At 68.5% G+C, this 230,686-nt stretch carries 196 protein-coding genes, 5 tRNA genes and 1 pseudogene (2 of these 202 running past the window's edge); 130 read left to right on the top strand and 72 right to left on the bottom strand.

Going from position 1 to position 230,686, the window contains the following annotated elements; translation table 11 throughout:
- The 5 genes from OD997_RS18135 to OD997_RS18115 all read left to right on the top strand — a co-directional run.
- Nucleotides 1-1,043 carry the 3' portion of a glycoside hydrolase family 3 protein gene (locus OD997_RS18135; protein ID WP_434332936.1) on the top strand. Its footprint begins 712 nt before the window's first position, so only the last 1,043 of its 1,755 coding nucleotides appear in the window; its start codon lies off the left edge, out of view; its stop codon occupies nt 1,041-1,043.
- A 299-nt stretch (nt 1,044-1,342) separates the two neighbouring features.
- Nucleotides 1,343-6,850 carry a choice-of-anchor G family protein gene (locus OD997_RS18130; protein ID WP_434332935.1) on the top strand — a complete coding sequence of 1,836 codons (5,508 nt, stop codon included), beginning with the start codon at nt 1,343-1,345 and terminating at the stop codon, nt 6,848-6,850.
- 76 nt (nt 6,851-6,926) lie between these two features.
- Nucleotides 6,927-7,742: a DUF5819 family protein gene (locus tag OD997_RS18125; RefSeq protein WP_434332934.1), complete on the top strand. Its 816-nt coding sequence runs from the start codon at nt 6,927-6,929 to the stop codon at nt 7,740-7,742.
- Complete coding sequence (locus tag OD997_RS18120) at nt 7,739-8,974, top strand: HTTM domain-containing protein (protein WP_434332933.1); 1,236 nt, start codon at nt 7,739-7,741, stop codon at nt 8,972-8,974. The genes OD997_RS18125 and OD997_RS18120 overlap by 4 nt, the downstream gene beginning before the upstream one ends.
- A 151-nt stretch (nt 8,975-9,125) precedes the next feature.
- Nucleotides 9,126-11,195: an acyl-CoA dehydrogenase family protein gene (locus OD997_RS18115; protein WP_434332932.1), complete on the top strand. Its 2,070-nt coding sequence runs from the start codon at nt 9,126-9,128 to the stop codon at nt 11,193-11,195.
- Between the two features lie 89 nt (nt 11,196-11,284).
- Here OD997_RS18115 and OD997_RS18110 read toward each other — a convergent pair whose 3' ends face one another.
- Nucleotides 11,285-12,319 (bottom strand): hypothetical protein, encoded by a 1,035-nt coding sequence (locus OD997_RS18110; RefSeq protein ID WP_434332931.1) that lies wholly within the window; start codon nt 12,317-12,319, stop codon nt 11,285-11,287.
- A gap of 155 nt (nt 12,320-12,474) precedes the next feature.
- On the opposite strand from OD997_RS18110, the gene OD997_RS18105 reads away from it, so the two are divergent.
- The 16 genes from OD997_RS18105 to OD997_RS18030 all read left to right on the top strand — a co-directional run bounded on the left by OD997_RS18105 (nt 12,475) and on the right by OD997_RS18030 (nt 35,805).
- Nucleotides 12,475-13,521, top strand: a complete 1,047-nt coding sequence (locus OD997_RS18105) for an NAD(P)-dependent alcohol dehydrogenase (RefSeq protein WP_434332930.1) — start codon at nt 12,475-12,477, stop codon at nt 13,519-13,521.
- Between the two features lie 542 nt (nt 13,522-14,063).
- On the top strand, nt 14,064-15,686 hold the full coding sequence (locus OD997_RS18100; protein ID WP_434332929.1) for a DUF222 domain-containing protein: 1,623 nt from the start codon (nt 14,064-14,066) through the stop codon (nt 15,684-15,686).
- Between the two features lie 380 nt (nt 15,687-16,066).
- Nucleotides 16,067-16,771 carry a GntR family transcriptional regulator gene (locus tag OD997_RS18095; protein WP_434332928.1) on the top strand — a complete coding sequence of 235 codons (705 nt, stop codon included), beginning with the start codon at nt 16,067-16,069 and terminating at the stop codon, nt 16,769-16,771.
- A gap of 246 nt (nt 16,772-17,017) precedes the next feature.
- Complete coding sequence (locus tag OD997_RS18090; RefSeq protein WP_056310022.1) at nt 17,018-17,584, top strand: DNA-3-methyladenine glycosylase I; 567 nt, start codon at nt 17,018-17,020, stop codon at nt 17,582-17,584.
- 148 nt (nt 17,585-17,732) lie between these two features.
- On the top strand, nt 17,733-18,863 hold the full coding sequence (locus OD997_RS18085) for a serine/threonine-protein kinase (protein WP_434332927.1): 1,131 nt from the start codon (nt 17,733-17,735) through the stop codon (nt 18,861-18,863).
- Complete coding sequence (locus OD997_RS18080) at nt 18,863-24,784, top strand: Ig-like domain-containing protein (RefSeq protein ID WP_434332926.1); 5,922 nt, start codon at nt 18,863-18,865, stop codon at nt 24,782-24,784. The genes OD997_RS18085 and OD997_RS18080 overlap by 1 nt, the downstream gene beginning before the upstream one ends.
- Before the next feature lie 45 nt (nt 24,785-24,829).
- Nucleotides 24,830-25,819: an AAA family ATPase gene (locus tag OD997_RS18075; protein WP_056510298.1), complete on the top strand. Its 990-nt coding sequence runs from the start codon at nt 24,830-24,832 to the stop codon at nt 25,817-25,819.
- Complete coding sequence (locus OD997_RS18070; RefSeq protein ID WP_434332925.1) at nt 25,816-27,186, top strand: DUF58 domain-containing protein; 1,371 nt, start codon at nt 25,816-25,818, stop codon at nt 27,184-27,186. Before OD997_RS18075 ends, OD997_RS18070 begins: the two co-directional genes overlap by 4 nt.
- On the top strand, nt 27,183-29,741 hold the full coding sequence (locus OD997_RS18065) for a transglutaminase domain-containing protein (protein ID WP_434332924.1): 2,559 nt from the start codon (nt 27,183-27,185) through the stop codon (nt 29,739-29,741). The genes OD997_RS18070 and OD997_RS18065 overlap by 4 nt, the downstream gene beginning before the upstream one ends.
- Entirely contained in the window at nt 29,738-30,046 is a 309-nt protein-coding gene (locus tag OD997_RS18060) for an SAV_915 family protein (protein WP_056310012.1), read from the top strand. The genes OD997_RS18065 and OD997_RS18060 overlap by 4 nt, the downstream gene beginning before the upstream one ends.
- Nucleotides 30,043-30,339: a hypothetical protein gene (locus OD997_RS18055; RefSeq protein WP_434332923.1), complete on the top strand. Its 297-nt coding sequence runs from the start codon at nt 30,043-30,045 to the stop codon at nt 30,337-30,339. The genes OD997_RS18060 and OD997_RS18055 overlap by 4 nt, the downstream gene beginning before the upstream one ends.
- Nucleotides 30,339-31,550: a hypothetical protein gene (locus tag OD997_RS18050; RefSeq protein WP_434332922.1), complete on the top strand. Its 1,212-nt coding sequence runs from the start codon at nt 30,339-30,341 to the stop codon at nt 31,548-31,550. Before OD997_RS18055 ends, OD997_RS18050 begins: the two co-directional genes overlap by 1 nt.
- Nucleotides 31,547-32,305, top strand: coding sequence for a hypothetical protein (locus OD997_RS18045; RefSeq protein ID WP_434332921.1), 759 nt, complete (start codon nt 31,547-31,549; stop codon nt 32,303-32,305). The genes OD997_RS18050 and OD997_RS18045 overlap by 4 nt, the downstream gene beginning before the upstream one ends.
- Nucleotides 32,306-32,420: 115 nt before the next feature.
- The gene (locus tag OD997_RS18040; protein WP_434332920.1) at nt 32,421-34,241 is read left to right on the top strand and encodes a DUF5684 domain-containing protein; all 1,821 of its coding nucleotides are present in this window, start codon (nt 32,421-32,423) and stop codon (nt 34,239-34,241) included.
- Entirely contained in the window at nt 34,238-35,068 is an 831-nt protein-coding gene (locus OD997_RS18035; protein ID WP_434332919.1) for a PP2C family protein-serine/threonine phosphatase, read from the top strand. The genes OD997_RS18040 and OD997_RS18035 overlap by 4 nt, the downstream gene beginning before the upstream one ends.
- Entirely contained in the window at nt 35,065-35,805 is a 741-nt protein-coding gene (locus OD997_RS18030) for a hypothetical protein (protein WP_434332918.1), read from the top strand. The genes OD997_RS18035 and OD997_RS18030 overlap by 4 nt, the downstream gene beginning before the upstream one ends.
- A gap of 133 nt (nt 35,806-35,938) precedes the next feature.
- Here OD997_RS18030 and OD997_RS18025 read toward each other — a convergent pair whose 3' ends face one another.
- From OD997_RS18025 to eccD, 3 genes are read right to left on the bottom strand one after another with little or no spacing between them, the layout of a single operon-like run.
- Entirely contained in the window at nt 35,939-37,276 is a 1,338-nt protein-coding gene (locus tag OD997_RS18025; RefSeq protein ID WP_434332917.1) for a S8 family serine peptidase, read from the bottom strand.
- Nucleotides 37,276-38,625 (bottom strand): type VII secretion protein EccB, encoded by a 1,350-nt coding sequence (gene eccB / locus OD997_RS18020; protein WP_056510275.1) that lies wholly within the window; start codon nt 38,623-38,625, stop codon nt 37,276-37,278. Before eccB ends, OD997_RS18025 begins: the two co-directional genes overlap by 1 nt.
- A gap of 3 nt (nt 38,626-38,628) precedes the next feature.
- The gene (gene eccD, locus OD997_RS18015) at nt 38,629-39,963 is read right to left on the bottom strand and encodes a type VII secretion integral membrane protein EccD (RefSeq protein ID WP_056510274.1); all 1,335 of its coding nucleotides are present in this window, start codon (nt 39,961-39,963) and stop codon (nt 38,629-38,631) included.
- Between the two features lie 286 nt (nt 39,964-40,249).
- Here eccD and OD997_RS18010 point away from each other — a divergent pair, with 286 nt between their 5' ends.
- The 6 genes from OD997_RS18010 (at nt 40,250) to OD997_RS17985 (ending at nt 48,404) form a co-directional block, all read left to right on the top strand.
- Nucleotides 40,250-40,564 (top strand): WXG100 family type VII secretion target, encoded by a 315-nt coding sequence (locus tag OD997_RS18010; protein WP_056510271.1) that lies wholly within the window; start codon nt 40,250-40,252, stop codon nt 40,562-40,564.
- Nucleotides 40,565-40,605: 41 nt separating this feature from the next.
- The gene (locus tag OD997_RS18005) at nt 40,606-40,887 is read left to right on the top strand and encodes a WXG100 family type VII secretion target (protein ID WP_056512674.1); all 282 of its coding nucleotides are present in this window, start codon (nt 40,606-40,608) and stop codon (nt 40,885-40,887) included.
- A 179-nt stretch (nt 40,888-41,066) separates the two neighbouring features.
- Entirely contained in the window at nt 41,067-42,431 is a 1,365-nt protein-coding gene (locus OD997_RS18000) for a hypothetical protein (RefSeq protein ID WP_434332916.1), read from the top strand.
- On the top strand, nt 42,428-43,678 hold the full coding sequence (locus OD997_RS17995; protein ID WP_434332915.1) for an FHA domain-containing protein: 1,251 nt from the start codon (nt 42,428-42,430) through the stop codon (nt 43,676-43,678). The genes OD997_RS18000 and OD997_RS17995 overlap by 4 nt, the downstream gene beginning before the upstream one ends.
- Nucleotides 43,675-47,649, top strand: a complete 3,975-nt coding sequence (gene eccCa, locus OD997_RS17990) for a type VII secretion protein EccCa (protein WP_434332914.1) — start codon at nt 43,675-43,677, stop codon at nt 47,647-47,649. The genes OD997_RS17995 and eccCa overlap by 4 nt, the downstream gene beginning before the upstream one ends.
- On the top strand, nt 47,646-48,404 hold the full coding sequence (locus tag OD997_RS17985) for a hypothetical protein (protein WP_434332913.1): 759 nt from the start codon (nt 47,646-47,648) through the stop codon (nt 48,402-48,404). Before eccCa ends, OD997_RS17985 begins: the two co-directional genes overlap by 4 nt.
- Before the next feature lie 39 nt (nt 48,405-48,443).
- Here OD997_RS17985 and OD997_RS17980 read toward each other — a convergent pair whose 3' ends face one another.
- Both OD997_RS17980 and OD997_RS17975 read right to left on the bottom strand, forming a co-directional pair.
- Complete coding sequence (locus tag OD997_RS17980) at nt 48,444-48,914, bottom strand: recombinase family protein (RefSeq protein WP_431074415.1); 471 nt, start codon at nt 48,912-48,914, stop codon at nt 48,444-48,446.
- A gap of 52 nt (nt 48,915-48,966) precedes the next feature.
- Complete coding sequence (locus OD997_RS17975; RefSeq protein ID WP_434332912.1) at nt 48,967-49,956, bottom strand: malate dehydrogenase; 990 nt, start codon at nt 49,954-49,956, stop codon at nt 48,967-48,969.
- Between the two features lie 51 nt (nt 49,957-50,007).
- Here OD997_RS17975 and ypfJ point away from each other — a divergent pair, with 51 nt between their 5' ends.
- Both ypfJ and pip read left to right on the top strand, forming a co-directional pair.
- Nucleotides 50,008-50,892, top strand: coding sequence for a KPN_02809 family neutral zinc metallopeptidase (gene ypfJ, locus OD997_RS17970; RefSeq protein WP_434332911.1), 885 nt, complete (start codon nt 50,008-50,010; stop codon nt 50,890-50,892).
- Between the two features lie 49 nt (nt 50,893-50,941).
- A complete protein-coding gene (pip, locus tag OD997_RS17965; RefSeq protein WP_434332910.1) occupies nt 50,942-51,904 on the top strand; it encodes a prolyl aminopeptidase in 963 nt (320 codons plus the stop codon).
- Nucleotides 51,905-51,943: 39 nt separating this feature from the next.
- Here pip and OD997_RS17960 read toward each other — a convergent pair whose 3' ends face one another.
- Genes OD997_RS17960 through OD997_RS17950 form a run of 3 tightly spaced genes read right to left on the bottom strand, consistent with a single transcriptional unit; the run spans nt 51,944 to nt 55,452 of the window.
- Nucleotides 51,944-53,710 carry an aldehyde dehydrogenase family protein gene (locus OD997_RS17960; protein WP_434332909.1) on the bottom strand — a complete coding sequence of 589 codons (1,767 nt, stop codon included), beginning with the start codon at nt 53,708-53,710 and terminating at the stop codon, nt 51,944-51,946.
- A 45-nt stretch (nt 53,711-53,755) separates the two neighbouring features.
- Entirely contained in the window at nt 53,756-55,135 is a 1,380-nt protein-coding gene (locus OD997_RS17955) for an MFS transporter (protein ID WP_434332908.1), read from the bottom strand.
- Between the two features lie 53 nt (nt 55,136-55,188).
- The gene (locus OD997_RS17950) at nt 55,189-55,452 is read right to left on the bottom strand and encodes a glutaredoxin family protein (protein ID WP_056309972.1); all 264 of its coding nucleotides are present in this window, start codon (nt 55,450-55,452) and stop codon (nt 55,189-55,191) included.
- A gap of 100 nt (nt 55,453-55,552) precedes the next feature.
- Here OD997_RS17950 and OD997_RS17945 point away from each other — a divergent pair, with 100 nt between their 5' ends.
- From OD997_RS17945 to lhgO, 3 genes are all read left to right on the top strand, one after another.
- Nucleotides 55,553-55,945, top strand: a complete 393-nt coding sequence (locus OD997_RS17945; protein WP_434332907.1) for an SIP domain-containing protein — start codon at nt 55,553-55,555, stop codon at nt 55,943-55,945.
- Nucleotides 55,946-56,055: 110 nt separating this feature from the next.
- Nucleotides 56,056-57,240, top strand: a complete 1,185-nt coding sequence (locus OD997_RS17940; RefSeq protein WP_434332906.1) for a glycosyltransferase — start codon at nt 56,056-56,058, stop codon at nt 57,238-57,240.
- 42 nt (nt 57,241-57,282) lie between these two features.
- On the top strand, nt 57,283-58,470 hold the full coding sequence (gene lhgO / locus OD997_RS17935; protein ID WP_434332905.1) for an L-2-hydroxyglutarate oxidase: 1,188 nt from the start codon (nt 57,283-57,285) through the stop codon (nt 58,468-58,470).
- A 10-nt stretch (nt 58,471-58,480) separates the two neighbouring features.
- On the opposite strand, the gene OD997_RS17930 is transcribed toward lhgO, so the two are convergent.
- Together OD997_RS17930 and OD997_RS17925 are read right to left on the bottom strand one after the other, a co-directional pair.
- Entirely contained in the window at nt 58,481-59,797 is a 1,317-nt protein-coding gene (locus OD997_RS17930; protein WP_434332904.1) for a UDP-glucose dehydrogenase family protein, read from the bottom strand.
- Between the two features lie 131 nt (nt 59,798-59,928).
- Complete coding sequence (locus OD997_RS17925) at nt 59,929-60,525, bottom strand: acyltransferase (protein WP_434332903.1); 597 nt, start codon at nt 60,523-60,525, stop codon at nt 59,929-59,931.
- A gap of 214 nt (nt 60,526-60,739) precedes the next feature.
- Here OD997_RS17925 and OD997_RS17920 point away from each other — a divergent pair, with 214 nt between their 5' ends.
- Genes OD997_RS17920 through OD997_RS17845 form a run of 16 tightly spaced genes read left to right on the top strand, consistent with a single transcriptional unit; the run spans nt 60,740 to nt 84,166 of the window.
- A complete protein-coding gene (locus OD997_RS17920) occupies nt 60,740-66,355 on the top strand; it encodes a DUF4082 domain-containing protein (protein ID WP_434332902.1) in 5,616 nt (1,871 codons plus the stop codon).
- Between the two features lie 40 nt (nt 66,356-66,395).
- Nucleotides 66,396-67,448 carry a Gfo/Idh/MocA family protein gene (locus tag OD997_RS17915; RefSeq protein ID WP_434332901.1) on the top strand — a complete coding sequence of 351 codons (1,053 nt, stop codon included), beginning with the start codon at nt 66,396-66,398 and terminating at the stop codon, nt 67,446-67,448.
- A gap of 14 nt (nt 67,449-67,462) precedes the next feature.
- Nucleotides 67,463-68,455 carry an NAD-dependent epimerase/dehydratase family protein gene (locus OD997_RS17910; RefSeq protein WP_434332900.1) on the top strand — a complete coding sequence of 331 codons (993 nt, stop codon included), beginning with the start codon at nt 67,463-67,465 and terminating at the stop codon, nt 68,453-68,455.
- The gene (locus OD997_RS17905; protein ID WP_434332899.1) at nt 68,455-69,600 is read left to right on the top strand and encodes a DegT/DnrJ/EryC1/StrS family aminotransferase; all 1,146 of its coding nucleotides are present in this window, start codon (nt 68,455-68,457) and stop codon (nt 69,598-69,600) included. Before OD997_RS17910 ends, OD997_RS17905 begins: the two co-directional genes overlap by 1 nt.
- Nucleotides 69,597-70,223 carry a NeuD/PglB/VioB family sugar acetyltransferase gene (locus OD997_RS17900; protein WP_434332898.1) on the top strand — a complete coding sequence of 209 codons (627 nt, stop codon included), beginning with the start codon at nt 69,597-69,599 and terminating at the stop codon, nt 70,221-70,223. Before OD997_RS17905 ends, OD997_RS17900 begins: the two co-directional genes overlap by 4 nt.
- Nucleotides 70,220-71,335: a DegT/DnrJ/EryC1/StrS family aminotransferase gene (locus tag OD997_RS17895; RefSeq protein WP_434332897.1), complete on the top strand. Its 1,116-nt coding sequence runs from the start codon at nt 70,220-70,222 to the stop codon at nt 71,333-71,335. The genes OD997_RS17900 and OD997_RS17895 overlap by 4 nt, the downstream gene beginning before the upstream one ends.
- 7 nt (nt 71,336-71,342) lie before the next feature.
- Entirely contained in the window at nt 71,343-72,425 is a 1,083-nt protein-coding gene (locus tag OD997_RS17890; RefSeq protein WP_434332896.1) for a glycosyltransferase, read from the top strand.
- A 43-nt stretch (nt 72,426-72,468) separates the two neighbouring features.
- The gene (locus tag OD997_RS17885) at nt 72,469-73,857 is read left to right on the top strand and encodes a glycosyltransferase family 4 protein (RefSeq protein ID WP_434332895.1); all 1,389 of its coding nucleotides are present in this window, start codon (nt 72,469-72,471) and stop codon (nt 73,855-73,857) included.
- 1 nt (nt 73,858) lies between these two features.
- Nucleotides 73,859-75,394: a lipopolysaccharide biosynthesis protein gene (locus OD997_RS17880; protein ID WP_434332894.1), complete on the top strand. Its 1,536-nt coding sequence runs from the start codon at nt 73,859-73,861 to the stop codon at nt 75,392-75,394.
- Nucleotides 75,391-76,836 carry a glycosyltransferase family 4 protein gene (locus OD997_RS17875; RefSeq protein ID WP_434332893.1) on the top strand — a complete coding sequence of 482 codons (1,446 nt, stop codon included), beginning with the start codon at nt 75,391-75,393 and terminating at the stop codon, nt 76,834-76,836. Before OD997_RS17880 ends, OD997_RS17875 begins: the two co-directional genes overlap by 4 nt.
- Nucleotides 76,833-78,044, top strand: coding sequence for a rhamnosyltransferase WsaF family glycosyltransferase (locus OD997_RS17870; protein ID WP_434332892.1), 1,212 nt, complete (start codon nt 76,833-76,835; stop codon nt 78,042-78,044). The genes OD997_RS17875 and OD997_RS17870 overlap by 4 nt, the downstream gene beginning before the upstream one ends.
- Nucleotides 78,041-79,363, top strand: a complete 1,323-nt coding sequence (locus tag OD997_RS17865) for a glycosyltransferase family 4 protein (protein WP_434332891.1) — start codon at nt 78,041-78,043, stop codon at nt 79,361-79,363. The genes OD997_RS17870 and OD997_RS17865 overlap by 4 nt, the downstream gene beginning before the upstream one ends.
- Nucleotides 79,360-80,922 (top strand): acyl-CoA ligase (AMP-forming), exosortase A system-associated, encoded by a 1,563-nt coding sequence (locus tag OD997_RS17860; protein WP_434332890.1) that lies wholly within the window; start codon nt 79,360-79,362, stop codon nt 80,920-80,922. The genes OD997_RS17865 and OD997_RS17860 overlap by 4 nt, the downstream gene beginning before the upstream one ends.
- Nucleotides 80,919-82,148, top strand: coding sequence for a pyridoxal-dependent decarboxylase, exosortase A system-associated (locus OD997_RS17855; protein WP_434332889.1), 1,230 nt, complete (start codon nt 80,919-80,921; stop codon nt 82,146-82,148). The genes OD997_RS17860 and OD997_RS17855 overlap by 4 nt, the downstream gene beginning before the upstream one ends.
- 24 nt (nt 82,149-82,172) lie before the next feature.
- On the top strand, nt 82,173-82,430 hold the full coding sequence (locus OD997_RS17850; protein ID WP_434332888.1) for an acyl carrier protein: 258 nt from the start codon (nt 82,173-82,175) through the stop codon (nt 82,428-82,430).
- 5 nt (nt 82,431-82,435) lie between these two features.
- On the top strand, nt 82,436-84,166 hold the full coding sequence (locus tag OD997_RS17845) for a hypothetical protein (protein ID WP_434332887.1): 1,731 nt from the start codon (nt 82,436-82,438) through the stop codon (nt 84,164-84,166).
- On the opposite strand, the gene OD997_RS17840 is transcribed toward OD997_RS17845, so the two are convergent.
- Both OD997_RS17840 and OD997_RS17835 read right to left on the bottom strand, forming a co-directional pair.
- Entirely contained in the window at nt 84,149-84,736 is a 588-nt protein-coding gene (locus OD997_RS17840) for an acyltransferase (RefSeq protein ID WP_434332886.1), read from the bottom strand. The two genes, OD997_RS17845 and OD997_RS17840, sit on opposite strands and share 18 nt — an antisense overlap.
- Nucleotides 84,737-84,743: 7 nt before the next feature.
- Nucleotides 84,744-85,454: a hypothetical protein gene (locus OD997_RS17835; protein WP_434332885.1), complete on the bottom strand. Its 711-nt coding sequence runs from the start codon at nt 85,452-85,454 to the stop codon at nt 84,744-84,746.
- A gap of 135 nt (nt 85,455-85,589) precedes the next feature.
- Between OD997_RS17835 and OD997_RS17830 the strand changes: the two genes are divergently transcribed.
- Together OD997_RS17830 and OD997_RS17825 are read left to right on the top strand one after the other, a co-directional pair.
- A complete protein-coding gene (locus tag OD997_RS17830; RefSeq protein WP_434332884.1) occupies nt 85,590-86,435 on the top strand; it encodes a hypothetical protein in 846 nt (281 codons plus the stop codon).
- Nucleotides 86,432-87,763: an O-antigen ligase family protein gene (locus tag OD997_RS17825; RefSeq protein WP_434332883.1), complete on the top strand. Its 1,332-nt coding sequence runs from the start codon at nt 86,432-86,434 to the stop codon at nt 87,761-87,763. Before OD997_RS17830 ends, OD997_RS17825 begins: the two co-directional genes overlap by 4 nt.
- A 9-nt stretch (nt 87,764-87,772) precedes the next feature.
- On the opposite strand, the gene OD997_RS17820 is transcribed toward OD997_RS17825, so the two are convergent.
- Both OD997_RS17820 and OD997_RS17815 read right to left on the bottom strand, forming a co-directional pair.
- The gene (locus OD997_RS17820) at nt 87,773-88,699 is read right to left on the bottom strand and encodes a glycosyltransferase family 2 protein (protein ID WP_434332882.1); all 927 of its coding nucleotides are present in this window, start codon (nt 88,697-88,699) and stop codon (nt 87,773-87,775) included.
- 95 nt (nt 88,700-88,794) lie between these two features.
- Nucleotides 88,795-90,357 (bottom strand): DUF4082 domain-containing protein, encoded by a 1,563-nt coding sequence (locus tag OD997_RS17815; RefSeq protein ID WP_434332881.1) that lies wholly within the window; start codon nt 90,355-90,357, stop codon nt 88,795-88,797.
- Between the two features lie 147 nt (nt 90,358-90,504).
- Between OD997_RS17815 and OD997_RS17810 the strand changes: the two genes are divergently transcribed.
- Nucleotides 90,505-91,002, top strand: a complete 498-nt coding sequence (locus tag OD997_RS17810; RefSeq protein WP_434332880.1) for a VanZ family protein — start codon at nt 90,505-90,507, stop codon at nt 91,000-91,002.
- Here OD997_RS17810 and OD997_RS17805 read toward each other — a convergent pair.
- From OD997_RS17805 to OD997_RS17785, 5 genes are all read right to left on the bottom strand, one after another.
- Nucleotides 90,985-92,010, bottom strand: coding sequence for a TolB family protein (locus OD997_RS17805; protein WP_434332879.1), 1,026 nt, complete (start codon nt 92,008-92,010; stop codon nt 90,985-90,987). The genes OD997_RS17810 and OD997_RS17805 overlap by 18 nt on opposite strands.
- Nucleotides 92,007-93,422 (bottom strand): MFS transporter, encoded by a 1,416-nt coding sequence (locus tag OD997_RS17800; protein ID WP_434332878.1) that lies wholly within the window; start codon nt 93,420-93,422, stop codon nt 92,007-92,009. The genes OD997_RS17805 and OD997_RS17800 overlap by 4 nt, the downstream gene beginning before the upstream one ends.
- A 33-nt stretch (nt 93,423-93,455) precedes the next feature.
- On the bottom strand, nt 93,456-94,082 hold the full coding sequence (locus OD997_RS17795) for a hypothetical protein (protein ID WP_434332877.1): 627 nt from the start codon (nt 94,080-94,082) through the stop codon (nt 93,456-93,458).
- Complete coding sequence (locus OD997_RS17790; protein WP_434332876.1) at nt 94,079-94,945, bottom strand: glycosyltransferase; 867 nt, start codon at nt 94,943-94,945, stop codon at nt 94,079-94,081. Before OD997_RS17790 ends, OD997_RS17795 begins: the two co-directional genes overlap by 4 nt.
- 75 nt (nt 94,946-95,020) lie before the next feature.
- Complete coding sequence (locus tag OD997_RS17785; protein WP_434332875.1) at nt 95,021-96,553, bottom strand: sugar transferase; 1,533 nt, start codon at nt 96,551-96,553, stop codon at nt 95,021-95,023.
- Nucleotides 96,554-96,902: 349 nt separating this feature from the next.
- Between OD997_RS17785 and OD997_RS17780 the strand changes: the two genes are divergently transcribed.
- The 7 genes from OD997_RS17780 to OD997_RS17750 all read left to right on the top strand — a co-directional run bounded on the left by OD997_RS17780 (nt 96,903) and on the right by OD997_RS17750 (nt 102,366).
- On the top strand, nt 96,903-98,033 hold the full coding sequence (locus OD997_RS17780; protein WP_434332951.1) for a low temperature requirement protein A: 1,131 nt from the start codon (nt 96,903-96,905) through the stop codon (nt 98,031-98,033).
- Nucleotides 98,034-98,135: 102 nt separating this feature from the next.
- Complete coding sequence (locus OD997_RS17775; RefSeq protein WP_434332874.1) at nt 98,136-99,116, top strand: intradiol ring-cleavage dioxygenase; 981 nt, start codon at nt 98,136-98,138, stop codon at nt 99,114-99,116.
- A 25-nt stretch (nt 99,117-99,141) separates the two neighbouring features.
- Nucleotides 99,142-99,408: a twin-arginine translocase TatA/TatE family subunit gene (locus OD997_RS17770; RefSeq protein WP_434332873.1), complete on the top strand. Its 267-nt coding sequence runs from the start codon at nt 99,142-99,144 to the stop codon at nt 99,406-99,408.
- Between the two features lie 3 nt (nt 99,409-99,411).
- Complete coding sequence (gene tatC / locus OD997_RS17765) at nt 99,412-100,230, top strand: twin-arginine translocase subunit TatC (RefSeq protein ID WP_434332872.1); 819 nt, start codon at nt 99,412-99,414, stop codon at nt 100,228-100,230.
- Nucleotides 100,231-100,233: 3 nt separating this feature from the next.
- Entirely contained in the window at nt 100,234-100,656 is a 423-nt protein-coding gene (locus OD997_RS17760) for a Sec-independent protein translocase TatB (RefSeq protein WP_434332871.1), read from the top strand.
- A 164-nt stretch (nt 100,657-100,820) separates the two neighbouring features.
- Complete coding sequence (locus OD997_RS17755; protein WP_434332870.1) at nt 100,821-101,099, top strand: hypothetical protein; 279 nt, start codon at nt 100,821-100,823, stop codon at nt 101,097-101,099.
- A 145-nt stretch (nt 101,100-101,244) separates the two neighbouring features.
- Entirely contained in the window at nt 101,245-102,366 is a 1,122-nt protein-coding gene (locus OD997_RS17750) for a fatty acid desaturase family protein (RefSeq protein WP_434332950.1), read from the top strand.
- Between the two features lie 78 nt (nt 102,367-102,444).
- Here the strand turns inward: OD997_RS17750 and OD997_RS17745 are convergent, their stop codons facing one another.
- The 4 genes from OD997_RS17745 to OD997_RS17730 form a co-directional block, all read right to left on the bottom strand.
- Nucleotides 102,445-103,284, bottom strand: a complete 840-nt coding sequence (locus OD997_RS17745) for an ABC transporter permease (protein ID WP_434332869.1) — start codon at nt 103,282-103,284, stop codon at nt 102,445-102,447.
- Nucleotides 103,281-104,186, bottom strand: coding sequence for an ABC transporter ATP-binding protein (locus OD997_RS17740; protein WP_434332868.1), 906 nt, complete (start codon nt 104,184-104,186; stop codon nt 103,281-103,283). Before OD997_RS17740 ends, OD997_RS17745 begins: the two co-directional genes overlap by 4 nt.
- A 110-nt stretch (nt 104,187-104,296) precedes the next feature.
- Nucleotides 104,297-105,745 carry a cell division initiation protein gene (locus OD997_RS17735; protein ID WP_434332867.1) on the bottom strand — a complete coding sequence of 483 codons (1,449 nt, stop codon included), beginning with the start codon at nt 105,743-105,745 and terminating at the stop codon, nt 104,297-104,299.
- A 151-nt stretch (nt 105,746-105,896) separates the two neighbouring features.
- Entirely contained in the window at nt 105,897-106,400 is a 504-nt protein-coding gene (locus OD997_RS17730) for a hypothetical protein (protein WP_434332866.1), read from the bottom strand.
- Between the two features lie 72 nt (nt 106,401-106,472).
- Between OD997_RS17730 and OD997_RS17725 the strand changes: the two genes are divergently transcribed.
- Nucleotides 106,473-107,207: a DUF2071 domain-containing protein gene (locus tag OD997_RS17725; RefSeq protein ID WP_434332865.1), complete on the top strand. Its 735-nt coding sequence runs from the start codon at nt 106,473-106,475 to the stop codon at nt 107,205-107,207.
- On the opposite strand, the gene OD997_RS17720 is transcribed toward OD997_RS17725, so the two are convergent.
- The 4 genes from OD997_RS17720 to OD997_RS17705 all read right to left on the bottom strand — a co-directional run bounded on the left by OD997_RS17720 (nt 107,188) and on the right by OD997_RS17705 (nt 110,320).
- Nucleotides 107,188-108,108, bottom strand: a complete 921-nt coding sequence (locus OD997_RS17720; RefSeq protein WP_434332864.1) for an AEC family transporter — start codon at nt 108,106-108,108, stop codon at nt 107,188-107,190. The two genes, OD997_RS17725 and OD997_RS17720, sit on opposite strands and share 20 nt — an antisense overlap.
- A gap of 311 nt (nt 108,109-108,419) precedes the next feature.
- Complete coding sequence (locus OD997_RS17715) at nt 108,420-109,043, bottom strand: GntR family transcriptional regulator (protein WP_434332863.1); 624 nt, start codon at nt 109,041-109,043, stop codon at nt 108,420-108,422.
- A gap of 71 nt (nt 109,044-109,114) precedes the next feature.
- The gene (locus OD997_RS17710; RefSeq protein ID WP_434332862.1) at nt 109,115-109,423 is read right to left on the bottom strand and encodes a hypothetical protein; all 309 of its coding nucleotides are present in this window, start codon (nt 109,421-109,423) and stop codon (nt 109,115-109,117) included.
- Between the two features lie 177 nt (nt 109,424-109,600).
- Entirely contained in the window at nt 109,601-110,320 is a 720-nt protein-coding gene (locus OD997_RS17705) for a helix-turn-helix domain-containing protein (RefSeq protein WP_434332861.1), read from the bottom strand.
- A gap of 84 nt (nt 110,321-110,404) precedes the next feature.
- Here OD997_RS17705 and OD997_RS17700 point away from each other — a divergent pair, with 84 nt between their 5' ends.
- The 4 genes from OD997_RS17700 to OD997_RS17685 all read left to right on the top strand — a co-directional run bounded on the left by OD997_RS17700 (nt 110,405) and on the right by OD997_RS17685 (nt 112,622).
- A complete protein-coding gene (locus OD997_RS17700; protein ID WP_376128865.1) occupies nt 110,405-110,602 on the top strand; it encodes a helix-turn-helix transcriptional regulator in 198 nt (65 codons plus the stop codon).
- A 212-nt stretch (nt 110,603-110,814) separates the two neighbouring features.
- On the top strand, nt 110,815-111,873 hold the full coding sequence (locus OD997_RS17695) for a DUF3631 domain-containing protein (RefSeq protein ID WP_434332949.1): 1,059 nt from the start codon (nt 110,815-110,817) through the stop codon (nt 111,871-111,873).
- Nucleotides 111,874-111,966: 93 nt separating this feature from the next.
- On the top strand, nt 111,967-112,353 hold the full coding sequence (gene mobC, locus OD997_RS17690) for a plasmid mobilization relaxosome protein MobC (protein ID WP_434332860.1): 387 nt from the start codon (nt 111,967-111,969) through the stop codon (nt 112,351-112,353).
- Nucleotides 112,329-112,622, top strand: a complete 294-nt coding sequence (locus OD997_RS17685) for a ParB family protein (protein WP_376128860.1) — start codon at nt 112,329-112,331, stop codon at nt 112,620-112,622. The genes mobC and OD997_RS17685 overlap by 25 nt, the downstream gene beginning before the upstream one ends.
- Here OD997_RS17685 and OD997_RS17680 read toward each other — a convergent pair.
- The 9 genes from OD997_RS17680 to OD997_RS17640 all read right to left on the bottom strand — a co-directional run bounded on the left by OD997_RS17680 (nt 112,549) and on the right by OD997_RS17640 (nt 121,224).
- The gene (locus tag OD997_RS17680) at nt 112,549-113,052 is read right to left on the bottom strand and encodes a hypothetical protein (RefSeq protein WP_434332859.1); all 504 of its coding nucleotides are present in this window, start codon (nt 113,050-113,052) and stop codon (nt 112,549-112,551) included. The genes OD997_RS17685 and OD997_RS17680 overlap by 74 nt on opposite strands.
- Nucleotides 113,053-113,097: 45 nt before the next feature.
- Nucleotides 113,098-113,655 (bottom strand): recombinase family protein, encoded by a 558-nt coding sequence (locus OD997_RS17675; RefSeq protein ID WP_120227538.1) that lies wholly within the window; start codon nt 113,653-113,655, stop codon nt 113,098-113,100.
- A 193-nt stretch (nt 113,656-113,848) separates the two neighbouring features.
- On the bottom strand, nt 113,849-114,784 hold the full coding sequence (locus OD997_RS17670) for a PfkB family carbohydrate kinase (RefSeq protein ID WP_434332858.1): 936 nt from the start codon (nt 114,782-114,784) through the stop codon (nt 113,849-113,851).
- Between the two features lie 147 nt (nt 114,785-114,931).
- Complete coding sequence (locus OD997_RS17665; protein ID WP_434332857.1) at nt 114,932-115,939, bottom strand: ABC transporter permease; 1,008 nt, start codon at nt 115,937-115,939, stop codon at nt 114,932-114,934.
- Nucleotides 115,936-116,706, bottom strand: a complete 771-nt coding sequence (locus OD997_RS17660; protein WP_434332856.1) for an ATP-binding cassette domain-containing protein — start codon at nt 116,704-116,706, stop codon at nt 115,936-115,938. Before OD997_RS17660 ends, OD997_RS17665 begins: the two co-directional genes overlap by 4 nt.
- The gene (locus OD997_RS17655) at nt 116,703-117,695 is read right to left on the bottom strand and encodes a sugar ABC transporter substrate-binding protein (protein ID WP_434332855.1); all 993 of its coding nucleotides are present in this window, start codon (nt 117,693-117,695) and stop codon (nt 116,703-116,705) included. Before OD997_RS17655 ends, OD997_RS17660 begins: the two co-directional genes overlap by 4 nt.
- Before the next feature lie 46 nt (nt 117,696-117,741).
- Nucleotides 117,742-119,133, bottom strand: coding sequence for a mannitol dehydrogenase family protein (locus tag OD997_RS17650; protein WP_434332854.1), 1,392 nt, complete (start codon nt 119,131-119,133; stop codon nt 117,742-117,744).
- A 23-nt stretch (nt 119,134-119,156) separates the two neighbouring features.
- On the bottom strand, nt 119,157-120,080 hold the full coding sequence (locus OD997_RS17645; RefSeq protein WP_434332853.1) for an alpha/beta hydrolase: 924 nt from the start codon (nt 120,078-120,080) through the stop codon (nt 119,157-119,159).
- 199 nt (nt 120,081-120,279) lie between these two features.
- Nucleotides 120,280-121,224 (bottom strand): alpha/beta hydrolase, encoded by a 945-nt coding sequence (locus OD997_RS17640; RefSeq protein ID WP_434332852.1) that lies wholly within the window; start codon nt 121,222-121,224, stop codon nt 120,280-120,282.
- A gap of 111 nt (nt 121,225-121,335) precedes the next feature.
- Between OD997_RS17640 and OD997_RS17635 the strand changes: the two genes are divergently transcribed.
- Nucleotides 121,336-122,445: a hypothetical protein gene (locus OD997_RS17635; RefSeq protein ID WP_434332851.1), complete on the top strand. Its 1,110-nt coding sequence runs from the start codon at nt 121,336-121,338 to the stop codon at nt 122,443-122,445.
- Between the two features lie 278 nt (nt 122,446-122,723).
- Here the strand turns inward: OD997_RS17635 and OD997_RS17630 are convergent, their stop codons facing one another.
- Complete coding sequence (locus OD997_RS17630; RefSeq protein ID WP_434332850.1) at nt 122,724-123,596, bottom strand: AraC family transcriptional regulator; 873 nt, start codon at nt 123,594-123,596, stop codon at nt 122,724-122,726.
- Nucleotides 123,597-123,703: 107 nt separating this feature from the next.
- Between OD997_RS17630 and gap the strand changes: the two genes are divergently transcribed.
- From gap to OD997_RS17595, 7 genes are all read left to right on the top strand, one after another.
- Nucleotides 123,704-124,711 carry a type I glyceraldehyde-3-phosphate dehydrogenase gene (gene gap / locus OD997_RS17625; protein WP_434332849.1) on the top strand — a complete coding sequence of 336 codons (1,008 nt, stop codon included), beginning with the start codon at nt 123,704-123,706 and terminating at the stop codon, nt 124,709-124,711.
- Entirely contained in the window at nt 124,708-125,178 is a 471-nt protein-coding gene (locus OD997_RS17620; RefSeq protein ID WP_434332848.1) for a Dps family protein, read from the top strand. Before gap ends, OD997_RS17620 begins: the two co-directional genes overlap by 4 nt.
- A 235-nt stretch (nt 125,179-125,413) precedes the next feature.
- Nucleotides 125,414-125,743 carry a hypothetical protein gene (locus OD997_RS17615; protein WP_434332847.1) on the top strand — a complete coding sequence of 110 codons (330 nt, stop codon included), beginning with the start codon at nt 125,414-125,416 and terminating at the stop codon, nt 125,741-125,743.
- A gap of 130 nt (nt 125,744-125,873) precedes the next feature.
- Entirely contained in the window at nt 125,874-126,419 is a 546-nt protein-coding gene (locus tag OD997_RS17610) for a carboxymuconolactone decarboxylase family protein (RefSeq protein ID WP_434332846.1), read from the top strand.
- 32 nt (nt 126,420-126,451) lie between these two features.
- A complete protein-coding gene (locus OD997_RS17605; RefSeq protein WP_434332845.1) occupies nt 126,452-127,177 on the top strand; it encodes a glutamine amidotransferase in 726 nt (241 codons plus the stop codon).
- A 17-nt stretch (nt 127,178-127,194) separates the two neighbouring features.
- Nucleotides 127,195-127,749 (top strand): peroxiredoxin family protein, encoded by a 555-nt coding sequence (locus OD997_RS17600; RefSeq protein WP_434332844.1) that lies wholly within the window; start codon nt 127,195-127,197, stop codon nt 127,747-127,749.
- A gap of 39 nt (nt 127,750-127,788) precedes the next feature.
- The gene (locus OD997_RS17595) at nt 127,789-128,019 is read left to right on the top strand and encodes a hexameric tyrosine-coordinated heme protein (protein ID WP_434332843.1); all 231 of its coding nucleotides are present in this window, start codon (nt 127,789-127,791) and stop codon (nt 128,017-128,019) included.
- Nucleotides 128,020-128,066: 47 nt separating this feature from the next.
- Here OD997_RS17595 and OD997_RS17590 read toward each other — a convergent pair.
- A pseudogene (locus OD997_RS17590) lies at nt 128,067-128,361 on the bottom strand (response regulator transcription factor); the annotation flags it as partial.
- Nucleotides 128,362-128,793: 432 nt separating this feature from the next.
- Nucleotides 128,794-129,348, bottom strand: coding sequence for a TetR/AcrR family transcriptional regulator (locus OD997_RS17585; protein ID WP_434332842.1), 555 nt, complete (start codon nt 129,346-129,348; stop codon nt 128,794-128,796).
- Between the two features lie 32 nt (nt 129,349-129,380).
- On the opposite strand from OD997_RS17585, the gene OD997_RS17580 reads away from it, so the two are divergent.
- The 4 genes from OD997_RS17580 to OD997_RS17565 all read left to right on the top strand — a co-directional run bounded on the left by OD997_RS17580 (nt 129,381) and on the right by OD997_RS17565 (nt 133,076).
- Nucleotides 129,381-130,616 (top strand): MFS transporter, encoded by a 1,236-nt coding sequence (locus tag OD997_RS17580; protein ID WP_434332841.1) that lies wholly within the window; start codon nt 129,381-129,383, stop codon nt 130,614-130,616.
- 134 nt (nt 130,617-130,750) lie between these two features.
- Complete coding sequence (locus OD997_RS17575) at nt 130,751-131,377, top strand: DUF1349 domain-containing protein (protein WP_434332840.1); 627 nt, start codon at nt 130,751-130,753, stop codon at nt 131,375-131,377.
- A 326-nt stretch (nt 131,378-131,703) separates the two neighbouring features.
- The gene (locus tag OD997_RS17570; RefSeq protein ID WP_434332839.1) at nt 131,704-132,600 is read left to right on the top strand and encodes a toll/interleukin-1 receptor domain-containing protein; all 897 of its coding nucleotides are present in this window, start codon (nt 131,704-131,706) and stop codon (nt 132,598-132,600) included.
- Between the two features lie 26 nt (nt 132,601-132,626).
- Nucleotides 132,627-133,076: a tyrosine-type recombinase/integrase gene (locus tag OD997_RS17565; protein ID WP_434332838.1), complete on the top strand. Its 450-nt coding sequence runs from the start codon at nt 132,627-132,629 to the stop codon at nt 133,074-133,076.
- Nucleotides 133,077-133,141: 65 nt separating this feature from the next.
- Here the strand turns inward: OD997_RS17565 and OD997_RS17560 are convergent.
- The 3 genes from OD997_RS17560 to OD997_RS17550 form a co-directional block, all read right to left on the bottom strand.
- Nucleotides 133,142-133,214: transfer RNA gene (locus OD997_RS17560), tRNA-Phe, on the bottom strand.
- A gap of 70 nt (nt 133,215-133,284) precedes the next feature.
- Nucleotides 133,285-133,358: transfer RNA gene (locus OD997_RS17555), tRNA-Asp, on the bottom strand.
- Nucleotides 133,359-133,387: 29 nt separating this feature from the next.
- Nucleotides 133,388-133,460, bottom strand: a tRNA-Glu gene (locus tag OD997_RS17550).
- A 211-nt stretch (nt 133,461-133,671) separates the two neighbouring features.
- Here OD997_RS17550 and OD997_RS17545 point away from each other — a divergent pair.
- A complete protein-coding gene (locus OD997_RS17545; RefSeq protein WP_434332837.1) occupies nt 133,672-135,045 on the top strand; it encodes a peptidoglycan DD-metalloendopeptidase family protein in 1,374 nt (457 codons plus the stop codon).
- A gap of 72 nt (nt 135,046-135,117) precedes the next feature.
- Here the strand turns inward: OD997_RS17545 and OD997_RS17540 are convergent, their stop codons facing one another.
- A complete protein-coding gene (locus OD997_RS17540) occupies nt 135,118-135,609 on the bottom strand; it encodes an inorganic diphosphatase (RefSeq protein WP_434332836.1) in 492 nt (163 codons plus the stop codon).
- A gap of 91 nt (nt 135,610-135,700) precedes the next feature.
- On the bottom strand, nt 135,701-136,333 hold the full coding sequence (locus OD997_RS17535; RefSeq protein WP_434332835.1) for a TMEM175 family protein: 633 nt from the start codon (nt 136,331-136,333) through the stop codon (nt 135,701-135,703).
- A gap of 77 nt (nt 136,334-136,410) precedes the next feature.
- On the opposite strand from OD997_RS17535, the gene tilS reads away from it, so the two are divergent.
- Nucleotides 136,411-137,397, top strand: a complete 987-nt coding sequence (gene tilS / locus OD997_RS17530) for a tRNA lysidine(34) synthetase TilS (RefSeq protein ID WP_434332834.1) — start codon at nt 136,411-136,413, stop codon at nt 137,395-137,397.
- Nucleotides 137,398-137,444: 47 nt separating this feature from the next.
- On the opposite strand, the gene OD997_RS17525 is transcribed toward tilS, so the two are convergent.
- Nucleotides 137,445-138,038 carry a DUF937 domain-containing protein gene (locus tag OD997_RS17525; protein WP_434332833.1) on the bottom strand — a complete coding sequence of 198 codons (594 nt, stop codon included), beginning with the start codon at nt 138,036-138,038 and terminating at the stop codon, nt 137,445-137,447.
- Nucleotides 138,039-138,157: 119 nt separating this feature from the next.
- Between OD997_RS17525 and OD997_RS17520 the strand changes: the two genes are divergently transcribed.
- The 11 genes from OD997_RS17520 to OD997_RS17470 all read left to right on the top strand — a co-directional run bounded on the left by OD997_RS17520 (nt 138,158) and on the right by OD997_RS17470 (nt 147,540).
- Complete coding sequence (locus OD997_RS17520; protein WP_434332832.1) at nt 138,158-138,673, top strand: hypothetical protein; 516 nt, start codon at nt 138,158-138,160, stop codon at nt 138,671-138,673.
- A gap of 76 nt (nt 138,674-138,749) precedes the next feature.
- A complete protein-coding gene (hpt, locus tag OD997_RS17515) occupies nt 138,750-139,301 on the top strand; it encodes a hypoxanthine phosphoribosyltransferase (RefSeq protein ID WP_434332831.1) in 552 nt (183 codons plus the stop codon).
- A gap of 113 nt (nt 139,302-139,414) precedes the next feature.
- Nucleotides 139,415-141,415 carry an ATP-dependent zinc metalloprotease FtsH gene (gene ftsH, locus OD997_RS17510; protein WP_434332830.1) on the top strand — a complete coding sequence of 667 codons (2,001 nt, stop codon included), beginning with the start codon at nt 139,415-139,417 and terminating at the stop codon, nt 141,413-141,415.
- A 3-nt stretch (nt 141,416-141,418) separates the two neighbouring features.
- Nucleotides 141,419-142,021 (top strand): GTP cyclohydrolase I, encoded by a 603-nt coding sequence (gene folE / locus OD997_RS17505; RefSeq protein ID WP_434332829.1) that lies wholly within the window; start codon nt 141,419-141,421, stop codon nt 142,019-142,021.
- Nucleotides 142,018-142,821 (top strand): dihydropteroate synthase, encoded by an 804-nt coding sequence (folP, locus tag OD997_RS17500; protein WP_434332828.1) that lies wholly within the window; start codon nt 142,018-142,020, stop codon nt 142,819-142,821. Before folE ends, folP begins: the two co-directional genes overlap by 4 nt.
- A 4-nt stretch (nt 142,822-142,825) precedes the next feature.
- Nucleotides 142,826-143,218 carry a dihydroneopterin aldolase gene (folB, locus tag OD997_RS17495; protein ID WP_434332827.1) on the top strand — a complete coding sequence of 131 codons (393 nt, stop codon included), beginning with the start codon at nt 142,826-142,828 and terminating at the stop codon, nt 143,216-143,218.
- Nucleotides 143,215-143,751 carry a 2-amino-4-hydroxy-6-hydroxymethyldihydropteridine diphosphokinase gene (gene folK / locus OD997_RS17490; protein WP_434332826.1) on the top strand — a complete coding sequence of 179 codons (537 nt, stop codon included), beginning with the start codon at nt 143,215-143,217 and terminating at the stop codon, nt 143,749-143,751. The genes folB and folK overlap by 4 nt, the downstream gene beginning before the upstream one ends.
- Entirely contained in the window at nt 143,751-144,248 is a 498-nt protein-coding gene (locus tag OD997_RS17485) for a DUF3180 domain-containing protein (RefSeq protein WP_434332825.1), read from the top strand. The genes folK and OD997_RS17485 overlap by 1 nt, the downstream gene beginning before the upstream one ends.
- A complete protein-coding gene (locus tag OD997_RS17480) occupies nt 144,184-144,780 on the top strand; it encodes a PH domain-containing protein (RefSeq protein ID WP_434332824.1) in 597 nt (198 codons plus the stop codon). The genes OD997_RS17485 and OD997_RS17480 overlap by 65 nt, the downstream gene beginning before the upstream one ends.
- Nucleotides 144,777-146,843 carry a PH domain-containing protein gene (locus OD997_RS17475; RefSeq protein WP_434332823.1) on the top strand — a complete coding sequence of 689 codons (2,067 nt, stop codon included), beginning with the start codon at nt 144,777-144,779 and terminating at the stop codon, nt 146,841-146,843. Before OD997_RS17480 ends, OD997_RS17475 begins: the two co-directional genes overlap by 4 nt.
- Nucleotides 146,836-147,540 carry a DUF2520 domain-containing protein gene (locus OD997_RS17470; RefSeq protein WP_056515342.1) on the top strand — a complete coding sequence of 235 codons (705 nt, stop codon included), beginning with the start codon at nt 146,836-146,838 and terminating at the stop codon, nt 147,538-147,540. Before OD997_RS17475 ends, OD997_RS17470 begins: the two co-directional genes overlap by 8 nt.
- A 70-nt stretch (nt 147,541-147,610) precedes the next feature.
- Here the strand turns inward: OD997_RS17470 and OD997_RS17465 are convergent, their stop codons facing one another.
- Entirely contained in the window at nt 147,611-149,440 is a 1,830-nt protein-coding gene (locus tag OD997_RS17465) for a DUF2207 domain-containing protein (RefSeq protein WP_434332822.1), read from the bottom strand.
- Between the two features lie 81 nt (nt 149,441-149,521).
- Here OD997_RS17465 and lysS point away from each other — a divergent pair, with 81 nt between their 5' ends.
- Nucleotides 149,522-151,048 carry a lysine--tRNA ligase gene (gene lysS, locus OD997_RS17460; RefSeq protein ID WP_434332821.1) on the top strand — a complete coding sequence of 509 codons (1,527 nt, stop codon included), beginning with the start codon at nt 149,522-149,524 and terminating at the stop codon, nt 151,046-151,048.
- On the opposite strand, the gene OD997_RS17455 is transcribed toward lysS, so the two are convergent.
- On the bottom strand, nt 151,041-152,156 hold the full coding sequence (locus OD997_RS17455; RefSeq protein WP_434332820.1) for a DUF4192 family protein: 1,116 nt from the start codon (nt 152,154-152,156) through the stop codon (nt 151,041-151,043). The two genes, lysS and OD997_RS17455, sit on opposite strands and share 8 nt — an antisense overlap.
- Nucleotides 152,157-152,268: 112 nt before the next feature.
- On the opposite strand from OD997_RS17455, the gene OD997_RS17450 reads away from it, so the two are divergent.
- The 3 genes from OD997_RS17450 to OD997_RS17440 all read left to right on the top strand — a co-directional run bounded on the left by OD997_RS17450 (nt 152,269) and on the right by OD997_RS17440 (nt 154,791).
- Nucleotides 152,269-152,442, top strand: coding sequence for a hypothetical protein (locus OD997_RS17450; RefSeq protein ID WP_164481682.1), 174 nt, complete (start codon nt 152,269-152,271; stop codon nt 152,440-152,442).
- A gap of 97 nt (nt 152,443-152,539) precedes the next feature.
- Complete coding sequence (gene cls, locus OD997_RS17445; protein WP_056515354.1) at nt 152,540-154,000, top strand: cardiolipin synthase; 1,461 nt, start codon at nt 152,540-152,542, stop codon at nt 153,998-154,000.
- A 59-nt stretch (nt 154,001-154,059) separates the two neighbouring features.
- Nucleotides 154,060-154,791, top strand: coding sequence for a hypothetical protein (locus OD997_RS17440; protein WP_434332819.1), 732 nt, complete (start codon nt 154,060-154,062; stop codon nt 154,789-154,791).
- Between the two features lie 33 nt (nt 154,792-154,824).
- Here OD997_RS17440 and OD997_RS17435 read toward each other — a convergent pair whose 3' ends face one another.
- A complete protein-coding gene (locus OD997_RS17435) occupies nt 154,825-155,823 on the bottom strand; it encodes a diacylglycerol/lipid kinase family protein (RefSeq protein ID WP_434332818.1) in 999 nt (332 codons plus the stop codon).
- A gap of 75 nt (nt 155,824-155,898) precedes the next feature.
- On the opposite strand from OD997_RS17435, the gene serS reads away from it, so the two are divergent.
- The 4 genes from serS to OD997_RS17415 all read left to right on the top strand — a co-directional run bounded on the left by serS (nt 155,899) and on the right by OD997_RS17415 (nt 159,428).
- A complete protein-coding gene (serS, locus tag OD997_RS17430) occupies nt 155,899-157,182 on the top strand; it encodes a serine--tRNA ligase (RefSeq protein WP_434332817.1) in 1,284 nt (427 codons plus the stop codon).
- Nucleotides 157,179-158,000, top strand: a complete 822-nt coding sequence (locus tag OD997_RS17425; RefSeq protein ID WP_434332816.1) for an HAD family hydrolase — start codon at nt 157,179-157,181, stop codon at nt 157,998-158,000. Before serS ends, OD997_RS17425 begins: the two co-directional genes overlap by 4 nt.
- 42 nt (nt 158,001-158,042) lie before the next feature.
- Nucleotides 158,043-158,127: transfer RNA gene (locus OD997_RS17420), tRNA-Ser, on the top strand.
- A 53-nt stretch (nt 158,128-158,180) separates the two neighbouring features.
- Complete coding sequence (locus tag OD997_RS17415; protein WP_056309863.1) at nt 158,181-159,428, top strand: LCP family protein; 1,248 nt, start codon at nt 158,181-158,183, stop codon at nt 159,426-159,428.
- Nucleotides 159,429-159,488: 60 nt separating this feature from the next.
- Here OD997_RS17415 and OD997_RS17410 read toward each other — a convergent pair whose 3' ends face one another.
- Entirely contained in the window at nt 159,489-160,097 is a 609-nt protein-coding gene (locus OD997_RS17410; RefSeq protein ID WP_434332815.1) for a TetR/AcrR family transcriptional regulator, read from the bottom strand.
- Nucleotides 160,098-160,190: 93 nt separating this feature from the next.
- On the opposite strand from OD997_RS17410, the gene OD997_RS17405 reads away from it, so the two are divergent.
- Complete coding sequence (locus OD997_RS17405) at nt 160,191-162,479, top strand: glycoside hydrolase family 3 C-terminal domain-containing protein (RefSeq protein ID WP_434332814.1); 2,289 nt, start codon at nt 160,191-160,193, stop codon at nt 162,477-162,479.
- 83 nt (nt 162,480-162,562) lie between these two features.
- Here the strand turns inward: OD997_RS17405 and OD997_RS17400 are convergent, their stop codons facing one another.
- The 6 genes from OD997_RS17400 to OD997_RS17375 form a co-directional block, all read right to left on the bottom strand.
- Nucleotides 162,563-164,005 (bottom strand): aldehyde dehydrogenase (NADP(+)), encoded by a 1,443-nt coding sequence (locus tag OD997_RS17400; protein WP_434332813.1) that lies wholly within the window; start codon nt 164,003-164,005, stop codon nt 162,563-162,565.
- A complete protein-coding gene (locus OD997_RS17395; RefSeq protein WP_434332812.1) occupies nt 164,002-165,138 on the bottom strand; it encodes a mandelate racemase/muconate lactonizing enzyme family protein in 1,137 nt (378 codons plus the stop codon). Before OD997_RS17395 ends, OD997_RS17400 begins: the two co-directional genes overlap by 4 nt.
- A complete protein-coding gene (locus tag OD997_RS17390; RefSeq protein ID WP_434332811.1) occupies nt 165,135-166,034 on the bottom strand; it encodes a 5-dehydro-4-deoxyglucarate dehydratase in 900 nt (299 codons plus the stop codon). The genes OD997_RS17395 and OD997_RS17390 overlap by 4 nt, the downstream gene beginning before the upstream one ends.
- 12 nt (nt 166,035-166,046) lie before the next feature.
- Entirely contained in the window at nt 166,047-166,958 is a 912-nt protein-coding gene (locus tag OD997_RS17385; RefSeq protein WP_434332810.1) for an NAD-dependent epimerase/dehydratase family protein, read from the bottom strand.
- Nucleotides 166,955-168,283 carry a Gfo/Idh/MocA family protein gene (locus OD997_RS17380; RefSeq protein WP_434332809.1) on the bottom strand — a complete coding sequence of 443 codons (1,329 nt, stop codon included), beginning with the start codon at nt 168,281-168,283 and terminating at the stop codon, nt 166,955-166,957. Before OD997_RS17380 ends, OD997_RS17385 begins: the two co-directional genes overlap by 4 nt.
- 84 nt (nt 168,284-168,367) lie before the next feature.
- Nucleotides 168,368-169,372, bottom strand: coding sequence for a LacI family DNA-binding transcriptional regulator (locus OD997_RS17375; protein WP_434332808.1), 1,005 nt, complete (start codon nt 169,370-169,372; stop codon nt 168,368-168,370).
- Nucleotides 169,373-169,445: 73 nt separating this feature from the next.
- On the opposite strand from OD997_RS17375, the gene OD997_RS17370 reads away from it, so the two are divergent.
- Nucleotides 169,446-170,489 carry a M24 family metallopeptidase gene (locus tag OD997_RS17370; RefSeq protein ID WP_434332807.1) on the top strand — a complete coding sequence of 348 codons (1,044 nt, stop codon included), beginning with the start codon at nt 169,446-169,448 and terminating at the stop codon, nt 170,487-170,489.
- A gap of 20 nt (nt 170,490-170,509) precedes the next feature.
- On the opposite strand, the gene OD997_RS17365 is transcribed toward OD997_RS17370, so the two are convergent.
- Entirely contained in the window at nt 170,510-171,517 is a 1,008-nt protein-coding gene (locus tag OD997_RS17365; protein WP_434332806.1) for a LacI family DNA-binding transcriptional regulator, read from the bottom strand.
- A gap of 150 nt (nt 171,518-171,667) precedes the next feature.
- Here OD997_RS17365 and OD997_RS17360 point away from each other — a divergent pair, with 150 nt between their 5' ends.
- Genes OD997_RS17360 through rhaS form a run of 4 tightly spaced genes read left to right on the top strand, consistent with a single transcriptional unit; the run spans nt 171,668 to nt 176,370 of the window.
- Nucleotides 171,668-173,197: a sugar ABC transporter ATP-binding protein gene (locus OD997_RS17360; RefSeq protein WP_434332805.1), complete on the top strand. Its 1,530-nt coding sequence runs from the start codon at nt 171,668-171,670 to the stop codon at nt 173,195-173,197.
- Nucleotides 173,194-174,225, top strand: a complete 1,032-nt coding sequence (locus tag OD997_RS17355) for an ABC transporter permease (protein ID WP_434332804.1) — start codon at nt 173,194-173,196, stop codon at nt 174,223-174,225. Before OD997_RS17360 ends, OD997_RS17355 begins: the two co-directional genes overlap by 4 nt.
- Nucleotides 174,222-175,274 (top strand): ABC transporter permease, encoded by a 1,053-nt coding sequence (locus OD997_RS17350; protein ID WP_434332803.1) that lies wholly within the window; start codon nt 174,222-174,224, stop codon nt 175,272-175,274. Before OD997_RS17355 ends, OD997_RS17350 begins: the two co-directional genes overlap by 4 nt.
- Before the next feature lie 55 nt (nt 175,275-175,329).
- On the top strand, nt 175,330-176,370 hold the full coding sequence (gene rhaS, locus OD997_RS17345) for a rhamnose ABC transporter substrate-binding protein (RefSeq protein ID WP_434332802.1): 1,041 nt from the start codon (nt 175,330-175,332) through the stop codon (nt 176,368-176,370).
- A 214-nt stretch (nt 176,371-176,584) separates the two neighbouring features.
- Here the strand turns inward: rhaS and OD997_RS17340 are convergent, their stop codons facing one another.
- The 7 genes from OD997_RS17340 to OD997_RS17310 form a co-directional block, all read right to left on the bottom strand.
- Nucleotides 176,585-177,982 carry a rhamnulokinase gene (locus OD997_RS17340; RefSeq protein ID WP_434332801.1) on the bottom strand — a complete coding sequence of 466 codons (1,398 nt, stop codon included), beginning with the start codon at nt 177,980-177,982 and terminating at the stop codon, nt 176,585-176,587.
- Complete coding sequence (locus OD997_RS17335; RefSeq protein WP_434332800.1) at nt 177,979-180,015, bottom strand: bifunctional aldolase/short-chain dehydrogenase; 2,037 nt, start codon at nt 180,013-180,015, stop codon at nt 177,979-177,981. Before OD997_RS17335 ends, OD997_RS17340 begins: the two co-directional genes overlap by 4 nt.
- On the bottom strand, nt 180,012-180,866 hold the full coding sequence (locus OD997_RS17330; RefSeq protein ID WP_434332799.1) for an alpha/beta hydrolase: 855 nt from the start codon (nt 180,864-180,866) through the stop codon (nt 180,012-180,014). The genes OD997_RS17335 and OD997_RS17330 overlap by 4 nt, the downstream gene beginning before the upstream one ends.
- Before the next feature lie 83 nt (nt 180,867-180,949).
- A complete protein-coding gene (gene rhaI, locus OD997_RS17325) occupies nt 180,950-182,116 on the bottom strand; it encodes an L-rhamnose isomerase (RefSeq protein ID WP_434332798.1) in 1,167 nt (388 codons plus the stop codon).
- A complete protein-coding gene (locus OD997_RS17320) occupies nt 182,113-182,520 on the bottom strand; it encodes an L-rhamnose mutarotase (RefSeq protein WP_434332797.1) in 408 nt (135 codons plus the stop codon). Before OD997_RS17320 ends, rhaI begins: the two co-directional genes overlap by 4 nt.
- Before the next feature lie 109 nt (nt 182,521-182,629).
- Entirely contained in the window at nt 182,630-188,917 is a 6,288-nt protein-coding gene (locus OD997_RS17315; protein ID WP_434332796.1) for a fibronectin type III domain-containing protein, read from the bottom strand.
- Nucleotides 188,918-189,187: 270 nt separating this feature from the next.
- Nucleotides 189,188-190,153, bottom strand: a complete 966-nt coding sequence (locus OD997_RS17310) for a serine hydrolase domain-containing protein (RefSeq protein WP_434332795.1) — start codon at nt 190,151-190,153, stop codon at nt 189,188-189,190.
- Between the two features lie 68 nt (nt 190,154-190,221).
- Between OD997_RS17310 and OD997_RS17305 the strand changes: the two genes are divergently transcribed.
- From OD997_RS17305 to OD997_RS17265, 9 genes are all read left to right on the top strand, one after another.
- On the top strand, nt 190,222-191,997 hold the full coding sequence (locus tag OD997_RS17305) for an ABC transporter ATP-binding protein (RefSeq protein ID WP_434332794.1): 1,776 nt from the start codon (nt 190,222-190,224) through the stop codon (nt 191,995-191,997).
- A gap of 43 nt (nt 191,998-192,040) precedes the next feature.
- On the top strand, nt 192,041-193,132 hold the full coding sequence (locus tag OD997_RS17300; RefSeq protein WP_434332793.1) for a Gfo/Idh/MocA family protein: 1,092 nt from the start codon (nt 192,041-192,043) through the stop codon (nt 193,130-193,132).
- The gene (locus OD997_RS17295) at nt 193,129-194,055 is read left to right on the top strand and encodes a family 43 glycosylhydrolase (RefSeq protein WP_434332792.1); all 927 of its coding nucleotides are present in this window, start codon (nt 193,129-193,131) and stop codon (nt 194,053-194,055) included. The genes OD997_RS17300 and OD997_RS17295 overlap by 4 nt, the downstream gene beginning before the upstream one ends.
- A gap of 165 nt (nt 194,056-194,220) precedes the next feature.
- A complete protein-coding gene (locus tag OD997_RS17290; RefSeq protein ID WP_434332791.1) occupies nt 194,221-195,516 on the top strand; it encodes an ABC transporter substrate-binding protein in 1,296 nt (431 codons plus the stop codon).
- Nucleotides 195,517-195,583: 67 nt separating this feature from the next.
- Nucleotides 195,584-196,585: a carbohydrate ABC transporter permease gene (locus tag OD997_RS17285; protein ID WP_056515437.1), complete on the top strand. Its 1,002-nt coding sequence runs from the start codon at nt 195,584-195,586 to the stop codon at nt 196,583-196,585.
- Entirely contained in the window at nt 196,582-197,487 is a 906-nt protein-coding gene (locus OD997_RS17280) for a carbohydrate ABC transporter permease (RefSeq protein WP_434332790.1), read from the top strand. Before OD997_RS17285 ends, OD997_RS17280 begins: the two co-directional genes overlap by 4 nt.
- Before the next feature lie 2 nt (nt 197,488-197,489).
- Nucleotides 197,490-198,167, top strand: coding sequence for a hypothetical protein (locus OD997_RS17275; protein WP_434332789.1), 678 nt, complete (start codon nt 197,490-197,492; stop codon nt 198,165-198,167).
- A gap of 43 nt (nt 198,168-198,210) precedes the next feature.
- Complete coding sequence (locus tag OD997_RS17270) at nt 198,211-199,218, top strand: LacI family DNA-binding transcriptional regulator (RefSeq protein WP_434332788.1); 1,008 nt, start codon at nt 198,211-198,213, stop codon at nt 199,216-199,218.
- A 94-nt stretch (nt 199,219-199,312) separates the two neighbouring features.
- Nucleotides 199,313-199,401 (top strand) — tRNA-Ser (locus tag OD997_RS17265).
- 38 nt (nt 199,402-199,439) lie between these two features.
- Here OD997_RS17265 and OD997_RS17260 read toward each other — a convergent pair.
- Nucleotides 199,440-202,055 carry an excinuclease ABC subunit A gene (locus OD997_RS17260; protein WP_434332787.1) on the bottom strand — a complete coding sequence of 872 codons (2,616 nt, stop codon included), beginning with the start codon at nt 202,053-202,055 and terminating at the stop codon, nt 199,440-199,442.
- Nucleotides 202,056-202,288: 233 nt separating this feature from the next.
- Between OD997_RS17260 and OD997_RS17255 the strand changes: the two genes are divergently transcribed.
- The 4 genes from OD997_RS17255 to OD997_RS17240 all read left to right on the top strand — a co-directional run bounded on the left by OD997_RS17255 (nt 202,289) and on the right by OD997_RS17240 (nt 205,903).
- Nucleotides 202,289-203,329, top strand: coding sequence for an aldo/keto reductase (locus tag OD997_RS17255; RefSeq protein WP_434332786.1), 1,041 nt, complete (start codon nt 202,289-202,291; stop codon nt 203,327-203,329).
- 101 nt (nt 203,330-203,430) lie between these two features.
- On the top strand, nt 203,431-204,087 hold the full coding sequence (locus OD997_RS17250) for a GntR family transcriptional regulator (RefSeq protein ID WP_434332785.1): 657 nt from the start codon (nt 203,431-203,433) through the stop codon (nt 204,085-204,087).
- Nucleotides 204,088-204,160: 73 nt separating this feature from the next.
- Nucleotides 204,161-205,135 carry an NAD-dependent epimerase/dehydratase family protein gene (locus tag OD997_RS17245; protein ID WP_434332784.1) on the top strand — a complete coding sequence of 325 codons (975 nt, stop codon included), beginning with the start codon at nt 204,161-204,163 and terminating at the stop codon, nt 205,133-205,135.
- Nucleotides 205,136-205,216: 81 nt separating this feature from the next.
- A complete protein-coding gene (locus tag OD997_RS17240) occupies nt 205,217-205,903 on the top strand; it encodes a GntR family transcriptional regulator (RefSeq protein ID WP_311244817.1) in 687 nt (228 codons plus the stop codon).
- A gap of 45 nt (nt 205,904-205,948) precedes the next feature.
- On the opposite strand, the gene OD997_RS17235 is transcribed toward OD997_RS17240, so the two are convergent.
- From OD997_RS17235 to OD997_RS17225, 3 genes are read right to left on the bottom strand one after another with little or no spacing between them, the layout of a single operon-like run.
- Entirely contained in the window at nt 205,949-206,344 is a 396-nt protein-coding gene (locus OD997_RS17235; protein ID WP_434332783.1) for a VOC family protein, read from the bottom strand.
- 39 nt (nt 206,345-206,383) lie between these two features.
- Nucleotides 206,384-207,319: an NAD(P)-dependent oxidoreductase gene (locus OD997_RS17230; protein ID WP_434332782.1), complete on the bottom strand. Its 936-nt coding sequence runs from the start codon at nt 207,317-207,319 to the stop codon at nt 206,384-206,386.
- 22 nt (nt 207,320-207,341) lie between these two features.
- Nucleotides 207,342-208,325, bottom strand: a complete 984-nt coding sequence (locus OD997_RS17225; protein WP_434332781.1) for a LacI family DNA-binding transcriptional regulator — start codon at nt 208,323-208,325, stop codon at nt 207,342-207,344.
- 100 nt (nt 208,326-208,425) lie between these two features.
- Here OD997_RS17225 and OD997_RS17220 point away from each other — a divergent pair, with 100 nt between their 5' ends.
- From OD997_RS17220 to OD997_RS17210, 3 genes are read left to right on the top strand one after another with little or no spacing between them, the layout of a single operon-like run.
- Nucleotides 208,426-209,556 (top strand): Gfo/Idh/MocA family protein, encoded by a 1,131-nt coding sequence (locus tag OD997_RS17220; RefSeq protein ID WP_434332780.1) that lies wholly within the window; start codon nt 208,426-208,428, stop codon nt 209,554-209,556.
- On the top strand, nt 209,553-210,326 hold the full coding sequence (locus tag OD997_RS17215; RefSeq protein WP_434332779.1) for a cupin domain-containing protein: 774 nt from the start codon (nt 209,553-209,555) through the stop codon (nt 210,324-210,326). Before OD997_RS17220 ends, OD997_RS17215 begins: the two co-directional genes overlap by 4 nt.
- Nucleotides 210,323-211,384 (top strand): Gfo/Idh/MocA family protein, encoded by a 1,062-nt coding sequence (locus OD997_RS17210; RefSeq protein WP_434332778.1) that lies wholly within the window; start codon nt 210,323-210,325, stop codon nt 211,382-211,384. The genes OD997_RS17215 and OD997_RS17210 overlap by 4 nt, the downstream gene beginning before the upstream one ends.
- 129 nt (nt 211,385-211,513) lie before the next feature.
- Here the strand turns inward: OD997_RS17210 and xylB are convergent, their stop codons facing one another.
- On the bottom strand, nt 211,514-212,800 hold the full coding sequence (gene xylB, locus OD997_RS17205; protein WP_434332777.1) for a xylulokinase: 1,287 nt from the start codon (nt 212,798-212,800) through the stop codon (nt 211,514-211,516).
- A 5-nt stretch (nt 212,801-212,805) separates the two neighbouring features.
- Nucleotides 212,806-213,993: a xylose isomerase gene (gene xylA / locus OD997_RS17200; RefSeq protein ID WP_434332776.1), complete on the bottom strand. Its 1,188-nt coding sequence runs from the start codon at nt 213,991-213,993 to the stop codon at nt 212,806-212,808.
- Between the two features lie 86 nt (nt 213,994-214,079).
- Here xylA and OD997_RS17195 point away from each other — a divergent pair, with 86 nt between their 5' ends.
- The 4 genes from OD997_RS17195 (at nt 214,080) to OD997_RS17180 (ending at nt 217,763) form a co-directional block, all read left to right on the top strand.
- Entirely contained in the window at nt 214,080-215,249 is a 1,170-nt protein-coding gene (locus OD997_RS17195) for an ROK family transcriptional regulator (protein WP_434332775.1), read from the top strand.
- A 70-nt stretch (nt 215,250-215,319) separates the two neighbouring features.
- The gene (locus OD997_RS17190; RefSeq protein ID WP_434332774.1) at nt 215,320-216,183 is read left to right on the top strand and encodes an AraC family transcriptional regulator; all 864 of its coding nucleotides are present in this window, start codon (nt 215,320-215,322) and stop codon (nt 216,181-216,183) included.
- Between the two features lie 108 nt (nt 216,184-216,291).
- Nucleotides 216,292-216,924, top strand: a complete 633-nt coding sequence (locus tag OD997_RS17185; RefSeq protein WP_434332773.1) for a GyrI-like domain-containing protein — start codon at nt 216,292-216,294, stop codon at nt 216,922-216,924.
- Nucleotides 216,925-216,962: 38 nt separating this feature from the next.
- A complete protein-coding gene (locus tag OD997_RS17180; protein ID WP_434332772.1) occupies nt 216,963-217,763 on the top strand; it encodes a DUF1206 domain-containing protein in 801 nt (266 codons plus the stop codon).
- Between the two features lie 9 nt (nt 217,764-217,772).
- Here the strand turns inward: OD997_RS17180 and OD997_RS17175 are convergent, their stop codons facing one another.
- Nucleotides 217,773-218,420 carry a LysE family translocator gene (locus OD997_RS17175; protein ID WP_434332771.1) on the bottom strand — a complete coding sequence of 216 codons (648 nt, stop codon included), beginning with the start codon at nt 218,418-218,420 and terminating at the stop codon, nt 217,773-217,775.
- A gap of 219 nt (nt 218,421-218,639) precedes the next feature.
- On the opposite strand from OD997_RS17175, the gene OD997_RS17170 reads away from it, so the two are divergent.
- The 5 genes from OD997_RS17170 to OD997_RS17150 all read left to right on the top strand — a co-directional run bounded on the left by OD997_RS17170 (nt 218,640) and on the right by OD997_RS17150 (nt 226,344).
- Nucleotides 218,640-221,159, top strand: a complete 2,520-nt coding sequence (locus tag OD997_RS17170; protein ID WP_434332770.1) for a DUF7507 domain-containing protein — start codon at nt 218,640-218,642, stop codon at nt 221,157-221,159.
- 61 nt (nt 221,160-221,220) lie between these two features.
- Nucleotides 221,221-222,702, top strand: coding sequence for a SpaH/EbpB family LPXTG-anchored major pilin (locus tag OD997_RS17165; RefSeq protein ID WP_434332769.1), 1,482 nt, complete (start codon nt 221,221-221,223; stop codon nt 222,700-222,702).
- 114 nt (nt 222,703-222,816) lie between these two features.
- The gene (locus OD997_RS17160; protein WP_434332768.1) at nt 222,817-223,812 is read left to right on the top strand and encodes a class C sortase; all 996 of its coding nucleotides are present in this window, start codon (nt 222,817-222,819) and stop codon (nt 223,810-223,812) included.
- Nucleotides 223,809-224,417 (top strand): hypothetical protein, encoded by a 609-nt coding sequence (locus OD997_RS17155; protein WP_434332767.1) that lies wholly within the window; start codon nt 223,809-223,811, stop codon nt 224,415-224,417. Before OD997_RS17160 ends, OD997_RS17155 begins: the two co-directional genes overlap by 4 nt.
- 376 nt (nt 224,418-224,793) lie before the next feature.
- The gene (locus OD997_RS17150; protein WP_434332766.1) at nt 224,794-226,344 is read left to right on the top strand and encodes a sigma-70 family RNA polymerase sigma factor; all 1,551 of its coding nucleotides are present in this window, start codon (nt 224,794-224,796) and stop codon (nt 226,342-226,344) included.
- A 4-nt stretch (nt 226,345-226,348) separates the two neighbouring features.
- Here OD997_RS17150 and OD997_RS17145 read toward each other — a convergent pair whose 3' ends face one another.
- Entirely contained in the window at nt 226,349-227,944 is a 1,596-nt protein-coding gene (locus OD997_RS17145; RefSeq protein ID WP_434332765.1) for a PucR family transcriptional regulator, read from the bottom strand.
- 188 nt (nt 227,945-228,132) lie between these two features.
- Between OD997_RS17145 and OD997_RS17140 the strand changes: the two genes are divergently transcribed.
- The 3 genes in view from OD997_RS17140 to OD997_RS17130 are tightly spaced (at most 5 nt apart) and all read left to right on the top strand, a layout consistent with a single transcriptional unit that may run on beyond the window.
- On the top strand, nt 228,133-229,035 hold the full coding sequence (locus OD997_RS17140; RefSeq protein ID WP_434332764.1) for a transporter substrate-binding domain-containing protein: 903 nt from the start codon (nt 228,133-228,135) through the stop codon (nt 229,033-229,035).
- A 5-nt stretch (nt 229,036-229,040) separates the two neighbouring features.
- Nucleotides 229,041-229,985 (top strand): amino acid ABC transporter permease, encoded by a 945-nt coding sequence (locus OD997_RS17135; protein WP_434332763.1) that lies wholly within the window; start codon nt 229,041-229,043, stop codon nt 229,983-229,985.
- Nucleotides 229,982-230,686: the 5' portion of an amino acid ABC transporter ATP-binding protein gene (locus OD997_RS17130; RefSeq protein ID WP_434332762.1), read on the top strand. The gene runs 63 nt beyond the window's last position; 705 of the gene's 768 nt are visible here — the first part of the coding sequence; its start codon is at nt 229,982-229,984; its stop codon lies off the right edge, out of view. The genes OD997_RS17135 and OD997_RS17130 overlap by 4 nt, the downstream gene beginning before the upstream one ends.

Raw genomic sequence — 230,686 nt, 5'->3', positions numbered from 1 at the left:
AGGTCTACCCGGGCGGGCAGTTCGAACTGCACCTGAAGCCGTTCGAAGACGCTCTCGCAGCGGGAACCCGGCAGATGATGCCGTACTACGGCATGCCCGTCGGCACCGAGTACGAGGAGGTCGGATTCGGGTTCAACAAGTCCGTCATCACCGGGCTGCTCCGCGAGCGCTACGGCTTCGACGGCCTCGTGTGCACCGACTGGGGACTGATCAACGACGCCGAGATCTTCGGCCAGCCCTTCCCCGCCAGGGCGTGGGGCGTCGAGGACCTGACGCCGCGCGAGCGGATGCTGAAGGTGCTCGATGCGGGCGCGGATCAGTTCGGCGGCGAGGACTGCCCCGAGCTGCTGCTCGAACTCGTCGCGGACGGGTCGGTGTCGGAGGAGCGCCTCGACGTCTCGGCCCGCCGCATCCTTCGCGAGAAGTTCGAGCTGGGGCTCTTCGAGAACCCCTACGTCGATGAGGATGCCGCAGACGAGATCGTCGGACGGGCGGAGTTCCGTGCCGCGGGTGAGGCTGCCCAGCGGGCATCCGTCACGGTGCTGACGAATGATGGATCGCTGCCGTTCTCGGTCGGGATCAAGCTCTACGTCGAGGGGATCGATGCCGATGCGGCCGCGGCCTACGGCACGGTCGTCGCGACACCCGCCGAGGCCGATCTCGCGATCATCCGACTGCAGGCGCCTTTCGAGCAGCGGGAGACCATGTTCGAGAACTTCTTCCACGCGGGCTCGCTGGACTTCGCCGGCGACGTGATCGCCCACGTGAGCGAGGTGGCGAGCGTGGTGCCGACGGTCGTCGACGTGCTCGCCGACCGCCCGCCGATCCTCCAGCCGATCACCGATGCGGCGGCCGCCGTCACGGTGAACTGGGGTGTGTCGGCTGCGGCACTGCTCGACGTTCTGAGCGGCGTCGTGAATGCCCAGGGAAAGCTGCCGTTCGACCTGCCGAGGTCGATGGCGGCGGTCGAGGCCTCGCGCCCTGACGTCCCGTTCGACACCGCCGATCCGCTCTTCCGGTTCGGTCACGGTCTCGCTCTCTGACACGACCCAGCCCCTCTCGGAAACGCCCCGCAGGCATCGACCTGCGGGGCGTTTCTGCGTGCGCTGAGCGGTCGTCGATTCGTCCTGTCGAACCGCTCCGCAGGACATGCCTGTAGGGCGGTTCGAGAACAGCGCGACGAAATGTCTCGAAGAGTGACGATTCGGATAGGAAGTCTGGACGTTGGCTGGACTAAACAATCTCGATCCCGCAATACTGTCTGGACATGCGCTCGGTCGACAAGTGTCGACGCCTGGGGAGGGCCTTGTGACGCGGAACATCTGCATCACGGGAGAGGCGAATGGAAATCACGAGGGGGAAGACTCTGCGGCGACGCAGAGCCATCGGAGGGGGCATCGCCGGCGTGACCGTCGGCGCGGTCATCCTCGCAAGCGCACTGGTACCGACGGCGGCCACAGCGGCACCCGGTGACGAATCCGCGTCGAGTTCGCGATTCCTCAGCGGCAGTCTGCTGCTCGGGGGGATCTCGCTCGACGACGTCGCCGAGCTCGACGGCTCCGCCACGAGCAACAGCGGCGATCCGACGCCTGTCACCGAGACGAGCTCGCTCGATCTCACGGCGCTGAATGCCCTCAACCTCGGAATCCCGGGTGGCCTCAGTGTGCCGCTCGGTGGATTCCTCCAGCTCGGCGCGGTGAACCAGTACTCGCAGTCGTCCGACGCCGGCGTCTCGCGCGCCGCGACCGGCGCGGTCAGCGACACCGGCGTCATCGACACCACCGGCGCCGGGGCATACCCCGCGAACGCGTCGCTGAACCTGCAGGGGCTGCTCGGCTCCGCAGTGACGTCAGCGGTCGCCGACCTCGACATCTCGCTCGAGGCCATCAGCGCCGAGGTCGCCATCGACGGCGCAGGCGTCGTCACGCGCGATTACAACGTCGCCGGCGGAAACCTCCAGCTGACGCTTCCCGCCATCGGCGGCCTGGTGAACACGCTCACCGGCACCGGGGGCGTCGCATCGACGGTCGATGCCGCCGTCGCCACGCTCGCGGGCCCGAACGGGCTCCTCGCGCAGGCGCTTGCCGGCCTCAATGCCGCGCTCGCCCCGATCCTCGGGAACAGCGGCGTCAACATCGCGATCACCACGAACGTCAACGCGGCGCTGAACACGGTGCTCGACACCCCCGTGGGCGACGGGGTGATCACGGTCAACCTGCGCACGGGTGCGGTCGAGGCCGACCTCGACGCGCTGCTCTCCGACACCACAGGGCACGGCCTCAACGGCCTCGCGGTGAACGAGGAGGTGCTGTCGGCCGACGTGCTGAACAACCTGATCACGCGCGTGGGCAACGTGCTCGAGACGGTTCCGGCTCTCGTCCAGACCACCCTCACCAACACGTTGAATGCCGCGACCCTGAACATCAACGTGGCCGTGTGTCTCGTCGGAACGGGGCCGACGTGTACGACGACCCTCGTCGACATCGGCACGGGCCTTCAGGTCTCGGTTCCGAACCAGACGCTCGGCAGCGTCGTCAACGGCACCGCGACGGCGACCATCGCGCTCAAGGTGGCCGGCATCCCGATCACGATCCCCGTCGGAACTCTCCTGGGCGCTCTGACGACGCCGATCAACGCGACCCTGTTCGGACCGACGGGTGTGATCGCGACGGTCGTCCCGACGGTCACGACGGCAGTCACCACGATCATCACGGCGCTCGATCCTGTCGTCGGACTCCTCAACGGAGTCGTCTCGCTGCGTGGCAACGTGCAGCCCGACAACGGCCCGATCTACAGCGAGGAGGCGTTCGTTCTGACGGTCGGCGACCTGCTCGGCGCAGGCGGAGTCGGAACCGTGGTCCTGGCGCATGCACAGGCCGGCCCGAACGAGCTGGCTGCGGTCGTGCCGACCATCGACGCGGCGACCACCGTGCAGGCGGGCACCGATCTCTCGGTGACCGGCTCGGGCTGGCCGGCGAACACCGATGTCACCGTGCAGGTGACCGCGCCAGGCGGCGCCCCGGTGAACGACCCCGAGGTCGTGACGACGGATGGGTCCGGTGCCTTCACATACGGATACGGGATTCCGGCGGACACCGTTCCCGGCACCGGCTACACGGTGACGGCCGACGACGGCACGAGCACGGCGACCGACACGACCGAGGTCACTGCGGCTGCGGCCGTGGATGCCGCGCCTGCGGTGCAGGCGGGCACCGATCTGGGGATCTCGGGCACCGGCTGGCCGGCGAACTCGCAGGTCTCGGTGCAGCTCGCAGCTCCCGGCGGCGGCGCGAACGTCGGCGGCCCCGAGGTCGCGACGACCGACGGATCGGGCGCCTTCGTGCTCGACTACCTGGTGCCGGCAGGGACTCCTGCCGCCACCGGTTACACGGTCACGGCGACGGCGGGCACGCAGACGGCGACCGACACCACCGAGGTGACGGACGCTCCGGTCGCGACGATCGACGCCGCGGCGACGGTGCAGGCCGGCACGAACCTCGCGGTCTCCGGCACGACGTGGCCGGCGAACACGCTGGTCTCTGTGCAGCTGACCGCTCCCGGCGGCGGTGCGAACGTCGGCGGTCCGGAGACGGTGACGACGGATGGCACGGGCGGCTTCACGCTCAGCTACCCGGTTCCGGCCTCCGCGGTGCCCGGCACCGCGTACACGGTCACGGCGACCGCTGGTGCGGTCACGGCGATCGACACGACCGAGGTGACGGCCGCTGCGGCGATCGATGCCGCGGCGACCGTGCAGGCGGGCACCAGCCTTCCTGTCGCGGGCTCGAACTGGCCGGCGAACACGCTGGTCTCTGTGCAGCTCAGCGCCCCCGGCGGCGGCGCGAACGTCGGCGGTCCGGAGACGGTGACGACGGATGGCACGGGCGGCTTCACGCTGAACTACCCGGTTCCTGCCTCCGCGACACCCGGCACGGGCTACACGGTCACGGCGACCGTGGGCACGCAGACGGCGACCGACACGACCGAGGTGACGGCCGCTGCGGCGATCGATGCCGCGGCGACCGTGCAGGCGGGCACCAGCCTTCCTGTCACGGGTACCGGCTGGCCGGCGAACACGCTGGTCTCGGTGCAGCTGACAGCTCCCGGTGGCGGCGCGAACGTCGGTGGTCCGGAGACTGTCACGACGGACGGCACCGGTGGCTTCACGCTGCAGTACCCGGTTCCCGCATCCGCGACGCCCGGAACGGGCTACACGGTCACGGCGACAGTGGGCACGCAGACGGCGACCGACACGACCGCGGTCACGGCCGCGGCGACGGTGGATGCTGCGGCATCCGTCGAGGCGGGTACGAACCTCGCCGTCTCGGGCACCGACTGGCCGGCCGACACCGATGTCACGGTGCAGCTGACCGCACCGGGCGGCGCGGTGATCGGCACGCCTCAGGTGGTGACGACGGGCCCGATCGGCGGCTTCGCGATCGACTATCCGGTGCCGGCAGGAACCCCCGCAGGCACGGGCTACACCGTCACGGCGAGCGTCGGAACCCAGACGGCGACAGACACGACCGAGGTCACGGCGGCTCCTGTCGTCGTGGACGCGGCCGCATCCGTTCCCGCGGGCACCAATCTGGGCGTCACCGGAACGGGCTGGCCTGTGAACTCCACGGTGTCGCTGCAGCTGACGGCGCCGGGCGGTGGGGCGGACGTCGGTGGTCCGGTGAACGCCACGACCGACGGGTTCGGTGCGTTCACGGCGAACTATCCGGTTCCCGCTGACGCGGTTCCGGGCACGGGATACACGCTCACGGCCACGTCGGGGGCGTTCAGCGACACGGACACCACCGAGGTGACCGCGGGCGACCCGGGCGATGTCAACACGAACGCGGCCGCTTCGGCATCCGCGTCCGCTGACGCGACCGCAGACGGCGACCCATCGGCGCAGGCGGCGGCAGAGGCTGCCGCTCTCTCCGATGCGACGTCGAACGCCTCCGCGGCGGCGACGGCTGATGCGACGTCGGCGGCTGAGGCTGCGGCGACGACGGACGCTTCCACCACCGCATCCACCGACGCCACCTCGACGGCCAACGCCTCGGCGGCTGTGGCTGCTCAGGCGGCGGCTCAGGCGGATTCGTCGGATGACGTGAACGCGGATGCGTCGACGGCGGCGGACTCGAACTCGGCGGCGTCGTCGGAGTCGGCGGCGACCGCGGATTCGTCGACCACCGCCTCTTCCGAGGCCTCGGCCAACACGAACGCGGCGGCTTCGGCATCCGCGTCGGCTGACGCGACTGCAGCCGGCGACCCGTCGGCGCAGGCGGCGGCAGAGGCTGCGGCGTTCTCCGATGCGACAGCGATCGCCTCGGCGGCGGCGGATGCCAGTGCGGAGTCGGCGGCTGAGGCTGCGGCACTCACGGCGGCATCGACGGATGCGTCGACGACCTCCACCTCGACGGCCAACGCCTCGGCGGCAGTGGCTGCTCAGGCGGCGGCTCAGGCGGACGCGTCGGATGACGTGAACGCGGATGCCTCGACGGCGGCGGACTCGAACTCGGCGGCGTCGTCGGAGTCGGCGGCGACCGCGGATTCGTCGACCACCGCCTCTTCCGAGGCTTCGGCCAACACGAACGCGGCGGCTTCGGCATCCGCGTCGGCGAACGCCGATGCCTCGACCGATGCGATCGCGGAGGCGGCGGCGCAGGCTGCGGCATTCGCAGACGCCACGGCTGAAGGTTCGGCAGCGGCCGATCCGGCGGCGGAAGCCGCGGCCGAGTCTGCGGCGACGGCGACGTCGTCGACGGCAGCGACGGCGGATGCCACCTCCGAGGCGAACGCCGGTGCGGCGATCGCGGCGCAGGCGGCGGCGTTGGCAGACGCATCGACCGACACCGCGGCTGAGGCCTCGGCGACGTCGGACGCCAGCACGAGTGCGGCATCGAACGCGAGTGCGGCGGCGATCGCCAGCGCATCGACCGATGCCTCCTCGGATGCGGTCGCCACGGCGGATGCATCGGCTGCGGCTGATCCGTCTGCAGAGGTCAACACCAATGCCTCGGCATCCGCTGCGGCATCGGCTCAGGCCGACGACGACAGCAACGCCTCGGTGGAGGCGGCGGCGGTCGCGGCGGCACTCGCCGACGCGACGAGCACCGCCTCGGCGGCTGCGGATGTGACGGCGGATGCCGCGGCTTCGGCAGCGGCGACCGACGATGCCTCCACGGATGCCTCGACGACGGCCACCACGGACGCGAACGCCTCCGCGGCGGTCGCGGCCCAGGCCGCGGCGCAGACCGATGCGACCTCGACGAGCGCGGCTGACGCGTCGGCTTCGGCCGATGCCGACCCGAACTCGTCGGCGGCCGCGGCGGCCAACGCCTCGTCGTCCGCGACGGCCTCGTCGTCGGCTGCCGCTGACGCCTCGGCTGAGGCGGCTGCAGAGGCGTCGGCGTCCGCGACGGCTGAGGCTTCGGCCTCTGCGGATGCGGCGGCCGACCCGACCGGCAAGATCGCCATCGCGATCAAGGTCCCGGTTCTCGAGCGCGGCTCCCAGCAGACCGCGGTCGGCACCGGGTTCGCGCCGGGTGAATCCGTCAGCGGTGTGATGACCTCCGCCCCGATCGCGCTGGGGACTCAGGTCGCCAACGCCCAGGGCACGGTCACCTTCACCTGGACGGTCCCGTCCAGCACCGATCTCGGAACCCACACCGTGACCCTGACCGGAGCGAGCTCCGGCAGTGTGGCGGCCACGTTCCAGGTCGTCGCCTCGGGCCTCGCCACCACCGGTGGCGAGATCCAGGGCGGATGGATCGCTCTGGCGGCCCTGCTGCTGATGCTCGGACTGGGGGCGACGCGGATCGCACGATCCCGTCGGCCGATGGTCCAGGCGGAGTAGAACGCAGTGCACGAACGCTGAGAGGTCGGGGCCGTCGCTGAGGCGGCTCCGACCTTCAGCGGTGAGAAGGATGTGAATGAGCACCATGACTGAGACCTCACCGGAAGAGCAGGCGGCGTCGGCGGCCGTCGCCCAGGCACGACCCCGCCCGACCTGGTGGGTGAAGCTCATCGCGTTCGCGGCGTGCCTGCTGACCCTGTGGCATGTGGGAGCGTCGTTCCTCTGGATCGCGCCCTACTCGGCGCTGCGGGAGATCCCCACGCAGGAGGTCCTCGCCGGCTACATGCTGCCCATGTTCGGTCAGTCGTGGAGCGTCTTCGCCCCCGAGCCGATCAACGGGGACTACCACTTCAACGTCCGCGCCGTCATAGAGAAGGACGGCGAGGAGATCGAGACCGGGTGGGTGAGCGCCACCGATGTCGAGCTCTCGATGATCCGCTACAACCTCATGCCGCCCCGCGCCGGCATCCAGTCCAGCGAGGTCGCCAGCGGTCAGATGAACGCGTTCAACAAGCTGAACGCCGATCAGAAGGCCGTCGTCGGGCTCGACTTCGCCGAGGGCGACTGGGAGGAGTGGATGGTCCGCTCCTTCGACGAGCTCGAGGGGGATAACCCGTCGACCGAGGCCTACATGTCGGAGGAACACCTCTCGACCGCATACGCCACCCAGGTCGCCTACGCGATCTGGGGCGCGGATGCCGTCGTCAAGGTGCAGTACCGCGTGAGCCGGCAGAACGTGGTCCCCTATGCGGATCGCAACGACCCCGGCGCACAGCGCCCCGACCCGACCTTCTCGACGACGGGGTGGCGACTGCCTATAGAAGAGGACGGCCAGAGCCGCGAGAACTTCGCCGACACCTTCCGTGCACAGTTCGAGAGGATGCAGCCGTGAGCGCGCCGATCAAGACCGCGGCGCCCCGCGCGAACGCGAAGAAGAAGAATGCAGCGACGGGCAAGGATGCTGCGGCCGCCCGCGCGACGACCACGGCCCCCGCTCCGGCATCCGCTCCCTCGACCTTGGAGCGGGCGCCGGCACCGGCACCCGCTCCGGCCTCCGTGCCGCCGAAGTCCTTCATCACGCGCCTGCTGAGCTTCGCGTCGTCGATGATCGCGGGGCTCTGGGCGATGGTGCTCTCGGCCATCGACCGCATCTCGGCGTTCGTCGGCGACTGGCTCTTCAACGGCAAGAAGGCGCTCTACGGGCTCGCGGTCACGCGCATCCTGTTCGGTGTCACGGCGATCGGCCTGCTCGCGGCGAACTTCGGCACCCGTCTCTACACGTTCGGATCCGGGTCGGCGTGGAACGGCGAGATGGTCGAACCCGTCAGCGAGTTCCCCAAGATCTGGATCTTCAGCGCCTTCCACGCGGCGATGGGCAACGACGTCCTCTATACATCTCTCTATCTACTCCTCGGCGCGCTCGCGGTGCTGTTCGTGCTGGGGTGGCGCTTCCGCATCGTGCTACCGGTCTTCTTCTGCCTGTGGGTCGGCTTCGTCGAGGCCAACGACATGGTGGGCGATCAGGGCGACAACATGTTCCGCATCGCGCTGCTGCTGCTGTTCTTCGCCGACCCCGCCGCCCGCTGGTCGCTCGATGCCACGCGCCGAGCGAAGAGCGGCGAATGGTTCGCTCCGAACAGCCAGCCGGCGCTGCTGGGCACGGTGTTCCACAACCTGGCGCTCGTCGCACTCACCGCGCAGGTGTGCTTCGTGTACGCCTCCGGCGCGCTCTACAAGGCGGGCGGCGCTCCCTGGGAAGAGGGGTACGCGGTCTACAACCCGCTGCAGACGGCGCGGTTCGGCACCTGGCCGGTGCTGAGCGACCTCGTCACGACGTGGGGGCCGATGGTCGTCGCAGCGACGTGGGGGTCGATCATCCTGCAGGTGGCGTTCCCGCTCATGCTCCTCACCCGTCCCACGCGCCTGATCGGTCTGATCGGCATCCTCTCCTTCCACATCGGCATCGGCGTGCTCATGGGGCTGCCCTGGTTCTCGCTCACCATGATCGCGATCGACTCGATCTTCATCCGCGACCGCACGTGGGCTCGGCTCAGCTCCGGGACCAAGCGGCGGTGGGAGCAGACGAAGACCGCGCCTCCGCCCGGAACGACCGTCGAGGCCTGACGGGCCTCGCGTGGTGCCGACTGTGGTCTGACGACAATGCGGCGGGGCGGCGTGCCCGCTCGGCGTTGGAGGATGACCACAGGGCAGTTCGCTCCTGGTTGTGGCAGACCTACCATGGAGGCATCTTTACTTCCCTCTGAGAGGAATGCTCATGGTCGACGCCGCCGTCCGTCCGAAGACGACTCGCCCCCACACCGACACTGCTGACGCGAACCTGACGTTCGATGTCGCCCGGGTCACCGATCTGCTGATGGGCACCTGGGCCGACACCCGCCGCGAGGCGCGCGAGATGATCAAGGACTCGGCGTTCTGGCGCAAGGACGAACTGGGCAAGGACGAGCATCGCGAGCGCGTGCTCAGCCAGCTGCACCTGCTCGTGGAGAACAAGGCCGTGCACCGTGCGTTCCCGAAGTCGCTGGGCGGCGAGGAGAACAACGGCGGAAACATCGCGGGCTTCGAGGAACTGGTCGTCGCCGACCCGAGCCTGCAGATCAAGTCCGGTGTGCAGTGGGGGCTCTTCGGCTCCGCGATCCTTCAGCTCGGCACCACCGAGCACCACGAGAAGTGGCTGCCCGGTGTCATGGACCTGTCGATCCCCGGCGCGTTCGCGATGACCGAGATCGGGCACGGATCCGACGTCGCGGCCGTCGGCACGACCGCGACCTACGACCCCGAGACCGAGGAGTTCGTGATCAACACGCCGTTCCGCGGCGCCACGAAGGAGTACCTCGGCAACGCTGCTCTGCACGGGATCGCGGCGACCGTGTTCGCGCAGCTCATCACGAACGGCGTCAACCACGGCGTGCACTGCTTCTATGTGCCGCTGCGCGGCGATGACGGCGTCGACCTGCCCGGCATCGGCCGTGAGGACGACGGGCTCAAGGGCGGTCTCAACGGCATCGACAACGGGCGCCTGAGCTTCGACCACATCCGCGTCCCCCGCACGAACCTGCTGAACAAGTACGGCGACGTGGCCGCCGACGGCACGTACTCGAGCGCGATCGACAGCCCCGGCCGTCGCTTCTTCACGATGCTCGGCACGCTGGTGCAGGGGCGTGTCTCGCTCGACGGCGCGGCCTGCTGGGCATCCGCTCTCGGGTTGAAGATCGCGATCACCTACGCCACCCAGCGCCGTCAGTTCGACGGAGCAGACGGGCAGGAGGTCGTGCTGCTCGACTACGGCAAGCACCAGCGCCGACTGTTCCCGCGTCTCGCGACGACGTACGCGCAGATCTTCGCGCACGACGAGTTCCTGCAGAAGTTCGACGGAGTGTTCTCGGGCCGAACCGACACCCCTGCCGACCGCGAAGACCTCGAGACCCTGGCCGCGGCGCTCAAGCCGCTGTCGACCTGGCACGCGCTCGACACGCTGCAGGAGGCGCGCGAGGCCTGCGGCGGAGCCGGCTTCATGTTCGAGAACCGCCTCGTCGGGCTCCGCGCCGACCTCGACATCTACGTCACCTTCGAGGGTGATAACAATGTTCTGCTGCAACTCGTCGGCAAGCGTCTGCTCACCGACTACGCCAAGCAGTTCACGGGCAAGGATGCCGCGGCCCTCGCGAAGTTCGCCGTCGGGATGACCGCGGGCAAGGTGTTCCACGGCGCAGGGCTGCGTCAGTTCGGTCAGTCCGTCGTCGACCTGGGTCAGGTCGCACGCTCGGTCGAGAACGGTCTGCGCGAGGAGCAGCAGCACCAGCTGCTCGCCGAGCGCGTGCAGCAGATGGTCGCCGACGTGGCCGGTCGACTGCGTCCGGCGGGCAAGGACAAGGTGCTCGGCGCACAGCTGTTCAACGAGAACCAGGCCGAGCTGATCGAGGCGGCGCGGGCGCACGGCGAGCTGCTGCAGTGGGAGGCGTTCACCGATGCCGTCCACCGCGTCGAGGACGCCGACACCAAGAAGGTGCTCACGTGGCTGCGCGACCTGTTCGGCCTGCAGCTCATCGAGAAGCACCTCGCGTGGCACCTCATCAACGGGCGCCTGTCGACGCAGCGCGCGGCCGCGGTGTCGCGGTACATCGATCGGCTGTGCACGCGGCTTCGTCCGTATGCGCTCGACCTCGTCGACGCGTTCGGCTACGAGCCGGAGCACGTGCGCGCACCTATCGCCTCGGGCGCGGAGCGCGAGCGGCAGGACGAAGCACGCGAGTACTACGCGGCACTCGCGGCATCCGGAGACGCTCCGGTGCTCGAGAAGGTGCTGAAGAAGAACGCCAAGCGCTGACGCGGAGTTCGCGACTCCTCCGACACCGGCCGGGATCCTGGGATCCCGGCCGGTGTCGTCTGTCGGTGTCGTCTGACTGAGGCGCGCTCTCAGGGCTCGGGCTGAGGCGGGTACGGTGCGGGAGGCGGCTGCTGTCCGGGAGCGGGCTGCTGGCCGGGAGCTGGCGGGTACGGATGCCGTGTCGCGGTGTGTGGGAACTGCGCTGGCGGGTACTGCGCTGGCGGGTACTGCGTCTGAGCGTTCTGTGCGCCCGGATACTGGCCCGCAGAGTTCTGTGCCTGTGCGCGCGGGCCATCGCCCGGGTGCGCTGAGCCGTTGGCTGTGAGCCGCGACTGCCTCCGGACACGCAGCAGCACGACGGTGAACGTGAGATACAGCAGCCCGGCCGCTGCCCCGCCGCCGTAGAGGAGCAGGGTCGGAACCACGGTGTTCAGTCCGCGCGGCAGCTGGAACAGCATCCGGAATGTGGCATCGGGAGCGGCGATCAGCAGGATGCTGGCGATCAGCAGTGCGAGTGCCGGCAGGATGAGCGCGAAGGGAGACCACCTCGTCAGGGCGATGCCCGCGAGAACGAGCAGGGTGCCGGCGAAGACCGTCGCTGCCGCGGCGGGGCGGAGGTCGAACTGGAATCGCTGCAGGGCGTAGAGCGCGCCGTCGGCGATGCCCCAGATGATCGCCCAGGCGCCTACGGTCAGCAGCAACGGGGCGGCGACGATGCCGATCACGCCGAGAGCGGTGCCCTTCGGACGCGGGTCTCGGCGGACGAGAGCGAGCACCAGCCCCATCGCCCCGAGAGCTGTCAGCACGATGAGAGGCAGTCCGTAGACGAGGCCGTCGCCCCAGCCCCGCGGTTGGATCCGGATGATCCACGAAAGCGTCACGGGGAACACCGCGACGATCAGTGGAGCGATGCTGAAGATGCCGACGACGATCAGGCCGGCGGAACTCCAGATGCCGGTGAGCACCACCAGAATGAGCAGCGCGAGCCCGAGGGTCTGCAACAGCAGCGCGCCGATCAGCGGCGTCAGGTACCCGTCGAACCCGTACGAGAAGAATGTGAGATTCATCGTCTGTCCGCCGATGGACAGCAGTATCAGGGCGATCGGCGTCAGTATGAGAGCCATCAGGATCGTGATCAGGCGGGCGGTCAAGGATGATCGGCGCATAGGACTTCCCCTCCGGAGTCGTAGCCCCACGGTACCGATCCGAGTGCCGGAACGACACAGGTTCACCCCGTAGTGTCGACCTGCCCCACCCGAACCGACCCGAGGAGTCTTCGATGACCCGTGTCCACGCCTACGCCGCACCGAGCGAAGCCGCGCCGCTCGAGAAGACCGTGATCGAGCGCCGAGAGCTCGGTGCCCACGACATCCTGATCGACATCGCGTTCGCGGGGATCTGCCACTCCGACATCCACACCGTCCGTGGCGACTGGGGCCCGCAGAGCTATCCGCTCGCGCCGGGGCACGAGATCGCCGGAATCGTCGCAGCCGTCGGTTCCGAGGTCACGAAGCACGCGGTCGGCGACCGCGTCGGCGTCGGTTGTCTCGTGAACTCCTGCGGAGAGTGCCGCAACTGCCTGCGCGGAGACGAGCAGTTCTGCTCGAACGGTGCGATCTTCACCTACGGCAGCACCGATCGTGACGGCACCGTCACGCAGGGCGGCTACTCCGAGCAGGTCGTCGTGACCGAGTCGTTCGCCGTGCGCATCCCCGAAGCCCTCGCGCTCGATGTCGCCGCGCCCCTCCTCTGTGCCGGTATCACCACGTACTCGCCGCTGCGGCATTGGAACGTCGGACCCGGCACCCGCGTCGCCGTCGTCGGGCTCGGTGGACTCGGCCACATGGGCGTGCAGATCGCGCATGCTCTCGGAGCTGAGGTGACCGTGTTGTCGCAGACCCTCAGCAAGAAGGATGACGGAATCCGCCTCGGCGCCGACCACTACTTCGCGACCAGTGACCCCGAGACGTTCCGATCGCTGCGCGGGTCGTTCGACGTGATTCTCAACACCGTCAGTGCCGTCGTCGACCTGCGCGCCTACCTCGGCCTCCTCGACGTGGGCGGGTCGATGGTCTGCGTCGGCGCACCGGCCGAGCCGCTCGCCGTCAACGTCTCATCGCTGATCGGCGGACGCCGCTCGCTCGCCGGATCGAACATCGGTGGCATCCGCGAGACGCAGGAGATGCTCGATTTCTGTGCTGAGCACGGCATCGCGTCGGAGATCGAAGTGATCAGCGCGGCGCAGATCAACGAGGCCTACGAGCGCGTGCTCGCCTCGGACGTGCGCTACCGCTTCGTCATCGACGCGAAGACCATCGCTGACTGACGCCGTCATGAAGGTGTGATCGAAGTGGCCCTGCTCATCGAGCGGGGCCACTTCGGCGTTCGGGGAGGGGCTGTCGTCCTCGCTCTGCTCTCGTTCTCTCGTGCGTGTGCCTGCGCTCTGCGGGAGGTGCCTGTGCTCTGCGGGAGGTGCCTGTGCTCTGTGGGAGGTGCCTGTGCTCTGTGGGAGGTGCCTGTGCTCTGTGGGAGGTGCCTGTGCTCTGTGGGAGGTGCCTGTGCTCTGTGGGAGGTGCCTGTGCTCTGCGGGAGGTGCCTGTGCTCTGCGGGAGGTGCCTCTTGCGGTGGTGTTCTTGGCGGGCCGCTCGCGGGTCGTGACTTTCTCTATCGGCGGGCCCGTCCGGTTCGTGGCATTCTCATCGGGCTGAATCTACGGATCGACTTCCTCTCATGTCGTTGCCGTCTCTGGTGGCATTCCGACTGAGTCGATCCGCGTCATTCTGGGAGATTGGAATACGCCTCTGAACTGGGGTAAAACGCGGTCGTTTCGGGTCTTGAGTGTCGGTGGTCCCGTGTTGACTTGCGGGTATGAACAGCACCGCGGAGCTTCTGGATCGGGTCATCGCCGACCTCGACACGGTGCTGTCCGACGACGCGCTCGCCGGGCTGACCGATGCGGACCGGATCACGGTGTTGCAGGGCGCGGGGGCCGCGTTCCGGCGGGTCGAGGCGGTGATCGTGGAGACGGTCGCGACGGGTGATGCGGTGGACTTCCCGCACTCGGCGGGGTGCCGGGGCCTGAACGAGTTGTTGCAGCGGACGGTGCGGGTGGACGTGCGGGCGGCGTCTCGGGTCAACACGGTCGTCGATCTGGTGCGACGCCCGATGAGTCTGGCGGGGGAGCGGATGCCGGCCCGCTGGTCCGAGCTGCGGCTCGCGCTGCTGGACGGGGTGGTCGGGGTGGCGGGGTTCCTCGCCGCGACCGGTCCGATCGAGCGGGTGTGGGATCGCCTCACGGTCGATCAACGGTTGGCGGCGGATGTCGCCTTGGCAGGGTGTGCGCGCGGGCACGGCCTCGTCGATGATGATGATGCGGATGCTGAGGATCTCGAGGCGGATGCGTCGGGCCCTGCGCCGACGGTGCAGGACTTGAAAGCTCTCGCGGAGGATCTCGCGTCGATGTTCGACCCCGACGGGGAAGAGCCCAAGGACGAGGACTCCCGGCGTCGCCGCGGGATCACGATCGGTCTGTTGAAGGACGGTGTGCACGCGATCCGCGGGTACCTGACCCCGGACGTCGCGGCGCAACTGCAGCTGATCCTCGACGCGATCCTCAACCCCAAGGGTGACGGCCCCCCGATGCCCGGCGTGCACTTCGCACCCGGCGACGGCGCCGATGTCGACACCGATGTGGATGCGGATGCGGATGCGGATGCGGGTGCAGGTGCAGACTCTGACGCAGACTCAGACCCGTTCAACTCGGATCCGCGGTGTGTGTTCGATGACCGGACCTCGGCGCAGAAGCGTCACGATGCCCTCGCGACGGTCTTCCAGATCGCCGCCCGCCACAAGAACATGCCCACGCTCGGCGGGTCGTCACCGGTCCTGGTCGTGAACGTCGATGCGAAAGACCTCGCCACGCACGTCGGTCACGGCGTCGGCGCTGGCGCTGCCTTCGGGTCCGCTGTCTCCGGAAGGAGTGGCGACCACGGGAGTGGTGCGTCCGGAACCCAGGGCCGCCACGGGAATGGCGGGTGGGCGACGATCCCCGGGTCCGGCGCCCACGTGCCGGTCTCGGTCGCGGCGCAGGTCGCCTGCGCCGGGACGATCCAACGTGTCCTGTTCGACGAGGGGCGGATCATCGGGATCACCACCACCGACCGCATCTTCACCGTGCACCAGCGCCGGGCGATCATCGCCCGCGACAAGGAGTGCCTGATCCCCGGATGTCATGTTCCGGCGTCGTGGTGTGAGATCCATCACGTCACGGAACATGCGAGGGGTGGGCCGACGCATACGGACAACGGTGTGCCGTTGTGCTGGTGGCATCACCGATCCCTCGGAGCCTCCGGGTGGGAGATCCGGATGGACGAGGGCCTCCCACAGGTGCGGGGCCCGAGATGGTGGGATTCCGAACAGCGATGGCGCGTACCGAGGCTCAGCCTCCCCCGGATCCCCCGCGGTTCACTGGAACTCGCTCGCACCGGCTGAATCCGCCAACACCGTGGGTCGATTCCGCGTGGGCGCATCGAATGCACCGCTCCGAGCGCCGCCCGCCACCACCACTGCGTGGCACCCACCACTGGGTGGCACCCACCACTGCGTGGCACCCACCACTGAGTGCCACCCACCACTGCGTGCCACTCAGCACGTCACTGCACGCACTACTGAGCGCTGAGCCTCGAGCACTGACTGCTGCAGAGCGACTACTGGTTGTCCGCTCTCGGCACGCGCACGCGCATCCCCGAGGCGATGTGCGACCCCGCGCAGGAGGTTGGCTGGTGAATGCCGGCCCGATGCCTTCCGTCCTGAAGGTATTCGCACGTCCGAGCAGACCTCCACTCACCAGCGTTCCGCACCATGAGAAAGGCATGACCATGTCGATGGGTTCCCTCGAGGAACAGCTGCGACCTCAATTGCTCAGTGGCCTCGCATACGAGCGACTGCTTGCAGAGATCATCAGCGGCAGGCTCGCCCCCGGTCAGCGTCTTCGTCTCGATCTGCTCGCTCACAGCTGGGCGGTCTCGCGGACACCCGTTCGGGAAGCGCTCACGCGTCTCTCCGACATGCGGTTCGTGCACGTCTCCCCGAACGCCGGAACTCGCGTCGCGGACTGGTCGTGCGTCGACATGATCGAGCGCGTGCGCGTCATCGATCGACTGATCGTCAAGGAGTCGCTGACGGGCTCACGAGCGGAGTCACTGTCCGGCGCGCTCGCCACCCGCACCCCGCTCACCGATACCGACTGCGAGCTCACCTGGTATCTCGACCTCGCCGAAGCGCTCATCTGCCGCGAGTTCGGTCGCCTCGGCCCGCTGATCGTCGGCGATCACATCGACCCGCTTCGGCTCTTCGTCGACCCCGACACGGCCCGCCGCCATGGCGTGGACGTCGACTCGGGGCGCCCACGCAGGCGAGCACTCCTCGCCTCTGTTCGTGCCGCGCTCGCTCAGGGCGGCCACGATGCTGCCTCCGAAACGCTGGATGCCTTCGGAGCGTCATTCCTCGAGATGCTCGGGGCACCACCCGCGGCATCCCCTCGACGGGGTGCGGCAAGCGAACCTCCCCTTCGCTGACCGCCACCCTTCGACCGGCGCCCCACGCCGATCGAGCAATCTGCGACGCCGGTTCCGACCGGACCGATCTCCCCATCGGCCCGGTCGACATCGCACAGCGATCCCTTGACCGGCGCAGCAGGACACCGGGTGTGGGCGAGCGCATGCTCGTCCACACCTTTCGTCCACAGTCGCCACTCGGGCCCGCATCCGTGCGAGCACCGCCAGAAGCCTGCCCATGTCCGTGCGCCCGGATAGCGTGAGGTCATGACGTCTCTGATCGCCGGGCCTGACCATCGCGAACGCTGCGCCTGGGTGGGTGACGATGCGGAGTACCGCCGCTACCACGACGAGGAGTGGGGAACCCCTCTGCACGGCGATCGTGCACTGTTCGAGAAGATGGCACTCGAAGGGTTCCAGGCGGGGCTCTCCTGGATCACCATCCTCCGCAAGCGGCCTCGATTCCGAGAGGTCTTCGCCGGATTCGACGCTCAGACGGTCGCTGAGTTCGACGAGTCCGACATCGAGCGGCTCATGGCGGATGCGGGGATCATCCGCAACCGCGCGAAGATCGAGGCCACGATCGGCAACGCCTCCATCGTCCGGACGATGCACGACGGCGAACTGGATGCGCTGATGTGGTCGTTCGCACCGGCCCCCGGCATCCGCCCGGCCTCCTTCGCCGACGTCCCCGCAGTCACGCCCGAATCCACGGCCATGAGCAAAGAGCTGCGCCGACGCGGCTTCCGCTTCGTCGGACCCACCACCATGTACGCGCTGATGCAGTCAGCTGGGATGGTCGATGACCACATCGAAGGATGCTGGCGCGCCTGAATCCTGCACCGCACGCCGCTGCGGGGCGACGAGCGACCCTCGGGATCGTCGATCCCCTCGATATACTCTGTGATAGGGGGGAACGCCCAGCGCAGCGCGCCGGGTTCATGCAGGGCGCGGTCTCCCCACCTGACCGTGAGGAGCATGAGTGGCAACGCGCATGGCATCGACACCGCCGACGCTGGCGGGGTACAGCTACGTGCGTCCGCTCGGTTCCGGTGGCTTCGCCGACGTGTTCCTCTACGAGCAGGACATGCCCCGTCGCGTCGCTGCGGTGAAGGTGCTTCTCGCGGATGCGGTCAACCGCGAGGTGCTGCGCACCTTCAACGTCGAGGCCGACATCTCCGCCCGACTCAGTGCGCACCCGTCGATCGTCACGATCTACCAGGCATCGATCTCGGCTGACGGCCGCCCGTACTTCGCGATGGAGTACTGCCCCGACACCATGAGCGCCCGGTACAAGAAGGCGCCGCTCGCGCTCGCGGAGGTCCTCGATACCGGCGTGCGCATCGCCGGCGCCCTCGAGACCGTGCACCGGGCAGGTCTGCTTCATCGCGACATCAAGCCCTCGAACGTCCTCATCAACTCCCTCGGCGCTCCCGTGCTCGCCGACTTCGGCATCGCTGCCGCCGTGATCGACGAGGGCGACGGCGAGACCATCGCGATGTCCGTGCCGTGGAGCTCGCCCGAGGTGCTGCAGGAACGCGTCTCCGGGTCGGTGCCGAGCGAGATCTGGAGCCTCGGCGCGACGCTGTACACGCTGCTCGCCGGGCGCAGCCCCTTCGAGCGCCCCGACCGCGGGTCGAACTCGCGCGACCAGCTCACCGATCGCATCGTCAAGGCCCGATACACCGCTGTGCCCGTGCCCGGCATCCCGCCGATCATCGACGAGATCTTCGCGACGGCGATGCACCGCGATCCTGCCAAGCGTTTCGCGAGCATGGCCGACTTCGCCGAACGGCTGCGCTGGGCGCAGTACGAGCTGGGCATCCACCCGACGGCGTTCGAGGCGGCATCCGCCGAATGGGCGGCCGCGGCCCCGGTGAGCTTCTCGGATTCCGCGCCGCGCGGGCCCGTGATCACCACCGTGGCCCCCGACTCGCGGCGGGCCGTCCGCGCGGCGCGCCAGCAGGCCGCACCCCGCGACCGTGACGACCTGCCCGCCGCCCGCACCAAGACCCGCTCGCCCCTCATCGCGGGAGTGATCGGCGCGTTGATCGGCGCCGCCGTGCTCGCCGGAGTCGGCATCGCGGTCCTCTACCTGACAGGGATCCTCTGATGGCCATCGGCGACCGCAACCGCGCGGAGACGAAGCCCCGGTCGCGAGGCCGTCTGATCGCCGCGATCTCGGGTGTCGCCGCCCTCGCCGTCGTGGTCACCCTCGCCGTCACGGCGCAGGGATACCAGTCGCAGGAGGTGCCCCGCCTCGAATCCGCGGTCTGGGTGATGCGCGACAGCGGCCAGTACGCCCGAGTCAACACCGAGCTCGCCGAAATCGACACGGTGCGCAACGTCGACGATCCCGAGGCCGTCTGGCAGAGCGGCTCTGCGGCCGTGCTGTACGCGCAGGGGAACAGGCAGCGCTGGGATCTCGACCCCGCCAGCCCGACCGACCTGCTCTCCGACTCGTCCGATGCGGGCACCCCGCTCGCCTCCGAGCCGACCCCTGCGGGTACGCGGGAGATCCTCTCCGCGGGTCCCTACGTGGCCTACCGCACCGACACCGGTCAGGTCTCGGTGACGACGCTCGACGCCGGCGCGGCCACCGCGCTCGTCGACCCGTTCGCGGGCGTCGAGGTCGAAGAGGGCGAAGACCCGCCGACCTACACGGCCGATGCGATCGGGCTCTCGCCCGAGGGTCTGCTCGTGCTGTACTCGGCTGATGAGGGCGCGGTGCGCCGGTTCGACATCGACGAGCACCGATTCCTCGGCGATCCGGCATCCGTCTCCTCGGCTCCCGACGCGGGCGAGGGGCTCTCCGTCACCGTCGTCGGCGACCGCTGGGCGATGCTGCAGACGGGGTCCGGTGAGCTGTGGCTCCAGGGCCGAGACGAACCCGTCGAGCTCGATGTCGCCGAGGACGCTCGCCTGCAGGAGGGCGCCGCTTCCGGAGAGTCCTTGTTCATCGCCGACTCCGACGGGCTCGTGTCCGTCGACCTCGCCTCCGGCGAGTCCGAGCGCGTCGCCGATGCGACCGGTGTTCCGGCAGCCCCCGTGGTCGTGGGTGACGAGACCTATGCCGCCTGGCTCGACACCGGCGCGGGCACCCTGTGGACCGACGGCGAGACCGTGCCGCTGCGCGTCCCGGACGAGGCGCTCGATTCCGCGACGATCGAACCGGTCTTCCAGGAGAACGGCGACCGCGCCGTGCTGAGCGAGACGGGCACCGGACTCATCTGGACCGCGCCCGACGGCGTGCTGATCCCGCTCGAGCAGTGGGCCATCGAAGACGACACGGAGCAGCAGGAGGGCACCATCATCGTCGAGGACGTGGCGGAGCAGCTGCCGCCCGTCGCTGTCGACGATGCGTTCGGCGTCCGCGCCGGCGAGCAGGTGATCCTCCCGGTGCTGCTGAACGACCACGATCCGAACAAGAAGGACGTCCTGACGATCGACCCCGACTCGGTGGCGGGTGGTCTCGGGGATCCCGCGTTCGGCGACCTGACTCTCGTCGCCAACGGTCAATCGCTGGTCGTCAACGTCAAGGCGGGATCGGGCCAGACCTCGTTCACCTACGCCGTGACCGACGGCGCCGCGGTGTCGTCACCGGCGACCGTGACCCTGAACGTCGTCGACGCGGGCGTGAACTCGGCACCCGTGTGGTGCGGCGTCGACGCCTGCCAGCAGGAGTGGCCGACCCCTCAGCTCCTCCCCGGCGGCAGCACCGTCGTCTCCGCCCTCTCCGGCTGGGTCGACCCCGAAGGCGACCCCTTCGTGCTCAGCGACGCCTATGAGACCGACTCGTCATCGCCGGTGATGGTCGTCCCGATGGCGGACGGTCGTGTGGCCATCCGTCACACCGACCCGAACGCGGCGGATGCGGTGATCGCCGTCACCGTGGTCGTCGAGGACGTGCACGGCGCGACCGCCGAGAAGACCCTCGACGTGCAGGTCACCGGGAGCCCTGCCCTCGTGGCATCGCCCGTCGCGTTGACAGCCCGTGTGGGTGAGCTGCAGTCCATCCGCATCTCCGACCACCTGTCGGGCGGCTCAGGCTCGTACCGACTGGTCGACGCGGTGCAGACGGCCGCCACCGCGCAGGGCCTCGAAGTCACGCCGAACGCGGCCTCGGGCACGGTCGAGCTGACCGTCGCCGAGCCGGGTCAGTACGTCGTGACGTACACCGCCCAGGACGTCTCGACGCAGGCCGAGCAGTCCGCGGTCATCCGCATCACCGCCGTCGACGGCTCGTCCGGCCTGGCGATGGCGCCCCTGACCGCCTTCGTGCGCGAGGGGGAGGACACCACCGTCGACGTGCTGCGTGCAGTGCAGAACACCAGTGGTCGGGTGCTGATGCTGTCCGACGCCGTGAGCTCGACCCCGCAGCTGAATGTGCGGGTGGTCGGCAACGAGAGCATCCGCGTGAACGGCACGACCGAAGACGGCGAGCCCGGAGTCATCGGCAGGGCCACCGTCACCGTCGCCGACGGATCGGGAGCAGCGGTACAGGGCACCGTCACGGTCTTCCTCACCCCGCCGTCGACCGTGACCCGTCCGATCGTGTTCCCGGATGCGATCACGGTGCGCGCCGGCTCCCTCACCCGCATCAGCGTCACAGCGAACGACGTCGCTCCGCGAGGTGAGCCGCTGGTCGTGCTCCCCGAGGTCACCGGCTCCGGCGAGGCCGGCGAGCTCGTCTTCGCCGACCGCAACGCGCTGCGGTACCTCGCACCGACCACGCCGGGCACCTACCGGCTGACCTACTCCGTCTCGCTCGAGCGCAATCCGTCGCTCTCCGACAACGGCACCGTGACGGTCACGGTCGTGCCCCCGGGGACGAACCGCGCGCCGACGCCGACCACTCTGACCGGCCGGGTTCTCAGCGGCCAGACGGTCTCGCTCCGCGTCCCGGCGAACGGGATGGACAGCGACGGCGATCGTGTGGTTCTCGCCGGCATCGAGCAGCCCGAGAAGGGCGCGGGCACCGCGACGATCTCGGCGAGCGGCGAGTCCATCGTCTACCGGGCCCCCGCAGCCGGTGTGCAGGGCGGCCAGGCCAGCTTCCGCTACACGGTGCGCGACCCGCAGGGAGAAGAGGGCACGGGTGTCGTTCGCATCGGGGTGCTCGACGCGGATGTCGATGATTCCGCCCCCGTGACCTTCAGCGACTATGTGCGCGTCGAGGCGGGGTCGAAGACCCCGATCGTGCTCGATCCCCGTTCGAACGACCTCGATCCCGCGCAGAGCGAGCTCGAGATCACCGAGCTCGTGCCCAACGCGCCCCCGGTCAAGGGCAATCCGCTCTACGACCGGCTGAATGCGTTGATCGATTCCGACACCGACCTCGATGAGGGCCGGGTCGTGCTGCGTGCCGGCGACACCGCCGGCACCAACTCCTACTTCTACACGGTCAAGTCAAAGCGCACATCGAGCACCGCGCAGGGCCTGATCGTCGTCACGGTGACCGACGGCGCCGTCGCCGATCAGCCGAGTGTCGCCGACACCGTCCTCACCGCACGCGACCGCGACGACCTCGCGGACCGCGGAATCGACGTCGTGAAGGATCGCGTGAGCTGGCCGTCGGGCGACACGTCCTCACTGACCCTGAGCCTGTGGGGAGACCAGCCCGGATACACCGTGCAGGGCAACCGCATCGTGGGCACCGCGCCGGCCGAAGGCGCGCTCGTCCCGTTCCAGCTCAAGGGCAAGGGGTCGGGCGGACGCGACGTCGTCGCGTATGGATTCCTGCGCATCCCCGCCTTCGACGACATGCAGGTGCAGCTCAAGCCTGGCTCGACGCCCGTCGTGGTCGACGAGGATGCCGCGGCATCGTTCGACGTGAGCGACTACGTCGATCTGACCGCATCGGATGCCGTCGAGGTCGGCAGCGGTCAGTTCAGCGCCCAGCGCGCGGCTGCCTCGTGCGTCGCGGAGGGATCGAGCGGCGCGAGCTACCGGGCGGGCCGCGAGGCTCCATGGTCGGACACCTGCCTGGTGCCCGTGCGGCTGAAGGGGCAGGAGCGCTGGTCGTACATCGACGTGCCCATCAGCATCCGTCCGGCCGAGCCGCAGCTGCTGCTCTCGTCCATCTCGCACACGATCGCCCCCGGTGCGACCGAGACGATCGACATGTACGCCAACATGGCCGCCTGGGAGGGCGGGCGCGAGGGCAACGCCGGGTCGCTCGTGTACCGGGTCGTGTACTCCGGGTCGGCTTTCATCGTGACGCCCAACGGCAAGACCCTCACGATCGAGGCCCGCGCCGATGCGAAGCCCGGCAACAGCGAGAACATCAGCGTCACGGTCGAGCAGTACGGGCAGCCCTCGGCATCCGTCCGCCTCGTCGTCGGTGCCGCTCCGCCGGATGCCCCGCGAGGGGCCACCTTCACGAAGCAGTGCATCGTCACGAGCCCGAACTGCACGATCGACGTGGTCGACGTGGCGGGCGAGTACGACCCCTTCGTGGGCAAGCCCGGCTCCGGGCTGCGACTGATGTCGCTCGGCGCGGGAGCGCGCTGCGACGTGGCCTCGATCTCGACGTCGGGCAGCAAGGCGATCACGGCGAGCTGGCCCGGCGGCGGACAGGCGCCCGGCGGACAGTGCGTCATCCCGTTCGTGGTGTCGGACGCCCAGGGCCGCACCGGAACAGGAACTCTCACACTCGACCTGCAGGGCTTCCCGCAGGCGCCCGCGAGCGTCACCACCGTTGGCTTCACCCGCACGACCGTCGTGCTCGAGGTGCCCCTCGGTGAGGCCGGGCGCGCGCACCCGAGCGTCTCGGGAGTGACCATCATGCAGGACGGCTCGCCGGCGAACGCGTCGTGCAGTCCCGCGGGAGGCGCATACCGCTGCACCGTGAACGGGCTCGTCAACGGAGCGCCGCACGTCTTCACCGCAGCCGCCGTGAACGCCGTCGGCACGTCGGCCACGACCTCGCCCCTCACGAGCTGGGCGTATGCCGCGCCGGTCGTCTCGAACGCGACCGCGACGCCGGTCTACCGTCCGGGCCAGTCCGACCGCGGGCGGGGCATCGTCGCCCTCGCGATCGACGCCTCGGATGACGCACTGGCCTTCCGCATCGAGGAGACGGGTGAGGTCATCAACCGCAACGGGTCGACGACCCAGGCCGAGATCGCTCTCTCGCCCGGAGCGCAGAACCTCACGATCGTCCCGATCAGCCAGTTCCAGCCCCCGAACGGCGAAGGCGGCAACGAGGGCGGCGCGTTCCGCACGTCGGTGACGGTGGCGGGCGCCCCGTACTTCGATCCGTCGTGGACCAACGCCTCCGCAGCATCCAACACGTCGATCAACGTGGCGGGAATCGCCGCCCAGGCCAACGGCAGCGCACAAGGCCTCGACGTCGTCTACGTCGCCTGGCGCTCGGGCAACGCCAGCTGCAGCGCCGACGGCAATGGCCGGCTCTCGGTCTCCGGCGCCGAGGTGCAGTCCGCCTCGCCGTCGCTGCAGGGGCTTCAGGCCTATCAGGTCTACAACGTCAAGGCGTGCGCCTCGAATGGCTACGGCGTCGCAGAGTCCTCGACGGCGACGGTGTTCACATTCACCTTCGTCGACGGCCCTGGCGGCAACACGACCTACACGGTGGCGACCTCGCCGTCGAAGAACGGCGACCGGTACTCGTACGGGCTGTCGTCGGCCCCGGCCATCAACGTCGAAGACGGATTCGTCGCGAAGTACAGCATGTACGGCGCGTGGCGAGACGACTTCTTCCTCAACGCCGATGCGTCTCCGGGGCAGGTACGTGCTCGCGCGTGCCACGCGCAGCAGACGAACTCGTGCTCAGGTGAGGTCAACATCACCGCGACGACCGCACCGACGATCGTCGACGTCGACTTCCGGCAGTGCATGCCTGCGCGTGAATCCGATGTCGTCACGGTGTCGGGAGCGGCCAGTGGATCGTATGACCGGGTCGTCACGCCCGTCGCCGACACCCCCGGTGCCTTCGACGTGAAGATCACCTGGAAGGGCGCATACGCGACCCTGTCACCCATCACCCATCGAGTGACGGGCGCCTGCCCCTGAGGCGGGTCGCCCGGCCACCACACAACCAACGAATACTCTTTCCTTATGCCTGCTCCCACAGCTGCTCCCGTCACCCTCGCTCCCGAACAGGCCGCCTGGTTCGCGGAGACCTTCTCGATCCTCACCGGCAACGTCGAGCAGGCGATCCTCGGCAAGCGGCACGTGGTCGAGCTGGTGCTCGCCGCGGCCGTCAGCGGGGGACACGTGCTGCTCGAGGACTTCCCCGGCACGGGCAAGACGGCGCTCGCACGCGCCATCGCGCAGACCGTGACCGGCACGAGCACCCGCATCCAGTTCACCCCCGACCTGCTGCCGGGTGACGTGACGGGCATCACGGTCTACGACCAGAAGGAGGGCGCCTTCGAGTTCCACGCCGGTCCCGTCTTCGCGAACATCGTGCTCGCCGACGAGATCAACCGCGCGAGCCCGAAGACGCAGTCCTCGCTGCTCGAGGTGATGGAAGAGGGAACGGTCACGGTCGACGGTGTCACCCGCCCCGTGCCCTCGCCGTTCCTCGTCATGGCGACGCAGAACCCCATCGAGCAGGGCGGCACCTACCGTCTGCCCGAGGCACAGCTCGACCGGTTCATGATCAAGACGTCGATCGGCTACCCCGACGAGGCGGCGACCATGCGCATCCTGCAGGGAGCCGCGCAGCCGAAGCACGTGCTCGACGGCATCGTCGGTACCGACACCATCCTCACGATGGCCGAGATGACCCGCGGCGTATACGTGAACCCGCTCGTCTCCGACTACATCATGCGCATCGTCGACGCCACGCGTCGGGCCTCCGAGGTCCGTCTCGGCGCGAGTGTGCGAGGCGCGATCGCGCTCTCGCGCCTGGTGATGACGTGGGCCGCCAAGAACGGTCGAACCTTCGTCACGCCCGACGACGTGCGCGAGCTCGCGGTCGTGGCGCTCGCCCACCGTCTCGTGCTCGAGCCCGAGGCCGAGTTCGACGGCGTCACCGCCGTCGCCGTCGTGGGCCAGATCCTGCTCGATGTCGAGCCCCCGCGCGAGAACGGCACTGCGTGAGCTTCAGCACCGAGTCCCGTCTGACGCGCACGACGGCGGGCACGAGCACGTCGACGCGCACGTCGACGGTCACGCGCTACGACCGCACACGCCGGGGCCCCGTCCGCGGCGCGGTGTTCGGCGTTCGTCGTGCGGCTCGCAACACGGGGCGCGCGGCGCGCGCATCCGTCGCCTGGGTGCGCGAGACGGTCACGGCGGCAGGGATGCTGGTGGTCGTGGCGCTTGTTCTCGGTCTCCTCGCCGGGCTGCTGTTCGGCTGGGTCGAGGCCTGGGCCGTGGGTGCGATCGCTCTGGTGCTGCTGGTCGCCTGCGTCCCGTTCATCCTCGGCACCCACGACTACCGGATCGACCTCACCCTCGATCGTGACCGCGTGGTGGCCGGAGCGGAGATCGGGGCCACCCTCGACGTCCGCAACAACGGCGAGCACCTCTCGCTCCCCGGCGTCGTCGACGTGCCCGTGGGGGAGGGGCTGGTCGAGGCGCACGTCCCGCTGCTTCGCCCAGGCTCCCATCACCGCGAGCAGCTCACGATCGCCGCTCATCGTCGCGGCGTCATCGACGTCGGTCCCATGACGATCACTCGCGGCGACCCGATCGGCATCCTGCGTCGTGAGCTCCGCTGGCCCGACGTGCAGCGCATCCATGTGCATCCGGTCACCGTCCGGCTTCCCAGCACCAGTGCGGGCCTCATCCGCGACCTCGAGGGCACGCCGAGTTCGGTTCTGGTCGACGCCGACCTCTCGTTCCATGCCGTGCGCGAGTACGTCGTCGGCGACTCGCAGCGCCACGTGCACTGGAAGTCGACGGCCAAGACCGGCAAGCTCATGGTGCGCCAGTACGAGGAGTCGCGGCACGCCCGTATCGCGATCATCCTCGACCTGGACGCCGAGTCGTACGAGAGCGACGACGAATTCGAGAACACGGTCAGCGCTGCGGCATCCCTGGCGCTCCAGGGAGTGCGCGACGGCCGCGACGTGCTCTTCTCGGTGAGCAACGAGATCCCCGAGCACAGCCGTGCCGAGGTGCTCTCGATCCGTACGCTGCCGACCGTGACGCCCAAAGCGCTGCTCGATGCCACGTCGACCATCGATGCGGCCGACCGGGTCATGCGTCTCGAGGCGGTCACCGCACTCACCGTGCAGTCGTATCCGGACCTCTCGATCGGGTTCCTGCTCACCGGCTCGCGGATGCCGCTCGACCGACTCCGACTCGCAGCGGTCAAGCTGCCCGCAGCGGTCGAGGCGGTCGCCGTGCGCAGTGAACTCGGCGAACAGCCGACCATGCGCGCGGCCCGCGAGCTCGCGGTGATGACCCTCGGGGCCCTCGGTGACCTGCCGCAGATGCTCGCGCGCGGAGCCCTCCGATGAGCGCGGCAGGAGCGAAGCGCGGCGTGGCGCGGTCACGACGCTCGTTCTCCGTCTCGGCTCTCACGTTCTGGTCGCTCGGCTACGTGCTGGTCGGTGTCGGCCTCGCGACCGCGGCGGTCTGGCCGGTGTACGAATCGCCGCGCGCGCTGGCCGTCGGCCTTGTCGGCGGTCTGCTCGGCATGGCGATCGCCGTGCTCACCCGCCTGCTGCGCTGGGGGATGCTGATCGGCGCCCTCGCGGCGGTCGGCGCGTACCTCGTGGTCTCGGTGCCGCTCGCGATCCCCTCCGCGCTCTCGTCGATTCCCGCGTTCATCGGCGGCCTCCGCGATGCGGTGCTCGGTGTCGTGCTCGGGTGGAAGCAGATGCTGACGCTCAACCCGCCGCTCGGCGAGTACCAGGCCGTGCTCATCCCGTTCCTCGTCGTGATGCTGTTCGGCGCGTTCGTCGCGACCCTCCTCGTGCTCGAGCACGGACGCCGTGCCACGATCGCAGTCCCCGTCGTGACGGCGATGAGCGTGTTCGGCATCGCCTTCGGCGTGAGCGGCACCACGTCGCCCGTCTCGATCCTCGGCGTGGCGCTTCCGGCTCCCCGGGAGTGGCTGATCGGCGTCGCCCTCTTCGTCTCCGCGCTGGTCTGGCTGGTCGGTCGTGCGCGTCTCCAGCGTGCGCAGGCGCTGCGCACGGTCGCCGCCGCCAACATCTCTCGCCGGGCCACCCCGGTGTGGCTGACCGTGCGTCGGCACCTGCTGTCGGCAGCGCTCGCGGTCGTCGCGCTCGTCGCCGGATTCGCGATCGCCCCGGCGGCTGCGGGATGGTCGGACCGTTCGGTGCTGCGCGACGAGGTCGAGCCGATGATCGTCGTGCAGCAGCAGGCGAGCCCCCTCAGCGCCTACCGTTCGTGGTTCGCGGGCGGCACACTCGACGAGACCGTCCTGCGGGTGCAGGGCGACCCCGGTGCGGTCGATCGCATCCGCCTCGTCACCCTCGACTCGTACGACGGCGAGGACTTCCACATCGACCCGGACGACCGGTTCAGCCGCCTCCCGCGCACGGCGCTCGCCGCGTCAGGGCGGGTGACGCTCGACATCACCATCGGCGACGCCTACCGAGGCATCTGGGTGCCGTCACCGGCCGGTCTCGCGGAGGCGCCGGCGTTCTCCGGCACCCGTGCCGACGCGCTCGCCGACGGGTTCCATGTGAACGAGGGAGGCGACACGGCGATCACGATCGCCGAGACCTCCAGCGGCGAGGAGGGACTCATCCCCGGCGACCGCTACACCGTTCTCGCGGATGCCCCCGGCGACCAGGGCGACATCACCGCACTGCAGGGTGGGGCGTCGAGCCTCGACACGGATCGGTATCCGGCGCTCGTCGAGTGGGCCGAGATGCAGGAGCAGCCTCGCACGGGCGCGGGCTATCTCGAGATCGTCGATCGTCTGCGCTCCCGCGGCTACCTCAGCCACGCGCTGCTCGACGATGAAGCGGCAGCCGGGTGGATCGCCTCGCTCAAGGAGTCCGAGGGGTATGCGTTCGCACCGAGCTACGCCGGGCACTCCGCGGCTCGCGTCGAGGAGCTCTTCACCGACATGGTCGAGCAGGAGCGGCGGGCGGGAGCGGATGCCGCACCCGAACTGCTCGTCTCTGCGGTCGGCGACGACGAGCAGTTCTCGGTGGCCGCGGCGCTTCTCGCCGAGCACTGGGGCCTCGAGTCCCGCGTCGTGATCGGCACGCGCCTCGCCGCGGCCGAGGAGGTGCCGGGGATCCCCGCGTGCACCGAGACGTGCACGGGGGCGAACATGAGCGCCTGGGTCGAGGTGCGGGCCTCCGGCGCCGACTGGATGCCGGTCGACACGACGCCGCAGTACGCGATGCTGCCCAGCTCCATCACGGAGGGCGAGCAGCTTCCCGAGCATCCGACCGTCCCCGAGCAGCCTCGCTCCGAGGCGCTGGATCCTCCCCAGGCACAGAGCGACTCGAACAACGATGCGCCTCCGCTCGAGGATCCTCAGTCGGAGGTGCTGGCGATCCTGCTGCCCATCCTGCGGGCGGTCGGTCTGAGCCTGCTCGGACTCGTACTGCTGGCGCTGCCGTTCCTCGTCCTCGTGCTCGCCAAGAGGTATCGCGCGAGAGCCCGCCGCACGGCGGCGGACCCTGAGGTGCGGCTCGCCGGTGCGTGGGAGGAGCTCGTCGACGTGTACGCCGACCACGATGTCGAGATGGACGCGCAGGGCACCCGCGCTCAGCGCGCGCTGTCGACCGACCGTGAGGCCGCGGATCGTCTGGCGGAGCTCGTCGACCGTGCGGTGTTCGCGGAGCATCCGCCGACGACGGATGACGCGAGTGCCGCGTGGGAGATCGTGGATGCGGAACGTGCTGAGCTCGCGCACGCCGGCAAGCGGTGGCACCGGCTCGTGATGCGGGTGCGCCCGACGTCGTTCATCGGCCGCGTACGGGCAGCGGGCGGCATCCGCTCCTTCGGGCTTCGGCCAGCGCTCGGTACGCTCGGATTGACCGGTTCGCTCGGCGACCGGACAACATCAGGAGGACAGACATGACGATCTTCGAACCGCTGCCGCCCGCACAGCCGCCCATGGTGCCTCCCGTGCTCTATCTGCCGTTGAGCGTGCAGTCCACGCCGCAGGAGCAGGCGGTGGAGATCCGGGAGCTGAAGGACGGCCGCCGCGCGCTGCTCGCGTACACCGCACTCGATCGGCTGCTCGACCTCGCAGGCGAGCGACAGCCGTGGATACTGCTCCGCACCGAGGAGCTCGCCCAGATCAAGAAGTCGCAGCCCTACGATGTCGTGATCTTCGATCTCGACATCCCCGCCTCGTACCGTCGGGACGGAGCGATCGCATGACCCGCATATCGATGGACCCGGAGGTCATGGCCGTCCACGCGAGCATGCACGAGGAGGCGGTGGAGTTCATGCGGGGAAAGCTCGCCGCGATCCCCGGATCCGTCGACGGGGGTCTCGCATCCGATGCGGTCGCGGCGATCATGATGCGCGTCGGCGAGGGGGTCGACGCGCTGTACCGCATCAACGGCACGCTCGGCGAGGTCGTGCGAGCCGTCGCCGACGATGCCGCGACGAACGAGCAGGACGTCATCGACCAGCTCTCCCCGGTGGCCACGGCGGTCGAGGACCTCTGATGACGATCGACACCACCACGCACGGAGACCCGGCACAGGTGCGCGCCGCCGCCGAGTGGCTCGACCCTGGGCTGAAGGATGCGGCTGACGCGTCCTCGAAGACGACGAGCTTCATCCCGACGGGCGTCCGCTCGCACTGGTACGGCGAATCGGCCGACGACTACGTCACGATCCTCCTCCGTACGACGGATGCGGCGAACGAGATCAGGGACCAGGCGGGCGATGCCGCGGAGAAGCTCCGCTCCTACGCCGGGCAGCTCGAGCGGATGCGCGACGACTTCGCGGCCCACCGGGACAACGCGCGCGCCCAGGGTCTCCCCGTGAACGGCATGGTCATCGGCCGGCCCGTCTCGCTGCTCCCGACCTGTCCCGCGACCCGTGACGACCCGAACTGGGATACCTGGCAGGAGCACCTCGATCGCATCGATCTGTACAACGAGATCGCGACCGATGTCGGAGCCTGGTGGGGCGAGCTCGAGGTCTGGATCAGCGAGAACCTCGACGCGTTCCTCGGGGGACTTCCCGGAGCGACGACGGCGGAGAAGATCCTCTCCGGCCTGAACGAGGCCGGCGGCGAGATGCCGAAGATCTACCTCGACGGTCAGGGTCTGGCGTGGAAGAACACCGCCAGCGATCTCGTCAGCCACGCGGACGAGCTCCGCACCGGAGCATCCGACTTCGTGAGAGACCTCCGCTCAGGGAACCCCGCGACGAAGGCCGCGGCCGAGGCGGCGAACCCGCAGGGCATGCGATGGGCGGCCGATGAGGCTGAGGATCTGGCTCGCGGGCTGTCGCGCGCGAGCAAGGCCGTGCCGTTCGTCGGCTGGGGCATCGACCTCTGGGACCTCGGGACGGCTCTCGAGAGCGGTGACGACCCGTCGTCGACAGCGGTGGAGATCGGCGGCGGACTCCTCGGCGGCGCAGCGGCCGGACTCGGGGTCGCCGGGCTCGCGGCGGCTGGCATCGTGACCCTGCCCGTCTGGGGAACGGCCGTCGTGGTCGGTGGTGCGGCGGTCGCCGTGGGCGCCGGCGCGGTCTGGGCCTACGAGAGCTGGGTGCCGCAGGACGTCAGGGAGTCGATCGACGCAGGGCTCTCCGATGCGTGGGACGCGTCGACGGACTTCGCCGAGGATGCCTGGGAGAACACGACCGACGTCGTCGGAGACGTCGGTCATGGCATCGGCAGAGCCTGGAAGGGCGTGTTCGGATGACTTCGACCGAGACGACCGCCGTGCAGACGATCTTCGTGCCCGGACATGCGGGGTGGGCGGGCCAACAGCGCTCCACGACCGGACTGACCGTGCTCGGCGTGGTGCTCGGGCTCGCGCTCGCCGGCTATGGGCTCCTCCTGGTGCTGGATCCGGCTCCGGCGATGAAGCTCCTCGGGCTGGCGGTGTTCGTGACGATCGGTCTCGCGGCATGGTTGCTCGCGGCGCACCTGCGCGTCTCGCGGGTCCGCGTCGTGCGCGTCGAGGCCACCGATCGTGCGCTCGCCTTCCGCGGTGCCGAGGAGATCATCACCCCGCTTCGGCTCCTGGCCGTAGCCGGGGTGCTCATCCTCGCTGGATGGGCATGGGCGATCGTCGCGGTCCCGGCCGAGCGGCTCTCGACCCTCACCCTGCTCGTCGTCCCCGCCGTCGGCATCACGCTGACCGTCGTCGGGACGCGGAGTCTGTTCCGGCGGCCCGACGCGCATCGGATGACGCTGACGCCGGAGGGCATCGACCTGCGCATCCCGCGCACGGGACTTCGCGCGACGTGGGACGACGTGAGCGGCGCGGCGCTGTCGGGAGATCGGGTCGCGCTGCGCACGACCACGGCGAGGCCGGCATCGTGGGCCGCACGCGATCTCGCGAGCGATCCCGTGCTCCTCGCCGAGCTCGTCACGTTCTACGCGGCCACGGCGTCTGCACGCGCCGAGATAGGACCGCGTACACTCGATCGCCTGCGTTCGGGCGAGTTCTGATGCCTCGCCGAAGTCGGCGGAGCGGCCGGTCCCGTGGTGTTCGTCGGTCGGATGGTGTCGCGCTCGGTACGCTCGGATTGACCGGTTCGCTCGGCGACCGGAAGAAGGGGGACTCATGATCGCGCCCGTGGATGCCGGCTACGCGACGATGCTGGCCATCGTGGGCGGTCTCGGTGTGCTCATCGGCATCGCCATCTACGTCTGGTACGCGTATGCGCTCTCGCGCCTTTTCCCGCGTATCGACGGCGAGGGGTGGAAGGGCTGGGTCCCGATCCTCAACGAGGCCGAGATCCTCGCGCGAGGTGGAGTCCCCGCCTGGTCAGTCGTGTTCTACTTCATCCCGATCGTGCAGCTGTACGGCATCTACCTCAAGGTCGTCGCGACCCACCGCATCAACCAGCGGTTCGGGCGGGGCGCCGGGATGACGGTGCTCGCGATCCTGCTTCCGCCGGTGTGGGCGACGGTTCTCGCCTGGGGCGCCCCTCCCTACCCCGAGGGCGAGCGCCTGGCCGCTCTGCAGCCCGGGCCGCGTCGCACGTCGCAGCCCGCCGCGGCGCCCGCTCGTGATGCGTCGGGCTACACGATCCCGTCGCTCGCGCCGCACGCCCAGAGCCAACCGGATGCTCCCGCGCTCATCTTCCCCGACTATGCGGCCCCGCCTCGGGCGACCGAGACGTCGGAGCCGGCGGCGCCCGCTGCGCTGTCCGCGTGGGGCGCGCCGCCGCAGCCGCCATCCGCTCCGTCATCGGCACCGGGCGCGCCGGTCGGTCCGCCGCCCGTTCCCGGTGCGCAGTCCCCGTCGTACCCGCCCACCGGTGGGCAGTCGTCGAACATCGGAGCGCCTGCCGCGTCGTTCGCGCCGCCCGCACCACAGGCCGCACCGCAGCCGCCCGCCCCGGTGGCGTCGCCGCAGCCCCCAGCGCCACAGCCTCCATCACCGCAGCCGTCGGCACCGCAGTTCGCCTCGCAGCCGTCAGCGCCGGTGGCGTCCTCCGCTCCGCAGCCGCCGGCTCCTGTCGAGGCGCACCCGACGACCGGGATCATGGCTGCGATGGGTGGAGAGCCGGTGGCCCCGCAGCCATCCGCGCCCGTCGCTGCTCCGCAGCCTCCTGCCGCTCCGCAGCCTCCTGCTCCTGCCGCGCCGCAGCCTCCCGCTCCTGCCTCTCCGCAGGCGCCCGCTCCATTCGAGGACGCGCCATCCGCGCCGCCTGCCGTGCAGTTCGCGGCGCCCGCATCGCCGGATCACGGGGCAGCGGATCAGTCGCCCGTAGCGCCGACCGCCGACCCGCAGCGTGTCGTACGTCCCGCCCCGCCGTCGTTCCGCGACGGTGCCTCCGACCTCGAGCCGCAGATGCCCGTCATCCGTCCGGCGCCGTCCGCGGCAGCGGCAGCGGCAGCGGACGCGCCCGTGACGCCGGCGGCCCCGGTGGTGCCCGCGCCGGCCGACCCTGCGCCGGTCGACCCCGCGCATGCTGCCGCATCCTCGGCCGCTCCGATGCCGCTCGGCGGACTCGCCGCCGACGTCGACAAGACGGTCGTCACTCCGCGTCCGGCAGAGATCGACGTCGACGACTTCGATGCCACGGTGGTCGTTGCGCGCAAGCGCGGCGTCCGCCGCTCGCTCGTGCTGGATGACGGCCGCAAGTTCTCGCTCTCGGGCGCGAGCGTCGTGATCGGTCGCAATCCGATCGGCGAACCGGGCGAGCAGCGACTCGCGATCTCCGACACCACACGCACGCTGTCGAAGACGCATGCGCGCCTCGTCGTGCACGACGACGAGTGGCGCCTCACCGATCTGCACGCCACGAACGGCGTGGTCGTGGTCGAGGAGAACGGCACGGAGACCCTGCTCGATCCGGGCGAGAGCGTCACCGGCAACGGGCGCTTCATCCTCGGCGAAGTGGGCATGCACGTCATCGCGGAGCGCGATTCGTGACTCTCTCTTCGGTGGTCCTCAACGTCGCGTCACTGACCGACACCGGTCTCAAGCGCGCCGCGAACGAGGACTCGGTGCTCGTCGCATCGCCGGTCTTCCTGGTGGCCGACGGCATGGGCGGACACGAGGCGGGCGATCGCGCCAGCGCTGCGGTGGTCGAGGCCTTCGAACCGTTGCGAGGACGCACACTCGAGGTCGCCGACATCGGCGAAGCCCTGAGCCATGCTGCGGCCGTGGTCGAGGACATCTCGGCCGAGCACAAGCGCGGGGCGGGCAGCACCGTGACCGGCGTCGCGCTCGTCGAGCACGACGGCGCACCGCACTGGCTCGTGTTCAACGTCGGCGACTCGCGCGTCTACCGGCACCACGGCAACGACCTGACCCAGCTGACGATCGACCACTCGCTGGGGCAGGAGCTCGTGGATGCCGGGGAGCTGCGCCCCGAAGACCTCGCGTCGTTCTCGCAGCGCAACGTCATCACCCGGGCCATCGGGGCACCGGACAGCACGGCCGACAGCTGGCTGCTTCCCGTGGTCGACGGCGAGCGGCTGCTGCTGTGCTCCGACGGACTGAGCGGCGAGGTCAGCGATGAGGCCATCCGCGCGACCCTGACGATGAACGGACGCCCCGAGACCGCCGCCGCGGCGCTGGTGAGTCGGGCGCTCAAGGCGGGCGGCCGAGACAACGTCTCGGTCGTCGTGATCGACGTGGTCGCCGGGGGTGCGCGCACGCGACCCGACGACAGCACGGCCGGCCGCATCGCGGCATCCGCTTCTCTGACCGACTCGATGCTCGAGGGCACGACGATCCCGGTGCGGGCGCGATGACCGACGACGAGAACGACGGCGAGGAGACCGTCATCCTCACTCGTCGCGACCGGCGTCGAGGAGGCGCGGTTGCGGATGCACCGCCAGCGCCGTCAGCGCCGTCAGCGCCGTCAGTGCAGTCAGTGCCGACGGACGTTGCGGACGTCGCGGACGTCGCGGACGAGGATGCGAGGTCTGAGGATTCGACGGATGGCACCGACGTCGAGGTTCTCGATGAGGCCACCGTCGTTGTGGACCGGAGCGCGGGACCGGTCGCGGAGCCCGCCGGTACTCCCGACGACGACGCCGAGGTTCTCGATGAGGCCACCGTCGTGGTGGACCGGAGCGCCGGAGTCGTCGAGGAGCCCGCCGGTACTCCCGACGACGAACTCGTCGAAGAGGCGACTGTCGTCGTGTCCCGGCCGCCTCGACCTCTGCGTCGCAAGCGAAAGAAGGGCGCCGACGAGCAGGACGATGCCCCGGTCGATCCCGCGTCGACCGCCGCGCCCATCTCATTCGAGGCGCCGACCGACGTTCGGCCACCCGAGATCTATCGTCCCCGCCCGGCGCCGCTCGGGCCCTCTGCGCCGCCGATCGTGGCCGGAGCCGCCGCACCCACCAGGGCGGTGGATCCGGAGCTCCCCTCCGTCGCCAAGCAGGGACTGCGCTGGAGCATGGCGACACTCCTCGCTTTCGCCGTGGCCTGCGCCGTCTCCGTCGCCGGTCTCGTCACCCTGGGGTTCGTCGTCTTCGCCTGAAGCCCCGCCCGCTGAGCGTCGGCTGACTCTCTGCGGCTGCTGCCGGGCATCTACGACCTCGAGTACACAGACGAACAGGAGCTCACCACCATCGATCCCGGCGGTGGCGATGGCGAGCCGTCGGCCGACTCTGTCAGTTCACCCGATCGGCATCGGCGCCCGTGTCCGGCGTGTGCAGCAGTCCGCCCTCGCGCTCGAGCTCGCTCGGATCGTCGACGGGGGCTTCCCTGCGGCGTCGCAGCACGATGAGGATGCCGAGCACACCGAGCAGGCTCGCTCCGCCGATCGCGGTGAACAGCGCCGCTTCACGCGTGAGGAGGAACGGCGAGGCTCCGTGGTCGGGGTCCACCGTGGCGACGGGAGGTCGAGCCGCGCTCTCGGCGGTGTCGAAGTAGGGGCTCACGGGGCCCCGTGTCGTCTCGTCCGGGAGCAGCTCGATCGCGGCGAACGGCTGGATGAAGCCCCACCCGTTCACGTCGTCGCGGTTGTCGGCGTCGGCTCGAAGCCCGGTGGCGGTGAGCCGATAGGCCCACCCTGCCGGAGGATCCTCGGGGTGCGCCTCGGCGACGAGGGCTGCGGCAGCGCTCGCATATCCGGTGGCGAAGCTCGACGCCGGGGCGTCACCCGCGAAGACGCAGTCCCCTCCTCCTGCCGCCGCCGTCAGCACGTTGCCTCCAGGAGCCGTCACGTCGACCTGGGGGCCGTGGATCGAGCTCTCGGTGGCTCGGCCGTTGCTGTCGGCCGCGCTGACCCCGAGAGCCTGCTCGTACGCTGCGGGATACCTGGCGGCGTCCGCCGCATCGGCATCCGACGCCCGGTTGCCGCCGCTCGCCACCACCAGGGCTCCGACCGCGGCCGCATGCTCGACGGCGGCGCGGAGCTCGGCGGAGTCGCTGCTCTGCGACATCGAGACGTTGATGATGTCCGCGCCGTTGTCAGCGGCCCAGTGGATGCCGTCGGCGATGCGCTGCGAGGTCGGTCCGTAGCCCTTGTCGACGTCCTGCTGCTGGTTGCTGCGGAACACCCGCACCGACAGGAGTCGTGCGTCAGGTGCGAGTCCGACCACGCCCGACCCGGGCACCTGCTGTGCGGCGATCTGCCCGGCGATGGCGGTGCCGTGGCCCGTCGTGTCACTCATGCCGTCTGCGCGTTCGCCGTCGCCGACGAGGTCGACACCGCCGATCACGACCCCGGCGAGGTGCGGATTGCTCGCGTCGATCCCCGAGTCGACGACCGCGACGACGATGCCCTCGCCCGTGGCGAGCCGGTTCGCGTCCTCTGCTCCGAGCTGAGCCAGAGCGACCGGAGCCTCGGGGCTGAAGACGACGGTTCCCGGGGTGCACGCCTGCCCAGCCGTCGCGGTCGAGACGATCGATGACGAGGTGGCGGTCGACGCCAGCGCCGTCGCCGGTGCTCCGAGCACCGCCGTGCCGAGCATGACGGCCGCGAGGGCGGCGCTGCGACGACGCATCAGTTCGTCCCGGAGCCGGGCGACTCTCTCGCGGCTTCGGTGGTCAGGGCGGGCCCCGCCGCGAAGAACTCGAGCCAGGCGTCGGACACGCGTCCCACATCGTCGGGGGAGTAGCCGAGCTGCGCGATGGGGCCGCTCGCGGCATCCTCCGCACTCTGCTCGGCGGTCGCCCCGGGGATCGCGTAGGCGGTGCCGGATTCGTCGATCAGCACGGCCATGCCCACCGCGTCGTCTGATGCGGCGCTGACCTGCACGAGGGCCCCGCCGCCAACCTTGACGTCGACCGTCGAGCGCTCCTCGGGCAGCCCGCTCGTGGTCGCTCCGAGCACGGTGCGAGCGTCGTCGGTGAGCACAGCGCACGGAGACTCGCCTGCCGCGAGGGGCTTCAGCGGCAGTGTGGGCCAGTCTTCGCCTCCGATGTACGCAACCGTCGGCACATCTCCGGTCTCGGCGGGCGAGACCTCCTCTTCGGATGCCTCCTGGCCGCTGCCGAGAAGGTACAGCTGGTAGGCGAGAGGGCTGAGGCGTGCGAGCTCACCGGTCGCGAGAGCCACGTAGCGCTCGTCGGCGGGGGTGCCCTGCGTGTGCACGATCGTCCCCGCCGTGAGGTTCGTGTCGGGCACGGGGGCGCCCATCGCGTTGAGCCTGATCGGCTCGAGCTCCTCGCCGGATTCGAAGAGGTTGAGCCAGCGGCCGTCGACCTCGAGGATGTCGCTGGTTCCTAGGCCGACCGCGCGGAGCACGGCGTTCGCGTCATCGGCCGAGACCGCGTAGCGCAAGCCGTCGGCGATCACGAAGAGCTCGTCGCCGCGTTGGACGACCGCGCCCGTGCCCGTCGAGACGTCGGCGACGGGAGAGGTCGAGAGCGAGACGGCGGCGCCTTCTCCGTCGTCGACGCACGCGGTCCACGACGAGTTGATCAGCGCGTTCGGGGCCGGAAGGTCGTCGGGGGCACCGAGGATGCCGATCGCGGGGCCGACCGGGATCCCGTCGAGCGCGGCCTGGTCGGTGCGCACCACCTTGAACTCGCCGGCGGGGATCAGCAGGCGTGCACTGGCGGTGTTGATCACCGGGTACAGCGTGCCGTCGACCGAGACGTAGCGGGCACCTGTGTCGGTCGCGACGATCAATCGGTTGTTCTGCCAGTCGCCGGGAAGACCCGGCTGCATGATGCCCCAGAACACCCCGACGAGGATGACGCCGACCGTGAGCGCGACGCCGGCGACGACCGCGCGCAGAGGCTTGGCGGGGTCGAGCTCCTTGCCGCCGGGGGCGCCTCCGGTGAACGCCGAGAGCAGTCGGCGCCGGCTGAAGCCCTGCGCCTCGATCAGATCTTTCTTGGTCGCCATCGGTCAGACGAGCCCGGCCGTGGTGACGCCGAGCGGCAGCAGGAGCGCGAGAGCGATGACCTCGACGGTGTCGCCGAGGCGGGTCAGCCGCAGGCGGGCCTTCGGAGTCAGCAGCGTCAGTCCGACGAGGATGACGGTCGCGACGACGAGGATGAGGAGCATCCAGGTGCGCACGTCGGGGAGCGCGAGCGCCACCGTCACGCCCGTCGTGGCGAGGCCGATGGCTCCGATCGCCATGAGTACGAGCACGCCGAGGCGGGCGTGGATCTGCCGCGACTGGAACATCATGCCGACGAACGCGAGAACGCAGAGCAGAGCACCGAAGACGCCGCTGGCGGCGACAAGCGGAGTCGCGATCAGGGCGGCGAGGCCGAGCGCGGCACGCAGCGCGATGAGGGTTCGTGTGCCGGCGGCCGCGCGGCGCTTGACCTCGTCGGCGTCGATCGGCTCGGGGGCGGCGAACATGTCGGCATCGCTCTGCGGAGAGATCACGCGGATGCGGGTGGAGGTGAGGGCGAGCCACGGGATGCCGTTGGCGAGCAGCGCCGTGGTCGCGAGCATGATCGCGTACGGCGCGAGCGCGTCTCCGAAGATCGCGGCGCTCGTCGCTGTGATGCCGATGGATGCGCCGAGGGCGATGGGCACGAGGTGGATCTCGGGCTTGTCCTGGGTGACCGCGAGTCCGACGCCGCCGACGATGACGAGTCCGAGGCCCAGAGCGGCGAGCGGCCACCCCCAGATGCTCTGCACCGGCACGGCGAGGTACCCGGCGAGTCCTCCGTAGGCCGCCGCGGTGAGCCCGAGTGCGTGTCCGGCCTCCGGCTGGCGGAGGCGCATGAGGACGGCGGCGGCGACGCTCAGGACGATGGCACCCGCTCCCGCGATGATCGCCGGCAGGAGCGACGTCGGCGGCGTGGCCACCAGCAGGAGCGCGCAGAGCGCGAGGAACGTGAGGCTGACGAAGAGAGCGGTGCGCGAGCTGTCTGCCGGGGTCCACGAGCCGTGCTGCTCGGCGGTGGCGTCGATCACGGCCTCGACGACGTCGTCGTAGACGCGCGGCTCCTTCATCAGGCCGCCGCGGACGAGGGTCAGCAGTTCGCCGTCGTGCACGCCCTGCGCAGCGGCGCCGCGGGCGGGGTCGAGGGGGGTGCCGTCCGCCCTCTGCAGCGAGTAGCCGCCGTGCGTGAGCGTCGGGTCGAGCACGCCCAGGCTCCGGGCGAAGCCGGGGATGATCTCGACGAGGGGGACCTGCGACGGCACGCCGACGTCGAGCCGGCGGTCGTCGCTGACGACGGAAAGCCGCAACACGGTGCCTGCCGCTGTGCTGCTCTGAGTCATGGAACGATGCCCCCTCCATGGTTGCCGCCGGTCGGGAGGAGACCCGTGGCTGCGCATTCCGCCTTTCACCCTAGTTGAGCCGTGCGACAACGCGTAGTCATCGCCTTGGGGTTTTGTCCATCGATGGTGGGAAGTCGGGGTGGGTGTGTGGGGTGTTCTGGTGATTGGGGGCGATCTGATCTAGCCTGTGTCGTGAAACGAATCGTGGGGGGTTGTTTCGAAGTCGTCCCAATACTGGGATGCGCTCCCCGCACGTGTGTCCTTTGTGGACCGGAGGGAGTGAGTTATGGCTGATGTCATCTCCGCTGAAGAGGGGGCTCTGCGCCGCGGAGCCCAGGCGGTGCGGGAGACGAAGTCCGGGATCGATCAGCAGACCAAGAAGGTCCGTGGTGAGATCGAGCAGCTGCGTGGTTTCTGGACGGGTGCCGCTGCCGCGTCGTTCTCGACGCTGATGTCGCGGTGGGACGAGCAGGCTCGTCAGCTGAACGAGGTTCTCGTGACGCTCGAGGATGCTCTTGCGGGCACTGAGCGTGACCAGGCTGCGACTGAAGAAGCTCACCAGCAGACCATCTCGGGCCTCGGCTCGATGATGGGTTCCTGAGCGTAGACCACAGAGATTTCAAGGAGGACATGATGCAGTCGATGTCAGTTCGTCCGGAGCAGGTCAATGCTCTGGCAGGGCAGATCCGTAGCGGGTCGCAGGCTATTCGTTCGGAGCTCGATCGTCTCGAGTCCGAGGTCGGGAAGCTGCGTGCGGCGTGGGATGGTTCCGCGCAGCAGGCGTATGACCAGGCGCAGGCGAAGTGGAACCGTTCGCTGAGTGAGATGCAGCAGCTTCTCACGCAGATCGCGGGTAAGACCGAGGAGATCTCGGGCCAGTACGTGCAGACCGACAAGTCGGCTGCCGGGCGGTTCGGGGCGTGATCCCGTGACGCGGGCCCGTCGCAGCGATGCGTCGGGCCCGCGTCGTCTGCTCTGCCCTCCGCCCTGGTCGGAGGACGGTGCAGACGTCAGGGGTTGCAGCGTATGAAGGAGGGGGTGCGATGAGAGCGCGCTCCTTGGAAGTCCACGGCAGTGCAGTGCAGGGCGGATAGGGTGCAGGTGTGGCAGTCGAGACGGTAGAGCGGCGTCGGATCGTTCTTCAGAGTGAGGATCGTCGCTTCGATCTCTCCCTTCCCTTCGATGAGACCCTCGACGACGCTCTCATCCTCAGCGGACTGTCGACGGCCGATCGCTTCGTGACGATCGGCCCCGGCGGCTTCGAGATCCCGGGTGAGACCGAGTGCGAAGACCTCATCGACGGCGGACTGTATGCGCTCATCGACCGCACGGCGCTCGCCCCGCAGGCCCGGCGCGCAGGTGCGCTCCCGGCTGCCACGCGTGCGGATCACGGCGCCCGATGGTGGATGCTGGCCGTCAGCGGTCTGCTGCTCGTCGCGGTGTTCGCGCAGGGAGCAGGCGATCCGCTGCTCAGGCTGCTGATCGGTCTGCTCCTCGTCGTCGGAGCGATCAGCGGTGCGGTCGCGTGGGCTCGTCGGGACTCGGCGGCAGGAGTGCGTGGCATCCTCGGTGTCCTCGCCCCGATCCTCCTGTCGTTCGCGGCCGGGGCGCTGCTGATCCCGGCGGGGCTGGAGGAGAGCGCTCATCTCTCCGCAGCCACCGGTCTCCTCGCGGCCGGGATCACCACCGCCGTGATCGCCGTGTCCGCTCGGGCCCGTCCGATGCGGGCGGCCGCAGGAACGGCGACAGTGCTGCTCGTCGTCCTCGCCTCCGTCTGGGGGCTCGCGCTGCTCCTGCGCTGGGGACAGGCCGAGGCAGCCGCCATCTCGCTCGGACTCGTCCCGCTGGGGCTCCGAGCTCTGCCGAGCAGTCTGGTGAACCTCCCCGAGGGATACTTCATCGACTACAAGCACTTCATGACCAGCCGCTGGACCGTGCGCGGAGCCATTCCCGAGTCCGTCGGCCTGCTGCGACCCGAGCGCATCACGGCCGTCGTCGACGACTCCTCCGCCCGACTCATCGCCGGGACGGCCGTGCTCAGCCTCGTCGCGGTGCTGATGACTCCGCTGGCCGTCCTGCGCGAGTGGCCGGACGATCCGATCGTGCTGTCGGGAGGAATCGCCCTTCTCGTCTGCGTCGGCCTCGCGCTGCTGCTGACTCCGCGGCACACGACCTCACGCATCCTGCGCTGGCTTCCGCGTGCGGCGGCCGCCGTGGTCTTCGTGATCGCCGGCATCCAGGCCTCGGTGGCTCTCGGCGCAGGTTTCCAGGTACTCGGTGCGGCAGCGCTGTTCGTCGTCGGTCTCACCGCGGTCGCGGTCATCATCCCGATCTCGCGTGGTGCGAGCTCGCTCATCTGGTCGCGATTCGGCGACGCGTTCGAGTGGCTCGCCGTGGCGCTGGCGCTGCCGGCCGCACTGCTCTACGCGAATGCGCTGTCGCTCGTTCGTGGAATGATGGCGGGATGAGCGGGAACGGCGAACCACAGCCCTGGCCGGCGGGTGGACTGATCCCCCCGGTGCAGCCGGGACCCGGTCAGCATGGTGAGATCCCGGCACTTCCTCCGGCACTGATCGCGGCGCCTCCCGGGGTCGACGGCGCACCGCTGCGCTCCGCACCCACCCCTCCCGCACCCACCCCGATCGTCTCGACGCGCGCGCGGACGCGGCAGCCCGCAGACGGTCTGGGGCCTGCATTCGTCGGCTCGCCGGCGGGCACAGGGCTGCGGATCGCGGCCTTCACCCTCGATGTCGCCGCGGTGATACTCATCGCGGCCATCGTGCTCGTCACCACGCGCAGCATGCTCCTCGCCGGTCTGACGGTCGCCGAGCTCGCGATCTTCCTCTGGGTGCTCGAGGCCCGCACGGGTCTCACCCTCGGCAACGCCGTGCTCAGGCTGCGCGCGGCGCGAGCCGACCGCCCGTACTCTCCCGGCATCGGCCGCCAGTTCGTGCGAGGAGTCGTCACCGGTGCGGGATTCCTGGTCGCCGTGGGCAGCTGGGTCGTCGTCGCATCCACAGCCTGGGACCGCGGCGGCCGCCGTCAGTCCTGGGCCGACCGCATGGCGGGCACCGTGGTGGTGTCGGTTCCTCCGCGCGCGGCCGCAGACGTCGACCCGGTGGTGCCCGTGCCGCAGGCGGCGGCGCCACTCGCGCCCCCTCAGGTCGTGCCGCTGGGTGCGCATCCCTCGGCGGTCGAGGAGGACTCCGAGCCCACCGATGCCCGTGCGGCCTCACACCGCACCGAGACGCCCGCCCCCGTGCCTCAGGGCGAGGACCGGCCGCTCTTCACGGTGGCACCTGCCCCGGCGCAGCAGTCCGGCGGCGACGCTGCAGGCCCTGCATCCGAGTCCGGCGCCCTGCTGCTCATCTTCGACACCGGTCAGCGGGTGCAGCTCGGGCTTCCGGTCGCAGTGAACCTCGGTCGTGCCCCCGTGGCGAGCGTCCATGACGACCGGCTCGTCACCGTGACCGATCCTGATTCCTCGGTGTCCAAGACGCACCTGCGCATCGAGCACTCTCGAGGCCGCACCTGGGTCACGGACTTCGGATCCACCAACGGTTCCGACATCCGCTCCGACGACGGACAGATGACGGAGCTCGTCGCGGGTGAGCGGATGCTCCTCGACGACGCCGACCGCGTCCGCATCGGAAACCGCAGCTTCACCATCAGCCTCCTGCTGGCCACAGACAGCAGCGCCGGAGAGAGAGCATGACAGGACCCCGCCTCGCGCCGCCGCGCGTCCCCTCCGGAAAGCTCCCCGTCCAGGCGCCGCCCGAGCTGCAGCCGAACGACGGCGGCATGGGGATCCTCGGATCCCTCCTGCCGATGCTCGGAAGCGTGGGCGCGATCGTCATGGTCACCATGTCGAACCAGTCCGTGACGGGCCTCCTCACCGGTGGCATGTTCCTGCTGTCGTCGCTCGGCTTCGTCGCCGTCAACGGCTGGCGCCAGCGTTCGCAGCGGCAGGCGGCCACGCTCGGCTCGCGCCGGGAGTACCTGGCCTACCTCACCGAGCTGCGCCAGACCGTGCGCGTCGCCGCGAGGCAGCAGCGGAGAGCGGCAAACTGGCACCTCCCCGCGCCCTCAGCGCTGCCGTACATCGCCGAGGAGCGCACTCGCGTGTGGGAGCGCGGGATGAACGACCCCGACTTCCTCACGGTGCGGGTCGGCACGAGCGACCAGCCGTTGTGCATCACGCTCGAAGCCCCCGAGCTCCCTCCGCTCGCGCAGCTCGACCCGGTCGCGGCGTCAGCCGCGCATCGATTCATGCTGACCCACGAGCTCCAGAAGAACCTGTCGCTCGGCGTCACCCTGCGCGACTACGCGCGCGTCGAGATCACCGGCGACGAGAACGAATCCCGCGGCCTCGCGCGAGCCATGCTGCTGCACCTCGCCACGATGCACGACCCGGACATCGTGCAGATCGTCATCGCCGCCGACTCCGCCGTCCTGCCGCAGTGGGAGTGGGCCAAGTGGATGCCGCACACGCACTCGCGCACCGTGAGAGACGGTCTCGGTGCTGCGCGAATGATCGGCTCCCAGCTGTCCGAGCTCGAGGACATGCTCCCGGCCGAGGTGCGGGAGCGGTCGCGCTTCTCACGTGACGGGTCCGGCGCCAAGGTTCCCCACATCGTGATCCTCACCGACGGCGTGAGCACGTCGTTCAACGACATGCTGGTCAGCGGCGACGGCGTGCAGGGTGTGACCGTGATCGACCTCCCCTCCCGCTGGAGCGACCTCGACGACCCGAACGCGCTCCGCATCGCCTTCGAGCCCGGAGACAAGGGCAGCCGTGCCGAACTCGTGAGCCTGCAGGCCCCTGCGCGGCCGTTCGAGGCCGACGCGATCAGCATCGTCGAGGCCGAGGCGACCGCGCGGCGACTCATCGCCCTGTACTCCGGTGGCACGACCATCACGAAGAAGAAGAGCGCGACCGATCAGGCCGAGCTCGTCGAGCTGCTCGGACTCCCCGACGTGCGCGATCTCGACCTCGACGCGGCCTGGGCTCCTCGTCTCGAACGCGACCGACTGCGTGTGCCGATCGGTCAGACCGAGGACGGCAGCCCGCTGATCCTCGACATCAAGGAATCCGCGCAGCAGGGTATGGGCCCCCACGGTCTCATCATCGGTGCGACCGGTTCGGGTAAGTCCGAGGTGCTGCGCACGCTCGTGCTCGCCCTCGCGATGACCCATTCACCCGAGCAGCTTAACTTCGTGCTCGTCGACTTCAAGGGTGGCGCGACGTTCGCCGGCATGGCGGACATGCCCCACGTCTCGGCGATCATCACGAACCTCGGCGAGGAGATCTCGCTCGTCGACCGCATGCAGGACGCCCTGCAGGGCGAGATGGTCCGTCGGCAGGAGCTCCTCCGCGCGACCGGTCCGTTCGCGAACGTCGCCGACTACGAGAAGGCGCGTCGTGGCGGACGCAGCGACCTCGCTCCTCTTCCCGCGCTGCTCATCGTCGCGGACGAGTTCTCCGAGCTGCTGTCGGCCAAGCCCGAGTTCGTCGACACGTTCGTCAACATCGGCCGACTCGGCCGTTCGCTCCAGGTGCATCTGCTGCTCTCCTCGCAGCGCCTGGAGGAGGGCAAGCTCCGCGGCCTCGACACGCACCTGTCTTACCGCATCGGCCTGCGCACGTTCTCGGCGGCGGAGTCGCGCACGGTGCTCGGCGTGCCCGACGCGTATCACCTGCCCACGCAGCCGGGTGCCGGGATCCTGAAGTCCGACACCGAGACGATGACCCAGTTCCGTGCCTCCTACGTGTCGGGGCCGCCGCCCCGACGCAGGCGCCGCGCGGCGACCGGCTCTGCGCAGAGCACAGGCTCGACCGCGGTCGAGCTGTTCACCGCGGCTCCCGTCTGGCGTGCTGACACCCCGGTCGACGAGCCCGAGGTCGTGGTCGACGCCGAGCCCGAAGAGAAGCGCAACACCTTCGAGATCGCCGTCGAGATGATGAGCGGTCGCGGCCCCTCGGCCCACCAGGTCTGGCTGCCGCCGCTCGAGACCCCGGCCACGCTCGACCAGCTCTTCGGCGACCTCGTCGAAGACCCGGCCCTCGGCCTGATCTCGCCGCGGTGGCGGGGCGCCGGTGCGCTCACTGTTCCGCTCGGAATCGTCGATGTGCCGCTCGAGCAGCGCCGCGAGAACCTCGCGATCTCGCTCGGCGGTGCCGCGGGTCACATGGCGATCGTCGGTGCGCCGCTCAGCGGCAAGAGCACTCTCGCGCGCACGGCGCTGGTCGCACTGGCGCTCACGCACACTCCGCAGGAGGTGCAGTTCTTCGTGATCGACTTCGGTGGCGGCAGCTTCACCGGCCTGCAGAGGTTCACGCACGTCAGTGGCGTCGCGACGCGTTCGGAACCCGACATCGTGCGACGCACGGTCGCCGAGGTCACGAGCCTGCTCAACGCCCGCGAGGTCTACTTCCGTCAGAACGGCATCGACTCGATCGACACGTATCGTCAGCGCCGTGCCCAGGGGCTGGCGGATGACGGCTACGGAGACATCTTCCTGATGGTCGACGGCTGGGGCACGCTGCGAGCCGAGTTCGAGATGCTCGAACCGCAGATCCAGGCGATCGCCGCCCGCGGTCTGACCTACGGCGTACACGTCGTGATCACGGCGGCTCGCTGGATGGAGATCCGCGCCAACATCAAGGACCTCATCGGCACGCGCATCGAGCTGCGGCTCGGCGACCCGACGGACTCCGAGGTCAACCGCAAGGCCGCGGAGAACGTCACCGCGATCCCCGGTCGCGGTCTGAACGAGAACGGCCTGCAGATGCTCACCGCGCTGCCGCGCATCGACGGCGTCGACGAAGCCTCCTCGCTCGCAGGCGGCATCGACGATCTCGTCGCGCGAGTCGCATCGGCGTGGCATGGCCCGGCCGGACCCAAGCTGCGTCTGCTGCCATCGCGCATCGGTCACGCCGACCTGCGCGGCGTCGCCGCGGCCGCATCGGCGGACGGTTCGGAGCCCCGCGAGATCCTCCTCGGCATCGACGAGGCGAACCTCGCTCCGTTCTCGATCGACCCCCTCGAAGAACCGCTGCTCTATCTCTACGGCGATGCCGACTCGGGCAAGTCGTCGATGCTCCGCGGAGTCGTGCACGAGATCACTCGCCTGTACGGGCCGTCCGAGGCGAAGATCTTCGTGGTCGACTACCGCCGTGCGCTGCTCGGAGAGATCCCGCAGGAGTATCTCGGCGCCTACCTCACCTCGCACGAGATGACGGAGGGCGGCATGAGCGAGCTCGCGCAGTTCTTCCAGAGCCGCATCCCCGGCGCCGACGTCACCCCCGACCAGCTGCGCACGCGGTCGTGGTGGAAGGGCGCCGAGGGCTTCGTGCTCATCGACGACTACGACCTCGTGTCCACTTCGCAGGGCAACCCGGTGGCCGTGCTCGCGCCGCTGCTCGCGCAGGCGGCCGACCTCGGTCTGCACGTGATCCTCACGCGTCGCACCGGTGGAGCGAGCCGTGCGGCCTACGACCCGATCATCCAGCGCATGACCGACCTCGGCGCCACCGGCATCCTGCTCTCGGGCAGCCCGGAGGAGGGTCAGCTGATCGGCAAGGTCAAGGCGATCCCGGCCATCCCCGGTCGTGCGCAGATCGTCAGCCGTGATCGCGGCCTGGTCGCCGCGCAGCTGCTGTGGGTCCCGCCGAGCTACCAGTGACGGACGCGAAGAGGATCGCCGTCGAGACCGTCTGGGTCCCCGGTCACACCGGATGGCAGGGGCAGCAACGGTCGACGACCGGGCTGATCGCACTCGGCGTCCTGCTCGCCGCCGCGATCCTCTTCTACGCGGCGACGCTGGTGGTCGACCCCGCCCCGGCCATGAAGGTTCTCGGAGCGGGAGTCGTGGTGGCCGTCGGTATCGCCGTCTGGCTGCTGGCGGCCCACGTCAGGGTCGCGCGCGCGAGAGTCGTCCGCCTGGTCATCGACGAGACGAGCGTCGTGTTCGGTGGCGCCGAGCAGATCATCTGGCCCGTGCGCACTCTCGTCCTGGCGGGAATCCTCCTCCTGGCCGGGTGGGCATGGAGTGTCTTCACGGTTCCCGCAGAGCGGATGACGATGCCCACCCTGCTGGGCGTGCCCGTGATCGGGGCGATACTGCTCATCACGGGCGCTCGCTCGTGGTTCCGGCCGCCTTCCCGCCATCGACTGGCGATGCGCCCCGACGGCCTCGAGCTGCGAATCCCGCGCAACGACGTGAGCGCGACCTGGGACGAGGTCGAGGATGCATCGCTGGAGGGTGATCGCGTCGTGGTCCGCACGTCCGCGACGCGTCCCTCGTCGTGGGCGACTCGTGATCTCGCGAGTGATCCGGTGCTCGTCGCGGAGCTCCTGTCGTTCTACGCGCATCATCCTGCGGCGCGTACCGAGATCGGTGCGGGAACGATCGCACGCCTCCGGTCCGGAGATTTCTGAGGAACCGGGTCTCAGTGATCCGGCGCCCTCGCCCGGGGGTCAGCGCGCGGCGTCGGCCAGGTGGCGTGCGTTGTGGCTCAGCACCTTGACGATGATGCCGTGGCGGCGCAGCTCCTTGGCCGTGCGGGCGCCTTCGTCGGCGTCGCGGCCAAGGGCGTGGATGTTCGCGACGACGAGCACGTCGCCCGTCTTCAGGGTGCCGATGAGCCGTGAGAGCCGGTCGCTCCAGCTCTCGAGGATGTCGGGGGAGGGGTGACGGAACCCCTCGATCGGCACACCGAACCGGGTGAGGTCGTCACGCTGCTCGACCACCGAGGGCATGCCTTCGCGCGACACGACGAGTCCGACGAGGCGGGAGCCGTCCGGGCGGGCGAGCCAGAAATCGCGGTTCTGCTGCAGTTCGGTGAAGCACTTCGGGCATTCCGCTGCCGCATGCGGCAGGTGCAGCGGACTCGTCAGGGCCTCGTCGACGGATGCCGTCGCCTTCATGGGATCGATCGTCTCGCTCATCGCGCACCTCCGGCATCCATTCTGCCCTGATCCGGGGCCGCGCGGTGACCTTTCAGAGCATCCCGAGGGCTCGCACCGCTTCGCGCTCCTCGACCAGCTCCGCGACGGAGGCATCGATGCGTGCGCGGGCCCAGTCGCTGACCTCGAGTCCCTCGACGATCTGCCACTCGCCGTCGATCGAACGCACCGGGAACGACGAGATCAGACCTGCCGGAACCGCGTACTCGCCGTGGGAGACGACGCCGGCCGACGTCCAGTCGTCGGTGCCGCGCACCCAGTCGCGCACGTGCTCGATCGTCGCGTTCGCGGCCGAGGCCACCGACGACGATCCGCGCACCTCGATGATCTCCGCCCCGCGCTTCGCGACCCGCGGGATGAACGTCTCGTCGAGCCACGCGGGCACGTCACCGACGATGGCCTCGAGGGCATCGGCCACCGGAGCGCCGCCGACCGTCGCGTGCGAGACATCGGGGAACTGCGTCGCCGAGTGGTTGCCCCAGATCGGCACCCGTCGCACCGTGTCGACCGGTGCTGCCAGCGTCTGCGCGAGCTGAGCCCTCGCCCGGTTCTCGTCGAGGCGGGTGAGCGCGGTGAACCGCTCGGCGGGAACGCCGTCTGCGGACGCCGCCGCGATGAGCGCATTCGTGTTCGCCGGGTTCCCGACCACGGTCACGCGCACATCGGACGAGGCGTGTGCGGCGATCGCCGCTCCCTGCGGTCCGAAGATGCCCGCGTTCGCGGCCAGCAGGTCTCCCCGTTCCATGCCGGGCCCGCGCGGCCGCGCTCCGACCAGCAGTGCGAGGTCGGCTCCGTCGAAACCGACGGCGGGGTCGTCGGTCACCTCGACATGCTCGAGCAGCCCGAAGGCGCCGTCCTGCAGTTCGAGCGCCGCGCCTTCGGCGGCACCGAGCCCCTGGGGGATCTCGAGCAGTCGCAGCCGGACCTTCTCATCGGGTCCGAGCAGGTCTCCGGCTGCGATGCGGAAGAGCAGCGCGTATCCGATCTGTCCGCCTGCACCGGTCAGCGTGATCGTGGTCGTCATGACTCGAGCCTACGACCGTGACGAACCCTCGGTGCAGAGTACCCTCGTGGCATGACCTTCAACCCAGATGCCGATGTCTCCGGCAACACCGCCAGACGGCGCGGTCGCGGCGCCGTCGTCGCCGGAGCCGGCGGCGTCGGCCTGCTCGGCATCATCGCCCTCATCGCGGGGCCGCTGCTGGGGATCGACCTGACGGGCCTCCTCGGGGGCGGGGGAGCCACCGGCGACGGATCCGAGCCGCAGGAGGGCAGCGTGATCGAGAACTGCCTCACCGGTGAGGACGCCAACGAGAACGTCGACTGCCGGGTGGCGAGCTCGCAGCTGGCGCTCGACGGCTACTGGGAGGACTACGTCGACCCGTACCGGGCGCCGCAGCTCATCATCGTCGACGGGGCGACCTCGACCGCGTGCGGTACGGCCTCCAATGCGGTCGGTCCCTTCTACTGCCCGCCGGACGAGACGGTCTACATCGATCCCACGTTCTTCGATCTCATGCAGCAGCAGTTCGGAGCATCCGCCGGCAACCTCGCGCAGCTCTACATCGTGGGGCACGAGTGGGGACACCACATCCAGAACATCACCGGCGTCATGGACCGGTACCCGAACAACGGCACGGGTCCCGACAGCAACGGTGTGCGCATCGAGCTGCAGGCCGACTGCTACGCGGGTGCCTGGATCGGTCAGATGACGAAGGAGAAGGACCCAGACGGGGTCCCCTACCTGCTGGCGCCGACCGAGGCTGAGATCACCGATGCGCTGAACGCGGCGAACACCGTCGGCGACGACAACATCCAGCAGCAGTCGTCGGGGTCTGTGAACCCCGAGAGCTTCACGCACGGCTCGAGCGAGCAGCGCAAGTACTGGTTCGCGAGCGGCTACAAGAACGGACTCGACGTGTGCGAGCAGCCTCTGACGCTGTCGGGGGACCAGCTCTGATCACGTCGACGTGATCACGACGGACTGCTGAGACCCTGGGGAGAAGACGATGGACCTGGACGCGCTGTATCCGCCGATCGAACCGTACGAGACCGGTGAGCTGCTCGTCGGCGACGGTCACCGCATGTACTGGGAGGTCAGCGGCAATCCCGACGGCAAGCCCGTGGTGTTCCTGCACGGAGGGCCGGGAAGCGGCACCTCCGCCTGGCAGCGCCGGTTCTTCGACCCCGAGGCGTATCGGATCGTGCTGCTCGACCAGCGCGGCTGTGGGCGCAGCACCCCGCACGCGAGCGCGCCCGACGTGGATCTCCGCTTCGTCACCACCGCGCACCTGATCGCCGACATCGAGCTGCTTCGCCGCAACCTCGGCATCGAGCAGTGGCAGGTGTTCGGCGGATCGTGGGGGAGTGCGCTGGCTCTCGCCTATGCGCAGGCGCATCCGGATGCCGTGAGCGAACTCATCCTCCGGGGTATCTTCACGCTGCGCCGCGAGGAGCTGGAGTGGTTCTACGAGGGCGGCGCGGCGGCGCTCTTCCCGGATCTGTGGGAGGAGTTCCTCGCTCCGATCCCGGTGCTCGAGCGGTCGCACATGATCGAGGCCTATCATCGGCGGCTGTTCGACCCCGACCCGGCCATCCACGAGCCGGCGGCGGTCGCCTGGTCGCGGTGGGAGGCGTCGACGGTCACGCTGCGTCCGGACGCCGCGCAGATCGAGGCGATGTCCGACCCGCGTACCGCGACCGCGTTCGCCCGCATCGAGAACCACTTCTTCGTGAACCGCGGATGGTGGTCGGAGGGTCAGCTGATCGCCGGGGTCGACGGCATCCGTCACATCCCGACCGTCATCGTGCAGGGGCGTCATGATGTGTGCACGCCGATGATGACCGCGTGGGATCTGCATGTCGCATGGCCGGAGGCGGAGTTCGTCGTGGTCGACGACGCCGGCCACTCGGCGACGGAACCCGGCACCCAGCGGGCACTGCGAGCGGCGACCGACCGCTTCGCGAGCTGAGACCCCGCAGCGGTCGGAGCGTTCAGAGGTCGAGGATGCTCAGGAGCGCAACGCCTGGGTCAGCGTCTTCAGGAGTCCGACGATCCCGCCGTTCGCGCGGAACCGTGTGAGGCCTTCGCTCACCGCGGCACCCGTGCGTGCCGACACGAACCACGGCGGCTTCGGGAGGATCGTGAGGCGCCCACCGCCGTTCGCGATCGGCAGCGAACGCGGGAACGGCCGGAAGGGGCCGCGGATCACCGAGCGCTCGACGCCGTCGAGCAGCAGCGCATTGTGGACGACCCCGATGCCGCTGCCGACGTCGTCGATCGTGCTGCCGGGGAACGCCCCCCAGGTCAGGGTCGGTGTGATGAAGCCGAAGGCGGTCCATCCGTTGATCGCGATCGAGCCGTAGCGCAGCGCCGCGATCGCCCGGTCGAACCCGGCGCCGAGCGTCTTCTCGGTCGACGGGTCGATCAGCAGATTGGCTCCCAGCGTGCCCTGCAGCTGCTCGTTCGCGTAGGCCACCGCGGAGTCGAGGAACTCCTGCCCGGTGCCGGCGACAGAGACGACGCCCAGGACGGGAGCGAAGTATTCGGTGCTCTGCAGTGCTGCGGCGTCGTCGCCCTGCTCGATCTCGACCAGCAGGCGGTCGCCGAGCACGAGGGCATCGGGGTAGGCCTCTGTCGCGAGGTCCATCCGCGAGGGCGAGCCCGGGTACCAGATCGGGCGCTCGGGAGCGTTGGCGTAGGCGCGTCGCAGGGCCGCCCGGAAGTCGTCGGCCTGCGCCCAGTCCGACGACAGGATGACGACCTGGCCGGCGATGCAGTTGTGGCCGCTGTTCTGCAGACGCATGGTCGCGACGTGCTCGGCCTGATACGTGAGGTCGGCGGCCGTCCAGTCGCCCGGCACGATGATGATCGGCGAGACTCCACCGAGCTCAGCGGTGATGGGCTTCTTCAGCTGCGGTCGGTTCTCGCGACGCCGACGCGTGGCGGCTGATCCCGAGCCCCAGACGATCGCGTCGAACGTCGCGGCGGATCCGGTGATGTGCACGTGCGCGAGATCGGGGTGTCCCGTCAGGTAGACCCCCACCGCAGGCCCCCCGCGCACGATCCGCAGCAGGCCGAGAGCGATCAGCGGGGCGAAGGCGCGCTTGTACACCGGCACGAGAGCATCCTGGGTCGGGTTGACCTTGAGCAGTGCGGTGCGGTTGTGCGCCAGCAGCTCGTAGAGCACGTCGAGCACGGGGATCGAGGTGATGTTGCCGGCGCCGAGCACGAGCCCCACGCCCCCGGACTCCGACGGCGTGCGCTGAGCGAGGCCGGCCGCGGCCCGCGCACCGTTCGGGGTGATCCCCGGTTCCAGCCACACCTCGCCCGTGTAGCCCGAGAGCAGGAACCGGTCGATGCTCGTCAGCGGGAAGGCGTGCACGCGAGAGCGTCCGCCGGGTGCTCGGTCGATCCTGACGCCGTCGAGTGGATTGGTGCCGTTCGCGAGGCGAGTGAGGGTCTCGATGTACGCGTCGAGAGCCCCGAGCACGCTGTACGGCCCGCTGAGCCATTCCTCCCCGCGCAGGGGATGCCGGCCGTCGAGGCCCTTGGATGCTGCGGCCGTGTTCGCCCAGTCCTCCGCGGTCGCAGCGACACTCGTGCGGACGCCGTGCAGCAGGGTGACGCGCTGTGCGAGGGTCAGCGCAGACCAGGTGCGACTGCCGACGTGGAGCTCCGCGATCGCGGCATCGAGGCGTTCGCGTTCGCCCTCCGGCAGGTCGGTGGTGGTCGTCGTGGTCGTCGTCTTGGCGGCGGGCGTGGTCGCAGAAGTCATCGGCGTCTCCTTCGGACGGGATCCCAGCTTAGGCCGGGCGCTCGCTCAGGCGTCGATGTCGGCGCGACGCAGCCGGTATCGGCGAAGGGTGAGCATGCTCGCCACCATCAGGAGTGCGGGAAGGAGGCTGAAGCTCAGCACGATCCCCATGATCGCCGCGTCCGGCTGCTGTGCCGTCACGCCGGCGACGGTCGAGACGTATCCGGTGGCCGCGAGGGTGAGCGAGACAGCTGTGGCGCCCAGGGCGAACCCGACCGTCTCGCCCGCCGTCCACACCCCCGTGAACGTGCCCGCCTGGCCCCTGCCGCTGATGCGCTCGTCATGCGAGATGACATCGGGGAGCATCGCCATCGGGAGGGACTGCAGTCCGGCGTATGCGATGCCGGCGAATCCGATCGCGCCGTACATCCAGGTGCCGGGCATCCAGGCGGCAAGGACGAGGGACGCAGCGGCGGCCGTGAACAGGATGCTCGCGATGGCGAACGCCCGTTCCTTGCCGATCCTCCGCGCGACGACCGTCCAGACGGGGGTGGCGATGAGGGCAGGGCCGACGAGAGCCAGGAACACCAGGGTGACGGCATCCTCGCTGCGCAGCACCCACGTGGCCACATACTGTGCGGCGGCGAGCATGGTGCCCGTAGCCAGGGCCTGCAGCAGGAAGGTGCCGAGCAGCGCCCGGAACGGCTGGCTGCGGCGCAGCGTGCGCACGCCGGCCGCGTACTGCTCGCGGATCCCCGCCGGCGCAGTGAGCTGGCGGCGCTCGCCGTCGTCCGGGCGGTGTGCGGCGGCATCCGCGGTGCGTGACGCGATGAGCATGCCGACGCCGATGGTGATGCCCGCGACGACGCCCATCAGGAGGTACCCCGCGGCCGGGTCGGACCCGGCGCTGCGCAGCTCGGGTCCGCCGGCACCGAAGAGCAGGATCGCCGCGGTGAGCACGACCACGCGCCACCCGAGCAGCCGGGTGCGCTCGTCGTAGCCAGAGGTGAGTTCGGCGGGCAGTGCGACGTAAGGAACCTGGAACAGACTGAACGACGTGGCCGTCGCGAGGAAAGCGAGGAGCACGCAGATCGCGCCCGCTGTCGGTCCCCACGACGGAGGCACAGCGAACGTGAGCGCGAAGAACAGCGGGAGCGTGAGGGCGCCCACCACCATGAAACCCCGACGGGAGCCTGTCTTCGCGTACTGGCGATCGGATGCCGCCCCGATCAGCGGGTCGATGACGACGTCCCAGATCTTGGCCGCTGTCACGATCAGACCGGCCGCGAGAGCGGCGACACCGAGGTTGTCGGTGAGGAAGTACGTCAGCACGAGACCCGGAAGGGTCGCGTAACCCCCCGTGCCCAGCGAGCCGATCGCGTACAGCGCGACCGTGCGGGCGGACAGGCGGGCGGATGCTCGTTCAGGCCGAGCCGCGGTGCTCATCGCGCCAGTGTATCGGTGCGCAAAGAGCCCGCAGCGGGGTCAGAGGAGCGGACTCAGATGAGGGAGAGTTCGCGCAGCTTCGACTCGACGTCGGCGTTCGACGGCTCGACGTGGTGAGAGGAGTCGGGGTAGAGCACGACGGGGATGTTCGTGCGGCCCGAGATCTCCTTCGCGACGTCGGCGGCCGACGGGTCGGCGACGAGGTCGACGTAGGTGTACTCGACACCGAGTCCGTCGAGCTGCTTCTTGGTGCGGATGCAGTCGCGGCACCAGTCGGCGCCGAACAGTGTGATCGCGGATTCTGCAGGAGAAGTCATGTATCCAGGGTAGAGCCGCATGGCTGGACGGGCGCCGAATCGGGTACCGCGGGAACCCGACCGTTGCTAGGTAAGGCTAGCCTTACCTATACTCGATCCCATGAACACTGCGTGCGAGCACCTTGAGGATCCGGACTGGGAGCACATCGAGGGCGTCGTGCTGATCGCTGGGGACTCGACCGATGTCGGGGCGATCGCGGCCATCGCGTCCCGTCTGCCCTGGGATGCGGAGGGGGTCATCATGCTCGAAGCGGCCGCACGCATCCAGTTCCGCCACATCGATGTGCCCGAGGGCATCTCGGTGCGCTGGCTGCTGCGAGGCGACGGCATCCGCCAGCACGCCAAGGGGGAGCGGCTCGCCACCGCGGTGCACTCGTGGTGCGTCGAGTGGACGTGCTCGGAGCCGCCGCTGCAGTGGACGGTCTGGCTCGGTGCGCATACTCCGCCGCACGTCGCGCGCATGGCTCGCAGCCTGCTCGGCGTGGCCAACTGATCGCGACGCCTCAGCGGGGGCGAACCGTCGCACCGGTGCCCGCGGAGTTCTCCGCCCACAGGAATACATGGAACGATGGACCCCTGCGCGATGCGTGAAGCGACGGAGGGATGCTCGTGGGGACAGCGGTCACGGTCATTGTGCCGACCTTCGACGAACGCGACGACGTCGAGGAGCTCGTGCACCGGGCGGCGGTGGCGCTCGCCGGATACGACGCCGAGATCCTCTACGTGGACGACGGCACCGACGGCACCGACCTCGAGGTGGAGCGCGTCGCCGCAGCGGCGCCGCTTCCCGTTCGCGTGATCCATCGGGACGACGCCGCAGGCGGTCTCGCCGGAGCCGTGGTCGTGGGACTCCGCGCAGCAGGCACCGACCTCTGCATCGTCATGGACGGCGATCTGCAGCATCCGCCCGAGCTCCTCCCCGCTCTCCTGAGCCGGTATGACGCAGGGGACGTCGATGTGGTCGCCGCCTCGCGATACGTCGGAGGCGGAGACACGAGCGGTCTCGGCACCGCTGTGCGCTTCGGCGTCTCCCGAGCCGCGACCTGGTTGACGAGGGCGATGTTCCCGATCCGGCTCGCCCGCAGCACCGACCCGATGACCGGATTCTTCCTGGTCGACCGCACGCGTCTCGACATCGATGCATTGCGCCCGCAGGGCTTCAAGATCCTGCTCGAGATCCTGGCGCGGACCGACCTTCGCATCGCCGAGGTGCCGATGGAGTTCGCCGAGCGTCGGAACGGCACGTCCAAGGCGAGTCTGCGGCAGGGCGCCACCTTCGTCGCCCATCTGGCGCGCCTGCGGTTCGGCAAGATGTCGCTGTTCGCGTTCATCGGAGTCATCGGCGCCATCGCCAACCTCGGGATCATGTGGATGCTCACAGCTGCCGGAGTCCCCTACATCTGGGCGGCGATCATCGGTGCCGAGGTCACGATCATCGGCAATTTCCTGCTGCAGGAGCGCTTCGTCTTCGCCGACATGCGCACGGATGCGCGCGGCCTCGGGATGCGCTTCGTCACGTCGTTCACGTTCAACAACGCGGAGGCGGCACTGCGCATCCCCGTGATGGCGCTGATGGTCGAGACGTGGCACATCTCGAGCGTGCTCGCCACGGGGCTGACCCTGATCGTCGCCTTCTTCGCGCGCTTCCTGTTCCACTCGCTGTTCGTCTACGCGCCGCGGCGTCACCGCCAGGCGGATGCGGCGGGGGCCGAACCGCGGCCGGACACCGCCGCCGTCCGGATCATCCGGGCGATCGACGCCGAGGCCATGAAGCCCGGCGAGCTGTGACCGCCGTCCCGTCATCGAACACGCTCCACGGAAGGACCACCGATGCTCCCTAACGTCGTCGTCGGAGGAGGGATCGTCGGTCTCGCGACCGCGCGGGCGATGCTGCGCCGCGAGCCCGACCGACCGCTCGTCGTCCTCGAGAAGGAGGACGCGGTCGCGCTGCACCAGACGGGGCGCAACTCGGGAGTGATCCACTCCGGGCTGTACTACACCCCGGGGTCGCTCAAGGCGGACTTCGCGATCCGCGGCGGTCGGATGATCCAGGACTACTGCGAGGAGAAGGGCATCCCGTACGACGTTCCGGGCAAGCTCGTCGTCGCCACGAGGCCAGGCGACCTGCCCCGGCTCGAAGCTCTGCGGGCGCGCGGGATCGCGAACGGCGTCGCCCTGCGAGACCCGGAGCCGGGGGAGATCGCCGAGCGCGAACCGCACATCGACGTCCTCCAGGCGCTCGTGGTGGAACCGACCGGACGCGTCGACTACGGCGAGGTGTCGCGCGCGATCGCGCGCGAGGTGCGCGAGGCCGGCGGCGAGGTGAGGTTCGGCGTCGAGGTCTCCTCGGTCGTCGACACCGCAGAGGGCGCGCGCATCGAGGCGGGCGACCACACCCTCATCGCCCACCGTGTCGCGGTGTGCGGAGGGCTGCATGCCGACCGCATCGCGCGTCGCTCAGGGCTCGACGTCGACGTGCGCATCGTGCCGTTCCGCGGCGAGTACAGCGAACTCCGCGCGGACCGCGCGGACCTCGTGCGGGGGCTGGTGTACCCGGTGCCCGACCCCGATCTCCCCTTCCTGGGCGTCCACCTCACCCGCGGCATCGACGGAACGGTGCACGTGGGGCCGAACGCCGTGCCCGCGCTGGCCCGCGAGGGCTACTCCTGGGGACGGATCTCGGTGCGCGACACCGCCGATTCGCTGCTGTTCCCCGGCGCCTGGCGGCTGGGCTCTCGATTCGCCCTCGTCGGGGCGAAGGAGATCGTCCGATCGCTCTCGGGTCGGGCCATGCTGCGGGCCGCGCAGGAGATGGTCCCCGAGCTCCAGCCGGGCGATCTCGTCCCCTCGCAGGCGGGAGTGCGCGCGCAGGCCGTCGGTCGCGACGGACGCATGCTCGACGACTTCTTCTTCCTGCGCAGCGGACGCGCTCTCCACGTGCTCAACGCGCCGTCCCCGGCGGCCACGGCGTCGCTGCTCATCGGTGAGCACATCGTGGACGTGCTCACCGCGGAGTGAGTCGAGGTCGTCAGCGCCGACCGAGGCCGCGGTAGGTCCACCCGGCCGCGCGCCAGCTCTGCGGGTCGTAGCTGTTGCGCGCGTCGACGATCCTGCGTCCGGCGACCAACCCCGCCACATGTGCGGGATCGAGATAGCGGTACTCGTCCCATTCCGTGACGAGCACCACCACGTCGGCGCCGTCGAGGGTCTCCTCGAGGGACTCGCGGTAGTCGAGCTGAGGATGCAGGGCGCGGGAGTTCGCGATCGCCTCGGGGTCCGTCGCCCTCACGTGCGCGCCGAGACCCTTCAGTCGCACGGCGACGTCGAGCGCGGGCGAATCGCGCACATCGTCGGAGTGCGGCTTGAAGGCGAGGCCGAGCACGGCGACGGTCTTGCCGTGGGGCTGGTCGTCGAGGAGCTCGACGACGTGATCCACGACGCGCTGGCGGCGACGCAGGTTGATCGCGTCGATCTCCTTCAGGAACGCGACTGACTCGCCGCGGCCGAGCTCCTCCGCGCGAGCGGTGAACGCTCGGATGTCCTTCGGCAGGCACCCGCCGCCGAACCCGACGCCGGCGCCGAGGAATCGGCGGCCGATCCGCTCGTCGTGACCGATCGCATCCGCGAGCTGGGTGACATCGGCGCCCGTGACCTCGGCGATCTCGGCCATCGCGTTGATGAAGGAGATCTTCGTGGCGAGGAATGCGTTCGCCGCGACCTTCACGAGCTCCGCCGTCGCGAAGTCGGTGACCACCAGCGGGGTTCCGAGATCGAGCACCGGGCCGTACGCCTCGCGGAGCGCGGATTCGGCGACCTCCGCCTGTTCGGGCTCGGGAGGGAGACCGAACACGAGCCGATCCGGTGCGAGCGAGTCCTTGACGGCCCACCCTTCGCGGAGGAACTCGGGGTTCCACGCCAGCAACGCGCCGCTCCCCGACTCGGCGACGACCGCGGCGAGGCGCGATGCCGACCCGACCGGAACGGTGGACTTGCCGACGATGATCTCGCCCGCGGTGGTGTGCGGAAGGAGCGACGCGATCGCGCCATCCACGTACGTCATGTCGGCCTGATTGCCCGTCTTGCTCTGCGGGGTTCCCACGGCGACGAAGTGGATGCGGGAACCTGCGGCGTCCTCCATCCGCGTCGAGAACCGCAGGCGCCCGGATTCCACGTGAGCGGTCAGCAGCTCGGGGAGCCCGGGTTCGAAGAACGGCGCCTCGCCCCGTGTCAGAGCCGCGACCTTGCGCTCGTCGACGTCGATGCCGACGACGTCGTGGCCGAGCTCGGCCATCGCCGCCGCATGGACGGCCCCCAGATACCCGCAACCGATGACTGAGACGCGCATCTCAGATCCCCCTCGTTCGAAAACTTCCCCATGCCCGCATCGATTGAGATCCGAGTCCTCTCCATCATGGAGGAGATCGGACCCAAAAGCTCTCGTCTCCGCGGACGGAGTCCGACGGGAGGCGGAACCGCTCACACGATCGCGCTGAGCGTACCGTCCGTCTCGCGGTAGCGCTCGCCCGAGACCGGACACACCCAGTCGTCGCCCTCCGCCTCGAGCGGGTGGCCGGCGGTGCCGACCCAGCCGATCCTCCGGGCGGGGACGCCGACGACGAGGGCGTGCGGCACGACGTCCTTCGTGACCACCGCGCCGGCGGCGACGAGCGCCCAGGCACCGATCGTGACCGGGGCCACGCAGACCGCGCGGGCACCGATCGACGCTCCGGCCTCGACGGTCACGCCCACGGCATGCCAGTCGTCCGTGCCCTTGGGGGTGCCGTCGGGGTTCGCCGCCCGGGGATACTCGTCGTTGGTGAGCACCGCCGCCGGTCCGATGAAGACCCCGTCGCCCAGCCGTGCCGGCTCGTACACGAGAGCGTAGTTCTGGAGCTTGCAGGAGTTCCCGATGACGACCTCGGGCCCGACGTACGCGCCGCGACCGATGTTGCAGTCCGCCCCGATCTGCGCGCCTTCGCGCACCTGGGCGAGGTGCCAGACCCGCGTCCGCACCCCGATGGCGGCGAGGTCGGAGACATCTGCGGAGGGCTGGATCACGGGATCGTCTGTCATGCCGCCATCATCTCGCAGACACTTGTCGTGCTCCAGGCCTGAGGGAGGCCGAGAATTGGGACTCGTAATCTCCGGCTGTATCCCGGTACACTGCGAGGTGGGGAATGCGAACTCACCGTTGCCTGGGGAGGCTGTGGGAGTTCGCCTTCGATCATTGACACCGATCGTAAGAAAGCTGCGGCGTGAGCCGGTCAGCTGAAAACTGGGGAATCTCATGGGGAACATCGTCATCGACGAGACCGCTGTTCGTCGCGCCAGGACGCCGCTGCATCGGCGCGTGATCGCGATCGGCGCGCTGATCGCGGTCGCTGCCGCGATGCTCATCGCCACGCAGCCCGAGACGGCCTCCGCGGCGAGCCCGTGCGGTCCCGACGTCAACGCGATCGTGTGCGAGAACCAGAAGCAGGGCACCGATCCCGAGGAGTGGGACATCTCCGGCGCGGGAGACCCCAGCATCCAGGGCTTCGCCACCGACATCAGCGTCAACGTGGGATCGCGCGTCGATTTCAAGATCGACACCGACGCCGCTCAGTACTCCATCGACATCTACCGCACCGGCTGGTACCAGGGGCTCGGAGCCCGCAAGGTCGACTCGGTCGTGCCGTCCGCCACGCTCCCGCAGATCCAGCCCGAGTGCATCTCGGACACCACCACCGAGCTCTACGACTGCGGCACCTGGGGAGTCTCGGCCTCCTGGAACGTGCCGTCCGACGCGGTGTCGGGCGTCTACATCGCCAAGCTCACGCTCGCTGACGGCGGAGCGAGCCACATCATCTTCATCGTCCGCAACGACGGGAACACGTCGGACGTCGTCTTCCAGACCTCCGACCCGACCTGGCAGGCCTACAACACGTACGGCGGCTCGGACTTCTACCAGGGCGCCGCCAACGGCCGCGCCTACAAGATCAGCTACAACCGTCCGTTCGCCACCCGTGGTCACGAGAACGGACGCGACTTCTACTTCGCGAGCGAGTACGCCACCGTGCGGTTCCTCGAGCGCAACGGCTATGACATGAGCTACATCGCGGGCGTCGACACGGATCGCGACGGCGCTCAGCTGCTCAACCACGACGTGTTCCTCTCGGTCGGTCACGACGAGTACTGGTCGGGAGCGCAGCGCGCCAACATGGAGGCGGCCCGCGATGCGGGAGTGAACTTCCAGTTCCTCACGGGCAACGAGGGGTACTGGCGCACCCGCTACGAGCCGTCCGTCGACGGTGCGAGCACCCCGTACCGCACGCTCGTCTCGTACAAGGAGACCTGGGGCAACGCCAAGATCGACCCGGCGACGGAGTGGACCGGCACGTGGCGTGATCCCCGTTTCGCCGACGCCTCGGCGGGAGGCCACTCGCCCGAGAACGCGCTGATCGGCACGATGTACATGGTCAATCACGACGACCTCCCCGTGACGGTGTCGGACCGCGAGGGCAAGCTCCGGCTGTGGCGCAACACTCCGCTCGCGTCTCTCTCCTCGGGCTCGTCGGCGGAACTCGCGCCGCACACCGTCGGCTACGAGTCGAACGAGGACATCGACAACGGCTTCCGGCCCGCGGGACTCGTGCGCCTGTCCACAACCGTCGGGCCGACCCCGCAGTACCTCACCGACTACGGCAACACCGTCGTGCCCGGCACGACCAAGCACCACCTGACCCTCTACCGCGCCGACAGCGGCGCCCTCGTCTTCTCCGCAGCCAGCGTGCAATGGGGCTGGGGACTCGACCAGACCCACGACGGCGACGGTGCGCCCGCCGATCCGCGCATGCAGCAGGCGCAGGTCAACCTGATGGCCGACATGGGCGCGCAGCCCGGCTCGCTGATGTCGGGGCTCGTCGCCGCGACGGAGTCCGGCGACACCACGGCACCCGTCACCACGATCACCTCGCCGGCCGCCGGCACCACCGTCGCGAACGGGACCGGCATCACCGTGACCGGAACCGCGTCGGACGCCGCGGGTCAGGTGGCCGGTGTCGAGGTCTCTCTCGACGGAGGAGCCTCCTGGCACCCGGCCGAGGGTACGACGTCGTGGACGTACACGGGTCTGCAGCAGGGGCACGGAGCGGTGAACGTGGTCGCCCGTGCGATCGACGACAGTGGGAACTTCGCCGAGCAGGGCACGTCGCTGCCCGTCACCGTGGGGGGTCCGTACTCCGCGCTCGGCGACGTGGTGCCCGCAGTCGCCTCCGCCGACGACGCGCAGGCGGTCGAGCTCGGACTGCGATTCACTCCGGACGTCGACGGCTTCATCGCCGGCGTGCGCTTCTTCAAGGGCGCGGCGAACACCGGGCAGCACACAGGATCGCTGTGGGATGCCGCGGGGAATCGCCTGGCCACCGTGAGCTTCGCCTCGGAGACGGCGGAGGGCTGGCAGTCCGCGCAGTTCCTCACCCCCGTCCAGGTCGTCGCCGGTCAGCAGTACACGGTGTCGTACACCGCTCCTGCCGGCGGATACTCGATGCAGGCGCTCTACTGGCCGTACACCACGGCCTCGTCGCCGGTCGCGGTGAACCCCGCCGTCGGCGCTGCCGCGCCGGGCGTCTTCGGCGCGGCCGGAACCTTCCCCTCGTCGACGTGGAAGGAGTCGAACTACTTCGTCGACGTGCTCTTCACCAAGTCCGACACCTCGCCGCTGCGGATCTCGGGTCGCACTCCTGCCGCCGGCGTGTCGAGCGTGGCGCTCGACGCCTCGATCACCGCGACGTTCACGCGCGCCGCCGACCCGGCATCCGCCTCTCTCTCCGTCGCGGATCCCGCAGGGCACGCGGTCGACGGAACCGTCTCCTACGACGCCGCGACCAAGACCGTGCGCTTCGCCCCGGTCGCCGCCCTCTCGCCCCGGACCGCATACACGGTCACGGCGCACGCCACCGACGTGCTCGGTGTCGGTCTCGCCGAGGACTCGACGTGGACGTTCACGACGAGGGCCGCCGACCAGGCGGCGGGTGAATGCCCGTGCAGCCTGTTCAACGAGAGCCGCGTGCCCGTCATCCCGTCCGAGACCGAGCACGTCTCCGTGACGCTCGGTGTGAAGTTCACGGTCGCGGAGGCGGGGACGATCACCGCCCTCAAGTACTACCGCGGTGCGGCGAACACCGGTGAGCACACCGGAACCCTCTGGGACGCCGCAGGAAACGTGCTCGCGACCGCTGCCTTCCAGAACGAGTCGACGGCAGGATGGCAGACCGCGACGCTGAGCACCCCCGTGGCCGTCCAGCCGGGCACCACCTATGTGGCCTCCTACGTCGCCCCGAGCGGCGGCTACTCGGCGACGCCGGGCATGTTCAGCACACCGTACTCGCGCGGTCCTCTGTCGGTTCCGGCCGAGGGCGCGGTGTTCACCTACGCGGGCGGGTTCCCGACCGGCACCTCGACGACCGACTACAGCGTGGACGTCGTGTTCGCCCCGACGACTCCCGTGGCGGCGCTCGTCTCCACCTCGCCCGCGAACGCGGCGACCGATGTGTCGCGCACGGCGAACGCCTCGGCGACGTTCACGGCCTCGATCCGCGACGACTTCTCCGGCGTGGTCAGCGTCGGCGGGCAGAACGTCGCGGGATCGTGGACGACCTCCGCGGACGGCAAGACCGTCACGTTCGATCCGACCGCCAAGCTGCCGGCCGGAGCCGTCGTGAACGTGAGCCTGACCGGCATCCACGGCGTCGACGGCGTCTCGGCCCCCGACGTGTCCTGGTGGTTCCAGACCGCCGGTGAGAACGCCGTCGAGACCGTGCTCGGGGGCAGCCTTCCGGCCAGCACCGAAGCGGCGGGCACGGCGTCGGTCGAACTCGGCATGGCGTTCACCGCATCCGTTCCGGGTTCTGTGACCGCGATCCGCTTCTACAAGGCCGAGGTCAACACCGGCACGCACGTGGGATCGCTGTGGAACGCGAACGGCGACCGGATCGCCCAGGTGACGTTCCAGGCCGAGACGGCGTCGGGATGGCAGCGGGCCGAGCTCAGCACGCCCGTGACGCTGACGCCCGGCGAGGTGTACACGGTCTCGTACCTGGCGCCGCGCGGCGGATACTCCTACACCTCGGGCGGATTCGCCTCCCCGGTGACCAACGGACCGCTCACGGCCATGAGCCCGGACAACGGCCTCTACCGGTACGGCACCGGCGGAGTCGCACCGAAGAGCAGCTACAACTCGTCGAACTACTTCGTCGACGTCGAGTTCGTGCCCGGCGGCCCGGCTCTCGCGGTCCAGACCCGCGTGCCTGCGAACGGTGCCCAGGACGTGGCGGTCGGCGCGCCCGTCACCGCCACCCTCAACCGCGCTCCGTCCGGTGAGACCGTCGCGATGACGGTGTCGGGACCCGCGGGCGCGCTGAACGGGACGGTGTCGGTCGACGCGCAGACGCGCACGGTGACCTTCACGCCGGTGGCTCCGCTCGCTGCGGCCACGTCGTACACCGCCACGGTGACCGTCGACGGCCTCGCCCTCGACAGCTGGAGCTTCCTGACGGCCGAGCCCGCGACCAGCGGCGATGTGCAGAACCTCTTCGGACGGCAGGCTCCCGAGGTCGCCGCGGCGATCGACGGCTCGTCGGTCGAGGTCGGGACCGCGTTCACTGTGGCGAAGCCCGGAACCGCGACCGCGATCCGGTTCTTCAAGGGAGCCACCAACACGGGCGCCCACCGAGGAACGCTGTGGGGGCCGAACGGCGAGGTGCTCGCACAGGTGCAGTTCGCCGCCGAGAGCGCATCCGGCTGGCAGCGCGCCGCACTGACGACTCCGGTCGCGCTGCAGCCTGGCACGACATACGTGGTGTCGTACCTCACGAGCACCGGATACGCGTACACGAGCCAGTACTTCGCGACGGCGAAGGTGTCGGGAGACATCACCGCCCCGGCGTCATCGAACGGACGCTTCTTCTACGGAGCGAACGGCGGCTACCCGACGTCGAGCTGGAACGCGTCGTCGTACTTCGTGGACGCCGAGATCGACTTCGGCACCGCGCCCGCGAACCCGACGACACCGGCCCCGACACCGGGCCCGACTCCGACTCCCACGCCGACACCGACGCCGACTCCGACCCCGACTCCGACGCCGACCCCGGAGCAGCCCGCGCCGGTGACCGTCGCGGTGACGCAGGCCGCTCCGGCACGCGACGCGAACGAGGTCGCACCCACCACCACCGTCACCGCCGTCCTCGGCGCAGACGTCGCGTCGAGCATCTCGGTCACCGGCCCCGCCGGTGCCGTGGCGGGGGCGTCGACCTACGACGCGTCGACCCGCACCGTCACCTTCACTCCGACGACGCCGCTGGAGTGGGCCACGTCGTACTCGGCGACGGTCGCCGCATCGGGCGCGACCGTGACCGACGCCCAGTGGTCGTTCCAGACCGCGGCGGCGCCGGTGACCGTCGACGCCGCGACCATCTTCGGCGATCAGCTGCCGCAGCATGCCGCATGGGAGGAGAGCATCGCCGTGCAGGTCGCGACGAGGTTCTCGGTCTCCGCAGCCGGCACCGCCGAGGGGATCCGTTTCTACAAGGGCGCAACCAACACGGGTGCTCACACCGGCTACCTCTGGAACGCAGCAGGGGAGAAGATCGCGGAGATCGAGTTCGTCGGCGAGACCGCCGACGGCTGGCAGACCGCGCGCTTCACGACCCCTGTGGATCTGCAGCCCGGGGTCGAGTACCGGGTCGGGCTCCACAGCACCACTGGCCGTTACGCGGTCGATATCGGTACGCTGGCGACGGAGACGGTGGTGGGGCCTTTCACCATCCCCGCGTCGGGAAGCTCGTACAGCTATTCACGGGAGCACCCGGCGGCAACATCGGTTCACAATTACTGGGTCGACGTGCTGTTCGTCGTCGCTGGCTGAGGCTGTTCGTCTGAGGGGGCGGCAGTGATGGGGGAGAAGTGTGACTGAAAGACTGAACGTCGCCGTCGTGGGCGCCGGATACTGGGGACCGAACCTGGCGCGGAACTTCCGCGCCAGTCCCGACTGGAACCTCGCGGCGATCTGCGACCTCGACACGGAACGGGCGCAGCGCGTCGCGGACTCCGTCGGGGGAGTGCCCGTCTCGGGCAGCCTCGACGAGGTGCTCGCCGACCCGGGCATCGACGCGGTGGCGATCGCCACTCCCGCGCGGACGCATCACGCGATCGTGCTCGCGGCCCTCGAAGCCGGCAAGCACGTCATCGTCGAGAAGCCGCTCGCCGACACCCGTGAACGCGGCCTCGAGATGGTGGAGGCCGCCCGTGAGCGCGGCCTCGTGCTGATGGCCGACCACACCTACTGCTACACCCCCGCCGTGCTGAAGATCCGCGAGCTCATCGCCGACGGGTTCCTCGGCGACATCCTCTTCATCGACAGCGTGCGCATCAACCTGGGTCTCATCCAGCCCGACGTCGACGTCTTCTGGGACCTCGCTCCGCACGATCTGTCGATCATGGACTTCATCCTCCCGGGCGGACTGGATGCGTCGACGGTCGCGGCTCAGGGCGCGGACCCCCTCAAGACCGGCAAGTCGTGCGTCGGGTACCTCACGCTTCCGCTCGCGGGCGGCGCGATGGCGCACATCCACGTCAACTGGCTCAGCCCGACGAAGATCCGGCAGATGGTCATCGGCGGCACCAAGCGCACGCTGGTCTGGGACGACCTCAATCCGCAGCAGCGACTGAGCGTGTACGACCGCGGTGTCGACCTCGCCCTGCAGTCGAAGGAGTCGAGCACGACGGCGACCGCCCGCGATGCGAACATCTCGTATCGCCTCGGCGACACCTGGTCGCCGGCGCTGCCCGAGCGCGAGGCCCTCGCCGGCGTCGCCGCCGAGTTCGCGGGTGCGATCCGCGAGAAGCGCGACGCCCGCACCAGCGGTGCGGCCGGCCTCCGGGTGCTCTCGGTGCTGGAGGCCGCCGCGGGCAGCCTCCGTGCGGCCGGTGCGCCCCACCCCATCGACACGACCAACTGAACGGAACACGACACATGACGAATCTCGAAGGGGCGAGCATCCTCGTGACCGGCGGCGCCGGCACCATCGGGTCGACTCTCGTCGACCAGCTCCTGGATGCCGGCGCGGCGAAGGTCGACGTGCTCGACAACCTCGTGCGCGGACGCCGCGGCAACCTCGAGGACGCTCTCGCCTCGGGGCGCGTCGAGCTCATCGACGGTGACATCCGCGACGGCAAGCTCGTCGACGAGCTCGTCGCCGGCAAGGACGTGGTCTTCCACCAGGCCGCGATCCGCATCACGCAGTGCGCCGAGGAGCCTCGGCTCGCGCTCGAGGTGCTCGTCGACGGCACATTCAACGTCGTCGAGGCGGCGGCGAAGCACAAGGTGAGCAAGCTGATCGCGGCGTCCAGTGCCTCGGTGTACGGCATGGCCGAGCAGTTCCCGACCGATGAGCGGCACCACCACGAGAACAACGACACCATCTACGGTGCGGCGAAGACCTTCAACGAGGGTCTCGTGCGGTCGTTCCGTGCGATGCAGGGACTCGACTACGTGCTCCTGCGGTACTTCAACGTGTACGGCCCGCGCATGGATGTGCACGGCCTCTACACCGAGGTGCTGGTGCGGTGGATGGAGCGCATCGCCGACGGCAAGCCGCCGCTGATCTTCGGCGACGGACAGCAGACGATGGACTTCGTGTGCGTGCCCGACATCGCGCGGGCGAACGTGCTCGCGGCGCAGAGCGACATCGTCGAGGGCACGTACAACATCGCGAGCGGCACCGAGACGAGCCTGCTGGAGCTCGCCGAGGCGTTGCTGCGCGTCATGGGCTCCGACCTCGGGGTCGAGCACGGCCCCGAGCGCGCGGTCAACGGGGTGGCTCGCCGACTCGCCGACACCACCGCTGCCCGCCGCGACTTCGGATTCGAGGCGACGACGGGTCTGGAAGACGGACTGCGTCAGCTCGTGCAGTGGTGGGAGCCGCTGCGCGAGGAGATCGCCGCCGGACGCAAGGTCGATTCCTGATGGCCTCGCGCATCAACGTGATGATCCCCTGGCTGAGCCAGGAGGAGTCCGATGCCGTCGCCGAGGTCATCGCGAGCGGCTGGGTCGCACAGGGCCCGCGCGTCGCCCGCTTCGAGGAGGAGTTCGCCGCCGCCATGCAGGCGCCCCACGCGGTCGCGGTGACGAGCTGCACGACGGCGCTGCACCTCGCCCTGATCGTGGCGGGGGTGGGCGAGGGCGACGATGTCATCGTGCCGTCGTTCTCGTTCATCGCGAGCGCGAACGCCGTGCGTTACGTGGGAGCCAACCCGGTCTTCGCCGACGTCGACGAGACGACCGGCAACGTCACGGCCGCGACGGTCGCCGCCGTCCTCACCCCGGCCACGAAGGCGGTCATGGCCGTCGACCAGGGCGGGGTCCCGGTCGATCTCGACGCCATCCGCACGGTCACCGATCCGCACGGGATCATCATCGTCGAGGACGCCGCCTGCGGCGCCGGATCGACGTACAACGGTCGTCCGGTCGGCGCCGGAGCAGACATCGCGGCCTGGTCCTTCCATCCGCGCAAGCTCCTCACGACGGGCGAAGGCGGCATGATCACGACGTCCCGCGAGGACTGGGCGCGCCGCGCCAAGCACCTCCGCGAGCACGCGATGAGCGTCTCGGCGGCCGACCGTCATCAGTCGGTGCTGCCGCCGGAGGAGGAGTACTCCGAGGTCGGCTACAACTTCCGCATGACCGACCTGCAGGCCGCCGTCGGACTCGTGCAGCTGGGCCGACTGCCCGCGATCGTCGCGCGTCGCCGCGAGATCGCGTCCCGCTACCAGGACGCGATCGCCGAGATCCCCGGACTCCGTGCGGTCACGGACCCGTCGTACGGCACCGGCAACTACCAGTCGTTCTGGGTCGAGGTCGAGGACGGCTACCCGACGGATCGCGAAGGACTGCTCGAGGCGCTGGCGCTGGCCGACATCTCGGCGCGCCGCGGGATCATGGCCTCGCATCGGCAGCCGCCGTATCGCGAACTGGCCGCGGACAGCGTCCTGCCGATCACCGAGCGGCTCAACGACCGCACCCTGATCCTTCCGGTCTATCACTCGCTGTCCGCAGAGGACCAGGAGCGGGTCATCGCCGTGCTGCGCTCGCCGGGCGGTCGGTCGGAATGACGCAGGACGTTCTGCTCGTGGGGGCGAGTGGACTCGCCAGGGAGGTGCTGGCGGCCGGCATCACCGGTGTCGTCGGCATCCTCGACGACTCCGAGGCGCTGCAGGGCCGAGTCGTCGGCGGTGCGGAGGTCGTCGGGGACATCGCGCACGCCGCGCAGCGCGATGAGCTGCTGCTCCTCTGCGTCGGTCCGGGAGCGGGTCGTCGATCCATCGTCGCGCGGCTCGACGCGCTCGGCGTCCCGCCCGAGCGCTACACGACGTTCGTCGCCGCCTCGGCCCGTGTCGGCGCGTCCAGCTCGATCGGTGCGGGCAGCATCCTGCTCGACGGGGTCGTCGTCACGGCGGACGCGTCGGTGGGCAGCCACGTGGTGGTCATGCCCTCGAGCACCATCACGCACGACTGCGTGATCGGCGACTTCGCCACCCTCGCCGCCGGTGTGACCCTCGGCGGCAGCGTCCGGGTGGGCGTCGCCGCCTATCTGGGTATGAACGCGTCGGTCCGTCAGGGACTCCGCATCGGCGACACCGCGACAGTGGGCATGGGAGCCGTCGTGCTCGCCGATGTCCCGGCCGCTCAGACCTGGGCCGGAGTGCCCGCACGACCCTTGGGAGAACACGCGTGAGCCAGCAGATTCCTTTCCTCGACCTCGCGTCGCAGCAGGCGGAGATCGCCGACGAGGTGCTCCCGATCTGGCGCGAGCAGTTCCTCTCCGCCGGATTCATCGGCGGCAGGCACGTCGCGGCGTTCGAAGAGGAGTACGCGGCATACATCGGGGTCGAGCACGTGATCGGCGTCTCGAACGGCACCGACGCGCTCGAGCTCGCCTTCCGCGCCGTCGGCGTGAGCGCGGGCGACGAGGTCGTGATGCCGGCGAACACGTTCATCGCCACCGCCGAGGCCGTGTCGCGCATCGGTGCGGTTCCGGTGTTCGTGGACGTCGACCCGCAGCACCTCCTGATCGATCCCGACGCGGTCGAGGCCGCGATCACCCCGCGCACCCGGGCGATCGCGCCCGTGCACCTGTACGGGCAGACCGCGCCCGTCGAGCGGATCCTGCCGATCGCGCAGGCGCACGGCATCGACGTCGTCGAGGATGCCGCGCAGTCGCAGGGCGCGTCGTCGACGGCCGGCCGCGCCGGAGCACTCGGCAGGGTCGCGGGAACCAGCTTCTACCCGGGCAAGAACCTCGGCGCCGCCGGCGACGCGGGCGCCGTCATGACGAACGACGCGGCGGTGGCCGAGGTCATCCGCAACCTGGCGGCCCACGGCAGCTCGGTCAAGTACGTGCACGACCGGATCGGCATGAACGCGCGGCTCGACGCCGTCCAGGCGCCTGTGCTCAGCGCGAAGCTGCGCCGGCTCGACGGCTGGAACGCCGCCCGCCGCGCCGCGGCCGCGCGCTACACCGAGCTCCTCTCCGAGATCGACGGCGTGCAGACGCCGATCGTGCGCGAGGGCAATGAAGACGTCTGGCACCTCTTCGTGGTGCAGGTCGACGACCGCGAGCAGGTCATGGCGAAGATGGCCGATCGCGGTGTGGGCGTCGCGATCCACTACCCGACGCCCGTGCACCTGACCGATGCGTACTCGTTCCTGGGCGGTGCTCGCGGTCAGTTCCCCGTGGCCGAAGCCGCCGCGGACAGGATCCTCTCGCTGCCGATGTTCCCGCACCTCACCGCACAGCAGCAGGGCACCGTGGCAGACGCCCTCCGGTTCGCCGTCAGCGGGCGGTGACGATCTCATGATGCAGCGCGAGCCGTCAGAGGCGCTCCGCACGCGCCCGACCGCCACCGTGGTCATCCCGTGCTACAACTACGGCCACTTCCTTCCGGCGTCCGTCGCCTCCGCGCTCGATCAGGAGGGTGTCGACGTCGATGTGGTGATCGTCGACGACGCCTCACCCGACGGGAGCGTCGAGGTCGCACGGGCGTTGGCCGCCGCGGACCCGCGGATCTCGCTCATCGCCCATGAGACCAACAAGGGGCACATCCTCACGTACAACGACGGTCTCGCGACGGCGACCGGCGACTACGTGGTGCTTCTCTCCGCGGACGACCTGCTCACGAAGGACGCCCTCAGCCGGGCGCTGGCCCTGATGGAGCGGCACCCCGAGGTGGGGCTCGTCTACGGTCCCGTCGTCATCTTCGACGAGGTGCCGCCGGCCGAGAAGTCTGCGCCGTCGGAGGAATGGGTCGTGTGGGGCGGACGCGAGTGGGCCGACCGGCTCTTCCGCTACGGCGTCAACGTGATCAAGTCGCCCGAGGCCGTCGTGCGCACGAGTGTCCTGCGCCAGGTCGGTCTCTACGACCCCGAGCATCCGCATGCGGGAGACCTGCAGATGTGGCTGCGGATCGCGGCCGTCTCGGATGTCGGGTACCTGCCCGGCGTCGTGCAGGCCTGCTACCGCCAGCACACCCAGAACATGCACAGCGCGGTGTTCGGCACGGACCAGGTGCGCGGCATGGTGACGGATCTCCAGCATCGGCTCGACGCCTTCACGACCGCAGCGTCCTCGTTCGGAGAGGCGGAGCGTCTCGCGACGCAGATCAGGCTCACCTCGGCGCGTGAGGCGATCGATCTCGCATCCCGCGCCTATGTCTGGGGGTTCACCGAGACGTGGCCCGTGGACGAGTTCGTCGAGTTCGCGCGGCAGCAGGATCCCGCCGTCGACGAGACGACCGCCGGGCGGGCCTTCCGACGCCGTCGCACCGTCGGCCCCCGCCTCTCTCGCAGGAACCCGCTCTTCGTGCTCCGCGAGCGGCGCCTCACCGGCGCGCGGCGGGCGGCGGAGGAGCATGTCGTCGCCCTGGGGCTGCCCGGATGACGGCGCCGACCCGTCGCGCCCGCCCCGACGGCGGGGATCGGACATGAGCAGGACCCTGCACGCAGTCGCCGCGAGGATGCTCACGCTTCTGGTCTCGGTGGTGGATCTGTCGCCCGGGATCGTCCGTTACGGCATCGGACGGGATGTCCGTACGCGGGTGCTGCGCCGACCCGTGAGCGCGCTGATCGGCGGAACCGTCGCCGTCGAGGAGGCAGCGCCGGAGGGCGCCGTCTCCGCCGGGGACGCCTCGTCGACCTCCGCCGGGGACGCCTCGTCGACGGTGGTGCTCGCCACGCGTTCTCTCGGCACCGGCGGCGTCGAGGCGGTGATCGCCACGCTGTCCCGGTTGCTGCCGAGCCACGGCCACCGGGTGGTGGTGCTGTGCACGCGCGGCGGAGCCACGGCCGAGTCGCTCGCCGCGGACGGGATCGCTGTGTCCGTGGTCGACGACCCGGCGGCGCTCGCGGCTTCCCTCGGCGCTCTCCCCGGTCCCGCGGTCGTGCAGCTGCACAACGCCCCCGAGTGGTTCGCCGACGTCATCCATTCCCTCTCGATCCCGATGGTGCCCGTGTTCCACACCACCGACGTCGATCTCTCCGACGCGGACTGGCGTGCACAGCGCGTCGTGGTCGACCGGGCCGCAGCGGTGATCGCGGTCAGCGAGACGGTCCGAGCGTTCTGCGCCTCGCGTCTGGGCGTCGCCCCTGGGCGCATCAGCGTCGTGCCGAACGGCGTCTCCTTCCCCGCGCTGAGCTATGCGGAGATCACCGACGCGCGGGCCCGGCTCGCGACGCTCTTCTCGGCGTCCCTCGACGGCGATGCGGTGTTCGCGAGCCTCGCCCGCTATAACATCCAGAAGAACATCGCCGGGCTCGTCGCCGCATTCCTGCACGCCGCTGAGCGGCGAGACGACATCCGGCTGGTCGTGGCCGGACCGATCGACGACTGGATCGAGTACGCCCTCGCCGACTCGATGCGGCGTGCCAGTCGCCATGCGGATCGGGTGCTGCTGCTGGGGCCGAGCACCGCGCGGACGGTGCTGGCCGCCTCGGACGCGTTCGTCCTGGATTCGTTCTTCGAGGGCTGGCCGATCGCCGCCAGCGAGGCCGCACGCGCCGGACTTCCTCTGGTGCTGTCCGACGCCGGCGGTGCGTCCGAGCTCGTGGGAGACCCGCAGATCCGCGGTCGCAGGGTGGCCAATCCGGCGGCGGCAGGGGCCGGGATCGAGGTGAGCGACATCCGTCGCGCTCGGCGCAGGCCGTTCCGGCAGGTCAATCGTGACGAGCTGTCCTCGGCGATCAGCGCTGTGGCCGCGGACGGCGACTCGTGGCGCCGCCGGCGTGACGAGCTCGTCGGCGAGTCGTCCTGGCTCGACGCCGACGAGATGGTCCGGCGCCACGCCGGACTGATCTCGACGATCGGACGGGACTGACATGAGCGGCACCGCACCGGGCGCAGACGACCCGATCCCCGAGTCCGAAGACGGCGGCTCCGTCGGCAGCAGGACGGCATCAGGGGTCATCTGGGTGACCGTGCAGAAATGGGCGATCCGGATCGCCGGCTTCGTCACGATCGCCATCCTGACGCGACTGCTCAGCCCCGCCGACTTCGGGGTCGTCGCCGCCGCATCGACCGTCCTGCCTTTCTTCTATCTGCTCGCGGACCTCGGGTTCGCCGCGTACATCGTGCAGGCCAAGGACGTCGGACAGCGGATGCTGAGCACGGGCTTCTGGTACTCCTTGGTCGCGGGCGTGGTGCTGTGCGGGATCATGGTGGCGATCGCGCCGGTGCTGGGATTCGCGTTCCAGGCGGATGACGTGGTTCCCGTGATCCGCGCGCTGTCCGTCTGGGTCGTGATCACGGCGGTCGCGTCGGTGCCGACAGCGCTGCTGCGTCGGCGGATGAGCTTCGCGACGATCGCCCGCCAGGGAGTGATCGCGGCGGTCGTCGGTCAGGCGACGGCGATCGCGATGGCTTTCGCCGGCGGGGGTGTGTGGGCCCTGGTCGGTCAGTCGCTCGCGTCGGCGGTCGTCGGTGCGGTTCTGGCCTGGATCGCCGCCAAGTGGCGCCCGAGCCTCGCCTTCTCCCGTTCGGAGTTCACGCAGATGGTGACCTTCGGCGGCAAGGTGCTCGGCGTCGAGTTCGTCGCGATGCTGCGCGCATGGGCCGAGGCGGCGATCATCACGAACACGCTGGGGATCGCGGCCCTCGGGTACATGAACATCGCGCAGCGTCTCGTGCAGATCGCCCAGGACCTCGCCGGAGGCGCGCTCGTGCCCGTCACGACCGTGGCGTTCGCGAAGGTCCGCGAGTCGTCGGAGCGGCTGAAGAACGCCTACGACCGCTCGCTCCGCGCGACGTACGCCCTGCTGTCGCTCCCGCTGCTTTTCATCGCCGTCACCGCGCCCCTCCTGCTGCCCATCCTGTTCGGCCCCGGCTGGGGGGAGAGCTATCCGGTCGCGCAGATCCTCGCGCTGGCCGCGACCCTCACCGTCGGCGCATCGCTCGATCACGGCCTCTTCTACGGGTTGGGGCGTCCGGGGCTCTGGTTCGTCTATGCGATCATCGTCGACACCGTGACCGTGGCGACCACGGCGGTGGTCGCGCACTGGGGGCTCTCCGCGATCGCGCTGGGCTTCCTGGGCGTCGCGCTCGCCGCGACGCTCGCGCGCTGGTATCTGGTGCCCATCATGCTGAAGGGGTCGTTCCGGATCCAAGCCCGTCAGTTCGCGATGCTGCTGGCGCTCGTCGCGATCACGGGCGGCACCGGCTGGCTGGTCGCCGGGGCGACGGAGCAGCTGAACCCCTTCGTGTCGGTGCTCATCGTGGGGTCGTCGATGACGGTCGTGCATCTGGTCGGGGTCAGGCTGTTCGCCCGACCGATCTACGCCGAGGTCGGGCAGTTCCTCGGGCGTTCGTCGTTCGTCGCGCGTCTCCGCCGCCGACCGGGAACGGCGGCGAACCCGTGAGCTCCTCGACCACTCCTCGCGCACCGCGTCCCGACGAAGGGCGCGGCGGTCGGCTGCGCGCACGGTGGGCATCCGCATTCTTCGGAACCGTGGTGACGCTCACGGATCTCGTGCCGCCGCACTTTCGCTACGGCTACGTCCACGCGCTCACGCGGCGGGCGTTCCGGCATCCGCTTCCGGTGCTCGGCGCGAACGTCGGCGCTCCGACGTCGGCCCCCGGCGTGCGCGAGGCGGCACCGCAGGCGACGCTCACGTGCGCTCTGCTCACCGGCTCGATGGACGTCGGCGGCATCGGCTCGGTGGTCGAGATGCTGGCGACGGGGCTCGCGGCGACGGGCGTGCGCCCGGTCGTCGTCTGCACGGCCGACGGAGCGCGCGCCGATCGGCTGCGCTCCCGGGGGATAGAGGTGAGGGTCGTCGAGGAGACGACCGCGTTCCCCGCGCTGGTCTCCCTCGCGCCCGACGTCCTCGAGCTGCACGGTGCGCCGGAGCTCCTCGAGAACGCCGCGATCTCATCGGGCATCCCGATGGTCCCGGTCTTCCACAACACCGAGATCCACTACTCGAGAGCGCGGTGGCGCCGTCTCGAGCGGTTGCTCGAGCGGTCCGCGGCGGCGGTCGCGGTCAGCGAACTCGTGCGCGAGTTCCACGCCAGACACCTGCCGGCCGCCCTCGGCGGTCGCATCCACGTGGTCGCGAACGCGGCTGCCCACGCCTCCGCACCGTCGGATGCCGAGCGCGCAGAGGCCCGCGGCGCACTGGCGGCCGCTCTCGGCCGCGATCTGTCCGAGGACGTCGTCCTCGTGTGCCTCGCCCGCTACGACTCGCAGAAGAACGTGGCCGGACTCGTGGCGTCGTTCCTGTCCGGCACGACCGACCCGCACGTGCGCCTCGTGGTCGCCGGCGAGCCCTCGGACTGGGCCGAGGTGCGGCGCGCGGAGGCCATCCGCGGGTCCCATCCTGCAGGCGACCGGGTCGATCTGCTCGCCAGCTCCGACGCGCGGACGCTCCTCGCGGCCGCCGACGTGTTCGTGCTCGACTCGTTCTTCGAAGGGTGGCCCGTCGCGGCGACCGAGGCCGCGGCCATGGGGCTGCCCCTGGTGCTGAGCGACTTCGGCGGGGCACGCGAACTGGTGGACAGAGACCCCGAGCACTCGGTTCTGGTCGCCAATCCCTGCGGACGTGCCGACACCGTCACGGATGCCGCGGTCGCCCGAGGTCGTCGTCGAGCCCGTCGCCAGGACAACGCCGTCGTCCTGGGCGCGGCGATCGATCGGGTCGTCGCGGACGTGCGATCCGGCTCCCGACCGGCCGCGGTCGACACGGGAGCGCAGATGGACGCCATGATGGAGGGACACGCGGCAGTGCTCCGCGCGGCGTCCGCCGACGCAGGGGGAGAACCGGTCGTCGATGAAGAGCAGGTCGAGAGGGGTCGGCAGTGAGTCGTTGGAACGGTGCGCTCGCCAAGGTGAAGCGCGCACGGGAAGTCGGAGGGCGGGGTATCGCACAGCGCATCGCGCAGCGCGCGTACTTCAAGACGGGTGCGGCGGAGCTGCTGTTCAACCTGGCGTTCGAAGACATCCTGACCGAGGCCCCGGAGACCCTGCCGGTGCCGGAGACGCGTCCCACGAAGGGCGAGCCGATCGCGGTGGGGTGGGTCTCGACCCCTCCGGCGCCGGGATCGGGGGGCCACACGACTCTGTTCCGCATGGTGCAGGCGCTCGAGGCCCGAGGCCACCGGTGCGTGCTCTTCCTCTATGACAAGCACGGCCTCGACGTCGAGGCCGTGACAGCCGTCATCCGGCACCACTGGCCGCACATCCGCGCCGAGATCCGCGACATCACCGGCGGCGTCCACGGTGTCGACGCGATCGTCGCGTCCGGATGGGAATCGGCCCACCTGATCGTGAAGTACGGCGCGCAGCCGCTGCGCCGGCTGTACTTCATCCAGGACTACGAGCCCTTCTTCTACGGGATGGGCGCGGAGCACGAGTTCGCCGCGATGACCTACCGGCTGCCGTTCCGTCGTATCGCGCTCGGCGAGATGCTCGACGGCATGATCCGCGAGGAGACGGGGCTGGCGAACGACGTCGTGCCGTTCGGATGCGACTCCGTCGCATACGGCCTCCCGCCCGCGGGGACGACGAGGACCGGGATCGTCTTCTACTGCCACCCCGGGCATCCCCGACGCGGATACCAGCTCGCCAGGGTGGCCCTGCGGCGCTTCCACGAGCTGCACCCCGAGCAGGAGATCCACGTCTACGGCGATGCTCCCCGCGATCTGGACTTCCCCGTGACCTTCCACGGCCGGCTCACCCCCGCGCAGCTGAACGACCTGTACGGGCGCACGATCGCGGGCCTCGCGATGTCCTTCACCAACATCACCCTCGTCGCCGAGGAGATGCTGGTGGCCGGCAACATCCCGGTGGTGAACGACATGGCGCTCGCGAAGCTGGTCCTCACGAGTCCGTCGGTGCGATGGGCGCAGCCGACGGCGGCGGCGCTCGCCGACGCGCTGAGTGAAGCCGTGTCGGCGACCGACATCGAGGAACGGGCGCAGGCGGCATCCGCCTCGGTCGTCGGCCGCTCGTGGGAACCGACCAAGGACGCAGTGGTGCGCATCATCGAAGAAGAGGTTTACGGCTCATGAGCTCTCCCCACATCCTGATCATCGTGCAGAACCTGCCGGTGCCGCTCGACCGGCGCGTGTGGCTGGAATGCCAGGCGCTCGTCAATCGGGGCTACCGCGTCAGCGTGATCTGCCCGAAGGGGCCCGGTGACCCGGCCTTCCAGCACCTCGACGGCGTCGACATTTACAAGTACCGCCCTGCCCCCGAGGCGGAGGGACTCCTCGGATTCGCGTGGGAGTTCGCCTACAGCTGGGTACGCACGGCGTGGCTCTCCCTCAAGGCCTGGCGGCGCGGCCGCTTCGACGTGATCCAGGCGTGCAACCCGCCGGACACGTACTGGCTGCTCGCCGCGCTCTGGCGTGTGCGCGGGGTGAAGTTCATCTTCGACCACCACGATCTCAACCCCGAGCTGTTCATCTCGCGGTTCGGACAGCCGAAGGGCGTCCTGCGCAAGCTCGAGTACGCGGGGCTGCGCTGGCTCGAGCGTCGCACGTTCCGCGGAGCGGACCGCATCCTGTCGACAAACGAGTCGTACAAGGCCGTGGCGGTGCGTCGAGGCGATCGTCGAGAGGGTCACGTGACCGTGGTGCGCAGCGGCCCCGACACGCAGCAGATGCGACCCATCTATCCCGAGACTCCGCGGAACCTCGGCGACGTCGAGCTGGTCTACCTCGGCATCATGGGCCCCCAGGACGGCGTCGACCAGGCGCTGCTGGTCATCGACGAGCTCGTCAACGGGCGGGGCCGGACCGATGTCAAGGCCACCATGCTCGGCTTCGGCGACTGCCTCGAGGACCTCAAGCGGCAGACGACGGCGCTCGGTCTCGACGATCACGTCACGTTCACCGGTCGCGTCGACCGCGTGGCGATCGCGGAGTACCTCAGCCGGGCCGACATCGGTCTGTGCCCCGACCTCAAGACCCCGCTCAACGACCTCTCGACGATGAACAAGACGATGGAGTACATGTCGTACGGCCTCGCCGCCGTGTCGTTCGACCTCGTCGAGACCCGGGTCTCGGGAGCCGACACGGTGCAGTACGTGCCGTCCGGCGACATCATGGCGTTCGCGGACGCCGTGGAGGCGCTGATCGAGGACCCCGCCCGACGGGTGGACCTCGGTGTCCGCGCTCGTGACCGCGTGTCGGCGGAGCTCGACTGGCGACCCCAGGCCGAGGCGTACGTCGCGGTCTTCGACGAGCTCACCGGGTTCTCGAAGCCGGGTCCCGCCGTGCCTCCGACCGAGACCGTGGGGGAGGCCGATGCGCAGGGCCGCCGCTATGTGCCGCTCGACGACGCGGCCGAGTTCGCCCGCTTCCTCGAAGAGCGGAGGGCCCGGTGATCCGCACCGAGTTCCATCACCTCCTCGCCGGAGCGGCCGCGCACACCCCGGATGCCGCGGCGCTGACCTACAAGGACGCGACAGTGTCGTACGCGCAGGCGTGGCGGGCCACGGAGGCCGCCGCGGCGCAGCTGCAGTCGGCAGGTCTCGGCAGAGGCGACCGCGTCGCGATCTACCTCGAGAAGCGTCTCGAGACGGTCTACGCGTTCTTCTCGGCGACCGCGGCCGGCGGCATGTTCGTGCCGGTCAACCACGTGCTCAAGACGGCGCAGGTCGGGCACATCCTGGTCGACAGCGGTGCGCGAGTGCTCGTGACCTCGGCGGACAGGCTCACGCAGCTCGCCGAGACCCTTCCCGGCACCGCGATCGAGACGGTGATCGTGGTCGGGCCCGAACCCCGGACCGTTCCCGACGGCATCCGCGTGCATCTCTGGGACGACGGACAGTCCGAGGCGGGCCGACCGGCGGTGGTGCCGGTGATCGACGGCGACCCCGCGGCGATCCTCTACACCTCGGGGAGCACCGGCCGTCCGAAGGGCGTCGTGCTCAGTCACCGCAACCTCATCGTCGGCGCCGAGAGCGTGTCCTCGTACCTGCAGAACGCCCCCGACGACGTGATCCTCAGCGCGCTGCCTCTCAGCTTCGACGCCGGTCTGAGCCAGGTCACCACGGCGTTCGCCGTCGGGGCGCACTGCGTGCTCATGAACTATCTGCTGCCGAGGGAGGTCGCCAAGCTCTGCGCGCGTCACCAGGTCACCGGTCTCACCGGGGTCCCGCCGCTGTGGCTGCAGCTCCTCGACATCGCCTGGCCCGATGAGGCCACGCGCAGCATCCGCTACTTCGCGAACACCGGCGGACGGATGCCGCGCACGGCGCTCGACCGCCTGCGCGAGATCTTCCCCGGCGCGCGGCCGTACCTGATGTACGGCCTCACCGAGGCCTTCCGCTCGACGTATCTCGATCCCGCCGAGGTCGACCGCCGCCCGGACTCGATCGGCAAGGCCATCCCGAACGCCGAGGTGCTGGTGCTGCGCCAGGACGGCACCGAATGCGCGCCGGGCGAGGAGGGCGAGCTGGTGCACCGCGGTGCCCTCGTCGCACTCGGATACTGGAACGATCCCGAGCGGACCGCGGAGCGCTATCGCCCCGTCGTCAAGGAGGGCCACGGTTGGCGCACTCCCGAGACCGCGGTGTGGTCGGGCGACACGGTCGTCGCCGACGACGACGGGTTCCTCTACTTCGTGGGCAGGAAGGACGACATGATCAAGACCTCGGGGTACCGGGTCAGTCCGACCGAGATCGAGGAGGCCGTGTACGCCACAGGTCTCGCCCGCGACGCGGTCGCGATCGGCGTCGAGGACGCCGCTCTCGGGCAGCGCATCGTCCTGGTGGCGACCGCGAGCGGGGACGAACTCGACCCCGCGGCGCTCACGACGGCACTGCGACAGCGCCTGCCGCAGTACATGGTGCCGTCGGACATCCGGGTGCGGGTCGAGCTCCCGCGTTCGCCCAACGGCAAGTTCGACCGCAACCTGATCAAGAGCGAGGTGACGGCATGAAGCCGCACGAGCACGCCGAGGCATTCGGCAGCATCGACGGAGAGCTGCGCATCGGCGGGATGCCGCTGAGTCGCATCGCGGCGCGGGTCGGGTCGACCCCCTTCTTCGCCTACGACCGCGGTCTTCTCGACGCGCGTGTGGCGCGCCTGCGCGACGTGCTGCCGCCCGCGATCGAGCTGAGCTTCGCGATGAAGGCCAACCCCATGCCCGCCGTCGTGCATCACCTGGCGAGCAGGGTCGACCGCATCGACGTCGCCTCGGCGCTCGAGATGCGCACGGCGCTGGACTCGGGCATCCGTCCCGATCGGGTCAGCTTCGCGGGGCCGGGCAAGGTCGCCGCCGAGATCCGCCAGGCCGTGGCCGCGGGGATCATCGTCGAGATCGAGTCGGCGACCGAGCTCGCCCGCGTCGCGGCGGCGGGGGAGGAGCTCGGCCTCACCCCCTCGATCGCGGTGAGAGTGAACCCGGACTTCGCCGTCAAGGGTTCCGGCATGCGCATGGGCGGCGGTCCGCAGCAGTTCGGCATCGACGCCGAGCAGGTCCCCGAGGTGCTCGCACAGGCCGCGGGTCTGGGCGTCGACGTGCTCGGGTTCCACATCTTCGCCGGGTCGCAGAACCTCAATGCCGACATCATCGCGGAGGCGCAGCGGCGCACGGTCGACCTGGTCAGCGTCCTCGCCGAGGACCTCGCGGGCGAACTGCGCTACCTCAACCTCGGCGGAGGGTTCGGCATCCCCTACACGGAGCGGGATCGACCGCTCGATCTGGACGCCGTGGGGCAGAGCCTCCACGAACTCGTCGACGACGTGATCGCACCGAGATTCCCTCACGCGAGTCCGGTGATCGAGCTCGGCCGGTACCTGGTCGGCGAGTGCGGCGTCTACGTCACCCAGGTGGTGGACCGCAAGGTCTCGCGCGGACGGACGTTCCTCGTCGTCGACGGCGGCATGCACCATCAGCTCGCCGCCTCCGGCAACTTCGGACAGGCGATCCGCCGCAACTATCCCCTCGTGGTCGGAAACCGCATCAGCGAGGCCGGCGGCGACGAGGGCGTGAACGTGGTCGGCTGCCTGTGCACCCCTCTCGACCTGCTCGGCGATGATGTGAGCCTGCCCCCGGCCGAGATCGACGACATGGTCGTGATCTTCCAACAGGGCGCCTACGGGCTCACCGCGAGTCCGACCGCATTCCTGGGGCATCCGGCTCCCGCCGAGATCCTCGTCTGACCCCTCATCCACCAAGGAGATCCCATGGCCGACACCATCGACACCGTACGCACCGTCCTCATCGACGCACTCGAGCTCTCGCAGAGCCCGGAAGACCTCACCCCCGACACCGCGCTCTTCGGCTCGCTGCCCGAGCTCGACTCCTTCGGGGTCGTCTCGCTCGTGGGCGCGCTCGAGGACACCTTCGAGATCACGATCGACGACGACGAGTTCGGCGCCGAGATCTTCGAGACGGTCGGTGCGCTCGTCTCGTTCGTGGACTCGAAGACGTCGCAGGGCTGACCGGGATGTACGACGACGCCGCGCTTCCCGGTTTCCTCGCGTCACTGGGGGAGGCTCCGGTGCGCGGCGCCCGGGAGGACGGCGCCGTCGCGACCACCACGCGCGGAGCGGTGACGCTCACCTCGTGGGGAACGTCACCGTCTCCCGGATCGTCGGACGTCGTCATCCTCTCCCGCGTCGTGCGTGACGGCGGTGGCGAAGTCGAGGAGCAGGCGGTGGTCGCGCGCATGCGCGACGACCCGTCGACCCTCGCCCGGCTGCTCCCACCGTTCGCGGCTGTGGCGGCCGACGAGCACGGGGCCACGATGGTGGCGGACTCGATGGGCTTCCGGCAGCTGTTCCACAGCGAGCCGGGTGACCCCGACCGCTGCGTGATGAGCACGTCCGCGCTGCTCGCGGGTCGACAGAGCGGCGCTTCCCTCGACGAGGTCGCGCTGGGCGTGCAGTCGCAGCTCGGCTGGCAGCTCGGCCAGCGGACCCTGCACACCGGCGTCCGCAAGCTCGCGCCGGGCGCCGTCGCCTCGCTCGGTGCCTCCGGAATCGTCGTCGACCACCCGCAGCCGGTGGACGGATCGCCCATCGTGCTCGCTGAAGCCGTCACGCAGGCGGCGGCCGTGCTCAGGGAGTCGCTAGAAGTGCTCCTCGACGACCACCCCGATGCGGTGCTGCAGCTGACGGGAGGGATGGACTCCCGTCTGCTCCTCGCGGCCGTCCCGCGGTCGCGTCGCCGCGGGCTCCGCGCCATGACCCTCGGAGACGCCGACAGCGGGGACGTGCGGATCGCGTCGCAGCTCGCCGCGCGGGACGGCATCCGCCACGAGGTCTATCGCGCCGCCGACATCAGCGGAGTCCGCCCGGACGAGGCCTGGGAGGCCAGCCGTTCTGCGGCGATCAGGCTCGACGGGATGGCCGACCCGATCACGCTGGCCGTGCTGGGGTGGGATGAGCGCAGCTTCGATCAGGGAGTGCGGATCTCGGGCCTCGGCGGAGAGGTCGCGCGCGGCTTCTACTACCTCGGTGCCGTGCACGACCGACCGGTCACGGCGCACGAGGCGTCGCGACTCGGCGCCTGGCGGATGTTCGTCAACGAGTCCGTCGAACCGGGCATGCTCGTCGACGACTTCGCCGCAGCCGCCCGGCACGACGCCGATGCCGAGCTCTTCGCCGCCCTGTCCGACGGCGATGCCGAGTGGTTCCGGGCTACGGACTCGCTCTATCTGCGCCACCGGATGCAGCGGTGGGCCGGAGCGACCGACACGGCGGTCGCCTACCAGCGCATCGTGGTCAACCCGATGCTGGACGAGCGGTTCCTCGGGCTGGCGCAGCGACTCGCCCCGCAGCAGAAGGCGGACTCGCGATTCCTCGCCTCGCTGCTGATGGAACTCGACCCCGACCTCGGAGGCATCCCGCTGGAGGGAAGGCTCGCTCCCGCCTCCTACGCGAATCCGACGGCGTGGCAGGGCCTCGCGAGGCGAGCGCTGCTCGCGCGCAAGCTCGCCCGCAAGGCCGCTCAGAGACTCCGGGGCACCAATCGCGCCGCGGAGGGCAACGTCGTCCTCGCGGACAAGGTCGTGGAGCACTGGAGGGCGAACAGTGCGCTGCTCGAGCCGCTCGCCGCCACCGGACTCATCGATGAGGCATGGATCGACGGAGTGCTGGCGGGTCGGATCGACCCGCGCCCCAGCTCCGTCGGGTTCCTCACGAACATGCTGGTCGCGTCAGGTCAGAGCGTCTGACTGCGCCGCGGCCGCGGCGGAGTCGGGCCTCGGTGCGTCGGCCTCGTCGAGACGGCGGGCGACACGGGCGGGGTTCCCCATCACGACGGTGTGCGCGGCGACGTCCTTCATCACGAGCGAGGCCGTGCCGACGACCGCGCCGCGCCCGATCGTGATGCCGGGCAGGATCACGCTGTTCGCGCCGATCCAGGCGCCCTCCTCGATCGTGACCGGCGCGCTGGTCAGCTCGCCGGCGCGCTTGGCGGGGGCGCCGAGCTCGTGCGATCCGGTGAGCACCAGGACGTTCATGCCGATCGACACGTTGCGTCCGACGCGCACCGGCGCCGAGCCGTCGAGGAAGACCCCGAAGTTGAGGGAGCTGCCACGCCCGATCGACACGGCGGTGCTTCCGATGAAGCCGCGTGCGTCGATCACCGAGCGCTCGATGTCGAATCCCGACAGGCGCAGCAGTATCCAGCGCGCGCGATCCGGCACCAGCATCGACGAGACGAATCCGTTGATCCACACGTTGAACAGATGCCGTCGCAGGATGACGCCGAGTCGACGGAGGATGCTCACGGGATTGCCCATGCGACGATCATAGACGCGGGGCGTCGGCCTCGACCTGCGCTCGGCGGCGCCGGACGCTGCGCCCGCGCTTCTGCTCGGGATCGTTGCGCGCGGAGGCGCGGACCTCGAGGATGACGACCACCGCGATCGTGCCGAGGACGCCCAGGACCAGGGTCATCCCCGCAGCGCGCGGACCGCTGCCGTCGACCTCGACGATCTGCGGCGCCTCCGGCGACATCCGGAGTCCGATCGAGTTGATGGGGTCGACTCCGTGCTCGCTCTCGAGTGCGCGGAGCTCGTCCTCGATCAGCGCGTAGGCCTCTCGGACGCGGTCCTGCGCGCGTTCGGGCGTCGTTCCCACCGTGGAGATGACGAGAACCTGCTGCTCGAAGGCGGCGATCCACTGGTTCCCGGTGTCGAGCAGTCTGATCCAGGTGGTCTCTGTGATGTCGGGGGAGCCGATCGGAGTCGCGGCCGCGCTGCCGAACTTCAACTGCTCGCCGGCGCCGTTGATGCGTTCGGCGACGATGCCGGCCGTGAAGATCAGGGATTCCGAGCTCGTGACGAGCTCGTTGGGATAGCGGGTGCTGGTCGGGGCGAGGAAGACGACCTCGGTGCGCGCCTGGTACATCGGCTCGGTGCGCGTGGAGAGATAGGCGAGGCCCAGCGTGAGGGCGGCGGCGACGGCCACGACGTACCAGCGCTTCCACAGAGCGCGCATCAGGTCGGCCAGCGTCATACCTTCATCACCGACTCTCAGGCGTCGTGTTGTACCGTTGTGTTGCAAATGAAGAGTAGCGCGCGCGACCTTGCGCTCGCTGGGAGTCGGACGTTCCTGCCTGTCGGCGGGTTCTCTCGGCAGGGGGAGTGACAGGTGGGGATCCAGGAGATCTTCGGGGCGTTGGGGCGCCGCTGGTATGTCGTGGTGGTGGGCGTGCTCGTCACCCTGGGTGCCGGATGGCAGCTGTACCAGACGACTCCGCCCGAGTACACGGCACGGAGCCTCGTGCTGCTCCTTCCTCCGCAGGGAGATGTCACGGCGCCCGAGGCGGTCGGCGTGAACCCCTTCCTCGAGCTGGCGGGACTCGATCTCACGGCGCGCGTCGTGATCGCCACGTACACGAGCACGGCCTTCGAAGAGGAGCTGGCGGAGGTCTCTCCCGATGCCGAGGTCGAGGTCAACATCGATGACTCCACCCGCGGCGGAGTCATCGCCGTCGTGGCGAAGGACCGAGGAGAGGCGCAGACCCTGCGCACCCTCGAGTACGTGACGGCGAGCGTGTCCGAGCGTCTCGCGTCGCTGCAGAAGGAGGTCGGCGTCGCCGACATCGACGCGGTCCGCTCCATGCAGCTGGCGACCGACACCGAGGCCACCCGCGATTTCCAGTCCCTGATCCGACTGCTCGTCATCGTCGTCGGAGCAGGATTCGGGGTGACGTTCGTGCTGGCGCTCGTCCTCGACGTGGTGCTCGTGCGGCGCCAGCGCCGAGGCTTCATGGTGCGCCGCGAGCGCCCGTCGTGGTTCTGGAAGCGCAAGAGCGCAGCGGTGCAGGGTGCCGCGGACGAGACCGAGCCGACGTCGTCCACGGGACGGTCACCTCGCCTTCCCGATCTCGACGATGATTCGTCGTCGCCCAACGGCGCCCCGCGCCCGCGCAGCGGACGCCGACGCGCCCCGGCGAGTCCTCGACCTGCACCCCGCCAAGACACCCGGCCATGACCACGATCGCCTACGAGGGCGCGGCGAGCCTGCGAGACAGGCCGCAGCCGCGCCCGAGGTCGGCGGACTCGGTCACGTGGCTGACGCTGTACCTCGTCGTCCTGCTGGCGATCCCGTCGCGCTTCGTGATCGGGCCGCTCGGCAGCGCAGGAGCGCCCTCGATGCTGATGGGACTCGTCAGCCTCGTCCTGTGGCTGTCGCTGCTGCTCATGCGCCGCCGGTCCGCGGTGCGCCTGCGTTTCTATCCGCTGCGCTGGGCTCTCGGGATCATGATCTTCGTCTCCGGGATCTCGTACGCGCTCGCGATGTCGCGGCCGATCAACGGCGACGAGATCAGCCCGGCGGACGTGGCCCTGCTCTCCCTGCTCTCGTGGGCGGGCACGCTGCTGCTCGCCGCGGACACGATCCGCACCCGCCGCCGCGTCGACGACCTCGTGTGGCGCGTCGCGATGGCGGGCGGGCTCTTCGCGCTGCTCGGTCTCGCGCAGGTGGTCACCGAGCAGTCGATCACGAACCTCATCAGCATCCCCGGGCTGTCCGAGGTGTCGAGCTCCGAGCTCACCTTCCGCAACGGCTTCGTGCGCCCGAACGGCACCGCGACGCATCCGATCGAGTACGGGGCGATCGTCGCGATGATCCTGCCCCTGGCGCTGCACGTCGCGCTGAATCACACCCATCGATCGGCGCTGCTGCGATGGATGCCGGCGGTCGCGATCCTCGCCGTGGTCGGCCTCTCGGGCTCGCGCTCCGCCTATCTCTGCGCGATCGTCGGAGTGGTCGTCTGCATGTCCGCCTGGACCCCGGTGCTGCGTCGCTGGATGATCGGTCTCGCCGTGGGCGGGCTGGTCGTCGTGTCGCTGGTGTACCCGCGGATCATGCGCTTCATCACCGGCCTCTTCGAAGACCCCGACCAGGACCCCAGCATCACGTCGCGCACCGACAGCTTCGACTTCGCGTGGACCTTCATCGCGCAGCATCCGCTGTTCGGGCGCGGATTCGGGACGTTCCTGCCCAAGCACCGGATCTTCGACAACCAGTTCCTCGTGCAGCTGGTGAGCGTCGGCCTGATCGGGACCATCGCGCTCGTCGCGCTGGGCTGGGTCGCGATCTCGGAGATGACCCGCGTCGCGAGGACCACCCGCGGGTCGGAGGTCATGCGCACGCGCGACCTGACGGCGTCGATGTCGGGCGCGATCGCCGCCGGGTTCGTCAGCATGGCGTTCTTCGACGCGTTCGCCTTCCCCATGACGATGGGCACGCTGTTCCTGCTGCTCGGCATCGCCGGCGCGATATCGCGACTCGATCGCGACCATCAACCGTCCTGGTGACCTCGGAGGTCAGACGCGCACTCCCTCGAGCCAGCCGGGACCCCGGCGCTCCCGCCAGCGGCGTGGGGTGAGCAGATCGAGGAACGCGGCGCGGCTCGTCTTCTTGCCGAGCGCCGCACGGGACCCTTCGCGCAGCACCAGGGCGAGCCAGAACGCCACGGATGCCACCGGGCCGTGGCGCCGGGCGTAGAGCATGGCCCTGTTCAGCGTGAGCAGCGACCACAGTCGGGGCGAGTGCGCCGACTCGCCTTTCAGATGCTGGGCGACGGCGGTCGGCTCGTAACGCAGCACGAAGCCGCGGTCGCGAGCGCGCAGGTGGTACTCGGTCTCCTCCGAATAGAGGAAGTAGGACTCGTCCCACGGCCCGCAGGCGCGTGCGCAGGTGGCGCTCACCAGCTGGGTCGACCCCTCTGCCCAGTCCGCGATCCGGGGCGAGTCGTAGAGGGCGGTGTCGGCGACGACCTCGCCGAGCGTGCCGATCCGACCGGCGCGGCGCGCGCCGATCAGCGCATCGGCCCAGATCCGGCGCAGCGCGGGTTCACGGCGCAGCGAGCAGTTGAGTGCGCCGTCGGCCTCGATGAGCCGCGGCACCGCGATGCCGGTCCTCTCGTCGAGCGTCGCGAAGAGCGAGGCCGCGCACCCGGGGGTGAGCCGCACGTCGGCGTTGATGATGAAGTAGGCGTCCTGATCCCCCGCTGCCTCGATGGCGGCGTTCACGCCACCGGAGTACCCCAGGTTGCCACCGGTCTCGACGACGATCGCCTCGGGGGCGTGCCGGGCGATCTCCCGGAGGGTGTCATCGCCGGAGGCGTTGTCCGCGAAGACGAGCGTCCACTCGGTTCCCGCGGCTCCCTCGGGAATCGAGGCGACGAGGTCCCGGATCAGGGGAGCACTGTGGAACGTGACGACGCAGATGGCGATGCGCGGGGCGGGCAAGTGACTACCTCGTTCTCCTAGGCGATTCGGCCCTTCGACGATCGAGGCGCACGGTGGCTCGGAGCCACCGTGCGCCTCGAAGGTCGGCCTGTCGATCAGCCTACGGGTTTGCCGTCGTCGAAGACGTTGTTCGACCAGACATTCCCCGGCGCCTTGCTGTCGAAGGAGACGATCGCGCCGTAGTACCCGCAGACGCCGGACTCGCCGCGCTGCCAGATGTTGTTCGTGAACTTGATGTTGTTCACGCCGGCCGAGTACGGCTTGTCGGTGGAGGATCCGCCGTACACGCAGTATCCGCCGGAGCCGCCGACGAACAGGTTGCCGTCGATCGTGTTCTTCTCGACCACGGCGAAGTCGCCGTATCCGGTCAGAGCGGCCGAGCAGCCGGCGCTCGCCGAGCCGTCGGCGGCACCGCAGGCGATCGTGTTGCCGCGGATCACGCTGTTGGAGCCCATGCGGATCCCCGACTGGTGCGAATCGCTGCCCGGTTCGCGGTACTGGTCGTGCACGAAGGATGCTTCGACCGAGCAGTTGCTGAAGCAGTTGATCGAGCGGTTGCCGCCGGTCACCTCGACGCGCAGGGCGGCGAAGTTGGAGTCGCCGATGCCGGTGCCCTCGGAGTCGTCGCCGACGTCGATGTTGCTGTCGGTGACGCTGAACGAGCCGGAGCCGTCGGTCGGGTGGGTCCAGATCGAGCCGTTGATCTGCGAGTTCGTGATCGTCACGTTCTTCGCGAGGATGCGGAGCTGGCAGTTGATGATCTTCGAATCGATCACGGTGTTCGGCGTCTGGATGGCGCACGGACCCGAGTACGGGGTGAGCGCGGTGCCTGCGGGGACGCCCGTGGTGTCCGCGTTCGGGAAGCTGCGATCGAGGACGATCGTGCCTCCGGTCTCGGGAGCCGTGACCGGAGGTTCGGGCGTCACGACCGGGGGAGACGTCGGCGTCGGGGGCACCGGGGCCACGGTCTCGGTCGGGGTCGGAGTGGGCGTCGGAGTCGCGGTCGGCTGCGTGGTCGCCGTCGCGGTCGGTTCGGGACGCGGAGTGGTGGAGCCGTCCGGAGCGAAGACGACGTCGACGAGGTAGTTGCTGCCGCGCCATGTCGAGTCCGGGAAGGCGCTCGTGTCGGTGTAGGTGTAGACGCCGGCGCTGGCGCCGAGCGTGAACCCGTTCACAGACCGGGCCTTGAGCAGATCGCCCTCGGTGACGGCGTATCCGCCCCGGGGAGCGAAGTAGGACGCGACGTAGGTGCTGCCGGCGGTGACATCCACCGGCTCATCGAGCGTGAGGGTGCGCCATCCGGGTGAGCGGGTCGCTGAGAAGTCGACCTCGGCGAGCACATCGCCGTCGCCGGACCACAGCGTCGCCGAGGTGACGCCCCGGGCGCCGCGGCTCTGGTAGTACTGCAGCGCAGTGATGCTGCCGGAGTTCTCCGCGGTGAAGCGGATGCCGAGTTCGACCGCGCTCCGGTCGGAGTCCACGGCGATTCCCGGTGCGAGGTCGTCCGGGAAGATCCCGGTCGTCGAGGCTTGAGCACTCGAGGCGACTCCGATGCCCGCTGTCGTCAGAACGGCGACGAGGGCGAGGGTGAGGGCGATGCGAAAGCGTTTGATATGTGTGAGGTTACGTATGCGCGTGTGCGTGTCGTGGCTGATCATCACAATCCTGTATCAGTCTGTATCGGGCTTCCCCTCCCGTCGGCAAGGGTACACGACTCCCGTGAACGCGCCTACTATGCTTCATCTGCCGTATGCGCGCGACCCGATCAGGGCCGCGGCGAGTCAGGGCGAGGGGGCTGCTTTCCGATGGAACCGTCACGAGGACCCCGCGCCCGGCCCTGGGTGATCGTCGGCCTGGGGCTCTATCTGCTCGTGGTGGTCGCGATCCTCGTGCTGCCGGTGTCGTACGCCGACATCGTGCACGCGCTGGGTGAGCGTCTCCGCGAGATCGGCATCGGAGGCTTCGGCACGGGCTGGATCGAGTTCGTCACCAACATCCTCATGTTCGCTCCGCTCGGTTTCCTGCTCACGCTGCTGTTCCGTCACACCTGGCGCGGGGTCCTGCTCGCTCTGCTCTTCTCCGCGGCGGCCGAGATCGCGCAGATCGTGATCCCGTCCCGTCAGCCCAGCATCCGCGACGTGCTGGCCAACGTGCTCGGGGCCGCGATCGGTGCCGGCATCGCGTGGGTGGTGGTCCTGCGCCGACGTGCACGGGGTCGCCGCGATGAGGCGCAGTCGACGGACGCGGCGTCGACGGACGGATCGGGCTCGGGCTCGCGAGGCGCGTCAGTCTCTGACCACTGACGGCGACCAGGCGTGCTCGATGAAGACCTGCGCTGCGCCGGAGCCGTCGGCTGAGAGCGACCACACGTCCGTGTCGCCGGGAACGCCCTCGCGCGGCATGCCGTAGAGGATCGTGTCGTCGTCGAGCCACTCGATCTGATCGTCGATGCTGCGCTCCTCGGGGAGGAGCTGCACCTCGCCGGTCTTCAGATCCATGATCGCCGGCGTCCAGTGCACGGTCGGACCCGAACCGGACGTGACCTTCTTGAACGCGATTCTGGTGCCGTCGGGCGACAGGGACGGGCACTCGACGTCGTCGGCGACGGTGGTCAGGGTGCGCTCGTCCAGGTCGCCCTTGACGAGCTGCGTCGTCCCCTCGAGCGTCAGCCCGACCGTGGCGTAGAAGGTGGTGTCGTCGACGAACGTCACGCCCCAGAAGTTCCGGTCGGCGGCGGTCGACACCGCACCATCGCGGATGAACGTGAACTCCTCGAGGTTGCCGAGGCTCTCGCCCTCGCGCGTGCGGATGACCGTCTCGGTGGAGAAGCCGATCGTCGCGTAAGAGTGGCCGGTGACGAACGACGTCGTCGCGATGAGCTCTCCGTCGGAGGAGATCCGCGTGCGGCTCGGGACGCCGGGCAGCGGCCATCGGTCGGTCGGGGACTGCTCGTTGTCGTAGATGACCGCCTCGAACGTCGTGGCGATCCCACGATCCGTGCGCAGGCACGCGAACTCGTCGTCGACGGCGTCGACGCGGTCGCAGACGACATCGGTCAGCGATCGGGACCCCTGGGGGTCGTCGAGCGGAACGCTGGCGACATGGCCGTAGCCCTGACCCGATGCCGTGTTGCGGAAGACCACGCGGTCGCCGACGTCCCATCCCGCAGCTGCGTCCGCAGTCTCCACGGCGCTGGGTGCGCTCTGCCGCTGCTCGAACTGCTGCCAGGCGAACCACGCCACCACGGCGCTCGCGCCGAGGGCGATGACGGCCACAGCGGTGACCAGCAGCCAACGGACGCGCGCGCTCATCGTCGGTCCTCCCCGGCAGGGTCGCCGATCTCGTCCGGCGTGGCGGGGTCGGCGGTGACCGAATCCGCCGCGTGAGGCTCGGCCGCAGGTTCCGCCGCATGGACGGGTGCTGTGCGCTCGGGTGCGCGCAGCAGCGGTCTCAGAAGCGCGGCGACGAGGGGTATGGCGACGGCCAGGACCACGGCGACGACGATCAGCGACGTGTCACGTCCGAAAGCGAACCAGAGGATGCCGAATCCGGTCGCAGAGGCGAATCGTGCGAGCGCGACGACCGTCTGCGCCGCAGCGATTCCCGTGCCCCGGGTCTCGGGCGTCGTGAGCTGCGCCGCGAGCGCCGCGAGCACACCGTCCGTGGCGGCATAGAAGCCGCCGAGGAACGCGAGGCAGAGCACGGTCGCGGCGATGTCGGGGACCGGCAGCACGGCGACCACATACGCGGCGAGCAGGGCCCCGTGGCCCCAGACGAACACCCGTGCGCGTCCGATGCGGTCCGAGAGTCGTCCGAGAGGGATCGCGAAAGCGAGGAACGCGACGTTCGTGCCCACATAGAGGAGGGGGAACCACTGGGCGGCGAAGTCGCTGCGCGACTGGAGTACGAGGTAGACGAAGCCGTCGCCGATCGTCAGCAGCCCGAGGATGCCGGCAGCGGCGAGGACGCGGCGAAGAGAGCCCGTCGTGAGCACGGACCAGTCGAAGCGGCGCCGCGGTGCGGGTTCGGGCTGCCCCGAACCCGCGGTCGCGGTGCCCGGGGTGGTCTCGAGCGGATCCTCCTCGGTCGCGCGCGTGCGCACGTTGGGGACGATGAGACCCAGGATGACCACGCCGATCATCGCGAACGCCAGCGAGATCACGAAGATCACGTGGTAGCCGTCGGGGATGATCAGGAGGATGAAGAACGCGAGGAGCGGACCGATGGCCGCGCCGATGTTGTCGAGCGTGCGGTGCACTCCGAACGAGGTGCCGAGGTTGTCGGGATCGGACGAGGCCGTGATCAGCGCATCGCGGGGGGCGGTGCGGATGCCCTTTCCGATGCGGTCCGCCGTGATGACCGCGGTCAGCATCGTGAAACCGGCGGCGAAGAGCAGCCCGACCCGGGCGACGGCGGCGAGCGCGTATCCGACGAAGGCTACCCACTTCGGGCGGTCGTAGCGGTCGGATGCGTACCCGCCCGCGATCCGGACGATGGCCGACACGCCCTGGTACAGGCCGTCGAGAAGGCCGAAGGCGATCGTCGACAGGCCCAGCACCCCGGTGATGTACAGCGGCAGGATGGCGGCGACCGACTCCGAGGAGATGTCGGTGAGCAGCGAGACGACTCCGAGGCTGACGACCGTCGACGAGACGGTCCGAGCCCCCGGCTTCTTCACGCCGCGTTCACTGCGTTCCGGCTTGTTCGAGAAGGAGATGTACACAGGTGATCATTCGTTCCGATTGCGGGGCGGTCGTCACTCGGTGCGGAAAGAACCGAGGATGTTGTACACGGTACCTGTCGCGGAGTCTGCGGAGAACGCGAGAGTCACGGTCGCCGATCTGCCCGCGAAGGTGAGCACCTGGGGGTCTCCGGACGACTGCTCCACCAGCCCGAGTCCGGACCAGAGGGTGCGGTAGCCGGCGAGGACGTCGGCCGACGACGCGTCGGTGCGGGCGACGAGCGTCGCCTGCATCGCCGATCCCTCGCTCGCGATCGCACTCGAGAGCACCTCCGACTCGTCGAGGGGGCCGACGATGCTCGACGGGAAGCCGTCGACGAGGCCGTCGGCGCGGCTGCCGGATGAGGGCAGGGGTGCCGAGACGAGGGGGCCGGACGGTGCGAGATCCGGGATGCGGTCTGCGGAGGGAGGCGAGTCCTCCGGAGACTGGACCTCGGATCCGCTCGTCGGCTCCGCTCCGGGAACCGGGCCGGGGGTGGCGGAGGCGGTCGCCGTCGGCGGCGGCGTGCTCGTGTCGGAGCCGGCGGTGGCGAACCAGGCCGCTGCGGCCAGCGCGATCACGACGACTCCCGCGGCACCCCACAGGACGCGCTTCATCCCGGGCGTCAGCCGCGCGGTCGCGCCGTTCTCCGGGTCGGTCATCTCGGCCCCCTGCCGGCATCCTGGTTCCTCTCGGCGGGTCGCCAGGAGTTCGGTGCGTCGGACGGTCTGCGGGCGAGGGCGCCTGCGATCAGGGTGATCAGCACGTACGGTACGGCCGGGAAGGCGAGTCGCGGGTGCGGGACGACGACGTCGCGGAGCCACGACCACCTGTTCGAGGCGCGCACGTCGGCATCGACCGCACCGTCGTCCGCTGCCGACCGCATCTGAGCGTTGCCGCGTCGGACGCGGACCAGGCGCCGGACGAGCTCCCGCGTCGTGAACGGCGCGTCGACCGTGATCGTGACGGCGTCGACCTGCTCCTTCTCGGACGCGTCGAACTGCGCGTCGAGGAAGAGGTCGTCGGCCACCATGAGCGGAAATGCCTCGAAGCGACGTCGACCCGACTCCGAGACCGCGATCATCCCGCGGCCGAACAGTCCGTCGCGGAAGACGGGGAGGCGCTCATTGATCGCGAAGTACGAACGCACGGGCCACGGTCGCCCCGTCGTGTCGATCCGCCGGCGGGGCACGACCGCGAGAGGCGCGGGGGCGTGCGCGAATCTGTCGAGCAGCGAGGCCACGGCCCCGCGCGGGACGACGATGTCGGCGTCGAGGTAGATGCGGGGGAACCGGGTCGCGACCCGTTCCGCCGCGTTCAGGGCATCGGCCTTGCCGGGATCCGGCCGGTCGATGACGACGACGCCGCGTGAGGACGCCACCGCGACGGTGGCGTCCGTGCAGCCGTTGGCGCTCACGACGATCTCGATCGGGATGTCCCCGGCGTCGGCGTCGGCGATCAGCGCATCGAGGCACGATCCGAGGACGCCCTCCTCGTTGTGCGCGGCGATGATCACACTCACCATGACAGCCCCCTCAGACCGTTCGCGTAAAGCCCCTGCCCACCGGCGCGGTGCATGCCGCGCCCGATCCCTGTCAGATCAGTATGCCCCGCTGGGCTGCACCATGGCCTTCGCGGTGCGCCACATGATGTGCAGGTCATCCTTCACGGACCAGTTCTCGACGTAGCGGAGGTCGAGTCGCACGCTGTCCTCCCACGAGAGGTCACTGCGTCCGGAGACCTGCCACAGGCCGGTGATCCCCGGCTTGACGAACATGCGACGCGACACGAAGTCGTCGTAGCCGCTCACCTCGTGAGGCAGTGGCGGACGCGGGCCGACGACGCTCATGTCGCCGATCAGGACGTTCCAGAACTGGGGGAGCTCGTCGAGGGACAGCTTGCGCAGCACCTTGCCGACGCGCGTGACCCGCGGGTCGTCCTTCATCTTGAACAGGAGGCCCGATCCCTGGTTCTGCTCCTTGAGTGCGGCGAGCTGCTGCTCGGCATCCGTCTTCATCGACCGGAACTTCACGATGGTGAAGTTCTGTCCGTCGCGGCCCACACGCGTCTGGAAGTAGAAGAGAGGACCGGGAGAGTCGATCTTGACGAGCAGCGCCAGGATCGGGGTGATGAGCGCGATCGGGATGAGCGCCGCCGCGGCGACGATCACGTCGAGCGTGCGCTTGACCGTGTAGCGGGTGCCCTCGTAGGCGCTGACGCGTGCCCGGATCAGCGGCAGGCCGTCGACCGTCGAGAACGAGATGCGGTCGGCCGCGACCTCGGGAAGGGGATTGGACAGCACGAGCTCGGCGACCTTGCCCTCGAGCTGCCAGCTGAGCGTCTTCACGAAGTCGGGCTCGTCCGCCGGGCGGCTCGCGATCAGGACCGTGTCGACGCCGAGCTCGGCTGCGGTCTCGGCGATCGACGTGATGTTGCCGAGCACGGGGAACAGCACGCCGTCGTGCGCGAGGTCGCGAGCGTTCCCGTCGAGAAGGGTGATGCCCACGACGTCGTACCCCGTCGTGCCGGTCGGGTGCAGCGACCGCAGAACGTGTTCGACGTCGTCTCTGTTGCCGACGACGAGCGTGCGCGAGGCGAATCGCCCCTGCGCACGCTGCGCCGTCAGCCGGTGCCGCCAGACCCGCCGGGTGACGAGCAGGGCGGCTCCACCGAGCGGGAGGCCGACGAGCAGAACGGGCTGCATCGAGTGCCACCCGAGCAACACGCTGAGCATGGCGATGATCCCCAACGCCAGCCCGGTGGCGTGAAGCACACCTCGGTTCTCGGTGGTGCCGGAACGGAACAGCGCTGCATCACGAGTGTGCAGGAGGCTGAGCATCAGATACCACAGGGTGGCCGACAGGACGACGGTGCGCAGCGCCTCTTCCGCTGCGACTCCCGTCACCAGTTGGACCGCCGCAGTGGCTCCGACCGCGACCAGGATGACCCCGGCATCCGTGATCTGCAGCCAGTTCCGATGACGCCGCTCCCAGGTGCGGCGTCGTTCCAGCGTTGCGGAGACGCGCGGTGCCACCACCGAACGCGTCCCCGACGACGTGGCTCGCGGAGCGGCGATCGGCGCGAGGACCGAACCCGTGCGAGCGATGCTCACGGCATCCTCGACGGAGGTCATGCCGAGGCCCCTTGAGCCGTGATTGAACGCAGACGTCCCCAGTGCGCCATGATTTCCCCAGTTTTCCCCAGACTGGAAGCCCCACGCCCCCAGCAAAATCTGCATCCCGACCCCTCGGGTCCTGCTACTTCCGTGATCCCACACCACGGAATGTGATCGACGTCCCAACGCCGATCTCTTGCAGCAGGCACTGCAGATGGGTTTCACTGTAGCCGAACCTCGTCCCGCGCGGTAGATATATCGTGAGAATGGACGAATCGGTGCTCGCCGGGGAGGGTCAGCGGGCTCCGCGGATCGGTAATGTGACCGCGTGACCACGACTCCCGCTCCTCGATTCCACCTGAGCCGCATGCTGCCGCGCGATCCCGCACAGCCGCATCGCGCGGCAAGCACGCTCGAGCTCTTCTTCGATCTGGTCTTCGTCGTCGCCGTGAGCATCGCCTCGGCGCAGCTGCACCACGCGTTGAGCCATGGCGACTTCGTGCACGGCATCACGTCGTACGCGATGGTCTTCTTCGCGCTGTGGTGGGCGTGGATGAACTTCACGTGGTTCGCGACCTCGTTCGACACGGACGACTGGCTGTACCGCGTCACCACGATCGTGCAGATGGGCGGGGTGCTCGTCTTCGCCTCCGGGATCCCCGCCGCGTTCGAGCACGGCGACTTCACCGTGCCCGTCCTCGGGTACATCGTGATGCGCATCGCGATGGTCGCGCAGTGGCTTCGGGCGTCGCGGGGTGCGGGGGAGCTGCGGTCGGCGACCCGCCGGTACGCCTTCGGGATCGCCGCGGTGCAGGTGCTGTGGGTGCTGTTCCTGCTCATTCCCTCTGGTCCCGCGCAGCTCATCGCCTTCGTGGTGTTCGCGCTGATCGAGGTCAGCGTTCCGGTGTTCGCCGAGTATCGGAGGCAGACGCCGTGGCATCCGCATCACATCACCGAGCGGTACGGCCTCTTCACACTGATCGTGCTCGGGGAGAGCCTGCTCGCATCTGCCAACGCGATCATCGACGCGAGCCATGAGCTGGAATCGTTCGTCCCCCTCATCTCCATCTCCGTGCTGACTCTCGCAGTGACGGCATCGCTGTGGTGGATCTACTTCTGGCCGCCGCACCACCGGGCGATCACGACGTTCGGTCGCTCGCTCCGCTACGGCTACACGCACTACGTGGTGTTCGCCGCCGCCGCCGCGTTCTCGGCCGGCATCGAGGTCGAACTCGACGTCCTCACCGGGGAGAGCCACCTCTCGAACGTCGTCGCCTCCTACACGGTGACGATCCCGATCGCGATCTTCCTGCTCGGGATCTGGTGGATCGCGATCCGCGAGAACGCCGACCGAGTCGTGAATACGGCGATCCCGATCGGGGCGGTCCTCGTGCTGCTCGACCCGATCCTGCCGATCCCGGTGGCGATCACCGCGCTGGTGCTCGTCGCGATCGTCGTCGTGCTGGTGCTGCATCCGCCCGTCGACAAGAGGTCATAGCTTTCGCATAGACGAGGCATAGCTCGCTGATCGGCTCCTCCGTGACCATGGGTACATCGACAACCGCATCGACAACCCGAACCCACCGAGAGGAGCACGATCATGAGCCGCATACCCGAACCCGTCCAGACCCCTGAGGGCCCCACCTACGAAGGGCGGCTGCTCGACCGGGTGGATGAGGAGGTCATCGATCAGGGCGCCGCCTTCGACATCCGCACCCTCGTGACCCGCCGCGGCGTGCTCGGTCTCGCAGGTCTCGGCGTCGGCGCGGTCGTCCTGGCCGCCTGCGCCCCCGCAGCGACCGGCACGTCGAGCACGAGCAGCAGCGACCCCACGGCGACGACCGAGAGCGACGCGTCGACCGGCACCGCGACAGCGGCGGGGGAGATCCCCGACGAGACCGCAGGCCCCTACCCCGGAGACGGATCCAACGGTCCCGACGTGCTCGAGGAGTCCGGCATCGTTCGCCAGGACATCACGACCTCGATCGACGGATCGGCCACGGCCGACGGCATCCCGCTCACTTTCGAGTTCGAGGTGCTCGACCTCGCGAACGGTGGGGTGCCCTTCGCGGGTGTCGCCGTGTACGCCTGGCACTGCACCGCGCAGGGGGAGTACTCGATGTACTCCTCAGGGCTCGAGGACGTCACGTACCTTCGCGGCGTGCAGGTGGCGGATGCCGAGGGCAAGGTCTCGTTCTCGTCGATCTTCCCGGGCTGCTACTCGGGACGCTGGCCCCACATCCACTTCGAGGTGTACCCGGACGTCGAATCGATCACCGACTCGGCCAACGCGATCGCCACCTCGCAGATGGCGCTCCCCGAAGAGGCATGCGCCGCGGTGTACGCGGATTCCCGCTACGACGGCTCCTCACGGAACCTGTCGCAGACGAGCCTCTCCGGAGACAACGTGTTCGGCGACGACTCCGCCGCCCTGCAGCTGCCCACCATCACGGGAGACGTGGCCGGCGGCTACGCGACCACCCTCGTGGTCGGCGTCGACACGACGACCACTCCCACCGCAGGATCCGCCCCCTCGGGTGGCGACGGCGGCCCCGGCGGCGGTCAGCCGCCGTCCCACTGACGCTCTCACGAAAGGAGAGAAAGACATGCTTCAGAACCTCACAGGGTGGCACGCCCTGATCATCCTCGCGATCGTCCTCCTCGTCTTCGGCGCGGCGAAGCTCCCCGCCCTCGCCAAGAGCGTCGGGCAGTCCATGCGGATCCTCAAGTCCGAGGTCTCCGAGCCTGCGGGCGACACCGCGGCCGTGCCGAACGCCGAGTCGCGGCCGGTGACCACACGGGACGCCCGTGCGTACGTGGACGCCGTCGCGTCGGACGATCTCGCCCGTCCCGTCGCCCGTACAGCGGAGTAGATCATGACGGCGCTCGCTCCTGATGCGGTCGGGCCCCCGGCCTCGGCGACGCCGGCCGGCGCCTCTGCCGGGATGCCGTTGTCGGAGCACCTGAGGGAGGCCCGCACGCGGTCCCTCCGGGCGGCGGCGGCGTTCGTCTTCGGGGTGGTGGTCGGCTACGTCCTCTCCGACCAGATCATGGAGGTCGTGCGGGCGCCGATCACCGCGCTCGCCGAGTCCCGCGACGCGAGCCTGAACTACGACAGCATCACGGGGGCGTTCGACCTCAAGCTCAAGATCGCCCTCTTCTCGGGCATCGCGCTGTCGAGTCCGATCTGGATGTACGAGCTGTTCGCATTCCTCGCCGCCGGACTCGACCGGCGCGAGAAGAGGTACACGTTCGGCTTCCTCGCGGCGTCCGTCCCGCTCTTCGCCGGCGGCTGCACTGCGGGGTTCCTTCTCTTCCCTCATATGGTCGACCTGCTGGCGGGCTTCGCCTCGACAGAGGACAGCACCCTGCTGCAGGCCTCCTACTATGTCGACTTCATCCTGAAGATCGTGCTCGCGACCGGTGTCGCCTTCGTGCTGCCGGTGTTCCTCGTGATGCTCAACCTGCTCGGCATCCTCCAGGCGCGCACGATCGCCCGCAGCTGGCGCATCGTCATCGTGGCGATCGTCCTCTTCAGTGCCATCGTCACTCCGGCCGCCGACGTGCTGTCGATGTTCCTGATCGCCGTGCCCATGACGGCGCTGTTCCTCGTCGCGCTGCTCATCGCCTGGCTCCACGATCGAGCGGCGGCTCGTCGGCTCTCGGTGGGCACCGATCGGGCGATGGAGGGCTGACCGATGTTCGGACTCACGATCGAGAAGCTGTTCCTGGTCGCCCTGCTGGCCGCGGTGATCATCGGTCCACGCCGACTTCCGGAGTACGCCCAGAAGCTCGGCGCGCTGATCCGCCGACTCACCGTGCTCGCGGGCGATGCCACCCGTCGCGCCGAGCAGGAGACCGGGGTCGCGACGATCCGACAGGACTGGACCGCCCTGGACCCTCGGCAGTACGACCCTCGGCGCATCATCCGGGAGGCATGGGCTGCGGTCGAGGCCCCGGAGATCGCGGAAGTCGTGGCTCCTCCAGGGAGAGCATCCGCCGACGATTCCCGCGCCCCTGCCGGCACCTGGGTGATCGCCGGGTCGTCGGGTCATCCGCGTCGTGTCTGGGTGCCCGTGGAAACTGCTCCTCGCCCTGTGGATGCCGATCTGCTAAGCTGATGGTGCAGCGTGTGTTCTGGCCCCCTCTAGGCCACCACGAAGCCACTGATCAGGGCCATCACGGACCAAGCGCATCGATGCGCGCGGCATCCGCCCTCGATCTCATCATCTTGCGGGCCGCGACAGCGCGTGCCCGTCACACAGCAATGAGTATGACCATGAGCATGACCACTTTTCCTCCTTCCGATCCGTTGACCTGGAAACAGGCCGACACCGACGTGCACGTCGCGACCCGCGCCGGCGAATTCGCCGGTTTCGTCGAGTTCGACGGCACCACCCACCTCGCCCGCGATCAGCGGGGTACGGAGCTCGGCTCGTTCGAGTCCCTCGACGATGCCCGCGACGCCCTGGAGGGCGCGAACACGCCTGAACGGCGCCCGTCGGCGTTCTCGCGGCGGCTGCGTCAGGTGCTGCGGCGCGGCCCGCATCGGGCGCGCGCCTGACCATCGCCTGTGACGTGCCACAGAGTCGTCACAGAGTCCGCGACGTATTCCCCACAGCGCATGTGCGGGGGGTTATGTTGAGGTAAGCGTTGGGCGATCTGCCTTGGGCTTTCCACAGCTCAAGGGCTCCAATCGACAGGAGAGCATCATCTCCATTGCACAGGTCGAAAAGACCGCAGCCACCCTCGGCCCCGTACGTCAGACGTATTCGGGCAACGCAGACATCCCGCCGATGACTCACGCCTACAAGCAGGTGTCGCAGGTCATCCGCGAGACCGGCCTGCTGCAGCGCGCCGGATGGTTCTACATCTTCGTCGCCGCCGGCATCGCCGTGGCCCTCGGTGGAGTCATCACCGGCTTCATCCTCCTCGGTGACAGCTGGTTCCAGCTCCTGATGGCCGGCGCGCTGGGCATCATCCTCACCCAGGTGGCGTTCCTCGCCCATGAGGCCGCCCATCGCCAGATCCTCTCGACGGGCCCGGCGAACTTCCGTCTCGCCCGCATCCTCGCCGCAGGCGTGGTCGGAATCAGCTACTCCTGGTGGGACTCCAAGCACACCAAGCACCACGGAAACCCGAACCAGGTGGGCAAGGACCCCGACATCGAGGTCGACACGATCTCGTTCCTCGAGACGGATGCTGCGCAGTCGCGCGGCCTGGTCCGCCTCATCACGCGCAAGCAGGGTTGGTTCTTCTTCCCGCTGCTGACGCTCGAGGGCCTGAACCTCCACTACCTCGGCGTCAAGCACCTCGTGACCAGCAAGAAGGCCAAGGGACGCTGGATCGAGCTCGGGCTCATCGCCCTCCGCTTCGCGATCGTGCTCGTCCCGGTCTTCCTGATGCTGCCGCTCGGCATGGCATTCGCCTTCATGGGTGTGCAGCTCGCCGTCTTCGGCGTCTACATGGGCGCCTCGTTCGCGCCGAACCACAAGGGCATGCCGATCATCGACCCGAGCGCTCGTCTCGACTTCTTCTCGAAGCAGGTGCGCACCTCGCGCAACATCCGCGGCGGATGGTGGGCCACCTGGCTCATGGGCGGGCTCAACTACCAGGTCGAGCACCACCTGTTCCCGAACATGCCCCGCCCGCACCTCTCGAAGGCCCGCGAGGTCGTTCGCGACTACTGCGCAGCCAACAACGTGCCGTACACCGAGACCAGCCTCGGCCGGTCGTACGCGATCGTCATCCAGTACCTCAACCGCGTCGGGCTCGCCGCCGGAGCCGATCCGTTCGACTGCCCCGCTGCCGCGCAGTTCGTCCGCGCGTAAACCTCTCGCGGCTCACGAGCCGTCCTCCGCATCGAACGGCCCCATCCTCCGGGATGGGGCCGTTCGCGTGCCGGGCCGTCAGTTGCGTCTGATCCAGCGGAACGTCGCGCGACTGAGGATGAAACCCGCCACGAGCCATGCGGTGAGGGCGATCGCCACGAAGCCGAGCTCCCACGATCCGCTCGGCTCGGCCGCCGAGAACGACTCGGGCAGTATCGCCGCGCGCATTCCCTGAGCCATCCACTTCAGGGGGAAGACCGCAGCGACGTTCTGCAGCCATTCCGGCAGTGCGGTGAAGGCGATATAGACGCCGGAGATGAACTGCAGCAGCAGCACGACCGGGATCACCACCGCAGAGGCGGTCTTTCCGGATCGGGGCACGGCCGAGAGCGCGATGCCGAGGAGAGTGCACGAGAGCAGCCCGAGCACGAAGACCCAGGCGAAGCGCCCCCAGGCCTCGGGATCGGAAGGCAGCTCCACCTGATACAGAACCACCGCGACGACCAGCAGGAGGGTGATCTGCAGAATCGTGGTGACGAAGACCTCGCCGACCTTCCCGATGAAGTACGTGGCGGGTGAGATCGGAGTGCTGCCCAGCCGCTTGAGGGTGCCATCGCTCTTCTCCACTGCGATCTCGATCGACAGCCCCTGCATGCCCGACAGGAAGATGCCTCCCGCCACGAGACCGGGAAGGTAGTACGTCGCCATGCTGATCCTGTCGGCACCCTCGCCGATGTCGCCCGTGAAGATCGTCGCGAAGATGAGGTACATCAGCGTCGGGAACAGGAAGGTGAAGAAGACCTGGTCGCTGGCGCGGAAGTACTGACGCAGTTCGAACGGGATGCGGCGGACCCCGAGGCGGATGGTCCGAGCGAGCCCGAATCCCTGGGTGGCGGTCGTGGCGGTCGTGGTGCTCATGCGGACTCCCTCGCATCGGCCCGCAGGTCGTCGACCGTCGGATCGGCATCGGCGCCGACTCCATGCTCGCGGATGAGGCCGAGGTAGATGTCCTCGAGCGTGGGACGCACCACCTCGAGGCTGTCCGGCTCGCCGTTCGAGCGCTGGAGCTCGGAGACGACCGCACCGGGAGTCGTGGTGCGCTGTTCCTGGCGCACCCCCGCGGCATCCCTCCACCGCACCATCGGCGTCCGCGCCTCGGGTCCGCCGATCTCATCGATCCGACCGATGGCCACGATCCGACCGTCCGTGATCACCGCAGCTCGATCGCCCAGACGCGCCGCCTCGTCGAGGTAGTGGGTCGTCAGCAGGATGCTGGTGCCCTCCGCCTTCAGTGTGCGGATGAGCTGCCAGAACTGCTGCCGCGCCTCGGGGTCGAAACCCGTCGTCGGCTCATCGAGGAACAGCAGTTCTGGTCGGCCGATGATCCCGAGGGCGACGTCGAGACGTCGTTGCTGACCGCCCGACAGTTTGCCCGCTCTCGATCGCTGCTTGTGCTCGAGCCCCACTGCGGCGATCACCTCGTCGACCGAGCGAGGGTCGGGGTAGTACCCGGCGAACTCGGTGAGCAGTTCGCGCACGGTGAAGTTCCCGGCCTCGCCGGTGGACTGCAGCACGATTCCGAGTCGCGCCTTCCACGCCAGACCGCCGCGCTGGGGATCGACCCCGAGCACGCGTACGTCACCGGAGGTGCGGTGTCGATAGCCCTCGAGGATCTCGATGGTCGTCGACTTGCCCGCGCCGTTTGGGCCGAGGAGGGCGAAGGTCTCTCCACGGCGGATGTCGAAGCTGATGCCGTCGACCGCGACGGCGCCGCCGTACTCTTTGCGGAGGTCTCGCACCTCGATCACGCTGTCTGTCATAGGTACAGCGTGCACGCTGAAGGGCCGGAGCGATAGCCGGGGTAGGCCACGAAACGGGGGCGTGTGCGGATATCCGCCCACGCCCCCGTTCGTCAGTCAGGAGAGGATGCTCAGCGCGATGCCTTCTCGTCGGACTCGACGACCTCGATCGTGATCTTGCCGTCGATGGTCTCGGCGTCGTCGTCGAGCAGCTCGTCGTCCAGTGCCTCGTCGCCGCGGAACTCCGACGCCGGCTCATCGGTCGCATCCGTGTCATCGGCCTCGGTGTCGTCGATCAGCTCGGCGTCGACGGTGTCGACGCCATCGAGGTCGGCGTCCTCGTCGGCCTCCGCTGCGGTCGCGACGGTTCCGAGGGTCGGCGCCTCATCGCTGAAGATGCCGTCGGGGCGGATCAGCTCGCGCACCTCGGCCATGAAGCTGGCGAGCTGCTGCTGCTGCCAGCGCAGCTGCCTGGCCTGGTCCTCGGCATCGCGCAGCACCGTGGAGGTGTGGCTCGTGACGGAATCGACGATCTTCTGCGACTTCACGCGGGCGCGGTCGAGGGTGTCGCGCGCCCGCACCTGGGCATCCGCTTCGATGGTCTGCGCCTGCGAGCGCATCAGGCGCTCGTAGTCGTCTGCCTTGCCCGAGATGCGCTGTGCGTGATCGAGCGATGCGGCGACCTGCTCGTTCGCGTCGGTGGTGATGCGCTCGGCGTGGGCGACGGCCTGGTTGTGCAGCACCAGGAACTCCTGCTGCGCGTCGTCCTGGCGGCGGGTGAGGGTCTCCTCGAACTCGAGCACGCGCGCGTTCATCTCGCGCACTTCGCGCTCGGCGTCCGCGCGCAGCTGCGTGGTCTCCCGAGTGACGAGGGAGCGCAGCGCCGCCGCACCCTTCTCGGCCTCGGTGCGGATGGCCGTGGCCTCCTGCGTCGCCTGGTGCACCTTCTCGGCCGCGTGCGCCGCCTCGCGCTCGAGCGTGGCCTCGTGCGCGGTGTACTCGGTGTCGATCTTGAGGCGCACCTGATCGGCGTCGTGCTGCGCCTGCGCGATGATGCGCGTGACGTCGGCGTCGGCCTCGGCGCGCTGCGTCGTGACCTCTTCGCGAGCGGCGGCCATCAGACGGTCGGCCTGCACCGCGGCGTTCTGGATGAGCACGTTCGCCTGCTCCTCGGCGACGCGGAGGATGGCTTCGAACTGCTCGCGCGACGGCGCTTCCTGCCCGTCTGCGCGGGGCGTGTCGACGAGTTCGTTGGTGAGGGTGGCGACCTGTGCCTCGGTCTCGGCTGCCTTCGCCTTCGCGGTGAGCAGCTCGGCCTCGAGCTCTTCGCGAGCGATGCGCTCCTCGTCGCGGAGAGCCTCGACGGCATCCTCGTGACGCGCCTCGGTCGCTGCGAGATCGGCCTTCGCCTGCTGCAGCTGGTTGCGCAGCGTGCTGAGGGCCGAGTCGACCTCGGCCTTGTCGTAGCCGCGGAACGAGGCGGTGAAGCCGGACTGCTCGCGCGGGTTCTCGCGGGGCGTCTCTTCGATGAGCTTGTCGAAGAAGTCGGGGGTGCGGTCGTTGTCGGGTGATGCACTCATGGGTCAGCCTTTCCGGCGCAGGTCACAGGGACTGAGGACTGTGATGAGAAGTGGTGCCGTCGCTGTCCGGCTGGAGGGCGTGTCGGGGCGTCATCGGCAATACCACAGCCTAGTTGCGACGGCTGTGAGATGCACCCGGTCCTGGCATCGACTACTCGAGCGACCAGGCGCCGGAGGCGTCGTCGCGGCGGTGGCGCAGTGCAGGCCCCGCGGTGATGGCGACGCCGCGAGCGCTCGCCGCGGAGGTGACGCGGGAGCGCAGGTCCGCCCAGAACTCCGTGGTCTGCGGCATCCCCAGATACTCCCGGAACCGTTCGATCTGCACGCGAGTGCCGTCCGGGTCCTCGACGAGGCGGACGAGGGAGTCATCGGGTTCGACGAATCGGATGCCGTAGTCACCGTCCGCGAGCACCGTGAACTTCCGGGGCTGCTGCAGTACGACGCCGTCCATGATCTCGCGCGCGACGGGTTCGGGCGCGTGAAGCACGACCGTGGAGCCGAGCTCACCGAGGATCTCTTCGAGGCGGGATGCGGTGACGCGCTGCTCCGTCCGCTCTCCGGCCGACCGGCTCGCACGCCGGATCCATCGGGGCAGGAAGATCGCCAGCACGATGACGGCGACGATCAGCGCGATGAAGAAGAGCGGGTTGTCCACGCGTCCAACCTACGGGGCGGGCGTCGACGAGCACCCCTTGGAGGAATTTAGCTACAGTGCTAGATTCGGAACATGTCGATCATCCGCGATGTCCGGGCACAGCTCCGCAGGCGACTCCTCATCAGCTACCGCGTCGACCCGGTGGTCGCCGCCACGCTGCTGCCCGACGGCTTCCGACCGCAGATCGTCGGCGGATCTGCGCTCGCCGGGGTGTGCGTCCTGGGGCTGGAATCGATCCGGCCGAGCTGGGTCGATCGCCGGTGGGGCCTCCGCTCCGAGAATGCCGCGCATCGGATCGCCGTCGAGCGGGACGGCCCGGAGGGCGTCGAGCAGGGCGTCTTCATCTTCGAGCGGCATAGTTCGGCGTGGCATCCGGTCCTGTTCGGCGGGCGGATGTTCCCTGGCGTCCATCGCAGAGCGCGATTCCGCATTCGGGAGTCGGGCGACCGCTACGCACTCACGATGCAGGCAGGGGCGCACAGTCTCGATACTGACGTGGAGGTGGGCGGCGAGTGGACGAGCGGGGTCTTCGCCTCTGTCGACGAGGCGTCGGACTTCTACCGAGCGGGTCGCGTCGGGTGGTCGCTGGGCCACGACGGACGAACCGTCGAGCCGGTGGCCCTGTCGACGGACGAGTGGAAGGTCGAGGGCGCGCAGCTGCATCACCTGCGGTCATCGTTCTTCGATGCGCTTCCCGAGGGATCATCGATCTTCGACAGCGTGGTCGTGATGCGGGATCTCCCACTGGTGCTCACGGATGCCCGGGGGCTCGCGGATGCCGAGAGGCTCAGCCCAGCACGAACATGATGAGGATCAGCACCGGGAGGCATCCGAGCGTCGTGAGGAACACCGTGTCGCGCGAGATCGTCTCGCCGATGTCGTACCGCTGCGAGTAGTTGAAGACGTTCTGCGCGGTCGGCAGGGCGGCGAGGATGACCACGATCAGCACCTCGGTCGACGACAGCCCGAACACGAACTCCGCGACGACCCACGCGATCAGAGGCATCGCGATGAGCTTGAGCACCGTGGCGAGGATGATGTCCCGGCGGTGGCCCAGAGCGCCGAGCACCCGCTGGCCGTGCAGGGAGATGCCGTAGCTGATGAGCAGCACCGGCACCGCTGCGTCGGCGATGAGCTGCGCGGGCTCCATGACGATCGGGGGAACCGTGATGCCGAGCACCGAGACGAGTGTCCCGAGCAGCGAGGCGATGATGATCGGGTTCGTCGCCGTGCGCACGAGCGTCTTGCGCAGCGACACCCTGTCGCTGGTGACCGCGTCGAGGATCGTGAGCGAGATCGGTGTGAACACCAGCAGCTGCATGAGTACGACGGGCGCGGGGTAGGCGGCGCTGCCGAGCAGGTAGAGGGACAGCGGGATGCCGATGTTGTTCGAGTTGACCTGGCCGGCAGACAGGGCGCCGATCAGCGTCTCGCCGACGGGTCGCTTCCACCAGAAGCGCGCGACCAGGGCATAGACCGCGATGATCGACACGGCGGCGATCGCCGAGACCGGCAGCAGTGCGGAGAACAGCATCTTCGCATCGGCGTGGGCGAGCACCGTGAAGAGCAGGAAAGGGGAGAGCACGAAGAAGATGAGGCGGCCCAGCACGTGCCGGGCGTGCGGGCCGAGCAGGTCGATCCGTCCGAGCACATAGCCGAGGGTGATCGCGACTCCCACGACGGCGAATCCGGTGAGCGTCTCGAGCATGGTTCGAGCGTATCGAGGGTCGGCTCAGGTCGTCGCCACGAGCTGAACACGCGCACATCGTGCGCGTAGCAGGTCGAGCGACTCCACGTCAACGGTCGGGCCTCGACGGGCGTCAGGAAGCCTGTCGCCCTACGCTGGCAGTACGACGAGCCGCAGTCTGCCGCTCTGCGTCGGTCGAACCAGACGGTGCCCTCGAGTTCTCTCGGTCTTGAGCGCCCACATGGGGGTGGGTACGCTTGCGGACCTTCTCAATCGGCTGCTCCGGCCCTCCCCGTTCGGGCGAGGGAGGGCCGGGACCAACACCTTCTCCGCTATTTGAAGCGGAGCATCCGCTGCACGGCCTTCACGCCGGCATTCGCGCTGCGGGCGCGCATCGCCGACTCCAGCTCTTCGAGGGAGTCCCTCGTGTCCACACGCGGTGCGCCGAGGTAGAGGTCGCGGAAGACCAGGTACCAGAAGTCGCTCAGCATCAGTCGGTACAGGTCGTTGAGAGCGCGGTCGGTGAGGAACTCGAACAGCGCGACGTGCGCCTCGATCCAGCCCTCGCCGGACTCGACCGATTCGATCGCAACCTGGATCAGCTCGCAGGCGATGACCAGGTCCGTCTCCGACAGTGCGAGCGCGGCCTCGCGGATGATCTCGCCGCCCTGAGACGCGGCGAACTCGCGGGTGATGCGGGAGCGCTCATCCGTGATGTCGGTGACCATGGAGTAGCGGTTCGCGTGCACCTCCATCAGCCCGGCGCGCGCCAGCCGCTGCACGGCCTCGCGCACTGGTGTGCGCGTCACGCCGAGGTCGTCGGCGATCGCCTTGTCGCTCAGCTTCGCGCCGGGGGCATATGTGCCGTCGGCGATGGATGTCGCGAGGCGGCGGAAGAGCTCATCCGGCCCCAGGTTCCGCTGCGCCCCAGGCGCAACGGGAAGTTCAGGTCCCATATCGGTATATTACGACGCTTAACAAAGGAAGCGCGTTTTTCATAGCGCTCTCTCACCTGTGAGGAGCAGCCTCAGGCGTCAGCGGAACGTGCCTCGCGGCTGACGCGACGATTGTGGAGGCCCAGCACGATCATCGCCGCCACGGGGCCGGCTGCGACCACCATCAGGGTCCAGTGCCACCCTTCGGTGCTGACGAACACCGCACCGAGCACGATCATCCCGGCGGTGAGGGCCCGCATCTGGATGGAGCCGTGCGGAATCTCGCGTGGTCGCCCACCGAAGGGGATGCGCACCCCGGCGTTCGCACGCAGAGTTCTGCCGAGTGCCACATGGAGCAGCACGATGCCGATGACCGCGGCGGCGATCCCGGCGATGAACATGGCTTCGACGGTATCAGGGGAGTGAGGGGGGCCGAGCCTGGGACTCTCGTCCGGAAAAGCGGAAACCCCCGCCATGTAGAAGCTAGGCGAGGGTTCCTAAGGTGACTGTAATGATCACCCTGTGGCTCCGACGGGCGTCGATCCCGTGACCTCACGATTTTCAGTCAGATTTGCGCCTCATCGCCTGGATTCCTCGGCGCTCACACTCGAGGAGTTCCGGTGATCTTTGTGATCTATGTGATCACCTCGATCGTCGTTCGCGCCGGGAGTTGTGGTCAAACTGTGGTCAAAGTGGTCAGCCGGCACGCGAACGCCACGTTGTTCCAGGAAGCTAGCCATGCGTCGAAGCTCAGCGAAGGATTCGGCCACGCGGTTGCGGAGATGCCCCAGATCGTTGAAGCCGGCGAACTTACGATTGACCTGAAGCGCCCTCGCTAGCGATTCCGTATGGTGCGCCACTTCCCGTCGTTGCATTTCATAGCTTCGAAGTGCGACCAGGGCAGCGGTTTCTTCAGGCGTCTCCGCGTTCACATCCATGAATAGTTGGTGCCCCTCGAACGGGAGGGACAGCCATTCGAGGAAGTCGATCGCGGACATCGTCGCGATCTCCTCACTGACTCCTGAAATCCCTGTCGGCTCGTAGGGACGGTGGTGGTCGACGAGGATCTGCTGTGGTGCAACGCCCAATGCTCTGGACAGCTCGAGAAGCTCGACGACTGTCAGATCGAGCTTGCGCCCCAGCTCGATGTTGCTGACGACCTTCGCGCTGAGGCGTGCGTTAGGGATAGCGGCAGCTAGCTCGCGAACGGATCGGAATCCGCGACGCAGACGCAGATCTCGGATGCGCTCACCGATCGAGCGCGCAAACGAATCTTTCCCCGATTCGGACCAATCCATCCCTCCATGGTGTCTCACACTTCAGACGTTGTCATCGTCGAAGCAAGTGCTCACAGAGAACGAGCACAACGAAACGAAGGGGACATGATCATGGATGACTCACTACTCACGCCCGCGGAAGCTGCCCTCATCGCCGGAATGACGACCGGCGCGCTGGCCCAGCTTCGCTACCTCGGCAAGGGGCCCGACTTCTACAGGCTGGGACCTCGAACGATTCGCTACGCGCGTTCTGAAGTCGTGGAGTGGATCCGCCAGAGCCGCACCACGGCGAGCGGCAGGTGACCCGGTTGGTTACTCAGATACCTGAGCTCGCGGACGCGCTCGATTCTGCTCAGCGGGCTATTCGCCGATACTGCGTTCTGCCGGACGCGGCGTCGTATGACGCAGTGACGCTGTGGGCGGCCGCATCTCACGTGGTTCCCGCCCTAGATGTTGCACCGAGGTTGGTGATCCGATCAGCCGAGAAACGATCGGGGAAGACGCGCTTGCTCGAGGTGCTGAGCCTGCTGGTCAACGACCCTGTGCGATTCGCAGACGTCAGCGTTCCGTATCTCTTCCGACGCATCGAGAAGGCAGGGGACACCCCGCCGACGTTGATGCTCGACGAAGCGGAAGCGATTTTCTCAGCGGGACGGCCGAGTGAACGCTCCGAAGCCCTCCGCGGGATCCTCAACACCGGATTCCAGCGGGGTTTCGTATACGGCCGGGTCGAGAAGCCAAACAATCAGCTGAAGGAGTATCGAGTCTTCGCCCTGGCAGCGATCGCTTCGATCGGCGCACTGCCGGACACTATCGAAGACCGAGCGATAGTACTCACTATGCGTCGGCGTTCGGGAACTGAACCCGTTGAGCAGTTCCGGCTTAGGGACGCAGGGGAGTACCTCGCCGTAGTGCGCCATCGCCTGCATCGTCTGCTCACCGACCACCAAGATGAGATAGCCGGTGTCCGCCCCGAACTGCCGGTGGAAGACCGCGCAGCTGATCTTTGGGAGCCGCTCGTCGCAGTGGCCCATCTCGCAGGAGACGAATGGATCAATCGCGCCTGGGCAGCAGCAATCACCATGGTCGAGCAAGCGCGAGAGGACGAGAGTTCCGCGAACGTCGGCTTGGCGCTTCTGGAAGCCACTCGCGAAGTACTCAACTCGTACCGCGATGGCGCATGGATCGGCAGCGTCCAGCTGGTCGAAGCCCTCAGCAAGGTGCCCGAATACCGCGATTTGGCGAGCGCGCTGGGAGTCGCGGGAGTCGCTCGGGTACTTCGTCCATACGGAGTCCGACCCGCCAACCATCGTGTCGGGGAGAGCGTGCGAAAGGGGTATCGACTCGTCGATCTTCGTGACGCATGGATGCGGTACCTCCCCTCTGCGCTTTCGCCCGCTACAGGAGCTACGCCGCTACTGCCGCAGAGAGATCAGGAGGAAGCAGCCACGCGACAAGCTACACAGCCGCTACGCACCGCTACCCACGAAGCGAATCGAGGGCAAGGGAATGCGGAGCATCCCGCGGCAGCCTCTGTTTCCCAAATCGAAGAGGTGACGCATGTGCGGTCATGAATCCTGCGGAGCAAGCTATACGGTTAGGGCCCCTAACTCGGCTTGTCTGTCCAGTCGAAGTTTCTCCCGTTCGCTGCGCTGGGCATGGAGAGCATGATGGTCGACCGCGCAAGCCAGAACCGCCGACGGCCGAACGCACCCGCCTCGCGTCAGATTGTTCACAAGGTGAAAGTTAACGAGGAGGAAGAGTCCGCACTGGTCGCTCGCTCCACGGAGCAAGGCGTGACCGTTGCCCGACTACTCGTCGAGTCGGCACTGTCACCCGAGCCCGGCGAGACGGCCACCGATCGAAGGAATGCCCTGGAGATGTTCTTCCGTATCGAGCGACTCATCTCGAACATCGCAAGCAACGTGAATCAGATCGCGAGAGTAGCGAACACTACGGGCAGCACCGATCTGTCATCTCTACGCGAACACCTTCAGCAAGCGAAGGCAGCGTACGAATCCATTGATCGATGCGTCGAACGGTTCTCCTTATGACCGGGACTGGGCGACCGAAGCCCAGGAAGGTCTCTTTCTACGTCGATCTATCGCTCGATGAGCGTATGCGGGCGGCCATGCTCAACACGATGGTCGCAGAAGGACACCGCTCCCTGTCGGACTTCTTGAGCAACGCCGTGCTCTACGAGCTTGCTCGTCTCGAGGCGCGGTACAACTCGGGGGAGCCATTCGTGGTCACTGCTTCGGGCTCGGTTCCTCGGGGCCGACCGCCGGCGCTTCGGGCGCGGTCGAGAAGTGTCGGCGACTGAACACGGTCTCGTAGATGTCGTCACTGATGAGGCCGCGGCGCGCCGCGTCGTCGATCTCCGACCAGGTGCCAGGCGGATCGACGATCAGCGAGTCATACCCGTCGGTATGGCCGCCTTGCACGTAGGGGAACCGCGTGAGTTCGTCCACGAGCTGCGCCTGATCGATGAACCTGGCGGCATAGCGCTGGCATATCTCGTACGGCGTCGCGCCGGAGAATCCGTCCAGAGGCATTGTCACCTTAGCGGCCGTGCGGAGTGCGCTGAGCACTGACGGCTGGGCCATCCCGAGCCATCTGGCGATCTCGCGTTGGCTGTATCCGTGCTGGTCAAACCGGCGCAGCTCGCGCCGGTAGTCCAGCTCAGCCATCTCTTTCCGATGGCGCGCGGACACCGCCGCACGGGCCCAGTCCGGAACCTCTGAGATCGCCATATCTATCACCCCTGATAGGGAATTCTATCTCGTCCATAGTGATCACTATCGGACGAGTGCTCGTCGCACGCTAGAAGTTCCGACCCCGAGCACGCGCGCGATGCTTGCCCAGCTCTGCTGCCCGGTACGCATGCGCTCGGCCTCAGCAATCCGCTCGGGCGTCATCACGCTCGGACGGCCGCCGACACGACCCTGACTGCGCGCGTAGTCGAGACCGCGGAGGGTGTTTTCCCGGATGGTATCGACGCGGAGTTGCGCGAACACCGCGACGATGCCGTAGAGAGCTCGGCCCATCGGCGTGGTCGTGTCGATCATGGGCTCGGTGAGGCTGACGAGGTTCACCTGCCGCGCGTCTAGGTCCTGCAGCGTCTCGATCAGGATGCGTTCACTACCGGCGAGACGGTCGAGACGTCGCACTTTGAGAATGTCGCCCGCTCGCAAATAGTTCAAGCACTCGAGCCATTGCGGGCGGTCCGTGGAGCGGCTCGATTCGCCGTGGTCGACGAATACCCGTTCACAGCCGGCGGCGCGCAGCTCAGCCTCCTGAGCGTCGGGGTTCTGCTCGCGCTTGGAGACTCGGGCGTACCCGACTTCGTGTGCCATGCCGAAAACGCTACAGCCGAGGTATCGGGGCGTTTAGGTTTCGGCAGGGGGTATCGGCAGGCCACGTGCCGGCGTGTCGCGCAGGTGATCACAATCGGTGGCAAGACCGTCGAAATCGATCGTTTTCGGCGGAGACATGGCGTGGAGAAGCCGGGGGGCATAGACCACCGGCTACCGGACAGTAGTTTGATGGTCAGAGTTCAGTGTGTGTGGGCGGGTTTGCGCCTGAGCGCGATGTCGTGACACCCGCGACGCGCACCGCCCACTGCCCGATCGCCCAGAGTGACGGCTCGTCGAGCCGCATCCCGCCCGGTATGCCGAGGCCCTGCCGGAACGCCTCATCGAGAATCGCTCCCATCGCTGAGTCGCCCGCGCCGATCGTGTCGGCGACGACGATCCGCGCGGCGGGCACGGTTGCCCGCGCGATGGCGGACGCAATGATTAGGCCTCTGCTTCCACGGGTCACGACTGCGAGCTGGGCGCCGAGCGAGAGCAGGCGGGTGAGCACCTCATCGAGCTGCATCCTCGGGTACAGCCACTCGGCGTCTTCGTCGCTGAGTTTGACGATCTCGCACGCCGCAGCGATTCGCTCGAAGCGCGCGAGAGCATGGTGCTCGCCGATAACAGCGGGACGGATGTTCGCGTCGACGCTGGCGGTGACTCCGGCGGGCAGCGCCTCAAGCAGATCGAGGACTGCGGAGCCGCCCGGTTCGAGGTAGATCGCGATGGATCCGGTGTGCACGTGGGCGGCCGAGGACGCGTCCGCGGCGGGCGGGTTCCAGGAAAGGTCGAATTCGTACTCGGCCGAGCCGTCCCCGCGGAGCATCGCGCGCGCGACGGAGGTGCGCTCGGAGTCGCCGTGCAGCACCTCGACCCCTGAAGCGCTGAGGTGCCCGGCGATACGCCGGCCACGAGCGTCATCGGCGATGTCGGTCACGAGAGTCGCCTTGCGTCCGAGCCGGGCCAGGGTCAGTGCGACGTTGGCGGGAGACCCACCAACGTGCTCGGTGCTCGTGCCGTCACGCTCGACGATATCGATCAGCGCCTCGCCGATGACGAGAACTCGGGGCGCAGTGCTGTCGTGAGGTCCTTTCGTATTCGTGGTGGGCATGTCGAGATCGGCAGGCATCCGGCTTTCCTTCGGTGGTGGTGACACTCACGGCAGGCGCGCGCGAAGTCGCGTCGCACCTGCCGTGTGAGGTGCCACGGTGGCTGCGCTGAGCGTCGTCCTTCTGAGCGTGTCGTGCGGCGTGGGCACTTCGCTGACTTGGTGTTGTCAGCGGCGCTTGTAGAGCTGTTGTCGACGGAGGTGATCGACGGCGACGGCGCACACAAGGATGGCGCCGACGACGATGTTGTTGAACTGGGGTGGGATGCGGGAAACGATGAGCGCGTTGTCAATGAGGGAGAGGAGGACGGCGCCGATGGCGACACCGGTGATGTTCCCGAGTCCCCCGAGCAGGCTCACGCCTCCGATGAGGACAGCTGTGACGACGACAAGCGTGGTCGCAGAGCCTCCTGCCTCGACCTGACCTGCCCCTACTCGTGCGGAGTAGAGCAGGCCTGCGATACCACCTGTGACCGCTGCGATGGCGTAGAGCGTGAGGTCGAGCTTCTTGACGTGGAGTCCGTTGGCGACTGCAGCTGCACGGTTACCGCCGAGGGCGCGAATGTTGACACCGAAGCGGGTGTGTTCGAGTGCGAACCATGTGACGATGCCCACCAGGACGGCGATCCAGATGATGTTGGGGACGCCGACGAAATAGCCCTGTCCGAGACGGACAAAATCAGGGGGAAGGGGGATCACGTCGAGGCCGCCGGTGATGAGGGAGTTGGCGCCGAGGACCACGAAGAACACTCCGAGGGTGGCGATGATGGGCGGGACGTGCCAGTAGGTGATGATCAGGTGGTTGAGGACACCGACGAGCGATGCGATGACAAGGGCGGCGAGGACGGCCAGCGGGATCGGAACACCGATCTTCATCAAGGAGGTGCCGGTAAGGGCGCTGAGGGTGAAGACCGCGCCGACGGAGAAATCAAGCCCCCCGCCGATGATGAGCAGCGCGGCTCCGCAGGCCATCACGAAGTAGATGACGGAGCTACGGAGGATTTCAGTGATGTTGTCGCCGCTGAGGAATGCCGGGTTGATCAGTGTGGCCGAGATGACAATGACGGCGACCACACCGAGCAGGGATGCTTCTTGGCGTACAAGAAACGACGAGATTCGGCGCTGAGCTTTCTGAGTGACGACGGGCGCCGGGGCTGTAGAGGTGATCTGTGTCATGACTTTTCCTTTGATGCGGCGGACGTAGCACCGCGAGGGATCGCGCCGGTGATCATCCCGATGATCTCGTCACGCGTCGTCTCAGCCGTGCGCCGTGTTCCGACGCTGTTACCGAGGCGGAGGACGGTGATGCGGTCAGAATGCTGGAAGACAAAATCGAGATCGTGGCTGATGACGATGACGGCTTTGCCTGCGGCGCGGAGTTCATCGAGCATGCGTCCAACCTGGGCCGTCTCCTGCACGCCCAGTGCGGCGGTCGGTTCGTCGAGCAGGATGGTGGGTGTGTCCATGCGGACGGCGCGAGCGATGGCGACGACCTGCCGCTGGCCGCCGGAGAGCAAACCAACGGGGGTTTTCACGTCGCCGACTCGGACGTTCAGGTCGGTGAGGACCTTCGCGGCATCTCGGTCCATGCGTCGACGATCCAACAACAGCCCAAAGCGTTTGGGGAGGTTTCCGAGCGCCATGTTGGTGGAGATGTCGAGGCATTCGACGAGCGCGAGGTCCTGGTAGACAACAGCGATCCCTTTCTCGAGAGTGCTGGCGCCGTGGCCTTCGATGACGTCGCCGTTGATCAGGATGTCGCCGCCATCACCTCGGTGGATACCCGTGATGATCTTGATGGTGGTGGATTTGCCGGCGCCGTTGTCGCCGACGATGGCGTGGATCTCGCCCGGGAAGGCGGCGAGATCCACCTGCTCGAGGGCGGCGACGGATCCGAAGAACTTCCGGATGCCTCGGAGTTCGAGGGCGGCGGTGTCGGTCACGACCAGCCCTTCTCGACGTACTCGGCGTAGTCGTCTTTCGTGGCCATGCGGGTGCCCATGTCGATGAGAGTCGCGTCGCCGCCGGCGGCGGTGCCGCTTTCGAGGCGATCGGCTACGGCGTTGAGTGCGTCCTTGCCGCCGTCGCACAGTGCTTGCAGCAGGAAGCGGTACTCAGCTCCGCTTTCGATGGCTTCCTTGCCGCCGTTGTCGGGTCCGTTGCCGATGAAGGAGATGTCTCCGGTGAGTCCCTTCGCCTCGATGGCGGACACGGCACCCTGGGTGGCGGTTCCCATGTTGGTGAGGATGACGTTCACGTCAGGGTGTGCGGTGAGCAGCGCGTTGGTCTGGGCGAGCGCCTTCGCGGAGTCGTCGCCGGTGTACACCTCGCCGACGATCTCGATGTCGTCGGTGTCCGCGACAGCTGCCTTGACCCCGTCCATGAACAGCTTGCCGATGCCGGTGTCGGCGCTCGTGATGATCCCGACCTTCTTGTCACCGGGGAGCTTCTCGACCTCGTCGATGTACACCTTGCCGAGCTCGGTCCAGTTGATGCCGACGTTGATATCAGCACCACTGCCGTCGGCGCCGTCGCCGTACATGGTCGCGGTGACGATACCGGCGTCGCGGGCCTGCTGGAGCAGGGGTCCGAACGCGTCGCTGGCGGGAAGTGTGATGATGCCGGACTTCTTGTTCGCGATGGCGCTCTGGATCTGCTCGATCATGGTGGTGGGGTCCATGGCCTGTCCGGTGGGGCCGGTCTCGTTGAAGTCGACTCCGCGTTCCTCGGCTTGGTCGGCCATGCAGTCGCCGATCACGCGCCAGGCGGGGTAGTTGGGCAGCGGGTTGACGAACTGGATGCTGACGGCGTCGGCGCCAGCGTCAGCGTTGGAGTCGTTGGACGCGCCGATCGGGCCGTCGCTGCATGCGCTGAGCGACACGGCGAGGGCGGCGGTGCCCATGAGCGCGATCATTCGGGTGGTGCGGTTCATGATGGTGCCTTTCTGAGAACGGTTGGAACAGGGAAAAAGGGAAGGGTCAAAGGGCGGTAGGGGTGAGAAACGTGGAAGCGTCGTCTCGGCGCAGGCGATCGAGCGAAGAGGTGTACGCCGCACGGAACGCGAGGTCCCCCCCGAGCTCGCCGAACCAGTCGGCACGATCCAGGAACGACCCCGCGTCGACTCGCTCGTCGAGGAGTCCCTGCTTCACGTCTTCCGCTTGGCGGTCCCGAAGTGGACCTGAGGCGTTGCGGTCCTGAAAGGCGGCGACGACCCAGCTGGCGATGACGGCCGCGGTGGCGGGCGCCGGCTGCTTCTGCCGGAGAAGATCGTGAGCGATCGGCACGACGAACTTGGGGATGCGGTCGCTGGCGTCAGTGGCGAGGCGTTCAAGGGTGTCTCGGACTGCCGGGTTGGAGAAACGCTGCAGTAGCAGGGCACGGTAGGCGGGCAGATCGATTCCGGCAATAGGGGGGACGGTGCTCTGCGCTTCCTGGAGGAACGCCTCGACGAAAGATGCGACGGCAGGGTCGGCTATCGCGTCATGTACGAAGGTGTGACCTCGGAGAAGTCCGACGTAGGCGAGAGCTTGATGGGATCCGTTCAGCATCCGAAGCTTCATCGTCTCGAATGGCGCGACATCGTCGACGAGCTGAGCCCCGACGTTCTCCCACTGCGGACGGCCCGCCGGAAAATGATCTTCGATCACCCATTGGGTGAAGTCCTCGCTGATGACAGGCCATGTGTCCTCGTACCCGGTTGTGGTGTGGACCCACTCGCGGTCAGCGTCGGTGGTGACAGGGGTGATGCGGTCGACCATGCTCCCGGGAAACGCGGTGGCCTGCTCGACCCAGTCGGCCAGATCGACGTCGGACATCCTGATGAAGGAGGCGAGTGCTTCGCGTGCCCTGGCGCCGTTGTCCTGCATGTTGTCGCAGGACAGGACCGTGAACGGCGCCAGACCTGCGTGACGACGGCTGCGCAGTGCAGCAGCGAGGTAGCCGAAGACCGTGGTGGGCTGTTCCTTACCCCAAAGGTCGGCGCGCATCGCAGAGTTGGTGGTGTCGAACCGTCCCGTAGTGTCGGAGAGGTTGTAGCCGCCCTCGGTGATGGTCAGAGACACGATCCGGGTGGAGGCAGCGGCGAGTAATTCGATGAGCGCAGCGGGGTCATCGGGGCCGTAGAAATAGCCGGAGATGGAAGAGATCCGATGCACGTCGTCGGTTCCGTCGGCCGCGCGTTCGACGAGGGTGTAGGTGTAGTCCTCGGCCTGGAGGGCGTCGCGCATGCGGACGTCACCGGGGAGCAACCCTGCTCCGATGATTGTCCACTCGAGGTCTCGGCCTTGCTGGTGCAGTTCGTGCAGGTACTTGGCTTGGTGGGAGCGGTGGAAGTTCCCCACGCCGAAGTGGACGATATGCGAAGTGGTCATGGCGGTGTCCTTTCGGGCGGGGCTTACGATGCCGCAGCAGGCAGCGTTACGGACAGGGCGCCGGCACTTGAGATCGCGATCGAGAACGCGGCGTAGGCGCGGCTGAGGGCGCTGGTCGCGGCGGGTATGCGCGGAACCATCTGTTGGAAGCCGTGGGTGAGCCCGGGGTTGGGCAGATAAACGGTGGGGACGTCCGCCGCGATGAGGCGGGTGGCGAGTTCGCGGTCTTCGTCGCGGAGGGGATCGAAATCGGCGCTGACGACGACTGCCGGTGGGAGTCCTTCGAGTTCCGCGAATCGCGGGGCGGCGCTGGGGTGCCGACGATGCTCGTCCGAGGGCACGTACAGGTCCCAGAACTCGCGCATGGCGTCGGCGGTCAGGAGGTAGTCGGCACCGTTGTCGGTGTAGGAGAGATTGTTGAAAGCCGTCGGATCCACAACCGGGTAGAGCAGAAGAATCGATGACACGATGCCCTCGGTCTTGACCGCGATCGCCGCACCCAGTGCAAGATTGCCTCCGGCGCTGTCGCCGGCAAGGGAAATGGACCGGTGAGGACTTCGCTGCAGCTCCCGTAGAACCGCGGTGCAGTCATCGATGGCGGCGGGGAACGGGTGCTCAGGTGTCCGGCGATACTCGACCGAAACGACAGGGAGCCCGAGATGCGCAGCCAACCGGCGAACATCTGGGTCGTAGGAGTCGATGTCACCGGCAAGCCAGCCACCTCCGTGGAGGTACACCACGACGTCGGTGTTGGCTTGCGGTTCACCGCCATACCAGCGAACGTTCACTCCCGCGATGGAGGCGTCTCGCACGGGAATGAGGGCGAGTTCGGGCTCGAGATCGCCTCGCATCCACGAGTGAAACCGCGCCTCTCTGATCCGAATCTGCTCCGTTGTCGCGGAGGAATCGATGGCGAGAACCGAGGGCGCGTCGGCGATCAGGTTCACGACGTCGGGATCGACGGGGACGCGAGAGGTCATCATTGTCCTTCCGGGGTCGAACCGAATTTGGCACGCAGCGGTGAAAGTGCGCCGCGCTGCCCGATCCCGGCTCAACTGGGGTGTGCCTCCGACGTTACGGCGGCCCACCTGATCGTCGGACAGCCATTTGGCTGTAATCAGACGTTCGGCTGCGCCATTTGTCGAATCAGGTGCGGAGGGCCCACCGGAGAGCAGTGATCTGGTCGACGAGCGCGCGCTGTCCCACATTGGTCATTCGGTAGCCGTCAAAGCCGTGGATGGTACCTGGATACTGCATGATCCCGACAGGAACGGAGGCGGCCATCAGACGCTGCGCGTAGGCGTAGCCCTCGTCGCGCAACGGGTCGTACTCCGCAATCCAAATGGAGGCAGGCGGCGCGTCAGCGACGTCTTCGGCAAGGGCCGCGGCAGCTCGATAATCTGCCGGCACCGCAGCGTCGGCGAGGTACAGTTCCCACATCAGCAGATTTTGTGCTCGATTCCAGCCAGGTGTTGTCGTGAATCGCTGCATAGACGCGGTTTGGCTTCGGCAGTCCAAAACGGGGTTCACCAGAAGCTGGTGAACCAGGGATGGTGCTTCATCAGTTCGAGAGGCTAGGGCGACGGAAGCAGCGATCGCACCTCCGGCGCTGTTGCCTCCCACGCTCAACCGTTGATTGTCGATCCCGAGTGAAATCGCTTCGTCATGCATCCACCACAACGCATCGACGCAGTCGTGGAAAGCTGCGGGGAAGGGGTGCTCCGGGGCCAGCCGGTAGTCGATGGAGACGACTGCGCACTGCGCATCCCGAGCGTAGTAAGCGCAGCGATCGTCCTCCGTGTCCAATCCTCCAAGAACGAATCCGCCGCCGTGGATGTAGAGAATCGCTGGCAGAACTCCGACGTGGCTCGGGCGATACACCCGGGCGGCAATTGTTGAACCGTCTCGGCGGGGAATGAGCACATCCTCCGTGACTACGCCTTCGACGGTGCGCCGACCCTGGGCAACGAGCTCTTGCTCAAAGCGTCTGGACCCCTCGACATCCGTGAAGTCGAAGCTCGGGATCATAACGCTGATCGCAGCCAGCTCAGGGTCGAGACGCAAGGGGGAGGGCAGCTTGTCGACATTCACCCCGCCATCATCCCCTCTCTAATCCAGCAGGGGAACCGCCACTCGGCAGGTGGCGTTGAAGAAGTCCGCCAAACGGCGACACCAGGCATGTTCACCTCGTAGGATCAGAGCATGCAGGGCCTCATGGTGAAGCTGCTCAATGTCGACACTCCCGGGGAGCGCGCACTTCGTGTTGTCGCTTACTTCGACCAACTGGTGTCGAACACTCCCGATCTCGACGCGGTAGTCCGTGCGACAGCGGTCCTCGCCGACTGCCCCGCAGGTGTAGAGCTCCCCTCTCGTGGGTTGTCCATGCGCTACTCCAGTGAAGGCGCACCACTGACGGGCCCCGCAGCTCATGTCTCACAGCACGCGGCCATCGATGCGGGCAGCAGTGAGCGCGGCACCCTCTGGCTGGAACGCGGCGACGCCGGGTACGAACTCGACGAGTTCATCCTCGAGCGCTTCGCGCTGACCGTCGCCGCTGTCCTCGCTCGACAACGTCCGACGAGCGGCGCGGACGCTGCATCTGGAATGTCAGACCCAGCGCTCGCGCAACTGCTCGTCAACGCACGCAGCACGGAGGCGGAACGCTCTCGCGCTGCGCGCCTGATCGGGCTGCAACCGGCCAGCTCTATTCAGCTCATTGCGGTGGAGTCGACAGAGTTGACGCCGCAAGACCTTACGGATGGTCCTCTCCGCGCGGCGTGGCAGCGTCCGGTGCATATCGCGGCTCTGTCCCGCCACCTCTCGCTCGTGATTGCCGTGGGTTCTGACCCTGTCGACTGGGCAACTGCGCACGGCATCGAAGGGCGAGCCGCGAGTGGGCCTGTCGTCGATATCCTCGGTGCGCCCCAATCCTGGGTAGTCGCTCGCGAGACGCTGCGCTTCGCCGGCGCTACCTCGTCCTGGCCGCGACTCCTCGATGCAAACCAGCTTGGTGTCGTTCGCTTGATCGGCTCATTAGACCCCGCAGTCGTGGCCGACAACCCCGACGTGCTGCATCTCGAACGACTCGCGTCCGGGGCGCAGGGCACTGAAGCGATCAACATTCTCGACCACTACCTCCACGCTGACTCCTTGCGATCCGCGGCGCGGGCTGCCAACTTCCACCACAGCAGCCTGCAGAGCAAGATCACCCGAATCGGGCAATCGCTGGAGATCGACCTACGTTCCGCCGCTGGCCGTGAAAGAGCAACCCTCGGCCTGTTGCTCTGGAAGATATTCCGCTCCGATAACTGATCAATCCGCAACGGTCGCGTCGGCGGTAAGTCTTGCTGCTAGAGGATGAATCTCGCGTATTCACGCCCTCGTTCGCCCGGAATCAGACGAACCGCCGGAAACGCCTGCCGAAACGAGGTTGTGGACACCGTTTGCGGCAAGGCATTCTTGCTGCCTCGCGCGTCTGCGCCGTAAACGATCGTTTCCGGCGGGGCTACGCTTCAACTATCATCAACCGCCGCCGCTGCTCGATGCTTGCCGAAACTCCATTTGTCTGACGGTAGGCGGTTGTCCCATGCCTAGGCTTCGACGGGCATACTCCCAGGCTGCGAGGTTAGCCAGGCACGGGGCGAGCGTCCGAGGCGCTGCGCGAATGAGCGGGAGAACGCTGACGCACTCGCGTAGCCGAGCTCGGCGGCGATCGTGCCCACCGGCATCCCCGCGCGCAGATTCTCTTGCGCGATGGTGAGCCGCCATTCGGTGAGGTAATCGACCGGTGTCTGGCCGACGACTTCTTTGAATCTCGACGCGAAGGCGCTGCGCGACATGTTCGCTCGGCGGGCCATCGTCTGCAGCGTCCACGATTCGCCCGGCGTTTCGTGCACGGCGACGAGCGCGGGCGAAAGACGCTCATCGGCAAGGCCCGACAGCATGCTCTGCGTGAGGGCGAGGTGCGACGGGTTGTCGAGCATCCAGCGCAGCAGCTGGATGAGCACGACTTCGAACAGCCGATCCGCCAGGATCGGATGCCCGCAGCGGACGTTGTCGACCTCGGAGAAGAGCAGATCCAGCGCGGGACCGAGAGTGGCGACTTCATCGAGCGGAAGGATAATGACCGACGGCAGGGCCTGAATGAGCGGATGCGTGGCGCCCCCGTCGAAGTCGAGGGTCGCGCAGGTGAAGTCCGACTCAGCGGTCGGCGCGTTGAGGAACGAGTGATCGCTCGGCCGGGGGAAGAACAGCAGGCTCGGTCGCGTGATCTTCACTAGTTCCGTGACGCCGCGCTCACCGGTGGCCGTCAGCTCCATCTCACCGCGACGGAGAACGTGCAGGAATCCGCGACCCGGCTCGGCCGGGAAGGCGGTTACTCCACAGAGCAGACCGGCATGGAACAGGTGCGTACGCACCCGAAATCGCTGCAGCAAAGGAGTGAGCCGATCAACCGAGGTCATGACCCCAGTCTGTGGACGATTCGTGGAGAAGTCAAGACGTGAAGATGCACATCGTCTCGCCCTAAGGAGAAGAGTGGGGCACATAGACAAAGAGGAGAGCAGACATCATGACCATCAGAGTCGCCATCAACGGGTTCGGCCGCATCGGCCGTAACTACTTCCGCGCCAGCCGCGGAGGCGAGCATCGATTCGAGATCGTCGCGGTGAACGACCTTACCGACAACGGCACGCTCGCTCACCTTCTCAAGTACGACGCGGTGAGCGGGCCCTTCCCCGGCAGCATCCGTCATGACGACGACAACATCTACGTCGTCGACCGCCGCGTCCGCGCTCTCTCCGAGCGCGACCCGGCGAAGCTGCCATGGGCCGAGCTCGGCGTGGACGTCGTCATCGAGGCGACCGGGTTCTTCACCGATGCCACCTCCGCCCGAAAGCACCTCGAGGCCGGGGCGAAGAAGGTCATCGTGACCGCACCGGCCACGGGAGACGACGTGACCGTCGTGCTGGGTGTGAACGAGCGCGAGTACGACCCCGCGCTGCACGACATCATCTCTAATGCGTCATGCACGACGAACTCGCTCGCACCGATCGTCAAGGTCTTCGACGACGCCTTCGGTATCCAGCGCGGCCTCATGACGACCGTGCACGCGTACACCGCGGATCAGAACCTGCAGGACGGACCCCATCACGATCTGCGTCGAGCGCGGGCTGCCGCGTCGAACATCGTGCCCACCTCGACAGGGGCGGCGAAGGCGCTCGGACGTGTGCTGCCGGAGATGAGCGGCAAGCTCGACGGTTTCGCGCTCCGCGTCCCGGTGCTCACCGGATCGATCACCGACCTTACCGTCACGGCATCTCGGCCGGTCACGGTCGATGAGGTGAAGGCCGCGTACCGGGCGGCGGCGGAGGGCCCGCTCGAGGGGATCCTGCGATACACCGAAGACGAGATCGTGTCGAGCGATATCGTCGGCGACCCGCACTCCGCCATCTTCGACGCCGGTCTCATCCGCGTCATCGGCGATCAGGTGAAGGTGTCCGCTTGGTATGACAACGAGTGGGGCTTCTCGAACCGTCTCGTCGACCTCACCGATCTCGTCGCGAAGCACCTGCCGTGATCACCCGGAACGACGTGACCGACGCCGCCTCCGCGGCAGCCGCCCGCTTCCTCACTCCGGTCGTGCGCTCCGCTCAGGCCCTCGCCGTGAACCTCAAGCAGGCGCACTGGAACGTCTGCGGAGCGAACTTCCTCGCGATCCATGAACTACTTGATGCTGTCGCGTCGAACGCCCGCGAAGCCGCCGACCTCGCGGCCGAACGAGTCGTCGCCCTTGGGTTGCCGATCGATGCGCGCCTGCAGACGATCGCCGACACGGTGGACTTCAGCGAGGTCGCGCCCGGATTCTCGTCGACGGAGCAGACGGTGCGTGCCGCTGTTCAGGACATCGACGATGTACGCCAGAGGGTGGCCCTGGCGATCGCGGGCCTGGACGGAGACGATCTTCCCAGCCAGGATGTCGTCATCGGGATTATGGCAACGCTGGACCGGGACCGCTGGCTGCTCGCCGCACATCTGTCGATCTGAGGCCGCGGCGGCGTCACTCGGGGTGGCGGGTCGCCAACCACTGCTCGAACGAGAGCAGCGGGGGAGCTCGCTCGCCCGCTGAGCGCGGATACCGCCACCCAAGGGTCCGTCGTGAATGAGCCAAGCGAGTCGAGAGAGGAGGGGATCCCCGTCCGGGCGAGCGGCGGGCAGCTGCTCATAGCGGATCGGGGTCCGCCAGTGCTCGGAGAGCAGTCTCGCGAAAGCCTCCCCGTCGATGCTCTCACCCACTAGATTGAATTCTCTTCCGGACCAGCCGCGCGGGCCGGCCAAGGCCTCCGCCACGACGCGTCCGACGTCGTCCGCGGCGATCGCGGCGATCGCGTGGAGTGTGTCGAGCGGCTCCATCAGGAACCTGATGGTGCCATCATCCGGCAGCCGTCCTGTGTCGACGACCATCTCCATGAACGTCGCCGGTCGCACGATCGTCCACGGGACGCTCGCCGAGCCGTTCCGCGATCTCGGTGTCGCCATCCTGCAGCTGCCGCGCGTGCTGGATCCCGGCGCGAAGGAGACACCCGCTCCACGCGAGCACAGAGCAAACTAGGCGTTCACCGCTCGCTCATTCCTGGACGATGTGTCACGAACTGGGGACGATACGGTGCGCATCAACCGGGGCATCCGGGAAGACTGAGATCAAGCCCGAACAGAGGCCTCACTTCCCACCTAGGAGCATCATGCCCAACGTCCCTCTCGTCGACCGCGACACCGCCACCGGATCAGTCAAGGAACATCTCGACCAGATCACTTCCGCCTTCGGAACCGTCCCCGCCATGTTCAAGGCTGTGGCGAACTCGCCCGCCGCCCTCGCGAGCATGTGGGGATCCTTCGGCGCCTTCGGCGGCGGCACCCTCGGCGCAGCGCTCGGCGAGCAGATCGCCGTGGCAGTCGCCAACCGCAACTCCTGCGAGTACTGCCTCGCCGCCCACACCGCCCTGGGCAAGAAGGCCGGCCTGACCCGCGACACCCTCGCCGCGGCTCAGGACGGCCAGTCCGACGACCCGAAGACGGCGGCCCTGCTCGACTTCGCGCTCAAGCTCGTGAACGACCGCGGCCAGCTCTCCGCAGCCGACGTGCAGGCCGTGCGCGACCAGGGGTGGAACGACGAGCAGATCGTCGAGACCATCGGCCAGGTCGCCCTCAACCTGTTCACGAACTACGTGAACATCGCACTCGACGTGCCGATCGACTTCCCGAACGTCCCGCTCCGTCGCGCGAGCTGACTGCCGGCCGGGCGAGCACGAGAGGAAGACGAATGTCTGACGAATCACACCCCCGCATCTTGCTCGCCCTCCGGCATGTCCAGTTCGAAGACCTCGGCATCCTCGAGCCGGCACTCGTCGCCCGAGGCTACAGCATCCGGTATCTGGATGCCGGAATCGACGGCATCGATCCCGAAGCGGTGGATGCTGCGGATGTCGTCGTCGTCCTCGGCGGGCCGATCGGCGTGCACGACGAGGATTGCTACCCGTTGCTGCGGGAGACGAAGGTAGCCGTAGACCGGCGGCTGCGCAGTGGTCGACCGATGCTCGGAATCTGCCTCGGCGCGCAGCTCATCGCGGAGGCGATGGGCGCAGCCGTGCGATCCACGGGTGCGGTGGAGATCGGGTACGCACCCCTAGATCTCACTCCGCAGGGACTCACCTCTCCCCTACGGCACCTCGACGGTGTCCCCGTACTGCACTGGCACGGAGACGAGTTCGGGATTCCCGTGGGTGCCGCGCATCTCGCGAGCACTCCGGGTTTCCCGCACCAGGCCTTCAGTGCGCCGAACGTCCTCGGACTGCAGTTCCACCTCGAACCCGACTCCGAGTCCATCGAACGCTGGCTCATCGGGCACGCGCACGAGCTGAGCCAGCACGACGTCGATCCAAACGTCATCCGAGCCGATGCCCGACGGCACGGTGCAGAACTCCGCCGCGCTGCCGCCGTGGTGCTCGACGCTTGGCTCGACGACTGGGAACACCCTTCGACCCGCTAGAAGAACAAGAGACCCTCATGCCTGCATCCACCCTCGCCACCGAGCAATTCACCCTCGACGTCTCGTCGTGGCTGAACAGCGCTCCCGTCTCGATCGAGTCGCTGCGCGGGCGCGTCGTCGTGATCGAGACGTTCCAGATGCTCTGTCCCGGCTGCATCAGCCACGGCCTGCCCCTCGCTCAGCGCATCCACCGCACCTTCGACCGCGACGAGGTCGTCGTCCTCGGCCTGCACACGGTCTTCGAGCACCACGCCGTCATGGGACGGGAGGCCCTCGAAGTGTTCCTCTCCGAGTACCGGATCAACTTCCCCGTCGCGATCGACCGCCCCGTTCCCGGCCAGGCGATTCCCGCGACCATGCAGCGATACGGGCTACGCGGCACGCCGTCGATGCTGATCATCGACCGCGACGGACGTCTGCGCGACGTCACCTTCGGCGCCGTCGACGAGCTGGCCCTCGGAGCCCGACTCGGGCGGCTGCTCGCCGAGTCGCCGTCGGAGCTGAGTCGCGCCTCTGGAGAGACCATCTCATCCGGGCCGGCCTTCTGCGACATCGACGGAAATTGCGCCTGACCCCTCAGCTTCCCCCGCACACTCAACGAAAGCACGTCCATGACTGACTCCTGGCTCCCCTCCCTGCAGACCGCCACCCCTGAGGAAGGCTACGCACTCGCCGTCAAGCTCTCCCGCACGGCGGTGAAGCTCACCCAACCTTCCGCGGAGATTCGCGAGCGAGTTCGCGCCGACTACGCCGAAAACTTCGACGCGCTGATCGCGATCTCACACGTCGTCGCAACGAACTTCCAGACCGTCTCAGCCGCCAACGGATACTGGCGATCCTAAGGGGCGGGCTCGCCTCAGATCGGTCGGCTCGAATTCGGAGAGGTCGCTTACTGCAAGATTCTTTTCTGGCGTGCTGCCGAGACTGCTGCGGTGCGCGAGCTGATATTGAGTCTGGAGAAGATGTGGGCGAGATGTGATTTCACCATCGTCTCGCTGACGAAGAGTCGGTCTGCGACTTCGGTGTTCGATCGGCCTGTAGCCACGAGCTCAAGAACTTCGATCTCGCGACTGCTGAGGCTGACCTGAGGGGCGCGCATGCGGTTGAGGAGCCCGGACGCGACCCAGGTGCAAGGGCACTCTCCCTGCGGCGGCAGCGCGGACGGCGGCGGTCAGCTCGTGTGGTCGCCCGGCGCGCGACACCAGCACCCTGGTGGGGCATCGCCGCCATAGGAGCGGTCACACTACTGGTCGGGTTCTGGCTCCCCCTCGTCGGATGGACACTCCTCGCATTCCTCGTCCTCGACTCCGTCATCAGCATCACCGCCCGGCGACGATCGAGCATTCGCTGATGCTTCATCTCCCTGCTCCTTGAGATTCGCAAGGGGCAGGGGGATGGAGAAAGTAGGCGCCCGCCGAACCCCCCCCGGCCGATTCCTCCCGCCGTGAACCCGACCAACAATTGGCATGGGCTGTAGGCAGGCCTCGAAACGAGCTTGGCCGCAGCGCGCCGAAAACGATCGTTTTCGGCAGGGCGGGCCGCCACTGTTATTGCTTTGTGGCCGCATTCTCTGATCGCTATTTCGCGCTATCGAGAATCGCGGGGTATCTCCGCGCCTACGGAAGTGCGAGCGCGATGGCAGTGATGGCACGACGCACTGCAGTTCGGTCAAGTTCTACGGTCTCCAGCGGTCGATGGATGAGGCGTCCCTCCACAAAAGCATCTATCGCCTGGGATGCTTCGACTGAGAAGTGCCGCGACAAGCTCACCCGGCTGAGAGCGAGCCATCTAGCCATCAGTCGGTGGGCGCGATCGTTGTGGTTCGAGAAGGCGTACAGCTCGTAGATCGCTACAAGCTCGCCTTCCGACGCGAATGAGTCTCCACACACGAGCTCAGTCACTGCATCACACGCGGCGGACTGATCCTCCGCCGCATCGAGCGCTGCTGCATATCGCGCCGACACCGTGGCCATCAGACCCTCGAACGCCGAACAGACCACGTCCTCCAGCGTCTTGAAGTAGTAAGTCACCGACCCGAGCGGAACGGCTGCAGCCTCGGCGATCTTGCGGTAGGTCGTGCGGTATACGCCGTGCGCGATGATCACACCGAGAGCGGTAGCCGCAATCAGCTCTCGCCGGCCAGTATCGTTCGACCCACGTTCGCTTCCCATCTGAACCCCCTGTCAGAAACTGTACTGGAACCATGTGTACGTTTGTACACATGGACCGGAACACCCTGGAAGCCCCCGCATCGCGACGTCGGTTGGCGCTTTTCGCCCTCTTCTTCGTGCCAGGTTTGAGCATCTCTTCGTGGGTGACGAGGACGCCCGACATTCGGGACCTTCTGGGGGCCTCGACGGCGGAGATCGGGCTGGTCCTTTTGGGGCTGTCAGTGGGTTCCATGGTCGGAATCCTGAGCGCAGGTCCTCTCGTCGCCCGCTTCAGCACGCGCCCGATGATGGTGCTCGGCACCGCTCTCATCTTGCTGAGCATGCCCACCATCGGCTTCGGCGCATCATCGAGCCAGAGCGGCGTCGTCACCGCAGGTCTGCTCCTCTTCGGTCTCGGCATGGGGGGCCTCGAGGTCGCCCTCAACGTGGAAGGAGCCGACGTCGAGAAAGCTTTGGACAAATCGGTTCTTCCGGCGCTGCACGGTTCGTTCAGCCTCGGCACGTTCATCGGCGCCGTCGCCGGGATCATCTTCACTGCCACCGAGTACCCCGTCCTGCACCATCTCCTCATCGTCGGCGGCATAGACCTTCTGATCCTCGTCGTCGCCATCCGCCAGATCTCCCCCCGCGTGGGCAAGACAGACCACGTGGCCGGTGCCTCAGGTGCGGCGACCCGCGGTGGATTGGGCGCGCTGTTGCGTGACGGGCGCCTTCTGATCATCGGTGCGGTGGTGCTGGCGATGGCCTTGGCCGAAGGTACCGCGAACGACTGGCTGCCCCTGGTAATGGTCGACGGACATGGGTTCGACGCTGCCCTCGGTTCGGCGATCTACGCCGTGTTCGCCGCGTCCATGACAATCGGACGATTCTGCGGCGGCTGGTTCATCGCACGCTACGGCCGCGCCGCTGTGCTCTGCGCGAGCGCGGTGGCTGGTGTTGCCGGGCTCGCCGTAGTGATCTTCGTCGACAACCAGGTTGCCGCAGGCGCCGCTGTCATCCTCTGGGGACTCGGAGCTTCGCTCGGATTCCCGGTCGCGATCAGCGCGGCCGGCGCCTCCGGTTCTCAAAGCGCGGCGCGTGTCTCCTTCGTTGCGACGCTCGGATACGTCGCGTTCCTCGTCGGCCCCCCTGTGCTCGGGTTCCTCGGTGAGCACTTCGGTCTCCGCAGCGCCCTCATCGTGCCCCTCGCACTGGTCGTGATCGCAGCATTCCTTGCACCTCACATCGCTCTGCGTCGCGGACAACTCCAGGAGTCGAATATTCGTTGATTGGGCGTCGACCTCATGTTTCAGCGGCGTCCACAAGCAGAAAGATACTTCGCCTCTCATGGCATCTCCAACGGGACGAGTGAGCAGACCGTTAGGAACCGTGCACGTGCACAGCATTTTGCTAGCCTGATCGCATGACGGTATACATCCCCAGCATCGAGACCCCGTTCCGGCCGTTCCCAGAAGACCGCTGGTCGGTGGATCCTGCCTCGGGCAGCATCCGTGTTTCCAGCATTCCGGGCACCGACATCTTCACCGACCCAGGCGGCGACGACGGCGGCCAGGTCACGTCGTCGACGCTGCACAACGCCGCAACGCTTCTGACCGATGCTCCCGCTGGCGACTTCCAGCTCAGCGCGCGTGTCCGCGTCCGCTTCGCAGGCACGTTCGATGCCGGCGTGCTGTTCCTGCGCCACGACCGTGAGACATGGGCGAAGCTCTGCTTCGAGTTCTCGCCACGCAGGCAGGCGATGATCGTCAGTGTCGTCAACAATCGCATATCCGACGACGCCAACGCCTTCACAGTCGACGGAGATCACGTGCACCTGCGGGTCTCTCGGAAGGGGAAGGTCTTTGCCTTCCATGCGTCCGTGGACGGCGAACGGTGGGAGCTGATCCGCGCGTTCTCGCTCCCCAATGCAGACAAGCCGCTGGAGATCGGATTCGAGGCCCAGTCGCCCCAGAGCGACGGCTGCGACGTCGTTTTCGACGAACCACGCCTCGTGGAGCGCACGATCTCCGACTTCCGCGACGAGTCGTAAACCACCGTTCAAGCCCGCTGAAGTCGCACCCTCATCGCGAATGCGCTGGTCCTTGATCTCCGATCGTGACCCACGATCGGAGATCAAGGCAACGCTCGCAACCGACCTCCTCCACGAGCGGCATCGCTTTGCCGCCGCAATCGTCTGCCGGAACTCTGTTGCGGCCGACGTTTTTGGAACGCCGCGCAGACCGAGGAAGACAGACCCGCCGCAAACGATCGTTTCCGGTGAGGAAGCTGGTGGTGCCCCCCTAGCGGTCGACCGTGAACGGATGATCTTGAGTATCAAGGCGCCATACTCGCTCGTCCCGCTCTATTGTCAGTGCTATGACGCCCGAAGACTTCTTAGCCAGCGTATTCATCAGCTACCAGCACGCCGACAAACGATTGGCTGCAGGGCTGCAAGATGGTCTTGAGAAGCTCGGTTACTTCGTCTGGCGCGATGAGGGCGAACTTCTGGTGGGGGACAGCATTGTCGAGCGCGTCACTGCGGCACTCGACCAGATCGACTTCGTCGTCGCCCTCGTTAGCGAGAGCAGTGTCACGAGCCCTTGGTGTCAGAAGGAGGTTTCGCTAGCCATGACGGGCGAGATTGCTCGAAGCGGCGTGAAGGTCTTGCCGGTGCGGATTGACCAGGTAGAAATGCCGCCGAGCCTGAAAGACAAGCTCTATGTGGAAGTGCACCGGGACGACGTCGCTCAAGCGACCGAGCGCCTGGCGGCCAGCATCGAGCGCCATCTGGCCCCGGCACGAGTGATTCCGTCCCGGCGGCAGCACGCCCCTGAGAGGGGGCGTGCTTCCAGCAACGAATCTGCGGATGCTCCCATCCGCGTCACCGGCGTCGATGAGAAGGGATTGGGCCGCCCAAGAAACGACGGAACGCGAGGAAGTGCGCTTTACCTTGTTCCGCTGCGACTCTCCCGACAGCCGTCACGAAACTGGGCTGCGTACTTCGAACGAGCTTGGAACGGGGGCTTTTTCTCGACGATGCATCGGGCCGGGATCGCCTCGGTTTCCGGAGACCGTATCCTCCTCGACGGTACGACCGTTGAGGAAGTTGCGAAGCATCACCTCGAAACTGTTCGCAAGGTGGTGTTGGAGGCAAACGAGTGGGAGCGACAAGCTCACGCGGCTGAACAACTTGAGCGACAGCGGCAGGCCAATGCTGAGGCCGAACGTCAAGACCGAATCCACGCGGCGCTGAATGGGATGAAGTTCGACTGAACGGCACATGGCCCCGCGGGCCCGACGTGCGCGGAACGCTTGTGCGTGGAACACCGAAGACGCATGAGCGCCGCTCTGTGCCCTTCCCTGCGTTCCTAGAGCCTCCGCTGCGGGCAAGAGCCGCAGGGAAACAACCCCAGGAGCCGCTGTTCGTCTCTAGTCGTGGCCTGGAGATGCGCAACGGCAACTTCCGCAAGCGGGTGTTTCTCCCGGCGCTCAAGCGTCTTCAGGAGCGTGACGCGCGCTTCCCGACAGTGACAGTGCATGATCTGCGCCACACGGCCGCGTCGCTCGCGATCTCAGCAGGCGCAAACGTGAAAGCTGTGCAGCGAATGCTGGGCCACGCATCGGCCGCGATGACCCTCGACGTGTATGCCGACCTCTTCGACGATGATCTTGACCATGTGGCAGGTCGTCTCGACGATGCGGCTCAGCAGGGCGTGGCCAAAATGTGGTCAAGTCCTTCGCCGGGGTAAGGCAAAACCCCCGCCATGTAGAAGCTAGGCGAGGGTTTCTGGGACCACTGTAATGATGGTCCTTGTGGCTCCGACGGGCGTCGATCCCGTGACCTCACGATTTTCAGTCGTGCGCTCTACCAACTGAGCTACAGAGCCATGCGACCGGCTGAACCTGCCGCATCTAGACGAAAGGCCTTTCTCGAAGAGAAAGGCCCGTCGCTTAGAGCGACCCTGACGGGACTTGAACCCGCGACCTCCGCCGTGACAGGGCGGCACGCTAACCAACTGCGCTACAGGGCCATACTTGTTTTCAATTGTACCGGAAGGAGTGACCCCAACGGGATTCGAACCCGTGCTACCGCCGTGAAAGGGCGGCGTCCTAGGCCGCTAAACGATGGGGCCGAAGTCTGTCCCGGGGGACTTCCTTGCCGACGCTCAAGCATAAGGGAAGATTCAGGCAAAACGCGAATCGAGGGCGAGCCTGCTGTCGCCCGGGCGTGTTCGGGGGGACGATGGAGTCGTATCGCTGTGCCCTCCGGCGCTGTCCGCTGCCTGTTGCGGATGTGAAAGATGTTGTTAGTGTGGCATTTGTGAAACCGGCGGAAGGGGCCGTGTGAACGACAAGCACTCCTCGAAGGATGCTGCCACGGCGGCCTCCGACGATTGCGGCTGCGCGCCCACACCTGCAGAAAGCCGAGCGTTCTGGAAGAACGGCTCGGTCACTCGACGCAGTGCGCTCACGATGGGCGCCCTCAGCGTCGTCGCCCTCAGCGCCTTCGGTGTCTCCTCAGGGGTGACCGCCGCATACGCCGCGACGTACCCCAGTTGGGACGACGTGCAGCGCGCCATGGCGAATCAGTCCTCCAAGGCCGCCGAGATCACCCGCATCGAGGGGCTCATCCAGTCGCTCACGCAGCGCGTCGCTGACGCGCAGGCCAAGGCCCAGCTCGCGGGTGAGGAGTACAACACCGCACAGCTGGCGTACTTCGACGCGATCGCCGTGGCCGAGGAGTTGCAGGCCCAGGCCGACGCGCAGGCCGTGGTTGCCGACGAGGCCACCAAGAAGGCCGCCCAGCTCGCCGCACAGCTCTATCGCAACGGCGGCGATGACACCGCACTCGAACTGTTCTTCGCCGGCTCCGCCGACAACGCCGACGAGCTGCTCTCGCGGCTCGGCTCGATGGACAAGGTCTACCAGTACAACCAGACCGTCCACGACAATGCGGTCGCCGCACGCAACTCCGCGCAGTCGCTGACCGACCAGGCCGTCGTCGCCCGCACCGAGCGCGACCGCCTGCAGCAGATCGCCGAGCAGAAGATGATCGAGGCGCAGGCCGCGGCGGATGCCGCTCAGGTCGCTCTCGACGAGCAGACGGCCAACCTCTCCACGATGCAGGCACAGCTCGCCGCCCTCAAGGACGCCACCGCGACGACGGTCGCCGGCTACCAGGAGGGCGTGCGCGTCGCCGAAGAGCAGCGCAGGCAGCGCGAAGCAGCCGAGGCGGCAGCGGCAGCAGCTGCAGCCGCGAACAACGGCGGCGGCGGGGGCGGTGGCGGCACGGGCGGTTCACCGGGATCCGGTGGCTGGGTCCGCCCGCACGGCGGTCACCGCAGCGCAGGATACGGCCCCCGGCCCAAGCCCTGCGCGGCCTGCTCCGGCTATCACTACGGGGTCGACCTCGCGAACGGCTGCGGAGCGGCGATCTACGCGGCGAACTCCGGGACAGTCGACTACGCCGGCCCGCGCGGGAACTACGGCAACTACATCCGCATCCAGCACGGCGGTGGGGTCTCGTCCGGCTACGCGCACATCAGAGACGGCGGATTCGCCGTCCGCAACGGCGCATGGGTGAACTCCGGTCAGGTCATCGCCTATGCGGGCAACACCGGAGCATCCGTCGGGTGCCATCTGCACTTCGAGGTCTACCTCAACGGGGCCTACACGAACCCGATCACCTTCCTCGCGAACCGCGGCATCTCGGTCTGAGAACCGCGTCTGCCACGAAGAAGACCCCCGGCCGCTGAGCGGAACCGGGGGTCTTCTTCGTGAAGCCCGGGGTCAGTGACCCTGCTCGCCGAAACGGACGATCGCCTCGTCGAGGATGCGCTGCGCCTCAGCGGCGTCGCCCCACTCGTCGACCTTGACCCACTTGTTGGGCTCGAGGTCCTTATAGTGCTCGAAGAAGTGCGAGATCTCCTTCTTCGTGTACTCGGCGATGTCGTCGATGTCCTGGATGTGGGCCCAGCGGGGGTCCTTCGACAGGACGGCGACGAGCTTGTCGTCTCCGCCGGCCTCGTCGCTCATCTTGAGCACGGCGACGGGGCGCACCTCGACGACGACGCCGGGGTAGATGGCGTGGTCGAGGAGCACGAGCACGTCGAGTGGGTCGCCGTCCTCGCCGAGGGTGTTTTCGAAGTAGCCGTAGTCGGCGGGGTACCCGAAGGTCGTGTAGAGCACACGGTCGAGGTGCACTCGTCCGGTCTCGTGGTCGACCTCGTACTTCACGCGGCTGCCGCGCGGGATCTCGATGACGGCGTCGTGTGCGCCCATGCGTGTGCTCCTCAGAAAAGACGGTTGGATGCCGCGCACTAGCCTACCTGCGGGCGGCGGAGCACCTCGGACGTGTTCCGGAGGGAGGTGATCAGCCCGCTGCGGGGCGGCGCTGCCCGATGCGGTCCAGCAGTTTCGTCACCACGCCGCTCAGCAGCAGCACCAGCAGCCCCGCGTACCCGTAGGGCTGCACGAAGACCGCGATGGCCAGGGCGACGAGGAACAGGATGATGGCGGCCAGATCGCCGATGACCCCCGCGCGCAGGGTCTCGACCGGAGTGGTGGTGAAGTCGGGGTGGCGCAGCAGATAGACCCAGCCGGCGAGTGTCGTGACCTGGGTGAGGATCAGGGTGCCGATGTACACCACCGGCTGCAGGAGGTCGGTGTCCAACTGGCCGATCATCGCGGTCGGCACAGGCAGCCAGACGATGGTCGCCATCCACGCGATGTTGATCCAGAGCAGGGGAGTGGTGATCCACTCCACGTCGCGGTACTGGCGATGGTGCCCCATCCAGAACGTCGCGATGAGAACGAAGCTGAGCCCGAAGCTCAGCAGTTGGCCGGAGTGCTCGGAGAAGAACTCGGCGGTGCTCAGCTTGTCCGACGCGGCATCCGACACCGACTCCATGAGCGGCAGGATCAGCAGTGTCATCGCGATCGCCACGACCGCGTCGACGAACGCCTTGAACCGCTCGGTCCGGAATCGCACTGTCTGTTCTGCCACGGCGTCAGGTTATGACCACACGAGGGCTCAGCGCGACCGTCGCGCGGCGATCCCTCGTCGTGATCTACCGTGGAGCTGTGCCCTCGCTCTCACCCGCCATCGCCGAGATCCGCCTCGCAGTGCGCACCGCGCTCGCCGACCTGCCCGAGGGATCGACCGTCGTCGTGGCGCTCTCCGGGGGCGCCGACTCGCTCGCTCTCGCCGCGGCGACTGCGTTCGAGGCGCCCAAGCTCGGGCTCCGAGTGGGGAGTCTCACGGTTGACCACGGTCTTCAGGACGACTCGGATGCCGTGGCCGCACGCGCCGCCCAGGCAGCGACGGCGCTCGGACTCGAGGCCCTCATCGTGCGCGTCGAGGTGGGCGAGGAGGGCGGCCCCGAGGCCGCGGCACGCGACGCGCGATACCGGGTGTTGAAGGACGCGGCAGCGGATGCCGGTGCGGCGGCCGTGCTGCTCGGACACACGCTCGACGACCAGGCGGAGACCGTGCTGCTCGGACTCGCCCGCGGGTCCGGCGCCGCGAGCCTGCAGGGCATGGCGCCGGTGCGCGAGGACGATGACGGACTGCGGTGGGTGCGCCCGTTGCTGGGTGTGAGGCGCGAGACGACGCGTGCGTTCTGCGAGAGATCCGATCTCGCGTTCTGGGACGACCCCCACAACTCCGAGGACCGCTTCGCGCGGGTGCGCGTGCGGGAGCGGGTGCTGCCCGTTCTCGAGTCCGAACTGGGCCCGGGCATCGCGGAGGCCCTCGCCCGCACCGCCGAACAGCTTCGCGAGGACGCAGAGGCGTTCGACGAGATGATCCACGAGACCATCGAGGACATCGTCGAGCATGCCGAGGCGGGGATCTCCGTGAGCGTCGCCGCTCTCGCCGCAAACCCGGCCGCTCTCCGCAACCGGATCATCCGCCTCGTCGTCGACAGCGAGTTCGGCGTGAGCCTGACGCGGCTGCAGACCCTCGAGGTCGCCCGTCTCGCGACGGACTGGTCGGGTCAGGGTCCCGTCGATCTGCCTGCGTGCTCGGCAGCGCGACTCGGCGGGCGGATCGTCTTCACCGCGCGGTGAGTCGGAGCAGCGGAGCGACCGACACGCGTCGAACGCTCCGCTGGGCGCTACTTCTTGCCGCCGCCGAGCAGGCCGCCCAGCAGGTCGCCGATCCCGCCGCCGCCCGAGGACTTGCCTCCGCCGAGCAGGCCGCCCAGCAGGTCACCGATCCCGCCACTGCCCGACGAGTTGCCTCCGCCGAGCAGACCACCGATCACATCGCCGATCCCGCCGCCGCCGGGCTGCGCCTCTGCGGTCTCGGACTTCGTGGACTTGCCCTTGGTCGCGTTGGCGATCAGGCCCATCACGATCGGGGCGAGGATCGGGAGGAGCTTGCCGAAGTCGATGCCTGCGGTCTCCTTCGACTCGGTGAGCTTCTGCGTGACCTTCTTCTCGTCGGCGCCGAGGATGTGCGAGACGATCTTGCCGCCGTCCTCTTGGTCGATGTCGTCGACCTTCGCGGCGCCGGCCGTGCCCTCATGGCGCTTGAGCGCGTTCTCGATCGCGGAGGAGCCCTCGGCGGTCGAGGCGTTCTTCGCCAGACCGCCCAGCAGCACGGCGCCGCCCTGCTCGACAGCCGACTTGGCGACCTCGGGGGAGACTCCGAGCTTCGCGGCGATGTCGTCGATCGGGACCTGCGCGAGGATGTCGTCGAGAGCCATGGAGATTCCTTCCGTCTGGGGCATCCGCCCGTGTCACCGCCCAGAGTAGTGCGGATGAGTCCGCCGCGCGCAGTATCCTGACCTTCGCCCTCGAGGGCCGAACCCAGGGGGAGCAGAGGATGCCGAGACACTCATCGCGATTATTCGTCGGGCGGTCGGATGAGCGCGCCGCGGCCACGATACGAATCTCTCCCATCGCGTCGGGCAGCGCCGCCATCGGCGTCCTGCTCCTCTCGGCGATGACGGCGTGTGCACCGGCGGTCGACACGGCTCCGCAGACACTGGCGCAGACGTTGACGATCACGTACGCCGACGGCAGTGCGCCGACGACGGACGACATCGACGTCGACGGGATCCAGTGCTCGGAGACGCAGGAACTCAGGTCATTCATCGGCGGCGGTGACGTCGATGGTCGTGCCGCAGTGACTGTCTCGTTCCTCGGCGATCAGGCCACGGTCGCGATCCACCTCGAAGACGACCGCTGGTTCGTGGGCAGCGGCACCACGGAGTCCGACGACGACTCGCTCGCATTCGACGGCTTCGAAGGCTCGGTCGTCGAACAGGGCGCCGACCTCGGCATCCTCGGCATCGTCGATGAGGCTGCCACGCTCTCGGGCACGCTCACCTGCAGCTGACGCACCCGCCCTGCGGGCATGCGGTGCGGCGCGGTCCGGTTTCTGGCGAGGTGGTGCGACGACGTAACATCGATCCATGCGCGCCGCGGAAATCCAGGACGACCTTGCTCAGATCCTCGTGACCGAGGAGGAGATCATCGCGAAGCTCGACGAGCTCGCGATTCAGGTCGCCGCCGATTATGAGGGCAAGGAGCTCGTGCTCGTCGGCGTTCTCAAGGGCGCGGTCATGGTCATGGCGGACTTCGCCCGCGCGCTGCCGTTCCACGCGCCGATGGACTGGATGGCCGTCTCGAGCTACGGCGCGAGCACGAAGTCGAGCGGCGTCGTGCAGATCCGCAAGGACCTCGACACCGATCTGAACGGCAAGCACGTGCTGATCGTCGAGGACATCATCGACTCCGGCCTCACCCTCAGCTGGCTGCTCGAGAACTTCGAGTCGCGCGGTGCGGAGTCGATCGAGGTGCTGGCGCTGCTCCGCAAGCCCGAGGCTGCGAAGGTGGTCATCGACTGCAAGTACGTCGGCTTCGACATCCCGACCGACTTCGTGGTCGGCTACGGACTCGACTACGACGAGCGCTACCGCAACCTCCGCGACGTCGCGGTGCTCGCACCGCACGTCTACAGCTGAGCGCGTCTCGTCCCGTCGCCGGCTCCTCACTCGACGACCGGGGCGGCGTACCGATACGCCGTGGGTGAACGCACAGCGGCCACCTAGGGCACGCGCGATACGCTGATCCGACCATGGATGTCAAGAAGCTCACGCGGAATCCGCTGATCTACGTCGCCCTGATCGGCCTGCTGCTGTTCGGCGGCTTCCTTCTGATCTCGAATCTCGGCGCGCCGAAGCAGATCACGACCCAGGAGGGTCTGAAGCTGCTCGCCGGCGAGTCCGTCACCGAGGTCGTCAACACCGACGGCGACCAGCGGGTCGACATGACGCTGTCGAAGGCGTTCGAGGGCTCCGAGAACGTGCAGTTCTACTACGTCGACGCCCGCGCCGACGAGGTCGTCAAGGCGATCAACGACGCCGACCCGAAGGACGGCTTCAACGACGCCGTCCCGCGTGCGACCTGGTTCGACGGCATCCTCTCCCTTCTTCTTCCCCTCGTGCTGCTCGGCCTGCTGTTCTGGTGGCTGCTGTCGTCGATGCAGGGCGGCGGCGGCAAGGTCATGCAGTTCGGCAAGTCCAAGGCCAAGCTCGTCAACAAGGAGACCCCGACGGTCACCTTCGCCGACGTCGCCGGTGCCGACGAGGCGATCGAGGAGCTCCACGAGATCAAGGAGTTCCTGCAGGATCCGGCCAAGTTCCAGGCCATCGGCGCCCGCATCCCGAAGGGCGTGCTGCTGTACGGCCCTCCCGGAACCGGAAAGACGCTGCTCGCCCGCGCGGTCGCCGGCGAGGCGGGTGCCCCCTTCTACTCGATCTCGGGTTCGGACTTCGTCGAGATGTTCGTCGGTGTCGGCGCATCCCGGGTGCGCGACCTGTTCAACGTCGCCAAGGAGAACTCTCCTGCGATCATCTTCATCGATGAGATCGACGCCGTCGGTCGTCACCGTGGTGCCGGCATGGGCGGCGGAAACGACGAGCGCGAGCAGACGCTCAACCAGATGCTCGTCGAGATGGACGGCTTCGACCCGAACGCGAACGTCATCGTGATCGCGGCGACGAACCGTCCCGACATCCTCGACCCTGCGCTGCTGCGCCCCGGCCGTTTCGACCGTCAGATCGGCGTCGATGCCCCCGACCTGCGCGGCCGCCAGAAGATCCTCGAGGTGCACAGCAAGGGCAAGCCGCTGTCGAAGAGCGTCGACCTCGAGGTCGTCGCCCGCAAGACCCCCGGCTTCACCGGAGCAGATCTCGCGAACGTGCTCAACGAGGCCGCACTGCTGACCGCGCGCTCGAACGCGCAGCTGGTCGACAACCGCGCTCTCGACGAGGCCATCGACCGCGTGATCGCCGGTCCTCAGCGTCGCACCCGCGTCATGAAGGACAAAGAGAAGCTGATCACCGCGTATCACGAGGGTGGGCACGCTCTCGCAGCTGCCGCGATGAACTACACCGACCCCGTGACGAAGATCACCATCCTGCCCCGAGGCAAGGCTCTCGGCTACACGATGGTGCTGCCGCTCGACGACAAGTACTCCGTCACGCGCAACGAGCTGCAGGACCAGCTCACGTACGCCATGGGCGGCCGCGTCGCCGAGGAGATCATCTTCCACGACCCGACCACTGGCGCATCGAACGACATCGAGAAGGCGACGTCGATCGCCCGCAAGATGGTCATCGAGTACGGCATGACCACCCAGGTCGGGCCGGTCAAGCTCGGCTCCGAGGGTGGCGACATGTTCGTCGCGCGCGACATGGGCCGTGGCCGCGAGTACTCCGAGAAGGTCGCGGAGCGGGTGGATGCCGAGGTGCGCGCGCTCATCGAGCAGGCGCACAACGAGGCCTACGAGGTCATCAGCGCCAACCGCGACATCCTCGACAGGCTCGCGTTGGCACTGCTCGAGGAGGAGACCCTCGACCACAACCAGATCGCCGAGATCTTCACCGAGGTGAAGAAGCTCCCCGAGCGTCCGCTCTGGCTCTCCAGCGAAGACCGTCCGGTGTCGGAACGGCCTCCGATCGAGGTCCCGAAGAAGGACGTCTCGCTCGCCGCATCGGTCGAGGCTCCCTCAGCGGCTGCGCGCACGCAGCCGGGATCCGCGAACGCCGGTCAGGCACGACCCGCGACGGCCTGACCCGTGGCTGTCGACCGTGCACGTGTCGAGCGGCTGACACGGGAACTGCTCGAGGCGATCGGGGAGGACCCGGATCGCCCCGGCCTGAAGCAGACTCCTTCGCGCATGGGCGAGCTGTACGCGGAGTTCTTCGCCGGGGTCGGCGAGGATGCCGCGGCACCCCTCGCGCACACGATCAGCGTCGCCCGCGGTCCCGCACCAGACACGCTGCCGTCCGGTGCGGTGCTGCTGCGAGACATCCGGTTCCGGTCGGTGTGCGAACACCACCTGCTGCCGTTCGCCGGGCGGGCGCACATCGCCTACCTTCCCGGTGAGCAGGTCGTCGGTCTCGGCGCGCTGGTGCGGGTGGTCGAGATCCTCGCGGCCCGGCCGCAGGTGCAGGAGCGTCTCGGTGAGCAGATCGCCGACACGATCGCCGAACACCTCGACACCCGCGGGGTGCTGGTCGTGCTCGACGCGAGCCATGGCTGCGTCACGATGCGCGGAGGCCGCCAGCCCGAGGCATCCACCCTGACGATCGCCGCACGTGGTGAGTACACGGATGCGGTCGCGCGCGCCGAGCTCATCGCGCTGATCGGCGCATCGACCGGTTCGGCGCACGCATGACCGGCATCTGGGGCATCGTCAACATCACCCCCGACTCGTTCAGCGACGGCGGGCGGTACTTCGACGTGGACCGCGCGGTCGCACACGGACTGCAGCTGCGGGCCGACGGAGCCACGGTGCTCGACATCGGCGGCGAGTCGACCCGGCCCGGTGCCGAGCGCGTGGGCGCGGCGGAAGAGCAACGACGCGTGCTCCCGGTGATCGAGCAGTTGGTCGCCGAGGGTGCACCGGTCAGTATCGACACCCTCAACGCCGCCACCGCCGCCGCCGCAGTGCGAGCGGGGGCGCGGATCGTCAACGACGTCTCTGGAGGTCTGGCCGACCCCGACATGCTCGCGGCGGTCGCCGAGTCAGGCGCCGACTACGCGATCGGTCACTGGCGCGGGTTCTCCTCTGACATGTACGCGCATGCCGAGTATCGCCGGGCGGCGCGAGAGGTCGCCGGAGAGTTGCGCGAACGCATGGGGGAGGCCGCGTCATCGGGTATTGCTCCCTCCCGGCTGATCCTCGATCCGGGTATCGGGTTCTCGAAGACGGGCGCCCAGAACTGGGACGTCCTGCGCGGACTCGATGAGATCCTCGACCTCGGGCCGCGGGTGCTCATCGGCACGTCGCGCAAGAGGTTCCTCGCCGAGACCATCGGCGTGGACCCCGCGGAGGTCTCGGAAGCGCGACGCGATCTCGCGACCGCGGTGACCAGTGCACTGGCCGCGCGAGCGGGTGTGTGGGCCGTGCGGGTGCACGATGTCGGTGCCACCCGCGATGCTCTCGCCATCACGCATGCCTGGGAGGGGAAGTAGGACCATGGGTTTCCTCGATGAGATCGTCCTGACGGGGCTCACCGTCTTCGGCCGGCACGGCGTCTACGATCACGAGCGCGAGAACGGTCAGGAGTTCACGATCGATCTGCGCCTGATGATGCCGCTGGCTGAGGCCGCGTCATCCGACGACGTCGCGGACACCGTGCACTACGGCGAGCTCGCCGAGAAGGTGGCCGCCGTGGTCGCCGGGGAGCCCGTCAACCTCATCGAGACGCTGGCGGAGCGCATCGCCGACGTCGCGCTGGCCGACTCCCGCGTCCACGCCGTCACGGTCACGGTGCACAAGCCGCATGCCCCGATCGCGCTGACCTTCGGCGACGTCGCCGTCACGGTGCACCGCGCGCAGAAGCACTCGGCCGTGGAGGTGTCGCGATGAGCCGCAACCTGGCGAACCCGCCGAGCATTCCCGGTCCGCGCCCCGGCAGGAAAGAAGCGGTGGCCGTCGTCGCCTTCGGGGCGAACCTCGGCGACCGAGAGAGCACGATCCGCGCGGCGGCCGAGCGCATCGCGCGGCTGCCCCTGGTCAACGACGTCCGACTGTCCTCGCTCTACGAGACGGTCGCGCTGCGTCTCGACGGCCCCGACCCCGAGGCCCCCGGATATGTCAACGCCGCGGCCCTCGTGACCACGCGCCTCGCGCCGTCGATCCTCCTCGGGATGCTGCACGCCATCGAGGACGAGTACGGCAGGGAGCGCCACGAGCGCTGGGGCGACCGGACCCTCGACCTCGACCTGATCGCCTACGGCGATGAGGCCTCGGAGGACGAGCACCTGCAGCTGCCGCATCCGCGCGCCTTCGAGCGTCTGTTCGTGCTCGAGCCGTGGCTCGAACTCGATGCCGAGGCCGAGCTGCCCGGACGCGGCAGGGTCGCGGACCTCGTCGCGCGCCTGCACACCGCGGAGCAGTGATGAAGCGCACCTCTGTCGGACTGCTCGTCGTGCTCGCGCTCCTCGCAGTGGCTGCGGGCTTCGTCCTGGACCACATGCTCACGGCCATGGGCCGCACCACCTTCACGCCGTCGCTCCTGCTGCCCGTGCTGCTGCTGCTCATCGCCGCTGCGTCGCTCGGCGTGGCCTGGCCGGTGCGTTCGAGCGTGCGCCAGGGCGTGCGCATCGACCCGTTCCGCGCGACCCGTGCCGTGACCCTCGCCCGTGCGTCGAGTCTCGTGGGCGCGATCATGGCGGGATTCGGTGCGGGCCTTCTGGTGTTCCTCCTCTCCAGGCCGATCGATCCCCCGGTAGGGTCGACTGTGGCGATGCTGGCACTGATCGGAAGCGCGATCGTGCTCGTGGTCGCCGCGCTCATCGCCGAACAGTTCTGCATACTTCCGAAGGATCCTGATGACTCAGAACCCAGAGATCGAGCCGGGGATCCCGGCCCCGCTGAACTCGGCGGAGGTCACTGACCTCGCGGCCCTCGACCAGGGCACCTACACCCAGCTGCGCACTGCGCGCAGTGAGGCAAGGCTGGAGCTCGACGGCAGCTGGCACCAGATCTCGCCGCGATACGTCGTGTCGCAGATCGTGCAGAACCTGATCTTCGTGGCATTCGTGCTGGCCGTCGCGCTGGTGCTCGCGCTGGTGCTGCACCAGACGTGGGTGTGGATCCCCGCGGGCGTCGTCGTGCTGATCACACTGATCACGCTGATCATCCTGCCGCGGCAGGCGAAGGCCATCGGCTACATGCTCCGCGCCGACGACATCGTCTTCCGCAAGGGCATCCTCTGGCAGCGCATGATCGCGGTGCCCTACGGGCGCATGCAGCTCGTCGACATCACGCAGGGGCCGCTCGACCGCGCCTTCGGCGTCACGCAGTTGAAGATGGTGACGGCCGCCGCGACCACCGGTGTGCAGATCCCCGGGCTGACCCAGGCCGCCTCCGAAGCCTTGCGCGACACGCTCATCGAAGTGGCCGAGACCCGCCGGACGGGCCTGTGAGCGAGCAGCAGTTCCCGCCGCCACCCTCGGCGAACGTCGAGCCGCGGGCCGAGTCGACGACCCTCGCCGACGGCGAGTGGCATCGGATGCATCCGCTCACCCCGCTCTTCAAGGGCGGGCTGGCGCTCATCATCATCGCCGGTATCGCGATCGCGAACCTCCGCGACCGTCTCATCGCCTGGTTCGTCGACCTCTTCACTCCGGAAGAGGCGCACTACGACGACTACACAGGCGGCGACCCCGTCGACTGGGTGCTCGCCAACAATCTGATCCTCGTGGTGCTGCTCGGCGTGCTGGCCCTGGTCATCGTGCTGGTCGGGATCTTCTGGTTCATCTGGCGCTTCCAGCAGTTCCGGATCACCGGCGACCACGTCGAGGTGCGCAAGGGCATCATCTTCCGCTCGCATCGGCGCGCGCCGCTCGACCGGGTGCAGGGCGTCAACCTCACGCGTCCCTTCCCCGCGCGCATCATCGGACTCGCGAAGCTCGAGGTGGTGGGTGCCGGCACCGACTCGAACGTCGAGCTCGAGTACCTCGCAACTCCTCGCGCCGAGTCCGTGCGCACCGACATCCTCCGCCTCGCCTCCGGGGCTCGCGCCGCGCGGCAGAGCGCAGCGGATGCGGCATCCGGTGTGCGCCCGCCGAACCCCGCCGGAACCGCTCCTGGTGCTCCCGCGTCGACCAGGGCTCAGCTCGTCGGATCCGTGAACGAGGGCGTCAACGGCCTGCTCGGCGGTGTCGACCTCGCGGACGTCGAACCCGAGAGCGTGGTCAAGATCCCGACCGGGCGTCTGATCGGATCGCAGCTGATCTCGAGCGTGCTCTGGGTCGTCTTCTTCGGCGTGATCTTCGGCGTCGCGGTCGGCGGTGTCGCGATCGGATCGCTGATCGACGGCGACCCGATCGGAGGCTTCCTCGGACTCGGGATCACTCTCGGCATCGGAATCCCGATGGTCATCGCCGTCGTCGGTATCACCTGGGCGCAGATCTCGAAGTCGCTGCGGTACTCGATCGCGCCGACACCCGACGGCGTGCGGATCACTTACGGACTGCTGACAACCGTGACCGAGACGCTGCCCCCGGGCCGCATCTTCGCCGTGGAGGTCACGCAGTCGCTGCTGTGGCGTCCGTTCGGCTGGTGGACCATCAAGATCAACCGCATGAGTGGCAAGAGCGCCGCGCAGCAGTCTTCTGGCTCGGCGCAGCAGTTCAACGTCGTGCTGCCCGTCGGCAAGCGCGCCGACGTCGAGAGGGTGCTCGCGCTGATACTGCCGGATGCGCCGGTCGCCGACATCCCGCTCGTCTGGGAGCACGGGATCCTCGGCCCGGTCGAGGGTGACCCGTATCGCACGATGGCTCGTCGGGCATGGTGGCGCAGGCCCCTCTCGTGGAAGCGGCACGGATACGCGCTCACCGAGTTCGGTCTGCTGCTGCGCAGAGGAACGGTGTGGCGCAAGCTGGCCGTCTTCCCGCTCGCCCGGCTGCAGGGGGTCTCGCTCTCGCAGGGGCCGATCGACCGCGCTCAGCGCGTCTCGGGGGCGCAGGTGCACTCGGTGCAGGGCCTCATCACCGGCTACCTGTCGGGGCTCGAGCGGGATGACGCGCTCTTCCTGCTCGACGGTGTGAGCTCGGCCGCGGCCGCCGCTGCGGCGCGGGACCATACTCACCGCTGGGGCGAGTACGTGACGGACGCCGAGGGAACTCAGGTTCCCGGCGGGTATCCGGGAGCCGGCGCCGAGGCCGAGCCTGGTGTGCTCGGAGCTCCTGCTGCGCCGCCTGCGGGTGCGCCCTCGACGGTGACCCCGCCTCCGCCGTACGTGGGCCCGGGTGCGCCGACTGCGGCTCCGGCCGCGCCTCCCGTCGCGCCGCCAGCTCCGCCGGCGACGTCTCCTGCTCCGCCGGTGACTCCGCCTCCGCCGTATGTTCCGCCGGGTGCCGCGCCGGTAGCTCCTGCTGCGCCGGTCGCGCCGCCTGCTCCGCCGGTGGCTCCTCCTGCTCCGCCGGTGGCTCCTCCTGCTCCGCCGGTGGCTCCGCCCGTGCCTCCGGCGCCGAACGGTGAGTGATCCTTCGCGCCGCGACGGGCGCCTCGGAGTCGGCATCGTCGGCGCGGGGCGCGTCGGCCCGGTCATCGGTGCGGCACTCGCCGGCGCGGGTCACGCGATCACGGGAATCACGAGCGGCTCGGACGACGATCGTGCGTCGGCCGTGCTGCCCGACGTGCCCATCCTCGACGCACTCGAGGTCGTGCGGCGCAGTGAGCTCGTCGTCATCGCCGTTCCACACGACCAGCTGCCGGATCTCATAGCGGGCATCGCCGAGGTGGGCGGCTGGCAGCTCGGACAGCTCGTGCTGCACACCGACCCCGGCTACGGCATCGACGTCCTGCGACCGGCCGCCGAGAGCGGTGCGATCCCGCTCGCCGTGCACCCGGCCATCACCTTCACGGGCACGACGATCGACCTGCGCCAGCTGCAGGCGAGCTACGCAGCGGTGACGGCGCCGGCTGCGGTGCTGCCCATCGCCCAGGCGCTGGCGGTGGAGATCGGATGCGAGCCCGTGGTCATCGCGGAAGCCGATCGGGCGGCATACGCTGACGTGATTCAGGCGGCGACCGAGTTCTCACGGTCGATCATCGTGCAGTCGACCACGCGTCTCGGCGAGATCGGCATCGAGAACCCCGGCGGGTATCTGTCGGCGCTCGTGCAGTCGACCGTCGAGCGGGCGCTGCGGGATGCGTCCGGTCCCTCGCCCCTGCTCTGAGGTCAGCGGCCGCCTGCGGTCAGAGGCCTACCGAGGTCAATGGCGCACCGAGGTCAGAAGCCCACCGAGGTCAGCGGCCGCCCGAGAAGCCGCCTCCGCCGCCTCCGCCCGAGAAGCCGCCTCCGAACGACCCGCCGGAGCTCGACGAGGTGCCCGCGCTCGGGGCCGAGTAGCTCGCGGCCGCGTTCGACGAGGCGGCGAATGCGACCAGCTGGCCACTCACGAAGGGAGCGCCGGGATCGCCGATCCACGCGGCCCCGCGATGTTCCGCGGTGTAGGCGCTCTCGAGCACCCGACCCCACTCGTCCTCCATGCCGAACAGCATCGCGTAGGGGAGGAGGCGTTCGTAGACGACGATCACGTTCGCGCTGCCGTCCTGACGACGTTCGGCGCCCGAGTACGACTGGAGCATCTGCAGTCGGTCTGCCTCGGCCACCCGGATGAACTCCTTCACCCCCATGAGGTACTCGTATTCTCGGGCTCCCTCGGCGGTCAGCACCGTGTGCTTCGAGAAGCTGTAGAGCGAGGACAGCAGCACGAGGAACAGGCCGAATGCGATGGCGATGAATGCGGGCAACGCCGTGACCCTGCCCGCGATGATGCCCCACAGCCCCAGACCGAAGCCGACGACAGCGATGGCGATCGCACACCACTGCAGGATCATCGCGCCGCGGCTGCGCGCCGTCGTCACCAGACCCCGCGACACCGCCGTGTCAGCGCCGCTCTTCGCCAGCGCCGTCATGCGCGCGGCGAAGTCCTCGCTCGCGGTCGGGAGCTCGGCGACACCATCGGCGTCGGCATCCGTGAACAGGGCATCGAGCGCCTCGACGTCGAGCTGGTCGGGGATGCGGCCTCCGGGGAGGCGTCGGAGCCGAGGGGCCTCGGTCTCGGTGCCTTCCTCGATGCGCACGGTGCCGCGCACGGCGAGATGGACGATCTCGGCGGGGATCGCATCCTTCGCCCCGGGCACGATCACTGCGGCGAGCAACGGCGGCATCGAGTCCGGAACGTCGTACTGGGCGACGATGATGCCGCCGGATGTACGGCGGGACCGTCTGAACGACGAGACGGCGAACCAGCCGCCGACCGAGAGCCCGAGTCCGCCGAGTGCGGCGATCGCGGGCACCGTGTCGGTCACGGGATCGGGCTGGCGGGCTGCCGGCTGTGCGACGGTGCCCGAATCGAACCCGACTGCGACGGTCACGCCTTCGCCCGGAGACAGCTCGTTCGCCTCGACGTGGAACTCCGAGCCGTCCGATGACGTGGTGAGGGGGCATTCGCTCGTCGAGCCCGCGACGCCGACGTAGCAGCGCACGCCTCCGGTCATGCGCCCGGTCATCTCGTCGTCGAACACCACATCGGCACGGAACTCCTCGATGGGCTGGGTGCTGTCGAGGGGAAGGAGGTCCCAGTAGAACTCGTCGACGCCTGTGTCGGCCGCCAGCACGACGTCGCGCATCTCGTATTCGATCACGTAGGTCGTGAGCCCCTGCACGTAGTCGTCGTCGCCGGTGAGGACGTAGAGCAGTCCGTCTTCCTCATCGGTCTCGTAGGGCACTTCTGCGCCGGTCTCGTCGGTCACCGACAGCACTTCGAGCTCGAGCCAGGCGTTCTCGTAGCTCGTCGGCAGTCCGCGGACGATGCCCTTGTTCTGGTCGGAGTCAGGGAATCTCGCCGTCAGCGACTCGGTCACGTGCATGCGCGAGCGGCCCTCGTCGTCGAGGCTCACCTCGAACCGCGCGTCCCATGAGGCATAGGAGAAGTCATCGACGTCGGCGTCGGCGTCGGCGCTGGCGCTGGTGTTGGCGCTCGCCGCGGTCGCGGAGGCGGCCGGCGCCAGCAGGGCCGTGGCGGCGAGACCGACCGTGACGAGAGCGGGGGCGAGGACGATGGCTGCCATGCTTCGAGGCTACCCAGACTCGACCGCGGGGTGAGGGACGCGACCTCGGTAAACTGGAGACGACTTTCAAGGAGCCCCCGAATGACTGACGCGTCTGCCGCGCCCGAGACGGCCACCGCCGCCACCGAAGAAGACGTCCACGAGCAGAAGGCCGTGCGTCTCGCCAAGCGCGAGCGCCTGGTTGCGAATCGGGCGGATGCCGCGGGCGGGGCCTTCCCCGTCAGCGTTCCGGTGACGCACCAGATCCCGGCTCTGCGCGCGGAGTACGACGATCTCGAGGCAGGTGCCGAGACCGGTGTCGTCGTCGGCGTCGCCGGCCGCGTCGTGTTCAGCCGCAACACGGGCAAGCTCTGCTTCGCCACGCTGCAGGCGGGCGACGGATCGCGTATCCAGGCGATGATCTCGCTCGCCAACGTCGGAGAGGAGTCGCTCGCCGACTGGAAGGAGTACGTCGACCTGGGCGATCACGTGTTCGTGCACGGCGAGGTCATCTCCAGCCGTCGTGGCGAGCTGTCGATCATGGCCGACGGATGGACGATCGCCTCGAAGGCGATCCTGCCTCTCCCGAACGCCTACTCGGAGCTCAGCGAGGAAGGCCGCGTCCGCAGCCGCTACCTCGACCTCATCGTCCGCGAGCAGGCGCGCACCACCGTCCGTGCCCGTGCCGCGGTCAACGCCAGCCTGCGCGCGACGTTCGGCAGCCATGACTACCTCGAGGTCGAGACGCCGATGCTGCAGGTGCAGCACGGCGGAGCGTCGGCCCGTCCGTTCGTGACGCACTCCAACGCTTTCGACACCGAGCTGTACCTTCGCATCGCTCCGGAGCTCTACCTGAAGCGCGCGGTGGTCGGCGGTATCGAGCGGGTCTACGAGATCAACCGCAACTTCCGCAACGAGGGTGCCGACTCCACTCACAGCCCCGAGTTCGCCATGCTCGAGGCCTACCAGGCCTACGGTGACTACAACCAGATGGCCGCTCTGACGCAGGAGCTCGTGCAGCAGGCTGCGATCGCGGTGTCCGGTTCGACCACCGTGACCTGGGCAGACGGCACCGAGTACGACCTCGGCGGCGAGTGGGACCGCATCTCGATGTACGAATCGCTGTCGGCGGCGTCCGGCCGCACGATCACCCCGAGCGACCCGGTCGAGGACCTCATCGCCTTCGCCGAGGCCAACAGCGTGGATCTGCCGGCCCAGGCGACGCACGGCAAGCTCGTCGAAGAGCTGTGGGAGCACTTCGTGAAGGGTGACCTGGTGCGCCCCACCTTCGTGATGGACTTCCCCGTCGACACCTCGCCATTGGTGCGCGAGCACCGCTCGATCGCCGGCGTGGTCGAGAAGTGGGATCTGTACATCCGTGGCTTCGAGCTGGCGACCGGGTACTCCGAGCTCGTCGACCCCGTCATCCAGCGCGAGAGGTTCGTCGAGCAGGCGAAGCTCGCCGCGCGTGGTGATGTCGAGGCCATGCCGGTCGATGAGGAGTTCCTGCGGGCACTCGAGCACGGCATGCCGCCGTCCGGCGGCATGGGCATGGGCATCGATCGCCTGCTGATGGCGATCACCGGGCTCGGCATCCGCGAGACCATCCTGTTCCCGCTCGTCAAGTAACGGGCTTCGCACCGCGCCGGAACGCCCACTCCGGGAGCATCGCGGCACTGATCATCGTCTCGAGCAGGGCCGCGAGGCCGTACTCGGGGTCGATCTCGCGAACGAGGTCGAGGTAGTGCGCCGCGTGGCTCGATCGACCGAGCGCCCACGAGAGCCACGCGGCTGCGGTGAGGGGGCCGAGTCGAGATGCGCGCGGTGCGCGGGCGGCGGCGGCGCGCACGAGAGTGAGGGCGCGCCGGAGTCGTTCGGGGTCGGGCGCGGCGCCCCGGCCGAGGAAGACGTCGCCGAGGTCGTCGGGCACGGTCGACCTCGTGTCGGCGAACGCGAGCTGCGCCTCGAGCGTGCGAGCGCCGCCCAGCGCGTCGGTGGCCCACTGCGTCAGCGCCACATCCCGGAAGAGCGGACGGTCGAGGCACCAGAGCAGTGCGGCCGTCGCGAACGGCGGGAGGTCGTCGGGTGAGGCGAGCACCGACTCGAAGAACGCAGGGAGGTCCTCGAGAAGGACCAGGGCCGCGAGCGCCTGCGGGTTCTCGACTCCCGACAGATCGCCCGTCCTGCTGCGCTCGAGCAGTTCCGTGATGTCGCGCAGCGCTCGCGCCACGCGTTCCTTCGCGGCGAGATCGACGCTCGGGAGAGCCGCTCCCGCCAGCTGATCGCCCGACACGTCTCCGACTCCCGGCACCTCGGGCGCCCCATGAGCGAGCGACCGCAGCTCGGGCTCGCCGTCGAGGTAGCTCGCCCAGCCGTCGGCCGTGACGCAGAGCGCGTCGACGATGCGGAGCCCCGCGTCCTCCGCGCGCCCGAGCACCTCGTCGACTTCGACGGCGAACGGCAGGACGAGTCCATCGCGCGTCGAATGCACCTCGTCATCGGTGTAGACGACCACGGCGACGGCATCCGTCCTGTCGACCCGGGACGCCAGTCCGATCGCCGAATCCGCGTAGTCCCGAAGATCGACGTCTCTCGGGAGATCGAGCCGCATCGCTCCGCAGGTGCGGGAGCCGTGGAAGGGCAGCAGCACGAGGCTCTGCGTGGGGGTGAAGCCTGCGAGAGACGGGACGATGCTGAGGAACTCAGCGGAGCCGGAGGCTCGGAGCACTGTTGTCATGCTGCGAGTGTCATCGCGTCGTCGGCGCCGCGGGGCGAGTCCACAGCCGCTGCCGCCCTTGTCCCGTGGGGTCTCGAATGTGGAGGAGCAGTGGGTCGCGTACCATGGAGCCATGGAGAACTTCTGGCTCGCAGCCGCATGGTCGATCATCCCGACCATCGGAGTGAGCGTCGTGTTCTTCTTCGTGCTGCGGGGGATCCTGCGCTTCGATCGCACCGAGCGCAAGGTGCATGCGCGCATCGAGGCCGAGGAGCGCGCCGCGCGCGGTCTGCCCCCGCGCTCCTGAGCGACGTCCGAACCATCGGCTACTGTGTAGCCAGTGCACCTCCCAGGTGCCCACTGAGGCGCACTGTCGAAGTGCCGACCGGCCGAGAGGACGAGGGATGACGCCCGAGACCTGGGCCTGGTGGATCACGGCGTTCCTGCTCGCCCTCGACCTGGCGATCCGCATCACCGCGATCATCATCATCCCGCGCAACCGGCGTCCCACTGCGGCGATGGCCTGGCTGCTCGCGGTGTTCTTCATCCCGTTCGTGGGCGTTTTCCTGTTCCTGCTCATCGGAAACCCGCGCCTTCCGCGGGCACGCCGGCGCAAACAGGACCAGATCAACGAGTACATCGCCGAGACGAGCGAGCACCTGCACTTCGGCACGCTGCGGCCGAACGCTCCGAGCTGGTTCCCCCCGCTCGTCGAGATGAACCATCGGCTCGGCGCCCTGCCCATCTCCGGCGACAACGGAGCGCACCTGATCTCCGGATATCAGGACTCGCTCGATGCGATGGCCGACGAGATCCGCAAGGCCGAGGACTACGTCCACGTCGAGTTCTACATCCTGCAGTCCGACGCATCGACCGACAACTTCTTCCGCGCGATGGAAGAGGTCGCCGCGCGCGGCGTGCACGTCCGGGTGCTCCTCGACCACTGGGCGAACCGGTGGAAGCCGAAGTACCGGCAGACGATCGCTCGACTGAACCGGATGGGCGCGAACTGGCATCTGATGCTCCCGGTGCAGCCGCTCAAGGGCCGCATGCAGCGACCAGATCTGCGCAACCACCGCAAGCTCGTCGTCGTCGACGGCAAGGTCGCATTCCTCGGTTCGCAGAACGTCACCGACTCGACCTACAACCTCCCGAAGAACATCAAGCGCGGCCTGCACTGGGTCGACCTCATGGTGCGCATCGACGGCCCCGTCGTCCTCAGCGTCAACGCGATCTTCCTCAGCGACTGGTACAGCGAGACCGACGAGGTGCTGCAGGAGATCGACATCTCGCACGCCGAAGCAGGTTCGGGAGACCTCGACTGCCAGGTCGTGCCGTCGGGGCCCGGGTTCGAGGTCGAGAACAACCTGCGTCTCTTCCTCGGGCTGCTGTACGCGGCCAAGGACAAGATCATGATCGTCAGCCCGTACTTCGTCCCCGACGAGGCGCTGCTGCTGGCGGTGACCGCCGCGGTCGACCGTGGCGTCGTCGTCGAGCTGTTCGTCTCGGAAGAGGGCGACCAGGCCATGGTCTACCACGCGCAGCGCAGCTACTACGAGGTCCTGCTGAAGGCCGGTGTCCGCATCTGGATGTATCGCAAGCCCTACATCCTGCACACCAAGAGCCTCACGATCGACGATCAGGTCGCCGTGATCGGGTCGAGCAACATGGACATGCGATCGTTCGGTCTCAACCTCGAGGTGTCGATGCTCGTGCGCGGCGAGGAATTCGTGACCGAGATGCGCGAGGTCGAAGACCACTACCGATCGCTCAGCCGCGAGCTCACCCTGGAGGAATGGATGCAGCAGCCGCTGCGCTCGACCGTCCTCGACAATCTCGCGCGACTCACGTCTGCACTGCAGTAACGCATCGGTCGCCCGGGCTGGGGTGCCCGCCGATCGCGTCGGCCGGTACCCTGTTGTCCATGGCCACCCCCACACGCCTCATCGCCGCTCTCTCCGCCCTCGCAGCCGTCGCTCTGATCGCCGGATGCGCGTCGACTCCCGGTGCGGACGCGCCCACCGACGCGCCGTCGACCTCGCCCTCGGCGGGAAGCGACGACGACTTCGATGACGTCGAGGGCGCGCTGCTCGACGACGGCCGGATGTTCGCTGTCGTGACCTGGGGATCGTCCACCTGCGTCCCGCAGGTGGACGAGGTGTCGGCGGACGGCCAGACCGTGTCGGTCGAACTCGTCGACGCCGACGCCGACGCCGACGCCGCGTGCACGGCGGACATGGTGCAGCGCGCGAGCGTCGGAGCGCTTCCCGAGGGCGTCGACCCGACGAAGGAGATCACGCTGCAGGTGACGTACGGCGATGTGTCCGACGATGTCGACCTCGACGGAGACCCGTCCCTGTCCGGCACGCCGGGGTCGTCGACCGAGTACACGCCGAGCGCGGGGTGGATCGGTGACGGCTCGCTCGTGCTGCTCACGTGGGGCTCCTCGAGCTGCGCCCCGGTCGTGGAGGGTGTGGAGGGCGCGGGCGCGACGGGAACCGCCACCTTCGTGACCGATGACACCCAGGTGTGCACCATGGATATGGCACCACGCGCGACCATCATCGCCTTCGGCGATGATGCCGTGGACGACGACGCCTTCACCCTCACGCTCGTGGGCGGCGGGCTCGACGGCACGGTCGAGGTCCGCGGCTGAGCTGAGGACGCACCAGGCGTGGCGGGCTGAGGGTCAGAGCCCCGAGACCGGATGATCGGCGGGGAGCGCCAGCAGCAGCGCCCCGGGGTCGACCCGGCATGTGATGCGCACCGCGGTGCCGAACTCATCGCCGTCGAGCTCGATCGGGGTGGGTGAGCTCGCAGCCGCCTCGGCGATGGCCCCGCGGAAGTAGTGCACCGACGCATCGCGGCCTCGGCGCTCGAGAACGCGACGACCGGCGCGCGAGCGCCGGAGAACGGAGTTGTCCCACCAGATCTTGCGCCACACGCCGAGCCATCCCAGCACTCCCGTGGGCTGGATCACCGCGACGTCGAGGATGGCATCGGTGATGGAGGCGTCGGGGATCAGCGCGATGCCCGCGGGAAGCAGGCCGCAGTTCGCGAAGAGGATGCTGTGCACCTTCGTCGAATGCAGGCGCCCGTCGTCGATCTGGAAGACCGCACGGAACGGCTCGGCGGTCACCAGCGACCTCGCGGCTCCGTCGACGTAGGCGATCCATCCGACCGACTTCTTGAGGTCCGGTCGCGTGTTCGCGATCATGTCGGCATCCAGCCCGACTCCGGCGAGGACGACGTAGGCATGCTCCTCGTGCTCGCCGTTCTCGCGGGTGAGTCGCGCCCACCCGATGTCGATCGCATGGCGGAAATCGCCCAGCGCCGCGCGGATCATCTCGTCGGGGTTGCCGAGCGGAAGCCCGACGTTGCGCGCGAGGAGATTGCCCGTGCCGCTCGGCAGGATCGCGAGAGGCACCCCGCTGTTCGCGATCGCCTCGGAGACCGCTCGCACGGTGCCGTCGCCGCCGGCGACGAGGACGACGTCGACATCGCGGGCGAGCGCCTGAGCCGTCGCCTTCTGCCCCGGGTCCTCGATCGTGGTCGGATAGAAGGCCGGATGCTCCCAGCCGGCCTCGCGTGAGAGCGTGCGGACCCTGGCACGCAGGTGCTTCTCGTCGACCTTGATCGGGTTGTACACGAGCGCCGCCTGTCGCCGGGCGGGGGCGCTCATCATCATGGCGCTACTCTAGCCCCGGCATCCGGCCCACCCGTTCGCGGAGGACTCGCCCGGCCCGCACCATAGACTTGGTGGATGATCGACCTCGCACTCCTCCGCGACAACCCGGAGATCGTCCGCCGCTCTCAGGCCGCCCGTGGCAACGACCAGGGCACCGTCGACATCGCACTCGAGGCCGATCGATCGCGTCGTGCAGCCCTCGCCGCTTTCGAAGAGCTGCGGGCCGAGCAGAACGCCTTCGGCAAGCAGGTCGCGAAGGCGCCCAAGGAGGAGAAGGCCGCGCTCGTCGCGCAGGTCAAGGATCTCTCAGAGCGCGTCAAGCAGGCCCAGCAGAGCGCGAATGAGGCGTCGGATGCCGCATCCGCCGCTCTCGCCCGCATCGAGAACGTCGTCGTCGACGGCGTGCCTGCCGGAGGAGAGGCAGACTTCGTCGAGCTCCGTCGCGTGGGAGAAGTCCCCGCCTTCGACTTCGAGCCCCGAGACCACCTGGAACTCGGCGAGATCCTCGGCGCGATCGACATGGAGCGCGGCGCCAAGGTCTCGGGTGCGCGTTTCTACTTCCTCCGCGGCATCGGCGCTCGTCTCGAGATCGCGCTCATGAACCTCGCGCTCGACAAGGCGCTGCAGAACGGCTTCGTTCCTCTGATCACCCCCACGCTGGTGCGACCCGAGATCATGCAGGGCACCGGCTTCCTCGGCGAGCACGCCGACGAGGTCTACCACCTCGACAAGGACGACGACCTGTACCTCGTCGGCACCAGCGAGGTCGCCCTCGCCGGGTACCACAAGGACGAGATCCTCGACCTCGGCAAGGGCGCGCTGCGCTATGCCGGCTGGTCGACCTGCTACCGGCGCGAGGCGGGTTCGCACGGCAAGGACACCCGTGGGATCATCCGCGTGCACCAGTTCAACAAGCTCGAGATGTTCGTCTACACGAACCCCGAGGATGCCGAGGCGGAGCACCTGCGTCTCGTCGCGCTGCAGGAGGAGATGCTGACCTCGCTCGGCCTCGCCTACCGGGTGATCGACGTCGCCGCGGGCGACCTCGGATCGAGCGCCGCGCGCAAGTACGACATCGAGGCCTGGGTTCCGACGCAGGGTGCCTTCCGCGAGCTGACATCGACGTCGAACTGCACCACGTACCAGGCCCGACGTCTCGACATCCGCCACCGTCCGGAGGCTCAGGACGGTCAGACGGCCAAGACCCAGCCCGTCGCCACGCTCAACGGCACTCTCGCCACCACCCGCTGGATCGTCGCGCTGCTCGAGACGCATCAGCAGGCGGACGGCTCGGTTCGTGTGCCCGAGGTGCTGCGCCCCTACCTGGGCGGCCTCGAAGTGCTGGAGCCTGAGGCGTGACGGCGCCCTGGCTGGTCGGCCTCGACGTCGACGGCACGATCATCCTGCAGGACGAGTCGATGAGCCCCGGTGTGCCCGAGGCCGTCGCGCGGCTGAGGGATGCCGGTCATGAAGTGACCATCGCCACGGGGCGCAGCTGGATGGCGACGCGTCGATATGTCGAGCTGCTCGGCCTTGAGGCGGAGTACGTCGTGTGCTCGAACGGTGCCGTGACGATGCGACGTGTCGGTGACGAGTGGGAGCGGTGGCACATCGAGGTCTTCGACCCCGCGCCCGTTCTCGCGCTGCTGCGCGAGCGGCTGCCGGAGGCGCGGTACATGGTGGAACTCGGCTCGGGCCAACGGCTCTACACCGAGCACATGGACGACTGGACGCTCGATGCCGGTCGGCAGGTGGACTTCGAGGAGCTCGCGGCCGAGCCAGTCTCGCGCATCGTGGTCGTCTCTCCGGGCCACGACGAGGAGGACTTCCATCGCCTCGTCTCGGATGCAGGCCTCAACGAGGTCTCGTACGCGATCGGCTGGACGGCCTGGCTCGACATCGCCCCTCAGGGCGTCGATAAGGGCACGGCGCTGGAGCGCGTGCGCACCGAGCTCGGATTCGAGCGCGGTCATGTTCTCGTCGCGGGTGATGGCCGCAACGACATCGGGATGTTCGGCTGGGCGCTCGGTCTCGACGGTCGTGCCGTGGCGATGGGGCAGGCGCCCGACGAGGTGAAGGATGCCGCCGGTGAGGTGACCGCGAATGTCGAGGACGGCGGTCTGGCAGCGGCGCTGAACACGCTTCCAGCACCTGCCCAGGTCAGCGCGGGAGAATAGAACTCGGCTAGACTCACGGCTTGTCGGCAGATTCGTCTGTCGGGAGGGTTGTCCGAGCGGCCGATGGAGCTGGTCTTGAAAACCAGTGGGCAGAGATGTCTCGTGGGTTCGAATCCCACACCCTCCGCTTTACAGGGAACGGTGTATCCCCGCACCGCACGCTGAACCGAAAGGCCCCGAGTGAGTCCGAACACCCGACGCCGTCGTACCATCGCGCGACACGGTCAGCTGCGCACTCCCGGCCCCCTGAACCAGCTCTTGAAGTTCATCGCGATTGGCCTCGCCGTGGTGCTCGTCAGTGGTGCGAGCGTGGCGGCGTACGTTTTCTACGACCTCTCCAGCACGGTGACCGCGAATGCGGTCGAGCTCGAGACCAAGACCGAGCTCCCGCCGGACATCGGCGAGTACAAGGAGGGTTTCAACCTCCTGCTCACCGGCGTCGACACGTGTGAAGAGGCGTACGCGGCCTACTTCGGCGAACGCTGCAGCGGCTCGGACGCCGAGGGCACCCTGAACGACGTGAACCTTCTCGTGCACGTCTCGCAGGAGCCGCGCCGGATCACCGTCGTCAGCTTCCCCCGCGACCTGTTGCTGTCGATCCCGGAGTGCGAGGATGCCGAGGGCGACGTCCACTCCGCGATGAGCAAGCAGCCTCTGAACGTCGCGTACACCGACGGCGGACTCAACTGCGTCGCGAAGACCATCACCGAGCTCACCGGCCAGGAGATCCAGTTCGCGGCCTCTGTGACGTTCGGCGGCGTGATCGAGATCACCAACGCGATCGGCGGCGTCGACGTGTGCCTCGCGACCCCGATCAAGGACCGCTACACCGGACTCGACATGACTGCGGGAACGCACACCGTGCAGGGCCTCGAAGCTCTGCAGTTCCTGCGCACCCGCCACGGTGTCGGAGACGGCAGCGACCTCGGTCGCATCGGCAACCAGCAGCAGTACATGTCGAGCCTCGTGCGAAAGCTGATCAGCAGTGAGACCCTCGGCAACGTGCCGATGATGTTGAAGCTGGCGAACACCGGGCTCAGCAACGTCGAGGCCAGCACGTCACTCGCCGATCCGATGAAGATCGTGCAGATCGCGCTGGCTGTGAAGTCGGTGCCGTTCGAGGACATCGTCTTCCTGCAGTACCCGACGGGAACCGACTCGGCCAACCCGAACAAGGTCGTCGCGAACAAGACTGCCGCCCAGGCCATGTGGGACGCGATCAACGCGAACGCGCAGCTGCAGGTGACGCACGAGAACACCGCGAACGACGGCGTCGTCGTGACCGATCCTGTTCCTGCGGCTCCCACGGACGCGGAGGCGGCGACGCCGGATCCTGCGGCGACACCCGACAACGTGGTGGCTCTGCCCGACTCGATCAAGGGCAACTCGGCCGCACAGCAGACCTGCTCGAACGGAAACGTCCGCTGATCCGCCGGATCGATCGCTGAGAGCCGCCCCTCCCGCACCGGGAGAGGGCGGTTCTCGCGTTCAGGCCTCGGGTCTCGTCGCCTCCGGGGCCGCGCCGGCGTGCGGCGGGTAGAGCACGTCCATCAGCGACTCGATGATCGCGGGCATGTCCACGGACCGGTCGATCATCCACTGCAGCTGGAGTCCGTCGGAGACCGCCTGGATCACTCTGGCCATGGTGTCGGGGTCGAGCGTGGCTCGTCGCGCCTCGTCGCGCTCGAACGCGACGGCGATGCCCTCCCGTAGTCGCTCGCTACGATCCAGGAAGTAGCGGTGAGCGGGATGCTCGGGGTCGACGGCATCGACCGACAGGCGCGAGAACAGTTCGACCACACCGGGAACCTCGGTGTTGCGTCGGATCACGTCGACGAAGGCGGCCTTCGCGTCGGCCGGATCCGGTGGCTGCGGGGCCAGCAGGTCGTGCTCGTCGCGGGTGCGGAGCACCTCGGTGAAGAGTTCCTCTTTGCTCCCGAAGTAGTGCAGGAGTGCTGCCGGGGTGACCCCGACGACCTCCGCGATCTGCTTCAGCGAGGCGTTCTGGTAGCCCTTTCGTCCGATCACATCGAGCGCGCTCTCGAGGATCTCTCCGCGTCGTGCGACGCCCTTCGCGTATGAACCTCGTCGTGCCATCCTTCGAGGGTAATCCTGAACAACGTTTGAAATCCAATACCTACTCGCATATAGTTTTCGCAAGACACCGCTGTCGCCTGCGAAAGGAAGACCATGACCGAACCCTCGGCATCCGACCTCACCCTGGAAGAGAAGGCTTCGCTCACGAGCGGAGCGGACTTCTGGACGACCAAGGCCATCGATCGCGTCGGCCTTCCGTCGATCATGATGACGGACGGCCCGCACGGCCTCCGCAAGCAGTCGGGAGGCACTGATCACCTCGGCCTCGCCAGCAGTGTGCCTGCCACGTGCTTCCCTCCCGCCGTCGGCATCGGATCGTCGTTCGACCCCGAGATCATCGAGCGCGTGGGAGCCGCGATCGGCGTCGAAGCCGCGATCGAGGACGTCGCGATCGTGCTCGGCCCCGGCATCAACATCAAGCGCTCGCCACTGTGCGGACGCAACTTCGAGTACTTCTCCGAGGACCCGATCGTGTCGGGCGTGCTCGGGGCGGCCTCCGTGCGCGGCGTGCAGTCGCAGGGGGTCGGCACCTCGCTCAAGCACTTCGCGGCGAACAACCAGGAGTTCGACCGCATGCGCGCGAGCTCCGACGTCGACCCGCGCCCTCTGCACGAGATCTACCTGCGCGGCTTCGAGCGCGTCGTCAAGGACGCACAGCCGTGGACGGTCATGTGCTCGTACAACCGCATCAACGGTGTCTACGCCTCGGAGGACCCGTGGCTGCTCACCCGAGTCCTGCGCGACGACTGGGGCTTCGACGGTCTCGTCGTGTCGGACTGGGGAGCGGTGAACGACAGGGTCGCCGGGGTCGCCGCCGGGCTCGATCTCGAGATGCCGTCGTCGGGCGGACGCACGGATGCTCAGCTCGTCGCAGCCGTGCGCGCAGGCGACCTCGCCGAGAGCGTGCTCGACACGGCGGCAGCCCGAGCCATCGACCTGGTGCGCAAAGCCGGTGAGCGTCCGGCCGCATCAGGTCCACTGGACGTCGATGCGCACCATGCGCTCGCGAGGGAGGCCGCCGGTCGCTCGATCGTGCTGCTGAAGAACGACGGCGATGTGCTTCCGCTCGCCGCGGGACAGAAGATCGCTGTCATCGGAGCCTTCGCCACCGAACCGCGCTTCCAGGGCGCGGGCTCGTCGCTGATCAACCCGACCCGAGTCGACAAGGCGCTCGACGAGCTGCGCGCCATCGGCGGCGAGGACGTCTCGTACGCGGCCGGCTACTCGGTCGCGGGCGGTGCCGTCGCGGCATCCGGTCGCTCCGACGACGACCTTCGCGCCGAGGCGGTGGCCGCTGCATCCGCAGCCGACGTGGCCGTCGTCTTCCTCGGTCTCCCCGCCGCAGAGGAGTCGGAGGGCTTCGACCGCGAGCACATCGACCTCCCCGCCGACCAGCTCGCGGTGCTCGACGCTGTGATCGAGGCCAACCCCGCAACCGTGGTCGTGCTCTCGAACGGTGGGGTCGTGGCGCTGCCGTTCGCAGGCCGCGTTCCCGCGATCGTCGAGACCTGGCTGCTCGGTCAGGCAGGCGGAGGCGCCGTCGCCGACGTGCTGTACGGCGCGGTGAACCCGTCGGGCAAGCTCACCGAGACCGTTCCGGTGCGCCTCGAGGACAACCCCTCGTTCGGCAACTTCCCGGGCGAGTTCGGCCATGTCCGCTACGGCGAGGGTGTGCTGGTCGGCTACCGCTGGTACGACGCGAAGGGCCTCGACGTCACGTTCCCGTTCGGACACGGACTGTCGTACACGACGTTCTCGTACGGCGAGGCGTCGGCGTCGGTCACGGGCGACGGTGACATCGCCGTGACCGTCGAGGTCACCAACACCGGTGCGCGCGACGGCCGGGAAGTCGTGCAGGTGTATGTCGCTCCTGTCGCATCCGCGGTGCAGCGTGCGCCGCGCGAACTGAAGGCGTTCTCGTCCGTGGCGCTGGCCACGGGGGAGACCCGCACGGTCCAGCTCGTCGTCCGCCGGGAGGACCTGGCGTACTGGGACGTCCGTGTCGACCGCTTCGTCGTCGAGAGCGGCGAGTACAGGGTCGAGGTCGCGGCGTCGAGCCGTGACATCCGCTCGTCGTCGACCGTCTCGGTCGAAGGCGACGTCGTCTCCCTGCCCCTCACCATGAACTCGTCGATCGGCGACGTGGTCGCGCACCCCGTCGCAGGCCCGATCGCGATGGCTGCGCTCGGCGGGCTGATGGACGGGCTCACCGGAGCAGACTCGTCTGCGGCGTCGATGATGCCGAACGACGAGGCGATGGAGAAGATGATGGCGTCGTTCCCGATCGGTCGCCTGATCGGATTCCCCGGTGTCGACGTGACCTACGAGCAGATCGAGCAGCTGCTCGCCGGCGCGAACGCGGGAGTCCTGGCGCAGAGCTGAGCGCACGTCCCGGATGCCGGAACGCCCTCTCCGTCGTGTGACGGAGAGGGTGCTTCGTGTCGGGTGTGATCCGTGTGCCGAGATCAGGTCGGCAGCACGAGCGCGCCGTTCCGGCGATGCGGCAGCCGCAGGAGCTCGTCGTCGCGGAGTACCTCGGGGAGCAGAGCCTCCGGTGCATCCTGGAACGCGAGCGGCCGCAGGAACCGGCGGATCGCAGAGGCGCCGACCGAGGTGTGCAGCGACGTCGTCGCCGGCCACGGGCCGCCGTGCTGCTGCGACCAGGTCACCGCGACGCCGGTCGGCCAGCCGGAGAACAGCACGCGTCCCGCTCGCTCCTGCAGCAGGTCGAGGGTCGTGGCGGAGTCTTCGCCCGGTTCGGCGTGCAGGGTCGCGGTGAGGCTCCCCGGCACGGTGGCGAGCGCCGCATGCAGGTCGGTCTCGGAGTCATAGCGGACGATGAGGGTGACCGGCCCGAAGCATTCCTCGAGCAGCGTCTCGGGTCGTGCGGCGACCGCACGCGCATCGGTGAGCAGGGCGACCGGGCGCACGCCGTCGACTTCGGCGCCCTCGGCGATGATCGACACCGAGGGGTCGCTCTCGAGGTGCGCGAGGCCGGCGGGGAATGCCTCGGTGATGCGATCGGTGAGCAGGGGGCCGCCCGAGGTCGCGGGCACCGCGGAGGCGACCGCGTCCTCGAAACCGGAACCTGCCGGGACGAAGACCACGCCCGGCTTGGTGCAGAACTGGCCGACACCGAGCGTGAACGATCCGACGAGACCCTGAGCCAGTGAGCCTCCCCGTGCGGCGACCGCGGCCTCGGTGATCACGACCGGGTTGATGCTGCCGAGTTCTCCGTAGAACGGAATCGGGTCGGGGCGTCCGGAGGCGAGGTCGAAGAGCGCGCGTCCGCCCGACACCGAGCCCGTGAAGCCGGCGGCCCGGACGAGCGGATGCTGCACGAGCGCGTTGCCCGCCTCGCGCCCCTCCACGAGCGCGAGCGAACCGGCGGGGGCTCCTGCGGCCTCCAGTGCTGCGGACACGAGTTCGGCGGTGCGCGCCGACAGGTGAGGGTGTCCGGAGTGCGCCTTCACGACGACCGGGTTCCCGGCGGCGAGGGCCGAGGCCGTGTCACCGCCGGCGACCGAGAACGCGAAGGGGAAGTTGGACGCCGAGAAGACGGCGACCGGGCCGAGAGCAGTGAGCAGGCGGCGCAGCTCCGGTCGTGGCGGGGTGGCGCCGGCATCCGCATCATCGACCGTGAGTTCGAGGTACGAGCCCTCCTCGATGACCGTCGCGAACAGCCGCAGCTGGCCACTCGTGCGGGCGACCTCGCCGGTCAGCCGTGTCGCGCCCAGCCGAGTCTCCTCGTCGGCGATCGCGACGAGCTCGGTGACGTTCGCATCCAGCACATCGGCCGCGGCACGCAGCCAGCTCGAGCGGTCCGAGGCCGTCGAGCGACGCCAGATCGGGGCAGCGGCGGCTGCGGTGCGGACGATCGCGTCAAGATCTTCGGGAGACGTGGTCACGAGGGGTCCTTTCCTGCGCGGAACGCGGGGTCGTCGGTGCGCGCTGCGGCGTCGGTGAGCAGAGGGGAGAAGCGGATGCCGAGGCCAGCGTGCGCGTTCTCGGTGAGCCAGCCGCCGGCGATCGTGACGGGCGACGGGTCGACCAGGGCGCCCAGCGCGCCGAACCCGGCGTCCTCGACGTCCTCGACGAGCACCTCGGACGCTGTGTCGGCAAGCGCGAGAGCGAGTTGCCCGGAGAGCTCCGGCAGCAGGTGCGGGTGCAGGGCGGCGCCGTGCGACGCCGCCAGCTCGGCGATGCGGAGGAACGGGGTGATGCCGCCGACCCGCACGATGTTGGGTTGCACGATCTGTGCCGCTCCCGCGCGCAGGAAATCGCCGAAGCGGTGCACGGTGTGCAGGTTCTCGCCGAGCGCGATCGGCACATCGATGCGCCGTGCGAGTTCCGTATGGCCGTCGAGGTCGTCGGCACGCAGCGGCTCCTCGATCCAGGCGAGATCGAACCGCGACAGCGCTTCGACCGACGTGGTCGCGCGCGCGAGGTCCCACCGCTGGTTCGCGTCGATCATCAGCGATCGGTCGGCGCCCAGCAGGTCGCGTACGGCGCCGACGCGATCGAGGTCTTCGGCGAGATCGGGCTTGCCGACCTTGATCTTCACGGCGTCGAACCCCGAATCGATCCACCGCTGCACCTGGGCGAGCAGCTCCTCGAGCGGATAGTGCAGGTTGACCCCCGAGCCATACGCGCGCACGCGCTCGCGGCGGCGGCCGAGCGCCCCGGACACCGAGACGCCGGCAGACCGCGCCTCGGCATCCCAGAGCGCGAGGTCGAGTCCGGCGAGCGCGATCGTCGTGATGCCGCCGCCTCCGGCTTCGTGCAGGTGCTCCCACAGGCCCTGCCAGGTCTCGCCCGGAGCTGCCGAGCGGCCGACGGCGGCGGGTGCGATGTCGTGTTCGAGCAGAGCCCTCACCGCGGGCGCCCCGATCTGCGGGCTCCACGAGAAGCCCCAGCCCTCGACGCCGTCGGAGCGGAGGACATGCGTCGCGATGACGCCGACCGAGGTGACGTCGGCAGCCCATGGGCGCGTCAGCGGCACCCGCTGCAGACGCGTCGTCAGACTCCGGATCGTGGTCACAGCAGTGCGCGTCCTGCGGTGAGGATCTCGGCGAGGCGTGCCTCTTGAGCGGGCGTGGGGTCGACAAGTGGTGCGCGTACCGACCCGACCGCGAGTCCTGAGAGCCGCAGCCCCGCCTTGATCAGCGAGACGCCGAATCCGGGGGTCTCATCGCGCAGCGCGACGAGAGGTCGATAGAAGCCGTCGAGCAGTGCGAGGCGCCGCCCCTCGTCACCGTCGGCGTACGCGCGGTAGTAGGCGTTGGCGATGTCGGGCGCCATGGCGAAGGCGGCCGAGGAGTACAGGGGGACTCCGATGCCGCGGTAGGCGCCCTGCGTGAGCTCGGCCGTGAGCAGCCCGTTGAAGAAGGCGAAGTCCGACCGGCCCTCCTCGGCGACGGCGCGGACGATCAGCTGTGTCGCGCCGATGTCACCGGTGCCGTCTTTGAAGCCCACGACCTTCGGGTTCGCAACGAGTCGGCGCACCGTCTCGACCGAGTACTGCGCGCTCCCACGGTGGTAGATGATCACGGGCAGGCTCGCTGCCTCGACGATCTGCTCGACATACGCGGCGAGACCCGCCTGGGTGCCGCCGACGAGATACGGCGGCAGCACGAGGAGTCCGTCGGCACCGGCATCCACCGCTGCCTTCGCGACCTCGATCGCGTGGCCGAGCGGCCCTCCGGCGCCGGCGATCACCGGCACACGTCCGGCGGCGGCGGTGACAGCCGTGCGGGTGACGGCGGCGGCCTCGCTCGCCGACAGAGCATGGAACTCGCCCGTGCCGCACGCGGGGAACACGCCGCCCGCTCCGGACTCGACCCCGGTCGCGACATGGGCGGCAAGCAGCTCGTGGTCGATCGTGCCGTCAGCGGTGAACGGGGTCACCGGGAAGAAGAGGATTCCATCGAAGTCCATGTGTCGCGCCTTTCAGGAGACGGATGCGGTGGCGGAGGCGAGCTCGGTCCGCCAGGTGCGAGACGGCCGCCAGCCGAGCAGACGTGCGGCCTTGGCGGACGAGAAGGCGGGGGCGCTGCCGGTCAGGGCGGCGGCGGCTCGCGCGGTGCCGGGGTGGAACTGGGGGAGCAGCTCGCTCAGGGGGCAGCGGGCGAGCGCGTCATCGGCGCCGACGAAGAAGACCTCGCCGTTGGGGATGTCATCGAGGGCCGCGAGCAGGGTGTCGGCGAAACCGGCGACATCCCGGGCGTCGACGTAGTTGAACAGGGCGGGAGCGGACAGCGCCGGGTCGTCGAGCCGCTCCAGCACCGTGTGTCCCTGCTGCGTCGGAGCGCCCGCCCATTCTTCCGGAGCGATCACGTAGCAGGGGCGGAAGGTCGCGAAGCGCACGTCGTCGCCGGTCTGACGCCGCAGCATGTCGACGGTCTGCTCGATCAGCAGCTTCGACAGGGCGTAGGCGTTCCACGGCTCCGCGGGCGAGGTCTCATCGAGCGGCAGACGCTCGGGTGTCCATCCGCGCGGGGCGCCGTAGCCGATCACGGTCGGGCTGGAGGCGGCGACCACCCGGTGGATGCCGGCGCGCACCGCTCCGCCGAGGACGGACTGTGCGAGCGCGGCGTTGGTGCGCAGGATGACGTCCTCCGGCGCGCTGAAGGGCACGGCGATCGCCGCCAGGTGGATGAGCGCGTCGGCCTTCGTGCCGGCGAGTGTGGAGGCCGTCGCATCTGCATCGGTCAGGTCGAGCGAGAACTGCGTGATCCCCGGGTGATCGAGGCTCTCCGTCGGCTGGCGATCAAGCGAGACGATCTCGTGCCCGGCATCTGCGAGGCCCGTCACCAGCGTGCGTCCGAGCCGGCCGGATCCGCCGGTGACGACGATTCTCATCGGCGCGCGAGCAGGGCGATCCCCAGCTCGTCGACCTTCACCGGCAGGCCCGTCTCGAGTGAACGGTTGCCGGCGATGCCGACGGCGATCGAGCGGATGCCGTCGGTCCAGTCGGCCGGACGTGCGAGCGGGTCGTCGCCCGGGCCCTCGAAGACATCCGAGAGCAGCAGCTCGTCGCCGCCGCCGTGGCCGCCGTCCCCGCCGTCGATCGGCACCTCGTAGGCCTCTTCCCAGTGGCGCTGCACGACGAGCCGCTCGCTCTCGGGGCGGAGCGAGGAGGTGCCGTCGCTGCCCGAGAGGCTGGGGTCGATGTGCGGGTGCAGGCCCTCGCCCGCGAGGACCGCACCCCGCTCGACGACCTCGAGTTCGACCCGGCCGAGGGTGCCGTTGACCGCGACGCGGTAGCCCTCCCACGGCGCGTGCGCGTTCAACGAGTACGACATCGTCGCGCCCGAGGCGTAGTCGACCACGAGCGCGAGGTTGTCCTCGATCGTGATCCCCTCGCTGAAGACATCGAGGTCTCGCTTGTATCCGTCGTGCTCCTCGGCGTCGAGATAGAGCGCGGTGAGGCGCTCGTCTGTGCGGAGGTCGAGCTCGAACAGGTCGCCGCCGTCGTGGGTGCCGCGGGCGGGGCGCTCGCCCAGACCACGGGCGGCCGCGTTGTCTGCCCCGTAGAACCGCAGTCCGCCCGAGGCGAAGACACGGGTCGGCTGCGAGCGGATCCACCAGTTGACCAGGTCGAAGTGGTGACTCGACTTGTGCACGAGCAGACCGCCCGAGTTCTTCTTCTCGCGATGCCAGCGGCGGAAGTAGTCGGCGCCGTGGTTCGTGTCGAGCATCCACGAGAAGTCCACCGAGGTGACCTGGCCGATCGTGCCGTCCTGGATCACCTGACGCAGCGCGCTGTTGCGTGGCGAGTAGCGGTAGTTGAACGTGAGCACGACCTGGCGACCGGTGCGCTCCACCGCGTCTTCGATGCGGGCCGCGCTCGCCGCGTCGATCGTGAGCGGCTTCTCGACGACGACGTCGGCGCCTGCCTCGAGCGAGCGGACGATCAGTTCGGCGTGCAGGTCGTCGCGGGAGCAGATGATGACCCGCTCGACCCGTTCGTCGCGGATGACCTGCTCCAGCTCGTCGGGCGTCGCGAGCCGGGGAGCGGGCGCCCCGGCCTCGGCGATGCGGTCCGCGTACAGCGCCGCCCGTACGGAATTGGGCTCGATGATCGCCACGAGCTCGGCGCGATCGCGATGCGTGCCGAGGATCCCCTCGATGTACATCTGGGCGCGGGCTCCGGCTCCGGCGAGGGCGTAGCGGGTCTTCGTCATCGTGATCCTTCTGTGATCTCGAACTCAGGAAACGTTTTCTCGACGATAGCACAGGGCAACTACCGAGACGTCGGCGACCGTCGCTCAGGCCTCGCGTGGGGCCGCGGTGCTTCCGCGCACGACGAGGCTCGGTGTCAGCGTGAGCGTCGGGGTGGGGTTGCCGCCGGTGAGCTGAGCGTGCATCGCAGCCCAGGCGGCGGCGCCGATCTCGACCGCGGGCACCGCAGCCGTCGTGAGGGGCGGCGAGGTGTAGGCGGCGAACGGGATGTCGTCGAATCCGGTGATCGACACCTGTCCTGGCACCTCGACGCGGCGCACGGTCAGCGCTGAGAGGAGACCCATCGCCACGAGGTCGTTATAGGCGATCACGGCGGTCGCACCGCTCGCGAGCACCTGATCGGCGATCGCGGTTCCGCTGTCGAAGTCGACGCCGGCGGAGATCTCCTCCACCTCCAGTCCCGGTGTTCTCGAGACCGCTGCGGCGATCGCATCCTGACGGGCCCGATGGGTCACGCTGCGAGTCGCGCCGGCGAGATAGACCAGGCGACGGTGACCGAGCGACGTCAGATGGTCGACGAGCTCGCGCATGCCGGAACCGTAGTCCGCGCCGACGACGGGAGCGCCGGTCTGCGGGCCGCGGTTGATGACCACGGCGGGGGAGAGCGCGGGCAGCAGCTGGGCGAGCTCGTGCTCGGGCATTCGGGGAGCGCAGAGGATCACCCCGTCGGTGCGCAATCGGGTGGCCCTGGCGAGTGCGTGCTCCTCGCCGAGGTCTTCACGCGAGTCGGCGACCAGCACGTGATATCCGTCGGCGGTTGCTGCCCGGCTGAGGCCCCGCAGGATCGCCTGGAATGTCGGGTTCTCGAGGTCGGGGATCACGACGGCGACCGTCTGCGTGCGACCGAGGACCAGGCTGCGGGCCACGGGGTTGGCGGTGTAGCCGAGCTCGGCAGCGGCCGCCTGAACGCGCTCCGCGAGGGCCGGATCGACGGTCGGGTTGCCGTTCATCGCGCGCGACACGGTCGACAGCGAGACGCCGGCGAGCTTCGCGACGTCGGTGATGCCTGGGCGTGACGATTCGCGTGCCATCAGCATCCCTTCGTTCCGCGTTCGGACGCGGCTGTCGTCATACTACGAGAAAACGTTCTACAGGGAGAGTCGCATGGTCGGAGCATCCGAGGACCGCATCGAGAAGCAGGATCGTGTCGCCCGCGTGCGGCGGGAGTCCGGAGGAGCGCCACTCGTCCTCACCTCGCATGAGGCGGTCTCGTGGTACCTCGAGGGCGTCCGCACTCATGTGTCGCTCGCAGGGCCGCCGGTGCTCGCCGTGCGTGCGGAGGAAGGTGGGGACGTGCTCTTCGTCGCCGACAACGAGGCCGACCGGATGATCGCCGAGGAGCTGCTGCCCCAGGATGCCGAGCGCATCGTGCGTGTGCCCTGGTGGATCCCGCCGGCAGTGGCCGGTGCTGAGAATGCCGGGGTCCCGGAATCGCAGGTGGCGCCTCAGCTGCGTGCGGCGAGGGCCCGGATGCTACCTGCGGAGCGTGCGAGATATCGGTCGCTGGGGCATGAGACGGCCGAGACTCTGACCGAGGTGCTCAGCCGGGTCGGGCCTGACCAGACCGAGCGAGCCGTCGCGGCGGTCGCCGCTGCGGAGCTCATCGCCCGGGGGATCGACCCGCTCGTCGTGCTGGTGGCCGGAGCCGAGCGCCGCGGTTTCCGGCATCCGCTTCCGACCGCCGGAGTGCTCGGCGATCGAGCGATGATCGTCGTCTGCGGTCGCCGCGACGGCCTCATCGCCAACGCCACCCGGTGGGTCGGCGCGCCCGTCGACGAGGAGCCGATCCTGGGGGTCGAGCGTGCGTTCCTCGACGCCTCGGCTCCTGGTGCTCGTCTCGACGATGCCTTCAGTGCCGGCACCGCGGCCTACGCGCGTTTCGGGTTCGACGCAGACGAGTGGCAGCGGCATCACCAGGGCGGGCCGACCGGATATGCCGGACGCGACCCCCGTGCCACGGTATCCACGACCGATCTACTCGTCGAGGATCAGGCGTTCGCCTGGAATCCGACCGCAGCCGGCCTCAAGGTCGAGGACACCATGCTGCGCACGGGCGCGGGGTGGGAGGTGCTGACGGTCGACGAGCGCTGGCCGTCGGTCGAGTACGAGGGGCTGCGGCGACCGGTCGCACGGGCGTACGGGGCCTGACCGGTGGGTGTGATGCCGTCTCAGCCGCCGGTCGAACGCCGCACGATCAGCTCGGGAGGGAACACGGTCTGGCGGGGGATGCTCTCGGGGTCGGCCGCCTCTTCGAGCACGATGCGCAGCGCGGTGCGGCCGATCATGCGGCTGGGCTGGCGGATCGATGACAGCGGCACGGCGGCTGCGGCGGCGAACGGATTGTCGTCGAAGCCGATCAGCGCGATCTCGTCGGGCACGAGTACGCGTCCGCCCGACACGAGCGACTGCAGCAGCCCGAGGGCGAGCAGGTCATTGGCGGCGAAGAGGGCATCGGGCCACTCGCGCCGCGGTCGTGTGAGCAGTCTGGCACCGGCGGCGACGCCCTCTTCGACGGTCATCGCCGAGGTCGGCACGACTTCGAGCTCGACGTGCACCGCGGCGTTCTCGGCTGCGGCTCGGGCGCCGGCGAGGCGATCGGTGACCTGACGCATGTCGAAGGGGCCGCCGACGAAGGCGATGCGCCGTCGACCTCCCTCGATCAGATGCTCGACCGCGAGCCGCCCGCCCGCGACGCTGTCGACCGACACCGACGAGAAACCGCTGTCGGCGCTGAACCGGTCGACCAGCACGGTCGCGATACCGCTCGCGCGGAACTTGCGAAGCTGCGTCATGACATCGCCGTACGGGGCGATGAGCAGACCTCGCACCTGCTGCTCGCGGAACAGGTCGAGATAGACCTTCTCGCGGGAGGGATCGTCGTCGGTGTTGCCGTAGAGGATCGCGATGCCGTGGCTGGATGCTTCATCCTCTGCACCGCGCACGACGTCGTTGTAGAACGGGTTCTGTCCGTCGAGCACCACGAATCCGACGGTCGTGCTGACGCCGGCGCGGAGCTTGCGAGCTGCGTCGTTGCGCACATAGCCGAGTTCTTCGATCGCCTGGGTGACCCGTTCGACCGAGTCGCTGGAGACCTCGTCCGGGCGGTTCAGGACGTTCGAGACCGTGCCTACCGAGACGCCCGCACGGAGCGCGACATCACGGATGCTGATCGGCATTCGGCTGTCCTCTCGTCGTCGGGCGGATCACGCTTCGGCATCAGGGGTTGACCTGAGACCGGCATCACATACACTAGCCTGAAACGAGCTTGAATCGATTCAGGTAAAGTTCATTCCGATCATCATCCCCCTCAACGGAGAGGAAAGCCAGTGGTAGACGCAGCCTCCGCCCGCAGCGCTCCCCCCACCGCGCTCGAGCTGCATCGGGTCGTGAAGTCCTTCGGCCCCGTCGTCGCACTCCGCTCCGGCAGCCTGACGCTCCGCCCCGGTTCCATCCATGCCCTCATCGGCGAGAACGGTGCGGGAAAGTCGACCCTCGTGAAGATCATGGCCGGTCTCTACCGCCGCGACTCGGGAGACTTCCGTCTGCACGGCGAAGAGGTCGACTTCACCAGCACGGCGCAGTCGAAGGCCGCGGGCATCGCGGTCATCTACCAGGAGCCGACCCTGTTCCCCGACCTCTCGGTGACCGAGAACATCTTCATGGGTCGCCAGCCCACCGGCTTCCTCGGACGTATCGACCGCAAGGCTATGCGCACCGAGGTCGACCAGATCTTCCGTCGCCTGGGCGTGACGCTCGACCCCGATCGCATCACCGAGGGACTGTCGATCGCCGACCAGCAGATCATCGAGATCGCGAAGGCGATCTCGCTCGATGCGAGCGTGCTGATCATGGACGAGCCGACGGCCGCGCTCAGCGGTGTCGAGGTCGACCGTCTGTTCGCGGTCGCCCGGAGCCTGCGCGACGAGGGCCGTGCGATCCTGTTCATCTCGCACCGCTTCGACGAGGTGTTCGACCTGTGCGACACGGTCACCGTCATGCGCGACGGCGCCTACATCGACACGACGGCCATCGCCGAGACGACGGTCGATGAGCTCGTCCGTCAGATGGTCGGGCGGGATGTCACAGAGCTGTTCCCCAAGCAGGAGGCCGCGATCGGCGAGCCGCTGCTCGAGGTCACAGCGCTCACCCGCCCCGGAGTCTTCCACGACATCTCGTTCACCGTTCGAGCGGGCGAGATCGTCGCGCTGGCCGGCCTCGTCGGAGCAGGCCGCTCCGAGGTCGCCAGGGCGATCTTCGGCGTCGACCCGTACGAGGAGGGCGAGGTGCGGATGCTCGGCGCAGCCGTCGCGCGCCGCAGCCCCACCGCTGCGATGCGCAGCGGACTCGCGCTCGTGCCGGAGGACCGCCGCAAGCAGGGTCTCGTGATCGATGCGGGCGTCGGCGGCAACATCACGCTCGCGATCCGTCGGCGCCTGTCGAAGTGGGGTCTGATCACCAGCGGCATCGAGAACCGCGCGGCCAAGGAGTGGGCCTCCCGCCTCGAGGTCAAGACGCATGCGCTCGACACCGTGGCATCCACCCTCTCAGGAGGAAACCAGCAGAAGGTCGTGCTGGCCAAGTGGCTGGCCACCGATCCGCGCGTCCTGATCATCGACGAGCCGACCCGAGGCATCGATGTCGGCACGAAGTCCGAGGTGCACCGGCTGCTCTCGCAGCTCGCGGGCGAAGGCCTGGGGATCCTCATGATCTCGTCCGAGCTGCCCGAGGTCCTCGGCATGGCCGACCGCGTGCTCGTGATGCGCGAAGGCCGCATCACCGCCGAGATCTCCCGCGACGACGCCACCAGCGAGAACGTCATGTTCGCCGCCACTCACTCATCGGAGCTGCACTCATGAGTCTCACCACCGCGCCGGCGGCCGCCGCTCCCGCGATTTCGAAGAAGCCGGGCGGCATCGGTCGCGCACGCGAGTTCGGCATCCTCGCCGCTCTCGTGCTCGTCGTGATCGCCGCCACCGTGAAGAACCCGAACTTCCTGTTCAGCTCCGACGGCTGGCGCGACCTGCTCCTGACGCCGTCGATCCTCATGCTCGTGGCGGTCGGCCAGGCGATCGTGATCATCACACGCAACGTCGACCTCTCGGTCGGCTCGGTCATGGGTCTCACCGCATATCTCACCGGACGCCTGTTCGTCGACGTGCCCGGCATCCCGATCGTCGTCGTCGTGATCGCAGCCGTGCTGCTCGGAGCGTTCCTGGGTCTCGTGAACGGCGCCCTGGTCGCGTTCGCGAAGGTGCCGGCGATGGTGATCACGCTCGGCACGCTGTATGCCTATCGCGGCATCAACGTGCTGTGGACCGGCAGCGACCGTATCAACGCGTCCGACATGCCCAAGGGCTTCCTCGCACTGGGCACGCAGCAGATCCTGTTCATCCCCGTGCTGTCGATCATCGCCGTGATCGTGCTCGCGATGGCTGCCTGGTACCTCCGCAACACCCGCGGCGGCCGCGAGTACTACGCGATCGGATCCGACCCCTCGGCCGCAGAGCTCTACGGTCTCAAGGTCACACGCCGCGTGCTCTCGGCGTTCATCCTCTCGGGCGCACTCGCGGGTCTCGCCGGCGTCTTCTACGCCGCTCGATACGGATCGATCAGCTCGCAGGCCGGCAGCGGCTGGGAGCTGGATGCGGTCGGTGCCGCCGTCATCGGCGGCATCGCGATCACCGGGGGCGTCGGAACGGTCTGGGGCGCGGCCATCGGCGCGATGCTCCTGATGACCATCAACCGTGCGCTGCCGATCCTCGGCATCCCGGACTTCTGGCAGCGCGCGGTCGTCGGCGTGCTCATCATCGGGGCCATCGTGCTCGACCGGGTGCTCGCGGTCAGACAGAGACGCCAGCTCATCGAGGCGAGGGACGAATCATGACCACGACAACGACGACCACGTCGACGCGCGTCATCCGCGACTACGACCGGCCGCTCTGGCGACGCATCTTCATCAACCGCGAGTTCGCGATCATCGCGCTGCTCGTGCTCGTGACGATCGTCGCGGCCGTCTCGATCCGCGGGTTCGCCCAGCCGATCACGGCGAACTACCTGCTGCTCGACGTCGCTCCGATCCTGCTGATCGCCCTGCCGATGACGCTCGTCATGATCACCGGAGAGATCGACCTCTCGGTCGGATCGATGGTCGGTCTCGCCAGCGTCGTGACGGGCGTGCTCACCGAGTCGGGTGCTCCGTTCGAGGTCGCCGCCCTCGCAGCCCTGCTGGTCGGTGTCGTGGGAGGAGCGTTCAACGGCTTCCTCGTCACGATCGTCGGACTGCCCTCGCTCGCGGTCACGATCGGTACGCTCGCCCTCTTCCGCGGTCTCGCGGTCGGACTTCTCGGAACCACCGCGGTGACCGACTTCCCCGAGACCTGGACGGCTCTCGCGAAGGCGAAGATCGCCGGGACGACGATCCCGTACATCGTGATCCCGTTCCTGATTTTGCTGGTGCTGTTCGTCGTGCTGCTGCACTTCACGCCGTTCGGTCGCGGCGTCTTCGCGATCGGGCTCTCGAAGGACGCGGCGCGGTTCTCGGGCGTCAACGTCGAGCGCACCAAGTTCATCCTGTTCGTGCTCTCGGGTGTGGTCGCAGCCTTCGCAGGGATCTTCTACACGCTGCGATTCGGCAGCGCCCGAGGCGACAACGCCACCGGCCTCGAGCTGCAGGTCATCGCCGCAGTCGTGCTCGGCGGGGTCTCGGTCTTCGGCGGACGGGGACACCTGCACGGCGTCGTCGCCGCCGTGCTCCTGATCGGCGTGCTGGGCAGCAGCCTGCGCCTCGCCGGCGTCACCTCCGATGTCATCAACATCATCACCGGCGGTCTGCTGATCTTCTCGGTCGTCGCAGCCAGCGTCCTCGCCTGGGCGCAGCGCGTCCGTGCGAAGGCCGGTCCGCCACTCCGCGTCGCAGCCTCTCCCGCACCATGAGGCAGCCTCTCATCGCCGGTATCCGCCAGCGGTGATCATCACGAAAGGAAGAACAATGACGTTTGCACGTAAGAAGATCGCGGGGTTCGCGGCGGTCGCCGTGGCCGCAGCGCTCGTGCTGACCGGCTGCGCCGACACCAGCGGTGGCTCCGGCGGATCGGGCTCGGAGGGCGGAGGATCCGACAACCTCGCGATCACGTTCCTGCCCAAGAACCTCGGCAACCCGTACTTCGACACCTCGAGCGAAGGTGGCAAGACCGCCGTCGATGAGTTCGGAGGCACGTTCGCCGAGGTCGGACCCGCTGAGGCCACCCCCGACGCCCAGGTCAGCTACATCAACACCGCGACGCAGCAGGCCGTCGGCGCGCTGGTCGTCTCGGCCAACGACCCGAAGGCGATCTGCGACGCCCTGAACGAGGCGCGCGACGCCGGCGTCAAGGTCGTCACCTTCGACTCCGACACCAACCCCGAGTGCCGCGACCTGTTCATCAACCAGGCCGACTCCGAGGGCATCGCCAAGGTGCAGGTCGACCTGATCGCCGACCAGATCGGTGGAGCGGGCGAGGTCGCGATCCTGTCGGCATCTGCCAACGCGACCAACCAGAACGCCTGGATCGACCTGATGAAGGAGTACGTCGCCACCGAGTACCCCGACATCACGATCGTCGAGACCGTCTACGGTGACGACGACGACCAGACGTCGTTCGACAAGACCGCAGCTCTGCTGCAGAGCCACCCGAACCTGAAGGGCATCATCTCGCCCACCACGGTCGGCATCGCGGCTGCCGCGCGCTACGTCTCGACCTCGGACTACAAGGGCAAGGTCGCGATCACGGGTCTCGGCACGCCGAACCAGATGCGCGAGTACGTCGAGGACGGCACCGTCACCGCGTTCGCGCTGTGGAACCCGTCCGACCTCGGCTACCTGGCGGCGTTCGCTGCCAAGGCGCTGATCGAGGGCGACATCACCGGCGAAGAGGGCGACACCTTCGACGCGGGCGAGCTCGGCGAGTACACGGTCGGCGCTGACGGCGTCGTGCTGCTCGGCGACCCGTTCGAGTTCAACGCGGACAACATCGGCGACTTCGACTTCTGAGTCGATCGCCTCAGGAGGGGCGTCGGGGCTTCGGCTCCGGCGCCCCTTTCGTGTGGCCCGGGTGCCCCTCCTGGCCTGGTGCAGATGCGCTCCCAGCCCGGTACAGATGGCTGCCGAGAACACAGATGGATGCCGAGAAAGGGTGTTCTCGGCATCCATCTGTGATCTGTGCAGCCAAGTGTGCCGCCGCAGGGAGGTGGCGGGTCGAAGCGGGTCAGCGCGGGTCGAAGCGCTCCGGTTCGTGCGTGGCGGCGACCAAGGAGCGCAGCTCCTCGAGAGAGGCCGGGGCGGCGCCGAGGGCGCGCGCCTGCACGAGCACATTGCCGAGGGCCGTGGCTTCGACAGGGCCGGCCAGCACCGGTAGACCGGTGCGATCGGCCGTCGCCTGGCACAGGAGGCGGTTCAACGACCCGCCGCCGACGAGGTGGATGCTGTCGAGCTCGCGCCCCGACAGATCGGATGCCGTCTGCACCGCGTCCGCGAAGGCCGCGGCGATCGACTCGACGATCGACCGGGCGAGGGCGGGTCGCGTCGAGGGCGTCTCTGAACCGAGAAGCGCCGCGATGCGTGAGGGCATGTCTCCCGGTGCACTGAGCGAGGAGTCGTTCGCGTCGAACAGTGGCACGTCACCCGTCACGGCAGAGGCCGCAGCCAGCAGCTCGGGCAGGGCGATCGGCGATCCGTCCTGCGCCTCCCACGCGCGCACGGTCTCGCTCAGCAGCCAGAGTCCCGTCACATTGTGCAGGAAGCGGTAACGGCGGTCGACGCCGAGCTCGTGCGTGAAGTTCGCCTCGCGTGCAGCATCCGTCAGCACGGGCTCGGCCAGCTCGACGCCGACCAGACCCCACGTGCCGCACGAGATGTAGGCCGAGTGCGGCGTCGACAGGGGAGCGGCGACGACGGCGGATGCGGTGTCGTGCGAGCCGACCGCGATCACGGGCAGCTGCTTGCCGATGCGCTCAGCGAGCTCGGGTCGCAGGGTGCCGATCGTCTCGCCAGGGTCGACGAGCGTCGGCAGGATGCTCGACGGGATGCCGAGGCGTTCGGCGAGCTCTGCGTCCCACTCGCCCGTCTCGACGCCCAAGAGGCCCGTCGTCGAGGCGTTGGTCCGCTCGGCCACAGCTGTTCCGGTGAGCAGGAACGCGATGAGGTCGGGGATCAGCAGCGCGGTGTCGGCATCGGCGAGGCCGGCGTCGACGCGGTACTGGTACAGCGTGTTGAACGGCAGGAACTGCAGTCCGTTCCGCTGGTACAGCTCGGCGAAGGGCGCCTCGGCGTGCACCTCGGCGACGCCCCGCGCGGTGCGCTCGTCGCGATAGTGGAACGGCTCGGCGAGAAGCGCGCCGTCCTTCAGCAGGCCGTAGTCGACGGCCCACGAGTCGATCCCGATGCTCTCGATGCCCGGCTCTCGGCGCACAGCCTCGGCGAGCCCTGAGACGACATGCTCGTAGAGCGCGCCGAAGTCCCAGTGCAGGCCGTCCTCGCGCTCGACGGGCCCGTTCGGGAACCGCGAGACGAGTTCGAGATCGAGCCGGCCGTCGCCGATCCGACCGATCATGACGCGACCGCTGGTCGCCCCGAGGTCGACGGCGGCGACGGACCGCACCGTCATCGCAGGAACGCCGCGGCGACGCCGGAGTCGACCGGGATGTGCAGGCCCGTGGTGCGGCTGAGCTCGGGGCCCGTCAGCACGTAGACGGCATCCGCCACGTTCTCGGGAACGACCTCGCGCTTGAGGATCGTGCGGTTGGCGTAGAACTGGCCGAGGTCCTCTTCGGCGACGCCGTAGGTCGCGGCGCGGTTCGCACCCCAGCCCGAGGCGAAGATGCCCGAACCGCGCACGACGCCGTCGGGGTTGATGCCGTTGACGCGGATGCCGAACTCGCCGAGCTCGACGGCCAGCAGCCGCACCTGGTGCGCCTGGTCGGCCTTCGTCGCCGAGTAGGCGATGTTGTTCGGACCGGCGAAGACCGAGTTCTTCGAAGAGATGTAGATGATGTCACCGCCGAGCTTCTGGTCGATGAGAACGCGCGCTGCGGCCTTCGACACGAGGAACGAGCCCTTGGCCATGACGTCGTGCTGCAGGTCCCAGTCCTTCTCGGTGGTCTCGAGCAGCGGCTTCGACAGCGAGAGGCCCGCGTTGTTGACGACGAGATCGACACCACCGAAAGCGAGCACGGCGTCGTTCAGCGCGGCCTGGATCGCATCCGCATCGGCGACGTTCGCCGCGACGCCGATCGCGACGTCGGTGTTCCCGAGCTCGGCCGCTGCGGCCTGGGCCTTCTCGAGGTCGAGGTCGGCGATGACGACGCAGGCGCCCTCTGCCGCGAGGCGGGTGGCGATGGCCTTGCCGATGCCGCTGGCGGCACCGGTGACGAACGCGATACGACCCTGGTGCGACTTGGGCTTCGGCATGCGCTGCAACTTCGCTTCTTCCAGCGCCCAGTACTCGATGTTGAACTTCTCAGCGTCGGAGATGGGGGAGTAGGTCGACAGCGCTTCGGCGCCGCGCATCACGTTGATCGCGTTGACGTAGAACTCGCCGGCGACGCGGGCGGTCTGCTTGTTCGCACCGTACGAGAACATCCCGATGCCGGGCACGAGCACGATGAGCGGGTCGGCGCCGCGGATCGCAGGCGACTCGCTGGTGGCGTGGGCGTCGTAGTACGCCTGGTAGTCGGCGCGGTACTCGGTGTGCAGCTCGTGCAGCCGGGCGATCTGCTCGTCGGCGGAGGCCGTGACGGGCAGGTCGAGGATCAGCGGCTTGACCTTGGTGCGCAGGAAGTGGTCGGGGCAGCTGGTGCCGAGAGCCGCGAGTTCGGGCGCGCGGTCGGAGGCCAGGAAGTCGAGGACGACGTCGGAGTCGGTGAAGTGACCGACCATCGGCTTGTCGGTCGAGGCGATGCCGCGGATGGTGCCGGCGAGGGCGGCAGCGCGCTCGCGGCGCTCACCCTCGGGCAGTGCCTCGAAGCCCGAGCGGACTCCGCCGAACGGGTCGGCCTTGCCGTTCGCCTCGATGTAGGCAGCGGCGGTGTCGATGATCCACAGCGAGTGGGCCTCGGCCTCCTCCGACGTGTCGCCCCAGGCGGTGATGCCGTGGCCGCCGAGGATCGTGCCGATCGCCTGCGGGTTCTGTGCCTTGATCGCGGCGATGTCGAGTCCGAGCTGGAAGCCGGGACGGCGCCAGGGCACCCACACGACCTTGTCGCCGAAGATCTTCGCGGTCAGCGCTTCGCCGTCCGCCGCGGTCGCGATCGCGATGCCCGAGTCGGGGTGCAGGTGGTCGACGTGTGCGGCGTCGACGAGGCCGTGCATCGCCGTGTCGATCGACGGAGCTGCACCGCCCTTGCCGTGCAGGCAGTAGTCGAATGCGGCGACCATCTCGTCTTCGCGGTCGAGGCCAGGGTAGACGTCGACGAGTGCGCGCATGCGGTCCAGACGCAGCACCGCGAGGCCCTGCTCGGTGAGCGTCCCCAGGTCGCCGCCCGAGCCCTTCACCCACATCAGCTCGACCGGCTGCCCCGTGACGGGGTCGGTCTCGGTGCCCTTCGCCGACGTGTTGCCACCGGCGTAGTTGGTGTTCTTGGGATCGGCGCCCAGGCGGTTCGACCGCTCGATGAGGGCGGCGGCGGTGGGGTTGGTCATGGCTGTTCCTTGTTCTCGGGAGAAGTGGCGAGGATGCGTGCGGCGAAGCGATCGACGGATGCTGTCGCCGCCGCGTGTTCCGGTCGGTTGAGGTGGCCGTGGCGGGTGCCCGGCTCGGTCGAGATGTCGAGGTCGACACCGGCGGATCGCAGTGAGGCGCCGAAGGCCTCACCCGAGACGCGCAGCTCGTCGACCTCGTCGTTGATCATGATCGTGGCGGGGAACCGTGAGAGCTCATCGACAGATGCGGTGCCCGGCGCGGCGTAGAGGTCGGCGTCGTCGACAGGCCCGCCCAGGTAGTTCTCGTACATGACTCGCACGGGTTCGGGCCCGAACGTGTCGGCCTCAGGATCTGCGTCGAGCGCCGCGCGCAGGGCCGCATCCGGTGTGTCCTGCACAGCGTGCAGCGTCGGATACGCGAGCACCGCGAGAGCGGGGACGGGACCGGAACCGTGGCTCAGGCGCAGGGCTGCGCCGGTCGCGAGGTTGCCACCCGCGCTTGCTCCGCCGATCGACCACGGGCCCTCTGCGAGACCGGAGTCGACGGCCCAGCGGAAGGCGTGCTCGACCTCGTCGGAGGCGACCGGATAGTGGACGCCGTGGCGTTCGGGTGCATCCGCGGCAGCGGCCCAGACGCGGGGGAACGGCGCGAGGGCGTAGTCGACCGAGACCACGACGATGCCGCGCTCGGCGAAGCTCCGCGCGACCCAGTCGGCCTCGGGCATCTCGAGCTCACCCGCGGCGAATCCGCCGCCGTGCACCCAGACGAGTCCGGGTCCCGCAGGGTTCTCCGGCGTGTACACGCGGACGCGCAGCGGGCCGTGCGGTCCGTCGAGCACCTGGTCGCTCACAGCATCCGTCCTTCTGTCGGTGGGGCGTCGGGATGCGGGGATCGGCTCCCGCATCCCGACGGGTCTGGGTATCGGAGCGAGGGTCAGGCGCCCCAACCGGCCTGCACGCCGCCGACGCGCTCAGCGGCGATCTTCTGCTGGTAGCCCGACTCGGCGTACGCCGCCATCGGGTCGGCAGCGAGTCCGCGCGACTCGCGCCACTCGGCGAGAGCGGGGCGCACGTCGGTGTAGAACGCGTCCATGAAGACGGCGTTCGCAGCGAGCACGTCACCGGACTTCTGCGCGGCGGACAGGGCGTCGCGGTCGACGATCAGCGCGCGGGCCGTCATCTCCTGCACGTTGAGCACCGAGCGGATCTGGCCGGGGATCTTGTCCTCGACGTTGTGGCACTGGTCGAGCATGAACGCCACGTCGGGGTTGTTGAGGCCGCCGCCGCGGACGACCTCGAACAGGATGCGGAACAGCTGGAACGGGTCGGCCGCACCGACGATCAGGTCGTCGTCGGCGTAGAAGCGCGAGTTGAAGTCGAAGGAGCCGAGCTTGCCGAGGCGCAGCAGTTGCATGACGATGAACTCGATGTTGGTGCCGGGGGCGTGGTGACCCGTGTCGAGGCACACCATCGCCTTGTCGCCGAGGGACGAGACCTGGGCGTACGACGTACCCCAATCGGGAACATCGGTGTGGTAGAACGCCGGCTCGAAGAACTTGTACTCGAGCACGAGGCGCTGGTCGTCGCCGAGGCGGGCATAGATCTGCTGCAGCGACTCCTGCAGGCGGTCCTGGCGGCCGCGCAGGTCGGCCTGGCCCGGGTAGTTCGATCCCTCTGCGAGCCAGATCTTCAGGTCGCGGCTACCTGTGGCATCCATCACGTCGATGCAGGCGAGGTGGTGGTCGATCGCCTTCTGGCGGATCGCGGGGTCTTCGTGGGTCAGTGCGCCGAACTTGTAGTCGTCGTCCTGGAACGTGTTGGAGTTGACCGTGCCGAGCGTCACGCCGAGGTCTTCGGCGTGCTTGCGCAGATCGGAGAACGAGTCGACGAGGTCCCACGGGATGTGCAGCGCGACCGACGGAGCGAGCGCGGTGTAGGTGTTGACCTGCGCGGCATCCGCGATCTTCTCCCATGGGTCGCGCGGGGTGCCCGGCGTGCCGAACACCTTGAAGCGGGTGCCGGAGTTGCCGAACGCCCAGCTGGGGAGCTCGATGCCCTGCTGCTCGAGAGCTGCGAGGTTGTCGGACGAGAGGATGCTCATGAGGCGCTGCCTTCGGTGTCGTTGCGGTTATCGGTGTCGTTGTCGTCGATGTCGGATGCTGCGGAGCTGCCGGCGTCGGCGAGCTGGTCTTCGAGGTGGAAGACCTCGGTGAGTGCGGTGGCCGCCTGGTCGGGACGACCGTCGAGATCGACGAAGAAGCGGCCCATCTCGGCCTCCCACCGCGCGGCGACGGCGGAGGCGGCGAGGTAGGCCTGCGCCGCGGCATCGTCATCGGTCTCGTAGTAGCCGACGAGCGTGCCGCCCTCGGCCAGGAACAGCGAGTAGTTGCGGCGGCCGGCGGCCGCGATCTCAGCCAGCATCTCAGGCCACACGGGCGAGTGACGGGCGAGGTATTCGTCGAGCAGTTCAGGACGCACCTGCAACTGGAACGCGACGCGGGTCATGGGTGTTCTCTCTTCATCGAGGTTTTGAATCGTTTCATTCAACGTCTCAACACTAGCATGGCCGATCGCTCTGTCAAGCGACCGGCCATGCCTCGGATGGATCCGCCGATCACCGCACCGTCACGGTCACGCTCCTCGACGACGTGGTGCCCGCGGCGTTCGAGAACTCGGCGACATAGGCATAGGTGCCGGGTGCGCGACCGGTGATCGCCGTCTGCGCGCGCTGCGCCGAAGGTGAGGCTGCCACCAGGGCCTGGGTGTCGACGAGAATCCCGTTCTCGTAGAGCCGGTACTCGGTGCCGTTCGTGCCCCACCAGAGATCGGTGGTCACCGTGTAGCTGCCGTCGCGATCCCAATTGTCGTGGCTGACCACGGGGACCCCGGGGGCTGCATCCTTCACCTTCACGGTCACGGATGTCGTCGCCGTCGTGCCCTTCGCGTTGATCAGCTCGCCCGTGTAGACGTAGGTGCCGTCGGTGCGGCCGCTCACTGCGACCGTCGTGACCTGCGCCTTCGGCGAATCGGCGTCGAGCAGCTTCGTCGCGATGAGCGTCCCGTTCTCGTAGAGCCGGAACACCGACCCGTTCACGCCGTGCCAGAGGTTCATCGACACGGTGAACTCGCCGTCATGCAGGCCGGTGTCCCAGCCTGAGTCCGTCGACAGCGTGCCTCGGGCGGGCTTCGCCGCAGGGCGTTCATCGTCGTAGACCAGGATCTGAGTCTCGGCACGGGTGACCAGGCCGTCGTGGTTGACGGCGTTGACCGTGACCGTGTGGGTGCCGACCAGATCGGCCAGATCGATGGTCTGGCCCTGTGCCACAGGCTCTCCGTCGAACGCGATGTCGAGGGTCCGAACCCCCGACTCGGGATCGGCAGCCGTCACGTCCACCGTGAAGGTCGACGTGCTCGGCAGCAGAGTGCCGTCCGCAGGCAACCCAGAGATGACGGGAGCCGTCTGGTCGACTGCCCCCGACGGGTCGCCGGTGACCGCGATGCGCGGAGCAGGCGGCTGCTCCATGCCGTCTCCGAGGAAGAAGCTCGTCTGCGGCGGCTGGTTGTACCCGGTGTTCTGCCACGCGACCGAGAGGCGGTACACGGGGTCGTGCATCAGGGTCCGCAGGCGCAGATCGGTCTCGTCGGTGGTGGAGTAGATCCGCAGCTCCGTCGAGTCGTCGGAGCGCCAGGCGATCTCCTCGCGCCAGTCGCCGAAGAGGTCCGCCTGCAGGTTCGACGTGCCCTTGGTGCTGTTGTTCGAGAGTGCACCCTCCGCCTTCAGGATCGTCTTGCCGGACTCGGTCTCCCAGTTCCATTTCGACACGGTCGGTACGCCGGTGGACGTCTCGGCGTTCCAGTCGTGGTCGACGATCTCCCGCAGCGGGTCGCCGTCGAACCACGCGAGGAAGTTCGCGGCGGGGATGCGCTCGCCGATGAGCTCGCCCGTGGACGACCTGAGCTGACCGACAGGGGAGTTCCACGCGGCGTCACCGCCGATGGCCCATCCTTCGGCGCCCTCATGCCGGGGGTCGATGTCGGCGGAGGCGGCACGACCGGTGTCCTTGGCCGCGGGGATGGACCACAGGACCTCGCCCGTACGCGCGTCGCGCATCGTCGCACCGACGTTGCCCGAGGCGTTCATCTCCTCGTGGGCGGCGAACACCTCGAGGCCGGGGTTCGAGGGCACGAGGTCCGAGACGTGGATCGCGTCGCCGTGGCCGAGGCCGGTCGAGTACAGGAGTGTGCCGTCGTCGTCGACCGTGGCCGATCCGTAGACGATCTCGTCCTTCTGATCGCCGTCGACGTCGGCGACCGACAGGTTGTGGTTGCCCATCCCGTAGAAGCCCTCGTTGCCCGGGTCGTTCGAGTCGAGCACCCAGCGCTGAGTGAGCGTCGTGCCGTCGAAGTCGTACGCCGCCATGACGGCCCGGGTGTAGTACCCGCGACTGAAGATCGCACTGGGGTGCTCGCCGTCGAGGTAGGCGGTCGCCGCCAGGAACCGGTCGACCCGGTTGCCGTAGGTGTCGCCCCACGAGCCGACGTCGCCTCGGGCCGGCACGTAGTCCACGGTGTCGACCGCAGCCCCCGTCAGTCCGTGGAAGACGCTGAGGTACTCGGGCCCGGTGAGCACGTAGCCCGTGCTGTTGCGGTGGTCGGCGCTGGCGTTGCCGATGGGCTGCCCCACGCCGTCGATCGTGCCGTCGGCGGTCTTCATGACCACCTCGGCGCGGCCGTCGCCGTCGTAGTCGAACACCTGGAACTGCGTGTAGTGCGCTCCCGCCCGGATGTTCACCCCCAGGTCGATGCGCCACAGGCGCGTGCCGTCGAGACGGTAGGCGTCGAGGTACACGTTGCCGGTGTAACCCGACTGCGAGTTGTCCTTCGAGTTCGAGGGGTCCCACTTGACGAGGATCTCGTACTGCCCGTCGCCGTCGAGATCTCCGACGCTCGCATCGTTGGCGCGGTACGAATACGGCTGCCCGTCCTTCGTGTACGCGTCGGCAGGCTTGTCGAGAGGGATCGAGAGGTGGTCGCCGTCCTGCACTCCGAACTCGTCCGTCACCGTGACCTCGCGATCGTCGACCACGCTCGTGACGAAGTACGTCGCATCGTCCGCGCCCTCGGCGTCGAGGAGATTGGTCGAGTCGGTGATCGGCTCGTCCGTGATGCGCGTGCCGTCACGGTAGACGTGGAAGGCGATCGCATCCGGGTCGGTGCCGAGCATGCGCCAGCTGACCAGCACACCGTCGTCCGTCGACACTGCTGCGGGCGCGCGATCGAGATACTCGGCCTGCCGCTGCAGCACCGTGGCCGCCTCCGTGCTCAGCTGCGCGGAGTCGGGCCCCGCGCCACCGGCATTCACCGCGACAGCGGTGTAGTGGTACGGGATCGTCGTGAGCACGGCGGTGTCGACGAACCGGTTCGCGGTGGCGAAGCCGGCGAGTTCGCCGCGCTCCCCCTCGATCTCGGAACGGAAGACCATCGAGTAGACGGCGGTGCTCGGCTGCGCCCACGAGATCTCGACCTCGCGCTTCTCGAGACGGTCGACCGCGAGTGCGGTGGGGGCCGACGGCGCAGCGACCGCCGGGTCCACCAGCGACACGTCGACGGATGCCGAGGGCACCGACTCGAGTCCGGTCTGGTCGACAGCGGTCACGGAGTACACGTAGTCGAGACCCAGGCGGGCGCCGGTGTCGACGAACGACGCCGTCGTGGTCTCGCCGACCAGGGTCGCGGACTTCTCGAATGCCGAGGTGCGGTACACCTTCCAGCTCATCCCCGGTTCGGGCGTCCAGGCGAGGGAGACGGTCGGTGCGGCAGGATCCGCGTTCACGTCGGTCACCTCGAGGCCGGCCGGGCCCAGCAGGATCGGCGTCACCTCGATGCCGTTCAGGCGTGTTCCCGCGGCAGCACCGTGCACCCGCACGGTGAGCTGACCGTCGGTGACGAGCACAGGCCCGCGGACCGACGCGTTCACCGCACCGGAACCGGCGTTGCCCGATCCGAGCGCCTTGCCCTCGATGTCGAAGTTGGTCCGGGTGGAGCCGATCCAGTCGCCCGAGTAGGTCTTGACCGAGTACGTGCCGTTCGGCACGTCCAGCAGGAACTCGCTCGAGTCGCCGGGGAGGACGAAGTCGCGCTCGAGGTCGCTCGCACCGCCCGCGGTCCCGCGGTCGCGCCCGGCGTTCGCGGCCAAGGGCGTCGCGAAGCCGAATCCGGTGTCTTCCGTGTACCCGTCATCGGGGTTCACCTCGGTGTATCCGGGCATCACGACCCCGCCGGTGAGCTGGAAGTCGAACTTCCACTTCGCCTGCTTGGTCGAGAAGCTCACCGTGTTCGACGCGTCGGAGACACCGCGGCCGTTCACCGCGTACACGCGGTAGCGGTACCCCGCACCCTCGGCGAGGCCCTGCACGATGGCGCTCGTCTGCGTCGTCGTGGTCACGAGGGACCAGATCTGCTCGGGGTCGGCGGTGGCCTGGCGTTCGATGCGGTAGATATCGGCACCCGAGGATGCGCCCCACTGCAGCACGGCGCCGGCGTTGGAGATCGAGCCGGCCACGAGATTCGCAGGTGCAGCCGGTACCGCGGCGGGTGGCTCGACATCGACGACCTTCGCGGAGAGGGGGTCGTCGAGGGCTGCGACGTCCTGGGCGATCAGGCGCGCCATCTGGATCGCGCCGTAGTCCTGGAAGTGCGTGTCGTCCTGGGTGCCCGACGGGCGTCCGGGGAAGATGCCCGGATCGACCCAGAGGAACACCGACTTCGCGGCCTCGGGGCCGATCTCGTCGAGGTAGGCGCGGCTCGAGGCCGACAGGTCGACGAGCGCGACGCCCTCCTCCTGCGCGAGCTCGATCATCTTCGCCACGTACTCGGGGAAGCTCACGTTGGCAGCACCCGTCGCGGCGTCGAAGCTGCGGCGGGAGACGGGGGTCACGAGCACGGGGGTGGCTCCGCGCTGACGGGCTCCCTGCACGTAGCTGCGCAGATACTCCTTGTAGTCGGCGGGAGACGCGTAGCGATCGTCGACGCCCTGGGTCGCGTCGTTGTGTCCGAACTGCACGAACAGGTAGTCGCCGGGGCGGATTCCGCGGAGGATCTCGTCAAGGCGGCCCTGCGTGATGAAGTTCTTCGAGGATCGTCCGCCGATCGCGTGGTTCGCGAACGCGACGTCGTCCGCGAAGAAGCGGTCGATCATCTGTCCCCATCCCGCCTGCGGTGCGAACGTGTCTGTATAGGTCTGCACGGTCGAGTCGCCGGCGAGGTACACCGTCGGCAGGGCTCCGGGTGCGCGGCTCGTCTGGCGCGTGATGGTGAGCGCGTCGAGCGCCGCCGCGGAGCCCGCGACCTGCAGGGTCAGACGCCCGTCGACGAGGGCGATCGGGAAGGCCATCTCGAGGTACTCCCCGGCGGGCTTCGCGGTCGTCTGCACCTTGGCGATGCCCTCAGCTGTGATCGCGATCTCGCTCGCAGCGCTGCGGTCGCCCGCGATGACGCTGACGATGTAGTCGCCTGCGCCCAGCTGCACCTCGAAGGTGCCACCCTGGGCTGCGACGTGGTCTCCGCGCAGCGGGTCGTCGCCACCGCGATCGACATCAGGTTCTGCGGAGGTCGGAGCGGTGCTGAAGCCGTACCCCCATTCGTCGGAGAATCCGACTGCCGAGGTGACGCCGACGGCGCCGTCGGCGAGGGCACCGGGGCCGAAGTCGAAGACGATCCGGTCGCCGGCGGGCAGGGGAGCGGGTGCCGCGTAGGCCGCGGAGTCGACGGCGACGGAGGCCTCGGAGGCGCCAGCCGCGTTGCGCGCCGTCACCCGGTACGACCACTTCTCGGCGGTGTCGACCGTGTCGGCGAAGGAGGGTGCGGACACCGTGGCGACGGGGGAGAAGAGTCCGTCGGGCCCCGCACGCTCGATGACGTACTCGTCGGCGTTCGGCGTCGCGGTCCAGGTCAGCGCGACGGCATCCTTCGTCACCTGCGCGACGGCGAGTCCTTCAGGCACCGCCGGCACCGCGAGGGCCGGGATCGCGCCGCTGCGCACCTCGGCGGTGCGGGCAGACACGAGCCCGTAGGAGTTGACGGCCTCGAGCGCGTAGGCGAACGAGTCCCCCTCGGCGACCTCGGTGTCGGAGAAGGTCGTGGTCTCGATCTCAGCGATCCGAGTGAACTCGCCGACCGTGTCGCCGTCGACGTCGGCTCGGAGCACGCGGTACGCCGTGGCGTCGTCCGCGGCGGCCCAGGAGAGATCGACCGTGTTCCACGCGACCTTGGCGACCGCGAGCTCGGCCGGGGCGGCCGGGAGCACCGGGGCGACGACGAGTCCGTTGACGTAGGCCCCGAGACCGCTTCCGGTGAAGCCCACGGTCAGCTGTCCGTCCTCCACCTTCGTGCGGAACGTCTCGGTGGTGGAGCCGCCCTTGGGAGAGAGCAGTCGCGTCTGCGCGACCCCCTCGAGCGTGAGCGTGGCGTTGGTGCTCGACGCGGTCGTGAGGGCATCGCCGATCGTCACGGTCACGTCGTACTCGCCGGCGGGCACGCTGTCGAGCAGGAAGCCCCACGAGGTCCCCGCGACGAAGTCCTCGGCCACCGGGTCTGCCGGCGTGCGGTTGCCGGTGCGGTCGCGGGCGAACAGCGCGACACCGTCGGGAACCGTCACCCCCCACCCGGACGCGGCCGTGTAGAGCGAGGTCGTGAGCACCGGCTCGTATCCCTCGGCGACCGGGCTCGTGGCCGTGCCGAAGTCGAATCGCCAGGCGCCGTCGGCGGCCGGTTCGAGTGCGGCCGCCGCAGGGACGGCGGTCATGGTCGCTCCGATCACGGCGGCGATCGTGGCGGCGGCGATCCCTGCGCGCAGGCGCGGGAACGGACGGGACTTTCGTGCAGAACGGGTGGAATGCTCCACGGTTCCTCCTTGGACATCACTGGCTAAGGGGTACGACTGAGAGACCCGCGTCGGTGCGGATATCAAAAGGGGGAGCCGAGGCGAAGAGACCACTGCGTCTCGGCCGATTGATGGATCCGAATGCCCTGGAAAACGTATTCCCGAGGGTTGGCACGATCTTTGCACGCGGCCGGACGCGGTGGCAAGAACTTTCTTGAGACGTTTCAGGATGGCGTGCGAGGGTGGCCTGTCGACTCGTGCAGGTGCCTCCAGGCGATCGATCAGGCGGCGCTAGAGCGCGCTGACCACCGCGTTGTCGAGCTCGTCGGCGTCGACGCCGGGGCGGACCGCGGCGTTGGTGAGCAGCACCCAGGCCACTCCCGCGCCGGGGTGCACCCAGAACTCGGTGCCGGCCCAGCCGCCGTGGCCGAAGACGTCGCGGTCGACGAGCCCGGGTGCCCGAGACCGCAGATTGAACGTGAAGCCCCAGTCCTGACCGCGCTCGTCGGGGTACGGGTCGAGGCGGGGGATGTCGCCCGTGAGCGGACGCCGCATCATGGCGAGACCGGCCGGAGAGAGGATGCCGTCGCGGCCGCCCTGATCGATGCGCAGCAGCTCGGCGCCGAGGTGCAGCAGGTCCTCGGCTCTGCCCAGCAGGCCCGCACCCGGTGCCCGCGTCGCGTGGAACCGGTCGAGGTCGAGTCCTCCCGACGCGGCATCCGGCACTCCGACCGACTGCGCGGTGTCGAGGGTCAGGCCGATCGCGCCGATCCCCGCGGCCCACTCGAGAGTGCCGACATCCCACGTCGTGTCCGTCGCATGCTCGATCAGCGCCGCGATGCCCTCGAAGGCCAGTGTCGAATAGCGCGAAGCGCTCCCCGCCGCGAAGTCCCGCCCGCGGGTGAGCAGTTCGTGGCGCAGCGGCAGCGCCGTGTCGAGTGCCGGCTCGGAGATCCCCGACGTGTGCGAGGCGAGATGCCACAGGCGCACGATGTCATCGCGCGACGACCCGAAGTCGGGAAGCGCGTCGGTCAACGGAGTGTTCGGGGTGAGCCTGCCGCGCTCGATCGCCCTCGCCGCCGTGATCCCCGTGAGGACCTTCGTGATCGAGAACAGCGGGTAGACGGCGTCCGTGGCAGCGCCGAAGCCGTCGAGGCCGACGATGCCGTCGGCCGTCGCGATACCGACGACGGCAGTGGGCAGCCTCTCTGCGTGCACGTGGCGACGGGCCCAGTCGAACGCTGCGTCGAAGGTCATGAGTGTGCTCCCGGCCGGATCAGGTCGTCGCGCTTCCCTGGCGACGATGGTGACTCTACGATAGGACCATGACACAGAAAGCGCTTTCCCATCCGGCCGCGCTCATCGACGGTCAGCACCCGACCCGTTCTGTGTTGCGTCTGGTCGCGCGCCGCCCGTGGCGACTCACCTTCGCGATCACCGCGTTCGCGGTGAAGGAGATCCCGCTCTGGTTCCTGCCGGTGATCACCGCCGCGATCATCGACGTCGTCGCGAGCAAGGGCGACGTCACCGAAGTGCTCTGGTGGTTCGCGCTCGCCGCCGTCCTCCTGCTCCAGAACTATCCGAACCACATCATCTACACGCGCAACTTCATGACCGTGGTGCGCGACCTCGGCGCCGACCTGCGCAATGCGCTCACCGCCCGACTGCAGAGCCTCTCGATCGGGTACCACACGCGCATGAGCTCGTCGATCGTGCAGACCAAGGTCGTGCGCGACGTCGAGAACGTCGAGCTCATGCTGCAGCAGGTCACGCATCCGCTGCTCTCGTCGACGATGGTGATGCTCGGTGCGCTCGCCATGACGGCCGTCACCGTGCCGCAGTTCCTGCCCGTCTACGCCCTCGCGGTGCCCATCGCCATCGGCATCCGCTATGGCATGCGCAACCGTTCGCAGCGCCGTAACGAGGTCTTCCGTCGCGAGATCGAGACCCTGTCGGCGCGGGTGGGCGAGATGGCATCGCTGATCCCCGTGACCCGCGCGCACGGGCTCGAGGAGACGGCGATCACCCGGGTCGCCGGCGGCGCCGACGGCGTGCGTCGCGCGGGACTCGACCTCGATCTGCTGAACGGACGCGTCGCGTCGATCTCGTGGGTGGCCATGCAGCTGCTCGGCGTCGCCTGCCTCATGCTCGCCGCCGTGTGTGCGCTCACGGGATTCCTCCCGATCACCCCCGGTGAGGTCGTGATGCTCTCGAGCTACTTCACGCTGCTGACCGGTGGGCTCACGCAGCTGCTGATGCTCATCCCCGTCGGTGCGCGAGGCCTCGAGTCCGTCCGTTCGATCGCCGAGGTGCTGCAGGAGCCCGACGTCGAGCAGAACTCCGGCAAGCGCACGGTCTCGACTGTCACCGGCGAGATCGTGCTCGAATCGGCGACCCATCGATATGCGGATGCCGAGGATGACGCGCTGTTCGAGATCGACCTGCGCATCGCGCCTGGCGAGACCGTCGCGTTCGTGGGCTCGTCGGGGTCGGGCAAGTCCACGCTCCTCAACCTGGTGCTCGGCTTCGTCCGACCGACGAGCGGGCGGATCATGCTCGACAGGCAGGACATGCAGGAGCTCGACCTGCGGACGGTGCGCCGGTCGATCTCGGTGGTGCCGCAGGAGTCGGTGCTGTTCGAAGGCTCGGTGTTCGACAACATCGCCTACGGCATGCCCGACGTCACGCCCGAACGCGTCGAGCAGGCGCTGCGGGATGCCAACGCGTGGGAGTTCGTCAGCGAGCAGCCCCACGGGTGGGACACGGTCGTCGGCGAGCGAGGCGCGCGGCTGTCCGGCGGTCAGCGTCAGCGCCTGGCGATCGCCCGCGCGCTCGTGCGAGACCCCAGGATCCTGCTGCTCGATGAGGCGACGAGCGCGCTCGACCCCGAATCCGAGGGCCTCGTGAAAGAGGCTCTCGAACGACTCATGCGCGGCCGCACGACGTTGGTCGTCGCGCACCGGCTGTCGACCATCCGCCAGGCCGATCGCATCGTCGTGCTCGAGCACGGCCGCATCGTCGAGCAGGGCTCGCACGATGAGCTGCTCGCCGCCGACGGGCGATACGCTCGGCTGCACCTGGTCCAGAACGGCATGCGATGACGCGCTCCGAGACGACACCGATTCACCGTCCTGAGGAGGACCGATGACTTTCGAGAAGACCCTTCGCGCTGCCCTGGTGGGCACCGGAGCAGTGGCGAACTCCCACGCCCGCGCCGTCGCCGCGTATCCGCGCGCAGAACTCGTCGCCGTCGCAGACCTCAGCCTCGAGAAGGCCGAGGAGTTCGCCGGTCGATACGACATCGCCGCCGCCTACGGCGACCTCGACGAGATGCTCGCCGCCGAGCATCCAGACGTGGTGCTGATCTGCACGCCACCGGGACCGCACCGGGCGCAGTCGCTGGCGGCCTTCGCCGCGGGTGCCCATGTGATCGTCGAGAAGCCGCCGGCACCGTCGCTCGACGAGCTCGACGACATGCGCGCGGGTGCGCTCGCGGCTGACAGGCAGCTGGCGGTCGTGTTCCAGCAACGCACCGGCACGGCTGCCGCACACGTCCGGGGGCTGCTGCAGAGCGGCGCGCTCGGCCGTCCGCTGGTCGCGGTGTGCCAGACGCTGTGGTTCCGCGGCGCCGACTACTTCGCCGTCCCGTGGCGGGGCAAGTGGGAGACAGAGGGCGGTGGCACGACGCTCGGCCACGGCATCCATCAGATCGACCTGCTCGCCCACCTGCTGGGGGACTGGGCGTCGGTGCAGGGGCGACTCTGGAGGCTCGATCGCGAGACCGAGACCGAAGACGTGTCGACTGCGACGATCGTCTTCGAGCAGGGAGTCGTCGCTCAGCTCATCACGAGTGCCGTATCGCCCCGAGAGGCGAGCTCGATCCGCATCGACACGCAGAAGGCCACGATCACGGTCGACCACGTCTACGGACACGGGCACGAGAACTGGCGGATCACCCCGGCGCCCGGCTTCGAAAGCGACGCAGAAGGGTGGGCGTTCCCGGATGCCGAGGAGCGCAGCGACCACGAGCCCCTGCTGCGTGACGTGTTCGACGCTCTGCTCGACGGCGGACCCCTGCCCGCGACCGCGGATGCTCCCGCACGCTCGCTCGAGATCGTCGCGGGGATCTACGCGTCGGCGGCCTCCGACGGTGCGGTCGTCACACCCGAGCTGTTGGCCTCGCATCCCACGCATCGCGCCGGTTTCGCGAGCCCGGTGACCGACCTCCGCCGATGATCGCGCTCTACCGCGACTCCGTCTACGACGGTGCCACGGATCCGCGGGTCGTGATCGATGCGGACGGGCGGTGGTGGATGTTCTACACGCAGCGCCGGGCGAGTCTCGAGGATGCAGGTCCCGGCGTCTCGTGGATCCACGGCAGTCGCATCGGAGTCGCCACCTCGAACGACGGGATCGAGTGGACGTACGACGGGACGCTGGAGCCCGCGGCATCCGATCTGGTCCTGGAGCCGGGGCCGCCGCCCGCCGACGTCGACCGCACGCACTGGGCGCCCGAGGTCATCTGGGACGGCGCGCAGTGGCGCATGTATCTCACCGAGATCGACGGCATCCCCGACCGTTGGCCCGGATTCGTGCGCGAGATCGTGGAGTACGCGTCGGACGACCTCCGGCGCTGGGTCAGGCGCGGCCCGCTCGCGCTGAGCAGCGACCGCGTCATCGATGCGGCCGTCGCCCGCACCCCCGACGGCCTCTGGCGGATCTGGTACAAGGACGAGGCGGCGGACTCGGTGACCATGGTCGCCTCATCGCCAGACCTCGGCGAATGGCGGCTGGACGGCGTCGCGATAGGCGGACGCCCGCACGAGGGGCCGACGGTGTTCGACCTCGGCGGGTTCTGGTGGATGATCGTCGACGAGTGGCGGGGGATGGGTGTGTACCGCTCGGACGACGGCATCCGGTGGACCAGACAGGGCGGCGAGGACGCCGTCATCCTCGCCGATGCTCCCGGGGGAGGCCACGGCAATCACGGCGCCCATGTGCGCCACGGCGACGAGCTGTGGTTCTACTTCTTCGCCTCCGCGGAGTCGGGCCCGGCGCACACCGCGACGGGCGAGCAGAGGCGAGCTGCGGTATATCGGTTGGGTCTCGAGGTCGAGGCCGGGAACCTGGTCGTGAAAGACTGGGACATCCCGCGGTAATCGATGTAATCCAGTCGCGGATTTTGCCGGTTGCGAAACGTTTCAATCTCGATTAGCGTGCAGGTAAGCGTTTTCCCCCGCACTTCGGAGATCGCATCCCGCACCACATGGACACAGGCGTTCCGCGGCTCAGCCGAACGAGGACGTTCACCAGAGAGGACAACGATGTTCAGCAAGAAGCGTCTGGCGGCCGCAGCGGCCGTCGCCACCAGCGCAGCGCTGGTACTCGCCGGCTGCGCCGGCGGCGGCACCCCCGAGGGCGGGGCCACCTACGATCCCGACGAGAAGGTCACGCTCGACCTCGCGTTCTGGGGCAACGATGTCCGCGCCGACCTGTACAACCAGGCGATCGAGGCGTTCAACGAGCAGTACCCGAACATCACGGTGAACGCGACGTTCCTCGGGTTCCCGGAGTTCTGGGAGAAGCGTCAGACCGAGGCCGCCGGCGGCGGACTCCCCGACGTCATGCAGTTCGACTACTCGTACCTGCGTCAGTACTCCGAGAACGGCCTGCTGCTCGACCTCGAGCCCTACCTCGGATCCGTCATCGAGACCGATCCGCTGCCCGAGAACATCCTCGGCATCGGCGTCGTCGACGACACCACCTACGGCATCGCGACCTCCACCAACGCGTGGGGCATGTTCACGAACCCGGCGCTCCTCGAGACCGCAGGCGTCGAGGAGTTCGCCGGCGGTGACTGGGACGACTACGACGAGTGGATCGGCGAGGTCACCGATGCCAGCGGCGGCGCATTCTGGGGCGGGTCCGACTGGACCGGCCGCATCCAGAACTTCGAGATCCAGCTGCGCAGCGAGGGCAAGAACCTGTTCGACGAGGACGGCACCCCCGGCTTCGACGAGGACCGTCTGAAGGAGTTCTGGGAGTCCGGAGACGACATCCGCGACGGCGCCGTCGTGCCTCAGCAGACCGTCGAGGAGCTCAACCCGCTGAGCGCCTTCGATGCGGCCAAGAACGCCAGCGAGCTGACGTGGGACAACTTCGGCGCCGGCTACCTCGCCAACCTCGGCGAGAGCTACACCGAGCTCGGCCTCGTCGCTCCTCCCGTCACCAAGGACGGCGCGAAGGACCTCTACCTGAAGCCGTCGATGCTGCACACGATCTCGGCCAAGACCGAGCACCCTGAGGCAGCGGCGACGCTCGTCAACTTCCTGGTGAACTCGCCCGAGTCCGGTGAGATCTTCGGCACGAACCGTGGCCTCCCCGCATCCGAGACCGCTCTCGAGGCGGCCGAACTCGACCCGATGAGCCAGCTCGTCAAGGACTACGAGGAGTCCATCTCCGACCGCCTCGGCGACGCTCCGCCCGTGCCGATCGTCGGCTACGGCACCCTCGAGGAGAAGTTCCGGGTGCTGGGCACCGAGCTGAACTTCGGCACGACGACGGTCGACGAGGCCGTGGAGCAGTTCTTCTCCGAGATGGACGTCGTCCTCAACCAGTGATTCCGTCGGTGGGCCGGGCGATGTCCGCCCGGCCCACCGCACCCCACCCACTTCGGAAGGAGCTGTCATGAGCACGACGGCGACCAGGACGATCGTCACGGGCAAGAAGTCCGGGCGAGGGCGGGCGCTGCGCAGCGGCCGCCGCCCCGAGAACGAACTCGCACGACCCGGCCAGCGTGCGCGTCTGCGACGCGAGACCGCGACCGGCTACGCGTTCCTCACCCCGTGGCTGATCGGCTTCTTCGGGCTGACCGGCGTGCCGATGGTGTACTCCCTGTACCTGTCCTTCACGAAGTACAACATCTTTCAGCCGCCGAAGTGGATCGGCCTGGACAACTACATCCGCCTGTTCACGAACGACCCGAACTTCATCCAGTCGGCGCAGATCACCCTGGTCTACGTGTTCATCGGCACCCCGATCACCCTGGCGGCGGCGCTGGCCGTCGCGATGCTCCTGAACTACCGCGACAAGGGCGCCGGCTTCTTCCGCTCCGCCTTCTACGCCCCCTCGCTCATCGGCGGTTCGGTCTCGGTCGCGATCGTGTGGCGGGCGATGTTCTCCTCCGACGGCCCGGTCGACAGCGGCCTGCAGATCTTCGGGGTCAACCTCGGAGGATGGATCGGGAACCCCGGCCTCGTTCTCCCGATGATGATCCTGCTCGCGGTGTGGCAGTTCGGCGCCACGATGGTGATCTTCCTCGCCGGTCTCAAGCAGATCCCCAAGGAGCTCTACGAGGCCGCCGAGATGGACGGCGCGAACGCGTACCGCCGATTCCGCGCGGTGACCATCCCCATGCTCTCTCCGGTGATGTTCTTCAACCTGCTGCTCGGTCTGATCGGTGCGTTCCAGGTGTTCGCCTCGGCGTACATCATCTCGAACGGCACCGGCGGCCCCGCCGGCATGACGAACTTCATCACCGTGTACCTGTACAAGCGCGGATTCTCCGACGGACAGATGGGCTACGCCGCGGCGATCGCCTGGGTGCTCCTCGTCGTCGTCGCGATCATCGCCTTCATCCTCTTCCGCACCCAGAGGTCGTGGGTGCACTACTCGGGAGACGACAAATGAGCATCACCACCCCCACCACCGAGGCTGTCGTCACTGCATCCGCCTCCACGCCTCGGCGCAGGATCAAGCGCAAGACCTGGCAGACCGTCATCTGGTTCATCGGTCTGATCGTGCTCACCGCGGTCGTGCTGTATCCGCTGCTGTGGCTGTTCCTGTCGACGTTCAAGCCGAACTCCGAGTTCGGTCAGAACCCGGGCCTGTTCCCGCAGGCGCCGACCATCGAGAACTACGGCAAGGTCATGGAGGGCATCGCCGGAGTGCCGATGTGGCGCTTCTTCCTGAACTCGCTGATCCTCGCGGTCTCCGCGGTCGTCGGCACCGTGCTCTCGTCTGCTCTCGCCGCGTATGCGTTCGCCCGTGTGCAGTTCAAGGGACTCGGGGTGCTGTTCGCGGCGATGATCGGCACGCTGCTGCTGCCGTTCCACGTCGTGATCATCCCGCAGTACATCATCTTCAACCAGCTCGGCTGGGTCGACACGTTCATCCCGCTGATCCTGCCGAAGTTCCTCGCCACCGAGGCGTTCTTCGTCTTCCTGCTCGTGCAGTTCATCCGTCAGATGCCGCGCGACATGGACGAAGCGGCGAAGATCGACGGTGCGGGCCACCTGCGGATCTTCTGGTCGATCATCCTGCCGCTCATCAAGCCGGCGCTGATCACCTGCGCGATCTTCTCGTTCATCTGGGCGTGGAACGACTTCCTCGGGCCGCTCCTCTACCTGACGAGCCCCGAGAACTACCCGCTGCCGATCGCACTGCGCCTCTACAACGACCAGACCTCGTCGTCCGACTACGGCGCGACGGTCACGGCCTCGTTCGTCGCCCTGCTGCCGGTGCTGCTGTTCTTCGTGGTCTTCCAGCGCTTCCTCGTCGACGGCGTGGCCACGCAGGGACTGAAGGGTTAGTCATGTCGGCCATCAGCGCAGACCGTCGGGCCCACAGGGCAGCGAAGCGCGAGGCGCGCTCCGGCGCAGGCCCGACGGTCGCCGGGATCGAACCGGGCGTCAATCCCGGGGCGACGGCGAAGTTCGGCCTGTTCGGCGAGGTGCTGACGGTCGGGCTGCTCATGACGATCATCGCCCTGGGAGTCGTCACCCTGCCGATCGCGCTGGCCGCCGGCATCCGTCACCTGCGACGCTTCGTCGCCGCCGAGGACTCGCGCACCGCGCTGTTCTGGGAGGACGTGCGCGCCGGCATCCTGCCGTCGCTCGCCGTCGGCGTGCCGGCTGCGCTGATCGCGACCGTGCTCACGATCGACGTGGTGCTCGCAGGATCGGGCGCTCTGCCCGGTGGTGAGGCCATCGCGGTCGTGGGCTGGGTCGGGCTGCTCGCTCTCGCCGTCGCCGTGCTGCTCGCAGCCGGCGCCTGGTCGCCGACGCTCGGATGGAAGGACGCCGTGCGTGCGGTGCCCGCAGCGATCAGGGCGGATGCCGCCGGTGCCGCTTACATCGCAGCTGCGGCCGTCTTCACCGGTGTCGTGACCTGGGCGCTCGCGCCCCTGTTCATCGCGGGAATCGGCTGCGCGGCACTCGCCGTCGTCGCGGTGCCCGCGCGTCGCAGGCGCGGGGATAACCGCGAGGGATGAGAAGGTAGTCGTTGGCGCACGCGCGGACGGACGGAGGCACGCCATGGCGGTAGGGGTGAAGGACGTCGCGGCTGCGGCCGGCGTCTCGGTCGGCACCGTCTCGAACGTGCTCAATCAGCCGGAGCGCGTCTCTGCGAAGACCGTGGAGCGCGTGCAGCGCGTGATCCAGGAGCTCGGCTTCGTGCGCAATGACGCCGCCCGGCAGCTGCGGGCGGGACGCAGCCGCAGCATCGGCCTCGTGGTACCCGACATCGGCAACCCGTTCTTCGCCGAGGTGGTGCGCGGAGCGGAGGACAGAGCCGCGGATGCCGGCATGACCGTGCTGCTCGGCAACAGCGACGAGCGCGACGAGCGACAGGTCGCGCATCTCGAACTCTTCCAGGAGCAGCGGGTCAACGGCGTGCTGCTCACGCCCGCCTCCGACGACCTGTCGGCCGTGCACCGGTTCGCGACCGGCGGCATGCCGGTGATCCTCGTCGACCGCGAGGTGGAGGAGGGGCTTCTTCCGTCGGTGTCCGTCGACGACGTCGAGGGCGGCAGGCTCGCAGCCGAGCACCTGCTGGCTTCGGGGCGTCGCCGGCTGGCGTTCGTCGGTGGACCGCAGTCGGTGCACCAGGTCGCCGATCGTCTTCGGGGAGTGCAGGCGGCGGTCGCCGCGTATCCCGACGCGACGCTCGAGATCTTCGAGCAGTCCGCCCTCACGGTGCTTCAGGGGAGGGCGGCGGGTGAGGTCATCGCGGCGCGGCCCGAGGATTCGCGCCCGGATGCCGTCTTCGCCGCGAACGACCTGCTCGCCGTGGGGCTGCTGCAGGCCTTCAGCTTCGGATCCTCGATCCGGGTGCCCCAGGACATCGCGATGGTCGGTTACGACGACATCGACTTCGCCTCGGCGACCGTCGTGCCGCTCAGCTCGGTGCGTCAGCCCGCCCGGCTGCTCGGGTGGACGGGCGTCGACCTGCTGCTGAAGGAGCTCGACGGCGTCGAACACGACCGTCGCGTGCGATTCCAGCCCGAGCTCGTCGTGCGGGAGTCGAGCGCGGGCGGTCACTGACCGCCGACTCGTGACTGCCCGCTCACGATTCGTTCCAGCCACGGGAACCCGTTATGCTTGCAAGGTGCATCCGGTCTTCACGGAGCGGATGCCTGGAGACGTCGCATAGTCCGGCCGAGTGCACCACCCTGCTAAGGTGGAGTCCCCTCACGGGGACCAGGGGTTCAAATCCCCTCGTCTCCGCAGTATGAGATCCCTGCTTCGGCAGGGATTCTCTGTTTTCAGGCGCTGGGTCTGCGGTCCTGAGCGGCGAGGGCATCCGCGAGGTACGAAGCCGTCGTGCTTCCCCTCTCCGAAGAGATGGAGCGCGGAGTTCCCTGCGCCACGACCGTGCCTCCGAGGTCGCCGGCCCCTGGACCCATGTCGATCACCCAGTCGGCCTGAGCGACCACGCGCATGTCGTGCTCGACCATCACGACCGTGTTGCCGGCGTCGACCAGATGCTGAAGATGCACGAGCAGCCGATCGGTGTCCGACGGATGCAGTCCCGAAGTGGGCTCGTCGAGCAGGTAGAGGGTGTCGCCGTGCTGGGCGCGTCGGAGCTCGGACGCCAGCTTCACGCGCTGCGCCTCGCCGCCGGAGAGCTCTGTCGCCGACTGGCCCAGCGGCAGGTATCCCAGTCCCACGTCGAGCAGAGCATCGAGGTGCCGCGTGACGTCGGCATCGTCGGCGAAGAGAACACGCGCGTCGTTCACGCTCAGCGCGAGGACGTCGGCGATGGTGTGCCCGTGGAGCTCGATCTCGAGGGTTTCGGGGTTGTAGCGAGTGCCATCGCACGTGCTGCAGGGGGCGTGGACGGTGGGGAGGAAGAGCAGTTCCACTTCGACCGTGCCCTCGCCCTTGCAGGTGGGGCATCGCCCGCTGGCCAGGTTGAACGAGAACCGACTCGCGGCGTATCGCCGCCGACGTGCTTCCGGAGTCGCGGCGAACAGAGCGCGGACACGGTCGAAGAGGCCCGTGTAGGTCGCCACGTTCGATCGTGATGTGCGACCGATCGGCTTCTGGCTGACCTGCACGACGCGCCGCACACGGGCGGCGGGACCCGAAGCCCGCCCGGTGGTCTCGCTCGTCGGCGAAGAGAACAGCGGATCCGCTGTCGTGCTCTGCTCGCCTCCCGGCGCGTCGATGGTCGAGCTGTCCACCTCGCTCGACAGGCTTCTCTGCAGCAGATCGGGCAGGGCCTGGGTGACGAGAGAGGATTTGCCCGAGCCAGAGACACCGGTGACGGCGGTGAGAGAGCCGAGGGGGATCGACACCGAGACGCTGCGGAGGTTGTTCCGGGAGACATCGGTGAGCACCAGCTGGCCGTCGGGCTCGCGCGTGGCAGGCCTCGGTGTCGCGGGCTGTGCGGCGCGCAGCTCATCGGCGAACAGGTAGCGCCGCGTCTGGGAGTGCTCCGCCTCTCGAAGCCCGTCGATCGGACCCGAATAGACGATCTCGCCCCCGGTGGCACCAGCGCCAGGGCCGATGTCGACGATCCAGTCCGCGTGCCGGATCACATCGAGGGAGTGCTCGACGAAGAAGACCGTGTTGCCCGAGTCTCTGAGCGAGCGGAGGATGCGCACGAGCGCTTCACCGTCGGCTGGGTGGAGCCCGGCAGACGGCTCGTCGAGCACGAACATCACCCCGAAGAGCTGCGAGAGCACCTGGGTCGCAAGCCGCATGCGTTGCAGTTCCCCGGACGAGAGGGTGGGCGTCGATCGGTCGAGTGAGAGGTATCCGAGACCGAGCTCGATGATCGGGGAGACCCGATCGCGCAGCTCGTCGACCAGCCGGTGCGCGGCGAGCTGCTTCTCGGGCGCGAGTGCTCCGCCATCGGATGCATCTGTGCCCGACTCACCGCCGGGCGGGGCGAGTGCCGTCTCGAGAAGAGCCGCGAGATCGGCGAGCGGCAGCGCGGCCATCTCGGTGATGTCGAGACCGGCGAACGTCACGGCGAGGGCTTCGGGCTTCAGCCGACGCCCGTCGCACAGGGGGCAGCGGACGCTGACCATGAAGCTCGCTGCCCGCTCGCGCATCTTGGCGCTCTTCGAGTGGGCGAAGGTGTTGAGCACGTACTGCCTCACGCCGACGAACGTGCTCATGTACGACGGCTCGATGCCGGCCGCGACGGCCTTGCGCACCTGTGCAGGACCGCGGTCGGTGAACACCGGGACCTGCGGGGACTCCTCGGTGTACAGCACCCACTGGCGCTGCTCCTCCGGCACATCGCGCCACGGGATGTCGATGTCGTAGCCGAGCGAGATCAGACTGTCGATGAGCTGCTTGCCGTGCCACGCCCGCGGCCAGGCGTCGAGAGCGCGGTCGCGGATCGTCAGCGACTCGTCGGGGACCATGAGATGCAGGGGCACGTCGTAGACCTGCCCGATCCCATGGCATCGCGGGCAGGCGCCCTGAACGGTGTTCGCCGAGAAGTCCTCGGCGAGGAGCGGCTCTGCCCCCGGCGGGTAGGTGCCGACGCGCGAGAACAGCATCCGGACGACGTTGCCGATCGACGTGGCGCTGCCTACCGTCGATCGAGCACTGCCGGCGGTGCGCTGCTGGGGGAGGGCGACTGCCGGGGGCAGCCCTGCGATGGCGTCGACGTCGGGGATGTCGACCTGGCTCATCAGGCGTCTCGCATAGGGCGCCACGGATTCGAAGTAGCGGCGCTGGGCTTCGGCGTAGAGAGTGCCGAAAGCGAGGGAGCTCTTTCCCGAGCCTGAGACACCCGTGAACGCGACCAGGGCGTCTCGGGGTATCGCGACGTTCACGTCACGAAGGTTGTGCACGCGTGCTCCGGTCACGACGATGGCGTTCGACGTGCCGGAGAGCTTCGACGGTGGGGTCCCGCCCATGATGGACCTCTTCTCATATCCCGCGCACAGCGGGGACGGATGCGACATTCGCCGGCTCCGCGTCACGTTACCTCGCCCGTCCGACTTCGTCGGAGTCCTTGACAGGGCTCAGTCGAAGCAGGCGAGTTTCGACCGCTGGCGTGCCGATCGCAGATCACGGCGAGTCCGGGCCGACGGCGCGGCAAGCGCTATCCTGAAGGCCTTCCCCCGCCTCGCATCTAGGAGCATCCCTCATGCCCATCGCTGCCGATGACCCCCGTCTGACGACCCCCTTCGAGGCCGCCTCCACCCGGTACACCGATGTGCCTTTCCAGCGGGCCGGCGCCAGCGGTGTGCAGCTCCCCAAGGTGTCGCTGGGTCTCTGGCAGAACTTCGGCCGCGACCGCACCTTCGACAGCCAGCGTGCGATCGTGCTGCACGCCTTCGACCGCGGAGTCGTGCACATCGACCTCGCCAACAACTACGGCCCGCCCTACGGCTCGGCCGAATCGACGTTCGGCGCCGTTCTCGAGAGCGGCCTCGCCCGCTACCGCGATGAGCTCTTCGTGACGACCAAGGCAGGCTACGACATGTGGCCCGGCCCCTTCGGCGACGGCGGATCTCGCAAGTACCTGACGCGCTCGCTCGAGCAGAGCCTCACGCGCATGAACACCGACTACGTCGACGTGTTCTACTCGCACCGTCCCGACCCCGAGACCCCGCTCGAGGAGACGGTCACAGCGCTCGCCGACATCGTGCGCAGCGGCAAGGCGCTGTACGTCGGCATCTCGAACTACCCGGCTGACCTCGCCCGTCGGGCCTACGAGCTGCTGGCCGATCAGAACGTGAAGCTGCTGCTGCACCAGCCCCGCTATTCGCTGTTCGACCGCACGCCCGAGGCCGAGCTGTTCCCGGCGCTGCGCGAGCTGAAGGTCGGCAGCGCGGTGTTCTCTCCTCTGGCCCAGGGCCTGCTCACCGGCAAGTACATCGACGGCGACGTACCTGCCGACTCGCGTGCGGCGAACAGCCACTTCCTCAACGGTTCGGCACTGACCGACAGCTACCTCGAGCGCATCCGCGGCATCGACCACGTCGCCAAGGACGCGGGCCTGTCGATCCCGCAGCTCGCGATCGCCTGGGTGCTGCGCGATCCGGTGGTGACCACCGCGATCATCGGCGCATCGCGCACCGGACAGATCGACGACGCGGTCGCGGCGAGCCAGGTCGTGCTCTCGGTCGACGTCATCGCAGCTCTCGAGGAGTTCGCGGCGACGCCGGGCGCCACCGTCGTCTGAGGCGTATCGGCGAGCTCGGCGTAATATTCCGGGCTGTCGCGAGTCTGTTCAGTAGGGGCTCCTACGAACGGGGGCGTCCACGACGGACCCGGGGAGCAACAATGACCATCGCCTATGCCGAGCCACAGGCGCGACAGTGGATCCATCACGGGTCCGTTCCGCTGCCTGAACTTGCCTTCCAGCACATCCTCGTGGCGATACTCCAGGGAGAGTACGTGTCTGGCGACACGCTCAACACCACGCGGTTCGCCAGGGAGCTCGACATGTCGCTGAATCCGATCCGCGAAGCGATCATCCGGCTTCGCGACATCGGGTTGGTGGAGGTCACTCCCGCCCGGTACACCAAGGTCGCCGACTTCACGACCCCCGAGTCGCGCGCGGCGATCGGCTACGCCGGCGTGCTCGCCGGCGCAGCGCTCCGACGGGCGGTGTCCATGGCTGCGGGCGAGGTCCGCGAGGATCTCGCGGCGCATCTCGCACTGATCGGTCGCGCAGACGCGGCAGCCGACCGCAATGCGGCAGCGATCGCGTTCCTCACCGCCGTGGCCGACCTCGTGGAGCATCCTCGACAGGCGAGGCACCTCGTGGAGAGCACGATTCTGGCTCAGTGCGCGTTGCAGTTCGCTGAGAACGCGCCTCGTGACGCTACGACGCAGGGACACTCGACTGTGGCCGGAGCCGCGGCACGGGCGATACGCGACGGAGAACCGGAGACCATCGAGACGACAGTTCGCGCGCTCTTCGAGCAGCTCGCCTGATCCGTTCCCTCCCTGTGGCCTCACTGCGCCGTGATCGGAGCCCTGCGCCTGAGCCGTCGATAGAGTCGAAGGCATGACTGCGACGAAGGTGTTGTTCATCGGTGGGACAGGGATCATCTCCTCTGCGGCGAGCGCGCTCGCCGCGTCTCGGGGCATGGAGGTGACGCTGCTGAACCGTGGGCAGTCGCGTCGTGAGCCCGCCGAGGGCGTCGAGGTGCTGACCGCCGATGTCTCGGATGCCGCGGCGGTCGACGCCGCCCTCGCCGGTCGTGAGTTCGACGTGGTCGCAGACATGATCGCCTTCACTCCCGAGCAGGTGCAGCGCGACATCGACCGCTTCGAAGGCCGCACGGGGCAGTACGTCTTCATCAGCTCGGCATCCGCCTATCAGAAGCCCGTGGCGCGCCTGCCCATCACCGAGTCCACGCCGCTGCGCAATCCGTATTGGCAGTACTCACGCGACAAGATCGCCTGCGAGGATCTGCTCGAAGCCGCCTATCGCGACCGTGGGTTCCCGGTCACGGTGCTGCGCCCATCGCACACCTACGACAAGTGGACGATCCCCGCGTTCGGCGGATGGACGGCGATCGATCGCATCCGCCGCGGTGAGGAGATCATCGTGCACGGTGACGGCACGTCGCTCTGGACCCTCACCCACTCGAGCGACTTCGCGGTGGGTTTCGCCGGGCTGCTCGGCAACCCGCTCGCCTATGGCGATACCTTCCAGATCACCAGCGATTTCGTCTACACCTGGAACGACATCTACGCGATCCTCGGACGCGCGGCCGGTGCGGAGCCGAGGATCCACTACGCCACGAGCGCGGCGATCGAGGATGCCGCGCCCGACCGCGCCGGTCAGCTCACCGGTGACATGGCGCACTCGGTCATCTTCGACAACACGAAGATCCGCCGCGTCGTGCCCGACTTCGTCCCGGTCGTGCCCCTGCACACCGCGGCACGAGAGATCATCGAGTGGCATGACTCGCACCCCGAGCTTCAGCGTGTCGACCCGGCCATGAACGCGCTGTTCGACACGCTGCTCGCCTGAGACCTCAGCCCCGGGGTCTGAGACGGACTCCCGACCGGTAGCCTGTGCTGCAGCGTGCCCGACCCCGAGCAGGAAAGTCTGATGCCGGTTCCCAATGATTCGAAGCCGACCGTCCAGCGACGGCTTCTGCGTGATGAAGCCCACGACGCGATCCGCGACGCCATCCTCGACGGCACTCTGAAGCCGGGGGAGCGCCTCGACGACAAAGAGCTGCAGCAGTGGCTGGGCATCTCGCGCACACCCATCCGCGACGCGCTGCAGGGCCTGGCCATGGAGGGACTCGTCGAATCGGCTGCGCAGAGCTACACGCGTGTCGTGAAGCCGGACCCTGAGCACGTGGAGTCGTTCATCCAGACTCTGGGCGTGGTGATGGGCGGGGTGACCCGAACGACGGTGGGTTCCTTCGACGGCACCGACCGGGCCGCGTTCGCCGCGATCGTCCGCAGGGTCGAGGCGGCTCTCGCGGCGCGAGACAAGCACGAGCACCTGCGTCTGGGTGTCGCGATGTACGAGCTGCTGCTCGAACGCTGCGCCAATGCGGCGCTGGTCTCGCTCGCGCGTGCCGCGATGACGCCGATGAGCTACCAGATCCGCATCACGGCAGACGATCGCGAGCCGAACTGGGCGATGCTCGAGACCGGGTGGGGTCGTCTGGGTCGCGCCGTCGAGGACGGTGATCCGATCGCTGCGGAACTGGCCCTCGAGGAGATGCATCTCCTCCCGCTGCCGTCGAACTCCTGGGAGCCGCCGCACTGGGGTGCGCGCTGACCACGTCGAGCGCACGCTCGATCTGACCGGCCGCGGCCGCTTCTCTCAGGCGGCGGACATCACGGCGAGGACGTTGCCCGCAGGGTCGGTGAACCACGCGATGTCAGGACCTCGTCCTGGGCCGCCACGCAGAATGCCCTTGTCGTCGGTCGCGAACTCGGAGTCGTCGTAGATCTTGGTCACGACGCCGCGCCCGTTGAGGTCATCGACAGCGCCGTCGATGTCGTCGACGGGGAAGTTGAGGATCGTGAAGCTCGCCGGCGTGTGGTTCGGCTTCGCGTAGACGAGGATGGATCCGCCGTCGGGCAGGCTGATGTCGAGGAAGCCCATGGCATTGGTGGTGACGTCCAACCCGAGGGTGTCGCCGTAGAAGGAGCGGGCGGCGTCGATGTCGTCGACGCTGAAGCCGCTGAACGCGTGCGTGGTCTGAAAAGCGGTCATGCGTTCAGCATGCGCCGCTCGCCGCGCGGTGTCCAGACCCTACGGGCGCACCTGGTTGACGAGGTCGTCGCCTGCGATGAGGCGAGTCACGTTCTGGTCGACCAGTTGTGCGGCGCCGACCGGACGATTGCCGGCGATGTGCGGCGTGATGAGCAGGTTCGGTGCATCCCACAGCGGATCGGATGCCGGAAGCGGTTCGGACTTCGTGACATCGACCGCGGCGGCGCGCAGCCGGCCCGATCCGAGCGCCGCGATCAGCGCCGTCTCATCGACGGTCGCCCCACGGCCGACGTTCACGAAGGCCGCTCCGGGCTTGAGGGCGCCGAAGACCTCGGCGTCGAACAGGTCGGTGGTCTCGGCGGTGGCGGGGAGGATCGAGACGAGCACGTCGGTCTCGGCGAGGATCGCCGTGGCGTCGGCATCCGCGTGCACCGCGTAGCCCGACCGGGTGCCGGCGGTGCGGGCGATGCCCTGCACATCGGCGCCCAGCGCCGTGAGGACGGGAGCGAGCGCCCCGGCGATCGAGCCGAAGCCCCAGATCGTGACCCGCGCGCCGGCGAGCGTGTACGACTGATGCGTGTCGGGCGCGCTCTGCTCGTCGTTGAAGGCTTCGTCCCAGCGGTGCTCCCGCTGCGCATCGTGGAGGCGATCGATGCGACGCACCGCGCTGAGGATCAGCGTCAGTGCGTGCTCGGCGACAGGACCGTCGTGCAGCGAGCGCCCGGAGCAGATGCTCACCTCGTCGCCGAAACCGGCGTTCAGCACCGCATCGGCGCCGGAGGCGAGAGCCTGCACGAGCCGGAGTCGGGGGAGCACGCCGGCAGCATCCTGCAGCCACGCCGACGAGTTGTGCCAGACGACCAGCACCTCGGCGTCGCGGTGCTCATCCGGGATGGGCTCCTCGATGTCGTAGACGACCGTCTCGACGTCGGCGCTCACCGGCAGGTCGATGGTGTTCGGGATCAGGATCTTCATGGTGCCTCCACGTCCACGGTAGTCACTGAGGGGAGTCGGTCGACTCGCGCCACACGATGCTCAGCAGACCGTCGGGCTTCTCGGGCGGCTCTCCGCCCCGCACGGCAGCGACGAGGCGGTGCATCGAGTAGGCGCCGAGGCGCTCGCGGTCCTGGGCGACGCTCGTGAGGGAGGGGACGAGGAACGCGCTCTGGTGATGGTCGTCCCACCCGGTCACGGCGACGTCCTGCGGCAGGTTCCATCCCCGTCGGGTGGCAGCCCTGATGGCGCCGGTGGCGATCAGGTCGTTCGCCGCGATGACGGCGAGAGGGGGAGCATCGTCGGGCAGCGCGTCGATCGCCTTCTCTCCGGCCCTCCCGCTCCAGTCGCCGTCGGTCACCCCGAGGGACTCGAGCCCGAGCCTCTCGATCGTCGCGAGGTAGGCCTCGCGGCGCGCTCGCGCAGAGGGGAAGTCGTCGGCTCCGGCGAGATGGATGAATCGTCGGTGCCCCTGGGCGGCCAGCCGCTCGATCATCTCGGCGATCGGACGGGAGTCGGTGAACTCGCCGGTCATGTGCATGGCGTCGTCGAACTCGCCGACCGAGAGCACGATCGGCCCACCGCCGGTCGTGTCGGTGAAGGGCAGAGGCGTGAACGCGAGAACGCCCTCGTACTGTCCGGAGTCGACCACCTCGGTCAGCCGCTCATCGCGTTCCGCCGGGTCGTCTGGCAGGCTGACGACCTCGACGACATAGCCCTCATCGCGGGCGGCGGCGATCGCCCCCGACAGCAGGGTCAGCGGATTCATCGTCGCGATCGGCACGACGACGGCGAGGCGGCCGGAGCGTTGGGTGCGCATCGATCGTGCGGCGAGGTTCGGTCGGTAGTTGAGCGCGGATGCCGCGCGCAGCACCTTCTCGCGGGTGGCCTCGGAGATGCCTGCGCGTCCGGTGAAGACGAACGACACGGTGGACTGGGATACCCCGGCGAGATGGGCGACGTCATGGCTCGTCGGGCGTTTCTCCATGGCATCCGTCCTTTCGGGGCTTGACGTGACCTGTGTCTCTCTCGATAGTATCTACTACGTCTTAGTAATACGTAGTAACACCTCATCGAGGAGGCAGTGCATGCTCAGGATCGGAATCATCGGCACCGGCGGGATCGCCGACGCGCACATCGACGGATACCTCACGTTCCCTGACCAGTGCGAGATCGCGGCGCTCGCCGACGTGATCCCTGGTAAGGCTGCGCAGAAGGCGGAGGCCTTCGGGCTCGCGGCCGTCACGACGTTCGACGACCCGCTCGAGATGATCGCCTCAGGACTGGTCGACATCGTGAGCATCGCGACCCCACCGTCGACGCACGCGTCCCTGGCGATCGAGGCTCTCGACGCCGGCATCCACGTGCTGGTCGAGAAGCCCATGGCCCCCTCCCTCGAAGAGTGCGATGCGATGCTCGCCGCGCAGGAGCGCTCAGGCAAGGTCCTGTCGGTCGTCGCCCAGAACCGCTTCCGCGATGACCTCGCGACCCTCAAAGACGTCGTCGACTCGGGGCTGCTCGGATCGATCTCGCACGTCCGCGTCGACTCGGCGTGGTGGCGGGGTCTGCCGTACTACGACCTCTGGTGGCGTGGCACGTGGGAGAAGGAGGGCGGCGGATGCACCCTGAACCACGCCATCCACCACATCGACCTGCTGCTGTGGCTGCTGGGCAGTCCGACCGAGATCACCGCCATGCTCGCCAATGCGCAGCATGACAATGCCGAGGTCGAGGATCTCTCGGTCGCGATCTTCCGCTACGACCGGGGCTTGGCCCAGTTGACCAGCTCGGTCGTGCACCACGGGCAGGAGCAGGCGATCGTCATCCAGGGTGCGAATGCCCGGGTGTCGCAGCCGTTCTCGGCCGTCGCCGAGCGTGCCCGCGCGGACGGATTCCCGGAAGAGGGAGGAGACGCCGACGTGGTGGCGCGCATCGAGGCGCTCGTCGCCGACCGCGCTCCTCTCGCTCATCTCGGGCACGCGGGGCAGATCGGCGATCTGCTCAGCGCGATCCGTGACGGGAGGCCGCCCATCGCCGGCGGCCTCGACGGACGCAACGCGGTCGAGGTGGTGACGGCGATCTACAAGGCGGGCTTCGAGCGTGAGTTCGTGCCTCTGCCGATCGCGGCATCCGACCCGTATTACCGAGCCGGCCAGCTCGTCGCGAACGCGCCGCATTTCTTCGAGAAGAAGGCCTCGCTGATCGAGGCGGCATCGTGACCGCATCCTCGTTCCCCGGTGGCACCTCGCTGTCGCATCTCGACGTCTATGCGGATGCGGCGCCGGACGGCATCTGCGGCGGGAGCCCGCACATGCACCTCGTCTCGACCGAGGCGTACGTGGTGATCTCAGGAGAGGGCGCGCTGCAGACGATCGACGCCGACGGTTTCCGAGAGACCGCCCTGTCGGCGGGATCGGTCGTATGGTTCACGCCGGGAACCATCCATCGCGCCGTGAACCGCGGCGACCTCCGGGTCGTCGTGCTGATGAGCAACGCAGGATTGCCGGAGGCGGGGGATGCCGTGATGACCTTCCCCGCAGAGGTCGTGGCGGACCCGGATGCCTATGCCGCGGCGGCCTCCCTCGGCGGCGACGACGGGCGCGCCGAGCGGGCCTCGACCCGTCGGGATCTCGCCGTCACCGGGTTCGAGACGCTGCGCGATGCGGTCGTCGCCGGCGATCGCGGTGTGCTCGACGCCTTCCACGCCGCCGCGGGAGCGCTCGTGCGCGACCGTGCCTCGACATGGGGCGATCTCGTGCGCGAGCGGCCATTGGCCCAGGCCGAGCAGTCGCTCGCGCTCGCCGAAGCGGTCGCCTCCGGTTCTGTGACGCACCTCGCCGAGGCCCGTGTCCACCAGGCCGTACCCTCGGGGGGAGAGCGCGGATTCGGCATGTGCGGACGCCTGCGCACCTATGACGTGACAGACGGCGACGTGACCGATGGCGATGTGACCGATGGCGACCTGACTGACGAGGAGAACGACCGATGACCCGCACCTACACCTTCGATCCGCTGCCCGAGCCTGTCGTCGGCCCCGGAGAGTTCGTCGTCGCGGCCGTGGGGCTGGCGCACGGACACATCCACGGAATGGTCGAGCTGCTCGTCGAGGCCGGTGCGACCCTCTCGCTCGTCCACGACGACGATCCCGCCAAGGTCGCGGACTTCCTCGAGAGGTTCCCGCAGGCGCGTGCGGCGGCGAGCGAGCAGGAGGTGCTCGACGACCCTGAGGTGCAGCTCGTCGCGAGCGCGTCGATCGCGAATCAGCGGGCGCCTCTCGGAGTGCGCGTGCTCGATGCGGGCAAGGACTTCTTCGCCGACAAGCCCGCGATCACGACGATCGAGGACCTCGATGCCGCCCGTGACGCCGTGGCGCGCACGGGTCGCAAGTTCGCGGTCTACTACGGCGAGCGCGTGCACTCGGAGGCGGCGATCCTCGCGGGGCAGCTGATCGACCAGGGGGCGATCGGCACCGTGCTGCAGGTGGCGTCGTTCGGACCGCACCGCATCGGCGCAGGGCGCCCTGACTGGTTCTACGATCCGGAGCAGTACGGGGGCATCATCTGCGACATCGGCAGCCACAACTTCGAGCAGATGCTCTATTACACGGGGGCGACCGACGGCGAGATCGTCAGCTCGACGGTCGCCAACTACGCGCACCCCGAGACCCCCGGACTGCAGGACTTCGGAGACGCGCACGTCGTGCTCGACAACGGCACCACCGGCTACGTGCGCGTCGACTGGTTCACCCCCGCGGGTCTCGACGTCTTCGGCGACGGCCGCACGGTGCTGCTCGGCACGGACGGATACATCGAGCTGCGCAAGTACACCGACATCACGACCGACAACGGCGGTGGGCAGGTTCTGCTCGTCAATCAGGACGGTCAGTTCCGCTTCGATGCGACGGGCAAGACGGGGTTCCCGTTCTTCGGTCAGCTCATCCGCGACTGCCTCGACCGCACCGAGTTCGCCATGACGCAGGCGCACGCGTTCGCGGCGGCGGAGCTGAGCATCATCGCGCAGCGGGATGCTCGGGTGCTCGCCGGCTGACGGCATCCGTCGCTCGCGCGGGGCTGCTGCGGAGGAGAACTGCGCCTCGGGAGGACGGATTCGGCGTATTCGTCAGCCCGAAGCGCAGATCTCCTCCCGAGGCGCAGCCTGGGACGGGCGCTCGCTGCCTCAGCCGGCCAGTGCCGCGGCCTGCCGCGCCGCGCCGAGTGCCACGTATTCGCCGGGTTTCGGCACCTCGACCGCCAGGCCGAGGATGTCCGGCGCGATGCCACGGACGGCCTCGGACTGCGCACCGCCACCGATCAGTAACGCGCGCTCCAAGGGGATGCCGAGGTCGCGCAGCGCGTCGAGGCCTGCGCCGAGCCCTCGCAGCATCCCCTCGACCGCGGCACGGGCGAGGTTCTCCCTGGTCGTCGACGCGAGTGTCATTCCCGAGAGGGATGCCGTGGCATCCGGCAGGTTCGGTGTGCGCTCGCCCTCGAAGTAGGGGAGCAGCGTCAGGCCGCCGGCTCCCGGTGCCGCCTGCAGGGCGAGGTCGCTGAACTCACTGTGGGTGACTCCGAGCAGAGCGGCGGTGACGTCCACGACCCGAGCCGCGTTGAGCGTCGCGACGAGCGGCAGGAAGTTGCCCGACGCGTCGGCGAACCCGGCCACCGTTCCGCTCGCATCGCTCAGTGGAGTGGTGCTGATCGCGCACACCGTGCCGGACGTGCCGATCGACACCACGACGTCGCCGGGCACGGCGCCGAGCCCGAGGGCGGCGGCGGCGTTGTCTCCGGCTCCGGCGCCGACGCGCCGACCACCGGCATCCGTCGTCCACTCATCGTGCGCGAGCACCCGGGGCAGGATCGCATCGTGCCCCAGTGCGGCGACCAGCAGCTCACGGTCGTACTCTCCCGTCGCGGGATTCCAGTATCCGGTTCCGGACGCGTCGGAGCGGTCCGTGATGAGCTCCTCGAGCACGGGGTTGTTGGGACCGAAGCCCCGCAGTCGCCACGTCAGCCAGTCGTGGGGCAGTGCCACCGCCGCCACTCGAGCCGCGTTCTCGGGCTCGTGATCGCGCAACCACCGCAGCTTCGTGATCGTGAACGAGGCGACGGGCACGAGGCCGGTGCGGGAGGCCAGCTCCTCGGCGCCGATCTCGTCGATCAGATCTCGGGCCGCCCCCGCCGAGCGCGTGTCGTTCCACAGCAGCGCATCCCGGATGACGTGTCCCGATGCATCGAGTGCCACCATGCCGTGCTGCTGACCGCCGATCGACCAGGCGGCGATGTCATCGAGAGACCCTGCCTCCGCGATCGCCGCATCCAGTGCGCTCCACCAGGCCCCGGGGTCGACCGACGTCCCCTCGGGGTGCGACGCTCGACCGGAGCGGACGACCGCGCCGGTCGACGCGTCCACGACCACGACCTTGCAGGACTGGGTCGACGAATCGACCCCGAGAACCAGTGGCATGACGATCAGCGGGCGCCGAGCAGGTGCTCGGTCGCGAGCTGCTGCAGTCGGACGAAGCCGAAGCCCTTGCCGCCGAAGTAGGAGTCCGCGTCGAAGTCCTCGTAGGCGGAGCGGTCGGCGAGGAAGTCGTCGTACGTCTCACCGGCGTTCAGCGTCGGCGTCGAGAGCTCGTCGACACGGGCGGCGGCGAGTGCCTCCTGCACCTCGGGGTCGGCGCGGAACGCGGCCGCCCGCTCCTTCAGCAGCAGGTAGGTGCGCATGTTCGCGGCCGCCGAGTCCCAGACGCCCTTCTCGTCTTCGGTGCGGCTGGGCTTGTAGTCGAAGTGACGGGGGCCGTCATAGGCGGGCACCCCGCCGGGGCCGCCGTTCTCGAGCAGGTCGACGAGCGAGAAGGCGTTGTGCAGGTCTCCGTGACCGAAGACGAGGTCCTGGTCGTACTTGATGCCGCGCTGGCCGTTGAGGTCGATGTGGAAGAGCTTGCCGTGGAACAGCGCCTGCGCGATGCCGGCGGTGAAGTTGAGTCCGGCCATCTGCTCGTGGCCCACCTCGGGGTTCACGCCGACGAGCTCAGGGCGCTCGAGCGAGTCGATGAAGGCGATCGCGTGGCCGAGGGTCGGCAGCAGGATGTCGCCGCGGGGCTCGTTCGGCTTCGGCTCGATCGCGAAGCGGATGTCGTAGCCCCTGTCGGTCACGTAGTCGCCGAGCAGGTTCACGGCCTCGCGGTAGCGCTCCAGCGCCTGGCGGATGTCCTTCGCCGAGTCGTACTCGGCGCCCTCGCGGCCGCCCCACATCACGAAGGTCTTGGCGCCGAGCTCGGCACCGAGGTCGAGCTGGCGGAAGACCTTGCGCAGGGCGTAGCGGCGCACGTCGCGGTCGTTCGAGGTGAAGCCGCCGTCCTTGAAGATCGGTGCGCTGAACAGGTTGGTCGTCACCATCGGCACGACGAGACCGGTGTCAGCGAGAGCACCCTTGAGCCGATCGATCTGGGTCTGGCGCTCGGCATCGGTCGAGCCGAAAGCGAACAGGTCGTCGTCGTGGAACGTCAGACCGTAGGCGCCGAGCTCGGCGAGCTTCTCGACGGCGTGCACGACGTCGAGTGCAGGTCGGGTCGGGCCGCCGAACGGGTCGGCGCCGTTGTAGCCGACGGTCCACAGGCCGAAGGAGAACTTGTCGTCACGAGTGGGGGTGGGCATGGCTGCTCCTGTGCAGGTCATCGAATAAGTTGTGATTCACAACATATATCAGGACGGGAGCCGCGTCCACCCCCTACAGTGAAGGGATGCCGTCACAGCCGAGTCCCGCATCGGGAACCCGCGCGCACAATCTCGCCCGCATCCTGCGCCTCGTGCACGAGGAGGGCGCGCAGTCGCGGGCGGCGCTCACCGAGGCGACAGGGCTCAACCGATCGACGATCGCCGATCTCGTGGCCGAGCTGGTCAGGCGGGGGCTCGTCGAGGAACGGGTGCCCGACGTACCGGGCAGAGTGGGGCGCCCTTCGCCCGTCGTGACGGCTTCTGCAGGCGTCGTCGCGATCGCCGTGAACCCCGAGGTGGATGCGATCGAGATCGCCGCCGTGGGACTCGACCGGAGCATCCTGGTTCGCGAACGACTGCCGAACGAGGTCCTGCCCACACCCGAGGTCGTCGCCGACACGATCCGGGCGCGGGTCGATGCCTGGCGAGAAGGCCCTCTCGCAGGCGCGCGGATCGAGGCCGTGGGGGTCGCCGTACCCGGGCTCGTCAGGACGTCAGACGGAGTCGTGCGCAACGCCCCCCATCTCGAGTGGACCGATGTGCCGCTCGCCGATCTCGTGCGGTCGGCGACGGGGTCGCCGACCTTCGTCGACAACGACGCCACCCTCGGGGCGATCGCCGAGCACCGCTACGGAGCGGGCAGGGGGATCGACGACATCGTCTATCTGAACGGCGGCGCCTCCGGCATCGGCGGTGGCCTGATCATCAACGGACGAGCGGTCGCCGGCGCAGGCGGATACGCGGGGGAGTTCGGACAGAACCGTCCACGCATCTCGGCGGACGGCGACCGTCGCACCGGTGACGGCGTTCTCGAGGCCGAGGTGAGCAGGCGGTTGCTGCTCGATGCGGTGGGCCTGGATGCTGCCGACGACGAGACGCTCGACGCCGAGCTCACCTCGTCGGAGTCGCCCACGGTGGCCGACGAGATCACACGACAGGCGCATGTGCTCGCGAGTGCCCTGGCCAACGCCGTCAACGTGCTCAATCCGACCCTCGTCGTGCTGGGAGGATTCCTCGCGACGGTCGCGGATCGGCGTTCCGAGCAGATCGCCGCAGACGTCGGCGCGCTCGCCATGTCCGAGAGCGTCGAGGGTCTCGAGATCCGCCCGGCCGCCCTCGGTGCCGACCGATTGCTGATCGGAGCAGCGGAGCTCGCCTTCGCCGGGCTGCTGGCCGATCCGGGGGAGCGCACCTGATCGCATCCGATCCGGATGATCGGGTGGCGCGGCCCCGATCGGCGCACGATGGTGGGGAAAGGAGGACCTCATGATCGGAACGCTCAACGCCCTGGTCGAGCTCGTGGAGAGCGACTCGCGCGCGGACCTCGACGTCGCCGGGTTCGCTCGGACGCACGGCACGACCGAGTATCACCTTCGCCGGATGTTCTCGGCGCTCGCGGGCATGCCACTGTCGGACTACATCCGTCGACGCCGCATGACGCTCGCGGGTGCCGAGCTCGCGGCGGGTGCCCCGAACGTGCTCGAGGTCGCGGTGCGACACGGCTACGGCTCATCCGAGGCGTTCGGCCGTGCGTTCCGCGCGGTGCACGGCATCGGCCCCGTCGACGCGCGCCGGGACGGGGGTCCTCTCCGTACACAACCCACGCTCCGGTTCCGCCTGAGCGTCGAAGGGAGCACCCCGATGGACGTCACCATCACCACCATGCCCGAGCTCGTGCTCGTCGGCCATGCCGCGCGAGTCCCGCTCATCCACGCCGGAGTCAATCCGCACATCCAGGCGCATATCGCGGCGATCGCACCCGAGGAGCACATCCGGCTGAAGCAACTGAGCGACGCGGAGCCCTCGGGGATCCTCGCGATCACGGGCGACGTCGCGCCGGACGCCCCCGAAGGCACCGAGCTGACCTACCTGCACGGCGTCTCCGTGGATCCGGAGGCACCGGTACCCGACGATCTCGACACCATCCGAGTGGAGGCCGGTTCGTGGGCGGTCTTCGCCGCCTCGGGCCCGTTCCCCGAGACCCTTCAGAACCTCTGGGCCGCGACCGCGAGCGACTGGTTCCCGTCGAACCCCTGGAGGCTGCGTCCGGGGCCGTCGATCGTCCGGTATCTCGAGTTCACCGGCACACATGCGTCGTGCGAACTCTGGTTGGCGGTCGAGCAGGGGTGATCGCGATCGGGTGGGCGGGCCTCATCGTCTCGCCCACCCGGTGTCGGCCGGCCGTGCGACACTGTCGCCACGGGCGGAGGTCCGTGCCTGGCAGCGAGAGGAACGGCGATGGCGATCGACCCGAAGAAGACGCTCGACGCGTACAGGGCGACACGGGGCGAGTTCCGCATCCTCGAGGTCCCGGCGATGCAGTACCTGATGATCGACGGCGCGGGCGACCCGAACACGGCGGCGGCGTATTCGGAGGCGGTCGCAGCACTCTTCCCTCTGGCGTACACGCTCAAGTTCGAGAGCAGGAAGACTCTCGGCGTCGACACCGTCGTGATGCCGCTCGAAGGACTCTGGCACGCGCCCGACATGGAGTCGTTCACCTCGCGGCGAGACAAGTCGGCGTGGTTGTGGACGCTGATGATCCTGGTCCCCGACCACGTCACGCCCGAGATGTTCGCCGACGCCGTCGCTGTGGTCGAGCAGAAGGCGGCCAAGAAGAAGCAGGTGAACCCGTCTCTGAGTTCTGTGCGCCTCGAGACCCTCGACGAGGGACTCTGCGTGCAGACCCTGCACATCGGCTCCTACGATGACGAAGCCCCGGTGCTCGACGACCTGCACCATCGCTTCATCCCCGACAACAGCCTGCGCATGACCGGCCTGCATCACGAGATCTACCTCAGCGACGTCCGGCGGGTCGAGCCGGCGAAGCTCCGCACGATCCTCCGTCAACCGGTCGAGCGCGTGAGCTGACCAGCCGCCGACTCCCCACTCGGCGATATCCTGCACGGATGACCTCCTCTCCGAAGGATGCCGCGCGCACCGCCCAGCATTCCGACGCCTTCCGCCGTGTGGCGCGGACGGGGTTCGTGATGGTCGGGGTGGTGCACATCATCATCGGAGCCATCGCCATCTCGATCGCGTCAGGTGGCGGCGGGGATGCCGATCAGGACGGCGCCATGGAGCAGATCCGCTCCACCCCCATCGGAGGACTGCTGCTCGCAGCGGTCGCCGCCGCGTTGATCGCGCTGGCGATCTGGCAGGTCGCGAGCGGGATGCTCGCCTCGGGCAAGGAACCACGCAAGTGGGGGCAGCGGGTGAAGCTGATCGGAATCGCGCTGGCGTACCTGGTGATCGCGGGGCTCGCGCTGATCTTCGCGTTCGGAGGCACGGTCGAATCCGAGAAGACCTCGCAGACCCTCAGCGCCGTGGTGCTCTCCGCCCCCGGTGGGGTGGTGCTGCTCATCGTCCTGGGGCTCAGCGTGGCAGGTGTCGGAGTCGGGTTCATCGTCATCGGGTTCACGCGGGGGTTCGAGAAGACGATGGACGTGCCGAACGGGCCCGTGCGGCCGGGCATCGTCGCCCTCGGGATCGCGGGCTACATCGCCAAGGGCATCGCGATCGCGGTCACTGGTGTGCTGTTCGTGGTGGCGGCCTGGACGCAGGATCCGGAGAAGGCTGCGGGCCTCGATGCCGCGCTGCGCAGTCTCACCGACCTGCCGTTCGGGCGCTTCGTACTGTGGATCGTCGGCGCGGGACTCGCCATCTACGGGATCTTCTCGATGGTCCGCGCGCGCTACGCCCGCATGTGATCTCGAGCCTCAGGCGCTCGAGGGCTTCTCGCTCCAGAGCAGCAGGAACGCACCGAGCCCGATCATGAGGCCGCCGCCGGTGGCGCTCATGGCCTCGATGCGCCGTGGCGAGCGACCGAACCAGTCTCGCGCCGCGCTCGCGAGCAGCACCCAGATCGCGTCGCACGCCACACCGATCGCGACGACGATCACGCCGAGCACGAGCAGCTGCATCGGCACCGATCCCGAGTGAAGATCGACGAACTGCGGCAGGATCGCCAGGAAGAACGCGATCGACTTGGGGTTCGTGACACCGACGACGAGGCCCTCGCCGAGCAGCCGCAGACCTGAACGACTGGGCACGGCTCCCGTCATCGCCTTCGCCGCGTCCTTGCGGTGCCTGATCGCCTGGATCCCCAGGAACACGAGGTAGCCGGCGCCGAGGATCTTGACGATCGTGAAGAGCACGATCGACTGCGCGACCACGGTGCCGACGCCCAGAGCGACTGCCACGACGAGCACGATCGAGCCGATCGCGGTGCCCAGGATGCTCAGGAAGCCGCCGAGCCTGCCCAGGGCCATGGCCCTTCCGATGGTGAAGAGCACGGTCGGCCCGGGGATCACGACCATGATGAACGCCGCGACGACGAAGGTCGGAAGAGTGTCGGCGCTGAACATGCTGCGAGCCTAGGGCAGCTCTGCGGCATCGGATCAGAAAGTTTTCGCGGGACCGTCATAAAAGCTCCGCGCGGGGGTCTGGGTATGTGATGGGCGGCCTTTCTCGGCTGCACATCACTGGGGAATACACACGCACTTCTGGGGACAGGCTCACGCCGTCGTCGCTTCGCCGCACGCGGCCGGCGCACGGCGTGCGCCGGAATTGGGACACATATGAGCATGCGCTCACACCACCGCTCGACGGGGCGCTCTGCACGCGTCGCGGTCGCGCCGCGCCGACGGGCGTTCGCTCGACTGCTCGGCGTGCTCGCCGTCGCCGGCGTGCTCGTCGCCGGAGGAACGCTGGCCCCGAGTTCCGGCCTCACCGCTGCGGCCACGGTTCCCGGCACTCCCGGCGCCCCGCAGGCGGGGACGCCCGTCTACACAGAGAACTTCTCGAACCAGAACGCGTCGCTGCTGCCGATCAGCATCCTGAACTACACGGGTGGCGTGGCCGCGGCGAACTCCACCTACACGGCCTCCGCTCAGTACACGCCGGCCGGCAACCAGTGCAACGGCTGGATCATGAGCGGTGCGACTCCGACCGCCCCCATCACCGACCTGGGCTGCCTCAACAACGTCAGCACGACATGGACCACCCTGCAGCAGATGGCTCGTGCGCTCGGGGTGGCGCAGGGCCAGACCACGACGCAGGCCGCGACCAACCAGGTGCTGACCTCCTACACCAACGCAACCAACGGAGCCATCGCCGCAGGCACTCAGTTCCGCACGGTGAACACGATCCCCGCGATCGGCGGCCACTACTATGCGGTCTCCGCCTACTTCGCCGCGGTCAACTGTCCGGCGGCGGGCGGTGCCAACCAGCCCAAGGAGACCTTCAGTCTCATCGTGAACGGCAGCCCGATCACACTGAGCACCGGACTGAACCCCTGCACGAACAACACGGTCTGGGAGACGCAGATCGCGAAGCTGCAGTCGGCCGCCTATCAGGTGCCCACCGGAACCACGCCGAACCTCGGCCTGATGCTCAACAACGCGACCGCCACGGGTGCAGGCAATGACGTCGCCTTCGACCTCCCGCAGATCGTCGACGTCACGCCCCAGCTCGACAAGGCCTTCAGCCCGACGCTGATCCTCAACGGCACCACGTCGAAGATGACGTTGACGGTCACCAACACCACCGACCTGATGGCCAAGAACGACTGGTTCATCACGGACGCGCTCCCGGCGAACCTGAGGATCGCCGCCGTGCCGAACGTCGGCGGCACCTGCACCCAGCGCACCGGCGCGGCTTACGCGGTGACGGCGCCCGCCGGCGGAACGTCGGTCGGCATCACCGGCGGCGATCTCGCCCTCGGTCAGGCCTCGTGCACGATCACGGTCGACGTGACCTCCACGGTCAACGGCACGTACGTCAACGGTCCGGCGAACATCACCACGAACCTCAACCCGCCGGCCAACGCCTCGCTCGAGGTCATCCAGCCCTCGATCGACCTGGTCAAGCGCATCACTGCCGTGAACGGAGTCGCCGTGACGAGCGACACCGACCCGGACAAGGTCTTCACCAAAGTCGGCGACGTCATCACCTACTCATTCGTGGCGACCAACACGACGCCCAAGGCGCCGACCAACACGACGCTCAGCACGAACCTCAGCAATGTGCGCATCACAGAAGACGCCTTCTCCGGCGCCGGGGACATGACGACGCTGTCGTGCGTTCCGCCCCAGGGCTCCACGCTCGCCAGCGGCGCCTCGATGACCTGCACGGCCACATACGTGGTGCAGCAGGCCGACCTCGACAATGCGCCGCTGACGAACGTCGCTCGTGCGACCGGAACGCCGACGGTCGGACCGAACGTCACCGACACGGACGACGAGATCATCCCTGCTGTCTGGACCCCGAAGATCGTGCTCGACAAGACAGCATCGGTCGTCGACGTCGATCAGGACGGCGTGACCGGGCTCGGCGATCACATCATGTACGCGTTCGACGTCACCAACACCGGAAACGTCACCGTCGCGAACATCACCGTGGTCGATGACCGACTGACGCAGCGCAGCATCACCGTCACCTGCACGCCGACGACGATCGCGCCGACCCAGGTCGCGCACTGCATCGCGAACGCGCCGTACGTGATCACACAGCAGGACGTGGACGCGAAGAAGGTCATCAACACCGCCTACTCGACGGGCACCGACCCCGACAACGGACCGGTGCGGTCGAACGAGGACAGCACCGAGACGCCCATCGAACCGTTCCGGATCCCTCTCAAGATCGAGAAGGTCGGGGAGTCGGACGCCGACGCCTGGGTGCGCATGGACGGATCGTCATTCGCGGTGCTCGAAGACGTCGCCGGCGAGCCCGGCGCGGCACTGCCGTTCACGATCGGCGACGTCGAGACCGGTCTGTTCCAGATCGACAGCATCCCGGCCGGCACGTACTGGCTGAGCGAGCTGACAGCACCCGACGGGTTCAGCCTGCTCGCGACACCGGTGAAGTTCATCATCAATCCCGATCGCACCGTGAGCATCACGGCCGGAGGAGACGAGGCCGTCACCGCAGCAGGGCAGACGATCACCGTGCACGATGTGCCCGCCATGGAACTTCCGACCACCGGGGGGACGGGCACGCTGCCCTACATCCTCGCCGGTTCCCTGATCGTGCTGGGCGCAGGTGGTTTCGCGCTCTGGATCCGTCGCCGCAGCGCACGCGCCGACACCGAAGACCCGCACCTCTGATCTGCATCAGCTCACCATCCGAAGACCTCCAGGGCGACCTGGTTACCGAGAGAGAGACACAGTGAACACCGAGAACAACAGGCGCGGATCCCGCGTCGCAGCGGGCCTGCTTGCCGCAGGCGTCGCCGCGCTGACCCTCGCCGCACCCGCGAGCGCGGCGACGCCCAACCTCGTCGATCCCGACGCGACCGGCTCGCTGACGATCCACAAGTTCGAGGCACCGGAGACGCCGACCGGCCTCCCGAACGACGGCACCGAGCAGAACGTCGCTCTGGCGCCGCTCCCCGGTGTGGGCTTCACGGTCTACAAGGTCGACACGATCGACCTGACCAGCAACCAGGGCTGGATCGACGCCAACGACCTCGCAGACCTCGCTCCCGACAGCGTCGCCGACATCACCGCAGCCGGCTACACCGCCAGCGCCATCGGCGGACAGACGCTGACCGATGCGAACGGCGAGATCGCTCTCGCGAACCTCGACCTCGGTCTGTACTTCGTCGTCGAGACCGCACCGCTAAGCGGATCGACCGCCGTCGCTCCGTTCCTCGTCACCGTGCCGCTCACCGACCCCGCCGATGACAGCACCTGGCTGTACGACGTGCACGTCTACCCGAAGAACGCTCTCACCGAGGCCACGAAGACCGTGGAGGACTCCGAGGACGTCAAGCTCGGCGACGAGATCGACTTCACGATCACGACCGACATCCCGAACGTCGCCGTCATCGACGGCTACAAGGTGGTCGACGCGCTCGACGCCAAGCTCGACTACGTCAGCGCCGCAGTGACGCTGCTCGACGGCACCGCTCTCGCGGCGACCGACTACACGGTCGTCCTCGACGCCGCCACCAACACGGTCACGGTGGAGTTCACCGCATCCGGCCTCGCAGTGCTCGCCGCTCACCCGGCCACGCAGGTGCAGGTGGTGCTCACGGCCGCTGTCAACACGGTGGGCGAGATCGCCAACACGGCTGTGCTCTACCCGAACCTCGGGTCGTACACGGTCGCTCCGGGCGAGCCCGGCGGACCCACCGTCACCCCTGAAGTCATCACCAAGTGGGGCGACATCACGGTCGAGAAGACCGACAAGGCCGGAGCATCACTGACCGGCGCCGTGTTCTCGGTGTACCCGTCTCAGCAGGACGCGATCGACGGCACCAACGCCATCGCGCTCGGCGGAGCGACGGAGTTCGCCGTGGCCGCCGACGGCACCGTGACGATCTCCGGTCTGCGCTACTCCGACTGGGCCGACAACGCCGCTGTCGCTGCCGGCGATGACGGCTACCAGACCTACTGGCTCGCTGAGATGGTCGCTCCCGACGGGTTCGAGCTGCTCGCAGCTCCCATCGAGTTCACCGTCACCGCGGCCACCACGGCCGTCGGTGTCGACCTCGAGGTCGTCAACGTCCCGTCGAACGCCGGATTCAAGCTGCCGCTGACCGGTGGCGCCGGCACCACCCTGTTCCTGGCCGGCGGCGTTCTGCTGCTCGGCGGAGCAGTGCTCCTCGCCATCCGCAGCCGCCGCAAGGCCGGTATCGAGGCGTAACACGAAGACCGGCCGTGCGGGGGAGGTGTTGAGGTCCCTTCCCCCGCACGGCCCATTCGTTCCCACCCCGTTCGCATCCGCTTCTCACCGACATCCACACAGAGAGGGTTCCGCATGACGCTCATCGACGCATCTGCTCCGGATGCCCGCACGACACCGACCACGCGAGTTCCCGCGCGGCGTGCGCGCTGGGGATGGAGCCAGACGATCGTCATGCTCATCGCGACCGTCGGGATCGTGGTGCTGGTGTACCCGACCGCCGCATCGTGGTTCTCGGCCTGGAGCCATGACACCGACGTCGACGGGTACGTCCAATCGGTCGAGCAGGTCCCCGACGAGGCGATCACCGAAATGCTCGCGGCTGCGGAGGCCTACAACGAGAATCTGCCCACCGGGCCGTTGCGTGATCCCTACGCGCTCGGAGCGGACGGTCAGCAGACCGCGATCGGCGACGGCGCCGCCGCATACTTCGACACGCTGAGCCCCGAGGGCACCGACGCGATGGCGCGCGTGCGGATCCCGAAGATCCACGTCGACCTGCCGATCTTCCACGGAACGAGCGAAGAGACGCTCTCTCGCGGCGTCGGACATCTCTACGGATCGTCGCTCCCCGTCGGCGGCACCGGGACGCACTCGGTGCTCACGGGCCACAACGGCTTCGTCCAGGCGACGCTGTTCGACGACATCGACGAGCTCGTCGAGGGCGACGTCATCGTCGTCACCACACTCGGAGAAGACCTCTACTACGAGGTGGATCAGACCACGACCGTGCTGCCCGATGACACCGAGGCGCTGCGCCAGGTGCCGGGCAAGGACTACATCACCCTCGTGACATGTACGCCGACAGGCGTCAACACGCATCGTCTTCTGGTGCGTGCCGAACGCATCGACGCGCCGTCGGATGACACGGCCATCACCACGATCGAGGATGCGACGGGCCCTGCCGGCCTGCCGTGGTGGGCGCTGCTCGTCATCGCGGTTCCGGTGCTCACCTTCCTCGTCGTCAAGCCGCGCCGAGCACGCGATCGCAGCAGCTCTCGGCGCCGCTCCCGTGATCACCGTCGCTCTCCGCGGCGCTCGACTCACCTCGACCGGACGCCCTCGTCATGACGGCCGGGATCGAGGAACGCCGCGTCGAGGACGGCATGAAGCCAGGAGCGGGCTCCGAGTCGTCCCCCGCCCCCCACCGCCGGCGCCGCCGACGGCGGGTCGGTTTGCTGGGCTGCAGTATCGCGCTGGTCGGCCTCGGGGCCGCGTTCCTCGCCGCGTCGACCTTCGCCCCCGAACTCGTCGACAAGGTGACCGGTGACGTCAAGGTCGCCGTGCAGAAGCAGTTGCATCAGATCGTCGCACCTGACGAGCTGCCGATGATCAGGCTCGGTGCCGCAGGCGGCATGGTCGAGCTCGACCACTGCGACGGCACGTTCACCGAGATGGTCAGCTATCGGGTCGATGAGGTCCTGCCCCTGTTCGCGGCGCACAACAACTGCGGGGGAGACGTCATCCTGGGCTGGGAGATCGGTCAACGGGTCATGGTGGCAGGCTCCGACATCGTCTATGAGGTCGTCGAAGAGCGACACACGCCGAAATGGTCGAACGTCGAAGAGCTGGTCGGCATGTCCGGAGAGTTCATGGTCCAGACCTGCTTCTACGGCGAGAACAAGATGCGCTTCCTGGCGCTCGCGCCGGTGGAATCCCTGCCGAACGCCGGCTGATGCCCTCCGTGTACGCCTGTTCCGGGCGCGTTCGTCACGATCGTCTCCCGTCAGGGTCTTGTAGGTATGGCCATCGGCCTTGCGTCGGACTCCCGCCCGACGCTCCGCTTCGCGAGAATCGACGCCTCCCCGGCCGACTCACGCACCGCGGAATCGACCCTTACGAGAGTCGAAGGGACGAGGCACCCCCAACGCCTCGTCCCTCATCCGGCACCGACCTGACGCGGGCGCGTCAGAGACGCGCCCGATCGCGGCCCTGTCCTGAGACACGGATCCGCGATCTCACGGGCAACTCGACACACGCACACGCGTCGTCGCGCTCGACGCCGGCTCCGACGTCTCGTGACGTCGAGAGTCCCCTCACACACGGAGCAGCATGAATCCCGCCGCGCCACTCGACAGCGACGACGCCGCGTCGGTCGAGCCTTCCGACGAGCAGATCATCGGTGCGGTGCGGGGTGGGGACATCGGGGACTTCGCACTCCTCTGGAGGCGTCACGTCGACGCCGCTCGTCGGGCTGCGCGTGCGATCTCTCCGTCGGCGGACCCCGACGACCTCGTGAGCGAGGCCTTCGCGTCGATCCTGCGCGTGACCAAGGCCGGCGGCGGGCCGAGCGACGCCTTCCGTCCGTACCTCCTCGCCACTCTGCGCAACACCGCCGCGCGATGGTCGCGTGGATCCGGGATGCTGTCGATCGAGGTGATCTCCGAGCAGGACCTCGCGTCCGACATCGGCGACCCGATCGAGCGGATCTCGGAGCGGTCGAGCGTCGCCGAGGTGTTCGGCAAGCTGTCTGCGAGGCACCGGACGCTGCTGTGGTACCTCGAGGTCGAGGGAATGAAGCCGCGAGAACTCGCGCCCCTCATGGGAATCACCCCCAACGCGGTGTCAGCGCTCGCGCTCCGTGCACGCGACAGTTTTCGCCGGGCATGGCTGCAGGCGCACATCCACGATCCCTCTCGATCCGAGGACTGCCGCTGGTTCTGCGAACGGATCGTGTCGCAGCGTGAGCGTCCGGTGCGGGGCGATGACATCGCACGTTTCCGTGCCCATATGGGCAGTTGCCGAGGGTGTCAGGTCGTCGCGGCGGAGATCGACACGGTCTCGCAGAGGCTCCGGTCGATCCTGCCCGCGGCGTTGCTCGGCGGTGTCGCGGCGGGACTCTACGCGGCGACGGATGCGCCGTCGGTCGCCGCCGATGTGGTGCCCGACGACGCGAGTGGCCTCGGAGCCCGGTTCGAGCACGTGGGGACGGACGCGGCCGCGCTCGCACCGGTGATCCCCGTGATGACCGGTGCCGCGAGCGTGGGAACAGCCGCTCACGCCGGCTCGCCCGCCTCCCTGACGATGAGCGGGCTCGCGGCTCTGGCCGCCACGACCGTCGCCGTGATCGGGACGGTCGTCTTCGCCGGGAGCGTGTTGAGTCTCCCCGACGTCAGCGGACACGCAGACGTCTCGTCGAACGTCGAGGCATCCGCGCCCTTGGATGATCAGGCGCAGGCGGATGCCGAGGAGGAGGAGGCGTCGCGTGCGACCGATCCCGCTATCCGCGGGACGCTCCCGAGCCCCGGCGCCAAGCGACTGCTGACCGTCGAAGTCCGGTCCGATTCCGTGGACACAGACGGCACATCAGTCCCGACCGAGGCGCCCTCGGCATCTTCCGCAACAACGCGCCCGACGCCGACGCCGACGCCGACTCCGCCGAAGCTCCCGTGGCAGCCGGACCCGACGATCCCGTCGCCGCAGCCGACATCGTCACCGAGGGCGTCGGCCGGTCCGCCGGCGGTCGACTCGCTGTCCGAGGAGTCGGAAGACTCCCTCATCACCGAGCCGATCGAGCAGGATCCCCTGGCACCGGAGCGGGGCGACGACGAGGGCGCGGCACGCGCCGCCGCGGAGGCGGTGATTCCCCCGGATGTCGGATGAGTGCTCAGCGCGACGAGCGGGAGGCGACCGACAGGCGCAACCACAGCCACAACCGGGTGTCCGGCGAATCCAGATCGATGCCCAGGTCGTTGCGCACCACATCGAGCCGATATCGCACGGTGTTCTGGTGAACGTGCAGTGCGGCGGCGGTCTCTCGCACGCTGCCGAGGTTGTCGAGGTAGATGCGCATGGTCCGCGACAGGTCGGTGCCCTGTGCGGCATCGTGCTCGGCCAGGATGCTCGCGGAGTCGCCGACGGCGGCGTCGAGGCCCTCGATCAGGTCGGTGACCTGAAGGATGGCGAGCCGGTCTCGCATCTCGTCGAACGTGGCGATCCGGGTCTGCCGGTGGCGGTCGTCGGCGATCGGGGAGCTCATCAGGACTCCGGCGGTCGCGCCGGCCTCACGATGCGAGCGGGCGATGCCGTTCACGTCGTACGCACGGGTGCCGATGCCGGCGATCAGCGCGGTGTCCGTCCGGATGACCGAGTGTGCGAACGTATGCGCTCGTGCGGCGATCGAGCCGGGGATCAGTGTCACGACCTGGGTCCCGATCACCGCGCTGTGGGATCCGGGGAAGGCGGCGCTGGACACACTGATCGCCAGATGCAGCAGACGATGCAGGCCGCGCATCGCCTCGACCTGGTCGAAGGTGTCGACGCGGAAGCACACGATCGTGCAGCCGGCCTCCGGGCGGATGAGCAGCTGCGACGCCGCGCTGCGGGCGTGCCGGTCGTCCTCGAGCAGCGTGCGGAGCAGGCCAGAGTTGCGCTGGTCCCGATCCGCGGCGTCCTCTCGCGCACGAAGGAGGTGCTGCGCGGCGATCGGTTCCATCTCTTCGAGCAGGACCTTCGTGCGAGGGGCGAGCGACGGGTCGACCTGGATCACCCAGATCGATCCCAGAAGCTCCCCGGACGCCCGCACAGCGATGCCGACCCGACCGAACTGGTCTGTCTCCGAAGGGAAGTGCCGAGCATCGGGAGCGCGGAGCAGCGACTGGTAGTCCATGTCGGAGGAGAGGGGGATCTCCTCCTGCAGCAGAAGCGTCGTGCGGCGCCGGATGTCGTCGATCGGCTGCTCGCTGTGGGTCGAATACCCCACGACCTGACCGGTGGAGTCGACGACGCTCACCGCACCCTCCGACAGCGTGGCGAGCGCGTTCGCGAGGCCGAACAGGTCGCCGAGGCGTACGCCCGTCACGTGGCCGACAGAGTGCGGGCCGAGAAGCGAGCGAAGCACCGTGGCGAGCTGCGCCCAGTCGCCCTCGATGTGGTGGAGCAGGGGCAGCGCCAGTGCCCACTCGGGAGCCTCGCTCGAGATGTCGACCGGCTGCGCTCGGCGGACGATCAGTGCCGCTGCACCTGCCGCAGCGAGCTGTACGGCGAGCGCGGGCAGCTCTGCCTCCGGCACTCCTGCTCCGAGCACGATCTGATCGCGATACTCCGTCACGCCGAGAGCGGGGTCGTAGAAGTCCACGCCGCTGAAGGCCGTCGTCTCCGCATCGGAGTCGCCGGTGCGGGTGGAGAGGGAGCCGTCTGCGACGAGGATCGCCTCTCGCAGCGTCGGGGCTCCCGAATCACCGGGCTCCGAAGGTATGGACATGGAATCTTCTCCATTCAGGAAGAGCAACTGACGGAGGAACTCACATATCGGTCAGATCGGTTCCCCGCAAGACTGAGAGTACGAGGTCGACGGGGCACCTCGCGAGATATCCGACCATCTCCTCTTCTCGCACGTCACACGCGCAGATGGATTCCGGGCAACGTCGCCCCCTCACAGAGGACGCTCACATGAACAGCACTCACGATCTTCGACGCCGCTCAGCGGCGGCCCTCGCCGCCGCCGGCGTGGCCATCCTCCTCGGCGGCTGCACCGCGCAGGCAGACCCGGCGCCGAGCGCCGACGAGATCACCATGGACCCCGTGGCGGATGCCGTTGCGCTGCTGCCGGACGAGCTGAAGGACGGCGGAACCCTCCGGGTGGCGATCCCGACCAACGAACCTCCGACCCAGTTCTACCGCGAGGGCACCCAGGACATGACCGGGATCAACCCCGACATCGCCCGCCTTCTCGCCGGCGCCCTCGGTCTCGACCTCGACATCGAGGTGACCACGTTCGACACGATCATCCCGGGCATGAGCGCCGGTCGGTACGACCTCACGGTGTCGTCGATGACGCCGACCGAAGAGCGCATGGAGCAGCTCGACTTCGTCGACTACGTGCAGATGGGCAGCGCGCTCGCCGTACCGACGGGCAATCCGCAGAGACTCGCCTTCGACGGGCTGTGCGGCAAGCGCGTGGCCGTGCTCAAGGGCTCTTACCAGCTCACGGTCAACGTGCCGGGGTTCGACCAGGCGTGCGAGGACGCGGGCGAGAAGCCGCTGGAGATCCTGCAGTTCCAGGACACCCGACAGGCCGTCTCCGCACTTCTCAGCGACCGAGCCGACGTCGTCTACGCGGATTCTCCGATCCTCGGCTACGCGGTCTCGCAGGACTCGAAGCTCGAGGTCGGCGACGAGAACGATTTCGCCCCCGTGGCCGTGGGGATCCCGCATGACGCCGGCACCCTCGACGCGATCGCCGAGGCGATGGCCGTCATCGTCGCCTCTCCGGAATACGAGGAGCTGCTCGCCGATTACGGTCTCGAGTCGATGGCGATCACTGAAGCCCGCGTCAACGCGGCGCAGGGCTGATCACCATGGCCATCATCGAGCAGGGCGCCTCCTCGGCGGGAGAGCCCGCCGGAGACGTGACTGGGCTGCAGCGCACGCTCACGTCGCTGGAGGTGCACAAGAGGCGCCGCTTCGGCGTCCTCATCGGCGGTGTGCTCCTCTGCCTGTTCGTGGCGTTCTTCCTGATCGACGTCGCCACCAACCCCCGGTTCGGCTGGACGGTCGTCGGCGCCTATCTCTTCGATCCGCAGGTGCTGCAGGGCATGCTGCTCACACTCGTGCTCACGGTCGTCTCGATGACGGCCGGCATCGTCCTCGGTGTGGTGCTCGCCATCATGCGCGTCTCGGGCAACCCCGTGTTCGCCGGCGTGAGCGGCGCCTACGTCTGGTTCTTCCGGGGCACCCCGCTCCTGGTGCAGCTCATCTTCTGGTACAACATCGCCGCTCTCTACCCGGTCATCGCCTTCGGGCTGCCGTTCGGCGGGCCGAGCATCGTGCTGGGCTCGGCCAACGTCCTGATCACACCGCTGGGCGCTGCCCTGCTCGGTCTGTCCCTGAACGAGGCCGCCTATATGGCCGAGATCATCCGCAGCGGGATCTCGTCGGTCGATGAGGGGCAGCTGGACGCCGGGCGGGCACTCGGCATGACGCGGTCGAAGGTGCTCCGCCGCGTCGTCCTGCCTCAGGCGATGCGGGTGGTGATCCCGCCGACAGGCAACCAGGTCATCTCGATGCTCAAGGGCACATCGCTGGTGAGCGTGCTCGCGATCTCCGATCTCCTCTACGCAGTGCAGTCCATCTACTCGCTCAACTACGAGGTGATCCCGCTGCTGCTCGTCGCGTGCATCTGGTACCTCGTGCTGACCACGGTCCTCAGCATCGTGCAGTCCCGACTCGAAGAGCGTTACGGCCGGGGTTTCACCCCACGTCGGGCAGCCCGCGTCAAGAAGTCGAAGGAGCCGGTCGCATGACGCGCAACATGGTCGAGATCCGCGGAGTGCGCAAGGCCTTCGGTCACAACACCGTGCTCGAAGACGTGTCGCTGCAGATTCCCACAGGCTCAGTGACCTGTCTGATCGGCCCCAGCGGGTCGGGCAAGACGACGCTGCTGCGCTGCGTGAACCGCCTCGAGACGGTCGATGCGGGGATCATCCTCGTCGACGGCGAGCTCGTCGGGGCCACCCGTCACAGCGGTCGGCTGATCGAGGCGAAGGAGTCCGCGATCGCGAAGACGCGGCGCCATACCGGCATGGTGTTCCAGCGCTTCAACCTCTTTCCGCACCGCACGGTGCTGGAGAACGTGATCGAAGGGCCGACACAGGTCCTCGGGCGTCCCCGAGCAGAGGTCGTCGCCGAGGCTATGGTGCTGCTCGAGCGTGTCGGCCTCGCCGACAAGGCGCCGTCGTACCCGCAGGAGCTCTCCGGAGGACAGCAGCAGCGCATCGCGATCGCGCGGGCTCTGGCCATGAAGCCGAAGCTGATGCTGTTCGACGAGCCGACCTCGGCACTCGACCCCGAACTGGTCGGCGAGGTCCTCGCCGTCATGCGGGATCTCGCCGCAGAGGGGATGACCATGATGGTCGTCACACACGAGCTCGGCTTCGCTCGCGAGGTCAGTGATCAGGTCGTCTTCATGGCCGGCGGTGTCGTCGTGGAGAGCGGATCGCCTGAA

Source organism: Microbacterium sp. CGR1 (assembly GCF_051062835.1).
Classification (GTDB): domain Bacteria; phylum Actinomycetota; class Actinomycetes; order Actinomycetales; family Microbacteriaceae; genus Microbacterium.
The sequence above is the reverse complement of the archived record's forward strand: the minus strand, read 5'-3'. Positions and strand labels throughout refer to the sequence as shown.

Bases quoted from the DNA above. Each gene is read 5' to 3' on its own strand.
- OD997_RS18115 (WP_434332932.1), top strand. From the start codon at position 9,126: ATGGTCGACGCCGCCGTCCGTCCGAAGACGACTCGCCCCCACACCGAC.
- OD997_RS17850 (WP_434332888.1), top strand. From the start codon at position 82,173: ATGGCCGACACCATCGACACCGTACGCACCGTCCTCATCGACGCACTC.
- OD997_RS18060 (WP_056310012.1), top strand. From the start codon at position 29,738: ATGACGATCTTCGAACCGCTGCCGCCCGCACAGCCGCCCATGGTGCCT.
- OD997_RS17635 (WP_434332851.1), top strand. From the start codon at position 121,336: ATGCAGGGCCTCATGGTGAAGCTGCTCAATGTCGACACTCCCGGGGAG.
- OD997_RS17525 (WP_434332833.1), bottom strand. From the start codon at position 138,038: ATGGCTCTCGACGACATCCTCGCGCAGGTCCCGATCGACGACATCGCC.
- OD997_RS17815 (WP_434332881.1), bottom strand. From the start codon at position 90,357: ATGATCAGCCACGACACGCACACGCGCATACGTAACCTCACACATATC.
- OD997_RS17780 (WP_434332951.1), top strand. From the start codon at position 96,903: ATGCTGCCGCGCGATCCCGCACAGCCGCATCGCGCGGCAAGCACGCTC.
- OD997_RS17335 (WP_434332800.1), bottom strand. From the start codon at position 180,015: ATGACCAACCCCACCGCCGCCGCCCTCATCGAGCGGTCGAACCGCCTG.
- OD997_RS18075 (WP_056510298.1), top strand. From the start codon at position 24,830: ATGCCTGCTCCCACAGCTGCTCCCGTCACCCTCGCTCCCGAACAGGCC.
- OD997_RS18045 (WP_434332921.1), top strand. From the start codon at position 31,547: ATGACTTCGACCGAGACGACCGCCGTGCAGACGATCTTCGTGCCCGGA.
- OD997_RS17250 (WP_434332785.1), top strand. From the start codon at position 203,431: ATGACCATCGCCTATGCCGAGCCACAGGCGCGACAGTGGATCCATCAC.
- OD997_RS17975 (WP_434332912.1), bottom strand. From the start codon at position 49,956: ATGACGACCACGATCACGCTGACCGGTGCAGGCGGACAGATCGGATAC.
- OD997_RS18040 (WP_434332920.1), top strand. From the start codon at position 32,421: ATGATCGCGCCCGTGGATGCCGGCTACGCGACGATGCTGGCCATCGTG.
- OD997_RS17880 (WP_434332894.1), top strand. From the start codon at position 73,859: ATGAGCGGCACCGCACCGGGCGCAGACGACCCGATCCCCGAGTCCGAA.
- OD997_RS17390 (WP_434332811.1), bottom strand. From the start codon at position 166,034: ATGGACTTCGATGGAATCCTCTTCTTCCCGGTGACCCCGTTCACCGCT.
- OD997_RS18130 (WP_434332935.1), top strand. From the start codon at position 1,343: ATGGAAATCACGAGGGGGAAGACTCTGCGGCGACGCAGAGCCATCGGA.
- OD997_RS17945 (WP_434332907.1), top strand. From the start codon at position 55,553: ATGAACACTGCGTGCGAGCACCTTGAGGATCCGGACTGGGAGCACATC.
- OD997_RS17380 (WP_434332809.1), bottom strand. From the start codon at position 168,283: ATGACGAAGACCCGCTACGCCCTCGCCGGAGCCGGAGCCCGCGCCCAG.
- OD997_RS17790 (WP_434332876.1), bottom strand. From the start codon at position 94,945: ATGGTGAGTGTGATCATCGCCGCGCACAACGAGGAGGGCGTCCTCGGA.
- OD997_RS17235 (WP_434332783.1), bottom strand. From the start codon at position 206,344: ATGACCGCTTTTCAGACCACGCACGCGTTCAGCGGCTTCAGCGTCGAC.
- OD997_RS18030 (WP_434332918.1), top strand. From the start codon at position 35,065: ATGACCGACGACGAGAACGACGGCGAGGAGACCGTCATCCTCACTCGT.
- OD997_RS17925 (WP_434332903.1), bottom strand. From the start codon at position 60,525: ATGACAGACGATCCCGTGATCCAGCCCTCCGCAGATGTCTCCGACCTC.
- OD997_RS18010 (WP_056510271.1), top strand. From the start codon at position 40,250: ATGGCTGATGTCATCTCCGCTGAAGAGGGGGCTCTGCGCCGCGGAGCC.
- OD997_RS17280 (WP_434332790.1), top strand. From the start codon at position 196,582: ATGAGCATCACCACCCCCACCACCGAGGCTGTCGTCACTGCATCCGCC.
- OD997_RS18065 (WP_434332924.1), top strand. From the start codon at position 27,183: ATGAGCGCGGCAGGAGCGAAGCGCGGCGTGGCGCGGTCACGACGCTCG.
- OD997_RS17465 (WP_434332822.1), bottom strand. From the start codon at position 149,440: ATGGCAGCCATCGTCCTCGCCCCCGCTCTCGTCACGGTCGGTCTCGCC.
- OD997_RS17355 (WP_434332804.1), top strand. From the start codon at position 173,194: ATGAGTCTCACCACCGCGCCGGCGGCCGCCGCTCCCGCGATTTCGAAG.
- eccD (WP_056510274.1), bottom strand. From the start codon at position 39,963: ATGACTCAGAGCAGCACAGCGGCAGGCACCGTGTTGCGGCTTTCCGTC.
- OD997_RS17585 (WP_434332842.1), bottom strand. From the start codon at position 129,348: ATGGGAAGCGAACGTGGGTCGAACGATACTGGCCGGCGAGAGCTGATT.
- OD997_RS17195 (WP_434332775.1), top strand. From the start codon at position 214,080: ATGCCGTCACAGCCGAGTCCCGCATCGGGAACCCGCGCGCACAATCTC.
- OD997_RS17135 (WP_434332763.1), top strand. From the start codon at position 229,041: ATGGCCATCATCGAGCAGGGCGCCTCCTCGGCGGGAGAGCCCGCCGGA.
- OD997_RS17910 (WP_434332900.1), top strand. From the start codon at position 67,463: ATGACGAATCTCGAAGGGGCGAGCATCCTCGTGACCGGCGGCGCCGGC.
- OD997_RS18105 (WP_434332930.1), top strand. From the start codon at position 12,475: ATGACCCGTGTCCACGCCTACGCCGCACCGAGCGAAGCCGCGCCGCTC.
- OD997_RS17905 (WP_434332899.1), top strand. From the start codon at position 68,455: ATGGCCTCGCGCATCAACGTGATGATCCCCTGGCTGAGCCAGGAGGAG.
- OD997_RS17825 (WP_434332883.1), top strand. From the start codon at position 86,432: ATGACCACGATCGCCTACGAGGGCGCGGCGAGCCTGCGAGACAGGCCG.
- OD997_RS17995 (WP_434332915.1), top strand. From the start codon at position 42,428: ATGAGCGGGAACGGCGAACCACAGCCCTGGCCGGCGGGTGGACTGATC.
- OD997_RS17840 (WP_434332886.1), bottom strand. From the start codon at position 84,736: ATGGGCAATCCCGTGAGCATCCTCCGTCGACTCGGCGTCATCCTGCGA.
- OD997_RS17255 (WP_434332786.1), top strand. From the start codon at position 202,289: ATGCCCATCGCTGCCGATGACCCCCGTCTGACGACCCCCTTCGAGGCC.
- OD997_RS17385 (WP_434332810.1), bottom strand. From the start codon at position 166,958: ATGAGAATCGTCGTCACCGGCGGATCCGGCCGGCTCGGACGCACGCTG.
- OD997_RS17155 (WP_434332767.1), top strand. From the start codon at position 223,809: ATGACGGCCGGGATCGAGGAACGCCGCGTCGAGGACGGCATGAAGCCA.
- rhaS (WP_434332802.1), top strand. From the start codon at position 175,330: ATGACGTTTGCACGTAAGAAGATCGCGGGGTTCGCGGCGGTCGCCGTG.
- OD997_RS17900 (WP_434332898.1), top strand. From the start codon at position 69,597: ATGACGCAGGACGTTCTGCTCGTGGGGGCGAGTGGACTCGCCAGGGAG.
- OD997_RS17710 (WP_434332862.1), bottom strand. From the start codon at position 109,423: ATGTTCATCGCCGGGATCGCCGCCGCGGTCATCGGCATCGTGCTGCTC.
- OD997_RS18080 (WP_434332926.1), top strand. From the start codon at position 18,863: ATGGCCATCGGCGACCGCAACCGCGCGGAGACGAAGCCCCGGTCGCGA.
- OD997_RS17450 (WP_164481682.1), top strand. From the start codon at position 152,269: ATGGAGAACTTCTGGCTCGCAGCCGCATGGTCGATCATCCCGACCATC.
- OD997_RS17705 (WP_434332861.1), bottom strand. From the start codon at position 110,320: ATGGATTGGTCCGAATCGGGGAAAGATTCGTTTGCGCGCTCGATCGGT.
- OD997_RS17580 (WP_434332841.1), top strand. From the start codon at position 129,381: ATGTGTACGTTTGTACACATGGACCGGAACACCCTGGAAGCCCCCGCA.
- OD997_RS17275 (WP_434332789.1), top strand. From the start codon at position 197,490: ATGTCGGCCATCAGCGCAGACCGTCGGGCCCACAGGGCAGCGAAGCGC.
- OD997_RS17480 (WP_434332824.1), top strand. From the start codon at position 144,184: ATGACTCAGAACCCAGAGATCGAGCCGGGGATCCCGGCCCCGCTGAAC.
- OD997_RS17210 (WP_434332778.1), top strand. From the start codon at position 210,323: ATGACCCGCACCTACACCTTCGATCCGCTGCCCGAGCCTGTCGTCGGC.
- OD997_RS17260 (WP_434332787.1), bottom strand. From the start codon at position 202,055: ATGGGCGGGACCCCACCGTCGAAGCTCTCCGGCACGTCGAACGCCATC.
- OD997_RS17440 (WP_434332819.1), top strand. From the start codon at position 154,060: ATGGCCACCCCCACACGCCTCATCGCCGCTCTCTCCGCCCTCGCAGCC.
- OD997_RS17340 (WP_434332801.1), bottom strand. From the start codon at position 177,982: ATGACGGTGCGGTCCGTCGCCGCCGTCGACCTCGGGGCGACCAGCGGT.
- OD997_RS17170 (WP_434332770.1), top strand. From the start codon at position 218,640: ATGCGCTCACACCACCGCTCGACGGGGCGCTCTGCACGCGTCGCGGTC.
- OD997_RS17605 (WP_434332845.1), top strand. From the start codon at position 126,452: ATGTCTGACGAATCACACCCCCGCATCTTGCTCGCCCTCCGGCATGTC.
- OD997_RS17775 (WP_434332874.1), top strand. From the start codon at position 98,136: ATGAGCCGCATACCCGAACCCGTCCAGACCCCTGAGGGCCCCACCTAC.
- folK (WP_434332826.1), top strand. From the start codon at position 143,215: ATGAGCCGCAACCTGGCGAACCCGCCGAGCATTCCCGGTCCGCGCCCC.
- OD997_RS17940 (WP_434332906.1), top strand. From the start codon at position 56,056: ATGCTCGTGGGGACAGCGGTCACGGTCATTGTGCCGACCTTCGACGAA.
- OD997_RS17610 (WP_434332846.1), top strand. From the start codon at position 125,874: ATGCCCAACGTCCCTCTCGTCGACCGCGACACCGCCACCGGATCAGTC.
- OD997_RS17290 (WP_434332791.1), top strand. From the start codon at position 194,221: ATGTTCAGCAAGAAGCGTCTGGCGGCCGCAGCGGCCGTCGCCACCAGC.
- OD997_RS17685 (WP_376128860.1), top strand. From the start codon at position 112,329: ATGCGTCGAACGGTTCTCCTTATGACCGGGACTGGGCGACCGAAGCCC.
- eccCa (WP_434332914.1), top strand. From the start codon at position 43,675: ATGACAGGACCCCGCCTCGCGCCGCCGCGCGTCCCCTCCGGAAAGCTC.
- OD997_RS17795 (WP_434332877.1), bottom strand. From the start codon at position 94,082: ATGACCGACCCGGAGAACGGCGCGACCGCGCGGCTGACGCCCGGGATG.
- OD997_RS17725 (WP_434332865.1), top strand. From the start codon at position 106,473: ATGTCGATCATCCGCGATGTCCGGGCACAGCTCCGCAGGCGACTCCTC.
- OD997_RS17845 (WP_434332887.1), top strand. From the start codon at position 82,436: ATGTACGACGACGCCGCGCTTCCCGGTTTCCTCGCGTCACTGGGGGAG.
- xylA (WP_434332776.1), bottom strand. From the start codon at position 213,993: ATGCCCACCCCCACTCGTGACGACAAGTTCTCCTTCGGCCTGTGGACC.
- OD997_RS17760 (WP_434332871.1), top strand. From the start codon at position 100,234: ATGTTCGGACTCACGATCGAGAAGCTGTTCCTGGTCGCCCTGCTGGCC.
- OD997_RS17960 (WP_434332909.1), bottom strand. From the start codon at position 53,710: ATGACTTCTGCGACCACGCCCGCCGCCAAGACGACGACCACGACGACC.
- OD997_RS17670 (WP_434332858.1), bottom strand. From the start codon at position 114,784: ATGCCTGCCGATCTCGACATGCCCACCACGAATACGAAAGGACCTCAC.
- serS (WP_434332817.1), top strand. From the start codon at position 155,899: ATGATCGACCTCGCACTCCTCCGCGACAACCCGGAGATCGTCCGCCGC.
- OD997_RS17310 (WP_434332795.1), bottom strand. From the start codon at position 190,153: ATGACCTTCGACGCAGCGTTCGACTGGGCCCGTCGCCACGTGCACGCA.
- OD997_RS17520 (WP_434332832.1), top strand. From the start codon at position 138,158: ATGCCGAGACACTCATCGCGATTATTCGTCGGGCGGTCGGATGAGCGC.
- OD997_RS17220 (WP_434332780.1), top strand. From the start codon at position 208,426: ATGCTCAGGATCGGAATCATCGGCACCGGCGGGATCGCCGACGCGCAC.
- OD997_RS17740 (WP_434332868.1), bottom strand. From the start codon at position 104,186: ATGACAGACAGCGTGATCGAGGTGCGAGACCTCCGCAAAGAGTACGGC.
- lysS (WP_434332821.1), top strand. From the start codon at position 149,522: ATGACTGACGCGTCTGCCGCGCCCGAGACGGCCACCGCCGCCACCGAA.
- ftsH (WP_434332830.1), top strand. From the start codon at position 139,415: ATGGATGTCAAGAAGCTCACGCGGAATCCGCTGATCTACGTCGCCCTG.
- OD997_RS17615 (WP_434332847.1), top strand. From the start codon at position 125,414: ATGCTCTCACCCACTAGATTGAATTCTCTTCCGGACCAGCCGCGCGGG.
- OD997_RS17770 (WP_434332873.1), top strand. From the start codon at position 99,142: ATGCTTCAGAACCTCACAGGGTGGCACGCCCTGATCATCCTCGCGATC.
- OD997_RS17175 (WP_434332771.1), bottom strand. From the start codon at position 218,420: ATGTTCAGCGCCGACACTCTTCCGACCTTCGTCGTCGCGGCGTTCATC.
- OD997_RS17680 (WP_434332859.1), bottom strand. From the start codon at position 113,052: ATGGCGATCTCAGAGGTTCCGGACTGGGCCCGTGCGGCGGTGTCCGCG.
- OD997_RS17160 (WP_434332768.1), top strand. From the start codon at position 222,817: ATGACGCTCATCGACGCATCTGCTCCGGATGCCCGCACGACACCGACC.
- OD997_RS17375 (WP_434332808.1), bottom strand. From the start codon at position 169,372: ATGGCACGCGAATCGTCACGCCCAGGCATCACCGACGTCGCGAAGCTC.
- OD997_RS17570 (WP_434332839.1), top strand. From the start codon at position 131,704: ATGACGCCCGAAGACTTCTTAGCCAGCGTATTCATCAGCTACCAGCAC.
- OD997_RS18100 (WP_434332929.1), top strand. From the start codon at position 14,064: ATGAACAGCACCGCGGAGCTTCTGGATCGGGTCATCGCCGACCTCGAC.
- ypfJ (WP_434332911.1), top strand. From the start codon at position 50,008: ATGACCTTCAACCCAGATGCCGATGTCTCCGGCAACACCGCCAGACGG.
- OD997_RS17245 (WP_434332784.1), top strand. From the start codon at position 204,161: ATGACTGCGACGAAGGTGTTGTTCATCGGTGGGACAGGGATCATCTCC.
- OD997_RS18090 (WP_056310022.1), top strand. From the start codon at position 17,018: ATGACGTCTCTGATCGCCGGGCCTGACCATCGCGAACGCTGCGCCTGG.
- mobC (WP_434332860.1), top strand. From the start codon at position 111,967: ATGATGGTCGACCGCGCAAGCCAGAACCGCCGACGGCCGAACGCACCC.
- OD997_RS17755 (WP_434332870.1), top strand. From the start codon at position 100,821: ATGACCACTTTTCCTCCTTCCGATCCGTTGACCTGGAAACAGGCCGAC.
- OD997_RS17745 (WP_434332869.1), bottom strand. From the start codon at position 103,284: ATGAGCACCACGACCGCCACGACCGCCACCCAGGGATTCGGGCTCGCT.
- OD997_RS17180 (WP_434332772.1), top strand. From the start codon at position 216,963: ATGACCTCCTCTCCGAAGGATGCCGCGCGCACCGCCCAGCATTCCGAC.
- OD997_RS17805 (WP_434332879.1), bottom strand. From the start codon at position 92,010: ATGAGCGCGCGCGTCCGTTGGCTGCTGGTCACCGCTGTGGCCGTCATC.
- OD997_RS17835 (WP_434332885.1), bottom strand. From the start codon at position 85,454: ATGACGCTGGCCGACCTGATGCGCGCTCTGTGGAAGCGCTGGTACGTC.
- OD997_RS17890 (WP_434332896.1), top strand. From the start codon at position 71,343: ATGATGCAGCGCGAGCCGTCAGAGGCGCTCCGCACGCGCCCGACCGCC.
- OD997_RS18025 (WP_434332917.1), bottom strand. From the start codon at position 37,276: ATGCGTCGTCGCAGCGCCGCCCTCGCGGCCGTCATGCTCGGCACGGCG.
- OD997_RS17575 (WP_434332840.1), top strand. From the start codon at position 130,751: ATGACGGTATACATCCCCAGCATCGAGACCCCGTTCCGGCCGTTCCCA.
- OD997_RS18095 (WP_434332928.1), top strand. From the start codon at position 16,067: ATGACCATGTCGATGGGTTCCCTCGAGGAACAGCTGCGACCTCAATTG.
- OD997_RS17855 (WP_434332889.1), top strand. From the start codon at position 80,919: ATGAAGCCGCACGAGCACGCCGAGGCATTCGGCAGCATCGACGGAGAG.
- OD997_RS17980 (WP_431074415.1), bottom strand. From the start codon at position 48,914: ATGAGCGAGACGATCGATCCCATGAAGGCGACGGCATCCGTCGACGAG.
- folB (WP_434332827.1), top strand. From the start codon at position 142,826: ATGGGTTTCCTCGATGAGATCGTCCTGACGGGGCTCACCGTCTTCGGC.
- OD997_RS17675 (WP_120227538.1), bottom strand. From the start codon at position 113,655: ATGGCACACGAAGTCGGGTACGCCCGAGTCTCCAAGCGCGAGCAGAAC.
- OD997_RS17300 (WP_434332793.1), top strand. From the start codon at position 192,041: ATGACTTTCGAGAAGACCCTTCGCGCTGCCCTGGTGGGCACCGGAGCA.
- OD997_RS17630 (WP_434332850.1), bottom strand. From the start codon at position 123,596: ATGACCTCGGTTGATCGGCTCACTCCTTTGCTGCAGCGATTTCGGGTG.
- OD997_RS18005 (WP_056512674.1), top strand. From the start codon at position 40,606: ATGTCAGTTCGTCCGGAGCAGGTCAATGCTCTGGCAGGGCAGATCCGT.
- gap (WP_434332849.1), top strand. From the start codon at position 123,704: ATGACCATCAGAGTCGCCATCAACGGGTTCGGCCGCATCGGCCGTAAC.
- OD997_RS17785 (WP_434332875.1), bottom strand. From the start codon at position 96,553: ATGACCTCCGTCGAGGATGCCGTGAGCATCGCTCGCACGGGTTCGGTC.
- OD997_RS17285 (WP_056515437.1), top strand. From the start codon at position 195,584: ATGAGCACGACGGCGACCAGGACGATCGTCACGGGCAAGAAGTCCGGG.
- OD997_RS18125 (WP_434332934.1), top strand. From the start codon at position 6,927: ATGAGCACCATGACTGAGACCTCACCGGAAGAGCAGGCGGCGTCGGCG.
- OD997_RS17950 (WP_056309972.1), bottom strand. From the start codon at position 55,452: ATGACTTCTCCTGCAGAATCCGCGATCACACTGTTCGGCGCCGACTGG.
- OD997_RS17600 (WP_434332844.1), top strand. From the start codon at position 127,195: ATGCCTGCATCCACCCTCGCCACCGAGCAATTCACCCTCGACGTCTCG.
- OD997_RS17270 (WP_434332788.1), top strand. From the start codon at position 198,211: ATGGCGGTAGGGGTGAAGGACGTCGCGGCTGCGGCCGGCGTCTCGGTC.
- OD997_RS17540 (WP_434332836.1), bottom strand. From the start codon at position 135,609: ATGGGCGCACACGACGCCGTCATCGAGATCCCGCGCGGCAGCCGCGTG.
- OD997_RS17305 (WP_434332794.1), top strand. From the start codon at position 190,222: ATGACACAGAAAGCGCTTTCCCATCCGGCCGCGCTCATCGACGGTCAG.
- OD997_RS17485 (WP_434332825.1), top strand. From the start codon at position 143,751: ATGAAGCGCACCTCTGTCGGACTGCTCGTCGTGCTCGCGCTCCTCGCA.
- OD997_RS17190 (WP_434332774.1), top strand. From the start codon at position 215,320: ATGATCGGAACGCTCAACGCCCTGGTCGAGCTCGTGGAGAGCGACTCG.
- OD997_RS17865 (WP_434332891.1), top strand. From the start codon at position 78,041: ATGAGCTCTCCCCACATCCTGATCATCGTGCAGAACCTGCCGGTGCCG.
- OD997_RS17650 (WP_434332854.1), bottom strand. From the start codon at position 119,133: ATGACCACTTCGCATATCGTCCACTTCGGCGTGGGGAACTTCCACCGC.
- folP (WP_434332828.1), top strand. From the start codon at position 142,018: ATGACCGGCATCTGGGGCATCGTCAACATCACCCCCGACTCGTTCAGC.
- OD997_RS17930 (WP_434332904.1), bottom strand. From the start codon at position 59,797: ATGCGCGTCTCAGTCATCGGTTGCGGGTATCTGGGGGCCGTCCATGCG.
- OD997_RS17230 (WP_434332782.1), bottom strand. From the start codon at position 207,319: ATGAAGATCCTGATCCCGAACACCATCGACCTGCCGGTGAGCGCCGAC.
- OD997_RS17410 (WP_434332815.1), bottom strand. From the start codon at position 160,097: ATGGCACGACGAGGTTCATACGCGAAGGGCGTCGCACGACGCGGAGAG.
- OD997_RS17365 (WP_434332806.1), bottom strand. From the start codon at position 171,517: ATGCCGATCAGCATCCGTGATGTCGCGCTCCGTGCGGGCGTCTCGGTA.
- OD997_RS17885 (WP_434332895.1), top strand. From the start codon at position 72,469: ATGAGCAGGACCCTGCACGCAGTCGCCGCGAGGATGCTCACGCTTCTG.
- OD997_RS17720 (WP_434332864.1), bottom strand. From the start codon at position 108,108: ATGCTCGAGACGCTCACCGGATTCGCCGTCGTGGGAGTCGCGATCACC.
- OD997_RS17150 (WP_434332766.1), top strand. From the start codon at position 224,794: ATGAATCCCGCCGCGCCACTCGACAGCGACGACGCCGCGTCGGTCGAG.
- OD997_RS17370 (WP_434332807.1), top strand. From the start codon at position 169,446: ATGGTCGGAGCATCCGAGGACCGCATCGAGAAGCAGGATCGTGTCGCC.
- OD997_RS17240 (WP_311244817.1), top strand. From the start codon at position 205,217: ATGCCGGTTCCCAATGATTCGAAGCCGACCGTCCAGCGACGGCTTCTG.
- pip (WP_434332910.1), top strand. From the start codon at position 50,942: ATGGACCTGGACGCGCTGTATCCGCCGATCGAACCGTACGAGACCGGT.
- rhaI (WP_434332798.1), bottom strand. From the start codon at position 182,116: ATGAGCATCCTCTCGTCCGACAACCTCGCAGCTCTCGAGCAGCAGGGC.
- OD997_RS17350 (WP_434332803.1), top strand. From the start codon at position 174,222: ATGACCACGACAACGACGACCACGTCGACGCGCGTCATCCGCGACTAC.
- OD997_RS17700 (WP_376128865.1), top strand. From the start codon at position 110,405: ATGATCATGGATGACTCACTACTCACGCCCGCGGAAGCTGCCCTCATC.
- xylB (WP_434332777.1), bottom strand. From the start codon at position 212,800: ATGCCACTGGTTCTCGGGGTCGATTCGTCGACCCAGTCCTGCAAGGTC.
- OD997_RS17295 (WP_434332792.1), top strand. From the start codon at position 193,129: ATGATCGCGCTCTACCGCGACTCCGTCTACGACGGTGCCACGGATCCG.
- OD997_RS17810 (WP_434332880.1), top strand. From the start codon at position 90,505: ATGGAACCGTCACGAGGACCCCGCGCCCGGCCCTGGGTGATCGTCGGC.
- OD997_RS17665 (WP_434332857.1), bottom strand. From the start codon at position 115,939: ATGACACAGATCACCTCTACAGCCCCGGCGCCCGTCGTCACTCAGAAA.
- OD997_RS18110 (WP_434332931.1), bottom strand. From the start codon at position 12,319: ATGGCTCTCATACTGACGCCGATCGCCCTGATACTGCTGTCCATCGGC.
- OD997_RS17225 (WP_434332781.1), bottom strand. From the start codon at position 208,325: ATGGAGAAACGCCCGACGAGCCATGACGTCGCCCATCTCGCCGGGGTA.
- OD997_RS17145 (WP_434332765.1), bottom strand. From the start codon at position 227,944: ATGTCCATACCTTCGGAGCCCGGTGATTCGGGAGCCCCGACGCTGCGA.
- lhgO (WP_434332905.1), top strand. From the start codon at position 57,283: ATGCTCCCTAACGTCGTCGTCGGAGGAGGGATCGTCGGTCTCGCGACC.
- OD997_RS17435 (WP_434332818.1), bottom strand. From the start codon at position 155,823: ATGATGATGAGCGCCCCCGCCCGGCGACAGGCGGCGCTCGTGTACAAC.
- tatC (WP_434332872.1), top strand. From the start codon at position 99,412: ATGACGGCGCTCGCTCCTGATGCGGTCGGGCCCCCGGCCTCGGCGACG.
- OD997_RS17735 (WP_434332867.1), bottom strand. From the start codon at position 105,745: ATGAGTGCATCACCCGACAACGACCGCACCCCCGACTTCTTCGACAAG.
- OD997_RS17320 (WP_434332797.1), bottom strand. From the start codon at position 182,520: ATGACCCGCGTCGCGTTCCAGTTGCAGGTGCGTCCTGAACTGCTCGAC.
- OD997_RS17140 (WP_434332764.1), top strand. From the start codon at position 228,133: ATGAACAGCACTCACGATCTTCGACGCCGCTCAGCGGCGGCCCTCGCC.
- cls (WP_056515354.1), top strand. From the start codon at position 152,540: ATGACGCCCGAGACCTGGGCCTGGTGGATCACGGCGTTCCTGCTCGCC.
- eccB (WP_056510275.1), bottom strand. From the start codon at position 38,625: ATGGCGACCAAGAAAGATCTGATCGAGGCGCAGGGCTTCAGCCGGCGC.
- OD997_RS17185 (WP_434332773.1), top strand. From the start codon at position 216,292: ATGGCGATCGACCCGAAGAAGACGCTCGACGCGTACAGGGCGACACGG.
- OD997_RS18055 (WP_434332923.1), top strand. From the start codon at position 30,043: ATGACCCGCATATCGATGGACCCGGAGGTCATGGCCGTCCACGCGAGC.
- OD997_RS18050 (WP_434332922.1), top strand. From the start codon at position 30,339: ATGACGATCGACACCACCACGCACGGAGACCCGGCACAGGTGCGCGCC.
- OD997_RS17955 (WP_434332908.1), bottom strand. From the start codon at position 55,135: ATGAGCACCGCGGCTCGGCCTGAACGAGCATCCGCCCGCCTGTCCGCC.
- OD997_RS17715 (WP_434332863.1), bottom strand. From the start codon at position 109,043: ATGGGACCTGAACTTCCCGTTGCGCCTGGGGCGCAGCGGAACCTGGGG.
- OD997_RS17655 (WP_434332855.1), bottom strand. From the start codon at position 117,695: ATGAACCGCACCACCCGAATGATCGCGCTCATGGGCACCGCCGCCCTC.
- OD997_RS17455 (WP_434332820.1), bottom strand. From the start codon at position 152,156: ATGACAACAGTGCTCCGAGCCTCCGGCTCCGCTGAGTTCCTCAGCATC.
- hpt (WP_434332831.1), top strand. From the start codon at position 138,750: ATGCGCGCCGCGGAAATCCAGGACGACCTTGCTCAGATCCTCGTGACC.
- OD997_RS17595 (WP_434332843.1), top strand. From the start codon at position 127,789: ATGACTGACTCCTGGCTCCCCTCCCTGCAGACCGCCACCCCTGAGGAA.
- OD997_RS17920 (WP_434332902.1), top strand. From the start codon at position 60,740: ATGGGGAACATCGTCATCGACGAGACCGCTGTTCGTCGCGCCAGGACG.
- OD997_RS17405 (WP_434332814.1), top strand. From the start codon at position 160,191: ATGACCGAACCCTCGGCATCCGACCTCACCCTGGAAGAGAAGGCTTCG.